The sequence below is a fragment of the Pseudomonas sp. PME37.24/025 genome, assembly GCF_055556615.1.
This window is the reverse complement of the sequence record NZ_JBVHNK010000008.1, coordinates 111,294-331,114: the sequence shown is the minus strand read 5'-3', so window position 1 is coordinate 331,114 and position 219,821 is coordinate 111,294. Positions and strand designations below refer to the sequence as shown.

Here is a 219,821-nt window from a genome sequence, read left to right as displayed (position 1 = left end):
GCGGTAGTTCAGTCGGTTAGAATACCGGCCTGTCACGCCGGGGGTCGCGGGTTCGAGTCCCGTCCGCTGCGCCATATCTGCCTCAAGGCCCGCTGAACGCCTTGGAGCTACGAAGCAAGCCGCTGGTAAAGCCAGTGTCTGTTTCGAGTCGATAGCAAAGACCCTGGTCGAAAGACCGGGGTTTTTTGTGTCTGCGATTTGGCTTTTCCTCTCTCATTTCCTTCCCGCCCAACCTTTCTGCGCCCCAATTGCATAAAGCACTTGGTTCCCGGCTCCGACATTAATTAGAATCACTCTCATTTACGATAACTCCTTGGCACAGGGCTTCTTGAGATGAGTGATGTGGCGATGCCGAAGGAGCAAACCTTCCACGACCTGTACCGCGATCACCGTGGCTGGCTGGAAGGCTGGTTGAGAAGGCGCATGGGCAATGGCTGTGATGCTGCGGACCTCAGTCAGGATACGTTCCTGCGTTTACTCGCCAGCTCTCAACGAATTGCCGATCTGCAAGAGCCCCGTGCCTATCTGCTGACCGTGGGCAAACGCCTGCTGAGTAATTTCTATAAGCGTCGAAGCCTCGAGCAGGCTTATCTGACGGCACTGGCGGCGTTACCGGAAGACTGTATGCCGTCGCCCGAGCAGCGCTGGTTGTTGCTCGAAACCCTGCAAGCCCTGGATGAGCTGCTCGATGGATTGCCAGCGGCAGTGCGTAAGGCGTTTCTCTGGAGTCAGCTGGAAGGCTTGAACTATCAGCAAATCGCCGAGCGCCTGCGGGTATCGGAGCGCACGATCAAACGCTACATGGCGCAAGCCTATGAGCATTGCCTGTTGGTGGAACTGTGAACAGTCCGGTGCCCGATGCCCGTCAGGCAGTGCGAGCTGCCGCGCAGTGGCTCGCCTTGCTGGAATCTGGAAGTGCCAGTGAGCGGGATCATGCGAATCTGCAGCGTTGGCGCGACAGTTGCGTCAGTCACGAGCAGGCTTGGCAGAAGGCTCAAGCCTTGCGTCAGCGGTTTGCCAGTCTGCCTTCAGCGTTGGCGCTCAAAAGTCTGGATCGTCCCGAGCCGGGTCGGCGTGTGGTGCTCAAGCGTGCATTGGGTGCGGTGGCGTTGGTGCCGGCCGCTTGGTTGATCAGTCGACAATTGCCCCTGGATGTCTGGCGAGCCGATCTACATACGGCCATCGGGGAGCGCAAACAGCTGCAGCTCGCTGATGGCAGTTCCTTGCAGCTCAACACGGCCAGTGCCGTCGATGTGGATTTGCAGAGCCGTCGCTTGAAGCTGATTGAGGGGGAGCTGTCGCTGAGGGTGCCGAGCACGTCGCCGTTGACGATCCAAACGGATTTTGGACAGATCATCGTCAACCAAAGCGAAATCTGTGTTCGTCAGCAAGCGAGCGGTTGCCGCGTGTCGGTGTACAACGGCGCCGTGCAATTGCAACCCCTGCAGGGGCCGGCGTTGGCTTTGCGCAGTGGTCAACAGGTCAGTCTTCAAGCAGCTGGTGTCGGGCCGATCAGCCCATTCGATGTGCTTGCGCCGGGTTGGCGAGAGGGCGTGCTGATGGCGAAAAACCAGCCGCTGGGAGAATTCCTGCGCGAACTCAGCACTTATCGACCGGGTGTGCTGCGTTGGGAGCCGGAGCTTGAAGCGTTGCGTGTCACCGGCAGTTTCCGCCTGGACGACACCGATCGCGTCCTCGCGCTGCTCGCGGCCAGCCTGCCGCTGGAGGTGCATTCACGTACCCGTTATTGGGTGACGTTGCTGCCGCGCAAAAATAGTGTGTGAAGCCTGTCCCCTTTTTTCGACTCGCTTGTCATTCAAGGCATGTGAACGAATCAAGAGAACTCTATCAATGCCCGCAGTAATACCTTGCTGTCCGCGCCCGGCTTCCTCCCGCCTGCGTCCGTTGTTGCACCTGAGTTTATTGCTGGGCCTGAGTGCCAGTCCGTTATTCATCACTGCCAGTTGGGCCGAAGACAGTGCCCGGCGCAATTATCAGGTGCCTGCCGGCAGCCTGAGCGATGCGCTGACCCGGTTTGCCGGTCTGTCTGGTGTCAATCTCTCGGTCGACCCGGCACTGGTGGGCGGTCGCGCCAGTCCCGGTCTTTCCGGCGAATACGCGGTCGAGGAGGGCTTTGCCCGGCTGTTGCAGGGTTCCGGTCTGCAGCTGCAGCCGGTGGGCGAACAGGCCTACATCCTGACCCCGGCGCCAGAAGGCAGCAGCCTGCAACTGGCACCCACCTCGATTCTCGGTGCCACGGGCGGGGCGGACGGTGAGGTGTATGCCGGCGGCCAGGTCGCGCGCCGTGGTTCGCAAGGCTTGCTGGGCTCAAAAGATTTCATGGAAACGCCGTTCAGCATGACCACCTACACCGGCGAGGCGGTCAAAAACCTGCAGGCTCGGACCTTGGGCGACCTGATCGCCAGTGATCCTTCGGTTCGCGCCACCAACCCGGCGGGTGGGCGTTATGAGCAGTTCACCATTCGCGGGCTCAGCCTGTTCAACAGTGATGTCGCCTACAACGGTCTCTACGGCGTCCTGCCGACCTATACGATCGACATGGAGATGGCCGACCGCGTCGACATCATCAAAGGCCCGAGCCAGCTCATCAACGGCATCTCGCCGCGGGGCAGTGTGGGTGGCGGGATCAACGTGGTGCCCAAGCGCGCGACCGACAGGCCCATCACTTCGTTTACCGGTAGCTACGCTTCCGACACCCAGGTCGGCGGTGGGGTGGATGTTGGCCGGCGCTTTGGTGAAGACAACAAATTCGGTATTCGCTTCAACGGCGTGAAGCAATCCGGCGACACCGAATGGGATCACCAGAGTGTCGACCGCGAGATGGCCGTGCTGGGCCTGGATTTTCGCGGTGAACGCCTGCGACTCTCGACGGACATCGGGCGCACCGAGCGTGATACCGACGCCCCGCAGGAGCGCGTGCAGGTCGGCGCCAATGCCAAGGTGCCGAATGCGAACGATGTGCGCCGCAACTATGCGCAGTCCTGGAGCAAGGCGAGTACCAACGACACGTTCGGGATGGTGAACGGCGAATTCGATATCAGCGATTCCGTCATGTTGTACGGCGGCGTGGGCGCGCGTAAAAGCAATCATGACTTTCTCCGGCATGCCGTGGCGGTCACCAATGACGCCGGCGATTTCAGCGTTCAGCCGCGTGACTTCACCCGTGACGAAAATGTCCGGACGGCCACGGCAGGGGTGCGCAACTGGTTTCATACCGGCCCGGTGAGCCATGAGGTCAATTTGGCCGCCAGCTATTTCTACATGGACTTCGAAAATGGCGGCGCCCGTTATGCCGCGGCCCGCAGCAACCTCTATGACCCCGTGGAAACAGCAACACCTGGCAGACCGACTCGACTCGATTCGAAGGTCTACACCGAGAACCGATTTAGCGGCGTGGCGTTGTCCGACACTCTGGGTTTCTTCGATGACCGGCTGTTGCTGACCCTGGGCGCCCGCTGGCAGCGCGTGAAGGTTGACGACTGGACGGATGATGTCAAAGGCGCCACGGCCTACGATGAAGAAAAGGTTTCGCCGTCGGGCGGCATCCTGTTTAAGGCAACCGATAAGCTGTCGCTGTATGCCAACTACATGGAAGGCCTGAGCCAGGGCAAGATCGCGCCATCGACCTCTGTGAACGAGGACGAGATATTCCCGCCGTTCATCAGCCGGCAAGTCGAGGTCGGCGCCAAGTATGACGCGGGTGCGTTCGCCGTGACCGCCGCGGTGTTCCGGATCAAGCAGCCGGCCTATGAAACCAACGCCACGACCCGGGTTTTCGGCCCGAACGGCAAGCGCGAGAATACGGGCGTGGAGCTGAGTGTGTTCGGTGAACCGCTCGATGGTTTCCGCCTGCTTGGCGGTGTCATGTACATCGACAGTGAGTTGAGCAACACCACCAATGGCACCTATGACGGCAACCGGGCGCCAGCCACGCCGAAATACAACGTCAACCTGGGCGCCGAGTGGGATGTGCCGACCGTGCAGGGCCTGACCCTGACCAGTCGCGGCCTGTATTCCAGCTCGCAGTATCTGGACCAGTCCAACAACAAGGAAATCGACTCCTGGGAGCGTTTCGACGTGGGTGCGCGCTACGCGTTCAAGGTCGACGAAAAGAACATCACTCTGCGTGCCAATGTCGAGAACGTGGCAGACAAGCGCTACTGGAGTTCGGCCGGGGCCTCGGATGACAGCGAGCCTGGCTTGACGCTCTCGACCCCACGGACCTACCTCCTTTCGGCGACGGTCGACTTCTGAATACGGTCTATTTTTGAAAATAGATCAGAAGGTGTAAACCTTATTCAGGACGGGACATGCTGATGTAAAAAGGGGTAACTTTTCAGTTGCCCCTTTTTTCGTCTGTGTCCCGTCAGAAACCCAGTTTGTCTCGCAATCCGTAATACCAGGCGCCCAATGCAGCGAATGGTGTACGCAGCAATTGTCCGCCGGGGAACGGGTAGTGGGGCAGGTCGGCAAAGGCGTCGAAGCGTTCGGCCTGACCGCGCAATGCCTCGGCCAGCACCTTGCCCGCCAGGTGCGTATACGTCACGCCGTGGCCGCTGCAACCCTGGGAATAGTAAATATTGTCGCCCAGCCGTCCGACCTGGGGAAGTCGCGACAGGGTCAGTAGGAAATTGCCGGTCCAGGCGTAATCGATTTTCACGTCCTTGAGCTGCGGGAAGGCCTTGAGCATCTTCGGTCGAATGATCGCCTCGATGTTCGCCGGATCTCGTGCGCCATACACTACGCCGCCGCCGAAAATCAGGCGTTTGTCAGCGCTCAGGCGGTAGTAGTCGAGCAAGTAGTTACAGTCTTCGACGCAGTAGTCCTGGGGCAACAGATGCTTGGCCAATTCATCGCCCAAGGGTTCAGTGGCGATCACTTGAGTCCCGCAGGGCATCGACTTCGCCGCCAGCTCCGGCACCAGATTACCGATGTAAGCGTTGCCGGCGACGATGATGAATTTGGCCCTGACCTTGCCCTGAGGCGTATGCACCACTGGATTGGCGCCGCGCTCGATGCGCACCGCTGGCGACTGCTCGTAAATAGTGCCGCCCAGCGACTCCACGGCGGCTGCCTCGCCCAAGACAAGGTTGAGCGGATGAATATGCCCGCCGCTCATGTCGAGCATGCCGCCGACGTATTGATCGCAAGCCACCGCTTCACGGATGCGTCGCTGATCCAATAGCTCAAGTTGCGTGTGACCGAAGCGCTCCCACAAGCGCTTCTGGGATTCCAGATGGCCCATCTGCTTGGTGGTAATGGCGGCGAACACACCGCCGTCCTTCAGGTCGCACTGGATGTTGTATTTGGCCACCCGCTCACGAATGATTCGTGCCCCCTCGAATGCCATTTGCCCCAGCAGCTGAGCTTGCTTGGGACCGACACTGCGCTCGATCACATCGATATCACGGCTGTAGCTGTTAACGATCTGGCCACCGTTGCGCCCCGATGCGCCAAAACCCACTTTGGCCGCTTCCAGAATCGTTACCCGAAAACCGTTCTCCAGCAGAAACAGGGCAGAGGACAGGCCGGTATAACCGGCGCCGATGACACAGACATCAGTCTCTACATCATCCTGCAAGGCCGGGCGCGGCGGCGCTGCATTAGCCGATGCGGCGTAATAGGACTCTGGGTAGGGAGTGTTCGCCATCCTGCAGCCTCTGTTTAATATATTTTACGAGTGCATCGATCCTACCCGAGTTAAAAAACGACCGCCAGCCAGCGGAAAATCTTCTTTGCCACAGCAAAATTAAATATTTTGCATATTCATAGGGTTAGGTGAAAAAAAGGTGTTGACACCCCTCCGGAATTCCGTAGAATGCCGCCTCACAGCAGGCACGTAGCTCAGTTGGTTAGAGCACCACCTTGACATGGTGGGGGTCGTTGGTTCGAGTCCAATCGCGCCTACCAAACAAAATCCGCTCTGCTGGGCGGTCTAGAAGGGCTCACCGAAAGGTGGGCCCTTTTTTGTTGTCTCTGGCCCAGCTATCAACTGACTGGGCCAGCTCTGCTCTCCGTTCGTTCGATTTTCCCGTCTGGCCCTGTCGTCACCTCCAGTGCACACAGTTTCTGAACTAACACAGCCGTAACCGTCTACATTGCAGGGGGCATCCCCTTTCTGAGAGAACGGATATGTTTAGATCTCGCTCGTTGATTGCCGCTATGACGTGTCTTGCCTTGGCGTCCGGTTCAATGACTGCATTGGCCGACCCGGGAAACGGGAAAGGCCAGGGAAGCGGCAAGGGAAATCCACAAAACATCCAGGACCATGGCAACGCCAGCCATGGAAACAAAGGCAAAGGTTCAGGGGGTGACGATTGGAGTCACGGCCCGAGCATCAACCACGGAAGTGTCCTTGGAATCGTGGGTGGTTATCGCGACTACTGGAGTCCCGGGCCCGCCTTGCCACCCGGCATTCAAAAAAATCTCGCCCGCGGAAAACCGCTACCGCCCGGGATCGCCAAAAAACTCGATGGCCGATTGCTCGGCAGGCTTCCGCACTACGATGGCTACGAGTGGCGGCAGGCTGGCACTGACTTGATATTGGTAGCCATCGCTACCGGGATCATCTATGAAGTTCTCAATGGCGCGTTCGATTGATATGAAAGCCACACATTTCAATCGCACCCTCGCCGCATAACGACCGGCGAAATCACGGGAAGCAATGTGCATTGTTCGATAACTGCGCATTGCCTGCCCGCTGGTCGTCGATCTTTGAACTGTATGGGGCCGAACTGGTCAATTACTCCGTGCAATATCAATCTCACGGAACCCCACCATGTTATTAAAAAACAAGAGTTTTGCAGCTGTCATGTCATGCGTGCTGATGCTTGCAGCCGCCCCATTATTGCCCGCTGATCTGTCCATCATGAGTTCCGCTTACGCGAAGGATGGCGGCGGTGGTGGTAACGGCGGTGGCGGTGGCGGTGGTAACGGCGGTGGCAATGGCGGCGGTAACGGTGGTGGCCATGGTGGTAGTGGCGGCCAGGGTGGTTCCGGCCATTCCGGCGGCGTCAGCAGCAATGGCCGTGGCGCAGGCTTGAGTAGTGATCACGTCGGCAAAGCCGTCCGGGACCGCGGCGTCAGTGGCAATCACTATGGTAGCGAGCGTAACAGTGACCGCGGCCATGGCTCAGTCACTTCAGGCATTGCGCATTCCAGGGACACGCGAGGGGTGGCGAAAGCCTCTGCCATTTCGGCGTCTACGCCCGGCGTTCACAACACAAAAGGGTTGAGCAACGCTCGCACTTCGATTTCAAAAAGACTGGATTAAGTCCAGGACTCTCAAGGCCGGGTATCCATCAGGAGCCCGGTTTTTTTGTGCCCGTTATTTGCCAATTGAGTCTGGCGTGGAAACACTCAGCATATGGGGCGCCCTGGCGGTGGTGATGTGCGGGTAATCAGTGGAGCCGCTGCGTGGGCAAATCCCCCTCGATGGACTACTACTGTAGGGCTGTTTCAACTTCGTCTATAAGGAGTATGTCGATGCTGGCTCACTGGTTTCTCGCGGCGATTCACCTCTTGGCCTTTGCGCTGGGTTTTTGGGCGGTACTGACCCGCGGCACAGCTTTACGTCGTTTTATTGCCGGGGTGGGGGAGGCACGCAGCGTTTTGGTTGCGGATAATCTGTGGGGGATCTCTGCAGTCATTCTCTTGATTACGGGTGGGATGCGAGCCTTTGGCGGATATGAAAAAGGCACTGATTACTATCTTCACCAACCGCTGTTTCATCTCAAAATGACGCTCTTCGTCCTTATCCTGTTGCTTGAAATTGCGCCGATGGTGGCGCTGATCAAATGGCGGATTGCGCTGGGGCGTGGGGCGGCTGTCGATACAGGGCGCGCAACGCTGTTTGCCCGTATCAGTCATATCGAAGCGCTGCTGCTGATGTTGATGGTCGTGGCTGCCGCAGGCATGGCACGTGGGGTTACGTTTGGTTAGCGCGGAAGGAGGAGATCCTTTCTTGCAGCAAATCCGAAACGTCTGACAGTCATGGCATGAGATGGGCGGTAGTATCGGCTCCACGTTGCGACGGTATCGCAAAGAGGCTGGGCAGAGGGCGATGCGGTGCTTGAATCTTTAGCCAGCCGTTATTCGAGGCAGAATGGGCTGGCTACTGACTACCGCAGGATTCAGGGTGTTTGCGGCTTGTCTGGCGCGGTCAGGCCAGCCTGAATGCGTTGATAGATTTCTTCGCGATGCACCGCAACGTCTTTCGGGGCGTTGATGCCAATCCTGACTTGCTGGCCGCTAACGCCCAGAATGGTGATCGTAATATTGTCACCGATGTTTATGCTTTCACCGACTTTGCGGGTGAGTATCAGCATGGTTTTCTCCTTGATTGCTTTGTAGGGCACCTGATTCGGACAGTGCAGAGGTCGGTATAGGTATAGATTAGTGCGAAGTCTCGCAGTTTGGGTGCCTCTTTCTGACGCGCAGATGCTGCATTAATTCCCAAGGCGTAACTATACAGAGGCCGCAACCATCATTCTCGTTGTTTTGCGCCCATTTTGCGGCGCTCGAACAGGATCCATGAGTGTTAAAATCGCCGCTTTCAGCATCCAGAGGGAAGCGTTGTGCGCAAAATGGCCTTGGTAATCGCAGTATTGACGTTGGCCGGGTGCGATGAAGGTAAGGGGGTTGGCGCGCAAAAGCCGCAACCGACAGTCGCTTCCGCACCCGCGGCGACAACCGGTCCACAATGGGACGTCGAGGTACGCGGCGAAACGCCCCAGGCGGTCAGCGACCTGAGCGGCTGGTTGATTGAGCATAGCTTCGTTTCCAGCGTCATCAGGGATAACGGAAAGGTTCGTATCCTGATAGGGCCGTTCAATTCGAAAACCGAGGCAGAAGCCAAACAAGCTGAGGTGACGGCAGCGCTTACCCGGGCAAAGAAAAGGAATATCGAGTCGCTGGTGGTCGAACATCCGACGGCTCAATAAACAAAAACAGCGGTTAGAAACGAACAAAGGCCTGGGGTGTAATGCCCCGGGCCTTTGTGTTTTCAGCGGTCGGTCAGCCGCAGGTTTTCATGTCTACCGGGCCGACAAACTCGTTGCCGCGCCCCATCACGCACGCCACGCTCTGGTTACGCTGACGTTCCCAGGCCTGTACTGGATAGGTCTTGTTCCAGGCGTCATACAGTTGCCGATCCTGTTTTGACAGGCGCAAGCCGTACTGCTTGCTCATGTAGAAGTAAGTCCGGGCGATCATGCCGCGAATGGAAGGGCGGGGCATGACCTTCTTTGCCTTGAAGTCGACCTGGGTCAGGCACGAACCGTATTGACCGGTTTGCACCGGCAACCAGCCGAAGCTGAAATTGCTGCGATCGCCATTCACCTCGCCGATGCTTGGCACCAGATTGTGCAGATCCGCCTCGGCTTTCTGATAGGTCGGGTCATACCGCGTGCAGTTTTTGCGACCGCCTTGTTGCCAGCATTCGCGTTGATGGCCGATCTGCCAGGCCGGGACGATATGCTCCCATTCTATGCGCGAAGCGCGTTTGGCATTTTTACGCGGCACATAACCGCAGGCGGCGAGGTTTACACGGTTGCCGGTGTATTTGCAGCCGCAATAAAACTCGGTGGATTGCGGAGCGTACAACTTCCACGCGACTTTCTTGGCTTCGTTGAAGGTGCGTGGGGCGCCAGCCTGGGCGCTGAAGGTTATGCACAGAAGCAGTAAAGCAAACCAGCGGACACTCATTGACTCAATCTTCCTTCGGCACAACCCAGAAAATCTGCACGCCGCCATCGTCGCGATGGGCGAGGGTGACGTTGTCGTTCTCGTCGATTTCTTCGAGCAAGCGTTCCCACTCATCCACGGGTTCGTCCGGAAGACGGAAGATCAGTGCGGCTTTGGCTTTCTGAGCGGTGGGGGAATTGATGATCTTCTGAACGCGCATACCCAGGCGTTCATAGGCGTCAGGAGAGGCAGAGGTAGTGGCCACGGAATTATCCTTATTAAGCTGTACGTGCATACAGTATTTAACTGTAAGCATTTTCGCAACTGCTTAAAATTCAAGAAAATCCTCTGACAGTGTTTTTCCTCGTTTGGTGTAGGACGGTGGGAAATTTTTTATCGGAAAGGTCGTGAACCACTCACCAAGACTGGCGAGTGGTGACAACGGTGCCCGACCCGGAATGGGTCGGGCGAGGGCGAATCAGTATTCCCAGAACATCCGTTGCAGCTCTTTGCTGTCGTTGGTTTTGGTCAGCGCGACCATGGCCAGGATGCGGGCTTTTTGCGGGTTCAGGTCGTGCGCCACCACCCAATCGTACTTGTCGTCAGGCTGTTCGGCGTTACGCAGTACGAAACCACCGGCGTTGACGTGGGAAGAACGAATGATTTGCACGCCGTCCTTGCGCAGGGCTTGCAGGGCCGGAACTACCCGAGACGAGACCGAGCCATTGCCGGTGCCGGCGTGGATGATGGCTTTGGCGCCCGATTGAGCCAAGGCTTTGTAGGCGGTGTCGCTGACGTTGCCATAGGAATAGGCAATTTCGACGTCCGGCAGGCTCTTGATGGTTTTGATGTCGAATTCCGAGTCCATGGTGTGGCGCTTGGCCGGCAGGCGGAACCAGTAGGATTTACCTTCGACCACCATGCCCAGTGGGCCCCAGGCACTTTTGAACGCCTCGGTCTTGATGTTGATCATTTTGCTGACGTCGCGACCCGACTGGATTTCATCGTTCATGGTCACCAGTACGCCTTTGCCGCGCGCATCTTTGCTGCTGGCCACGGCGACGGCGTTGTACAGGTTCAGCATGCCGTCGGCCGACATGGCGGTGCCAGGGCGCATGGAGCCTACGACGATGATCGGCTTATCGGTTTTTTCCACCAGGTTGAGGAAGTAAGCGGTTTCTTCCAGCGTGTCGGTGCCGTGGGTGATGACAATGCCATCGACGTCATTGCTGTCGGCCAACTCAGCCACCCGACGACCCAGTTGCAGCAGGTTGTCGTTGGTGATGCTTTCCGACGCGATCTGCATAACCTGTTCGCCGCGAACGTTGGCCAATTGGCTCAGTTCCGGAACCCCTGCGATCAACTGTTCGATACCGACTTTCGCCGCTTGATAGGTGGCGCTATTCGCAGCGCTGGCTCCCGCGCCGGCAATGGTGCCTCCGGTGGCCAGGATCACCACGTTTGCCAGTTTCTGTTGAGTTTCGACTTCTTTTGCCTGAAGGGCGGTCGGAAGGAGTAGCAGGAGGGCCAAAGCGCCCGGAATAAAAGTGTTGAAGGCAGATTTCATTATTGTTTTCTCTAGTAGTGAGACGGTGCGGAATGCAGGTCATCTAGAAGCGCCCCAAGCAGATCTGAATGCCGGGGGTGTAGAAGAGGAGCAGGATCTGTACCAGGCTGATATTCAACAATAAGATCTTTTAACTTTATGATTTTTATATGAATTATTGAAATGTCTGGAAAAGTATTCATACCTGGTCGTCCGGGTTTCCGAACATGTGCAGCTTTTACGTTCGGCTCTCCGACCTTCATTGAGAAAGTCGCCTTGCAAAATCGGAAATCAGTGCTAAAGAAATCCCTGCGCAGGTCGATGCTCCTTTAAAGGGATCTTTTCCAGGAGTTCAAATGTCGTTTACTGTCGGTTTTCCAAATGCAGGCGCAATCACTATCGCGGGCAAGTCCCCGGCGACCATCAATGCACTGAGTGAGGCGACGTCTGACGCCTCGGCCCAAGCGCTGGGCGAAGAAAAGGGGAGCGACAACCAGGTCAGAACCGGTGGCGCTACGCAGACTCAGGGCGAAACCAAATCCGAAAAAAGCAGCAATCAAAGCATTGCGGTGCAGGTACTGCTCAAACGCATGCAGGAACTGCAGCAGCAATTGCGCGAACAGCAGCAACAACTGGCGGCCGCTCAGGCAGCGAATTATCCGACTCCGGAAGCCAAAGCCACCGCTGTCATGTCGATTCAGGGGCAAATCGCCGATACCAGTGGTGCGCTCGCGCAAGTGACAGGCAATCTGGTCAAAGAGCTGGCCAAGGGTTCCAGCAGCGGCAATCTGGTCAGCACGACGGCGTGATGTAAAAGGGGCGGCTTTTGCCAGTCGTGACACAAAGCGGGTCGTTGACAAATCTCGACAGGGTTCGCATAGTTCGGTCTACGCAAACGTTTGCGCGGTCGTCCTTGATGGCTTGATCCAGTGAAGGCCAGTCCAGGCACCAGCGCAAGCGTTGCTCAGAATAATCATAAGATCGGAGTGAACCCATGAAGCTGCCATTCGCTGGACGTCTTCTCGCTGTCGCAATGCTGGCTGCCGCATCCGCCGCGCTGCCTGTTTCTTCGGCTTTCGCCGAAACTCCTGAAAAACCTAAAGTCGCATTGGTCATGAAATCCTTGGCCAACGAATTCTTCCTGACCATGGAAGACGGCGCCAAGGCCTACCAAAAAGACCACTCCGGCGACTTCGAATTGATCTCCAACGGCATCAAGGACGAAACGGACACGGCTGGCCAGACGCGTATCGTCGAGCAAATGATTTTGTCCAAAGTCAACGCATTGGTCATCGCTCCGGCAGACTCCAAGGCCATGGTTCCGGTCATCAAGAAAGCGGTCGATGCCGGCATCACCGTGATCAACATTGATAATCAGCTGGACCCGGCCGTAGTCAAAAGCAAAAACATCACCGTCCCATTCGTAGGCCCGGACAACCGCAAAGGTGCGCGTCTGGTGGGTGAGTACTTGGCCAAGCAGCTGAAGGCCGGTGACGAAGTCGGCATCATCGAAGGCGTTTCCACCACCACCAACGCCCAGCAGCGCACGGCGGGCTTCAAGGATGCGATGGAGGCGGCGCAGATCAAAGTCGTGTCCCTGCAGTCCGGCGATTGGGAAATCGACAAGGGCGGCAAGGTTGCCTCGTCGATGCTCAGCGAATACCCGAACATCAAGGCCCTGTTGGCCGGCAACGACAGCATGGCCGTCGGCGCAGTATCTGCTGTGCGCGCGGCGGGCAAGGCCGGCAAGGTGCAAGTGGTCGGTTACGACAACATCAATGCTATCAAGCCAATGCTCAAGGATGGCCGCGTCCTGGCCACCGCCGACCAGTTTGCTGCCCGGCAAGCGGTGTTCGGCATCGAGACTGCGCTGAAAATCATCAAAGGCGAGACAGTCGATAGCGGCGTCAACGGCGTCATCGAAACTCCGGTAGAGCTGGTTACCAAGTAGTCCTTCTGGCAACACAACGGTGCTCGCCTCTTGGGGCGGGCACATGGAGAGTTTTATGTCCGTTTGCGCCCCGAACGCTGTCCTCTCGGTCAGCGGTATCGGCAAAACCTATGCCCAACCCGTCCTCACCGGTATCGACCTGACGCTGATGCGCGGCGAAGTGTTGGCGCTGACCGGCGAGAATGGCGCTGGTAAAAGCACGCTGTCGAAAATCATTGGCGGACTGGTCACGCCGACCACCGGCCAGATGCAATTCCAGGGGCAGGATTACCGTCCCGGTAGCCGGAGCCAGGCCGAAGAGCTCGGCATCCGCATGGTCATGCAAGAACTCAATCTGTTGCCGACGTTGTCGGTGGCGGAAAACCTGTTTCTCGACAACCTGCCCAGCCACGGTGGCTGGATTAACCGCAAGCAACTGCGCAAGGCGGCGATCGAGGCCATGGCCCAGGTCGGATTGGACGCCATCGATCCAGATACGTTGGTTGGCGAGCTGGGGATCGGCCATCAGCAAATGGTCGAGATCGCTCGCAACCTGATCGGCGATTGCCACGTGCTGATCCTCGATGAACCGACAGCAATGCTCACGGCCCGTGAAGTCGAAATGCTGTTCGAGCAGATCACTCGCCTACAGGCTCGTGGCGTGTCGATCATTTACATTTCCCACCGCCTCGAAGAACTGGCACGGGTAGCCCAGCGCATCGCGGTATTGCGCGACGGCAACCTGGTCTGCGTCGAGCCGATGGCCAATTACAACAGCGAGCAACTGGTCACTCTGATGGTTGGCCGTGAGTTGGGCGAGCACATCGACATGGGGCCGCGCAAGATTGGCGCGCCGGCCTTGACGGTCAAAGGACTGACTCGTTCCGATAAGGTTCGCGATGTGTCCTTCCAGGTGCGTGCTGGTGAGATTTTCGGGATTTCCGGTTTGATCGGGGCAGGGCGCACCGAGTTACTGCGCCTGATCTTCGGCGCCGATACAGCCGACAGCGGCACCGTCGCGCTGGGGGCGTCGGCTCAGGTGGTGAGTATTCGTTCGCCGGCCGATGCGGTTGGTCACGGCATCGCCCTGATCACCGAAGATCGCAAGGGCGAAGGCCTGCTGCTGACGCAATCGATCAGCGCCAACATTGCCTTGGGCAATATGCCGGTGATTTCCAGCGGTGGCTTCGTCAATAACGGTGACGAGATGTCTCTGGCCCAGCGTCAGATCAACGCCATGCGCATTCGCAGTTCCAGCCCGACGCAATTGGTCTCGGAACTGTCCGGTGGCAATCAGCAGAAAGTCGTGATCGGCCGCTGGCTCGAGCGCGACTGCACGGTGATGCTGTTCGACGAGCCGACCCGTGGCATCGACGTCGGCGCCAAGTTCGATATCTATACATTGCTCGGAGAATTGACCCGTCAGGGCAAGGCGCTGGTGGTGGTGTCCAGCGACCTGCGCGAACTGATGCTGATCTGCGATCGCATCGGTGTGCTGTCGGCAGGGCGTCTGATCGACACTTTCGAGCGTGACAGCTGGACCCAGGATGATTTGCTTGCCGCCGCTTTCGCCGGCTACCAAAAACGTGATGCGTTGCTCAATGAAGCAGCGCCTAGGGATCTTCCATGAATACTGCATCTTTGGCCGGCAAACGTAGCGGCAATTTTTACGGCCTCGGCACCTATCTGGGCCTGGCCGGTGCCTTGCTGGCGATGGTCGCGCTGTTCTCGGTCCTGAGCAGCCATTTCCTGTCTTACGACACCTTCAGCACTCTGGCCAACCAGATTCCCGATTTGATGGTGCTGGCGGTCGGCATGACCTTCGTATTGATCATCGGCGGTATCGACTTGTCAGTGGGGTCGGTACTGGCGCTCGCGGCCTCGGCGGTCAGCGTGGCGATTCTAGGTTGGGGCTGGAGCGTCTTGCCTGCGGCCTTGCTCGGCATGGCGGTAGCGGCATTGGCCGGGACTATCACCGGCTCGATCACCGTGGCGTGGCGGATTCCCTCGTTCATCGTGTCCCTCGGCGTGCTGGAAATGGCGCGGGGCCTGGCGTATCAGATGACCGGTTCGCGCACCGCCTACATCGGTGATGCCTTCGCCTGGCTGTCCAACCCGATCGCGTTCGGCATCTCGCCGTCATTCATCATTGCCTTGCTGATTATCTTCATCGCCCAGGCCGTGCTGACGCGTACGGTGTTCGGTCGTTACCTGATCGGCATTGGCACCAACGAAGAGGCGGTGCGTCTGGCGGGGATCAATCCGAAGCCCTACAAGATCCTGGTGTTCAGTCTGATGGGGCTGCTGGCCGGCATCGCTGCGTTGTTTCAGATTTCGCGGCTGGAAGCGGCGGACCCGAATGCCGGCTCCGGTCTGGAGCTGCAGGTGATCGCCGCGGTCGTGATCGGCGGCACCAGCCTGATGGGTGGGCGCGGTTCGGTCATCAGCACATTCTTCGGCGTGCTGATCATCTCCGTACTGGCGGCCGGTCTGGCGCAGATCGGCGCGACCGAACCCACCAAGCGCATCATCACCGGTGCGGTGATCGTGGTGGCGGTGGTGCTTGATACTTATCGCAGTCAGCGCGCAAGCCGGCGGACCTGAGTCATGGCAACAATCAAGGATGTAGCGGCACTCGCGGGCATTTCCTACACCACGGTTTCCCATGTGGTGAACAAGACGCGGCCGGTCAGTGAGGAAGTACGGGTCAAGGTCGAGGCGGCGATCAAAAGCCTCGACTACGTGCCCAGTGCCGTGGCCCGGTCGTTGAAAGCGAAAACCACCGCGACCATCGGCCTGCTGGTGCCCAACAGCCTCAACCCATACTTCGCCGAGTTGGCCCGTGGCATCGAGGATTACTGCGAGCGCAATGGCTATTGCGTCATCCTCTGCAACTCCGATGACAACCCTGACAAGCAACGCAGCTACCTTCGCGTGTTGCTGGAAAAACGCATTGACGGCTTGATCGTTGCTTCCGCCGGTGGTGACAGCGGTCTGGCTGAAGGTCTGGCGGGTGTGCGTACGCCAATGGTGATCGTCGACCGTGGGCTCGAAGGTCTTGATGCCGATCTGGTGCGCATCGATCACGAATATGGCGCTTATCTCGCGACCCGGCACCTGTTGGAGCTGGGGCACCGCGACATCGCCACGATTGGTGGGCCGGCGAGTACCAGCGTGGCGCAGATGCGTCTGGCCGGTTATTGCCGAGCCTTGAAAGAGGCGGGTGTCGAAGTGCCGCGCGAGCGCATGCTGGAAAGCGACTTCACCAGTACCGGCGGTTACAACGCTGCCGCGATCCTGTTGGAAAAGAACCCGCCCAGCGCGATTTTCGCCGGTAACGACATGATTGGCATCGGTGTGTTGCGCGCCGCTGCCGAGCGCAATATTCGTGTACCCACCGAGCTGTCGGTGATCGGCTTCGACGATATCCAGATGAGCCGTTACGTCTATCCGGCGCTGACCACCGTGGGCCAGTCGATCCTGCAGCTTGGCGAGATGGCGGCCGAAGTGCTGTTGCGCAGGATTGCCACGCCGGACCTGGCGACCGATCAGCGCATCGTGACGCCTAATATTGTCCTGCGCGAATCGACTGCGCCGCTGACCGGTGTGTTCGCCCAATACCGCTAAACAAAAAGCACCGCTGAAACCAAAAGCACCGCAGAAACAGAATTGACGAGTGATGTATGCCAGCAAAAGTAGTGGTAATAGGCAGCCTGAACATGGACCTGGTAACCCGGGCGCCACGGCTGCCTCGTGGTGGTGAAACGCTGATCGGCCAATCGTTTGCCACGGTTTCCGGCGGCAAGGGCGCGAACCAGGCCGTGGCCGCGGCGCGGCTGGGGGTGCAGGTGTCGATGGTCGGTTGTGTCGGCAGCGATGCCTATGGCGAAGCGCTGCGCGGGGCGTTGTTGGCCGAGCAGATCGATTGCCAGGCGGTCAGTACGGTCGAAGGCTCCAGTGGCGTGGCGTTGATTGTGGTCGATGACAACAGTCAGAACGCCATAGTGATTGTTGCCGGTGCCAACGGTGCGCTGACGCCCGAAGTGATCGACCGTTTTGACGCCGTATTGCAAACGGCGGATGTCATCATCTGTCAGCTGGAAGTGCCGGATGCCACGGTCGGTCATGCTCTGAAGCGCGGTCGTGAGCTCGGTAAAACCGTGATTCTCAATCCGGCGCCGGCCAGTCGCCCGCTGCCGGCGGATTGGTATGCGGCCATCGATTACCTGATCCCCAACGAAAGCGAAGCCTCGGCCCTGAGCGGTTTGCCGGTGGACTCCCTGAGCACCGCCGAAACCGCCGCGGCCCGCTTGATCGCCATGGGTGCCGGCAAAGTGATTATCACCCTGGGTTCTCAAGGGTCACTGTTCGCCGATGGCAAACGCTTCGAGCATTTCCCGGCACCGAAAGTGAAGGCGGTCGACACCACCGCGGCCGGCGACACGTTCGTCGGTGGTTTCGCAGCAGCCTTGGCAGCCGGCAAAAGCGAGGTCGAAGCGATCCGCTTCGGCCAGGTCGCCGCAGCGCTGTCGGTCACCCGGGCTGGCGCGCAACCTTCGATTCCCACCTTGTCCGACGTACAGGCCTTTAAAGCACCATGAAAAAGACTCCTTTGCTCAACGTCGCGCTGTCCCGGCTGATCGCCTCCCTGGGTCATGGCGACACGGTCGTGATCGGCGATGCCGGCCTGCCAGTTCCGCCTGGCGTCGAATTGATTGACCTGGCCTTGACCCACGGGATTCCGGATTTCGTCAGTACCTTGAAGGTAGTGCTCAGCGAAATGCAGGTCGAAAGCCATGTGCTGGCCCATGAGATTCTGGACAAGAAACCTTCGGCATTGAGCACGCTGGATGAACTGAATGCCGAAGGTGCGCTGGGTCGGCGTGAATTGCTCAGTCATGACCAATTCAAAGTACTCAGCCGACAAGCTCGGGCGATTATTCGTACAGGCGAATGTCAGCCGTACTGCAACATCGTCCTGATGGCTGGGGTAACGTTCTAACTTTCCGTTCTTCCCACGCACAAGGAGTGCGCTATGCATCGCTATGCTCAGAAACTGAACCACCTGCTCCGGAGTCTGCTGCTTTTGTCCCTGATCACCGCAACAAGCGCCCAAGCGGCGGAAAAGATCGACTTGATCATCGACACCGATCCGGGTGCCGATGACGTAGTCGCCTTGCTGTTTGCCCTGGCCTCGCCGGATGAACTGAACATTCGTGCGCTGACCACCGTTGCTGGCAACGTGCGTCTGGACAAGACCTCGCGTAATGCGCGTCTGGCCCGCGAGTGGGCAGGGCGCGAGGAGGTGCCTGTTTACGCGGGCGCACCGAAACCGATGATGCGCACGCCGATCTATGCCGAGAACATTCACGGCAAGGAAGGCTTGTCGGGTGTCACGGTCCACGAGCCGAAGAAAGGCCTGGCCGAAGGCAATGCGGTCAATTATCTGATCGATACCCTGAAGGCCGCCAAACCCCACAGCATCACCATCGCGATGCTCGGTCCGCAGACCAACCTGGCCCTGGCGCTGATCCAGGAACCTGAAATCGTTCAGGGCATCAAGGAAGTGGTGATCATGGGCGGTGCGCATTTCAACGGCGGTAACATCACGCCGGTGGCCGAATTCAACCTGTTCGCCGACCCTCAGGCTGCGGAAGTGGTGCTGAAAAGTGGCGTCAAGCTGACCTACCTGCCGCTGGATGTGACCCACAAAATTCTTACCAGTGATGCGCGCCTGAAGCAGATCGCCGCCCTGAACAACAATGCCAGCAAGCTGGTGGGCGATATTCTCAACGAGTATGTCAAGGGCGACATGGAGCACTACGGCATTCCGGGTGGCCCGGTGCATGACGCCACCGTCATCGCTTACCTGCTCAAGCCTGAACTGTTCACCGGGCGTTCGGTCAACGTCGTGGTTGATAGCCGCGAAGGCCCGACCTTCGGCCAGACCATTGTCGACTGGTATGACGGCCTGAAGGCGCCGAAAAATGCCTTCTGGGTTGAAGGCGGCGACGCTCAGGGCTTCTTCGACCTGTTGACCCAGCGTCTGGCTCGTTTGAAATAAGGGGTACACCCGCAGGTGCCAGCCTGCGGGTTTTTACGTTACTCGGTGACTGTTGCGCCCATGTAGTCAACGGGGTATCTCTCGAATATCTGAGTGATGAAGGTCTGGGCGGCTTGTGTTCCCAGTTCCTTGACCAACAAATCGATACCAATGATTGCCAACTCTTCCGGGCTGCCCGGGCTGTAAGAGCTGTGGCCCTGTGGCCACTTGGCTTTGATGTCGGCGTCGATGCTTACGGTGGTCATGATGGCGCTCGTGAAGTCGGGAAAGTCTGAGTGTCGAGTTAACCATTTTGCGGGACGTTTGGCACTCCGACTTAGGCATGAGGGGAGGGCTATGCGACACTTGGTCTTTGACGATTTTTCAAGGACCGCGCTGTGCAGATCGATTTGAACACTCCTGACGGCTTGACCCTCGAAGCGGTGCGTCAGCTGCTGGCTTCTGCCAGCGACGATGAACACACTCAGTTGCGGGTCACCAAGGGCGGCATCGCCTACATTTCGTCGGGCATTGTGGGCGGCACGGACATCGACGGGTTGCTGTTTCGCCTGGAGACCTGGGCCAAGGGTTCCGGTTATGTCGGATTGGTAGCGGCCAGCGACGAGGTTTGGGTCATGCAGATCTTCAATGCGCTCAAGCAGAATTGGCCAACGCCACCTTTTGACTACATCGACGTTTATTGAGCGCCATTCATATTCAGTCACGATTGAGTGATGAACGGCATGCCGATGCTCAGGCACACTCGTCGCAGCCCGGATCGAGGGCGGTGCGATAACCCGCTCTGAAACCAAACGCCAAAATGGCGGTCGCACGATCTCAGCTTAACTATTGAAAAAGGAGGCTTCATGCCTTGGAAGCTCGCGTCATTGGGTACTTTGTTGGCCGCCACTCTGCTGACCGGTTGCAGCAGTACGTCCACCGATTCGGCAAAGGACCCTGTGGCGACCGACACCGGACACAGCCGTTGTGAAGCTAAGGCTGCCGAATTCACCGTTGGCAAAAAGGCTTCACCCGAATTGCTCGAGCAGGCACGTACCCGCGCAGGCGCGCAGAATGCCCGGTTCCTCAAGCCTGATGACATGGTGACCCTGGAGTACCGCTCCGATCGCCTGAACCTGAACACCGATAACAATCTGGTGATCACCCGCGTCAACTGCGGCTGATTGCTTCAGGCTTTTGTTTCGCCCATAAAAAACCCCGTCACATGGACGGGGTTTTTTTAGTGCGGCTGAAAATTACTCAGCGCGGACTTGTGCAGCTTGCATACCCTTTTGGCCTTTCTCAGCCACGAAGGAAACGGTCTGGCCTTCTTTCAGGCTTTTGAAACCGTCGCTTTCGATAGCTTTGAAGTGTACGAACAGGTCGTCACCGCCACCTTGAGGAGTGATGAAGCCGAAGCCTTTTTCATCGTTGAACCATTTAACGGTGCCGGTTTGGCGATTAGACATGGTGTATCTCCAAGAAACATATATTTTCAGTAGTACTGTGCTGCTCAGGCCAACTGGGCACACCGGAGTATCATAGTCGAAATGTTCGCTTTGGGAGCCCCCCGGGTGTGCTGTTTGCCCTACAGTCGCGGTTGCTTTGTTGCTTCGTGTGGCTGAAAGCCCCGGTTTAAAAGGCTTTCAGCCGAAAGTATAGACAATAAAAAAAGCTGAAAAACCTGAATAAATTGTACGAAAAAGCGGTTTTCAGAGGTTTTTTACTGTCGTTGCAGGCGCAAAAAGCGCTCTGTCGGGCTTATTTTTTGGCCTTGTTATCGGCTTTGCACGCGCTAATTTGCGTCAGTGCTTTTTGTTTCAGGGCATCACTGGCGGTGTTGTCCATCAGGGACTGGATGTCTTGGGCAGGGTACGATTTGATGGCATCGGCGCCGCAAGCGCAGTGAGCCTTTGCTGCTGCAGCACCGATCTGCGGAGTGGCCGCTTCTGTGCACTGAGCCATGTATTTCTCGCGCTCGCCCTTTGGCCAATCGGCATGGGCAGCCAGTGGCAGCAACAGGACGACGGGTGCGACGATGGCGAATAAACGATTCAGACGCATGCTGAGATGCTCCTTTTGGGTCAATGTCTTTTTATCTGAGGGGTAAAGCGGGGTTCAAGTTCAGCACTCTGGCATAAAAATGCCTGATTTGCCCCCGCAGAAAACCTTGCCACCGCGGCGACCGTTCATCTGTGCTAGCATGCCTCGCTCGGGCGTTCGCAGGCTCCGGATGACCTTCAGTCCCGGTAGCGGCAGCGGCTCGAATAACCCTGATTTGAATCCCAGTCACTCTGGTTCGGTTTTCCGGTTGGCCGCAAGGCTCCTGCCGCTGTAAGGCAGGCGTTCGTTATTGAATGGCCTGGATCGGATCTTGTACTGGCTCATCCCAACCCACGTGACCTTTGGTAGGGGTCACCACTAGGAGAGGAGGCGCCATGCCAACTATTACTCTTCCCGACGGCAGTCAACGTTCATTCGATCACCCGGTATCCGTAGCCGAGGTCGCCGCATCCATTGGTGCCGGTCTGGCCAAAGCCACCGTGGCCGGCAAGGTCAATGGCAAGCTGGTCGACGCCAGCGACATCATCGACAGCGATTCCACGCTGCAAATCATTACGCCAAAGGATGAAGAGGGGCTGGAGATCATTCGCCACTCTTGCGCCCACCTGGTTGGCCATGCGGTCAAGCAGCTGTACCCGACGGCCAAGATGGTCATCGGCCCGGTCATCGACGAAGGCTTCTATTACGACATCGCCTTCGAGCGTCCTTTCACGCCGGACGACCTGGCCGCCATCGAACAGCGCATGCAGCAGCTGATCGAAAAAGATTACGACGTGATCAAGAAAGTCACTCCGCGCGCCGAAGTGATCGAAGTGTTCAAGGCTCGCGGCGAAGACTACAAGCTGCGTCTGGTCGAGGACATGCCGAACGAGCAGGCCATGGGCCTGTACTATCACGAAGAATACGTCGACATGTGCCGCGGTCCGCACGTGCCGAACACGCGCTTCCTGAAATCCTTCAAGCTGACCAAGTTGTCCGGCGCCTACTGGCGTGGCGATGCCAAGAACGAGCAATTGCAGCGCGTTTACGGCACCGCATGGGCAGACAAGAAGCAGCTGGCGGCTTACATCCAGCGCATCGAAGAAGCCGAGAAGCGCGATCACCGCAAAATCGGCAAGCGTCTGGGCCTGTTCCACACCCAGGAAGAGTCGCCGGGCATGGTGTTCTGGCACCCGAACGGCTGGACTCTGTACCAGGTGCTTGAGCAGTACATGCGCAAGGTTCAGCGCGACAACGGTTACCTGGAGATCAAAACTCCACAAGTCGTTGACCGCAGCCTTTGGGAGAAATCCGGGCACTGGGCCAACTACGCCGACAACATGTTCACCACGCAGTCGGAAAACCGCGACTACGCCATCAAGCCGATGAACTGCCCGTGCCACGTGCAGGTGTTCAATCAGGGCCTGAAAAGCTACCGCGAGCTGCCGATGCGTCTGGCCGAATTCGGTGCCTGCCACCGTAACGAGCCGTCGGGTGCGCTGCACGGCATCATGCGCGTTCGCGCCTTCACTCAGGATGATGCTCACATCTTCTGTACTGAAGAACAGATGCAGGCCGAGTCCGCTGCGTTCATCAAGCTGACCATGGACGTTTATGCCGACTTCGGCTTCAAAGACGTCGAGATGAAGCTGTCCACTCGTCCGGAAAAACGCGTCGGTTCCGACGAGCTGTGGGATCGCGCCGAAGCTGCACTGGCTGCAGCCCTTGATAGCGCTGGCTTGCCGTACGATCTGCAGCCGGGCGAGGGTGCGTTCTACGGTCCGAAGATCGAGTTTTCGCTGAAAGATTGCCTCGGTCGCGTCTGGCAATGTGGTACCCTTCAGCTCGATTTTAACCTGCCTGTCCGTCTGGGAGCCGAATACGTCTCCGAAGACAACAGTCGCAAGCACCCGGTTATGTTGCACCGGGCGATCCTGGGCTCCTTCGAACGTTTCGTCGGAATCCTGATCGAGCACTACGAGGGTGCATTCCCCGCGTGGCTGGCTCCGACACAGGCAGTGATCATGAATATCACTGATAAACAGGCTGATTTTGCCGCAGAGGTTGAAAAAACCCTCAATGAAAGCGGATTTCGTGCCAAGTCTGACTTGAGAAATGAAAAGATCGGCTTTAAAATCCGCGAGCATACTTTGCTCAAGGTTCCCTATCTCTTGGTTATCGGAGATCGGGAAGTCGAGATGCAGACTGTCGCTGTGCGTACTCGTGAAGGTGCTGACCTGGGCTCGATGCCCGTCGCCCAGTTCGCTGAGTTTCTCGCGCAAGCGGTTTCCCGGCGTGGTCGCCCAGATTCGGAGTAATTACTATTAAGCGTGAAATGAGACAAGATAAACGAGCTGCACCGAAAGCCCCGATCAACGAGAATATCTCGGCACGCGAGGTTCGGTTAATTGGGGCTGAAGGTGAACAGCTTGGGATTGTGTCAATTGAAGACGCGCTTCTTAAGGCTGAAGAGGCCAAGCTGGATTTGGTGGAAATTTCCGCCGATGCAGTACCCCCTGTTTGCAAACTGATGGACTACGGCAAATCGATCTTCGAGAAGAAGAAGCAGATTGCCGCGGCCAAGAAAAACCAGAAGCAGATTCAGGTTAAAGAAATCAAGTTTCGTCCAGGGACGGAGGAAGGGGATTACCAGGTAAAACTGCGCAACCTGGTACGTTTCCTGAGTGATGGGGACAGGGCCAAGGTATCCTTGCGATTCCGCGGCCGTGAGATGGCCCACCAGGAGCTGGGGATGGAACTCCTCAAGCGAGTTGAAGGTGACTTGCTCGAGTACGGTTCGGTCGAACAGCATCCTAAGATGGAAGGACGCCAGCTGATCATGGTCATCGCCCCGAAAAAGAAGAAGTAATCAATAGGGCACGGCAGGCCTTCTGATTATGTTTATCAACTGAATGCGGAGTATCCGAACATGCCAAAAATGAAAACTAAAAGTGGTGCTGCTAAGCGGTTTTTGAAAACTGCTAACGGTATCAAGCACAAGCACGCTTTCAAGAGCCACATCCTGACTAAAATGTCGACCAAGCGTAAGCGTCAACTGCGCGGTAGCAGCTTGCTGCATCCGTCTGACGTGGCAAAAGTCGAGCGCATGCTGCGCCTTCGTTAATTTTAGTCAAGAATAGAGGAAGTAACTCATGGCTCGTGTAAAGCGTGGCGTCATTGCCCGTAAACGTCACAAAAAAATTCTGAAACTTGCTAAAGGCTACTACGGCGCTCGCTCGCGCGTATTCCGTGTTGCCAAGCAAGCGGTAATCAAGGCAGGCCAATACGCCTACCGTGACCGTCGTCAGAAAAAACGTCAGTTCCGCGCTCTGTGGATCGCTCGTATCAACGCTGGTGCACGTATCAACGGTCTGTCCTACAGCCGTTTCATCGCCGGCCTGAAAAAAGCGTCCATCGAGATCGACCGTAAGGTTCTGGCTGATCTGGCAGTGAACGAAAAAGCGGCGTTTGCTGCGATTGTCGAGAAAGCTAAAGCCACCTTGGCTTAAGTACCCCCGACAGTCACCCGGCCTCACCTCTGTGGGGCCAGGTGTTAAACGTCATAAATAGGGGAAGAGCCTTCAAGCTCTTCCCCTATTTTGTATCTGGAGTCTGTACATGGAAAACCTGGATGCGCTCGTCTCTCAAGCACTAGAGGCTGTGCAAAGCGCTGAAGATATCAATGCCCTGGAGCAAATCCGGGTTCACTACCTTGGCAAAAAGGGTGAATTGACTCAGGTGATGAAGACCCTGGGGAATTTGCCGGCAGAAGAGCGTCCGCAAGTCGGCGCGCTGATCAACGTTGCCAAGGAGCGTGTCACAGAGGTTCTCAATGCCCGCAAGGCGCTGTTTGAAGAGGCCGACCTGGCCGCCAAACTGTCTGCCGAGTCCATTGACGTGACCCTGCCCGGCCGTGGCCAGACCTCCGGTGGTCTGCATCCGGTTACTCGCACTCTGGAACGTATCGAACAGTTCTTCACCCATATTGGCTACGGCATTGCCGAAGGCCCTGAGGTCGAAGACGACTATCACAACTTCGAGGCGCTCAACATCCCTGGCCATCACCCGGCCCGGTCGATGCATGACACCTTCTATTTCAATGCCAACATGTTGTTGCGCACCCATACCTCACCGGTACAGGTTCGCACCATGGAATCGAAACAACCGCCGATCCGCATCGTCTGCCCAGGCCGTGTGTACCGTAGCGACTCCGATATCACTCACTCGCCGATGTTCCACCAGGTCGAAGGCCTGCTGGTCGACCGCGATATCAACTTCGCTGACCTGAAAGGGACCATCGAAGAGTTCCTGCGCGTGTTCTTCGAAAAAGAACTGGCCGTGCGTTTCCGCCCTTCGTATTTCCCGTTCACCGAGCCATCCGCCGAAGTCGACATGGAATGCGTGATGTGCAGCGGTAAAGGCTGCCGTGTCTGCAAGCAGACTGGCTGGCTGGAAGTCATGGGCTGCGGCATGGTTCACCCGAATGTGCTGCGTATGTCCGGGATCGACCCGGAAGAGTTTTCGGGCTTTGCCTTCGGCATGGGCGTTGAGCGTCTGGCCATGCTGCGTTACGGCGTGAACGACTTGCGTCTGTTCTTCGACAACGACTTGCGGTTCCTCGCGCAATTTCGCTAGTCGTAACGAATTCTTAGGAGAGCAGGATGAAATTCAGTGAACAATGGCTGCGTGGCTGGGTAAGCCCGCAGGTAAGTCGCGACGAGTTGGTTGCTCGTCTGTCGATGGCCGGTCTTGAGGTCGATAGCGTTACGCCGGCCGCCGGTGAATTCAGTGGCGTGGTCGTGGGCGAGGTGCTGAGCACCGAGCAACACCCGGACGCTGACAAGTTGCGTGTTTGCCAGGTCAGCAATGGCTCGGAGACTTTCCAGGTAGTGTGCGGTGCGCCAAACGTGCGCCCCGGCCTGAAGATCCCGTTTGCCATGATCGGCGCCGAACTGCCGGGCGACTTCAAAATCAAGAAAGCCAAGCTGCGTGGCGTTGAATCCAACGGCATGCTGTGCTCCCAGGCTGAGCTGCAAATCGGCGAAGGCAACGATGGCTTGATGGAATTGCCGGCCGATGCGCCAGTCGGTCAGGACATTCGTGAGTACCTGAGCCTTGACGACGCCAGCATCGAGGTCGACCTGACCCCGAACCGCGGTGACTGCCTGTCGCTGGCCGGTCTGGCCCGCGAAGTCGGCGCGCTTTATGCCGCCCAAGTCACTCGCCCAGTTATTGCCAGCGTTCCGGCCGTGCACGATGAAGTGCGTTCGGTTGAAGTACTGGCACCGGCCGCGTGCCCGCGCTATCTGGGTCGTGTGATCCGTAATGTCGACCTGTCCAAGCCTACGCCGCTGTGGATGGTCGAGCGTCTGCGTCGTGCCGACGTGCGCAGCATCGACGCTGCCGTCGACATCACTAACTACGTGATGCTGGAACTGGGTCAACCGCTGCACGCGTTCGATCTCGCCGAAATCAATGGCGGCATCCGCGTACGCATGGCCGAAGAAGGCGAGAAGCTGGTACTGCTCGACGGTCAGGAAGTCAGCCTGCGTAGCGATACGCTGGTGATTGCAGACCACACCCGTGCCTTGGCTATCGCCGGCGTCATGGGTGGCGAGCACAGCGGCGTCAACACCGCGACCACTCGCGATATTTTCCTGGAAAGCGCCTTCTTCGACCAGATCGCTGTCGCTGGCAAGGCTCGTTCCTATGGCCTGCACACCGATGCCTCGCACCGCTATGAGCGTGGCGTGGACTGGCAATTGGCCCGTGAAGCCATGGAGCGTGCCACTGGCCTGCTGCTGGACATCACCGGTGGCGAAGCGGGTCCGATCATCGAGACCGTCAGCGAGCAGCACCTGCCGTCGATCGCGCCGATCACCCTGCGTGCCCAGCGCATCACCCAGATGCTGGGCATGGAAATGGATTCGGCCGAAGTCGAGCGTCTGCTCAGCGCTTTGGGCCTGATCATTTCTGCCGATGGGGCAGGGCAGTGGCGCGTTGAAGTGCCAAGCTTCCGTTTCGATATCAGCCTGGAAGTCGACCTGATCGAAGAGCTGGCCCGTCTGTACGGTTATAACCGTCTGCCGGTTCGCTATCCGCAAGCCCGTCTGGCGCCGCAAGCCAAGGCCGAAGCGCGTAGCGATCTGCCTGAACTGCGTCGCCTGCTGGTGGCTCGTGGTTATCAGGAAGCGATCACGTACAGCTTCATCGATCCGAAACAATTCGAGTTGTTTAATCCAGGTGTCGAGCCGCTGCTGCTGGCCAACCCGATTTCCAACGACATGGCTGCCATGCGTTCGTCCCTGTGGCCTGGTCTGGTCAAGGCGCTTCAGCACAACCTGAACCGTCAGCAGGATCGCGTCCGTCTGTTCGAAAGCGGTCTGCGTTTCGTCGGTCAGCTGGAAGGCCTGAAGCAAGAGCCGATGGTGGCGGGTGTGGTGTGCGGTAGCCGTCTGCCGGAAGGCTGGGCACAAGGTCGCGATGTCGTGGATTTCTTCGACGTCAAAGCCGATGTGGAAGCAGTACTGGGCTTCGCCGGTGCGCTGGATTCGTTCACGTTCGTGCCGGGTAAACACCCAGCATTGCACCCGGGTCAAACCGCACGCATCGAACGTGAAGGCCGTCTGGTAGGTTTCGTTGGCGCGATTCACCCTGAATTGTCGAAAACCCTCGGTCTCGACCGTCCGGTCTTTGTTTTCGAATTGGTTCTGGCCGAAGTGGCGTTGGGCAAAATGCCTAAATTCCAGGAGTTATCGCGCTTTCCTGAAGTGCGTCGTGACCTTGCACTCCTGGCGGATAAAGACGTTGCGGCCACTGCCGTACTGGACGTAATCCGTGAAAATGCAGGTGAATGGCTGACAGACCTCAGGCTATTTGACGTGTATCAGGGTAAAGGTATTGATCCGCATAGAAAAAGCCTTGCAGTTGGCTTGACCTGGCAGCATCCATCGCGCACTCTTAATGACGATGAGGTGAATACCACGACGCAAAACATCCTCACCTCGCTCGAACAAAGGTTGAACGCCACGTTAAGGAAGTGACGTATGGGGGCTTTGACGAAAGCTGAGATGGCGGAACGTCTGTATGAAGAGCTGGGCCTGAACAAGCGGGAGGCCAAGGAATTGGTCGAACTGTTTTTTGAAGAAATCAGGCACGCTCTTGAAGACAACGAACAAGTCAAATTGTCCGGTTTCGGCAATTTCGACCTTCGGGACAAACGCCAGCGGCCTGGCCGCAATCCGAAAACGGGAGAAGAAATCCCGATCACGGCTCGCCGTGTGGTCACCTTTCGTCCAGGGCAGAAGTTGAAGGCCCGAGTTGAGGCTTATGCTGGAACCAAGTCATAACGACGAACTACCCGTCATCCCGGGCAAACGCTACTTCACCATTGGTGAAGTCAGCGAGCTATGTGCGGTAAAACCGCACGTGCTGCGCTACTGGGAGCAGGAGTTTCCTCAACTCAACCCCGTCAAACGCCGCGGAAACCGCCGGTATTATCAGCGCCAGGACGTGCTGATGATCCGGCAGATCCGCGCGCTTCTTTACGATCAGGGGTTTACCATCGGCGGCGCACGCTTGCGTTTGTCCGGCGATGAAGCCAAAGACGACACCACCCAATACAAACAAATGATCCGCCAGATGATCGCCGAGCTGGAAGATGTTCTGGTGGTGCTCAAGAAATAAATTCCTGCTTTTAAATACTTCCAGTTTTCAAAAGCTTGCGATATATTCTTGAGCGTTCCTCGAGATGAGGAACAGATTTAACGCCTAGTCGGGGCGTAGCGCAGTCCGGTAGCGCACTAGCATGGGGTGCTAGGGGTCGAGTGTTCGAATCACTCCGTCCCGACCATATTTTTCAATGATTTAGCCCAATCTTTTCAGGTTGGGCTTTTTCATGTCCAAAAATTTATCCTCACAGCATTACAGCCATCCGATGCAGGACTACAGCAAACTCTTCCCGTCAAATTCGAATAACGTCGACATCACGGAGTACGTTGCGCGGCAGGTAAAACTGCCATCAACCAATATCACTTCTTCGTCGATTTGCTGCTGGAAGGGATGTGCAGGTAAGACATCACGCTTTCGGTCAGTTCGGTCGCCAGCTTGACGGCTTCTTTATTGCGCGCCATCACACCCGCCACCAATCCTTCGATCAATGCGAGCACGGCGATGTTGGAACTGGTCAATACCGGGTGGTCGGCGGGGGCAAATAGCACGTGTTCGGCGATGCTGGTGAGAGGCGATGCGGGTGAGTCGGTGATTGCCAGCACCGAGGCGCCGCGCTCGTTGGCGAAACGTGCGAGTTGCAGAGTGTCGAGGGAATAGCGCGGCAGAGAGATCGCCAGCAGTACGTCCTGATCGGTGATGGCGGCCAGACGGTAAGCGGCGTTTTCGTTGCCACCCTCCATGCTGATGGCGGTAGCGTCCGCACAGAAGGGCATCAGGGTCGAGGCGGCGAGACCGGCGAAGTAGACACTGTTGCCAAAGCCCAGGATGTAAATTTTGCGGGCTTTGGTCAGGCGGGTGACGAACGCTTCAAAGGTGTCTGCATGGTTGTTGGTCGCCGCCGTGGCGAGATTGCTGCTGGCGCTCTGGATTTGCTCATGCAGGCCAAATGCGCCGTCAGGACGATGCGCCAATTCGTTGCGCAGTTTGTCGACCGGCGACACCATCTGCTGCAACGTCGCGACCAGCTCGGTCTTCATGCCGGTATAGCCACCCAGGTTCAGCGCCTTGGCCAAACGATTAACCGCTGCTGGCGAGGTGGATGTCTCATGAGCCATTTCTTCGATAGTCAGCGTCGCGGCCCTTAGCGGGTGACGCAGGATAAAATCCGCCACCTTGCGCAGTGACGGCGGTAAATCGGAAACGATTTCCGCCAGTTTGCGCATTACCGGCGCGGCATAGACCGTGGAGTTGTTCGATGGGCTCGGCATATCCGGATCTACAGTTCCTGAGGGTTGGAGTTGGGGCTGGGGCGGGCGCATAACCTGTGGGAGCGTGGCTTGCCCGCGAAGAGCGATAACGCGCAATGCCTGAAAAATCGCGGTGTTCGCTTCGCAGGCAAGCCACGCTCCCACAGGGTTTTGCGCGGGGGCCTAAGTTGGCTGGAGTGTATGATTATTTCAAGCTACCGGCCAGAAACTGCCGGAGGCGTTCGGACTGCGGTTTGACCAGCACCTCGCGCGGGTTGCCACGCTCTTCGACTTGGCCCTTATGCAGAAACACCAGTTGGTTCGACACCTCGCGGGCAAAGCCCATTTCGTGGGTCACGACCACCATGGTGCGTCCTTCCTGCGCGAGGTCCTGCATGACTTTGAGCACTTCGCCGACCAGCTCGGGGTCGAGTGCCGAGGTCGGTTCATCGAACAGCATCACTTCAGGTTCCATGGCCAGTGCACGGGCAATCGCCACTCGCTGTTGCTCACCACCGGACATATGAGCCGGCCAGGCGTCCATGCGGTGTGCCACGCCGACTTTGTTCAGGTAGTGCTCGGCTTTTTCCCGCGCTTCTTTCTTGTTCATGCCCAGCACATGCACTGGAGCTTCCATGACGTTTTCAAGGGCACTCATGTGCGACCAGAGGTTGAAGTGCTGAAATACCATCGATAGCCGCGAACGCATGCGTTGCAGCTGCTTGGGTTCGGCAGCCTTAAGCCCGCCGAGTTTATTGGTCACCAGCTTGAGCTGTTCGCCATTGAGCACGATGTTGCCTGCGTTGGGCTGCTCCAGCAGGTTGATGCAACGCAGGAAGGTGCTTTTACCCGAACCGCTGGAGCCGATGATGCTGATGACGTCACCGGCCTTCGCCTCCAGGGACACACCCTTGAGCACTTCGTGGGTGCCGTAGCTTTTATAAAGATCCTGAATTTCAAGTGTGTACATGGTTTCAACTCTCTGGAATCAGTCGCTGAGCAAGCGGCCTTGGCGAATAGGGGTACTGCCGGCCACTTTGGCCAACCACAAACCGGACTGGGCAAAGCGCAGACGTTCGCGGGCATAAAGAATCCCGTCGGTGCTGGCGTGCACCACGCTGTGGTGATCGGTCAGTGGATCAATCACTTCGAACAGCGGATCGCCGACCTTGACGTGGGCGCCCAACGGTTGCAGATAACTCACCACCCCCGGGTGCGGTGCATAGGCGTACTGCGCACCGGCGAACGGTGTCGCTTCACAACGGCTCGGTGGCGCCGCAGGCCAGTCACCGCTGATCAGGCCTTGCTCGGCGAGATAGCCGAGAATGGCCTGCGCGCTATCGACGCATTGCTCGCGTTCGGTGTCAGCCATGCCGCGCAGCTCGATAGTGGTGGCCACACACGCCAGCGGAATATTGGCTTCAGGGAAGAGTTCGGTCAGGCGTAACCACGGAATCGCACAGGCTTCATCGAAGGCACTGCCGCCCGCATCCTCAGCCAGCAGAGCGACACCGGCATTCAGGTGAGCGGCCAACGAGCGCAAGCGCGGCCAGTTTTGCGGCATGGCGTAAAGCAGCATGATCGACTCGAAGTCGCAGTGCAGGTCCAGCACCAGATCGGCATCACAGGCATGTTGCATCAACAAACGGCGCAGGCCATCGAGTTCCGACATCGGTGCCGGCATGTCTCTGAGGACATCGCTCATGGCGCGGCGGATGAGCGCAATGTTGGCGTCGGCATTGTCCCCCAATTGACCTTCCAATAGCGGTGCCACCGCTTCGGCCAGTTCCGGGAAGTCGCGATTGAAGTTCTTCCCGCTAGAGAATTCAAAGCGCCCCTGATGGGTAGCCTGGAACATCTGTGCGATACCAATCGGATTGGCCATTGGCACCAGCTCGATCACTCCGGTCAGGCAACCTTGCTCTTCCAGCTCGTGCAGACGACGTTTGAGTTCGACAGCGACGCGCATCCCCGGCAGCTCGTCGGCATGCAGGGAGGCCTGGATGTAGGCCTTGCGCGGCCCGTTGCCAAAACGAAACAGCGACAGCTTCCGTTCAGTGCCCGAGGCACTCCACGGCAAGAGGTATTGAATGTGCTTCATAAAATTCCTTAGTGCTTGCGCGGTGCCAGATACGCCAGCCAGCGGCGCTCGGCCAGCTTGAACAGACGAACCAGGATGAAGGTCAGGGCCAGGTAAATGAGGCCGGCCGTGATGAACGCCTCGAATGGCAGATAGAAGCGCGAACTGACGGTTCGCGCGGCTCCGGTGATATCCACCAGCGTGACGATGGATGCCAGGCTGGTGGTTTGCAGCATCATCAACACTTCGTTGCTGTACTGCGGCAGCGCCCGGCGCAAGGCTGACGGCAGGAGGATGCGGCGGTACAAGGTCAAGCGCGACATGCCCATGGCTTTGGCGGCTTCGATCTCGCCGTAGGCCGTGGCCTTCAAACTGCCCGCGAGGAGTTCCGCGCTATAGGCGCTGGTATTGATCGCGAAGGCCAGGCAGGCACAAAAGGTCGCGCTGGACAGGTAAGGCCAAAGCGCGCTTTGGCGTACCGCTTCGAACTGCGCCAACCCGTAATAGATCAGGAACAATTGCACCAGCATCGGGGTACCGCGAATCACGTAGGTGTAGAGCCAGGCCGGGAAGTTGATCAGCGGTGATCGGGAGACGCGCATCAGCGCTAAAGGAATTGCAAGCACCAGGCCAATGGCCAGGGAAATCAGCAGAACTTTGAGGGTCACCAATGCGCCATTTAAATACAGCGGCAGGTTTTCCCAGATCAGGTTGTAGTCGAGAATCATGGGTGTGCTCCCAGTCACAGTTCGGCGGCTTTGATGCCGACCGAGTAGTGTTTTTCCAGATAGCGCAGCACCAGCAATGACACGCTGGTCAGCATCAAGTAGAGCGCGGCAACCGCGAGGAAAAACGTGAATGGCTGATGGGTGGCGTCCGCTGCATTTTTGGCTTTGAACATCATGTCCTGCAAACCGATCACCGAGATCAGCGCGGTGGATTTGGTCAGCACCAACCAGCTGTTGGTGAACCCGGGAATAGCGAAACGAATCATCTGCGGCACCAGAATCCGCCAGAACACCTGAGCGCCACTCATGCCATAAGCCGCGCCGGCCTCGCCCTGGCCTTTAGGGATCGCCATAAAGGCGCCACGAAAGGTCTCCGAGAGATAGGCACCGAAAATGAAGCCCATGGTGCAGACACCGGCGATAAAAGGATTGATGTCGATGTAGCGGGTGTAACCGAGTGCGAGGGCAATGCGGTTCACCAGGTCCTGGCCGCCGTAGAAGATCAGCAGGATCAACACCAGGTCAGGAATACCGCGAATCAGGGTTGTATAACCTTCGCCCAGCACCGCCAGCCATTTAAACGGCGACAAACGAAAGGCGGCACCGATCAGACCCAGGGCAATGGCCATGGTCATGGCGGTCAGGGCCAGGTTAATGGTCAGCCAGGCGCCATCGAGAATGCTCGATCCGTAGCCGTGGAGCATGATGAAGTTCCTCAAGCGAGCGCCGGGAGGCGCGCGAGACAAGCCAAAAGTGGCGCCCGCAAGAGCCGGCGCCAGCGTTCGGGTAAAGATTTATTCGCCGTAGATATCGAAGGCGAAGTACCTGGCCATTACTTGCTGGTACTTGCCATTGGTGCGGATGGCGTCAATCGCTGCACTCAGGCGTGCAACGTTCGCACTGTCACCTTTACGCACCGCGATCCCGGCGCCTCTACCGAAGTATTTAGGGTCGTTGATGTCCGGCCCTACCAGTGCGAAACCTTTACCTGATGGTGTTTTGATAAAGCTCTCATCGGTGTTGACGATGTCCGCGAGCGTGGCGTCCAGACGACCCGAAGCCAGATCGAGAAAGGCTTCATTTTGTGAGGAGTAGCGCACCACCTCGACGCCGGCTTTCTCAAGCTGCTCGGTGGCGAAACGATCGTAAGTCGAGGAGCGTTGTACGCCGACTTTCTTGCCCTTGAGATCGACCAGCGGATCGTTGATCACGTTGCCGGCCTTCATCGCGAACTTGCCCGGCGTGTGGTAGTACTTTTTGCTGAAGTCGACCGACTTCATCCGGTCTTCAGTGATCGACATCGACGACAGCACCGCATCGATCTTGCGCACTTTGAGCGACGGGATCATGCCGTCGAATTCCTGGATGACCCACTCGCATTTGATCTTCATCTCTTCGCACAGAGCGTTGCCGATGTCGTAATCAAAACCACTGACATTGCCCTCTGGTGTCTTGAAGGAGAAGGGCGGGTAGGCGGCTTCGATACCGATACGCAGGCTGTCTTCGTCGGCGTGTGCCAGCAAGCTTGCGGCGCATAGTGCCAGAGCACCTAGAAGTTCGGTCTTGTTCATATTGTTGACTCCTTGGATGGGGCGTTGGATGACACGGGAATCTGCCGTCCGATCTGGCGAGGTGCAGCGGTCCTGATGATTAACGAGGGTATAAATGACATACAAAATTTCATAAATCAATGATGTGAAAAAAAACATATCAAAAAATGGCGGCAAGCCGGAGAGGCTGGTGGACGAATTTTTTTATGCGCCCGGCATTGGGCTCGATCTGCTTCCAGATGGATGGCTGGCTGTGTAACTTGTTGATACAAATATGAATCTGTATCATTTAGTTTCATGTCAAGGGTGCGAGGGAGTGCATTGCCCATATAAAAATAAGGTCAAGGTAATGCTCAAAATGCTACTCGTGTATGGTCATCTGATTGCCACCTGTATTGCTCTGGGGAGGGTGCTGCAGGCTGATCAAAAGCTATGGAGCTGGCGCAAGGATGTGTTGAGCCAGATGCAGCGTGAATATCTCGAAGAGACTCAAAAAATTGTCACGCTCGCGCTATTGGCTCTTTGGGGAAGTGGCTTGCTGCTGGTGCTCCAGGGTTACCTCGATGAGGGGAGCGCATATCTGCTCAATCAAAAGCTCTGGGCCAAGGTGAGTGTTGTCGCGCTGCTTAGCCTTAATGGTGCTTTGTTGCATCGGATCGGTTTCCCGCTACTGCAGAAGGCTCCCTTTGTCTCGTTACGTACCTCCGGCCGCACTCGTCTTGCTCTCTTGGGGGCTCTTTCTATGAGTGGCTGGTTATTTGCTGCTTTCCTGGGGGTAGCTCGAGCGTGGAATCACGCACTGCCTTACTTGCATGTGATGGGGGTTTTTGTCGTGTTCTCGTTGCTTGCTTGTGTAGTGGCGCTGATAGTCGCCAGTGCAGCAGGCGCTATGGGAGAGAAATGGTCACGTACCGGCAGCAAGTGAAGCGGGTTGTGCCGGACATTGATAGGTGAACAATGTGCCGCCCGCTAAGGCGGCACAGGCGGATCAAGAGGTTGAGTATTCGAGATACAGCCTTTCGAGAGCCTCTTGGTACTTATCTCCCTTTAACGTTTTTTTCAGCACGGCCAAGGCTTCGAGCGCTGAAGCCGCAGCCATCGCCTCGTTTTCTCCCCGGTAGGCGGCTCGCAGTCTTGCTGCTGCAATGATCGATTCTTCAGTCGTTGGCATGTGATTGCCCTCGGCGGATTGAATCTCACTGATAGTCGTAACCTTCAACGATTTCAAGGTAAACGGCGGGTAACGTCACTCTTTCACTCTTTCACTCGTACTAATCTCTTGTCGAGCGTTTTGGCGAGACACATCGCTTCATCGCTCAATGACTTGCAAAAGGCGTCGACGAAGGTAGAGGAGGGGCGATAATCAGGCCGGATCAACATAACGCGATAGGGAATGGACACGTTGATCGGCCGAATGGCCAATCCTCTGCCTGACTCCTCCACTGCGGTCAACGGGTTGATAATCGCCACCCCCAACTGTTGCCTGACCATGGCGCAGACCGATGCAGCGTTGGTTGTTTCTATGACGGTATGCCGATTGACTCCGGCCTGACGGAAGTGTTCATCGAGCGTCTGACGATAGATGTCCAGACCCGAAAAGTTGATGAAATCGACGCCGCGAAAGTCTTCCATTATCAGGAGCGACCTGGATAGCAGAGGATGACCCTCTGGCAGAATGCAGACCATGTCGGAACAAAAGAGCAGTTCCCCTTGAGTACCTCGTGGTACATGCTCGCCCTCGGTCAATCCGAGGTCGTAACGCTGGGCGCTGAGAGACTCTTCCAGTAAGGGTGATTCCTGTGCCGCAATGCTCAAGCCTATGCCGCTATGCTGTTGTTGAAAGTGCTTACAGACCTTGGGCAACAGCGTCTGGGAAAACAACGGTAGGCAGGCGACGCTCAGTTGGCCATGTTCGAAGCGACGGATCGACTGTGCAACGCTGTTGATTCGTTCCAACCCGATGTAGGAGTGTTCAACCTCTTCGAGCAGCATAATGGCCTGAGCCGTCGGTACCAGCCTCCCTCCCTCTCGATCAAACAGCCGAAGGCCAGAGATACTTTCAAGCCGCGCCAGTTCCCGGCTGACCGTCGGTTGGGAAGTAAATAGCAAGCGGGCCGCTCCGGTAACACTCCCCGCCTGCATGATGGCGCGGAAGACTTCGATATGCCGTATGGAAATTCCCACCCGGGGCCTCCGTCAATTGATCAATCCCCATATCAAAACTGAATCGACCCACAAAGAATAGATATTTTATTGAATGCTTGGCGATCGACATGATGGTTTCTCTCTTTCCCTCAGATTGAATACCGCATGCCCAACCATTCCGCTTTCCAGCAATTAGCCGAAACTGCGAAACAGCACGGTACCCCGCTCTGGTGCTATGACGCCCAGACCATCAGGGCACGCGTCGACCAACTGCAAGGCTTCGATGTCATTCGATACGCGCAAAAAGCCTGCTCCAATCTGCATATTCTCCGTTTGATCCGCGAACAAGGTGTGCGGGTCGATGCCGTATCATTGGGGGAAATCGAGCGTGCGTTGCTCGCTGGATACAGTCCTGCCGGCGACCCGGCGGGCATTGTTCTGACCTGTGATCTGTTCGATGAAGCGACATTGCGACGGGTCGTCGAACTGAACATCGAGGTCAATACCGGCTCGATTGACATGCTCCGTCAATTGGGCAAAGAGTCTGCGGGCCATCGCGTCTGGCTGCGGATCAACCCAGGGTTTGGCCACGGTCACAGCCGCAAGACCAATACCGGCGGTGAAAACAGCAAGCATGGAATCTGGCATGACCAGGTTCAGGAAGCGCTCGGCGTGATTCGGCAATTCGGGCTGAAACTGGTGGGATTGCACATGCATATTGGTTCAGGTGTGGATTACGCGCACCTTGAGCAAGTGGGCTGTGCAATGGTCTCGGCCGTGAGGACACTTGACCACGATATCGAAGCATTCTCCATCGGCGGGGGGCTTTCCACGCCTTATCGTGTGGGGGATGAGCCAGTGGATATCCAGCGTTATGTGAACGCCTGGCGCCAGGCCAAACAGGACATCGAGGCTTTTCTCGCGCACCCCGTACGGATGGAGATCGAGCCCGGTCGATTCCTGGTAGCCGAGTCAGGCTATTTGGTGACCGAAGTCCGCGCGGTAAAAAAAGTCGGTAGCCGAAACTTCATCCTGGTGAACGCCGGCTTCAATGACCTGATGCGGCCAGCCCTCTATGGCGCCTATCACCAAATGACCTTGCTGGACTCCCGGGGTGTCCCGGTCGATCGTGCGGAGCACCTCTGTGTAGTGGGAGGTCCCCTGTGCGAAGCCGGCGATATTTTTACGCAGGATGAACAGGGTGTCACACCCCGTTTGCTACCTGAAGCGCAGGTTGGCGACTTGCTGATCATGCACGATACCGGCGCGTACGGCGCTTCTATGTCATCCAACTACAACAGCCGCCCACTGTTGCCGGAAGTATTGATCGAGCAAGGGCAAGCTAAATTGATTCGACGCCCGCAACCCTTGTCTGACTTGCTGGCCTTGGAATTGGGGCTTTAAAGGCCAATCGGTGATCGAAACAATCGGTTGAAGATTGTCGTGGACCCATCAGCCAAACGCCCGGACCGACTTCGCTGATTCAAACGCCAAATGGCTTGAAAACATTGCCGTTTTCGAGAACATGAGTCGCACTCAAGTTCATAGATCACCATTCGATTTAAGGGGAGAGGCATTACGCACGCCCCTCCTGGTTGCCAAGGCAATATTCAGCTTTACGCCGCGCTAACCGCACCGGTTACCGTGGATTTATTCCGAACAGTCCTATACAGCAAACTGGACACCATGAATCCAAGAACGGCCAATACGCTCATCAAACTGAAGACGTAGTTGTAGCCTTGCTGGCCCGGGAAATGGTCGAGGATTGCGCCGTAGATGACGTAAGCGAACATGCCCGGTGCGTAGCCGATCAGGCAGCCGATACCGAAGGCTGAACCGGTGATGTGCGAAGGGATGCCGACTTCACCCATGGGTGCCCAGAACACGCCGCGCATGGAAAATACAATCAGCGCGAACGACAGCGTGGCTGCCATGCCCGCATAGATAAAACCCGGGCTTTTCGGGATCAGCAGGATGACGCCCATCAGCGGCAGCAAGGCCAGGAATGCCCACTTCAAATAGCGGCTGGTGCTCTTGAATTGCTTGTCGGCAATGAAACCACCGGCGGGGCCACCGAGGATCTTGAGGAAGTACTGATTGATGATGCCGTAGGCGCCCACCAATGCCACGGGCAGCCCGTACATTTCCTTTAGGTAGGGAATGAAATAGGTCAGGCCACAGTAGACGATGTAGACCATGAATACGTTGAGGCTGACCAGCCAGATACCCGGCACCTTGATGGCCTCGAGCAGGTTCGACACACCGTTCTTCGACTTGGCAATCGTCTGCGCGCTGCCGCCCTTGAGCAGGAACCAGGTCAGGGTTCCTGCAAGAATGTCGATGACCGAGTAGAAGAGGATTGCCGATTTCAGACCGGTTTCACCGGAGCCCATGGCAACGAAAACGCCCAGTGCAGAAAAGGCAACCAGGGTATCAATGACGCCACGCCCACCTTCCAACAGTCCAAACAACCGACCCTGTTCCTGATCGTCACCCAGGTTGCGGATGGCTTTGAGCAGCGAAGGCCAGAAGATGCAGTCGGCGCATACAGCCAGCAGGCTGAACACGATCAGCAGATTGCTGAAGGGTGGGAAGGTCGCCAGATACAGCCCCAGGCCACCGGTACCGATCAGGCCGATGGGGATCAGTTTTCGCGTGTCGTAGCGGTCGGCGAGCATGCCGCCGACGACAAACAGTGCGGTGGCGATGATGGCGTTGGCGCTCAGCAGCATGCCGATTTCAGTGTGGCTCAAGCCCATGAATTCTTGCATGGGGATATAGAAGGCGTCTTTGAGGTTCGCCAGCTTGTAGATGGTGCCACCACCGAGGATGAGAATCAGGAATCTGAGCCATTTGGCCTTGTCACGAGTTGTCATTATTGTTCTCCAGGCGTGTTCGGGTAAGCAGTGCTGGTTGTCGCGTCAGGTTCAGGGATTAGCGCGGTTGGCCAGGGTCAACTCGGCCAGGGTTCGGAACTCGGTCAGCAGGCCTCGCACATACGCGACCTGGTTGTTCGCCCAACGGTGTTCGTCGGCGAGCATTCGTTCGAGCGAGTAGCCGTCCGGGAGTGGCGTGTCACTCATTTCCCGGTACGCAATGAATGGATCGGCAGCCTCAGAGGTCTGGCGGAACGCCGGGGCGACGTAGTGGTTTTCCTGCTCAAGAATGAACGTGATCACTTGCGGGGTTGAGTCGCCGAGCATCAACAGTTCGAACAGCATGCGGGCGCTTGGCAGGTCGTCCTCGTCGCTGCCCTGCAGCACACCGTAATGGCCGAAGCCGTTTTGCTCGGGAACGATGCGCACACCCTTGAGGTGGGTCTGGCGGATGTGTGGCGCCAGGGTGCGCAGCGCCTGCAGGGGCTGTTCGCAGGCATTGATCATGTTGCCGAAGTCGAACAAGGCATGCAGCCGTGGATGGTTTAGCCGGTTCAGCAGTTGCGCGATTTCGGCGCTTTTGAGTTCTTCGTGCTGCTCGAAATCGAAGAACAGGTCGTGCTCATCTGCCTGCTGCGCGAGGTAATGCAGGTCGGTCTCGATCACGTCCATGACCCGGGACAGCGTCCCCTCGTAGCGTGAGTAAACGCGGATGTTGCGGACCCCAAGCGTCTTGGCAATGGCGATCACTTGATCGACATCTTTTTTCAGCGTGCTGCTGATTTCCAGATGCACATCCAGCTCTAGCGCATTGGCCTTGTCGGCAAACGCTTGCAACTGCGCAGGTGTCATTTGGCTCAGGCTGTTTTCCTCGCCGTCGAGCAAATGCAGGCTCAGACCCTGCAGCTCGTGGCGATAGGCGAAATCCAGCAGGTCGGCAGGCGTGACACGGCCATGGGTGAGGTTGGTCAGCAAGGGATAGGCATGAGCAAACAAGCGCATCTGCCCAAGGCGGTCGAGCAGTTGGCGGGCCAGTGCTTCAGTCAGTAGGGGAGGTGTTCCGGCCTCGGCAGCCTTGTGGCTGAGCAAGGCATTGAATCGCTCTTGGATCTTATTGTTCATTCGAGTCGTTCCTGGTTCAGACGCCGGGTCTACCGGCGCAGCCTTTATCGCGCCAGTCAGGAACTCTCGATAGATCCATTATCAGTTAAATCATAAGACCACTTGCCTTGCCTCAAGTGGCCTGCAGATACCCCATTTTGCTCAAGGCCCGGGCCAGCGCTTCGACGCGTTCTTGCGCCTGGCCCTCAGGCGTACCGGCGAAACCGATGAGCAGGGCAGGTGGCAGGACATGCTCAAGGCAGTAGTCGCTCAGGGCATAGGTGTGGATGTTGTGCCGGGCCAGTTCCCTGGCGATCACGTCGTCATCAAGCGTGGGCGGCAGCCAGGCGATCAGGTGCATGCCGGCGTCCACCGGGGTGATGTTGAAGAAGCCGCCCAGCTGTTGCTGAAGTTGCTCGAGCAGTGCTTGCTGGCGAGCCTGATACAGCGCACGCATGCGTCGAATATGGCCGAGGAAGTGGCCTTCGCGCATGAAGTCCGCCGTTGTCGCCTGGAGAAGCGTGGGCGGGCTGCGATCCATCACCGCGCGCAGGGTACAGAAGGGTTCGACCAGGGCTTGCGGCAATATCACATAGCCCAGTCTTAGCGAGGGGAAGAGCACTTTGCTGAAGGTGCCGACGTAGATCACTCGAGCCATCCGGTCCATGGCGTAGAGCGCGGGAAGGAGACGGCCGCTGTAGCGCAACTCACTGTCGCAATCGTCCTCGATGATCCAGCTCTGATACTGCGCAGCCCAGTCGATGAGTGCCTGGCGCCGCGCATAACTCATAGTCACGCCCAAGGGATGCTGGCGAGAAGGCGTGGTAAACACCAGGCGGGCGTCAGGGCACTCGGCCAGGCCTTGTTGAATATCTATTCCTTGTTCATCGATCCGCAACGGCACCACTTGGGCACCCTGAGCCTGCAACGCAATGCGCGCCGCGATGTGTCCTGGATCCTCCATCCACACGCTGTCCTGCGGATTGAGCAACAGCATGCCCAACAGGTTGAAGGCTTGCTGGGCCCCTGAAACGATCACCACCTGCTCGGCACTGCAATCGATGCCACGGGCATCAAAGACGTACTCGGCAATCGCCGCGCGCAAGGCCTGTAACCCTTGCAGTTCGCCATAACCAAGCATGGCCTTGGTCGGCTTGAGCAAATGGCGGTTCATCAAGCGCCGCCACACCGCGAGCGGGAACGCGTCGTAGGTACTGTGGCTGGGCAGGAATGAGGTGGGGGTCGCAGGGTCCCAATCAGTGTAGGAAACCCCGCGAAAGTGACTGCTGCGCAGCGACAGCATGGACTGGCTCAGGTCGGACAGTCGCGGTGGCTGGCGCTGCTCTTCGTCGGCAATCCCTCGGCTCTCCCACTCATCGCCGACATAGGTGCCCGCCCCGGTGCGCGAGGCCAGGAAACCTTCGGCAATCAGCTGATCGAATGCATTGAGGATGGTGATCCGCGACAGCGCCAATTCTTTGCTCAGGGTCCGCGTCGACGGCAGGCGCACGCCCCCTTGCATTTTTCCGCTGAGAATCTGTTTGCGAATCTGCAAATAGAGTTGGCGGTACAGGGGGATGGAACTGGCACGGTCCAGCTCAATAGCCGACAGCAGCAAACCTGCAGGGGATTTCATCACATGCTCGTCTGGAGGGGAGGTGGTTTGACCTGGAACACCATCATACCGAGGTGCGCAGGGTATCGAGAGGCACTGGATAAGTCATCCACCGCAGGCGTTGAGGCAACGCACACTGTCATGAAATGAAAAGCCATTGTCGTCTGATGAGAAGCGACTCACCAGGCGGCGTCCTACAGTCCAATCAGCGCAATTCGACGCAGTACGCCCAACTTGAGACTGGAGAATAAGAAAAAATGGCCAAAGCCGTACGCTTCTACGAAACCGGTGGTCCCGAAGTCCTTCGTTATGAAGAGGTCGAAGTCGGCGATCCCGGTCCCGGCCAGGTTCGTCTTCGTCATGTGGCGGTGGGCCTGAACTATGCCGACACCTACTTTCGCAATGGCACTTACCCGATTCCGATGCCCAACGGCATGGGGGTTGAAGCGTCCGGTGTGGTCCAGGCCATCGGCGCAGGGGTGACCAACGTACAAGTCGGTGATCGCGTCACCTACACCGGTTTTCTCAATACATTGGGTGCCTATAGCACCGAACGTCTGATCCCGGCCGCGCCGCTGATCAAACTGCCGGAAACCATCAGCTTCGAGACCGCTGCGGCCATGACCATGCGCGGCTTGACCTCGTCGTATCTGATGCGGCGCATTTACGACTTCAAGGCCGGCGACAGCATTCTGCTGCATGCCGCCGCCGGTGGCGTGGGCCTGATCGTTTCGCAGTGGGCCAAGCTGCTCGGCCTGAACGTCATTGGCACCGTGTCCACCGAGGCGAAGGGTGAAACTGCCCTGGCCCATGGCTGCGAGCATGTCATCAATTACAGCCATGAAGACGTCGCCCAGCGCGTTCGCGAATTGACCGATGGCGTGGGTGTCAACGTGGTGTTCGACAGTGTGGGCAAGAACACCTTCATGGGCTCGCTGGATTCGCTCAAGCGTCGTGGCCTGATGGTCTGTGTCGGCACGGCGTCTGGCCCGATCCCGGCCTTCGATCCGGTGATGCTGGCTATGAAAGGCTCGTTGTTCCTGACCCGTCCGGCCCTGGCCGATTACATCGCCGACCCGGCGGAAAAAGCCGCCCTGGCCGGCGAGCTGTTCGACCACGTCGGCAGCGGTCGGATCAAGATCGAGATCAACCAGCACTATGCTTTGCAGGATGCCGTCCAGGCCCATCGCGACCTGGAATCACGCAAGACCACGGGCTCATCGATTTTCGTCATTTAAGGGAGTTGTCTGCCATGAAAGTCGAACAATTGACCTGCAGCATTGGCGCGGAACTGGTGGGCGTCAACCTCGCCGACGCGGTGCATGACGACGATCTTTTTGCCGAGATTCGTGCTCAGCTGCTCAAGCATCGGGTGGTGTTCCTGCGTGATCAGGACATCACGCGCGCCGAGCATGTAGCCTTCGCCCGGCGCTTTGGCGAGCTGGAGGATCATCCGGTGGCCGGCAGTGATCCGGATCATCCAGGGCTGGTGCGCATCTACAAGCGGCCGGACCAGCCGGCCGACCGCTATGAAAACTCCTGGCACAGCGACGCGACCTGGCGTGAGGCGCCGCCGATGGGTTGCGTGCTGCGCTGCGTAGAGTGCCCGCCGGTGGGCGGCGACACCATGTGGGCCAACATGGTCGAGGCCTACGCGCGCTTGCCGGAGGACGTGAAGGTGAAGATTGCCGACCTGCGCGCCCGCCACAGCATCGAAGCCAGCTTCGGTGCGGCCATGCCGATCGAAAAACGTCTGGCACTCAGGGAGAGATTCCCGGATGCCGAGCATCCGGTGGTGCGCACGCATCCGGAAACCGGGGAAAAGGTGTTGTTCGTCAACGCCTTCACTACACACTTGAGCAACTACCACACCCCCGAGCGGGTGCGCTTCGGCCAGGACGCCAACCCGGGCGCGAGCGAGTTGCTGCGCTACCTGATCAGCCAGGCGTATATCCCCGAGTATCAAGTGCGCTGGCGCTGGAAGCCCAACAGCATCGCCATCTGGGACAACCGCAGTACTCAGCATTACGCCGTCATGGATTACCCGCCGTGCCATCGCAAGATGGACCGTGCCGGGATCATCGGCGACAAGACTTACTGATCGACCCCTTCTGCATTCGCACTCGTAAAGACGTCTGCCCGGCACGATCCCGGGTGGGCGCGACAATCATAAAAACAGGAGTAACTCATGCAATTCTTCGACGATTCCCTGCACCCGGAAAACATGGAAAAGGTGGTTATCACGGTGGCCCCGTATGGCCCCGAGTGGATGCCGGAAGACTTCCCCGAAGACATCCCGCTGACCATGGACGAGCAGGTGCAGAAGGCGGTTGATTGTTATGAGGCGGGGGCAACGGTATTGCACCTGCACGTGCGTGAATTGGACGGCAAGGGTTCCAAGCGTCTGTCCAAATTCAACGAGTTGATCGCCGGTGTGCGTGAAGCCGTGCCGGACATGATCATCCAGGTCGGTGGTTCGATTTCCTTCGCCCCCGAAAGCGATGGCGAAGCCGCCAAGTGGCTGTCTGACGATACTCGCCACATGCTGGCCGAGCTGACGCCAAAACCGGATCAGGTCACGGTGGCCATCAACACTACCCAGATGAACATCATGGAACTGCTGTATCCGGAATACCTGGAAGGCACGTCCCTGGCCAATCCTGCCTATCAGGCGGCTTACAGCGAAATGACCGTACCGGCAGGCCCGGCCTGGGTCGCCGAGCACCTGAAGCGTCTGATGGACAACGGCATCCAGCCGCACTTCCAGCTGACTGGCATGCATGCCATGGAAACCCTTGAACGCCTGGTGCGCAAAGGCGTGTACAAGGGCCCGTTGAACCTGACCTGGATCGGTATCGGCGGCGGTTTCGATGGCCCCAATCCGTTCAACTTCTTCAACTTCATCCACCGCGCGCCAGACGGTTGCACCCTGACCTCCGAGTCGCTGCTCAAGAACGTCATGCCGTTCAACACCATGTCGATGGCCATGGGCATGCACCCGCGTGTGGGCAATGAAGACACTATCATTGATCACAAGGGCGATCGTTTCGGCTCAGTTGCGCAGATCAAGCAAACCGTACGCATCGCCCATGAACTGGGTCGCGAAATCGCCACGGGCAAAGAAGCCCGTGAGATCTACCGCATCGGCGTGCAGTACCAAAGCATCGAAGAAACCTTGCTGGCCAATGGCATGGCCCCCAACCGCAAGGCCGGGCAGAAAGGTGTGCCGCAACGCGGCTGATCGACAGGCGACGCGGGAGGTCAATGGCCTCCCGCTCGCTGCACTGCAACACGCTTGATAACAACAATAAAACGAAGCTTTGAGGAGGCTGCATGGCCTTTCACCCAATCGCCGCAGACGATGATGACTGCAGTGGCGTCGGCGTTGCGCGCAAGTATGCCTGGATCGTCTTTGCACTGACGTTCGGCTTATTGATTTCCGATTACATGTCGCGCCAGGTACTGAACGCGGTGTTCCCGATGCTCAAGGGCGAATGGGCCTTGAGCGACGGTCAGCTCGGCCTGCTCAGTGGCATTGTCGCCCTGATGGTGGGATTGCTGACATTTCCCTTGTCATTGCTGGCGGATCGCTTCGGCCGGGTCAAGAGCCTGGCGCTGATGGCTTTGCTGTGGAGTCTGGCGACGCTGGGCTGCGCATTGGCGCAGGACTATCAGCAGATGTTCATTGCACGGTTCATGGTCGGCGTCGGCGAAGCGGCGTACGGCAGCGTCGGTATCGCGGTGGTGATTTCGGTATTTCCCAAACACATGCGTGCAACCCTGACCAGTGCGTTCATGGCGGGCGGCATGTTTGGTTCGGTATTAGGCATGGCGTTGGGCGGAGCAATCGCCGCCAAGCTTGGCTGGCGCTGGTCGTTCGCCGGCATGGCGCTGTTCGGCTTGTTACTGGCAGTGCTTTACCCGGTCATCGTCAAGGAAGCACGCATTGCGCCGCAACGTGCCGCTCAGGCGGCGAACAAGGCGGCTGCCGCGGTCAAGCGTCCGTTGCGTACGCTGTTTTCCAGCCGCTCGGTGATCGCTGCCTACATCGGCAGTGGCTTGCAACTGTTCGTCGGCGGCACCGTGATTGTGTGGATGCCCAGTTACCTCAATCGTTATTACGACATGGCCACCGACAAGGCGGGCGGCGTCGCGGCAATCATCGTGCTGTGCAGCGGTGCGGGAATGATCCTGTGCGGCATGCTCAGCGATCGACTATGTCGCCATTCGCCGGAGCGCAAAGTCGCTTTGGCCATCGCCTATTGCCTGGGCAGTTGTCTGCTGTTGTCGGCGGCATTCGCGCTGCCGGCAGGGCCTGTGCAATTGGTGCTGATCTGCCTGGGCATGTTGATTGCCGCCGGCACGACCGGCCCTTGCGGAGCCATGGTTGCCAACCTGACCCATTACTCGGTGCATGGCACGGCCTTCGCCACGCTGACCCTGGCCAACAACATGCTGGGGCTGGCGCCTGGGCCATTCATCACCGGCAGGGTGTCCGACCTCATCGGCTTGCATGCAGCTTTTCAAATGGTGCCACTGGTCAGCATCGCGGCAGCGGCCGTGTTCTTTTATGCCAAGTGTCATTACCACAAGGACATCGCCCGGCTTCGAGGCGAGCACGTCCACGATTCGATTGGCAAAGCGGCGTTAGAGGTGAAGTTGTGAGTGGTCGTTTACGTATTGATGTGTTTTTCGATTTCATCTGCCCGTGGTGCCTGATCGGCAAGCGTCAACTGGAGCGCGCGCAAGACTTGCTGCGTGTTCAGCAACCCGGCGTGGAAATCACCACGGTGTGGCACGGTGTGCAATTGCTGCCGCAGCTGCCGGCACAGGGTGAACCCTTCGCCGATTTTTACCTCAAGCGTCTGGGCAGTCCTGAAGCCGTGACGATGCGTCAGGCCCAGGTGCAGCAGGCTGCGATGGCGGTGGGCGTGCCCATCGATTTGAGCCGCATCGCCACCATGCCCAATACCGCCGACGCCCATCGTTTGCTGGAGCGTGCGAGCGTGCTGGGCAATACCGCCCAACGCGATGTTTTGCTTGAGCGTCTGTTCGCTGCTTACTTCCAGTTTGGTGAAGATCTTGGCTGCCGAGAGACCTTGCTTGCCATCGCCCAATCGTGTGGCTTCGACGCTGATGCCATGGCCTCCTTCCTGCGAGGCGACGGCGATCCTTACGTCGGCAACGAGGCAGGAGCAGGCAGCGGCGTGCCGAGTTTTCAGTTCGACCGTCGCCTGACGGTGGTGGGTGCACAGCCCGCCGAAGCGCTGCTTGACGCCATGTGCGAAGCCTTGCTCGAAAGTGCTCGCAAGCGGCAACCGGTATGAGTCTTCGTGTCCCTGTACCTGCCGGAAAACTCCCGCAGGCGGGTGGTCGTGCACTGTTCGAATTCGATGGCAAAAGCCTGGCGTTATTCAACGTCGAAGGTGACCTGTTCGCCATCGACGACAGCTGCCCGCACCAGGGCGCCTCGCTGTGTGGCGGGCGCCTTGAGGGGCGGGTGATTCAGTGCTGCGCCCATGGCCTGCGCTTCGATCTGCGCAGCGGTTACTTGCTCAATTCAACCCAGCTAAAAGTCGCCAACTACCCGGTCGAGATCATCGACGGCCAGGCATTTATCGTTATCGTTCCCGAGGAGTCCGTGCCATGAGCACTATTGCTCTCACCCGTATCCATAGCCGAACGCGTGAGCTGGCGCCGGGTTTTGTCGTCAGTCTGATCGTCGCAGCGGCTGCGTCTTTTTTGTCCGAGCATTACGGTGCACCGGTGATGCTGTTCGCCTTGCTGTTAGGCATGGCGCTGAACTTCCTGGCCGGTGACGGCGCCTGCAAGGCGGGCATCGAGTTCACGGCACGCACTGTGTTGCGCATTGGCGTGGCGTTACTGGGCATGCGCATCACGCTCGAACAGATTGCCGCGCTGGGCTGGAAGCCTGTGGCGCTGGTGGTGATTCTGGTGGTGGTGACGATCGGCGTCTCGGTGATCGCGGCCAAGGCCCTGGGATTCCAGCGTTTGTTCGGCATGCTTACCGGTGGGGCCACTGCGATTTGTGGTGCGTCGGCTGCATTGGCGCTGGCGGCGGCATTGCCGAACCATCCGCAGAAAGAGCGCGCGACGTTATTCACGGTGATCGGAGTGTCGGCGCTATCGACCCTGGCGATGATTGTGTACCCGATGATTGCCAACTGGCTGTCGTTGTCGCCGCAAATGGCGGGCGTGTTCTTGGGGGCGACCATCCACGATGTCGCCCAAGTCGTCGGCGCCGGTTACAGCATGTCGACCGAGACCGGCGATACGGCCACGGTGATCAAGCTGATGCGGGTTGCCATGCTGCTGCCGGTGATCGTCTGCGCAGCGATGATTACCCGCATGCAGGGCGCCGACCCGGCCGGCAAGCGACCGCCGCTGCTGCCATGGTTCGCCGTCGGGTTTCTGATTCTGGCCTGTATCAACAGCACTGGCTGGATAGCCCCGGTGGTGCAGGGGTCGGTCAATGAATTGTCGCGCTGGTGCCTGGTGGTTTCCATCAGCGCCCTGGGCATGAAGACCCAGCTCAAGGAGCTGGCCGCTGTCGGCATCAAGCCCATCTTGCTGATGGTGGGGGAGACGGTGTTCCTCGTCGTGCTGGTGCTGCTGTTGCTGCGCTGGGGAATGTAGACACACAAAACTGTGGCGAGGGAGCTTGCTCCCGCTGGGGTGCGAAGCAGCCCCAAAATGGTCGCCGCGTACTTTCTGAATAAATGCAGTGGCCTTGGAAGAGGGGCGCTTCGCACCCCAGCAGGAGCAAGCTCCCTCGCCACAGGACTCCTCGGCCGGTGTCACAAACGCCGGTTTTTTGCGGCGACTGTACCAGCAGTCGCCGTTTTTTTATTAGCTCGAAGCTGCATCGTCACCAACTGCCATAGGGAATGCCGAAACGTTCGACGTAGCGTTTGGAAGAGTCTTTGATCTTGCCGTAGAAACCGTTGTACTTGCCTTGATCGGGACCTAACGGCTCGATGCCGACTTGCCCGCGATCGACTTTGTGAGCGCGGAAACAGTCGTCCCAGACCCAGACCTGGATGATGCCGCCCGGTGCCAGTCCCAGATTCAGGGCTGCACTCGGGTTGGCGGTAAACTCAGGGGTCTTGTGGCAACGCCGGGCGGTCGAGTTGCGCATGATGTTGCGGGTGGACTCGGAAATATCGATCCAGCCCGCGTAGGTCTTGCGCTCGACAATCGATTGCCAGCGCACAAAGATGCGTTTCGGCAGGTCGGCGCCCACCACCGGCATGCCTGAGCCCCCGATTCCGTCCCAGCCACGAGCGATTTCTTTGGTGTATTCGCCGTCCGGAGTTTTGGCGGCCGCGCCTGAGGCAACCCCGGTTATGTGTCGGTCATGGACATCTATTACCGTAGTAGTTTCCACCCAAACAGTCATGTAGGCAGGCTCGGTGAAGCCGATTCCCCACCAAGGGAGTTTGTAGTCATTTTTGGCCGACAGAGGATCAACGGCGTGGCAGGCGCTCATCGACAACATGGCTAAGAGTGCAAACAGGATTTTCATGGTTACAGCGTCCATTCCGGTACATGAGGGTGGTGTACCCGTACGGCATCCGTCGTCGGGACATTGACGTAGGCCATTTCGAATCGGGTGATGCGAGGTCCAGAAAGGAAAGTCGGGGTCCAGTGCGCTGACAGGTGGATGTAGTGCAGCTTCAGCAACTGCTCCTCGGCGGCGGTAATGCGGTAATCACCTGCGACAAACCGCTCGCACATGGGCTGAAGTTCGGCAGGTGGTGCCAATGCAGCACGTTGCTGAATATCGTCAAACTCAACCCCATGCTTTTTGGCAGCTTCATACATCACCCGCAGATACACCTGCGACAGCCCGGCGCCGATCTTACGCCGTAGCTGCAACCCGACAAATACCCGCTTTTGTTTCGGCGTGTTCTGCTCTCTTGGTTCAGGCCGCAGCGTCACCGAATCAGGGATGACCAGTTCCAGCATCTCCAGTGGCCAGCCCTTGGCATGCCAATTCGCCCGTTCCCGTTGGGCATCGCGGTAGATCGAGGTGGTTTTTACGTCGGTGAACTCGCCAACTTCCAGGGCCTGCATGGGGCTGAGTAACATGCATTCTTCGATATCATCGCGGTAACCACCGCCGATATCCGAGTGAACCCCTGGCAGGCTGATTTCCGGGTGGTCCGGGCCGACGCGATTGAGAGCGAAATTGGCCCGGTATTCGTCCCGTGCCACCAGCTGCAAAACATTGGGGAAGAAGCGCGGCATCAAATACAACTTGACCCCGGGGGTTGCCGGGCTGCGCACATAACCCAGGTTACTTAGGCCACCCACGGAAGCAACGGTGTCGAACAGGCCGATAAACCCGGTGCTGACCCCTTCACCAAATACCTTGCTGAAGCCCCGGGCGAACAGCTTATTTGGCAGGGCCAGGGTTTCGCCGAGTGGACTGCTGGTTCTGGTCAGGCACAAGCAGGCGAAATGTCGGGCGGCGGCGGCACCACGACTGAAGCCAAATACGTCGAAAACCAAATTGCTGATCTGGATATCTGGATAGAGCTCATGAAAGTTACGCAACCTTTGTTTGATTCGACTGAATGCCTGAAACACTCGAGCCTCGATACCGGTTTCACCACGACCTAATGCCATGCCCAGTAGACTATCTTGCTCACCCGCTGTCGTGCCGATGCCATCGATATAAACTTTGTCGAACGCGCGTTTTTCAGTTTTGATCAAGTCAGCGTTTTTCTCCTCCGCATACAACTCATGCAACCGCTTAACATTCGTCACCTCCCCCCCATAACTACTGTCAGGATCCTGCATATACGGCTTGCAACTCCCATCCATATCCTGCGCCGACACCGGATGATGAGCCCCGCACTTACGCCCCATCTTCACATTGAACGGGTTATTGCCAGTGCCATCGAAAAACACCCCGATACGCAGGGTGATCTTCACGTGGGTGGCTTCTTCGCGCGCTTCCTTGGCTTCCCAGGCAGCGTTACCTTGGTCTTCCAGTGCCCGTTGCCGAGCCATCATTTCGTCGTATTTGCGTTGTTCTTCCACCGGGTCTGGTCGAAGCCCGGGTTTTCGGGCCCGTTCTGCCAGCGCGCGGTCGCGGCAGACGGCGCAGTGGTAACCCCCAAAGTCCTTTTCCATGGATGCATCCCTTTAGCGCAAAGCCCGTCCCTGGGCGCCAGATCAGTAATCGGTTTCTGTGGACAACGATGCGCGCCGGTGGACAGGTGACGCTGCCAGTCGCGACTTAATCGCTTGTAGGATCGGGACGGGATGCTTGAAGCCTGCGGCTGTCAGAAAAGCCTTCAGGCAATGAATGCGGAGGGAGAAGGGGGCGACAGGGAGACGCATCCGCTAATCCGCTGAGGACTTTTTGCTCGCGCCAGCGATAGATTATTCGCCGGTCGGCTAGCTCAGGACTCTTTGGGGTTAGAGAGAGATTTAGAGGTGGTTTGCTTTTGCGCGCTGCGCCATGCGGCGGGGGGCATGCCGAACTGGGTGATGAACCAGCGTGTGAAGGAACTCGCCATCGAATAGCCGAGCATGTCAGCGATTCGGCCCAACGAGTAATTCGGGTTGTCCAGGTAGCGCAACACCAGGTCGCGGCGCACGTCGTTGATCAGGTCGTTGAAGGCGCAGCCGTCGTCTTTCAGGCGACGCTGCAGGGTTCGAACGTTCATGCCCTGGGTCTGAGCGATCTGCTCGATGGTGGCGCGTCCCATCGGCAGCAGCAGGTAGATGGCTTTGCGCACCTCGAACAGCATCGAGGGACCTTCGTGGCTGAGCAACGAGTCGAGGTAACTCTGCGCGTAGCGCGCCATGGCCGGGTCGGCATGGGGGTTGGTCACATCGAGGCTGGCGTCGGAACAGACAATGCCATTGAACTCACTGCCGAATTCCAGCGTGCAGCCGAACAGGCGACGATGCAGTTGCAGGTTGTCGGGGGGCTGGTGCGTGAAGTTGACGCTGTAGGGGTGCCAGTGGGTGCCGAGCAGGGCGGCGCACAGGCGGAACATCACCCCGATGGCCAGTTCGGTGGCTTGTCGGCTGGGCATCGGCGACTCGGTGACCACCTCCTCACGAATGATCACCATCTTGCCGGCCTCTTCAATGAAGATGGCCAGCGAATCGTTCATCAGATGCCGGTAATGCACCACGACCTGCAAGGCATCACGCAGCGTTCGCTGGTGGCTGAGCAGCAGGCTGACCACACCGAAGTCCGAGAGTTGACGCGACTCGGCCATGCTCAGGCCGAAGCTCTGGCAGCCACTGGCGGCGGCCGAATCTTCCAGCAGGCGCACGGCGGCATCAATGGGAATACGGTGTTCGGGCGCTTGCAGCAGCGCTTTGCTCAGGCCGACGCCGGCCAGCACATCACGCGGATTGAACCCCAGGTACTGGGTGACCTCCAGGTAGTTGGTCAAGACGGCGGCGCGAACAAGCTTGGGCATGCGAAGGTCTTTCCTGGGCCGGTTGCGATTCAGATGAGCGTGGCGACTATATCCAGCACATCAGCAATTGAACAGTTGTGACGTTGTCGAGGGCGCTCGCCCGATTCTGTCCAGAACCACCTCCGTTGTCGTCGAGCAATCGACGCTCACCCCTTGATTACAGTGACCCACAGAGAAGCTGCGGGGATTTTCGACCAATGGTCGGGGCACGCCAACACGTGGAAATCTGTCATGAAAAGAAAAGTGCCTGACGTCCAATGAAAAGCACCTTGGGTGGGCGCTCTTTAATGTCAGTCCTACAAAAAGCCCCTGGCGTATAGAGCCAGTCGAGTCATCGAGAAAGCGAAGGTGTTGAAGTGGACAAACTGCAAACTGCCGCAACCGTTCTGATCGTACCGGGCCTGCGCGAGCACGTTGCCGAGCATTGGCAAACGCTGCTTGAGGCAAGGCTGTGCAAGGTGCGCAGTGTGCCGCCGCTGGAAACCGACAAGCTCGACTGCGCCAAGCGGGTCGAAGCGATCCAGCACGCGCTGGAGCAGATCGATGGGCCGGTGATTCTGGTTGCTCACAGCGCCGGTGTGCTGATGGTCACGCACTGGGCTGCGCAGCACAGTCGGCCGATCAAGGGCGCGCTGCTGGCCACGCCTCCGGATCTCGATGCTCATTGGCCGCAAGGCTACCCATCCGCTGAAACCCTGCGTACCCAGGGTTGGAATCCTCTACCAAAAGGGCCACTGCCGTTCCGCAGTCTGGTGGCCGCCAGTACCAACGACCACCTCGCCAGCCTGGATGCCGTCACTCGTCTGGCTGAAGGCTGGGGCAGCGAACTGCTCAACGTGGGCGAGGTGGGTCATCTCAATCCAGTTGCAGGTTTTGGCCACTGGCCGCAAGCCGAAGCATTGATCCTGGAACTGGATCGCTAATTCAGACGCCGGTTGGCCGCAGCCATCCGGCATTTGCCCTCACTCCTGAAAAACGCAAATCCCTGGAACAAGGGTTGCGCGAGGGCGGCTGCGCTTAAAACAAATACAAAAAGGCGGAGACAACGCAATGCACAACAATAAGAGTCACGGGTTCGCACCCTCGCGTTACACCTTGTTGGCCTCGGCCATTCTGGCCGCCGTGCCGGTCGCGCAGGCGGTCGAACTCGACACAGGTAACCCGGACTGGACCGTGCGTTTTGATAACACCATGAAGTACAACTACGGCGTCCGCACCGAAAGCGCCGACAAGCGCATGTTGGCGACACCGAACAACAACGATGGCGACTACAACTTCCGCAAGGCCGGAACCAACATCACCAACCGCGTTGACCTGTTGACCGAGATGGATGTGGTTTACCAGAACCACATGGGCTTTCGCGTCAGTGCCGCCAGTTGGTACGACAAGGCGTACGAGAACACTGGTTCCAATTCCAATCCGTTCGTCAACGGCAATGACGCACGGTCGGGCCTGGTCGCCAACGATCCGCGCCTGGCCGGGGTCACCGGCGACAATGTCGGCAATGGCAGCCCGCACCTGAGCAACTACGCACAGCGTTACTACACCGGTCCCTCCGGCGAAATCCTCGATGCCTTCGTGTTCTACAGCACCGAAGTGGGTGAGGAGTCGCTGTTGAGTGTCAAGGCCGGTCAACACAACGTGTTCTGGGGTGAAACCATCCTCAACCCGGTGCATGCGGTCAGCTACGGCCAGTCCGGCCTGGACCTGGCCAAACTGGCTGCCTCGCCGGGTACCGAAGCCAAGGAACTGTTCGTTCCGCGTAACCAGTTGTCGATGTCGTTCACCGTCAATCCCGAATTGACCGTGGGCGCCCAGTATTTCCTCGATTGGGATGCCGCCCGCCTGCCTGAAGCCGGTACTTACTATGGCGGTTCCGATCTGGTCGGTTTCGGTGCGCAGTCGTTCCTGCTGGGCAACACCAATGGCGTGGTGCCGGGCAGTCCGCTGGGGTGTGGTCTGGCACCGTGCAATGGCTTGACCAACGTGCGTCGCGGTCATGACCTGACGCCGGACAAGCGCGGCGACTGGGGTGTGATGGCCAAATGGTCGCCGGCCTGGCTGGATGGCACCCTCGGTGTCTACTACCGCGAAACCTCGGAAATCCTGCCGCAAGCCTGGTTGAACGCCACCGGGCTGACCTCGGCCAATCCCAACGGTACCCCGCCTGCCGGCATGGTGCCGGCGGTGGTCAACACCCTCAATTCGTTGAGCACCAGCACCTATCAACTGGCCTATGCCGACAACATTCAGATCTTCGGCCTGAGCCTGTCCAAGGATGTCGGCGGTATCAGTGTCGGTTCGGACCTGAACATTCGTCACAACATGCCGCTGGCCAGTATTCCCGCCGTTGTCAGCTCGACAGGGCCGCGGGGTTTGGGCGCAGGTCTTGGGCTGTTGCCGGCCCGCACGGCGGCCACCGGTGTGATCTATGACACCCCGCAAAAGGGCGACAGCATGAGTGCCACCGGTGACACGTTGCACTGGACGCTCAATGGCCTGATGACCTTCCCGAAAACACCGGTGTTCGATTCGGCCAGCCTGCTCGCCGAGTTGTACTACAGCAACCTGCTCAAACTCGATAGCAAGAACGAGGCGCTCTACAAGGGCAAGGACACCTATCGCGGCATCGACCAGCCGACCCGGGACAACTGGGGCATCGCGGTCAACTTCACACCGACCTGGTACCAGGTGTTTCCCGGCGTCGACCTCAACGCGCCGATGTCCATCAACGTCGGCCTCGACGGCGTGTCACCGGTGTCTGGCGGCGGTGCCAAAGACACCGGTAACTACGCCATCGGCCTCGGCGCCGTTGTGTACAACAAATACTTCGTTGATCTGAAGTACGTGGATTCCTTCGGCAAGACCGACAAGTGCGACGCCAGCGGTCTGAGCACCGGCGCGGCCAATGCCGGCAGCGGCGACGGCTCCACACCCAATGCCTTTAGCGGCAATGAAAACTACGCGTGCTACGGCGGTGGCTACTCGGCCTTCTCCGGTGGGGGTGCCACGACCGAGGACCGTGGCGCCGTTTACCTGACGATGAAAACCACTTTTTGATTCACCACTGATTTGCTCAATGCAAGCAGGAGAATAACAAGATGAAATTTGTAAAAACCGTGTTGGCCGCTTCGCTGGCCATGGTCCTTGCCGCCCAGGCACAGGCCGCTGTTTCACCCCAGGACGTTGCGAAACTCGGCAGCAGCCTGACCTTGGTGGGCGCCGAAAAGGCCGGGAACGCTGATGGTTCCATCCCCGCCTACAACGGTGGCCTGACCACGCCGCCGGCCAGTTTCAAAGCCGGCGACAGCATGCGTCCGGACCCGTTCGCCAACGAAAAACCGCTGCTGGTAATCGACGGCAAGAACGTCGATCAGTACAAGAATATGCTCAGCGCCACCACGGTCGAACTGGCCAAGCGCTTCCCGACTTTCCGTGTCGATGTATTCCCGACTCACCGCACCGTCTCGCTGCCCCAAGCCATCCTGGATAACGGCGTGAAGAACGCCAGCGGCGCCAAGTCGCTCGAAGGTGGACTGGCCATCGACAACGTGCTGCCGGGCGCACCGTTCCCGATCCCGCAGTCGGGCAACGAAGCGATGTGGAACTTCCTGTTGCGTTATCAGGGCGTGAGTATCAACACCAAGTACGACTCGTGGAACGTCGATTCCGCTGGCGTTGCGAGCCTGGCGATCACCGGGCAGGCGTTCATTTCCTATCCGATCTACGAAAACCTGACGCAGCCGATCAGCAGCGCCGATGTGTACTACCAGATGAAGCTCTCTTACACCGGCCCAGCGCGCCGGGCCGGTGAAGCGATCATGCTCAAGGACGCCGCCAACCCGTTGCAGCAACCACGTCGCGCCTGGCAGTACTTGCCGGGCCAGCGTCGGGTGAAACTGGCGCCGAACCTGGCCTACGACACGCCGAACCCTGGCACCGCCGGCGCGGGCACCTACGATGACGTGTTCGTGTTCAACGGGGCGCTGGATCGCTATGACTGGAAGCTTACGGGCAAGCAGGAAATGATCGTGCCCTACAACACCTACAAGCTGACCTACGTCCAGGATCCGAAGTCGCTGACCACCGCCAATCACCTCGCGCCGGACTTCGTGCGCTGGGAAAAACACCGCGTGTGGGTCGTCGAAGGCACCCTCAAGTCCGGTGCTCGCCACATCTACGCCAAGCGCCGCTTCTACCTCGACGAAGACAGCTGGACCGCTCTGGCTTCGGATCAATACGACGCCCGTGGCCAGCTCTATCGCGGTTCCTTCGCCTTCCTCAGCCAGAGCTATGACAAGCAGGTGCCGGACTCCACGCCGTTCATGATCTACGACCTGGTCGGCGGCACCTACAACATCAACGGTGTGGTCGGCCCTTACGGCGGCATCAAGTACATCGACCCGCTCTCCAAGGCGCAGTGGTCGTCGGAGTCCCTGGCCGGCGCCGGTATTCGCTGAGCCAACCGCAAAAACGCCCGCTCGACTCACTGCTCACGAGGCGGTGGGAGCGAGCGGGCGCCAGGTTTCAACGTCAGGCACACGGACGTGTGTCCCGGCGCGGTTTTCCGAAGAGGACGCGGTATGTGTTCGTATAAAAATTGTTTGCAGCTGGCGTTTGGCGTTGCGCTCGGCGTGTTGCAGGGCATCACCCACGCAGCCGACTACGTCGATGTGCTGGACCTGCCTGTCAGGGGCAGCCCCTTGGCCGTCAATAGTCCGTTGTCCGGTATGGCCCGCGCCGGTGAGCGCGTGATCGCCGTCGGCCAGCGTGGCCATATTCTATTTTCCGATGATTCCGGTCAGCACTGGCAGCAGGCCGCTGTGCCGGCCAGTGCCGACCTTACTGCGGTGAGTTTTCCGACCACCACCCAGGGCTGGGCGGTGGGTAACGATGGCGTGGTGTTGCACAGCAACGATGCGGGTGCGACCTGGCGCAAGCAACTGGACGGCCGCGAGATCGGGGCCTTGCTGGTCAAGCATTACGGCACGTTGGCCCGTGCAGAACCGGGCAACGAACAATGGTCATTGCTGGTCGCCGAAGGTGAGCGCCTGATGGCGCAGGGCGCCGACAAACCGTTGCTCGATGTCTGGTTCGCCAATGACCGCCTCGGCTATGTAGTCGGGGTGTTCAATTTGATCCTGCGCACCGAGGATGGCGGCCAGAGCTGGACACCGTTCCAGGACCGCACCGACAACCCGCAGGGCTTTCACCTCAACGCCATCGCCTCCACCGGCGATGCGCTGTACATCGCCGGCGAGCAGGGCTTGTTGCTCAAATGGGATGACGCAAAACAGCGCTTCGCCGCCATGCAGACACCTTATCAGGGCAGTTTTTTCGGTGTGCTCGGCAAACCTGGGGAAGCGCTCGTCTACGGCTTGCGCGGCAATGTGCTGCGCAGCACCGATGGCGGTTTCAGCTGGACCCCGCTGGACAGTGGCCTGCGCGTCAGCATCACTGCCGGCCTCGTCGACGGCCGTGGCAACTACCGCTTGTTCACCCAGGGCGGGCAGATGCTGGTCAGCCAGGGCACAGGCGCGCAATTGCAGCTGGTTCAGCAACGGGCACCGACACCGGTGACCGACGCCATTCAGTCCGCCGACGGTGCGCTGGTGGTGGTTGGCAGCCGTGGTGCACGGACGCTGTCCGTTGAATAAGCCCTCGAACCCTTAGAGCGAGAACCCAGACATGGGCCATACCAAACAAGAAACCATGCCGGTGATCCGCGATCTGCGGGACTTCGACCACCATTCCGGCAATCGGCTGGAGCGGTTGGTGTTCAACTATCGCCCGCTGTTCATGCTGCTGATGGCGCTGGCCACCGTGGTGCTGGGCTACATGGCCGCAACTCGCCTGGAGTTGCGTCCAAGCTTTGAAAAGATGATTCCGCAGAGCCAGCCGTACATCCAGAATTTCCTCGAAAACCGTCAGTCGCTGCGCGGTCTGGGTAACTCGGTACGAGTGGTGGTGGAGAACACTCAGGGCGATATCTTCGACCCCGCTTATCTTGACGTGCTCAAACAGGTCAACGATCAGCTGTTCGTCACCGAAGGCGTCGACCGCGCATGGATGAAATCGTTGTGGAGCCCGGCGGTACGCTGGACTGAAGTCACCGAGGAAGGTTTCCAGGGTGGCCCGGTGATGCCCGATACCTACCAGGGCAAGCCAGAAGAAATAGAACAGCTACGCCAGAACATTTCCCGTGCCGGTATCGTCGGCAGTCTGGTGGCCAGCGACTACAAATCGAGCATGCTGATCGTGCCGCTGCTGGACAAGGCCACGGCCAGCGGTCAGCGCATCGACTACCACGCCTTTTCGCAGATGCTCGAAGAGCAGTTGCGCGACAAGATCGAGTTCGCAGGTAGCAGCGCTGCACGCAAGGCCGGGGAGGAGGGCAAGGGCCAGTACAAAGTCCGGGTGATCGGTTTCGCCAAACTGATGGGCGACCTGATCGACGGCCTGATCCAGGTGATGATGTTCTTCGGCCTGGCCGTCGCCACTTCGCTGATCATCATTTACACCTACACCCGTTGCATGCGCAGCACCTTGCTGGTGGTCGGCTGCTCGCTGATCGCGGTGGTCTGGCAACTCGGCATCGTCGCCTGGCTGGGCTATGCCATCGATCCTTACTCGGTACTCGTGCCTTTCCTGATCTTCGCCATCGGTGTGTCCCACGCGGCGCAGAAAATGAACGGCATCATGCAAGACATCGCCCGTGGCACCCACAGACTGATCGCCGCACGCTACACCTTCCGCCGTCTGTTCATTGCCGGCGTCACCGCGCTGCTGGCCGACGCTGTCGGGTTCGCGGTGCTGATGCTGATCGACATTCCGGTGATCCGCGACTTGGCGATCACCGCCAGTATTGGTGTGGCGGTGCTGATTTTTACCTCGCTGTTGCTGATGCCGGTGGCGCTGTCTTATATCGGCGTCGGCACCAAGGCGGCCGAGCGTGCGCTGAAAATCGACACGCGCGCAGAAGGGCACAAAGGCTTCGGCAAACTGTGGGACTTGCTCGACCGCTTCACCACGGCCAAATGGGCCACGGGGGCGGTATTGGTCGCGGTATTGATGGGCATTGGCGGCTTCATGGTCAGCCTGCAGCTGAAGATCGGCGACCTGGAAAGTGGCGCACCGGAGTTGCGTGCCGACTCTCGCTATAACCGTGACAACGCCTACATCACCAGCCACTACGCGCTGTCCAGCGACCTGTTCGCGGTGATGATCAAGACCGCGCCGGAAGGCTGCTTGAACTACAAGACGCTGGTCCTCGCCGACCGTCTGGCCTGGGAGCTGCAGCAGTATCCGGGCGTGCAGGCGACGGCTTCGTTGGTCAACGCGGTGCGCCAAATCACCGCCGGTACTTATGAAGGCAACCCCAAGCTCAACAGCATCCAGCGCAATCAGGACGTGCTGAACTACGCCGCGCAGCAAGCCTCGGTCAACTCCCCGGAGTTGTTCAACACCGATTGTTCGCTGATGCCGGTGATCACCTTCCTCAAGGATCACAAGGCCGAGACGCTGGATGCCGTGGTGGGCATCGCCGAAAAATTCGCCCGGGAGAACAACAGCGAAGATCGCCAGTTTCTGCTGGCGGCCGGGTCGGCCGGGATTGAGGCGGCGACCAACATTGTGGTGCGCGAGGCCAATCGCACCATGCTGCTTTACGTCTATGCGGCGGTGACGCTGTTCTGCCTGATCACCTTCCGCAGTTGGCGCGCGACGCTGGTGGCACTGTTGCCACTGGTGCTGACCTCGATCCTTTGCGAGGCGTTGATGGTGGTCATGGGCATTGGCGTGAAGGTCGCGACCCTGCCGGTGATCGCCCTCGGCGTGGGCATCGGCGTCGACTACGCCCTGTACTTGCTCAGCGTGCAATTGCACTTCCAGCGCCAGGGTTTGCCTTTGTCCCAAGCCTACCGCAACGCCGTGTCGTTCACCGGCCGGGTGGTCGGGTTGGTGGGCATCACCCTCGCGGCGGGCGTGGTGTGCTGGGTCTGGTCGCCGATCAAGTTCCAGGCCGACATGGGCATCCTGCTGACCTTCATGTTCCTGTGGAACATGCTCGGCGCGCTGATTCTGATCCCGGCCCTGTCGTACTTCCTGCTGCGCGAACGGACCCCTGAGTCCGGTGCCGTTGCGGTAGCCGAAAACACTGAATCCACTGAACGTCCTGGCATGTCGCATGCCCTGACCACTTCCGAGTAAGCCAACAATGTCTGATTACAAAGCTCCTTTGCGCGACATGCGCTTCGTACTCAACGAGGTTTTTCAGGTGTCCCGGCTATGGGCCCAATTGCCTGGCCTGGCCGAGGTGATTGATGAAGAAACCGCCGCCGCAATTCTTGAAGAGGCCGGCAAGATCAGCGCCGAAGTGGTCGCGCCGCTGAACCGCAGCAGCGACGAGCAGGGCTGCACCTGGAACAACGGCGCGGTCACGGCTCCGGACGGTTTTGTTGCGACCTACCAGGCATTCGCCGAAGGCGGTTGGGTGGGGGTTGGTGGCGACCCGCAGTTCGGTGGCATGGGCATGCCCAAGGCCATTTCGGCTCAGGTCGAGGAGATGGTCAACTCGGCCAGTCTGTCGTTCGGCTTGTACCCGATGCTCACCGCCGGTGCGTGCCTGTCGATCAATGCCCACGCCAGTCAGGAACTGAAGGAACGCTATTTGCCGAACATGTATGCCGGCACCTGGACCGGTTCAATGTGCCTGACCGAGGCGCATGCCGGTACTGACTTGGGCCTGATTCGCACTCGCGCCGAACCCCAGGCCGACGGCAGTTTCAAGATCAGCGGCAGCAAGATTTTCATCACCGGCGGCGAGCACGACCTGACCGAAAACATCATTCATTTGGTGCTGGCCCGATTGCCGGATGCACCGGCCGGTCCCAAGGGAATTTCGCTGTTTCTGGTGCCCAAGGTGCTGGTCAATGACGATGGCTCGCTGGGCGAGCGCAACTCGCTGTCCTGCGGTTCCATCGAGCACAAGATGGGCATCAAGGCATCCGCCACCTGTGTGATGAATTTTGACGGGGCGACTGGCTGGATTGTCGACGCGCCGAACAAAGGCCTCGCGGCAATGTTCACGATGATGAATTACGAACGCCTTGGCGTGGGCATCCAGGGCCTGGCGTTGGGTGAGCGCTCGTACCAGAACGCGGTTGAATACGCCCGTGACCGTCTGCAAAGCCGTTCACCGACCGGCGCGCAGAGCAAGGACAAGGCCGCCGATCCGATCATCGTGCATCCGGATGTACGACGCATGCTGTTGACCATGAAAGCCTTGAACGAGGGCGGGCGTGCGTTCTCCAGCTACGTGGCGCTGCAACTGGATACCGCCAAGTACAGCGATGACGCGGCAACCCGCACCCGCGCCCAGGAACTGGTGTCGCTGCTGACCCCGGTGGCCAAGGCGTTCCTCACCGACATGGGGCTGGAAACCACGGTGCACGGCCAGCAGATCTTCGGCGGCCACGGCTACATTCGCGAATGGGGCCAGGAGCAATTGATTCGCGATGTGCGCATCACCCAGATCTATGAAGGCACCAATGGCATCCAGTCGCTGGACCTGGCTGGGCGCAAAATCGTTGGCAGCGGCGGGGCACTCTACCGGCTGTTCGCTTCGGAAATCCGCAAGTTTACCGCCAATGCCTGCGCTGACCTCGGCGAGTTCACCAAACCGTTGAACGCCGCCGTGGACACCCTCGACGAACTGACCGCATGGCTGCTGGACCGAGCCCAGAGCAACCCGAATGAAATCGGCGCGGCTTCGGTCGAGTACCTGCACGTGTTCGGCTACACCGCGTACGCCTACATGTGGGCGCGAATGGCCAAGGCCGCCATGAGCACGCATTCCAAGGATGATTTTTACGCCAGCAAACTGGTCACCGCACGTTTCTACTTCGCCCGGTTGCTGCCACGCATCCACTCGTTGAGCGCGTCGGCCAAGGCCGGCAGCGAGTGCCTCTATGCGTTGCAAGCTGATCAGTTCTGAAAGGACAAGGAACCACAACCATGATGGCGACAAAAATAATTCCGCCCGCCGATGGCGCCTATGCCTATCCCTTGCTGATCAAGCAATTATTGCTGTCTGGCGTGCGCTACGAACCGGGCCGGGAAATCGTCTACGCCGATAAACTGCGCTACAGCTACCAGACCCTCAACCAGCGGATCCGCAGGCTGGCCAACGCCTTGACCGCTGCCGGCGTCAAGGCCGGTGATACCGTGGCCTTGCTCGACTGGGACAGCCATCGCTACCTGGAATGCTTCTTTGCGGTACCGATGATCGGTGCGGTGCTGCATACCGTGAACATTCGTCTTTCGCCGGATCAGGTGCTCTTCACCATGAACCATGCCGAGGACGACCTGGTGCTGGTGCATGATGATTTCCTGCCGCTGGTTGAACAGATTCAGGGCCGGCTTGAAACCGTCAAAGGTTACCTGCAGCTCACGGACGATACAGCAATCGATACGTGGTTACCGGTGCTGGGGGAGTATGAAAACCTGTTGTCCAGGGCCGCAGACCAGTACGACTTTCCCGATTTCGATGAAAACTCGGTGGCGACCCTTTTCTACACCACGGGCACCACAGGCGACCCTAAAGGCGTGTATTTCACCCACCGCCAATTGGTCCTGCACACCTTGAATGCCGTGGGCACTTTGGGCGTCTATCAAGGCCTGCCGTTGCTGCGTTCCGATGATGTGTACATGCCCATCACCCCGATGTTTCACGTGCATGCCTGGGGTGTGCCTTATGTCGCCACCCTGATGGGGCTCAAACAGGTGTACCCCGGCCGCTACGAACCCAACAGCCTGGTCAGGCTGTATCGTGAGGAAAAGGTCACTTTTTCCCATTGCGTGCCGACCGTTTTGCAAATGATCCTGAACTGCGAAGAAGCGGCACAGACCCGTTTCGATGGCTGGAAAATGCTCTTGGGTGGCAGCGCACTGACGCTGGGAATTGCCAGCGAAGCGAGTGCCAAAGGTATTCAGGTGCACAGCGGTTACGGCATGTCGGAAACCTGCCCATTGCTGTGCCTGACGTACCTGCGTGATGAAGACCTCGAACAATCCACGCAAGCCCAACTGGCCATCCGCATCAAGACTGGCACGCCGGTGCCGATGGTCGACCTGAAAATCATCGATGCCAATGGCAATGACGTTGCCCATGACGGCGAGTCTCTGGGCGAGATCGTGGTGCGCGCACCCTGGCTGACCCAAGGCTATTTGAAGGAGCCCGAAAAGGGTGCCGAGCTTTGGCACAATGGCTGGATGCACACCGGCGATCTGGCCTCCATTGACGCCTTGGGAGGGGTGGAAATCAAAGATCGAATCAAGGATGTCATCAAGACGGGCGGGGAGTGGATCAGCTCCCTGGAACTGGAAAGCCTGATCAGCGAACACGCGGCGGTGATGTCGGTCGCGGTCGTGGGCATTGCCGATGAGCAATGGGGTGAACGGCCGATGGCGCTGGTGGTGTGCGAGCCTGGGCAGTATCTCGACAGCAAGATTTTGGAGGTGCACCTGCAAGGGTTTGTCGAGCGTGGCCGCATCAACAAATGGGCGATCCCCAAGCAGTTCAAGTTCGTCGCCGAGATCCCCAAAACCAGTGTCGGGAAGATTGATAAGAAGCTGATCCGGCAAGCGAATTGAGCTGAAAGATGCTCACCTCGCCAACCCTGTGCCAATTTCGTCATCCCTCGCGCCCAAACCCATCAAGCCACACCTCTGCGGATAGACCACGCTGAGCGGTCTGTCCAAGGAGATGAGCATGATCCGACTGACCCTGATTCAAGCCCGCGAGTTGGCCGAATCGATCCTGTTGCACAACGGTTTCAACCTTGCCCACACGCAAGCGGTGGCGGCGACGGTGATCGCCGGAGAGCGCGATGGCTGTGCCTCCCACGGTTTGTACCGGATTCTGGGCTGCGTGAATTCCCTGCGGGCCGGCAAGGTGTCGGCCGATGCCGAGCCGCAGGTGGTCGACCAGGCGCCGTCGATCGTGCGGGTGGACGCAGGGGGTGGTTTCTCGCAATTGGCGTTTCAGGCGGGGCTTGGGTTGCTGGCGGAGAAAACCCGAACCAACGGGATTGCGGCGTTGGCGATCAATCGCTGTGTGCATTTCTCGGCGCTGTGGGTGGAGATCGAGCAGTTGACCGCCGTTGGTTTGGTGGCGTTGGCGTGTAATCCGAGCCATGCCTGGGTGGCACCGGCCGGGGGACGTGTGCCGGTGTTTGGCACCAATCCCATTGCCTTTGGCTGGCCGCGGGCGGGGCAGGATCCATTTGTGTTCGACTTCGCCACCAGTGCGATTGCCCGTGGGGATATCGAGTTGCATCGGCGTGCCGGCAAGGCGATTCCCGAGGGGTGGGGCGTGGACGCTGAAGGCCGGCCGAGCACCGATGCCAACGTCGTGCTCGACAGCGGCGCGATGCTGACGTTCGGTGGGCACAAAGGTTCGGCGCTGGCGGCGATGGTGGAGTTGATCGCCGGGCCTTTGATCGGTGATTTGACCAGTGCCGAGTCGCTGGCCTACGACGCGGGCAGCAAGTCATCGCCGTACCATGGCGAGTTGATCATCGCGCTGGATCCGCGGCGTTTTCTGGGGGACGCCACTGAGGAACATTTGGCCCGGGCCGAGGTGTTGTTTCAGGGCATTGAAGGGCAGGGCGCACGCCTGCCGTCGCAACGGCGTTATGCGGCGCGGGCACGCAGTGTGGTGGAGGGAATACAGATTCCCGAGGCGCTGTACAACGATCTGACGGCCTTGCTCGTCTGATTGAATCAGAGTGCTCAACCCTGTGGGAGCGGGCTTGCCCGCGATAGCGGTGTGTCAGTCACGTTCAATTTGAAGGTGCCGACGTCATCGCGGGCAAGCCCGCTCCCACAGTTTTCGAGTGTTTGTTAAACCGGGTCGCGATGGCTGTTGCCATCAACCAGTCGCGCAATGCCCAGCGGATTGGCGTTTTTCAGGGCGTCGGGCAGCAAGGCGTCTGGGCAGTTCTGGTAGCACACCGGGCGCAGGAAACGCTCGATGGCCAGGCTCCCGACCGAAGTGCCGCGCGCATCGGAGGTCGCCGGATAAGGTCCGCCATGCACCATGGCATCGCAGACTTCAACACCGGTGGGGTAGCCGTTGAACAGTACCCGGCCGACTTTTTGTTCCAGCAGTACCAGCAGATCGGCGTATTCCTTCAGGTCCTGTGCTTCGCCAATCAACGTGGCGGTGAGTTGACCGTGCAAGCTGTTCAGCGCTTGTCGCAACTCGGCCTTATCGGCCACTTCGACGACGAGGGTGGTCGGGCCGAACACTTCTTCCTGCAACAGCGGATCACCCTTGAGCAGCAGACTGACGTCGGCCTTGAACAGTTGTGGCCGCGCTTGATTGCCGTGCTGATCCTGGCCCGCCAGATGGGTTATTCCCGGATGATCGAGCAAGGCCTGCACGCCTTTTTGGTAGCTGCCGAGGGTGCCGGCATTGAGCATGGTTTGCGCCGGTTGTTCGGCCATCAAGCTACTGAGCCGCGCGATGAAAGCGTTGAAGTGGGGGGAGCGCATGCCGATCACCAACGCCGGATTGGTACAGAACTGACCGCAACCCTGGACCACCGACGCCACCAGTTCACCGGCGATTTTCTCGCCACGGGCGATCAGGGCTTCAGGCAATACCAGCACCGGGTTGATGCTGCTCATCTCGGCGAACACCGGGATCGGTTGTGGCCGTGCGGCGGCCATGTCACAGAGGGCGCGACCGCCTTTTAGCGAGCCGGTAAAACCGACGGCCTGGATCGCCGGATGCTTGACCAGCGCTTCACCGACGCCCGCACCGTAGATCATGTTGAACACACCTTTGGGCATGTCGGTTTGCTCGGCGGCACGGATGATTGCATCGGCCACGCGTTCGGCGGTCGCCATGTGTCCGCTGTGCGCCTTGAACACCACCGGGCAACCGGCGGCCAGGGCGGCAGCGGTGTCACCACCGGCGGTGGAAAAGGCCAGCGGGAAATTACTGGCGCCGAACACGGCCACCGGACCGACGCCGATCCGGTATTGGCGCAGGTCGACCCGTGGCAGTGGCTGACGTTCGGGCAAGGCGCGATCGATGCGCGCACCGTAGAAATCGCCCCGACGCAGAACCTGAGCGAACAGGCGCATTTGGCCGCTGGTACGGTTGCGTTCACCTTGAATGCGCCCGGTCGGCAGGGCGGTTTCGCGGGTGACCAGAGCGACGAATTCATCATCCAGGGCATCCAGTTGCGCGGCGATGGCCTCAAGAAATTCTGCACGGCGAGTTGCCGGCAAGTTGCGAAAGGCCGGGTAAGCGGCAGCAGCGGCCTGGGCGGCGGCGTCTACTTCTTCCACGGTGGCTTGCATGAACGAGTAGGGCAGTGCTTCGCCGGTACTTGCGTCGTGGCTGTGCAGGGTGATGCTGCCAGCGGCGCTACGGGCGCCGCCGATGTAGTTGTGGCCGATGATCTCGGGCATGGGAAAACTCCTGTCGGGAAAGGTGAGGCAGGACCGTTGAAGGTCAATCAAGGTGCTGAGTCGTGCGCTGTTTTGTGGCGAGCGAGCTTGCTCGCGTTGGGCTGCGTAGCGGCCCCAAAATAGCGGCAACAATTGCCTATTTTGCGAGTGCTGCGCACTCGAGCGGGAGCAAGCTCCCTCGCCACAAAGTGGGGTGTGACAGGTACAAGGCTCAAACCAACGAATCACCCCGACGCGCCATGGCCGGCGCGGCGCTATCCAGCGCAGCAATGCGTGCAGCCGATTCCGCATCCACCTGGTGCAATGACTTGCCACGGGTTTCCCGGGTCAGGCCGACGGCCACGATGGAAATCAACGCGGCGCCCACCAGGTACCAGGCGATGGGTGTCGAGCTGTGATATTTGTTGAGCAAGGTGATGGCGATCAGCGGGGCCAGGGAACCGGCGAAAATCGGCGCCACCTGGTAGCACAGGGAAAGTGCGGTGTAGCGCACGTGGGTCGGGAACATTTCGGCCATCAGCGCCGAGTAGGGCGCATAGGTCATCGACTCGATGCCCAGACCCAGGATGATGGCCGCCATGATCAGCCAGTTGTTGCCGGTGTCCATCATCGGGAAACCGATAAAGCCCCAGAACGCAGTGAGCACCGCGCCGGTCAGGTAGATCGGTTTGCGTCCCACTATGTCCGACAGATACCCCATCAACGGAATCAGGAAGAAGTGCACCAAGTGCGCGCCGAACATCAGCAGCAGAATTTCCGAGGTGTCCTTGTGCACCACCAGTTTCAGGTAAGTGATCGAAAAGGTAACCACGGTGTAATAGAGAATGTTCTCGGCAAAGCGTGCGCCGATCCCGACCAGCACGGCGCGCCAGTGATGACGCAGCACTTCGACCACACCCAACTGTTGCTGCTTGGTCTGTGCCTGACGGGCCTGGGCTTGTTTGAAGATCGGCGCGTCATCGACGCTGGTGCGAATCCAGTAGCCGATCAGCACCACCACCGCCGAGAACCAGAACGCCACGCGCCAACCCCAGGCGAGGAATTGTTCTTCCGATAGGTTCGACGACAACAGCAGCAGGGCGACGGTGGCCACCAGGTTGCCGGCCGGCACCCCGGCTTGCGGCCAACTGGCCCAGAAGCCTCGGCGATTATCCGGGCAGTGTTCGGACACCAGAAGAATCGCGCCGCCCCATTCACCGCCAAAGGCAAAGCCCTGGATCAGCCGCAGCAGCACCAATAGCACCGGCGCGGCATAGCCGATCTGGTCGAAGCCGGGCAGGCAGCCCATCAGAAAAGTCGTGATACCGACCACCACCAGGCTCAGTTGCAGCAGGCGTTTGCGGCCGAATTTGTCACCGTAGTGACCGAACACCAGACCACCCAACGGTCGAGCGAGAAAGCCGACCGCGTACAAGGCGAAGGCGGCGATGATGCCGTCAATCGGGCTGTCGGTCTGGCGGAAGAACAACTGGCCGAAGACCAGTGCCGAGGCAGTGCCGTAGAGAAAGAATTCGTACCACTCGGCAACGGTGCCGGCCATGGCGGCGGCCACTACGCGTTTGAGTCCCGAGGGGGTGGTTGCGTTTTGCGTGTGTAGAGGATTGGACATGCTGGCGTTTCCTGTAGAGGCGCAAAAACAGGCAGCCGGGCCGGGTCCGCAAAGACCCGCCCGGCAATCACTCAGAGACCGACGTCTGGCAACTCCGGACGGTTAGCCAGGGCCTTGGCCATGATCTGCTCGACGAACACCCGATCGGCTTCCGGCAGGGCCAGGCGTGGCGGACGGGTCAGCGCGCTGCCGCGACCGGCGATGGCTTCGCAGAGCTTGATGCATTGCACCAGGTCGGCGCGGGCATCGAGGTGCAGGATCGGCATCAGCCATTCGTAGATCGGCATGGCTTCGGCGAAGCGACCGGCCTTGGCCAGGCGGAAGATGGTTTCGCCTTCTTTCGGGAACACGTTCGACATGCCCGAGACCCAGCCTTCGGCACCCACCGCGATGCTTTCCAGCACCACGTCGTCGAGACCGGCGAACAGCACGAAACGGTCGCCGACTTCATTGCGCACGTCGATGAAACGACGGGTATCGCCGGACGAATCCTTGAAGCACACCACGTTGTCGCAGTCGGCCAGGGAAATCAGGATGTCCGGGGTGACGTCGTTTTTGTAGATCGGCGGGTTGTTGTAGACCATCAACGGTACGTCGGCATTTTTCGCCACGTAGCGGTAGTGCTCGGCGGTCTCGAACGGCTTGGAACCGTAGACCAGCGCCGGCATCAACATCACGCCGTCGACGCCGACCCGGCGCACGGCATTGGCGACCTTGGCCGCTTGCACGCTGGTGAACTCGGCCACACCGCAGATCACTGGCACGCGGCCGCGGGAGGCGTCGACCGCGACTTCGGTCACGGCGATTTTTTCTTCGGCGGTCAATGAGGTGTTTTCCCCCACCGAACCGCACACCACCAGGCCCGATACGCCGTCACGGATCACGTTGGAAATCACCTGATGGGTTTTTTCCAGGTTGATGGAAAAGTCATCGTTGAATTGAGTGGTCACCGCGGGGAAGACGCCACTCCAGTTAATACGCTTGCTCATTGTTGCCTCCGGTTCGTTAATTGTATTTCGTATACGATATTTTAAATACCAATGACTCGGCTAGTGTTTTTTTCAATTAGTCAGGTTTTTTTTGTGGGGTGAAATCCCTGTGGTGAGAGAGCTTTTGTGGCGAGGGAGCTTGCTCCCGCTGGGTTGCGCAGCAGCCCCAATGCTGTAATCGCGGTATGTCTGAAACAACCGATGCTCTGGTTTTACGACTGCTGCGCAGCCGAACGGGAGCAAGCTCCCTCGCCACAAAAGCTGGCCTAGCCACAAAAGCTCTTCGCTTCGACGTCAGGCACCCGGCCAGGTGTCAGACAAGCGATAGCCCTGTGGCCACGGATCGCTCGGATCGAGCAGCAATTGGTGGGTGCCGGTGATCCATGCGCGGCCAGAAATGCACGGGTAGATCGCCGGGCGTCCGGCCACTTCGGTCAGGGAATCGATGCGGCAGTGGAATTCGGAGCCGATGATCGAACGGCCAATAAAGCGCTCGCCCACCTGCATCAAACCCTTGGCCTGCAGCACCGCCATGCGTGCCGAGCAGCCAGTGCCGGTGGGCGAGCGGTCGATTTTGCCGGGTTGAATCACCACTGCGTTGGCGCCAGTGGCGATGCCGTTTTCAACGACGATGGGCGCGGCAATCTGGCAGAAGGAAATATGTGACCACTCGGGGTTCAGCGGATGGACGAAGCCCAATTGTTCATTGGCTGCGCGAGTGATTTTCAACCCTACCGCCACCAGGTCGGCAGCCTCATCAGGACGAATGGAAAAGCCCAGGCGTTCAGCGTCAGCGATCACAAAGCTGTCGCCGCCATACGCAGTGTCGACCTGCAACGAGCCGAGGCCTTCGACTTCGATCCAGGCGTCGAGGCGGTCAGCGAAGGAGGGTACGTTCTTGATTTCTACCCGCTCGACCTTGCCATCACGGCAATCGGCCACGGCCTCGATCAGGCCGCCGGGCGCTTCGAGCACCAGTCGGGTTTGCGGTTCGGTCATCGGCAGAATGCCGCTGTCCAGCAGCACCGTGGCGACGCACAGCGAATTGGAACCGGACATCGGTGGTGTGTCCGCCGGTTCCATGATGATCCAGGCCATTTGCGCCCGAGGATCCTTGGCCGGCACCAGCAGATTGACGTGACGGAACACGCCGCCGCGAGGCTCGTTGAGCACGAAGTTGCGCAGTGTCTGATCTTTGGCGATCCAGCGCGATTGCTCCCACACAGTGGCGCCCGGTGGTGGGGCGACACCGCCGACGATCACATCGCCGACTTCGCCTTCGGCGTGGCAGCTGACTACATGAATCACTTTCGATGAGCGCATGGTTTGCTCCTTCTATTGCCTGTCGAGGCCTCATCGCGGGCAAGCCCGCTCCCACAGGGTTTGATGGTGTACACAAAATTGGTGGCCAACACAGATACCTGTGGGAGCGGGCTTGCCCGCGATGGGGCCATCCGTTACTTCACCGATTTCAGAAAAGCCGCCGTTTCCGCATGCACCGGATTACCAATCACCTGATCCGGCGAGCCGATCTCGTGCACCAGGCCATTGCGAAAGAACGCCACGCGGTCGGAGACATCGCGGGCAAAGCGGATTTCGTGGGTCACCAGCACCATGGTCATACCGTCTTCGGCGAGCATGCGCATGGTGTCCAGCACCTCGCCGACCAATTGCGGATCGAGGGCCGACGTGGCTTCGTCGAACAGCATGTAGTCCGGCGACATCGCCAAGGCGCGAGCGATGGCCATGCGTTGCTGCTGACCGCCGGACAACTTGCCGGGGAAGGTCTTGAGCTTGTCGCCCAGGCCCACATGGGTCAGTTGCTGCACTGCCAAAGCCTCGGCTTCAGCCTTGCTTTTTCCCAAGACCTTACGCGGTGCCAGCATCACGTTTTCCAGCACTGTCAGGTGCGGAAAGGCATTCCATTGCTGGAACACAATGCCGATTTTCTGCCGCAGGCGATTGAGGTCGGTGGCGCTGTCATGGACCTCGACGCCGTCGACGCGAATGCTGCCTTTCTGGATCGGTTCCAGGCCGTTGATGCACATCAGCAGGGTCGATTTTCCGGAGCCCGAGCCGCCGATGATCGACACCACCTCGCCCTTGTTCACTGTCAGGCTGACACCCTTGACCACGGCGAGGTCGCCGAAGGATTTATGTACGTTGTCGATCTCAATCATTTTCTTGCCACCTTCTTTCCAGACGAGCGCCCAGGCGTGCGACCACCAGGCTCATGACGTAGTAAATAAGGCCCGCGATGCACAGCACCAGCAACGGTTCCTGGATGCGGGTGACGATGGTTTGCGAGGCGCGCAGCAGTTCGACGATGCCGATCCACATCACCAGCGCGGTGTCTTTCATCACGCCGAGCACCAGGTTCAGCCAGCCGGGGAAAGCCACTCGTGTGGCCATCGGCAGGACGATCCAGCGCAGGTCCTGCAAGAAACTCAGCCCCAGTGAACGACTGGCCCGGCGCACGGTGAACGGCACCGACAACACGCCAGCGCGCACGATCTCGGTGAAGTACGCGGCGGCGTAAACCCCCAGCACGATGCAGCCGACGCTGAAGGCGCTGATGTTCAAACCGACGATGCTTTTGAGTGAGTTGAACAGCACGAACTGGATCAGCAACGGCACGCTGCGAAACACGTCCAGCACCCAGGCCAGGGGCAAACTGGCCCGCGGCAACAAGGCCCGCAGAAGGCCGAAGAGCAATCCGGCGAGGGAGCCGAGCATGATCGACCAGAACGTCAGTTGCAGCGTGACCCAGGCGCCATTGAGCAGGAACAACAGGTCATTGGAGGAAAACCCGGTATTAAACATGCACAGCTCCTCAGTAACGGAACAACCGCCAGGCCATCAGCCGGGCTGCCGCGACGATCGCCTTGGCAATCAGGTAATACAGCACCGCTGCGATGGCGAAGAACTCGAAGGTGCGGAACGTTTTGACGTTGTAGTCCTGGGTCACGCCGGTCAGGTCATTGTTCAGCCCGACGATCACCCCCAGCGACGTCATCAGCACCGCCCAGACCATTTGGTTAGTCAGCGGGTAGAAGACGATCCGCAGCAGCTGCGGGACGATGATCATGCGGTAGGCCTGAAAGGCGCTCATGCCCAGCGAACGTGCGGCGCGCACTTGTGTGTCCGGGACGGCCTTGAGGCCACCGCGAAAGTTCTCCGCCAGATACCCGGCATTGTTGAAGGTGATCCCGGCCAGCAGGGCGAGCCATGAACTGACGTGCATGCCCAGCGAGCCGAGGCCGAAGTAGAGGACGTAGATCTGGAACAGCGACGGGGTATTGCGCGCGATCGATACCCAGCTGTTGCCGATGCCGCGCAGCAGCGGGTTTTTGCTTTCGCGCATCACGGTCAGGGCCAGGGCGATCAGCACACCGAAGATCATCGACAGCGCAGCGGTCTCGAAGGTGACGACGGCACCGGCCAGCATGTCCGGCAGGGCGCGCAGCGCTGAGCGCCATTGGAAGCTGTAATCAAACATGCGCAGGGCTCTCCATCAGGGCGGCAGGTTGTAACCACGCCGGCAGGCGCCCGCTGGCGGTGGCATTGCAGGCGGCATCGACGCATTCTTTGATGCTGGCGAAATGCACTTTGCGGCCCACCAGGCCGGGTGCGTAATGGGCGTATTTGCCGGAGTTGGTCATCAAGGTTTTTGCGGCCGGTGGGATCACCGGTTCGCCGAGCATGCACCAGCAGGTATCGGTGACCAGGGTGGCGCCGAAAGCTTCGATCACGGCGATATGTCCGGCTTCGCGAGCCTGCTCCAGCACGGCGCGGCCGCAGGTAATGGCGAGGACCACGTCAGGGTGTTTGTGCCGACCGAGGCAAAGCCGCGCGAGGTGGGAAAACTCGCTGAGGGAGAAATGCGGATTGCCCAGCGAGACCACATCCACCTGGCTGTCGTGGGCACTGTTGAGTTCGCGCCAGCTGACTAGCAGATCCTTCAAGAGGATGTGTTCCACCGGCACCCGGTTATCCGTGTCCAGCACTTGAGACGGGTCGATGGCCTCCGGGGTTATCCCGGCGATATGGAACAAGGGCGCGGCGGACGTGGTGGCAAATGCCGCGCCGAAAGCTTTGAGGTCGTCCAGGCTCGGGTTGCGGTTTTCCAACCCGCGCACCAGTGGAATCCGGCTGCCCGCCAGCGCGCCGATGTGGTAACCGAGCAGCGGGTAGAAGGCGTCGTCCAGTTCACCCAGAACGGGCAACTCGATCTGCAGTCGAGCCTTGCGTTGCGCGTCCAGATGGCAGCCGATCAACGGGGCGCGGCCAGTCAGCGCGATGCAGATGTCCAGGTAGTCCGGGTACTTCAGGGTGCGTGCGCCGAGCACGCTGTTGGCGTAAACCACTGCGTTGGATTCGGCCCAGACGATCTGCTCGCCAGCCTTCGGCGCGCTGTCGAGCAGGTAGGGCGCGCAGGTGAAACTCAGCTGTGCACCCATCGCCATATAGGCATCGCCCAAGGCACTGGCCGGTTCACCGAGAGTCGGGTCGATGCCCAGCTCGCGCCAGCGGCGCTGGTCCACGGAAATCGAATTGAGGGTGGTGGGCACTCGCACTGTTGCTCCCCATTGCACCAATTGTTGGGCAAAACGCAGGCTCGCCGGCCCCGTATAAATGCAGCCGTCGATGTGCGCCTGGGTGACATCCACCAGACGGCGGGCACCTTGCAGTTCGGCCATGCGCAGGACGATCTGCATCGCCATCTGCGCGGCCTTGCCATGCTGACCGTCGAGCAGCGCCCGGTCGTGTTCGGTGAGTTCGATCGCGGTGGCGATATCGGTGCTCGGCAAAGGGCTGTCGAGTGCCTGCCAGGCATCGTCCGGCAGGTGCTCGAACAGGCTCAGCGTTGAGTCCTCGACCCGAGCGAAAGCCTTGCCGCGCAGAGCGGCGAAGGCCTCCCGGCCGATGCACAGCACCGGCAGGGAACGCTCGAAAATGGTCTGTGCCACGAGCACGCCCAGGGTCAGGATCTCATCGGGCTCGGCCAGCACCAGTGCAGCCGGTGCGTGACCGTTACTGATCAGTTCCATCAACACGCTACTGCCGGTGCACGAGCCGCGACCGCTGGGGATGGCCAACACGCGGCCGGCCAGGTATTCGCCGCTGAGCGGGTGGTGACGGTCAATGATCTCTCCGCTGTACGGATCGACCCCGCCCCAGAAACTCAACCCGATATCGGCGAACAGCAGGGCGCCCTCGGCGGCGCCCGCGACCAGGCTGCGACCGGTCAGAGAAGTGGGCCTAGGCATGCCGGACACCTTAGTAGTAGACCTGTGGCACGGTCAGGTTGGTCGGCGATATTTCAGTGCCGACCCATTTGACGAACAGCTCCTTGTAACGACCGGTGCGCACCTGCTGGTTGACGAACAGGTTGAGGTAATTGAGCAGGCCATACTCGTTGCGCTTGGCGCCGAGGGAGACGTAGTCGATCACGTACGGCGCGTTACCGGCGACTTTCAGGTTTTTGTATTTGCCGGATTTGAGGGTGGCGGCGGCCACAGTGTTGGTGACCACGGTGGCGTCGATATGGCCTTGGGCGACTGCCAGCAGAGTGTCGTTCTGTGACTGATAGGCGCGGAAGGTGCCGGTGCCCCAGCTCTTCACGTCTTTCTCCAGGGCGATGGCCTCATAGGTGCCGCTGGTGTTGCCCACGGGCTTGCCCTTGATGTCATCGAAGCTGTTGATGCCGGTGTCGTCGCGGGTCAGCACCACCATCTGGAAGGCAAAATAAGGCACGGTGAGGCCGACGGTCTTGGCCCGTTCGAGGGTGTCGGAGGTGGAGGCGACGATCACGTCGGCCCGCCCGGAGACCAGCGCCGGAATGCGGTCCGGGAACGGCGTCTCGACCACTTCGGCCTCGACCCCAAGGATTTTCGCCAGGTCATGGCAATAGTCCACGTCGAAACCGGCCGGGTTGTTGCCCGCATCGCGAAAACCCATGGGCGGGAAGTCCAGGGTCACAGCGCAGCGCAGCTTGCCCGAACCAATGATGTCGTCGAGCTTGTCGGCCTGGGCGGTGGCGATAAAGGAGGTACTGAGAACAGCGCTGAGGGCTACGGCAAATGCGGGGTTTTTCATAGAGGCCTCGTTGGTGTGAAGTGCTGTTGGATATCGTATTGGGGATTTCGTATACGATATTAACAATAGCAATCAACGTGCCTATTTCCAGGGAGAAGCGCGAATTAATCGTCAGCCCTTGAAGTAGAGGTGTTGTGGTGGCGCAACTGGAGGGGACTGACGCTGTGAAGGCTTTGGCCCGCAATGGCGGGTGTTACAGATGGGAGCAATGATTGTGCGGGGCGCCCCTTTAAGGAACACCGGCGCCCTGCGATCTTCTGATCGACCCACCCTTTACCCGGATACACCCCATGTGGCGAGGGAGCTTGCTCCCGCTGGGCCGCGAAGCGGCCCCAATCCCGGCAATCACGGTTTTTCAGACATACCGCATGCTCAGGCTTTGCGACTGCTGCGCAGCCGAGCGGGAGCAAGCTCCCTCGCCACAAAAGGCCTGTGGCCTCAGATCAATGGTCAGGACGGCGGATCGAGGTTATCCAGCACCCGATTCACCGCCAGCTCCCCGAGCATGACCACCGATTGAATCCCCAACATCATGTTGCGATGTGGCATGTCCATCAATCCGGCGAACTCACTGAGCATCATGCTCGCGGACGCCAGGGATTCGCAGGCGTTAACCAGCAGGGTTTCGTTATCGACCTCGGTGCCGACGTGGTAAATGGTGCTGGGTTTGCGCTTGGTGTCTTTGGGGATGGGCGGCTTGAGGTAGTGATCGAGGGCGCGGTCGGCGGCTTCGTTGAGTTTTTTGGAATCGAGGGATTCGTAGGGGGATGTCGGATCGGTTTCAGGTGGGTTGGGTGTGGCTTTGAACATAGTAATGCTCCTTGATTAGTGGAGCCGCCACGGTTCGCTGCGAAACGAAGATAGGTGGCAGCTGTACGCAGGTTCGCAGACCGGGAATCAAGGAACCCGGCAGACCCGAAGATCTCCCGCGCACAGCCGCCATAACGCAATTCAGCGAACGAAAAACGTCATCTGAAAAGGAACGGTGGCGCTGTGCGCCTTGATTGACCCGGGCTGCGAAACCCGATCGCTGTTTTTCAGCGACCCGGAAACGATAGAGCCCGGCCTCAAGGCGTACAAGCCGGCGGATTCTGGCGTAGTCGTAGGCAACGGCGCAAGGATGTGTAGCCTGGGTGAGTGTCTGGAAGTGTCATTTAAACAGTGCTTGTTTAGCGGTCTGACACGAGCCTTGTGGTGGAGGGGCCTGCCTCTTCGCGAGCAAGCCCGCTCCCACATTTGATCTCAGGCGTACACAAACAGTGTGTACACCGAAGATCCCCTGTGGGAGCGGGCTTGCTCGCGAAGACTGACTCACAGACGCCGAACGTCCTCAGTCCTTCCACGCCCCGGCATAGAGCCGTCCAGGCGATTTGCAGTCCGCAATGCCGTGTGGTTAGCTGCCGGCACTCCCCAGCCCTTTGACTACCGAAGCCATGATGAACTTTACCCAGCCTCGTTTGAGATTGCTGTCGATACTGGCCGTGACCCTGTTAGTGGTGGGCTGTACGTCCTACTACCTGTTTCGCCAGAGCAGTGCGTCGGCAAGTGACAACTTCACCGCTGAGGACATGAACGAAGGCGGCGTAGAGGACATCGGCACGCTGGCACTGCCTGACGTGGAAAAGCGTCTGAATTACTTGATCCATGACACGGGTGAAACCCTCAGCGCTTTGGAGCTGGTCATTGAATCGGAATTTAGCCTGACCGTTGACGGAGCCAAGCCTGCCAGCGAGCAGGAGCTGCAATACGAGGAGCTGTTTGTCCCTTTCACCAGTGCGCAGGTGAAAACTGCTCTGGCGTCGATCCAGGACCTGCGTTTTGCGCAGAAGCTGTTTGCCGATGGTTCCGAATTGAGGTTTGACACCAGCAGCCTTGATCCTCTCTGGAAGCGCGCCGCCACGCCGGATGAGTCGGTGGCCGAACAATACCGTCCGGAGCGCTTGCGTTTTCGAGATGGCAGCGAGAAAAACTTCGCCGATATCAGGGTGCAGTCCAAGATCGAGCCGGACGATAGTGTGCCGTCCCCTGAACCCATCGCACTATCGGTCAACAAACCCTTGGCGAGTCTCGGCCTGACGATCGCTTACCGCAGCTACCCGGCGTTCAAAAAAGTGGTCTTGGACAAGGACCACCCTAAGGTGACCCTGGACGACGGCCAATATTTTCAGCTCACAGCCCTCGGTGACTCCAGCGCCTCACTGCGGCTGAGTACGCCCAAAAAGTCGACCTTCGTGGTGCAGGGTTTGACCGATGCGGGCAAGGCGCTATACAGCAACGGTAACAACACCCGTTCCTTCCCCTCGGAGGGCGATATTGCAGCGTTGCGTGACTTTCACAAAGCCCTGCTGCAGACCAAGGATGATCTCGAGCAGTTCAAGACCAGTCAGGCTGCACAACAACAGCTGGAGCATTTGACCAAGGATCTTGCCACCCGGGGAGGGCTGCTGAAAAACACCGAGGCCGACTACCGCTTCGAGGCTACCCCGCAACGTATCGTCATTCATGTGCTTGATCCGATGGAAGACAGCACCGCCGTTATCACCGAGGTACACAACGTCCTTGCGGAGCAAGCGCGTTACATCGCCCTTGACCGGAAATCCGATCGCTACGGCTTCATCGATCAGGCCGGACAGTGGTTGATCAAACCACGTTGGGCACAGGTGCAAGATAGCGTGGTGGCGGATATCTACACGTTGTTTACGCTGAAAAAGTCCAGCGACCCTCAATCGGACATGCAGGAAATGCGCGACCAACTCGCCTATTTCCCCGCTGGCAGCAATAAACTCGTAGACCTGCCGTTCGAATATATAACGGAGACAATGGACGATGGCCTGCTGCTGGTGGAGCGTGAAACCAACGGCCCCTATGGGCTCTACGACTCCAGGAATCACCGTTTCACGCTGCCGATGAAGTTCGTCAACCCCACCGTGAGCGGCAACCTGTTCATCGCCCGTCTCGGCAACAAAACGTACGCCACGGAGGGCCACTACGGCGCCTATACCCTGGACGGCAAGGAGGTTCTACCGCCGCAGTTTTCCGAGATCGAGCAAAACGGTGGTTACCTCTATACCCACTCAGCCGATCGGAGTCGTCAGGACGTTTTCGACCTGGAAGGTAAACGGATCAACCTCCAGGGTTACAACGTGATAGGTCGGTTTTTTGGCGAGCAGCCGCTGCTGGTGCAGGACGCTAAAAGCAGGAAATTTGCTTTTATCAACCGCCAAGGGACGCTGCTGCCCATCAAGTTACCGTATGACGAGGTGGAGCCGTTTTCCAACGGTATGGCGGTGGTCGGGCGTGATCGCAGCTATGGTGCCATCGACCTGGCCGGCAGGTTGCAGATTCCGCTGGAATACAATCGGATCAACTCATTTCAAACCCGCTACGCAGCCGCCGTCCCGGTCGGCAGTAGTAGTGGGCTGGTGTTGATCAGTCAAAACAACCAACAGGTCAAGAAACTCGGTTCCTACACCAGCCTGAAAGTCTCTGATAACGGCAACGAAGCCCGTTACTACGTGGAGGATCCGAGCAACCCTGACGAGTCTCTGGTCTATGACGCCGATGGCAATCTCGTGCAGAAAGAAGAATAAGGGTACGCCTCTGAATGGCATGGAATGGACCTTGGTGCTCGAAGCGCAGCCATACCCTTCCTGCGGGAGCATCCACCTAACGCTGATTATCCCGAAACTGACTCGGCGAAAGACTGGTCAACGCCCGAAACTGCCGGCTAAAAGCACTATGGTCGGTGTAACCGCAGCGCAGGGCGATTTCGGTGATCGGCAGGTCGGTGTGCAGTAACAGCCGCGAACCTTCTTCCAGGCGCGCCTTGTGAATCATCTGCCGTGGGGTGAGCTGGAATACCCGTTTGCAGTGACGCTCCAGTTGCGCCACGGAGTAGCCGGCGATGGCGGTCAGTTCGGCGAGGCTGATGGCGCGGGCGAAGTGGCTGCGGATGTGCGCATCCACGGCGGCGAGTTTCTGGAAGGCGGGATGGTTGGACTGGGGTGATTGCAGGTCGCGGGAGATCCCGGCCAGGCCAACGATGTGACCCTGTTCATCCTGCAAGGCGAGTTTGTGGGTCAGGCACCAGATCGGCTGGTTGCCGTAATACAGGTGCAATTCCAGTTGATCGGACAGTTCGCGGCCGCTGGACAGTACCCGCCGATCCTGTTCGGTGTACAGCGGGCCAAAGCGTTCCGGGAAGACCATTTCAGCGGTGCGCCCCAGCAGCTCCTCGCGATGTTTGAAACCGCAACGCCGGGCCAGGGTCTGGTTGACGAAGGCGTAGCGGGCTTCGCGATCCTTGATGAAAAACACCACGTCCGCCAGGGTATCGAGCAGCGGCGCAATCGGCTGCAGACTGTTGAGCAGCGTTGGCAGGTCGCAGGGTTTGAAGGTGCTGAGCGAGGGATACATGGCGCTGGGGTCTGATGGCGACCCCGGGATCATAGAGGCTCGACAGCGTGGCCGAAACCCCCGAGGGGGAATCAGGCCGGCGGGGTGTCGTCCAGGCACATCAAGGTCTCGATCCGCGCCGGGCTGAAGGGTGGGCGGGGCGCTGAAGGTTGCCAGCCGAATAGATGCTGCACCGCACCGCCACACACCCGGCCCTGACAGGCGCCCATGCCGCAGCGACTGGCCAGCTTGGCTTCGCGCCAGTCAGTGTGCCCGGCCAATGCGGCGTAAGGCACGTCTTCGCAGCGGCAGACCAGAGTGTCGGGTTGGGCCAGGGACTTGAGTTGCGGGTCGAGGGCGAATGCCTGATTCAGTGCCTTGGCGAAGCCCTGCCAGCGTGCTCGGCGTGGCCACAACTGGCGGGCCGCTTCAAGGTTACCGACCGCTGCGTGGCCAGCAATTGCACCTTCGACCAACGCCAGTTCACTGCCACCAAACCCGGTGCATTCACCTGCCGCAAAATGATCGGCGCGGCTGCCGGCCTGCCAGGCATCCACCGCCAACGCCCGACCTTCGATGGCATAACCCAGTGCCTGGCCCAATTGAATATTCGGGATCAAGCCGAAACCACAGGCCAGCCGATCACATTCCAGTTCGACGATTTTGCCTTGCTGTTGCAGGCGCACGCCTTCCAGACGGTCAGTGCCAAGGGCGGCCAACACATGAGTCGCGGTGCGGTAATGGCGGTCGAACAAACTGAACGATTGCAACCATTTGGCAGGCCAGCGGGGCAGTTGCGCGGCGAAACCAGCGACGGCAATGCGCGAGGCTTGCTCGGCGATGCGTTGTACCTGCGCGCCATGTTTTTTCGCGGTGGCGGCACTCGCCAGCAATAGCGGGCCGCTGCCGGCGATCACCACGCGCTCACCCTGCACCGGCACACCCGCCTTGATCAGCGCCTGTAAGCCACCGGCCCCGGTCACGCCGGGCAACGTCCAGCCGGGGAAGGGCAGCAGCAACTCGCGGGCGCCGGTGCACAGAATCAGTTTGTCGTAGCTGATCAACCAGCCGTCATCATCACCTTCGACCAGCAGTTGTTTCGGCCCGGGACTGGCGATCACCCGGGTGCCGGCGTGATGGCGGATGTTGCTGCAAGCCTGCAAACGCTCACGCAGGCGACGGGCCTGATCGGGCACGTTGGCTTGAGGGCCGTCACGCCAGATTTGTCCGCCCGGCAGCGGATTGTCGTCGAGCATGACGATGCGTGCGCCGCTGGGCGCAGCGGCAAGGGCGGCGGCCATGCCAGCGGGGCCGGCACCGACGATCAGCAGATCGGCGTATTCGTTCATGGACGTGTCTCCACCTGCATGCCGTCTCGGCACAGGGTTTGGCAAGCGAGGCGTCGTCGGCCGTCGATGGTTACCCGGCATTCCTGGCAAATGCCCATGCCGCACAGCGGTGCGCGGCGCTGGCCACTGACCGACGTGCGTGTGCAGCCGTCGCTGCCCAACGCCAAGGCAGCAGCGACGCTGGTGCCCTCGACAACCTTCAAGGCGCGGCCGTCCAGCAGCAATTCAGGCATAGGCAGGTTCTCCGAGAAAACGCTGGGGCAGATAGGGTTGTGCAGCCAGTGGCGGGGTTTCGTTGAACAGTTGCGCCACCAGCAAGTCGGCCGTGCCGGGGGCCGTGGTGACGCCCAACCCTTCGTGACCGACGGCCAGCCATAAGCCTTGGCGCTGTGGATGTTGGCCCACCAGCGGCAGACCGTCGGGGCTGGCGGCGCGAAAGCCGGTCCAGGCGCGGATGCCGTTGAGTCGGGCCAGCCCTGGCATGTACTCGGCGGCGCGCTTGAGCATTTTCGCGAGCATCCAGCCTTCGACCTGCGGGTCGGTGGTGCCGAATTGCCGCGAGGCACCGATGAACAATTGCCCGGTAGGACGCGGCTGAATATTGCAGGCGGTCGACGGCCCCGTGGCGTTGTGGGCGCTGGTGACGTAACCCAGTTCCACCAGGGTGTGGGTGACGGTGCGGGGGTAGCGGTCGGTAATCAGCAGGTGACCTTTTTTCGGTTCGATGGGCAACTCCGGGCACAGTTCGCTGGCCTGAATGCCGTTGGCCAACACCACCGCTTCGGCACTCAACCAACGACCGTCATCGAGGCATACGCGATTGCCGTCGACCGCGCTGACCCGCTCCCGACATTGACGAATGTTCGGCGTGTCGAGCATCCAACTGGCCGTCGCCGGCGCATAAAGAATGCCGTCGCCATTGATCAACAAACCGCCTTCCAGACCTTCGCGCAGTTCCGGTTCACGCTGGCGCAAAGCACTGGCGCTAATCAATTCGCACGCCACGCCTTGGGCTTGCAGGTTCAGGTATTTGCCATGGGCGACCGCCATTTCCTCGGCGTTGGCCGCCAGCCACAGCGTGCCGTTGTTGCGGTAGGCGCAGCCGTCGGGCAGGTCCGGCGCCAATTCGCGCCAGCGTTGCAGGGAATATTGACTCAGGGCCAGTTCGGCCGGGTTGTCGTCGAGCACCAGCAAGTGGCCCATGCCCGCCGCCGTCGCACCGTGCAGGCCGGCGTCCAGCACCAGCACCTGCAAGCCACGACGGGCCAGCGCCTGGGCACAGGCGGCGCCGATGATGCCGGCGCCGATCACGATCACATCGGCCACAAGGCCCTCGTTCATGGACGAATGCCCCAGGCGAACGGGTCATCCTGTTCGATGATCAAACTGGCTTCGGCGCTGATAAAGGCACGGCCGCGAATGGTCGGCACGACGCGCTCGCCCTGCCATTCGTAAGAGCCTTCGAACTCGCTGCCGATGACACTGGCCTGGCGCCAGATCTGTCCCGGTTGCAGTTTGTCGTCCGCTGCCAGGCACGCCAGTTTGGCGCTGGTGCCGGTGCCGCACGGTGAGCGGTCATAAGCCTTGCCGGGGCAGAGGACAAAGTTGCGGCTGTCGGCGTGATCGTCATCGCTGAATAGCTCGACATGGTCGATCAGCCCGCCGTCTTCGCCGCGAATTCCCTGGGCATCCAGCGCTTGTTGCACGGCGTAGGTATAAGCGGTCAGCGCGTCGAGGTTGTCGCCGGCTACCCGCAGGCCATGTTCGGCGATCAGGAAAAACCAGTTGCCGCCCCAGGCGATATCGCCGACCACCTGACCGACATCTGGCACCTGCAATACCAACGCCTTGCGGTAACGGTAGGCCGGCACATTGCGCACGCTCACTGAATGATCTTCGTGCAGGGTCGCCTGCACCGTACCCACCGGCGTCTCGATGCGATGCACGCCAGGGCTGATCTTGCCCAGATGCGCCAACGACGCCACCAGGCCAATAGTGCCGTGGCCGCACATGCCCAGGTAACCGGTGTTGTTGAAGAAAATCACCCCGGCACAGGCGCTCGGGTCCACAGGCGCGCAGAGCAAGGCACCCACCAGCACGTCGCTGCCACGGGGTTCCAGCACACAAGCGGCGCGCCATTGATCGTGATGTTCGGCGAGCAGCTTGCGGCGTTCAGCCATGCTGCCGGTGCCCAAGTCAGGAAAGCCGGCAGTCACTAGGCGGGTCGGTTCGCCGCCGGTGTGGGAGTCGATCACGGTGATGCGTTTCATGGGAGGGCCACGTCCGTTCGGTTGAGTGAACGAAAGAGTGGCCTGTGCAGCGGGGTGTCGGCTTGATGGATTTATCCTGTGCCGATGACGAAATCAGCACAGCATCCTGAAGGGTCAGTGCGCGTGAGGCAGGTGCTCGAACAGGGTCTTGCAGACCCCGGCAATGTGCTCGTCCAGCAGCTTCACCGCCAGATCCACATCCCCGGCACGACAGGCCGCGAGGATTTCACGGTGCTCGTGATCAGCCCGTTCCTTGCCGGCCGACAGGCTCATCTGCATGCGCAGGTAGCGCTCCAGCTTGTCGTTGACCGAGCGAATCAGGCTGACCAGAAACGGCCGTTGCGCCGGCTCGTAAAGGCAAGCGTGCAGCTCCCAATTGAGCTCGGCCCAGCGTCCCACGTCGTCCTCGCCGATGAACTCCTGACAGATACGCTCGGCACGGGCGAAGGTTTCTTCGGTCATGTTGGGAATGGCCAGGCGCAGTATTTTGTCCTCCAGCAACATCCGCACTTCGAACATCTGCGCCAGCTCGGCATCGGACACCCGCGTGACCATCGCCCCGCGATTGCGCTGGAACATCACCAGCCCTTCGGCCTCCAGCCGCTTGAGGGCCTCGCGCACCGGAATCTTGCTGACGTTGAACTGGCGGGCAATGTCGTCCTGGCGAATCGGCTCATCTTCGGCGAAATGCCCGGCAACGATCGCATCCCGCAAATGACGGGTGATGATTTCCGAGGTCGAAGGTGTATTGCCAAGGTCGGGAGCGTTGAGTTTGGGTAGGTTCACGGCAGCGGTCGTTTGAGTGAGATGGCGATAGGGTATACGAAATTCTTTCGCTGCGAAGTTCCAGGCGATGGCCGCCCCGAAGAATAGGCATCAGCGGGCGCCACCCAGACGCTTCGTGTGGAATTTCACGGGCCTGAATAGGCACTCGACAGCGCGTCGGCCCGGGTCTGTGCGGGATGGCCGAGTGGATATCTGCGTGAAGCCGATTATGCTTCAAGAAACCTTGCAGCGATGCGAGGCTGTCAGCCTGTTTGCATGCTTTGCGCAATCCGTAATCCGATGACATAGCCCTAGGGCCTGGGTGCGGTAAAAAGAGAGTGAGGTACTCCGGCCTACAACAAGAGCAAGACGGAGAAGACTCATGGCCGCAATCGACAACACATCCACGGGCAGCGCGCCCCACCACGGGATCACCAAGGAGGAGCGCAAGGTCATTTTCGCCTCGTCCCTGGGCACTGTGTTCGAGTGGTACGACTTCTACCTTTACGGCTCCCTCGCCGCGATCATCGCCAAGCACTTCTTCGCCGGCGTCAATGAGACAACGTCCTTCATCTTCGCGCTGCTTGCGTTCGCCGCCGGTTTCGCTGTACGTCCCTTCGGCGCCATTGTGTTCGGCCGACTGGGCGACATGATCGGGCGCAAGCACACGTTCCTCATCACCATTGTCATCATGGGTATCTCCACCGCCGTAGTGGGCTTTCTGCCCGGCTATGCGACCATCGGCGTGGCGGCACCGGTCATCCTGATCACCCTGCGCCTGTTGCAAGGCCTGGCCCTGGGCGGTGAGTACGGCGGCGCGGCGACCTACGTGGCCGAACATGCGCCCAAAGGCAAGCGCGGCTACTTCACCTCGTGGATCCAGACCACCGCAACCCTCGGCCTGTTCCTTTCGCTGCTGGTAATCCTTGCCTGCCGCACCATCCTCGGCACCGAAGCCTTCGAGGCCTGGGGCTGGCGGATTCCGTTCCTGCTGTCGATCCTGCTGCTGATCGTCTCGGTGTACATCCGCTTGCAACTCAGCGAGTCACCGGTGTTCTTGAAGATGAAGGAAGAAGGCAAGTCCTCCAAGGCGCCGCTGACCGAATCCTTCGCCCGCTGGGAAAACCTCAAGATAGTGATCATGGCCCTGCTCGGCGGCACTGCCGGCCAGGCCGTGGTCTGGTATACCGGACAGTTCTATGCGCTGTTTTTCTTGCTGCAGACGCTGAAGATCGACCCGCAGACTGCCAACCTTCTGATTGCCGGCTCGCTGCTGATCGGTACGCCGTTCTTCGTCATATTCGGCAGCCTGTCCGATCGCATCGGCCGTAAGGGAATCATCATGGCCGGCTGCATTCTCGCGGCGCTGACCTACTTCCCGATCTTCCATGCCTTGACCCAATACGGTAACCCCGACGTGTTCCTCGCGCAGGAGAAGAACCCGGTCACGGTGATCGCCGATCAGAGTAAGTGCTCGTTCCAGTTCGACCCGGTGGGCAAGGCCAAATTCACCAGTTCCTGCGACCTTGCCAAGACCGTGCTGGCGAAGAAGGCCATACCCTACAAGAACGAGAAGGCTGAGCCAGGTGCAATCGCGCAGGTCCGCATCGGCGATAAGGTGATCCCGAGCTTCGAGGGCACCGGCATGCCGGCCGCTGACTTCAAGCCCCGCAACGACGCCTTCGTCGCTACCCTCGGCACCGGGCTCAAGGACGCCGGTTACCCCGAGAAGGCCGATCCGGCGAAGACCAACTATCCGATGGTGTTGCTGCTCCTGACCATCCTGGTGATCTACGTCACCATGGTCTACGGCCCGATCGCCGCCTGGCTGGTGGAGCTCTTCCCGGCGCGCATTCGCTACACCTCGATGTCGCTGCCGTACCACATTGGCAATGGCTGGTTCGGCGGCTTTCTGCCGACGGTGGCATTCGCGATGGTCGCGGCCACGGGGGATATCTACTACGGGCTGTGGTACCCCATCGTCATCGCCGTGATGACGGCCATTCTTGGTACGTTCTTCCTGCCGGAAACCAAGGATCGGGAAATTCATCACACATAAGGTTGGCACTCGCCCTCTCCCGCAAGGGGGAGGGCAACGTGTGGTATCAGGAATCTTTGAGAGCTAGCGCTTACGTCGATGGCCCGTGATCATCGACAGAGGCAGGTTTTCACGCAAGCGCAGGCTTTCCACCAACGCTGCGACGATATGCACGCAAACCAGCGCGAGCAGTGCATTGGCCATAAACTCGTGGACATCGCGTAGCCAGTCTTCGCCCCAGAAATAGTCCACTTTCTTCCATCAAAAAACCTGTCCGGCAACGCGAGAAATTATCAATAACTTTCGCGCGCCGAAGGTTAGTCGTGCTTTGAAACGTTGTCACTGTGTTGCTATTCACTGAAGTAAACCTTGAGTCACAGAAAGCTGTGGCGAGGGAGCTTGCTCCTGCTTGAGTGCGTAGCACCCATAAAAAATCGACGATTGTTGTCAGGTCTTTGGGGCCGCTACGCAGCCCAACGTCGGAACGCCGCCCGGAGCAAGCTCGCTCTGGCACATTTGCCGTTGACCCATACATGCGGGAAAACGTATATTCGCAAAAACGCATATACCTATCCGCACCTTTGATGCGCGAACACAAAACGCTGAGAAACCCAAATGGCTGACCAACTGACGCCGACCACTGTTTTCAAATGCCTGGCTGACGACAACCGCGTCCGCATGATGCTGCTCATCGCCCGTGAGGGAGAACTGTGCGTCTGCGAGTTGACCTGTGCGTTGAATGAGAGCCAGCCCAAAGTCTCCAGGCACCTGGCGCAGTTGCGCACATGCGGATTGCTCTCGGACCGTCGGCAGGGCCAATGGGTTTATTACCGACTGCACCCGGATCTGCCGGGCTGGGTGCATCAGGTGCTGACCGTGGTGCTCGAATCCAACGGGCACTGGTTGAACCCGGATGCCAAACGCCTTGAAGAAATGGGTGACCGTCCCGAACGGGCAGCGGCCTGCTGCCCGGTTCGATGAACAACAAAGACAGAGCACAACAAAATGACTATCAAAGTAGGCATCAATGGTTTTGGCCGCATCGGTCGCCTCGCTCTGCGCGCAGCCTGGAGCTGGCCAGAATTCGAGTTCGTGCAGATCAACGATCCGGCAGGCGACGCGGCAACGCATGCGCACCTGCTGAACTTCGACTCGGTGCATGGTCGTTGGAATTACCAGGCCGACTCCGAAGGCGACAGCATCGTCATCGACGGCAAACGCATCAACGTCACTGCCAATAAGGCGATTGCCGATACCGATTGGTCGGGCTGCGATCTGGTGATTGAAGCCAGCGGCAAGATGAAGACCGTTGCGGTGCTTCAGGCTTACCTCGACCAGGGCGTTAAACGTGTGGTGGTCAGCGCGCCGGTGAAGGAGAAGGGCGCGCTGAACATCGTCATGGGCGTCAACCATCAGCTGTTCAACCCGGCGGAACATCGCATCATCACCGCCGCGTCATGCACCACCAACTGTCTCGCGCCGGTGGTTAAAGTGATCCACGAGAAGCTGGGCATTCGCCACGGCTCGATCACCACCATCCACGACCTGACTAACACTCAAAGCATCCTCGACCAACCCCACAAGGATCTGCGCCGTGCCCGTGCGTCGGGCATGAGTTTGATCCCGACCAGCACCGGCTCGGCCACCGCCATTGCCGAAATCTTCCCGGAATTGCGCGGGCGCCTGAATGGCCACGCCGTGCGCGTACCGTTGGCCAACGCTTCGCTGACCGATTGTGTCTTTGAAGTCGAACGCGTCACCACGGTTGAAGAAGTGAATCAGTTCCTCAAGGACGCGTCCGAGAACGAACTGAAAGACATCCTCGGTTTCGAGGAGCGTCCGCTGGTGTCCATCGACTACCGCACCGATCCGCGCTCATCGATCATCGATGCGCTGTCGACGATGGTCATCAACGGCACCCAGGTCAAACTCTATGCCTGGTACGACAATGAATGGGGTTACGCGAACCGCACCGTCGAACTGGCCAGAATGGTCGGCCTGGCCGTTTAAGGAGCGGTGATGAAAGCGTTGTCAGCCCTCGCTCCGCCAGTGCGGCAGTACCTGCTCGTGACGGGCAATTACTGGGCCTTCACCCTCACCGACGGTGCTTTGCGCATGTTGGTGGTGCTGCACTTTCACGCGTTGGGCTACAGCCCGCTGCAAATCGCGGCGTTGTTTCTGTTCTACGAACTGTTTGGCGTGATCACCAACCTGGTGGGCGGTTATCTTGGTGCTCGACTGGGCTTGAACCGGACCATGAACATCGGGTTGGGGATGCAGGTTGTGGCGCTGTTGATGCTGACCGTGCCAGTGGCCTGGCTGACGATTCCTTGGGTGATGGGTGCGCAGGCGTTGTCGGGGATCGCCAAAGACCTGAACAAAATGAGCGCCAAAAGCTCGATCAAGCTGTTAGTGCCCGATGGGCAGCAGGGCACGCTGTATCAATGGATTGCCATCCTCACCGGCTCGAAGAATGCACTCAAAGGCGTCGGTTTCTTTCTCGGCGGCGCATTACTCGCCCTGATAGGTTTCAAGGGAGCACTGCTGGCCATGGCGGGTGTTCTGGCGCTGATCTGGGTCAGCAGCTTGATTCTGTTAAAAAAGGATCTGGGCAAGGCCAAAGCCAAGCCCAGGTTTCGCGACATCTTGTCCAAAAGCCGGGCCATCAACATTCTGTCAGCGGCCCGAATGTTTCTGTTTGGTGCTCGCGATGTCTGGTTTGTCGTGGCGTTGCCGGTGTACTTGAGCAGCGTCTTTGGCTGGGACTTCTGGAAGGTTGGCGGGTTTCTGGCGGCCTGGGTGATCGGCTACGGCATCGTGCAATCGTTCGCGCCGCGCATTACGGGTAAGAAACGAGGGCATGTCCCCGATGGCCGTGCGGCCTTTCTATGGGCGCTTGCTCTGGCAGGCCTGCCGGCGGCAATCGCCGTGGGGCTGAACACCGGGTTATCGCAACAGGGGGTGCTGTTAGGCGGATTGATGGTCTTTGGTGCGCTGTTCGCGGTGAACTCCTCGCTGCACAGCTACCTGATCGTTTCCTATGCCAAAGAAGACGGCGTGTCGCTGGACGTGGGTTTCTACTACATGTCCAACGCCATGGGACGGCTGATCGGCACCGTGCTCTCCGGCTGGGTTTATCAGGCTTTCGGGCTGGAGGCGTGTCTATGGATATCCAGCCTGTTTGTTATTTTCGCGGCATTGATCTCCGTGGCGTTACCGAGGCATGCCGAAGTGCGTTAAATGCCCTGAAAGCGGCTGTTTCACGCGCTTTACTTAAACTATGAAAGTTTGATTTCCAGTATGTTATTCATGCGTGTGCCATTTTTCAGGCGTCAAATGATTGAAGTTTGTTATATGTATCGAAAAGCAATTGGTCTTAGCACAATTTATTCGTACGCATTTGTTACAGGTTCAGCCATAAATAAACGCACCCGGCCGCTGCGAGGAAAACTACAAGAACCTGACAACTAAAAGTCTCGCCACAATAAAAATCTAATCCTCCTTATAAGTCGGTGATCATCATGATTAAATTCATGACCTACTTTTTAATAGGAGCTGGTATTGCAGGATGCAACGGTATGGTAAAACCCGACTTGTCGGGGCCTGCCAATGATTCATATTTTTCAGTCTTCTCGGGCTTTCCTTTGCCTTATCTGTACATGGCCTCGGCCGTGCAATGGAACGAAGACTATGCCGTCACCACCCGCCACACCCCCCTCATCCGCCACGTGGAATACAGCTGCAGCACTGGCTGCGACCTTGTTTTCATCCAGCACAAGGCCGACGGCCGCTATCCGTCATGGCGCGCACCGCGTGTGGGTGAACACATCACTGCCGTGGGGGCGAGTCCCTACATGACGACCGTCACCGGGCAAGGCAAAGTGTACCCGGCGCCTTTCATCAATAGCGAGGAAGGCAGCGGCGAACGCTATGCCATCCATGATGCCCCGATGATAAAGGGGATGTCGGGTGGTCCCGTCATCGGCAATGACGGTAGCATTGTCGGTATCAATGTCGGCTTTTTCTCCACCACACTCCACGATGTTAGTTTTCACCCCGGGTTAAAGGGGGCTGAGAGGGTCAGTATCTTTATCCCTTACTCGATCATTCAGCGTGAATGGGAACTGATGCAGGTGAAGCTTAACGATCCGCACGGCGCGAAGTACGCGAAGAAGTAACTTCGCATCGTCAATCAATTAGCCGCCAGGGTGTGGATCATCGTATTGGGCGCGATGAGCTACATCTTGGTTGGTTAGTTGAATCCAGGCGTATATTGATTGTGTCGATCCTGATCATTGAGGCGATAGCAGATCGCTGACGGTGTGACAGACGAGAGGCTGGGGGGGCTAGCAGATATCCCAGAACGTTTGGAGGTGTGACATGAGCCAATATCAACGACTCTTTCTAATAGCCGGTCCCACCATGCGTCACACGCCGGCGCTGCAGCGGGCCGTCGCCATTGCCGAAGCGACTGGCGCAGCGCTGCATATCACGGTGTTTATCGAAGACTTCAACATCTTGGGTTTGATCCACGCCAGTGCACGGTTTCGTGAAGCTTGTCAGCAAGAGAACGAGAAATGGCTCAAGGATGAGGCCGATATAATTCGCGGGCGCGGAATCAACTTGAGTACCGAGGTGCTTTTCACGCGCGACGCTCTGCAAGAGATCCTTCAGCACGTGGCAACAACGCAGGCGGATCTGGTTATCAAGGACGTGCAGCATGAGTCGGCGCTCAAACGCGTTTTCATCACGCCTCTGGATTGGCATCTACTGCGCGAGTGTCCGGTGCCTGTCCATCTGGTCAGCGAAGTCAGTTGCCCACTTCCGCGCGTGATCGTGGCGGCAGTCGATCCGTCGCACCCAGAGACTCAGATCATTGGAATCAACGATTTGATCATCCAGGCTGCAAACGAACTGGCAACGCAATGCAATGCAGAAATGCACCTGCTGTATGCCTACGATCTATCGCAGACGCATATATCCGATGCGGGCGCGGGTGCAGTGACGATGCCTGGCTTTAACAGCGACGTGCGCAAGTCTTTGCACAGGTCATTCATTGCATTGGCCGATCACTACGGCGTGCCCACCGAACGGCAACACTTCGTTGCAGGGCCGCCAGGTAAAGCGCTGGCCGACTTTGCTGCGCATCACCGGGCCGACGTGATAGTCATGGGAAATGCGCATCGCAAGGGGCTAGACAAGTGGGTGGGCAGTACCACGGAGCATGTGTTGTATCGGGTGCCCTGCAACATTCTCGCCGTCACCGGGCAAACGGATCAATGAATGGATGCACTGCTAAGTGACCTGGTAAGGGGGCCTCGGCGGCCGGCTCGGGATTTTTTGAGGGCGCGTGCCGAGATATCCCGGTAGGTGTCACTATCGGTCGCCGCGAGCAGCTTTCCACCGTCCTTCAGTGTGGCCATAAAGGTCACCTCGGTGCTTTTTCCGGCGAGTAGAAAACCGGCAATGGCCCCAACGGGACCGAGCAACATGGCACCCGCGAGCCCCAAGCCTATGGCGGACTTTATATTCTTGTTGGAATCAGTGTTCTGAATGGTTAGATCTTTAAATTCAGAGACCGGGAAGCTGGTTCCAACCCGGGGTTTGAGGGACGTTTTGAGGGTGATGGTTCCAAGGTGATATTCCCCGTCGCCCTGCGGGAAGTCACCGGCGAGTACTACGATCTTTGCCATATGGAGTTTTCTCTTGGGCGATCATTTTTGGGTAGGACATTGCGCGCGCCCCAAATCAAAACGTCAACGATCCGACGATGAGTGGCATCGCTAGATTTGAGGCTCACAAGTATCAGTCCTGTAAAACAATTTTATTCTCAGGCGTAGGCCATTTTCAGGAGACCGGACCCGGCGCTCCGACATGGACGTTTTATAACGTTTGGCTAAAGCAGGCAGAGAGTGCGCTTTAATTCTCCGCTGGTCCGACAGGTTTAATCGTGATCAGGATCAAATGCTCGGCATCATCAACAGACCTTTCAGCCGAGAGGGTTTAACGGGGGATTAATGGACTTCTGGACCACTACGCAAGTATCGATTCTAGGGCTGGTTGAAGGGCTCACAGAGTTCTTGCCCATCTCCAGTACGGGACACCAGATTATTGCCGCGGACTTGCTCGACTTCGGCGGTGAGCGAGCCATGGCGTTCAATATCATCATTCAGTTGGGCGCTATTCTGGCGGTCGTCTGGGAGTTTCGTCACAAGATTCTGGAGATCACCAGCGGCTTGCCGACCCAGCGTAATGCGCAACGTTTCACACTGAATTTATTGATCGGATTCTTGCCGGCGGTTGTTCTGGGTGTGATGTTCGCCGACAAAATCCATGAGTATCTGTTCAACCCGATCACCGTGGCCGTGGCGCTGGTGATAGGTGGAATCATCATGTTGTGGGCGGAGCAACGTGAGCATGTGGTGGTTATCGATCACGTGGACGAAATGCGCTGGACCGATGCCTTGAAAGTCGGTTGCGCACAGTGCCTGGCGATGATCCCCGGCACTTCGCGCTCGGGTTCGACGATTATCGGCGGGTTGCTGTTTGGCCTGTCGCGCAAGACGGCTACCGAGTTTTCATTCTTCCTGGCGATGCCGACGATGGTGGGGGCCGCAGTGTACTCGGGCTATAAATACCGCGACCTGTTCCAGTCCGCAGATTTGCCGGTGTTTGCCTTGGGGTTTGTTGCCGCATTTCTCTTTGCGATGATTGCCGTGCGCGGTTTGCTCAAGTTCATCGCCAACCATAGTTATGCGGTGTTCGCCTGGTATCGGATCGCGTTCGGTTTACTGATCCTGGCGACGTGGTTTTTGGGTTGGGTCGACTGGAATCATCTCTCGGAAGGGGCGTAGGTCTGTGGCGAGCGAGCTTGCTCGCGTTGGGCTGCGTAGCGGCCCCAAAAATCTGACAACCGATTTTTGTGAGTGCTACGCACTCAAGCGGGAGCAAGCTCCCTCGCCACAGGTTTCTTTGACTCAAGACTCCGGGTGGATCTAAATCTTGTTCACCCCAGCCAGTGGCAGGCTGATGTGTTGTTCACGCTGCAGGAAATTCATCATCAGCAGCACCCGTTCCTCGCCGTCCATGGCCAGGAACACCGCCTCGAGATCGGAGAACGGGCCTTCAGTGATGCGCACCGTGTCTCCGTGCCGCAAAAGCGTTTGCACGATCGCCTGGCTGTCTCGTTCCTGGAGCTCGTCGATCAGCGCATCGCGGATAGGCAGTGGCTGGCCGCCGAACCCGACGACGCGCGAAACGCCGCGGGTCGAGCGTAGCGGGCCCCAACTGTCCTGAAGGCTTAGTTGAATAAACAGATAACCCGGAAACAGAGACTCACTGATCACTCGACGCTGCCCGCGCAAAACGCGCTCACGCCGGTAGGTCGAGCGAAAACAGGCATAGCCCTGGCGCTGTAAATGTTCTTCGGCGCGCTCATCCTGTTTGGGTTTGCACTGAAGCAGATACCAGGCTTTGTCGGCGTGTTCTGCAATCGCGTTCATTCAAATTCCCTCCCTGCATCGATTTGCCCCAGTAGTTCGGCGGTTTTGTGCTGCATGAGCGAGCTGTCGCCGCGACTTTCCACGGTCAGGCAAATCACGCAACCATCGTCCAGAAGACGCAAGCTGAGACGCCAGTCGGCAAAGACCAGGCTCAGCCCATCGCTCTCGTCGATGTCGAGGGCGTCGGCGGCGTAACGCTGCCTGATGCTCGCCAGCAACGTCGGACCATCCTTGACGTGACGGTGGATTTCCCCGGAGGAGGGGAACGCACCGATGCGCTCCACCAGCAGCACCGGCGGTTTCTGCATACGGGAAAAGATCAGTTCCGACGCATAGGCGCGCACGATGCGGTACGCGAGATTGTTCTTAAGGTCAGCGCCATACGGGCGGCGACTGTCACCTGCCTTGAAACCGCTCAATGTCTTCATAGAGGCTTCGTCCATAGGGAAATAAAGACCGAAAAATCGATTCGATAACGCACGCGCTTGTCTGGGGTCAACGCTGTCACAAGGTGTTCTGATGCAGATGCTCGAAACAGAAGTTGGTGGCTTCGATGTAACCTTCGGCGCCACCGCAATCGAAACGTCGGCCCTTGAACTGATAAGCCAGCACGCAGCCGTTCTGGGCCTGCTTCATCAATGCGTCGGTGATCTGGATTTCACCGCCCTTGCCAGGCTCGGTGTCAGCGATCAGGTCAAAGATATCGGGGGTCAGAATGTAGCGACCGATAATGGCCAGGTTAGACGGGGCGTCTTCCGGGCTAGGCTTTTCGACCATGCTGTTGACCCGGTAAATACCCTCGCGAATCAGCTCGCCGGCAATCACGCCGTACTTCTGAGTTTGCTCACGGGGCACTTCCTGAATCGCCACAATCGAACAACGGAACTGCTCATAGAGCTTGAGCATTTGCGCCAGTACGCCATCGCCCTCCAGGTTCAGGCACAGGTCGTCGGCCAGCACCACGGCGAATGGCTCATCACCGATCAACGAACGACCGCTGAGAATGGCGTGCCCCAGGCCCTTCATCTCCACCTGACGGGTGTAGGAAAAAGTGCAGTTATCGATCAGCTCACGAGTGCCTTCCAGGAATCGCTCCTTATCGGTGCCACGAATCTGGTGTTCCAGCTCGAAGCTGACATCGAAATGATCCTCCAGCGCTCGCTTGCCCCGGCCGGTGACGATGGCCATATGTTGCAGGCCGGCGTCGCGCGCTTCCTCAACGGCGTACTGGATCAGCGGCTTGTTGACGATCGGCAGCATCTCCTTCGGCATGGCCTTGGTGGCGGGCAAAAAGCGGGTCCCATAGCCGGCAGCGGGGAACAGGCATTTACGAATCATGGAAACGTCCTTGAAAGTAGACAGATGGAGTGGCAAATGGCAGTAGGAAAGGTTCGACTAGGCTGTCGGAACCGGCACGCTGGAGAGTGCGGGCTCTAAATGGCTCGATCACTCGTGAAAAATCTTGGCAACGCTGCAGGGGCAGCGAAAGGCCTGTACGCCATGTTTCGCGCGAGGCGAGGGCAGAGAGAACGATCGGGCGGTCGATTGGCTGGCGAGCAGGCCTGGTGGTTCCATGGCATGCTCCTGACGCAACCCGCTGTAAACAAAGTTATTGCCCAAGGCATCTCTATACCCAACTTCTAACCGAATGTCTGACGCCCTGGCAATGCACTAACGGAACAGCTATATATTAGCTACTCTCTATTTCGGTGTAATTTAGATTGAACGGTCGCGGGAAAACGGTAATTGTTATAAATCGTCTGGATAAATTTTTGAACTGTTATTTTCAGAGCTTAAAGAGTGAAATGTTATTTTTTGTCTGAAGAAAAAGTTGGGGGCTGTTCAAACGTCATGGTAATAAATACGCACTGATTGTTTTTAAAGTTGCAGCTGCATTTGCCGGGTTGATCAATACCCGGCCTCATTCGTAGTTTAAAGCTCTTATGTTCGGCAAGTGCTATGTCACCGCCAATGTTGACAAGACGGGGAATGTTATCTTGCTTAAAAGGGTTTTGATTGTCTGCGTCGGCAATATTTGCCGCAGTCCCACCGCGGAGCATCTGCTGCGCGGGGCACTCGTTCATTCCGATATCGAGGTCAGTTCGGCTGGCCTTGCTGCCTTGGCGGGCAAGCCCATCGAGCCGACGGCACACGCTGTACTCACGGAGCATGGTCATCAGCCCGATGGGCATGAGGCCGTTCAACTCACCTCTCAAGCCGTCAGCGAGGCGGACTTGATTCTGGTGATGGAGCGACGGCATGTCAGCGGAGTACTCAACATTGCCCCCGAAGCGCGAGGCAAAGTGTTGCTACTGGGCAAATGGCAAGACGATCGCGAAATCAGCGACCCCTACCGTCAAGGCAAACCTGCTTTTGTGCACGCTTATGCGTTGATCGAAGAAGCCGTACTCGCATGGGCACAGCGCCTGGCGCGCTGATGGCCACTCCTTTTTGAATCGTAATACAGGCAAAGAATCCGACTTATGCAGCAAGCACCGGTAGTCAATGTGCGGGACGACGACAATGACGAGATTGATCTTCTCGGCTTGTTTGGGACACTTATCGACCATAAATGGCTGATTGCCGCAGTTACCGGTGCCTTCATGGTGGCCGGGGCCGCATACGCAGTGCTGGCGACCCCGGTATTCCAGGCGAATGCGCTGTTGCAGGTTGAAGCGAAGAAGAATGATTTGCTGGGCTTCTCGGATATCGGCAGCATGCTGGGCAAGGAGTCTCCTTCGGCCACCGAGATCGAGTTGATCCAGTCCCGCTCCGTGATTGGCAAAACCGTCGACAACTTGAAACTTGATATTGTCATACAACCCATGTATTTCCCGGTGGTCGGTGAGTTCCTGGCGCGTCGATTCCAGAATAATAATCCCGGTGAAATAGCCGACCCCTTGTTGGGGTTGAACAGTTTCGCGTGGGGAGGGGAGTCGCTGAAGATATTCAAACTGGATCTTCCCGACTCGCAACTGGGCAAGAAGCTAACCCTGACCGCGGGTGAAAATGGTCATTACACCCTGGTAGACGAAGACGACAACTTATTGGCAGCCAGCCAGGCGGGACAACTTTTCGAACAAAATGGCGTTGCGTTTCAGATAGAAGAAATGCACGCCAATCCTGGAACCCGCTTCAGAATCATCCGCAATTCTCGCCTGACCAGCATCCTCGACTATCAAGAGGCGTTGGATGTAGTCGAGCGCGGAAAAGAGTCGGGCATGATCGGTCTCGCGCTGGAAAGTACAGATCCGGACCAAGCCATTAAAATACTCAATGAAATTGCCGCTATTTATGTGCGGCAAAACGTAGAGCGCACTTCGGCTGAGGCAGCGCAGAGCCTGGCGTTTCTCAAAGAGCAACTTCCGGTGGTCAAGAAGGACCTGGAAAAAGCCGGAAATGCCTTGAATGAATACCAGACGCGCAGCAAGTCCGTGGACATCACGCTAGAAACCAAAGCCATTCTCGATCAGATTGTCGGGCTTGATACCAGCATCTCCGAGTTGAAGTTGCAGCAAGCCGAAATGGACCGCAAATTCACCCGCCAACATCCCGCCTATCGCGCATTGTTGAGCCAGATCGGTGAGTTGAGTAGCAAGCAGAAAAGTTTGGCGTCCAAGGTGGAGAGCCTTCCTTCAACCCAGCAAGAACTGCTGAGCCTTACCCGGGACGTAGAGGTCGGTACAGCCATTTATACCCAGCTACTGAACAAGTCTCAGGAACTGGATGTGATGCGCGCGGGCACCGTCGGTAACGTGCGTCTGATCGACACTGCGGACGTCAATTACCTCAAGCCGGTCAAACCGAAAAAAGCTTTGATTGTACTGATCGCGACCATTCTTGGCGGCTTCCTGGCGGTGGCCCTGGTGCTGGTACGCAAGGCGCTGAACCGGGGATTGGAAAGCCCGGAAGCCATTGAGCAACTTGGGTTGCCGGTCTACGCGTCGATTCCTTACAGCGCTCTGCAGAAAACCGAAGACGACAAAGTCTCCCGCGGACGAGGGCGTTCCGGGGCAGGTTCTACTTTGCTGGCTGTCAGTCATCCCACCGATCTGGCAATTGAGGCGTTGCGCAGTTTGCGGACCAGTCTGCACTTCGCCATGCATGAGGCTGACAACAATCGCCTGATGATTTCCGGGCCGAGTCCTCAGGTAGGTAAAACGTTCGTGTCGGTCAACCTCGCGGTGGTGATAGCACAAACCGGGTTGCGGGTATTGTTGATCGACGTCGACATGCGCAAAGGCTATCTGCACAAAGTGTTAGGTGTTGGTTCAGATAATGGGCTCTCCGATATTCTGGCCCGGCGCTGCGATGTGGCCACTGCCATCCATAAGACCGAAATCGACAACTTCGATTTTGTCAGTCGAGGCCAGATCCCGCCAAATCCTTCCGAGTTACTGATGCACGCCAATTTCAGCGCGCTATTGGAGCAGGCGAGTAAGCAATACGATCTGGTGATTCTCGATACGCCGCCTCTACTAGCGGTAACAGACGCGGCGATTGTCGGGCGCTTGTCCGGGACCAACTTGATTGTGACGCGCTATGGCCTGAACCCGGCGAAAGAAATCGAATTGACGGTCCGCCGGTTTTCCCAGAATGGCGTTGCCATTAAAGGTGCGATTTTTAACGGCGTGGAGAAAAAGGCCTCCAATAAATATGGTTACAGTGATTATGGTTATTACCACTATGACTACGCCTCCGACAAAAGTTGATGGCTATTAAACAGGTCGCGTCATAAGTTCGGATTTTTGACGGTGTTGCTGTTGCTCTTGAGTTTTTATCGTTTATTGCTGCGCCGGGTCATTAGCCAATAGGCATGATCAAACCGATATTTCATGGAAACGCCACGTCCTGAGGAAGATGACGAAAAATCCTGGGGCGGTAGCGTGATTGCGAATGACAGGTCAATGAATAAAACCACAGCGTTCAAAGCTATTTCGCTCCTCTGGATCGGTTCCCTGGCGGGAGCCGGGTTCGCCTTTCTCACTCAGGTATTCCTGGCGAGAAAGTTGGGCAGCAACGATTTCGGTGCTTTTTCGTCGGCACTCACCACCATTACGCTCCTCGCCCCTCTGGCGGGATTCGGGATATCGCAGTACTGGCTCAAGGCTTTTGGCCAAGAGGGCTGGGCGGCGAAACGCTGGTTGAAACCTTCGTTCCAGTTCATCGCCTTAAGTGCCTTGTTTCTTATCTGCTCTATTGTGGCGTGGGCGCTTTATTCCAGTCATGACCGGTTAACGCAGAACCTGCTGTTGATCCTTTCCCTGTACATATTGGGACAGTTGTCGGTAGAACTGGTGAGCAGCAAACTTCAGCTTGAAGAAAAATATTTGCACTTGGCGCTTTGGCAGTTTTTGCCGCATTTCCTTCGTTGCTCAATGGTCTTCGTCACGGCGGTCATGAGTGCCACGCCGATAGCTGCGGAATACTACGCCGCCTTTTTTTCGCTCATTGCAGTGGTGTTTTTTTTGTTGGCCGTTCCCCAGTTGTTGCATATGACAAATGGGAAGTTGACCCTGAAGGGCCACGAACTGACCACAGAATTCACGGCCCTATCGGTGAGGCCGAGCATGTTAAGTGTTGCCGGCGCCAGTTGGCCATTTGGCGTGGCGGCGTTCTCGCACCTGATTTACTTTCAAAGCAACATTATCTTGCTTAAACATCTCTCAAGTAATAGCGCCGCCGGTATCTACAGCGTTGCGTTCACCATCATGACTGCCGTGTATTTGTTGCCGAGCGTTATTTATCAGCGGTTCCTGCTGCCCAAGATGCACCGCTGGGCGAACCATGATCGAGACATGTTCTATCAGATATACCGAAAGGGTAACTGGTTGATGCTGCTGCTGGGAACGTTGGCCATGCTGGCGATTCTGGTTTGTGCGGACTGGGCAGTACCGCTGCTGTTTGGTGAGGCTTATCGAGACGCTGCGTCGATCTTGAAAATTCTTTCGCTGTCGGCACCGATCATTTTTCTGGCGTTCAGTGCTGGTGCCACATTGGTGACTCAGGAACACATGAAAGTGAAAGTTAAATACATGGCGATGGTGGCGGTAATCAATGTATTGCTTAATCTGATCTTAATTCCTCGCTTTGACTTGCGAGGTGCCGCAGTAGCGACCGTTGTCAGTAATTTATTACTCTTGTCGTTATATTTTTATGGCGCTCAACGGTTAGTTTTCAAGAACAAAGTTTCAATAGCAGGTGCCGCTCCCCATGCCTAAATTATTTATGATCACCGACAGTCGGGAGATGAATTCTCATGATTGATGCCGCAAAAATCTATGCCCGGACAGTACTAGCTGGGTTTGGCTTTTTATATGACTTGGGTCGGTATATCCGATATGCCGGATGGCGATCTTCACTCAATTCGGTAGAAGCTCGAAATTATTATATGGTCAAGGTGTACCACACCCTTGAAAAGAGCCTGAGTTTTACCAACCGCAAGCCGGGTTCTGGTTGGGCGGGCGCCAATGCACTTATCAAGGCGTTGGAGAAGTCATTCACGCTCAATGGTACGGGTTATCACGATTTGGTGGCTATCACGGTATTAAAGAAGTTTGCTGAAGCGGAAATAGCCCATCAACCAGAAAAAACTGCCGAGCTTATAAAGCGCCTTATTAAAGTCGAGAGTCTGAGCAATCGATCAATTCCGTTCTATGAAAACAGTGGGGCCATTAACTACGACAAGACAGCGTTCGATAAAGGACGACTGGCCGTTCCAGAAAATTTCTTTATGTCCAGGTACTCGCTTCGGGAATTCTCCGACGAAAAAATAAGTGCCGAAGCGTTAAGCAGAGCCTTGGAGATGGCCATGAAGTCACCTTCGGCCTGTAATAGACAATCGTGGCATGTTTATCATCTGGAGGACGAGTTGGCGCAACAAGCCCTTGCTTTTCAAGATGGCAATCGAGGGTTCGGTCACAAAATAAAAGATTTGCTGATTATAACCACCGACCTACGGGCTTTCGTTTCCCCGCGAGAACGCTACCAACACTGGATCGACGGCGGAATGTTTTCCATGTCGTTGATTCTGGCGTTGCATTCAATAGGTATTGCCTCGTGCTGCTTGAACTGGAGTCAGTCGGGGAGGGCGGACATCAAGTTCCGTAAGGTGATCAAGATAAGTCCGCAGCACACGGTGATGATGATGTTGGCGATAGGTTATCCGAACGAGCAGAACACGGTCTGTGCTTCTCCGCGTCGCCCCGTCAGTGAAGTGTTTACCAAGCTGTCCGGTCAGTAAGTCTTACCCTTGGTCACAAAGGACTCAGTATCTTGAAAATTGCATTGATCACCATACATCACGCCAACAGCTATGGCGGAACGCTACAAGCACTCGCCAGCCAGAATGTGTTATCGAAATATGGCGACGTCCACATCATTGATTACAAGAGTAAGGAACTGGAAAATACGTTAAAGCTGATTCGGGTCGACAGTAACCCGCGCAGTATTTTCAGAGCCGGCAAGGATTTTTTCCGAATCATTCCTCGTAGAAGGTTGATCGCGAAGTTTAGAGAGTTTATGCGGGTTCACTACAAACTGACTCCCGCTTGCCAGGATTTACAAGCGCTTCAAACTTTGTCCGGTGACTTTGATTGCGTGGTGTGTGGCAGCGACCAGATATGGAACCCGATGATTACGGGGGAGCTGGATTTAAACTATATGCTGGCGTTTTCCCGAGCGAAAAAGAAAGTTTCGTTCTCTTCAAGTGCGGGCTCTTACCGCTATTCTGACGAAGAAGAACTCATGGTCAGAAAGGCATTGTCGACCTTTGACAGCATTTCCGTCCGGGAAGAAGACACGGCACGAAACCTGCGCAGTATGTTGGGCAACCAAAAGGTCGATCACACTCTGGATCCTACCTTGATGCTTAACAAGCAAGAGTGGATGCAGAGCCTGCGGCTTTCCAGTCTAGCGCCAGGCAACGCTGATAAATACATTCTTGTTTATACCCTGAAGAAAGATTCCTTGGTCCGGGAGACCATCAACAAAATAAGGACCGTTTTGGGGTTGCGAGTTGTGGCGATCGATCAAGACCCATTCCTGGGCTACAAAAGTGATCGCCACATAATGGATGCCAGTCCAGTTGATTATGTTTCGCTATTCGCCAATGCGTCCTTCGTGATCACCAATTCATTCCATGGCACCGCCTTTGCCTTGAACTTTGGTATTCCATTTGTTACCGCATTGCCGGAAAGTGGTTTGAACAGAATTAAGGGACTTCTGGATAAAGTCGGTTTGACCGATCGTTTGGTGACCCGTTTGAGTGATGTCAACGCGATCGTCGCAAAGCGTATCGATTTTACCCACAGTCATCAGCAGTTGGAGGTGTTGAGGCAGTCCACCTGGAATTATCTTGATGGTGCCCTTGCAAGTAAAATAGTAAAAAAACCAATTGAATTTTCATGATGAGTCAGCGTGCCGCTAGCTTGCGATCCTCAAGTATCAATCCGCGTTATGTGCTGGCAGTCATCATTGGCTTCACGGTGGTGTTCAATAATATTGAATGGTCGCTGGGCGGAAATAACCTGACACTGGAAAGGTTACTAGCCGCCCCTATTTTCTTTATCGCCGTACTGCTGTTGGTTAGCTCGAATATTGCCCTGCGTCTACCAAAAACAGGGGTGATTCTGACTGTCTGGATTGTGCTGGCATTTTACGCATCAGCTTCCGGACCGGTGGAGGCTTGGTCCCTGAAGATGTATGCGGGGTTACTCTTGGCGGCTTCGTTTTATTATGTAGTGATCTGGTTAAAGGCTAATCCCTTTACGATTTTCAAGTCCAGATCCTATCTGTTGTTGGCATGGTTTTCAGGCCCGGTTTTGTCTTTGATCTACGTGCTTTCACTGTTGAAGTTTCCGCTTCCTGATTTGGCCGTTCACTGGCTGCAGGAAGGGAGTGGAGGGACGCGTATCCGTGGCGGGATTTATGAAGCCAATCTGTTCGGGGTATTTGTCTCACTTATCACCTTAACGGTGCTGGCGTTGAATTATTACCGAAAATTATGGTGGTGGGTGCTTGTGATCGGCTTGCACACATCCTTACTTTTTTCGTTCTCGAGGGCACCGTGGGTTTCCTACATTATCTCCGTCTGGCTATATCACGGCCTGAGTTACCCAAGGAAATATACAAACAGGGACTTGGTGAAATACTTGTTGGGGGCAACCCTGTTGGTGGCGGTGATATCGCTTTTGTCCTATTTCATTGCTTCTTCCTTTGGCGATTATGAGCTGATCGGCAGGACCCACTCAGTCAAGACACGTTTCATCATGTGGGCATTGGCGGCGAACTCCATCCTGGAAAACCCCCTGTTCGGAAATGGCATCTACAGCTTCAGTGAAATCTATTCTTTTGCGCCGGAGTTGGTCGGCTCAGAGAATCATCGCAGTGCGTGGATATCCAATTTGCCTTTGGCAATCCTCAATGACACGGGCGCCGTCGGTTTCATTGTCTTCTTCGCATTCATTATTTTGGTGATCAAGCGCAGTTTGACCGCTGTCCGGAAACTGGCGATTGACCAAGGTGTCGATCGTTATCAAGTCAGAGTTGGGGCCGCTCTGGTGGCTTTTTTTCTGGCCATGACCTTCTCGAGTCAGACTATTCCCGCACATTCGATCGCCATTTTTTGGGTGTGCCTGGCGCTTACCGAGCGGTTCACCACACTCAGTCGCTCCCTCATTAAAAGAACTTAAGCATGAACTCAAAGAAGTTGGTTTTCATTCATCTGTTCAACGACAGAAGTGGTAGCCCAAAAGTCTTGTCTCAAGTAGTGAAGGCGGCGGCTAATAACAATATAGCCACCGAGGTGATCACCAGTGCTCACGGCGACGGCTTCTTGGGCGGCGTGGCCGATGTGCAGAGCAGGCTTTTTTATAAGCGGTCAGAGAATAAGTTACTGACCCTTGGCTACTACCTGATCTCTCAAGGCTTGTTGTTTGTTCAGTGCCTGAAATACAGGCGGCAGAATGTGGTGTTTTATGTCAATACCATGATGCCCTTTGGGGCTGCGTTGGCGGGCAAGCTGTTAGGAATACCGGTTTATTATCATGTGCATGAAACATCGATAAAACCCAATATTCTGAAACGGTTTCTCAGGTTGGTCATTGAGAAAACCAGTACCAAAGTGGTCTTCGTCTCAAATTATCTGATGCAGGAGGAAGGTTTTACCAAACTCCCCCAAGTGATTATTCATAATGCGCTGGATTCCGAGGTTGAAAAACAGTATCGAGTGAAGGAGCAGCCCGGCTTCACTTCTTTAATGATCTGTTCCTTGAAGGCCTACAAGGGTGTTATGGAGTTCCTGGCCCTGGCGCAGCGCAGCAAGGATGACAAACACCTGAGTTTCACTCTGGTGCTTAATGCCAGTCTGAGTGAAATTGATAGTTTTTTTTCCAATATCGACATTCCGGGCAATGTGGCAATTTATCCTCGTCAAACGGACCTGTCGGATTTTTATTCGCGATCTGATTTGCTCCTGAATCTTTCCCGACCTGATGGCTGGATAGAAACATTCGGTCTGACCATTCTCGAAGGGATGTCCCATGGCTTGCCGGTGATCGTTCCTCCCGTAGGTGGCCCTACCGAATTGGTGCGCAGTGATATCGAAGGTTATTTGATTTCTTCGTACGACATAGAAGAACTTTACAGCGCAGTGAGCAGGATTTCGCTAGATCCGAAGAAATACAAGACGCTGTCTGATAATGCGTTATCCCGTACTCGAGACTTCAGCCTGGAAGTGTTCGAAAGCAAGTTCTCAACATTATTCAAAGAGATGCAACATGACACCTAAGAAACTTTATATCCTTGGCATAAGAGGTGTCCCGGCTGAACACGGTGGTTTTGAAACCTTCGCGGAAAAGCTATCGCTTTATTTAACGGCGCACGGCTGGCAAGTGTATGTCTACTGCCAGGAAGAGGGCCTCGGAGAAATCACTTATAGCACCTGGAACGATGTCAACAGGATTCATATCCCGGTGACCCAGGCAGGTGCGCTGGGGACAGTTGTTTTTGACTGGAAAGCCACGCGTCATGCGGCATCGCAACAGGGGTTGTTTCTGACGCTGGGTTACAACACCGCCGTGTTCAGTTTGCTGCAAAGGCTCAAAGGCCAGACCAACATCATTAACATGGATGGTATTGAGTGGCGGCGTGATAAATGGGGAACCATTGCCAAGACCTGGTTCTGGCTCAATGAACGGGCCGGCTGCTGGATGGGCAATCACTTGGTCGCCGATCACCCCAAGATCAAAGAGCACCTCGCGACACGGGTCTCCGCCGCCAGGATCACGATGATTCCTTATGGCGGGGATGAGGTCACCGGTGCTGATCCGACATTGCTGGCTACTTATGGCCTTGAACCGGGTCAGTTCTCGGTAATCATTGCCCGCCCCGAACCCGAAAACTCGTTTCTGGAAATGGTTCGCGCATTCAGTTCCACACTGCGCAATCACACGCTGGTCGTTCTGGGTAACTTTCAACCGAATAGTAATCCGTACCATAAACAGGTCATGGACGCGGCCAGCGCCGAGGTTATCTTTCCCGGAGCAATCTATGAGACTTCCGTCGTGCAGGCGCTGCGCTTTTACTGCCGGTTTTATCTGCACGGGCATCGTGTCGGTGGAACCAATCCATCGTTGGTCGAGGCGCTCGGCGCGGGTTGCGCGGTCATTGCCCACGACAACCTATTCAATCGCTGGGTAACGGAAAGTGGCGCCGCGTATTTCAAGGATGAAGCTTCTTGCAGCGTCTTGTTTACTCAACTGCTGACGGACGATTCAACGCAACAGCAGATGGAAACGGCTAGTCGTACCCGCTTTCATCAGCGGTTTACATGGAATCAGATCTTGCTTCAGTACGAAGAGTTATTGGCTAAGTGGTATCCCCATCAGTCGGTCGGGAGATGATGATGACGATGCGTATTCTGCTGACCGGCGGCGCCGGCTTTATTGGTTCTGCCGTCGTCAGGCACCTGATCGAAAATACTCGATACGAAGTGGCGAACCTCGATAAGTTAACGTATGCCGGTAATCTGGAATCGTTGGCCAGCGTCGCCGAGTCACCGCGCTATCACTTTTTTAACGTCGATATCTGTGACGCCCAAGCGCTGGATCAGGTATTCGCGACGTTTCAACCAGATGCAGTTATGCACCTGGCTGCTGAGTCCCATGTCGATCGTTCTATCGACGGCCCTGCAGACTTTATCCAGACCAATATTGTCGGGACCTATACCTTACTCGAGGCTGCCCGGCGTTATTGGAGCGGATTGCCGGAAGAAGTGAAGGGGGCGTTTCGCTTTCACCATATTTCTACCGATGAGGTTTATGGCGACCTGGAAGGGACTGATAGCCTGTTCAGTGAAACCACGCCTTATGCGCCAAGCTCTCCCTATTCGGCGTCCAAGGCCAGTTCGGATCACTTGGTTCGAGCCTGGCAACGCACTTATGGTCTACCAGTGCTAGTGACCAATTGCTCGAATAATTACGGTCCTTATCACTTCCCCGAGAAGCTGATCCCCCATGTGATTCTGAATGCCATCCATGGGCGGTCTCTGCCGGTTTATGGTGACGGCTTACAGATTCGCGATTGGTTATTTGTAGAAGATCATGCCCGCGCCTTATGCGAGGTCGTACGCCGGGGCAAGGTTGGCGAGACCTACAACATTGGCGGCCATAACGAGAAAACCAATCTTGAGGTCGTGCAAACCCTGTGCGATCTGCTCGAAGAATTGGCACCCAACAAGCCTGCTGGCGTCGAGCGTTATCGCGATCTCATTACGTTCGTCAAGGATCGGCCGGGGCATGATCTTCGTTACGCCATCGATGCGGGCAAGATCGAGCGTGAACTCGGTTGGCGACCACAGGAAACCTTTGAGAGCGGTATACGCAAAACGGTTCAGTGGTATCTGGACCAGCAAGGGTGGTGGCAACGAGTCCTTAACGGTGAGTACCGCCCGGAGCGTCTTGGCCATATCGGTTGAACCATTCAAGCCCTGCCTCTATTCAACTCTGAAGGGAATCCTCATATGAAAGGCATCATTTTGGCGGGAGGCTCCGGCACCCGCTTGCATCCCATTACCCGTGGTGTATCCAAACAGCTGCTGCCGGTCTACGACAAGCCGATGATTTATTATCCGCTGTCGGTATTAATGCTGGCGGGTATTCGCGAGATATTGATTATTTCCACGCCGCAGGACTTACCCAACTTCCAGAACCTGTTGGGTGATGGCTCTTCTTTCGGCATTGAACTCAGTTATGCCGAACAACCTTCTCCCGATGGTCTGGCCCAGGCCTTCCTGATCGGCGAGGATTTTATCGGCGACAGTAATGTGGCGCTGATTCTGGGCGACAACATTTTCTACGGTTATGGCTTTAGCGCCTTGCTGCGTGAAGCGTCGCAACGACAGACTGGTGCCACCGTCTTCGGTTATCGAGTCAGTGATCCGGAGCGTTTTGGCGTTGTCGAGTTCGACGATAACGGCAAGGCGATCTCGATCGAGGAGAAGCCAAAACATCCGAAGTCCGACCATGCCGTCACCGGCTTGTATTTCTACGATAAAGACGTGGTGCGCATTGCAAAGCAAGTCAAACCTTCGATCCGCGGCGAGCTCGAAATCACGGACGTGAACAACGCCTACCTGGAGCGCGGAGATCTGCACGTCAGCGTGCTGGGGCGGGGTTTTGCCTGGCTGGACACCGGGACCCATGATTCGTTGATGGAGGCCGGGCATTTCGTCCAGACCATCGAAGCACGTCAGGGCTTGAAAGTGGCTTGTCTGGAGGAGGTGGCGTACCACCAGGGTTGGTTGTCGGCCGCGGAACTGGATAAACAAGCCACCGCGTTACACAAAACCGGTTACGGCCAGTACCTGGCACGGGTGCTGGCCACGGAGCCTGCGAAATGAATGTCATCAATACCCGGTTGCCCGGTGTACTGATCATCGAGCCTAAAATCTTCGGCGATGCCCGCGGGTTCTTTCTCGAGAGTTATCACCAGGAGCGTTATCGCGACGCCGGCATCGAATTGCCTTTCGTCCAGGACAATCACTCGCGCTCGCAGTATGGCGTGTTGCGTGGTTTGCACTTCCAAAAGACCCGGCCCCAAGGCAAGTTGGTGCGGGTCACTCAAGGTGCGGTGTACGACGTGGTGGTGGACATCAATCCAGAATCCCCCACGTGTGGTGAACATGTGGGCGTCAAGTTGACGGCTGACAACCATCTTCAGCTATGGGTGCCGCCGGGTTATGCCCACGGTTTCTGTGTGCTCAGTGACACCGCCGATTTTCAATACAAATGCACCGATTTTTATTACCCCGAGGACGAGGGTGGTCTGCTCTGGAATGACCCGGAGCTGGATATTGCCTGGCCATTGGAGTCGCCTCAACTCTCGGAAAAAGACTTGCGAAACCCGCGCTTGCGCGCTGTGTTGAGCGGTGAATGATCGATTAATAATGGTCTATAGTTAATATTAACTATTTATGACCTGATGTTATTTTTCCTTGAATCTCCAATCACAATAGAACCTTGCGGGATAAGGGGTCGGGAAAATCCTGACTAATAATAACAATCGGCACGAGGGGCGAGTTATTCGTAGTCGGGAGTTCGTGCCGAAAATGTCTTATTTCGCAGTAAACGTCTTGGAAAATCTCCTTTTTTGTCGGTGCGTCCTGCCCCGTGAAAACGTTTTTTCGGATGAGGTGACAAGGCTCTGCATATGGCATGCATTGCCTATAAATGACATTCTCCAAAGGAGGCAATGTGCATGAACTGTCTCGTTCAATTTACGGGTGTCAGTTCTATCACCTGCTGTCCCATTCCCGGTCCCTAGTATCAAATCTAATGCAAAGTTGATGTCGAGAAGGAGTCTGATATGAAGAAGCTACTTACGGCTGGCTTGCTGGCTGTCATGAGTACCGCGGCGTTGGCAGCGGATGAACCAGTGAGCAAGGCGGCGAGCGAAAGCGAGCCACTGTCGTTGAACACTCCGCTGGTCGGGGGGGTGACGGTCGCCGAAACCATGGTGGTCGGCGCGGCCATTCTCGGCGCTGCGGCGGCTGCTTCAAACTCCGGTGGCAGTTCCAATGGCGGAACGACTGGTTCCACTGGTACAACCGGTACTACCGGTACAACCGGTACCAACTAATACCCCGCGAAGTATGTTGTTCAAGATCACTCAGAACTTTCTGGGTGATCTTGTTTTAGATTTGCCCTCGACTAGCGTAGTGCCATTATGATCCGTAGATTATCTGTTGTTATGCTGGCAAGTATCAGCTTGCACGGCTGTATGTTTTCGCCTGGTCAACACATGGACACCAGTCAAATGGTCAGTGACGGCTCTCCGGAGAATAGCCGGGTGGAGCTTATTCCCATCACGCCTAAATTGATTGCCATGGATGCTGCCACGCAAGTTCGCGAATCGGTCCCCCCGGCGTTGTTGTCCTATGTTCCGGGCGGTTATCGCGTGGGCGCCAATGACCTGTTGTTTATTACGGTCTGGGATCATCCCGAGTTGACGGCGCCTTCTGGCCCGCAGCAGCAAATCGATGCCAACGGTCGCCTGGTTCGTCCGGACGGCACGCTGTTTTATCCCTACATCGGCAATATTCCGGCCGCCGGGAAAACCATCGAAGAGTTGCGAGCCTTTATCGCCGAGCGCTTGTCGCAATTTGTCGAAAGCCCCCAGGTCGATGTCAGCGTATTGCGCTTCGCCAGCCAGACCGTGGTGATTTCCGGTGCGGTGCTCAAAGCTGGCCAGCAGCCGATCACGACCACCCCGCTGAGCGTAGTGGAGGCCGTTGGTGCGGCCGGTGTGGATCCTTTGAACGCAGATCTGTCAGGCCTGACGCTGACCCGGGACGGGCGCGAATACAAGCTGGATCTGGACACCCTCAATCGCCAGGACTCACAGCTGCAGGGCGTCTACCTCAAGGGTGGCGACCGGTTGTACTTGCCTTATAACGACCAGAAGCGAATCTATGTCATGGGTGAGGTCAACCAGCCTCGCGCGCTGAGCTTCAAGAGCAAATCGATCAACCTGACCGATGCTCTGGGCACTGTAGGAGGCTTGAACCAGACCACCTCCAATGGCAACGCGGTGTACGTGATTCGCGGCGCGGACAATCTCGAAACCGAACCGGCCAAGGTGTTTCAGCTCGATGCCGAATCGCCTTCGGCTCTGGTGCTGGCCACCCGTTTCGACTTGCAGCCGCAAGACATCGTCTATGTCGGTCCGGCCGGCGTGACGCGCTGGAACCGTTTGATCAGTCAGCTTCTGCCTACGGCCGCAGTCCTCGGGACCGGCGCCAGCTCTGTTAATAACCTCAGCGAAGCTAACAGCAGATAAGGCTCTATCCCGCCGTGAAAATTTTGCCTACCTGCGCCTGTCTGACGATGGCGCTCTTGTTGTGCGGGTGTAACCCGTTGATGAGGGCTTCCTGGGACACGCTTGAAGCGTCCGTCACGGGGCCTGCCTCCATCAATTTGACCCGCGCTCAGGTCGACGCCGTGCCTTATCCGCAGATCCTGGTCACCACCACCTCCAGCGAGGGGGTGATGGCCATGGCTCGTCGGCGGGGCGACCTGCAGTTCTGGGTCGCTTCTGGCAAGCAAGTACTCATGATGCGCGACGGTCTGGTGGTACGCACCGTCGGGCTGGGAGTTTCTCTGGACGGCACTCGCTTCAATGATGAGTCACCGTTCAAACGCGGTCTTCAGCACTTGCCCGAGGGTTACACCAGCACGCGCTGGGTCGACATCTACGACGGCAACCGAATTGGTATCGCGGTCAACAGCCGTTTCAGCCCTCACGGCATCGAGACCATCAGCATTCTGGACAAGGATTACGCCTTGCTGCGCATCGACGAGCAGGTGGATGCACCCACCCTGAATTTCCGCGCCACCAACCGCTACTGGGTCGACCCCCGGGACGGTTTTATCCTGCGCAGCGAGCAGCACCTGACGCCGCAGCTGCTCCTGAAAATTGTGCAGTTACGCCCTGATCGGGGAGCTGCCCGGTGAAGTGCAAAAATCTTTTAATGCTTGGCCTGCTGTTGATCGGCCCCGGTGTCGGCCAAGCGGCCGTCACGGTCAGCGGTGACGTGCGCAGCCCCGGCCACTTCGATGTCAAACCCGGTGCACGCTTGATGGACGTCATTCGCGACGCCCAACCCAATGCCGAAAGTTACTGGCTGGGCGCGGCATGGCTGCACCGCTCGTTGATGGATCAACAGGCGCGATTGAAGGCCGGGGTCCTGTTCGATCTGAAACTGTTGCAACGCGGTGCCTTGCTGGATGGCAGGGGCACACGAGCAGACTTGAGTGCGCGCCTGTATGAGCAGATCGAGCGACTGCCGGTCACTGGGCGTCAGGTCGCCGTGCTCGACCCGATCGCCGTGGAAGTGGGCTTCGCCCGCAACGCTTTGCTGGATGATGGTGACCACCTTATTTATCCCGCGCGGCCGTCCACTGTTGAAGTTCTCGGCGCAGTCGCGCAGCCCTGTCATGTGCCTTACCGCGCCCTGCAGGAAGTCCGTGTTTATGCTCGGGACTGCACCATTCTCGACGACGCCGAGCGCGATTATCTGTGGCTGATCCAGCCCGACGGCCAGGTACGGCGCGTGGGCGTGGCGGCATGGAATCGCGAGGAGGGCGTCGTGGCTGCTCCTGGCAGCAAGATCCTGGTACCGATCAGGAACGACGATCTTGAGGTCCCGACCCCCGAGCTAAATCAACAACTGGCCGAGTTTCTCGCCACTCAACCCTTGGCTGAGGTGGCTCCTTGAAGTGCCTGTTGAAGTTACGTTTTGCTGCTGTCTTGCTCCTGCCCTGTGGATGGGCTCATGGTGAACCGCGCTACACCCAGAGTGATTTTGGTGGCGTCGGTCTGTTGCAGACCCCCACCGCGCGCATGGCCCCCGCGGGGGAGCTGAGCGCCACGGCCAGTCGTACCGACCCTTACTCGCGCTACAGTTTTTCCTTGCAGCCGTTCGATTGGCTGGAGGGCTCGTTTCGCTACACCGCGATCACCAACCGCAAGTACGGCACCGAGGAGTTGAGCGGTGACCAGAGCTTCAAGGACAAGGCCATCGACTTCAAAGCGCGGCTTTGGGAAGAAAGTCACTGGGCACCGCAGGTCGCCGTCGGTGCTCGCGATATCGGTGGTACCGGGCTGTTTTCCAGCGAGTATTTCGTCGCCAACAAGCGTTATGGCGAGCTGGATTTCAGTCTCGGCATTGCTTGGGGCTATCTGGGTAATCGGGGGGATTTCAGCAATCCGCTGGCGGTATTCGGCAGCAGTTTCAACGACCGGCCAGAGAGCTCGGCGGCGGTCGCCAGGGCAGGGGATGTGAACGCCAACGCTTACTTCAGGGGCCACCCTTCGTTGTTTGGCGGGGTTGCCTACCAAACGCCGTGGGAACCGCTGAGCCTGAAGATCGAGTACGAGGGCAACGATTACAAGAATGAGCCACTGGACAACTCGATCAAGCAAGATCTGCCGATCAACATCGGCGTGGTCTACAAACTCGCGGACAGCATCGATTTGAGCGCTGGTTGGGAGCGTGGCAATACGGCGATGTTCGGCATCACGTTGCACACCAACTTTGTCAGCCGCAAGGCACCGGTCAAGACGTATGATCCGCCCGCCGAGCCCTTGCCGGCACAGGCACCGTCGACCCCGGCTGACCAGGTTAACTGGGCCGATGTCTCCAACCGGTTGCAGCAAAATGCCGGCTACAAGGTGAAACGCATTACCCAGCGCGGTTCGGAGCTGATGGTGTATGGCGAGCAGTCTCGCTATTTTTATCCGTCCAAAGCTGTCGGGCGAGCCAGCCGGATTCTCGATAACAGCGTCAATCAGGACATCGATTGGTTCACCCTGGTGAACCAGCGTTATGACATGTCCATCGAGGAAACCAGCGTGCCGCGCGAAACGTTCCGCGCAGTCGTGAACAACGACCAGCCGCTGAAGGATCTGCACCGTACGACCGAGGTCAATCCGGCGACTGCGCACCGGGAAACCACGCTCTACACCCAGGCGCTGGAACCGTTCAGCTATGGCTTGGGCCTGGGCTACAAACAGAACATCGGCGGTCCCGACGGACTGCTCTATCAGTTCACCGCCGATGTCGACGCGGAGTACCGTTTCACCCGCAATACCTGGTGGAGCGGCTTGCTCAGTGCAAACTTGCTCAACAACTATGACAAGTTCACCTACGACGCGCCGAGCGGGCTACCGCGCGTGCGCACCGATCTGCGTCAATACGTGACCACCTCCGATGTGACGATGCCTACGTTCCAGTTCAACCATGCGGCGCAGCTGGATCGGGATTTGTATGGCATGGTCTACGGCGGCTATCTGGAATCCATGTTCGCCGGCGTCGGCAGCGAAGTGCTGTATCGACCCACGGGGAAACGCTGGTCGGTGGGCGCAGACCTGAACTTCGTGCGTCAGCGGGACTTTGATCAGGGCTTCGGCCTGCGTGACTACAAGACCGTGACCGGCCATATCACCAGCTATACTGAGCTGCCGAACGACATGCTTGCAGCGGTCAGTGTCGGGCGTTATCTGGCGCGGGACTGGGGCACCACCGTCGATTTGTCGAGGGAGTTCAAGAACGGCGTGAAGTTTGGCGGCTGGGTCACTCTGACCAGCGCGTCGAAGGAAGAGTATGGCGAGGGCAGTTTCGACAAAGGGATCTATATTTCCATCCCGTTCGACGAACTGATGAGTACCTCCACCATGCGTCGGGCCAATATCGTCTGGGCGCCACTGACCCGCGATGGCGGTGCGCGCCTGAGTCGTGCCTACTCGCTGCAAACCATGACCGATGGACGTGACAGCGATCTGTTCTACAACAACTTCGAGAAAATTACCGAATGATTACGTGGTTCAAAGGCCTGATCGAGTTGCCATTCTGGCTCCGGGGCCTGGTCTTTGCCACGGTGACCGGGATTCTGCTGTTCGCGGGTTTACGCTCGCAGCCGATCCCGGAGCTGTTCGCCGAAGAGGACAAGCTCCATCACTGGATTGGCTTTCTGGTATTTGCGTTTAGCTGCCGTCTGGCGTTTCCCGGCGTGAAGTTTCGCTGGATAGCCTTGGGGTGTTTGCTCACCAGCGTGCTCATCGAGGCCGCGCAAGGTTTGATGCCGCTGCGCACGGCTTCGCCCTACGACATGCTGGCAAATACTATCGGTGCGCTGATGGGCTTGCTGGTCGCGAGGTACTGGTTGCGCTAGGCATCAGCGGGGAGGATTTGCTACGTCACACCAGCCCGATGCATTGCCAGGCCGCGACGCCGGGTGCGTCTGTTCGAATGAAGGTAATGCTGCTGCCAGGAGCCAATATTTTATAAGGCCCCTGACTCCCGAGTGCGAGGTTACCTCCCGTGGCGAATCTTACCGGATTGGAACTGACCAGCAGGGTCAAGGTTTCGCCGGGCATGTGGTAGCCGTTGATCGTTTCTATCGTCAGCCCCGGGCCAAACTCGACATTAACCAAGACATGAGCCTTGACCTCAAGCCGGCGTCCTGCATTGAACGAAACAGTGGAATGAACACCGCGAGTTTCGACGCCGCCCTTGGAGGGTGAATCTAACCGTACGCCGGCATGGTCGCTGCCGACTACTAGGTTCGACATGCTCCCGGCGACGATGGGGGATCGAATCGATGCTCTGCAGTTCTTGCCGCAATCGAGGCCGGTGACGACATTGGCGAAGCGTGGCGCGATCAACTCCAGTCCGGCTGACGAGTTCTTTTGTTCGATCGCGGTTTTAACCGTTTCGAACCAGGGCGCAATCATCACGATGTTTTCGCAGCGGTCGATTTCGATGCCGATGCTGGCGCGCTGAAAGCTGGGATTGGTGAAGGTGATGTTGTTGGGCCTGATGTCGTAGGAAGGATCGAACCTGCCGATAAAGGAACCCGTGCCCACAGTTCCCAGGCCATAAACGCCATCGAATCGGCACTCGTCGAATTCGATATGTTCGCACTGCCCCATCAACACCAAGCTGCGCGCCGTGGCCACGGGTCGTTCAACGAGCACATGAGCGACATGGCCGAACTGCACGGGAGCCTGATAATCCTTATAGCCCCCAACCAGCCGCAATCCGTCACCGGAAAACCCTTTGATGAATAGGCGGCGCAGCTCGAAATCCCACAAGCCGCCGTCATGGCCTGACACCACTCCCTCCAGGCTGATGCCGTCCTGCAACGGGTTTTGCAGATGGTCGCCGGCCAGCGTAAACCCCTCCAGCAAAACCCCTCTGATTTTGCCCTCAGGCATGCGGATGAATTTTCGTTCGCTGGAGGGCAAGGCTCTGATCACCGTGCCGCTCCAGTTCTTGGTATCCATACGACCGGCGATATGCCCCTTACCGATGGCGCGAGTACCGTCGACCAAGTCGATGTATTGGGCATTGAGCACCCCGTCCGGCAGCTCGATTTCATATCCCGAGGCAAAGGCTCGATTGATCGCGGATGTATGGTCGAGCAGTGCGGCTCCGGAGGTCACATCGTCTCGTTGCGCTTGGCTCATGAAGTCGAGCAGGCTGTGACGTTCCTTGAGCTTGTCGCCCACAGTGCGCAATTCGGTCCCCGTTCCCGATTGCAGAAACCCCACCATGTTCGGACCCGCATCCGGATCGGCGGCATTGGCCAGGCCGGCAGCCCCGCAGGCGGTGGCGGCGAGTAGCTGACGTCGGGTAATAGGGCGCATGGTTCAACCTGGAAAAATGGGATGGAGGTGGTGGTGGGGGCGGGGAGCTCCGGGCAGTCAGAGACCTGACTGCCCGGCTGCAGCTCTGTTCACAATGAGCTGAAGAAAATAGACGGGCTATGAGCGTGAACGTCTCAGCAGTTAATAAATATCCTTCGAAAAGAGCGTGAAGGGCGTCTTGATCAGGATCTTGATATCGAGCCACAACGACCAGTTGTTGATGTAGTTGAGGTCGATCTCCACACGCTTTTGCATCTTGTCGAGGGTCTCGGTTTCGCCACGGCAGCCGCTGATCTGGGCCAGGCCGGTGATGCCCGGTTTGATTCGATGGCGGGCCATGTAAGCCTGAATCTTGCCGGTGTAGTAGTCGTTGTGGGCGATCGCATGAGGCCGCGGTCCGACCAGCGCCATATGGCCTTGCAGCACGTTGAAGAACTGCGGCAGTTCATCGATGGAGGTGCGGCGTATGAAGCGGCCGACTGCAGTGATGCGTGGGTCTTCGCGGCCGGCCTGGCGGACCTGATGGTCGTCGTGCAGGCGCATGGAGCGGAACTTCCAGACCTTGATGATCTTGCCATTCCAGCCGTGCCGTTCCTGTTTGAAGATGATCGGGCCCGGGGAAGACATCTTCACGGCGGCGGCGATCACCAGAAGCAGCGGGCTGAAGCCGATCAGCGCGAGGGCGGCTAGGCTTCTGTCCAGCAAGGTCTTGCTCAGCGCCGCTGTCGGGTAACTGGTCAGCGGGCTTTCATTGAGGTGGATGGCAGGCAGGCCGTCCAGTTCGCTGATGGAGTGATTGAGCAGCGTCATGCTGCCCAGGTCGGGAACCCAGACCACATCGACATTGGCGTCGAGCAGGTCGATGTACAGCGCCTCGACCTGTTTGGCTTCGCTCAAGGGCAGCGCGATGTATAGCCGCCGGACGTCGTGCACCTGGATTAGCTCACGCAGTTCCTGCAATGGGCCCAGAACCCGGTGGGCATTGACCTGGGTAGACAGCTCGTTGGGATTTGAGCTGATCAGGCCCACCAGCGGCGGGTACTCGGTTTTGGTCAGTTTGTCTGCCAGATTCACCGCCAGTTGATCGGTGCCGATAATCAGGGTGTTGTACTGGCTGTGCAATTGCCGCTGGTAGTGCTTGGAAAAACTGTGCAATGGCAGATACAGCAAGGCCTGAATGCAATAACCGGCCGCGGCCCAGACCACGATGATTTCCCGGGAAAACAATTCGCTGGTCTTGCTGAAAAAACCAATACTGGTCAGTCCGGCCAGCAGCAGCAGCCATCCCAGTAGCAGGCGCGCCAAGCCGCTGAGGTAACTATGCTGCTTGTGATAGACCAGCAGCAGGGAGTAGGAAGGGACCGAGCCGAGGAACGTGAGTACTGCAAGCACACGATAATGGGCGTCGATTTCTCCTGTCTGGTACAACGCCAGACCAAATAACAATGTATTGACCGAAGTGATGGCAATTATCCATTGCCCCCAGAAGGTCAGTCCTTTGGTTATGTTATTTCGATTAATACGATTATGTACCATCGCGGTGTCCCTCGGGCCTGCGCCACGTTGTGTATCAGTCGACGGTTAATAAATGGCAGCCACGCACAAAGGCTGAGCGAGCGCGTCAGTCAGGAAATGTTTTTATTATTAGAAGGGAATAACGGGGCTTATGGCTGGCCATCCAGGCTTTGTTTTAAAGTCAGCTGATACGGTTGTCTCAGTGTCAGGTTTTTATACTAGTACCTAAATCTTTTTGTGTGTCTGACGAATTATAACGGTCGTGCTTTCAGAGGCCTTGTTATAAAAGGTCGTGCTCTTTTGTTAGGAGGGTATCGCTCAATCGTCTATATAATTGCAGTATTCGATAGACGTTTGCCGGGTATGCGAGGGATGAAGCGGGGCCGGAGCCATGGGAGGGGTATTTGGCGTAAATCAGGAAATGCAGTGCAAGGCGGCAGATCATGGGTAGTAGGTGTGTCAGGTGGGGCGGAGAGTCGCATTTATTGTTATTGTTTTATGCGATCACTCGCTCAGTAAGCGACTCTTATCCTTTGTGCCAGGCAGTAACCACGGTTTCTAACCGAACGGATCAGCCGTTCTCCATTGGCCGCCGTCTTGAACTTTTTCTGTAATCGGCTCAGGCACATTTCAAGGCCGCTATATTGTTCCGGGTCTTTATCGATGCGCAGGATAAGATCGTTTTTGCTGAGCACACGTCGATCGCTGAGTACCAGTTGGGTGAGCATTAACGATTCGGTACCGGTCAATGGAATAGTAATGTCTTCTTTGACCAGTGTTCGATCGTCAGCGTTAAACCACCAGATGTCAGGATTGCCCTGGGACTCTTTAACCCGACTGACTGCCGAGATGAACTCTTCGTCGGCCACCGGTTTCTTGAGAAAGCCATCAATACCGAAGTGCGAAAAGTGATGAAGCTCCGAAGGTTCAGAGTTCGGCGTGATGAGGATGATTTCCGCATCTTTTTGATTTTTACGAATGAAACTGACATCGCTCAGCGATATATCCGCCTGGTCGAGCAGGATGTGCGTGAATCGATTCTTTCGGATGCGTTCGCTGCTGAGTTTACCTGACTCGATTTCAAACGATAAATACAGGCGTTGCGCGAGAAGCGATTCGATTGCTTGTCGTGCAAGCTGGTCCCGGGTGAAAATCAGAAAGCTGTTATTCGGCGTGTTCACAATAAGGTTCCTTCCTAGTCTGGTGAAGTTTTCAAAACTTAAATAAGCTCAGTGGGCGAGTAGTACCTCCCTTGAAAAAAGTCGAAGGGCATGCTGCGGGCCAGTGTGTGTAGTGCTTTGTGCTCCACTCGGTCCGCCACGAATTTGATCTTGCTGTCATGGATCATGCCGCTCAGGCAGTCATAAGACCTGTCGAAAAAATCCTGACTGTTTTCGACCATGATGTCGAAGTTGGATTTGGTCAGGTCTACTTTTATGTAATCGAACAGCGTCAGGCTGATCAGTTTTTCAGTGCTATCGTCGCTTAAATCATAGCCATCGAAAGCGATCTCGATCCCATTGTCTTTCAATAGGTGAATATGATTGATAATGGTTCTTTTTTCTTTCAGGTTGAACGACAGGAGCGAACTGTTGTTAATGCTGGGGATCAGTTGTTGCTCATGCTTCTTGAGTATCGCTTGAGCATCGTTCATCTCCTTAATGAGCGCTTTATCCAATAAAGCAGACTGATTCATGTTCACGAACAGTTTATTGGGCGTCTGTGCGGACGGGGTGGCCTCAATCTGTGAGAGGGCATTCAATTGGATCCGTGTCAGGACTTCATGATAAATCGCCAGTGGATGATCGGAATGCAGCTGTTGATACCCCTTGTTCAGAGGTGTCTCCTGTTTGGTTGCCTTGGCATAAATTTCGCTGCCGAACAGTTCATCGTTTCTTTTCAGAATCGATTGCCTGAAGAAAACCAATGCGAAGTTTTCGTGCACTATAGGTTGCCTGCCGGGCTCCATCATTTAGTCCTTTAAGAGTGAAAGTTTGCTTGATTGACTGATACGACTCCTCGAAGCAGTCGATAGCCATAACCACGAACACTGTGAATGATGTTAATGCCAAAGTGTTTTTTGATTTTATTTCGAAGCCGGCTTATGGACTTCTCCAAGACGCGTGAGTCGTAGAGTTTTATATTCAAGCCCATGGATTCGGCCATGCAATCATGGTGCAGAATATTGCCTTCTGCGTTAATAAGTGCCTCCAGGGCTTTCATTTCCTGATAGGCCAGATCCAGTTTGCAATCATTGCTGTATAAGTGCAGGCATGTTTGGTCCAGTATCAACTTTATGCTGGGGTGCCATTCCGGAGTGTCGAACAACTCTGAAATCAGCCTGGCCTTTTCATCCTGATCATTAGGTACATTGATGCAGTGATCAGCGCCAGCGAGGTAGCATTCAATTTTAGTATGCGGAGAGCGATAATTAATGGTTACGATAATGGCCAGTTCGGTCGGGGTCGAACGTAACTTCTTGATCAGTGCCAGGCAGTCATCAAGAATGGAAGGGCTTTCAATATCGATTAAAACGGTATCGAGCGTTTGAGTTTCGATATCAAGGCTTACTGGGTTCGGGTAATCTAATGTATAAACATGCGTGAGATTCGGTACAAATAGCTGGCGAAGTTTCTCTGTCGAGCGCCAAGTGCGCCCAATAGCAAGAATACCTCTCTGGCTATTTTCGATTTTGCTCTCAGAACTCATCATACAAATTACTCTTATGTGCTGGCGTTGCAATCTTAATACACAAAATACTGAAATTATCTGACTTTTTATAACATTTCCAGCCGTCAACACGTGTCATTCCATCCTCAAAGGTTTTAGCTGATTCAACGGCACAGGCAACTGCGAAGGCTTAAACCAGTTGTTTTGATGATGACCGATTTAGTTGCTGCAGCCTTATCAGTCCGCTCAGGCTCTTTAGGTTGACTTTTCTATGAACAACACAGATGCATCACTGATCCCCTAATTCGGGCGACAGAACGAGGCACAACTGAAAGGTTTCTGCGTATGAACTGTGCGGATGCCTGCATTTTTGAAAACTGGAGTTGATTTATAAGGATATTCCACGGTGTTCTAGGGCGATGCGAGTGCGCATCCAGGAGGCGAAGCGTGTAACGAGCGCCTCTTTTTAGGGCGAACGAAGCGGGGGCTATAATAATTGAGTCTTTCTGCATTGTATCTGTAAGATTTTATGTCGGAAACTGAATTTGTGATCGTGTAGTTATTCTGTTTGGTTATTGAATAAAAAACACTAAAGTTGATATTGAAGCGCCATTATTTCGATGTACTAACCGGGGTGGACCGGTTACTGATCCTTCTCGCAATTCACCATCCAAGCCACGCCAAACCGATCGACCAGCATTCCGAAACGAGCTGCCCAGAACGTCGCCTCCAGCGGCATTTGGATACTGCCGCCTTCCGCTAACGCAGCAAATACCCGCTCTGCCTCCGCCACACTGTCGACATTCAATGAAACCGAACAACCGCTCATGCTGGCGGTGGGGCGATCAGGTGTGGTGTCCGACCCCATGATTGCCTGGTCTGCGACCAGCAGCCGCGTGTGAATGATGAGGTTGTGGCAGTCCGCTGGAACATGATCGCGAGCCGGGGTTTCGCCGAAGGTCATCATGACTTCTATCTGGCCTGGCAGGCTTTTGGCGTAGAACGTGAAAGCAGCCTTGCAGTCGCCATTGAAGATCAGGTAGGGATTGATTTTCATGTTTTGCTCCCGGTTATTAAAGAGGGCACATCGGCTGGACGTTCAGGTTCGTCCTCGAATCCCGATGGGCATTGACTCCCCATAGCAAAGCGCTAAAACGTAGCGAGTGATGATGTTTTTTTAGATGTTTTTAATATGGGCGTGGCCAGCCTTATCGCGTCATAACCCCGTAGAGTCGCTGGCTCATTCCACGTACTGTAGAACCAGCGCGCTTCTCTGACATCCGCCACCGAGTCCATCGCCCTATGCCCGTCCTGACCCGTTTTGCCTCTTTGCTCGACCAGGCGAGACGTGCCTTGTTGCTGGTCTGGGGAACATCTCGGGGGCTGTTCCTGGGGTTAGTGCTTGCGACGTTTATTGCCGGTGTGCTTCCGGCACTGGCAGCCTGGTTGGGGCAGCGGATTGTCGATGCAGTAGTCACCGCCATTCAGTTGCACGCCCAGCAGGGCAGTGCGCCGTTATGGCCGGTTGTGCGGTATGTGCTGTTTGAAGCGGGCGTGCTCGCATTGTTGTCCGGGACACAGCGTGCACTGTCGGTTCAGCAATCGCTGTTGCGGGTGCAGTTGGGGCAAAAGGTCAACACGATGATTCTGGAGAAGGCCCAGACGTTATCGTTGGTGCAGTTCGAGAATTCCGAGTTCTACGACAAGCTGCTACGGGTGCGGCGCGAGGCATCGACCCGTCCGCTGGCGTTGGTAATGAAGTCGCTGGGGCTGATCCAGAACCTGATCGTGTTGATCAGCTTCGGTGTCTTGCTGGTGCATTTTTCGCCGTGGGCATTGGTGCTGCTGGTGGTCGGGGCGTTGCCAGTGTTCTTTGCCGAAGCGCACTTTTCCGGGGATGCCTTTCGCCTGTTTACGCGCCGGGCGCCGGAGAGTCGGCAGCAGAATTACATCGAGACGTTGCTCTCCCATGAAGGCTACATCAAAGAGGTTAAGTTGTTCGGCTTCGCGCCGCTGCTGTTGCAACGTTATCGGGACACATTTACGCGTCTTTACGCCGAAGATCGACGCCTGACGCTGCGTCGCGATGGCTGGGGTTTTGTGCTGGGGCTGCTGGGCACCGCTGCGTTTTATCTGGCCTATGCCTGGGTCGTGGTCGATACCGTTCACGGCAACATCAGCCTTGGGCAAATGACCATGTATCTGGTGCTGTTCAAGCAGGGGCAGGCTGCGGTGAGCAGTAGCTTGAGCGCGATCAGTGGTCTCTACGAGGATGGCCTTTACCTGTCGAGTCTCTATGAGTATTTGGCCGAGCCGGTTATTGCCGATAGCGGAAGTTTGACCGTGGGCGCCGTGCCCGGCGATGGCTTGCGTTTCGAGAACGTCGGCTTCCGTTATCCGGGGGCGAGCCGCGACGCTTTGCAGGGCATCGATCTGCACCTGCTGCCCGGGCACAGCATTGCGCTGGTGGGGGAAAACGGTTCAGGCAAAACTACGCTGATCAAGTTGCTGACTCGGCTGTATCGCCCCGATCAGGGCCGTATTTTGCTGGATGGCAGCGATTTGCAGTCCTGGGACGAGGAGGCGCTGAGACGGCGCATCGGCGTGATCTTTCAGGACTACATCCGCTACCAGTTCTCCGTGGGCGAGAACATCGGGGTGGGTGATACCCTGGCGTTCGACGATGAAACGCGTTGGCAGCAAGCGGCCGCGGAGGGCATGGCCGCGCCTTTCATCGAACATCTGGATCGCGGCTACGCCACGCAACTAGGGCGATGGTTTGCCGGTGGGCAGGAATTGTCCGGTGGGCAATGGCAAAAAATCGCCTTGTCTCGCGCTTACATGCGCCGGGACGCCGATATTTTGATTCTGGATGAACCAACTTCAGCCCTGGACCCTGCGGCGGAAGCGGCGGTGTTCGAGCATTTCAGTCAACATACTGAAGGCCGCATGACGTTGCTGATTTCTCACCGCTTCTCTAGCGTGCGCAATGCCGACCACATCATTGTGCTCGACCAGGGGGCGATCCTTGAGCGAGGCGATCACGACAGCCTGGTCGCGGCGGGCGGGCGCTATGCGCAGTTGTTCAACGTGCAGGCTCGTGGTTATCGGTAGTTTTTGCAGTCTTCATGCGTCAGTTCCGAGAATAGCGTGATTGCGAAGGACATCTCATATCCCCTGTGGGAGCGAGCCTGCTCGCGATAGCGTCTGGTCAGCCAACATCGTTGTTGAGTACTTAACCGCAATCGCGAGCAGGCTCGCTCCCACAGGGGGAGTTTTAGGCTCACCAGGCCTCACGGCATTTCCGGCAATTCCTGCGGCCGCAAATCAAACACCAATACCTCGGCATCCACGCCGTTGCTCAAGGTCAGCACTTGCTCCTCTCGCACCCGCACACCATCACCTTCCTGCAACTGCACGCCGTTCAGCTCGACACTGCCCCGCGCCACATGCACATAGGCGTAGCGATTGGCAGCCAGTTCCAGCGTGGCGCTTTCCTTGCCGTCGATCAGGCCGGCGTACACCCGCGCATCCTGCCGGACTTTCAGCGAACCGTTGGCCCCGTCAGGGGAGATGATCAGTTGCAAGCGCCCGCGTTTTTTCTGCGTGCTGAAGTGCTCTTGCTGGTAACGCGGTTTGGCGCCGCTAACGTCCGGCACGATCCAGATTTGCAGGAAGTGCACCGGGCGTGTCGATGAGTGATTGTATTCACTGTGTGCGACGCCGCTGCCGGCACTCATCAACTGCACGTCACCGGGGCGGATCACCGAACCGGTGCCCAAGGTGTCCTTGTGTTCCAGGGCACCTTCGAGCACATAGGAAAAAATCTCCATGTCGCGGTGAGGATGCTGACCGAAACCTTTGCCGGCCGCCACGCGGTCGTCGTTGATCACCAGCAGGTCGGAAAAACCCTGCTCCCGCGGGTTGCGATAATTGGCGAAGGAGAAGGTATGGAATGACTTCAGCCAACCGTGATTGGCCGCGCCGCGATCCGAAGCTTTACGAAGGGTCAGCATGATGAAATCTCCTGTCAGGACGTGAATTCGTCCGAGTGAGGAGAAGGTTAATGTTTACCAGTTAGTGCAATAAGTAGATGGAAATTGAAATACTGTCTCATTCAGATTGACAGTTATGTGCGCGAATTCACGTATCCTTGTTGTTACATTTGGCCATAATGCTCAACGCTGACACTACGTTCCGATGACTTGATAACAGTGATGTGCAACCCATGAAAACCGTGGCAATGGTGCTGTTCCCCGACTTTCTTCTGCTTGATATGGCCGGTCCCATAGAGGTGTTTTCCATCGCCAATCGTTATCTGGAGCCAGGCGATCGTTACGAGCTGTCAACCATCGGCACCGAGCATGGTGCATTGCGAGCCTCAAACGGCGTCAACGTTCAGGCCGATTTGCATATCGATCAAGCGAACGAACGCTATGACTTGTTGCTGGTGCCGGGCGGGCCGGGGGCCTACAACGAAAAACATCCACCGTTGCTAGCGTGGCTTCAGGGCGCTGTCAGCCGTGCGAGCCGATACGGTTCGATCTGCACCGGTGCGTTCGTGCTCGGGCATGCCGGGCTGCTGGACGGCTATCGCGTGACCACTCACTGGCATTACACCGAGCGTCTGATCAAGGGCTTCCCCAAGGCCACCGTCGAGACTGATCAGATTTTCGTGCAGGACCGCAATCTCATCACCTCTGGCGGTGTCACCGCAGGCATCGACATGGCGCTGGCAGTAGTTGCCCAGGACCATGGCAAGAAAGTCGCCCAGGACGTTGCCAAAGTATTGCTGGTGGTAATGAAGCGCCAGGGCGGGCAGGCGCAGTTCAGTCCGTTGATGGCGGCAGTGGCACCCCATGAAACGCCGATCACCCGGGTACAGAACCATGTACTCGAACACCTGGATGAAGCGTTCAGCATCGAACGCATGGCCAGTCTGGTGAACATGAGTGCGCGGCACTTCGCCCGGGTTTTCGCCCGGGAAGTGAACATGACGCCGATGGAGTTTCTGCAAAGCGCGCGCATCGACTGCGCCAGGAATCTGCTGGAAACCAGCGACCTGCCGCTCAAGACCGTGGCCTATAAAAGTGGCTTTGGCAGCGTGCGGCATATGCGTTTTCTGTTCAGTGAAAAGCTCGGCCTGACCCCCACTCAATACCGCGAACAGTTCAGTTAGGGGCCGTTGTCCGTCACGCGCACCGTGATGGCCGTGACGCTCCTCCCGCGGCCGTTGTACCGACATCCATGCCTGCCAAGATACCCGTGAACTCTTTGCCATGGAGGTGCGGGAGCCTGGATGGACTCGTGCAATGGATTTTGCGGTACCTTGCCGGGCCAGGTTTTCAGCGCGAGAACGTGCATGAACAGCCTCAGAAATATAAACAGCGATGCGGTGCTGCGGTTCGGGCCCTATGCGTTTCACCTGCATCAGCGATTGATCCTGGAGGGTGATCGGCCGTTGCGCATGGGCGGGCGAGCCCTGGATATCTTGCAGGTGCTGGTCGAACGCGCCGGTTCAGTGGTGAGCAAGGATGCCCTGATTGCCCGTGTCTGGCCGACCTCGGTGGTTGAGGAAATCAACCTGCGCGTGCACATCGCCGCCCTGCGCCGGGCACTTGGCGATGGCCTGAACGGGCAGCGTTACATCGTCAATATTCCCCAGCGCGGCTACAGCTTCATCGCCCCGGTACAACGCGACGGGACAGGCACGCCGGTGCCGGTCGAGTCTGTGCACAAGCCTCAGCACAACCTGCCTGCGCGGCTCACTCCGGTGACCGGTCGCGACTCGATCGTCGGCAGTGTGGTCCGGCAATTGCCGGTTCGACGTCTCATGACCCTGATTGGTCCCGCAGGCATTGGCAAAACTACCGTGGCGCTGCGGGTGGCCGAGTTGCTGTTGCAGCACTATCAGGACGGTGTCTGGATGGTTGATCTGGCAGCCATCGATGACCCGGCGCAACTCGTCGAGCATCTGTCGCGCACACTGGAACTGGACGTCGGGACCGCGCTGGCGCAACGGCATGCCTTGGTGGTGCTCGACAATTGCGATCACCTGCTCGAATGCTGTCGGGCAGTGGTGGACAATCTGCTGGCCTCGGCGCCACGGCTGTCGATCCTGGCCACCAGTCGCGAACCACTGCAAGCGGCGGGGGAAACGCTGCTGTGTTTACCGGCCCTGGCGGTACCGCCGGCCTCAGCGATATACAGCGTGGCCGAGGCCATGGATTATTCGGCGGTGCAGCTGTTGGTCAGCCGCGCCCGAGCCCGTCAGCAAGGGTTTGCCCTGCGCCAGCAGGATCTTAAGGCGGTGCGCGAAATCTGTCGGCGCCTGGATGGCCTGCCCTTGGCCATTGAACTGGCGGCGACGCAAATCGATGCGTTGGCGCTGGTGGGGGTGCAAGCGCAACTCGGCAACTGTTTGCAGTTGTTGACTCAAGGCCGGCGCACCGCTCTGCCACGGCATCAGAGTCTGAAAGCTGCCTTGGACTGGAGCTATGAACAGCTGAGCCCGATGGAGCAAACCGTATTGCAGCGGCTGGCGGTGTTCAAAATGGCGTTTACGCTGGAGTCGGCGATTGGCGTGATCAGTTGCGCGGTGCTGCGGCCCACCTGCCTGGTCGAAATCATAGAGCGGCTGGCGAGCAAATCACTGCTGTCGGTGGAACAGGACTGCGGCGAGACCCGTTACCGTTTTCTCAACACCACGCGCACCTACGCCTTGGAGAAACTCGATCACAGTGGCTACTTGCGAGCCTATGAACTGCGTTATGAGCGCTACATCAGCCGGGCACGCTGGAATTCAGCCGGGCAGGTGTCGCTGCAGCTCGTCGAGTAGCCGGCGGACTTTCATCAAGTCCGGTGTGGCAAAGCCTTCGGTGAAACGCTGGTAAATCGGTGCCAGCAACTCATGGGCTTGCCGGAAGTGACCCTGACGCTGCCACAGCTGGGCCAGTGACGTGGCGCTGCGCAGTTCCCAGGCCAGCGCTCCCTGGGTCTTTGCTATGGCTAACGCCTTGAGCAGCATTGCCTCGGCCGCACTGACCCGGGTCGGGCAATCCTCGGTCAGCAACGCGTCGGCCCGGGCTCGCAGAATTTCCGCGGCGCTCCAGCCCGCCGCGCCGTTTTCGGCCCGTTCCAGCAACGCGTCATCGATGAAACGACTATCCAGTGTGACCATGATTTCCTTGATCAACCCGGTGTCCGCTCGCGGTGACGAGGGCGCATCGCCCCCCTCGATCACCTGCGCGTAATGTCTGGCCCACGTGTGGAACAGCAGCACCGAGTGTTTCTTCGCCTGTTCAAGCAGCAGGTTCAGAAGCTCGCGGGCGACTGGGGTGTCGCCGTTGTAGTGAGCGATCAGGCAACCGGCCAGCGCCAGGGTGTAGCAGATGGACGTGCCATGATTGATCTGCATCGCGATGTCGAGCGCTTGCCGCGCGGTGCGCCAGGCTTTTTCCGGGTGCCCTTGTAACCAGAGAATGCGCGCCAGAATCGTCAGGGCTGCGACGCTCTGATCGTAATGCACGCCAAAGCAATAGCTGAAGCGGTTGAGGTGACCGTTCTGGGCCAGGCATTGAATGACCTGTTCGACATTTTCCCGCGCCAAGGCCTGATCCCCGGCAAAGTGCAGAGCCAGCACCCGCAAGCGTTGGGTGCTCAGGGACAACACCGCATCGCCCTGCAGCCCCAACCGCTCGAATTGTCTACTCTGCTCCACGGCCAGTTGGTAGTGGCCGCCACTAAGATCAACCGCCAAGTGCCCGGAAATCGCTTTGAGCTGACCGGCCACATCGTTGCAGTGTTCGGCCAGGTGTTTGGCACTGACGAATGCTTCGACGGCTTCCGCGCTACTGCCCAACGTGTGGTAGCACGAACTGCCGAGGGCAAGCTTGAGGGTCATGGTCAAACGCGGGCAGGGCTGTTGCGTTGCTTCGAGCAACGCCAGGGCTTTGCGCACGTACACGCCGTGTTCCTTGAGCAACGACAGCTCCTGCCAGAGCGGTGCCGAAGTCGCGGTGAGGCGGATAGCCAAGGCCCGCGGGCCTTGAGCGTTCAAACCCCACTCGAGCGCCGCGCGAATATCTTCCAGGTTGCGAGCGTAACGCTCGGTCCAGCGATCGCTCGAGATCTGCTCCCAGTCGTTCTGGGCTTGCTGCATCAAAGCGAGGCAGCGTTCGGCGTGGCGCTCGCGGGTGTCCGGCAGTTCTTGGGCCTGGGCGAGTTTTTCCAATGCATAGCCGCGCGTGGTGTCGAGCAAACGGTAGAACACTTCTTCGTCGCCGACTTCCACGTTCAGCAATGACTTGGCGACCAATTGGGTGATCGAGGCGAATACCACGCCGGGGTCGATGTGTTCACCGACGATCACGGCGGCCGCCGACTCCAGGGTGAAGGCGCCCCGGAACATACCCAGTCGACGCAGGCAGATTTGCTCACAGGCATTGAGCAGTTCGAAGCTCCAGTCCAGCGTCGCGCGTAGGGTTTGATGGCGGCCCAAATTCGTTTGGCAGCCCTGGGTGAGCAGGCGAAAGCTGCCTTGCAGTTGCGACAGCAGCCCACTCAAACCCAGGCTGCCCACTTGCGCTGCCGCCAGTTCGATGGCCAGCGGTATGCCGTCCAGACGCCGGCAGATTTCAATCGCCAGCGGCAATTCGTCTTCGCTCAATTCGAAGCTGTCGTGGCTGGCCATCGCCCGCTCGACAAACAATTGCAGCGCCGAAAACGTCAGGGCCTGAGCGCGATCGAGGACGGCAATGGGTGGCGGACAGTTCAACGATTCCAGGCGCTGCACGAACTCGCCTTCGGCCCGCAGGCTTTCACGGCTGGTGGCCAGAATATGCACCTGGGGCGCCACGCGCAGGATGCTTTCACTGAGCAACGCAATGGCATCGATCAAGTGTTCGCAGTTGTCGATGACCAGCAGCATCTGCCGTTCGCGCAGGAACCTGGCGAGACCATTCATGGTTTCGGCGTCGTGCGAGGACAAATCCAGCAGCGTTGCCAAGTGTGTAGTGATCATCAAAGGGTCGTTGATCGGTGCCAGGTCCAGCAGACGAATACCGTCTTTGTAGCGGCCGATCAATTGTTCGGCAACGCGCAGTGCCACTGTGGTCTTGCCGATTCCGCCGGGGCCCACGAGGGTGATGAAACGCTGCTGCGCCAGTTGCGTCACCAAGCTGTCGACCAGAGCCTGACGACCGATCATGCGGGTACGACGGATTGGCAGGTTATGCCGGCTCGGTCCATTTTCTTTGCTTTTCGGGCTTTGCTCGACGTGCTCCACAGAGAACGGCGCGACAAAACTGTACCCGCGCTGGGCAACGGTGACGATGTAGCGCTGGCCGGCCTGACCGTCACCGAGGGCTTTGCGCAGCGCCGCCATGTGCACCCGCAGGTTGATGTCTTCCACCACGCTATTGGGCCAGACCCGAGCGATCAGTTGCTGCTTGCTCACCACATGGCCGGCGTGTTCCAGCAGGATCAACAGAATGTCCATGGCGCGCCGACCCAGGCGCAAGGGCTGGTCGGCCTCCATCACCAGGCGTTGTCCGGGGTAAATCCGGTAAGGGCCGAAACGGATGGCCTGTTCGGGAGAAAGGGTCAACGGGTCACTCCTGCTTGAATCCTTCTATCACGCGGTATCCGGGCATATTCCTCAGGTTTTTTCGGCAGCGCAATGCAGCCTCGAGCAACTGTCGGCAGGTGCACAGCGGCTGATGCATTCCCCTTAATGCTCATCGCCTCGTATCTATTGGGCGCGGCGCTGGCGCAGGGGCAACCGAGTCTGTGGGGGCACTGCTGAAAATTAACAACGTTTAACTCGTCCTGCGTCCGGTCTACGCACAAAAATCCAATTCTTCAAATAGAACCGAAGGCACACTCTTTCCTGCAACAAAAAGCGTACCGCAAAAAGGATGAACACTTCTGGAGGAGCCGGAATGAGCAACGTGGTGGTGGTCTATCACAGTGGCTACGGGCACACCCGGGTCATGGCCGAAGCCGTGGGCCAGGGTGTAGAACGGCACCTGGGCAGCACCTGTCGGCTGATTCCGGTCGAGGAAGTGGATGAGCACTGGGAACGCTTGCACCGTGCCGATGCAATTATCTTTGGCGCCCCGACTTACATGGGCAGTGCCTCGGCGGCCTTCAAGGGTTTCATGGAAGCTACCGCGTCGTTTTACCTGGCCCAGCCCTGGCGCGACAAACTCGCTGCCGGGTTTACCAATTCTGGCTGCCTGTGCGGCGACAAGCTCAACACCTTATTGCAAATGGCAGTGTTCGCCGCCCAGCACTCGATGATCTGGGTCGGTCTCGACCTGCTGCCGGCGCGCAGCAGCATTGGCCTGTTCGATGGGCAGTTGAATCGGCTCGGCAGTTCGCTGGGAGCCATGGCCCAATCGAACGTCGAACAGTCCCCCGACCTTGCACCGCCGCCCGAAGACCGCCGCACTGCCGCGCATCTGGGCGAGCGGGTGGCACGCCTGGCCGAACGAATGGTCCGCACCTCTTATTAACCAACGCAAAATCCATGCATGAGGAGACATCACCATGAGTACCTTTAGCACCCGAGACGGCACCGAGATTTACTACAAGGATTGGGGCACCGGTCAGCCGATCGTCTTCAGCCACGGTTGGCCGTTGAATGCCGACAGCTGGGAATCGCAGATGATCTTCCTGGCCTCCAAAGGCTACCGGGTCATCGCCCATGATCGCCGTGGTCACGGTCGTTCGAGCCAGCCATGGTTCGGCAATGAAATGGACACTTACGCTGATGACCTGGCGCAGCTGATCGAGCATCTGGATCTGCAAAACGCCGTGCTGTTCGGCTTCTCCACCGGCGGTGGCGAAGTGGCGCGCTACATCGGTCGTCACGGCACCGGTCGGGTGGCCAAGGCCGGGCTGATTTCCTCGGTGCCGCCGTTGATGCTCAAGACCGAGGCCAACCCCGGCGGCCTGCCGCTGGAAGTGTTCGACGGCATTCGTCAGGCGTCCCTGGTCGACCGTTCGCAGCTGTACAAGGATCTGGCCAGCGGTCCGTTCTTTGGCTTCAATCGCCCGGGTGCCAAGCCGTCCCAAGGCATGATCGACTGGTTCTGGCTGCAGGGCATGATGTCCGGCCACAAGAATGCCTATGACTGCATCAAGGCGTTCTCCGAAACCGACTTCACCGAAGACCTGAAGAAGTTTGATGTGCCGACCCTGGTGGTGCATGGCGACGACGACCAGATCGTGCCGATCGAAGCCGCCGGCATCGCCGCGGCGAAACTGGTCAAGGGCTCCACATTGAAAGTCTACCCGGGAGCACCCCACGGCCTGACCGACACCCATAAGGATCAACTCAACGAAGATCTGCTGGCGTTCATCAAGGGCTGATCAAGATCAAAAGATCGCAGCCTTCGCCAGCGCCTACACGGTTAAGTGAGCCTCTGTAGGACTGGCGCAGGCTGCGGTCTTTTGATTGTGAGAGAGGGAAGAGAACGCACGGCCCGACAGCGCCAGACAAACGGTGAAACGCCTTCGCTGCGGGTGAAGATATGGGAAAAATGCGCCTGATCGCAGAATCCGCATTCCAGACTGATTTGCGTCAAAGTCAGGTCGGTGTTCTGGATCAACTGCTTGGCCCGGGCGATGCGTTGCCGGCGAATCCAGTCTTGCGGCGAGAGGCCGGTGCTGCACTTGAACGCACGGGAAAAATGGCTGCGTGACAGGGCGCAGGCCCGTGCCAGTTCGGTCACTTCCAGAGTTTCACCGAGGTGATCGAGGATCAACTGCCTGGCCAGATTTTCACGCCAGGGGCTGAGCCCGCCAGTGGGTTTTTTTCGCGTTTCAGTGGAGGACGCGCTGATCGCGTTTTGCTGAAAGTGAGCCATGGCCAATGTCCGTGTCGGAGGGCGCGCGCGGGTGCGCTGCACGGTAAGTCAGCACGTTCCCTCTGAAAAAAAGGTCTGCGCAGAGGGCTTCATTCTTGGTCGCGGGAGCTTTGGCTTGCGAGTTAAACGTTGTTAATTCCTCGATCGGCGCGGGCAGTCTCGAGTACAGTCAGCCACACTCGTCAACCCTCGTGCCTGGCCGAAAACACAATGGGATTGTGCTTATGAACCGTAACGATCTGCGCCGCGTCGACATGAACCTGTTGGTGATTTTCGAAGCCCTGATGTTCGAAAAGAACCTGACCCGGGTCGCCGAAAAACTCTTCATGGGCCAACCGGCGGTGAGCGCTGCGCTGGGGCGGCTGCGTGATTTGTTCGACGATCCGTTGTTGCTGCGCAACGGTCGCGGGATGGAGCCGACGGCACGGGCGCTGGCGATTCTCAAGGAGCTGCAACCGGCGATGGACACCATCTCGGGGGCGGTCAGCCGTGCCAAGGAGTTCGACCCGACGACCAGCTGCGATGTGTTTCGCATCGGACTGTCGGACGATGCCGAGTTCGGTCTCTTTCCTCCGTTGTTACGACAACTGCAAGAAGAAGCACCGGGAATCGTGGTCGTTGTGCGCCGCGCCAATTACCTGCTGATGCCGGCATTGTTGGCATCAGGGGAAATTTCGGTGGGCGTCAGCTACACCACCGATCTGCCGGCCAACGCCAAACGCAAGAAGCTGCGCGACATCCCCTGCAAAGTACTGCGCGGCGACAACCGGCCAGAACCGCTGACCCTGGACGATTACTGTGCGCGGCCCCATGCGATGGTGTCGTTTTCCGGTGACCTGAGCGGCAACATCGATGTGGATTTGGCCAAGGTCGGGCGCACGCGACGCGTTGTGCTTGGTGTGCCGCAGTTCAGTGGGTTACGCGCGTTGCTCGCCGGCACTGAGATGATCGCCACTGTCCCCGATTACGCAGCCTGCGCGTTGGTTGAGGGATGTGCCTTGCGCGCCGAAGATCCACCGTTCCCCATCGATGCTGCGCAATTGTCGATGGCCTGGAGCGGGGTGCACGACAACGATCCTGCGGAGCGCTGGTTAAGGTCGCGGATCAGCCAGTTCATGTCGGTGTCGCTGGATATTCCGGTGGTTTAAGTCTGTAAATACAGGTCTTCAAACCCCCTCAAACCCTGTGGGAGCGGGCTTGCCCGCGATGGCGTCAGGTCAGCCGACATCACTGTTGAATGACACACCCTATTTGCGAGCAAGCCCGTTCCCACAGAGGAATGTGTGTTGATTCGATGGCTGTGTTTAATAGTGTTTAGCGTTACTTCCTGAAAGCTACAGATCCTTGCGCCGTTGCCTACGACTGCGCCAGAATCCGCCGGCTTGTGCGCTTTGGGCCTGGTCTTTATCGTTTCCGCATCGCTGCCAATCAGCGATCGGGTTTAGCGACTCGGACTATTCAAAGTGCATCAGTGCTCCAGACTTTATTGCCGACTTTTGACGTCTGCAATTACGTTATGGTGGCTGTATGCGGGAGACCCTCGGGTCTACCGGGTGCCTTTGACCGGTTCGCTAACCTGCATACAGTCACCACCCTTATTTGTTTAGCGACAGGTTCTGGTGGTGCTATTTTCCAAAGGAGATTCACCATGTTCAAAGCCACACCTAACCCGCCAGAAACCGACGACGTTTCCCCCTACGATCCCCTCGATCCCAAAAAACTCAACGAAGCCGCCGAGCGTGCTCTCGATCACTACCTCAAACCGTCCGACCCCGACTGCGCCAATCAGCCCCCGCGCAAACCGAGCACGATTTATACCGTCGCCCCGGGCATCGACATCGAAGAGCTACTGGCCAATGCCTGCGAATCCTTTGCCTCGGCCAAGGTGATCGCCAGTGACTGTGCCGGGTTTCTGGAGGGGCCGCAGCGCAATACGATACTGGGCGTCGCGCAGCTCATCATGCTGGGTGAACTGGCTGTGAGTCGGGCGCTGGATAGTCTGGAATTGAAGGCAGCCCCGGCCGTCTGACCGGATTCAATACGAAACGGCCTTCGGGCCGTTTTTTGTGCCTGAGCAGTAGTGAGCAGGCGAAAAATCCTGTGGGAGCGGGCTTGCCCGCGATGGCGTCGGGTCAGTCGACATCACCGTTGAATGATCAGCCGCCATCGCGGGCAAGCCCGCTCCCACAGGGATTTGTGTCGTTCGGGCGTTCAACGCACTCGCAAAGAGAGCACGTACATTCAATTTTTCCCCACCCCTTGGCGGCACTATTCAAGCCATTGATTGAACAAGGGTGAGCCATGAACGCTTCGCAACGGGATGAACAGGCGCGGGATATCGGGCTGCTGTTTTTGCGGGTCAGTGGCGGTCTGTTTCTGCTGTGGGTTCACGGCTTGCCCAAGCTGCTGGACTTCAGTGCGCAGCTGCAACTGATCGAAGACCCTTTCCACCTCGGTGCCCACCTCACCCTGAGCCTGGCGATCTTCGCCGAAGTGCTGTGCCCGTTGCTGATTATCGCCGGTGTGCTGGCGCGGCTGGCGTGCTTGCCTATTCTGTTTGTGCTGCTGGTGGCGCTGCTGGTCGTGCATCCGCAATGGAGTGTGGCCGAAGGGCAGTTCGGCTGGCTGCTGTTGATCCTTTTCACCTCTGTGTTTATCGCCGGGCCGGGACGGCTGGCGCTCAATGTCCGTTTGCCCGGAGTGCTCCGTTATGCCTGAAGCCCAAACTCAAAAAGTGCCGGGGTCCGATGAGATCGTGACGCTGATCGTCAAGCACCGGGTCAAGGCCGGTTTCGAAGCGGCCTATGAAGCCTGGCTGCGCAACATCGTCAGCGTAGCGGGGCGCACGGAAGGACATCTGGGCGTGGACGTGATCCGCGGCAAGAACGCTGGCCTGGACATGTTCACCTGCGTGCTGCGCTTTTGCTCCACCGAGGCCATGCAGCGCTGGCTCGACTCGCCGCAACGTCAGGCGCTTATCGATGAGGCCGCGCCGATGCTGGCCGACGGCGACCAGACCGAGGTCAACCCGGTCAACGAATTCTGGTTTGCGCCGTTGGCCGATGCCGCGTCGCCGCCACCGCGCTGGAAGCAAGCGGTGGTGACGCTGTTGGTGATTCTGCCGCACACCTTGCTGGTGCCACTGATCTGGGGGCCGCTGCTCAAGCTCAATGCTTTCCTCTCTAACTACGTGGTCGCCACGTTCCTGATCACCCTGACCATCGTGCTGTCGGTGGTGTACGTGTGCATGCCGGTCGCGACTCGCTTGTTTGCGCCGTGGCTGACGGCCAGTCAGCCACGGGAGCACCTCGAATCCAACGCAAATCCGCCGCGCTGAGCTGGCGCTTTTTTGCTTCATTTCACTGATGACGAAGGAACTGCGATGAACGCCGATCTGATTCTGTTCAATGGCCAATTTCATACCGTAGACCGCGAAAAACCCCTCGCCAGCGCCGTGGCGATCCGCGACGGTCGCTTCGTCGCGGTCGGCACCGACGCTGAAGCCATGGCCCTGCGCGGCTCGGGCACTCAGGTGATCGACCTCAAGGGCCGCTGCGTCATCCCCGGCCTCAACGACTCGCACCTGCACCTGATCCGTGGCGGTTTGAACTACAACCTCGAACTGCGCTGGGAAGGCGTGCCGTCCCTGGCTGATGCGTTGCGCATGCTCAAGGATCAGGCCGACCGCACACCGACGCCGCAATGGGTACGGGTGGTCGGTGGCTGGAATGAATTCCAGTTTGCCGAGAAGCGCATGCCGACCCTGGAAGAGCTCAACCAGGCGGCGCCAGACACCCCGGTATTCGTGCTGCATTTGTACGACCGCGCCTTGCTCAACCGCGCAGCATTGCGGGTTGCCGGTTACACCCGCGACACGCCGAACCCGCCGGGTGGCGAAATTGTGCGTGATGCCAACGGCAACCCGACCGGCATGTTGGTCGCAAGGCCCAACGCGATGATTCTCTACTCGACCCTGGCCAAGGGGCCGAAGCTGCCGCTGGAATATCAGGTCAACTCGACCCGCCAGTTCATGCGCGAACTCAACCGCCTCGGCCTGACCAGTGCGATCGATGCCGGCGGTGGTTTCCAGAATTACCCGGACGATTATCAGGTGATCGAGCAGTTGGCCAAGGACCAGCAACTGACCATCCGCATCGCCTACAACCTGTTCACGCAGAAGCCGAAGGAAGAGCTGACCGATTTCCAGAACTGGACCGGCAGCGTCAAGTTGCATCAGGGCGACGACTTCCTGCGGCACAACGGCGCCGGCGAGATGCTGGTGTTCTCGGCGGCGGATTTCGAAGACTTCCTCGAGCCGCGTCCGGACTTGCCGCAGACCATGGAGCAGGAGCTGGAACCGGTGGTCCGTCACTTGGTTGAGCAGCGCTGGCCGTTCCGTTTGCACGCCACTTACAACGAATCCATCAGCCGCATGCTCGACGTGTTCGAGAAGGTCAACCGCGACATCCCCTTCAATGGTTTGCCGTGGTTTTTCGACCACGCCGAAACCATCACCCCGCAGAACATCGAGCGGGTGAGGGCGCTGGGCGGTGGCATCGCGATTCAGGACCGCATGGCGTTCCAGGGCGAATATTTCGTCGAACGTTATGGCAGCAAGGCGGCTGAAAGCACGCCACCGATCAAGCGCATGCTGGCCGAGGGTGTACCGGTCGGCGCCGGCACCGATGCCACGCGAGTGTCCAGCTACAATCCATGGACCTCGCTGTACTGGATGGTCAGCGGCCGCACTGTCGGTGGCCTGGCGCTGTACGAGGAAGGCTTGCCACGGCAGACCGCGCTGGAACTGTTCACCCACGGCAGTGCCTGGTTTTCCTCCGAACAAGGCAAGAAAGGCCAGATCAAGGTCGGTCAACTGGCTGACGTGGCGGCATTGAGCGCGGACTTTTTCAGTGTCGAGGAAGAAGCCATCAAGTGGATCGAATCGGTGCTGACCGTAGTCGGCGGCAAGGTGGTGTACGCCGCTGGCGACTTCGAAAAACTCGGGCCGGCCAGCGTGCCGGTGCTGCCGGACTGGTCGCCGGTGGTCAAGGTGCCGGGTCACTGGCGTCCGACTTCGCCGATGCAGGCGCAGGTTCACCAGTGCAGGGGGCCGTGCGCGGTACATTCCCACAGCCATGAACGGGCGCGTTTGTCGAACGCACCGGTCAGCGATTTCCAGGGGTTCTGGGGCGCGTTTGGCTGCTCGTGTTTTGCCTTCTAGTCATTTAAAAAAGCGCCGACCTGGCGTGTCGGCGCCCTATGCAACATCAATCCTGCGAGGAGTTTCACATGAGCAACGTTCCTTACAAACGTTTGAACAAAGATGATGCAGTGGTATTGCTGGTCGACCATCAGACCGGCCTGATTTCGCTGGTGCAGGATTTCTCGCCCAACGAATTCAAGAACAACGTGCTGGCCCTGGGCGACATCGCCAAGTTCTTCAACCTGCCGACCATCCTCACCACCAGTTTCGACAGTGGCCCGAACGGTCCGATCGTGCCGGAGCTCAAAGAACAGTTCCCGGATGCGCCGTTCATTGCTCGTCCAGGCCAGATCAATGCCTGGGACAACGAGGATTTCGTCAAGGCGATCAAGGCTACCGGCCGCAAGCAACTGATCATCGCCGGTGTGGTGACCGACGTCTGCGTGGCGTTCCCGACCTTGTCGGCGCTGGCCGAAGGTTTTGAAGTGTTCGTGGTGACTGACGCTTCCGGCACCTTCAACACCACCGTGCAACAAGCGGCGTGGGCGCGGATGTCGGCGGCGGGTGCACACTTGCTGAACTGGTTCTCCGTGGCCTGCGAGCTGCAAGGCGACTGGCGCAACGACATGGAAGGCCTGGCCAACCTGTTGTCCCAGCGTCTGCCGAACTACCGCAACCTGATCAACAGCTACACCAAGTTCACTGCCAAGTAAGGCGCTGAAGAAAAATGCCCGCCGATGTGCGGGCATTTTTTTGTGCTGATCGAATGTCCGCTGCATCAGCGCTTCTGCAACCATCCCCAAAAGCCACCTTTCCTGATCGGCGCCGGTTTGGCCATCAACGCCAGCCGACTGTTTTGCTGCCGCACCGCCTGCAACTTGTTCAACGCCCGACCCACTTCGTTGCGCTGTTCCATGCACTGTCGGGTCAGGTTCTTGTCGAGACGGTAGATGATCGAAGACGTCAGCGCGGTAAAAGTCGCCTGCGACGGCGTATCGGCCAGGATGCTCTGTTCGCCCATGACTTTGCTCGGCCCCATGCGACCGGCCTCGGTGAAACCATTGCCGTCCGGCACGCTGGCGCTGACGACGCCGGTGGCGATCACGAACAGGCTGTCCGGCACTTCATCCAGATCCAGCACCACCTGGCCTGCGGCGTATTGTTGCGCGACCATCGATTCGGCGAGGCGGTCACGTTCCTCATGGCTCCGCGAGCGGAAAATCTTCACTTCATCGAGCAGTGCGCGGGCGCGGGTCGAGGGTTCGATCACGCCGTCGGGGTGTGCTCCAAGGCAACAGGTGAGCAGAGAAAAGGCTCATGGGTCGCACTCCAACGGGCACAAAAAAACTCGCCACACCGTGGGGTGTGGCGAGAGGTTGGACTTAGTTCAGATGCGTCTTGAGCTCGGCTGCGGCCTGACGTACCGCCGCTTTGACTTCCGGAATCTGACTCAGCGGATTGAGCAGGCCAAAGTCATGAATCATCCCGTTGTAGCGCACCGAGGTCACCGGCACACCGGCCGCATCGAGGTGGCGGGCGTAGCCTTCGCCTTCGTCACGCAGCACGTCGAATTCGGCGGTCTGCACCAGTGCGGCAGGCAGGCCCTTGAGTTGTTCGGCGCTGGCGTTGAGCGGCGAGGCATGAAGCTGCGCACGCTCGGCCGGATTGGTGGTGTAGTTGTCCCAGAACCACTGCATCATTCCTTTGGTGAGGAAGTGCCCCTCGGCGAATTGCTGGTACGAGCCGTCGTCGAACTGTGCGTTGGTCACCGGCCACATCAACAGCTGGAAGCGCAGGGCAGGGGTTTTCTGTTCCTTGGCCATCAGTGCCACGACCGCCGCCATGTTGCCGCCGACGCTGTTGCCGGCCACCGCCAGTCGCTTGCCATCGACACCGATCTCTTTGCCATGCGCGGCCACCCATTTCGTCGCGGTGTAGGCCTGGTTGATGGCGGTCGGGTATTGCGCTTCCGGCGATGGCGTGTAGTCGACGTATACCGCGACTGCGCCGGAGCCCACTACCAGGTCACGGATCAGGCGCTGGTGAGTCGGGAAGTCGCCCAATACCCAGCCGCCACCGTGGAAGAACATGAACACGGGCAACTCGCCCTTGACCTTGGCCGGACGCACCACTTTCAGGTTGATGGTCTGGCCGTCGGCCTTGATCGCCTTGTCGCTGATTTCGACACCCGACAGATCAACCCTCACCGAAGCCTGGGCGCCGGTCAGCACCGCGCGGGCGTCTTTCGGGCTCAGTTGTTCCAGCGGTTTGCCACCGCCGGCGGCGAGGGCATCGAGGAAGGCCTGGGTGTTGTGTTCGACACCGGGGCTGCCGGCGGCGAATGCGTTGCCGATGGACAGAGCGAGGACGGAAGTGGCGAGGGTTTTCTTGATGTTCATGTGCAAATCCTTTTTAAATCATTTGAGTTTTTGTATGCCTTGGGATCGGGCTGCTGTGGCGCTGGGGTTCAGGACTCAGCAACACCGTGAGCACAGATTAATGAGGTGCCGGAGAGTGAAAAAGCGGCTATAAAGCGATTAGCTGTCAACCAGAGAGTGACAATGAACCCGTTCGAGGATATGCGTATTTTTTGCCAGGTCATGGACTCTGGCAGCTTCACTGCGGCAGCCGATCAATTAGGGTTGTCCAAGCAGTTCGTCAGCCGCCGCCTGATGCAACTGGAAGAGCGCCTCGGCGTGCGCCTGCTCAACCGTTCGACCCGGCGGTTGGACGTCACGCCGCTGGGGCAGAGTTATTACGAATCAGCCCTGCGCCTGCTCAGCGAAGTCGAGCAAGTGGAGCAGGGCATCGCCGGCCAGACCACTGAACCTCGTGGCACCATTCGCTTGAGCGCGCCGCTGTCATTTGCGGTCGCACATTTGGGCAGTCTGCTGCCGGTATTTTTACAGCGTTATCGTGAGGTCACCGTGGAGGTCGACCTGAGCGATCGGCCAGTGGACTTGCTCGGCGAGGGCTACGATCTGGCATTGCGCATCGGCGTGCTGGAAGACTCGACACTGATCGCCCGACGCATCGGCGCCATCGAGCGGGTGTACTGCGCCAGCCCGGCGTATCTGGCCGAGCGGGGCACGCCGATTAAACCCGAGGATTTGCACACTCACGATTGCCTGCCTTACGGCCACGGTCGCCAGGTGCAGTGGCGTTTCGACGGGCAGGGCAAGCCGTTGACGGTCAACGTTACCGGCCGGATGCGGGTCAACAATGGTGAGTTGCTCAAGGACGCGGCCATCGCCGGTATGGGAATCACCTACCTGCCGACCTTCATCGTCGGTTCGGCCCTGGAGGACGGCCAACTCGTGCCGGTGCTGGATGATTTGCGCCCCGGGCCGCTGACCTTGTCGGCCGTCTACCCGCAACACCGTCAGGGTTCGCGACCGGTGCAGGCGCTGATCGAGTTCTTGCGTGAGCGGTTGAATCAACGCGAAGAGGGTTCGCGACACAGGTGATTACAAGATCGCAACAAAGCTCGAATGGCGATTTTCCTGACGCTGATCCAGACTCTTGCCGGCCAATCAAAGGCCCGAATTCTGGAGCGTGCAATGGAAATGCCGACAAAAGAAAAAGCCATCGCCAGTAATCGCGATGCCTGGAATGACTCCGCCCAACACCACAAAGATACCCCTGAGTGGCAGGCCTGTTTGAGTGCCGTGAGCCATGGCGATTTTTCCTGCCTGGATGACACCCTCACCGAGCTGCTTCAACAGGTCGGCGTCGATGGCAAGGAGGTGGTGCAACTGGGCTGCAACAACGGACGCGAAAGCCTTTCGCTGTTTGCCCTGGGGGCCCGCCGTATCGTGGGTATTGACCAGTCGGAGGCCTTTCTCGATCAGGCCCGGGAGCTGGCATCCCGTTCCCCCCATGAGCCTGAATTCATCGAGGCTGATATCCATCACTTGCCGACTGATCTTCACCAGCGCTTCGACGTGGCACTGATTACCATCGGTGTATTGAACTGGATGCCGGACATCGCCGAGTTCTTGCGCCATGCCGCGCAAACCCTCAAGCCCGGCGGCAGCCTGGTGGTATACGAAACCCACCCGTTCCTGGAAATGTTCGACCCCGAGTCAGCCGATCCCTATCGCCCGGACAGCTCGTATTTTCGCAGCGAACCTTTCGTCCAGAATCAGCCGATCGTCTACGAAGGCAAAGTCGAACAGCAGGCCTCAGCGTCCTACTGGTTCGTCCACACCCTGGGCGCCATCTTCACCGGTGCCGTTGAGGCGGGGTTGCAGATCAGCCACTTCAAGGAATACCCGCATTCCAACCGCGAAGAACTCTACGATCGGTATCAGCAGCAAAAGGCGCAGTTGCCGTTGTGTTACACGTTGGTGGCGGTGAAGGCGAACAACGTAGTGCCGAGGACATTCTCAGAGAGTTGAGTGATTTGCCGCATGTCCCGGTTGTGCGCAGAGATCGATGCCAAGGGCATGAATGACCTTTAGAACCGTATCAAAACGTGGTTTCGCGCCTGGCGCGAAGGCTTTGTACAGGCTTTCGCGGCCCATTCCGGAATCTTTGGCAATTTGTGTCATGCCACGGGCCTTTACCACGTAGCCAATAGCACGAAGAAACTCTTCGTTGTCGCCGTCTGCCAGTACCTGAGAGAGGTACTCGCTGATGGCTTCGTCACTGTCGAGCAGTGCTGCCATGTCGAAAGTAGTCAAAGTCTGGCCCATGTTTAAACCTCCCTTGCCAATTTTTTCGCCCGCCGGATATCGGTGTTCTGCGAGGACTTGTCACCACCGGCCAGCAAAACGATGACTACGCCATTTCTCATGGTGAAGTAGACCCGATAGCCTGCACCGACGTCCACGCGCATTTCGGAGACACCATCACCCACCGGCTTGATATCGCCTAGATTACCCGCAGAGGCACGGTCAATGCGACGAGCGATCGCAACCTTGGCCCGCAAGTCGCGAATCGAGGCATGCCATGTCACGAAGATTGTGGTTTGTTGAATAAGATAATTCATTGCTCGAATGTATCCATATGAATACGGACGAGCAGTCAATTCATTCTCTGGTCTAGTGTGTGTTTTTCCCTAAATTGTGTAGGCAAAATGACGCCATCGCAGGAAAACCCACGATGGCGGCAAATCAAGCAACGAACTCCCACCAACCAAAATCACGCCTGCGCCGCAGTCGCCGTCGACTGCGCAGGTTTGCGCAGTTCAGTCAGCCGCGAGCCACTGTAGTGGGTTTCGCGGAAGAAGCGAAAGCGGCCTAACAGGTCGTAGATGTGGGTGATGCGCCCTTGCTCCTGGTAGTCCATGCGCAGGTGCATTTTCATGGCCTGGATGTTGCGGATATCGCAGACGTCCATGACCTTGTTGCAGCCTTGGTCCCGCATTGCACCCCAGATATTGTACTGGGCATCCACCGACAGGCTGGAGCCGAAGTAGAGAGGGATCATTTCACCGCCGAACTGGAAAAACTCACCGGGTTTGACCCGGAACCAGCAGCCGTAATAGTGCTGGTCAAAGTAGTCACTGAGGCTGCCCCAAATGAATCCGATCGCATCACCTGCCTCGTCCACATACATGTGCCCGGTGTGACCTTCGGAGGCGATTTGGGCCATGGCCTTGACGCGGCTACCGTAATACTTGGTGAAAGCGATGGCGTTCTCCTGGGTAATCGTCACCCGCTTTAAACCCGTATAGGGCCGCAGTTTGTGCGGCGCCACCGGGGTGACAAGATCGCGTCCCAGCCACAACAGCTCTCGGTGGAAGTACACATAGCGCTTCCAGAGCGTCTGGAATGTGTGGAGCAGGCCTTTTTGTTTGATTCGTTCGCAAAGCTTGGCGATGGCGCTCATGAGGTCCTCCGAGGCTGAAGCCAGGGTTGGTTTGAATAACGTTTTTTCAATGGCGATAAATCAAGGTTGCAACGTTTGTAGATCAGTCGAGTACTGGGGTTCCTCTTCGCACGTTCTTGGCACAACGGCATAGGACACTCTCGGAATGCCCGGAAGACGCATCTCCAATATGTGAGCCAAAGACTCTCCGGGGTTTAAATAGATGTCGCCAAAATCGGCGCCGATATGGGTTGGGTGGACGACAATTTCCAGCAGGCCGTTGATCGGCATCGCCACGTTGCGCAGGTCCACCGGGGTGCAGACGTACTCGGCGGTCGCTCCGGCCAAACGGTTCAATCGATAATTGAGCAAGGTCTTGAACACGCGCTTGGGCACACTCAAGTTATTCCCCAGATGGCGCGCCAGTCGCACGGGCACCCCTTGGTAGGCGGCAAAGCGCGCGACGATTTCGCCGATAGGCCAGATGTTATGCACGTGTTGATGGGAATCGATGTGACTGGGGCGCAGGCCGTTATCCAGGCAGCGTTGCCATTGGGCTTCGAGTTCCTCCAGCACGGCATTGCGATCGTGGCGGTTCAGCCAGAGGCTGTGGCGAGGCAGGCTGAGGTCGAACAGGCCCTGGCTGTCACAGAACGTCGAACGCGCGAGAATTGACGGGCTTAACGGTCGGCCGTAGGTGAGGTTGAAGTGCAAGCCGATTCGCCCCTTGAGCAACGGCTCTTGGGCCAGGACGCAGGCTTGGTCAAACGCCGGCATATTGGCCATGGCGGTGGCGGAGCTGATGACACCGGCCTTGAACGCGCCCAGGATCACCGCGTTTTCGCTCAGGCTGAGGCCGAAATCGTCAGCGTTGACTATGACTTGGCGAGGCATGTTTACCTTCTATTGTTTTTTCAATGGGCGCAGGGCCTTTGTCGGCGGGCGCAGGGGCGGGTGCGGTTATAGGCTTGGAAGCAGGGACAACCAGCGCGGCTGCACGCCAGGCCTGCCACTTTTTCAACCAGGGCTTTAGCCGGTGCCAGAGTCGCATGGCCAGCCCCAGAGCGAGGCCGCTCGGACGCCAGGAGTAGAAGCTCCAGCGCCAGTGCTCCAGTTGCCCGGTCATGCGCTCCTGGAGTTGATGGCTGGAGTTCATCAGGCTGACCCGCGAAGCGTCGATCCAGTGCCAATTGTCGTCCAGGCCCCAGCGAATCCACTCTTCGAGCAGCACACGACCGCTGCCCAGATCGGCGTATTGCGGCAGGAACGCCAGGTTGTAGTCGTACAGCCGGCCCTGTTCCAGCAAGCCGAGGCGGTAGCTGATGCAGCGCCCGTCCACTTCCAGCATCACCACCCGCAGCAGTCCCTGTTCGGCGAGGGCGGTGAAGGACAGGTTGATCCATTGTCGGCTACGGTTGCTGGTGAAAATCCCGACGCCTTCGACACCTTTCCAGCTCTGCACTTCGACTTCGCTGAGGGCCTGCAATAAAGGCCCGATGGTGGCCGCGTCAGGGGTTACGCGTTGGACTTGAGCACCATAAGCCAACATGCGTTTACGCGCCCGGCGCAGTTTGTAGCGCGGGTCGCCGGAGACTTCCTGGTGGTCGGCCTCGCTGATCAAATGCACCGGCACCCGGCAACTGAGGCGACGCTCGCCGGTCGAGCTGTGGGCCATCCATGTGGTCAGCGCGCTTTCTTCGCCGATGGGCTCGGACAATTCATTGAGTTGCAGCATCGCATGGGGCACGCGACGGCGGATGATCACCAGTGCCTTGCGCATGCTGTCGGCATCGAGGCAGGTGAGCAGGGCCAGGCGATCGGTGAGGGGATAACCGAGGTGACGCAGGACCCGAAATGGCAGCCTTCCGAAGCGCTCCACAGACGCCACCAGCGGCAGGCACAAGGCCAATTCATCACCTTGCCAGCCCAGCAGAACGTGCAAGCATTCCCCGGCGGTCAGTGCCTGTTCCGACGCGCACAGCCAGGCCAGGGTGTTGAACGGCGTGTGATCGGGCACGCGCAGGCGCAACCCCTCATAGGCAGCTGCCGGAAAGTCCGGGGCGCACAACGACGTGCGCCATTCGAATCGTGCCACCATAGGTTCAGCCCACCGCCTCAGGAACAGGTAAACGAGACGGTTTGCCTGGCTGGCAAAGTCTCCCCAAGGCATTCATGTCATTACCTCCTGACAGGGACCGGTCGCGAATGGTGTGCTGCAGCGCGCAGTCGAGCGCGGCGCGGTCGTGGTGATGCAAGTTGACGGCGTTCATGAGGCGCTCCAGCTCAAGGCGAACAAGGTTTCGCCCGGCAGGTCGAAGCTGACGCGACCGTCGTGACAGTTGAATTGAGCGCTACGACTGCGGCTGTCGGCACCGAAATACACCAGCGCTCCGTTGGCCAGCGGGCACATCGCCCCGGCCAGATCGACACGCTGCAAGCGCACCCCTTTGTTGACTCCCAGCAAACTTCGCTGGCGTTCGGTGGCCATGGCCAGCACATCGACTTCGAAAGCATCGTTGTCCAGGCGCATGACGTTTTTCAGCCAGTGCTGCTGGATGAATTGCTGGGCCAGGCCCACTGGCTTGAGCTCGAAACGATCGTCGCCCAGCACCCGGACCATGCCTTTGGGGTAAGTCGGCTCGTCAGCGGCCTGGAACCAGTTGAGCATGTCCAGCAACCCGTCCTGGGCCGAGTTGATGACCACCGAAGACCACCACAGGGAAGCAAAATGGGTTTCCTGATCGTAGGGGCTCAGGCTTGAGCCGCTGGACAGGTTGGTCTGATCCAGCAGCAGGGCCTTGCGTGGCCGGCCCTTGGCATCGAGCCCCACCAGCTCGGCGGCACGGCGCACGCTGTCGCGGTAGACCCGAGTCGCCAGCAGGTCGCGAATCATCCATTCGTGCCAGGCGAGGGCGTCGATCTGCTCGCCGGATTCGGCCAGCAGACGCCGCGCCCAATCGATACCGCGCTTGTCGGCGGCATTGTCGGCGAACGGGCCGTTAACGAAGCGCGAAGTGGCGGGCATGGCGATGCGCACACCGGCCTTGGCGTTGGCCGGATCGCTGCGCACTTGCCGGGCCATGCTGTTGAAGATCGCCTGGTAGTCGGCGTAGCTCGGGTAATTGAGGTTCGGCTCGTCGGCGAACGCGATGTAGTGCGTACCGTTGCCGCCGAGGGCGCGAGTGGCGGCAAGCCAGGCGTCGAGGCCAGCGTTGCTTTGGGCATCGGCCCGCAGATCGGCCTGACGCTGGCTGCCGGCCAACAGCGTGAGGTCCTGCGTGATGCCGAAGCGGTTCCGATAGAGCTGGCGGAACGCATCTTCGTGGTGCGGATTTTGCGCGGTGACGTCAACAAAACTGTAATAGGTACCCGCCTGGGGTTTGAGGGCGTCGAGCGCTGCGAAACTGGATTGAGGGGGCAACACGTAGGGCAAGTAAATGCCCAGGTTCGGGGTGGGGCCGAGCATCTCTTTGTGCAGAGTCAAGCGGGTCTGGCCGTCGTCCTCGCGCAGCGGTTTGAGTTGCTGCGGGTTCTGGGCGAACAGGTTCGCCGTGCCATCGAGCCAGAACGCGACCTTGCCGCTGCCTTGCAAGCGCAGACGCCAGACCTGTTCATCCTGAGTGACGGGCAATGCCAGCTGATCGAACTGCCAATAGGCGCGATAGGGTTTCAGCGCCAGGGACAGCTGTTTGTTGTCGCTCACACGTTGGGCCTGCAGGGCGTTGATCCCACCGTGAAACTTGCCGGCCAGTACAGCGTGTTCCCCCGGCGCGACCTTGAAATACAGCTCATCGCCGCCGCGGGTTTCGGCGCTGAAATGCACCTTGGCCGGGGCGAACAACGCCACGGTGTGTTCGTCGTGTTCGATCGTGTAGCGACGGAAACTGTAGCCCGGGATTTCCAGTCGATAACTGGCGGCACTCGGCGCCAGCGGCCAGCTCTGCTTGCCTCGGGTTTCACTGGCGGCGATCAGGCGTTCGCCCTTGAGGTTGCCGTTGCCATCGAGCAGGTACAGGTGTTCTTCGTTGGCATCGGCTTGCCAGGCAGGGACCCAGCGAATAGTCAGCGTGTCGGGACGATCCGTTTGCAGGTACAGGCTGCCGTCGCGAATATCAGCCCAGCGCATGGGCGCCGCCTGGGCGCTCAAACCGAGGCCCAGGCTCAACAGCAGCATCAGGCGTTTCATGCCGATTTCCGTTGCAGCATCTGAAGCATCGGGGCCACATCGCTGGGCAGGATGATCAGGGTTTGCCAGACCGGTACGCCGCTCAACCGGCAATACATCACCAGCAGCGCGAGGGTTACCGCCAAGTAGGCGATGGACGATGCCGTCGCGGCGCCGACGATGCCGTAAATCGGGATCAGTAACAGGTTCAAGGCCAGGTTCAGTAACGCGCCGAGGCCCATTAACAGCGAAATTGTGCCGGGGCGATTTTTGCCCAGCAAGTCCAGGCGCAGGATGCTCGCATAGCAAAGGCCGAGCAGCCCCGGCAGCAGCGCCAGCAACGCCGGGTAGGCTGGCTGATAGGCAATGCCGAACAGCGTGACGATCAGCCATTCACCGATCACCGCCATGGTCAGGCAGGCGCCGAGCATCACCGTGGCGGTCAGGCGCAGCGCCAACGGCGTCAGGCGATCCATGCCTTCGTCCTGTTGCAGCAGGCGTTTCATCAGCGGCGTGGTCACCGCTTCCGGGACGATCAGCAGCAACTCGGCGGCGGCGCTGGCCATGGCGTAATGACCGAGCGCCGTGCTGCCGAGCAGGGCGCCGATGAACAGGAAATCGGAGCGCAGAATCACTTGTTGGAACAGCAGGTCCGGATGGCTGCGAGCGCTGTAGCGCAGCAGTTCATTCTGGCTGGCGCGGTCCCATTGCAACGCCAGGGGCTGAGCGCGCTTGAGCCAGAACCACCCGGCCAGCACCACCAGGCTGAGGCCGGCCAGCCAACTGATCAACGCCGCTTCCAGCGCCGCGTCTTTCCACATCCAGAACAAGGCCAGAAACAGCAGCAGTGGCGCCAGTGACTCCACCAGCCGCAAGGCATTGAACGCGACCACTCCGCCCGATGCATTGTGCAAGGTCAGCAGACCGCTCTTGAGCACGGTCAGCGGCACCGCCAGCAGCAACAGCCAGGCGAGCAATCCCAGTTGCGTGGTGATGTCGAGTTCGCCGCCGAATTCGCGCACCAGCGCCACCACCAGCAACGTCAGCAAACCCGCCAGCAGGCAACCGAACACCAGCACCTGGCTTAGCAACAATCCCATGGGCCGTTGCTTGGCCGCCTGATACCCCACCGCCGAATTCAGCCCTCCGCTGGTGGCGGCGCTGATCAAATCGGGCAGGGTACTGAGCAATGCAAACAGACCGCGCTCGCTGGGCCCCAGAATCCGCGCCAGCAATACGTTGCGCAGCAGCCGCAGGCCGATCATCGCCAGTTTGGTGCCCATGCTCAGGGCCAGGTGTTTGAGGTAATGACTGCGACTCATGGCCTGGCTCCGCGGTAGATGCGCCAGGACAGCAACTCCGGGTTGCGCGCCGTGCGATGGCTGATGCCGATTCGCGGCAAAGCCAATGGATCGCTGATACCACGATAAATCCCGGCGACGGTGCCCAGGGCAAACGGGAAGTCGTGGTCGGCCACGTGTTCGCGCACCCGCGCATCATGGTTGCCATTGGGGTAGCAGTAGACTGGCAGTGGCCGGTTGCAACCGTTGCGCAGGGCATTGCGGCTGCGGCTCAGTTCCTCATCCAGACGTTGATCATCAAGGCCGGTGAGGATCGCGTGGCTGGCGCCATGGGGGCCGAAGCGGATCAACCCGCTGGCTTCCAGCGCGCGTACTTGATGCCAGTCCAGAGCCTGGGGCAACGACTCCTCCGGGCATTGATCGGTGAGCCGGTTCAGTTCGCCCGCAGGCAAGGTTTTCAGACTTTGCAGATAATGCAAAAGCGCCAGGCTACGGCGCTGCACATCCAGATCATCGAGCAGCACCGGTAGCGGTCGCCCAAGCTGTTGCAGACATTCAATCAAATGTGCCCGGGCTTTTTCACCGTGGCTGTGCCACAGGGTTTCCCCCAGGCTTTCCCACCAGAAGCGTTGTCGGCTGCCAATGAAATCGGTGGAGAGAAAAATGCTCGCCGGCACCTGATGCCGTTTCAGTAGCGGGAAGGCATTCAGCGCGTTGTCGCGCCAGCCATCGTCGAAGGTCAACGCGACTTTTGGCCGTTCTGATCTGACCGAGCCGGGTTGCAAGATCTCCATCAGCGGCACGCAGTCGAAGTGTTTTTTCAACCAGAGCAGCAGATGTGCGAAGGCCTTCGGCCCGACGCACAATTCATTGCGATGGGGCAGGTCGGCGGCGCGGTCATTGGCCAGCACCCGGTGCAGCATCAGGATCACCCCGGCGCCGTGCAATTGGTGACGGCCTACGGGCGAGTTGAGATAAAGCCAGCCACTGGTGCGTTTTAATAATTGTTTGATTGCCATGGCGCGGTCCTTTCAACGATTTTGCTCGGGGTTCCATTGCGCGTACCGCTGGCCGCGCAGGAACTGCCACAGACCGATACTCATCCCGGCAAGGGTCACCAGAACAAACGCGGCGAGGCGAAAGGGTTTGGGCAAACGGTGTTGCACATCCAGCAGGCCGATGATGGCCATCGCGTAACCGAGCAGTTGCGCGATCAGGCTCAGGCGATAGAAGCCATGTACATTCCACAGCGAGAAATTGCTCAGCAGCAACGGCACCAACAGGATCGGTGCCAGACGTCGAATCAGCTTGTGGCTGATCAGTGCAATCGCATACAGGCCATACCTCCAAGGGTTCAGCATCTCCCGGCGCTGGGCCAGGCTTTGCAGGCCGCCAACGGTAACGCGCTGGCGACGACGCCATTGCTTGGCGATTTCGTCGACGCCTTGATCGCTCACTTGTGCTTCGGGCACATAGACGATGCGTTTGAACGCCACCGGCGCGCAGGTGCTGATAAAGAAGTCGTCATTGACCTCCGCCGGCACGTGCTGGAACAACTCGCGGCGCAGGGCGAGCAGGGCGCCGTCGGCGGAGACCATGCAGCCGGTGCGATTTTCCATCTTGCGCAACCAGCCTTCGTAGTGCCGATAAAGGCTGTCGCCCAGGCTCAGGCCCTTGCCCGGCACCGGAATCAGCATATGCCCGGCACAGGCCCCGACCTCCGGATCGGCCAGGGGCGCGAGCAACTGGCCGAGGGTGTCGGTCGACCATTGGTTGTCGGCATCGGTGAACACCAGAATCTCGCCCGTGCTCAGGGCGACGCCGGCATTCAAGGTGGCCGCCTTGCCCTGACGTGGCAGGTCGAGCACGCTGATGCGCGGGTCGATGACCTTGTGGGCGCAGGCCACTGTGTCGTCCGTGGAGCCATCGCTGGCCAGAATGATTTGTAGCGAACGCGCCTGATAATCCTGGGTGAGCAGGATGTGCAACTTCTCTTCGATATGCCGAGCCTCGTTGTGCGCGGCGATGATGATGCTGATATTCATGGGTTGTGCGGGTGCATGACGCCGCACGCGGAACAACGGCGCGATCAGCGTCAGCAGCAACGGGTAGCCGAGCCAGGCATACACCGGCAATAACAGGCACAACCAGAAAATGAATTCAGCCACGGGCCGGCCTCCTGGCATTCCAATGACACAGGCTCAAAATGAGCGCGGCACCGGCCAGGTGCAGGCGCACCCAGTGCAGCCCCCACAATTGCAGTATCAGGCGAAGGTCACGGTGTTTAAGGCTGTGGCGCAGGCTCAGCACCAGCGCTGGCAGGCTGGTGATGAGCACGATGAATAACGCCACTTGAGGGAAACCATTGAGCAGGGTGGATAAAGCAATGAAATCCAGCCCCCAGACGCCCATCGAAAAAGCCGGGAACCGCAACAAGCGCAGGCTCATCCCTTGGGTGCGCAGCAGTTGCAGGTGACTGCCCTGGCGCCACAACTCCTTGCCTATCCACTCACGCCAACTGCCTTCATAGCCCCAATGCAAGGCGACGCTTTGGTTGACCGTGAGCAATCGTGCGCCGGCTTCGCTCAGGCGCATAGTGAACGCCTTGTCTTCACCGGTGCGCAGGGTTTCGTCGAAGCCGCCGACCTTGTCGAACCAGGTACGGCGCATCAGCAGATTGGCGCCGGGCAACCATTGCACCGGGTGCAAGGTGTGAGTGGTCGGGCGGGCCATGCGGCGTTGCCAGGCCGTGGCAAACCACGGCGCCTGGATAGGGGTGTGCAAGTCCAGGGCAAGGACATCGCCCTGACCGCCGGACTCCAGTTCGAACAAGAGCGTCAGCCAGTCCCCGGGCATTTCGATATCAGCATCGATGAAGCCCAGCCATTCGCCTGTCGCCATCGCCGCTCCGCGATTGCGCAGGGCACCGATCAGCAGGCCGGGCAACACCAGCACCTGCGCACCGAACTGGCGAGCGATGTGCGGGCCCTGATCGTCGGAGCCGTTATCGACCACGATCAACTCGCATTCCAGCCCGGTGGCCTCAGCGGCTTTTTTCGCGGCGAGCAACGTCCGACCGATGTGTCGGGCTTCGTTGTACATCGGGATGACGAGGCTGATGCGGCTCATGCCCTGGCCTCCGTCGGCGGGTGTTCTTCAGCCTTGAGACGCAACACGAAACTCAGCGCGAGCATGATCCACAGATATTTGTGATTCGGTGCGCTGAGGAACATCAAAAACAGTGTCAGCGACAGATAGCTGATGCCCAGGTGCGTGATCAGGTCGGCCTGTTCCCAATTGCGTCGCAGCAACCAGGCGTGTCGGGCGCGGACCAGGTTGTACATCCCAAGGCCCAGCATGCCGACGAACAACAGCCCGGCGGGAATCCCCAGCTCACTGAAGATTTCCATGTACGTGTTGTGAGCGCGGCGGTACAAGTCGCCGGGCTTGCGGTTGGCGGAAAACACCTTGGCGTAACCGGAGCTGGCGTAGTGCAGCGGGAAGGTGCCGGGGCCGGAACCGAGTAACGGGTGCTCACGAATGATCTGGCTGCCGACCACCAGATATGACGCGCGGCGGCCGAGGGATTCGTCCTGGCTTTTGGCGCCAGATTTCAACACGCTCAAGGACTGGATGCGCTTGACGTAACCGGCCGGCATCGAATAAATGGCCAGCGGGATCACGATCGCAAGGCTTAGCATGGCAAAACCCAGATGGCGTGGACGGATGCGTGGCAATTGTGCGCGGTAGTGCCAGGCGCCGATCATCAAGCTCAGGAACAACACCACCAGCCCGGAACGGGAATCGGTTTTGGTCATGCCGCCCAGCAGTAAAATGCAGCAGCCGCCCCAGAACAATCGGTGCAGCAGGTTCGGGCCGCGGATCATCAGCAGCAGGCCCAACGGCACGGCGAAGGCAATCAGCAGGGCAAACGAGTTAGCGTCTTCCAGCAGCCCGGCGGCGCGGCCCTGGTCCTGATACTTGGTGGAGAACATGGCCAGCACGCAGGTCGCGGTGACGCTGAGGGTCACCAGCCGGGCGAACATCTCGAGGTTCAATTCACGGCCGATCAGCAAGGTGATCACAAACAGAACCAGGCCGACGCTCAGATCCCGCAGATGACTCTGGGACATGTCCAGGTTGTCGGTATTGATCATGCTCAACAGGTACAACACCATGAACCAGATCAGGTAGCGCCAGATATTGCTGCGCAGGCGCTCGGACGGAATCTGGTGGATAGCCAGTTGCAGCATCACGATCAGTGCCAGCGAAGCACCGATGAATTTGGTGCCCGACAGTGCATTGCCCTTGAAGAAACCTTCAAACGGCACCAGCGCCGCGATGCCCAATAAACCCCAGGCAGGTTTTCGGTACAGCACCGCGACAGCCACCAGGCCGAGCACCGCGCCTGGCGCCAGATACGGATAAGGGCTGGCCAGCAAACCGAGGCAGACCAGGGCGAGCAGACTGACGATCGAGAGCGGAAAGATCACGCGCGTGCCTCCCGTGCAGTACGGATATAAAGCTGCGACCAGCGTTCGGCCAAGGCCTTCAGGTCGTAACGGTCCAATTGCGTACGTCTAGCGTTGTCGATCAGTTCGCGAGCCAGGGCCGGCTCATTCAGCAGCGTGTCGATCTGCCGGGCGAGGGCGACGCTGTCGGTGGGTGTCGCCAGCAGGCCGTTGTGCCGGTCCTCCAGCACATCGGGAATCCCGCCGACGCTGAACGCCACCACCGGCACCCCGGCCTGCATCGCCTCCAGCAAAATCATCGGTGTGCCCTCGGTACGCGAGCTGATCACCAGCGCATCGAGTTGCTGCCACCACCGGTTCATGTCGGTCTGATAACCCGGCAAGGTGATGCGTTTGTGCAAGTCGGCAGCGGCAATCCGCGCCAGCAGGGTTTGCTGTTCCGGGCCGTCGCCGAGCATCACGGCGTCCAGTTGCGGGTGTTGCTGACAGAGCGGAATCAGGGCATCGAGAAACAGGTCCGGGCCTTTTTCATTGCTCAGCCGACCGACGTAACCCGCCAGCCAGCGCGAGTGCGTGGCGTTGTGGGGTAGCAGGCCGTTGGCCTTTGGCAAACCATTGGGAATCACCTGCAGTTTCTCCGTCCGGACACTGGCCTTGCGATGCAGCACGGCGATGCTTTCGGCCACGCAAACCACGCGATGCACCGACGCCGTGCGGCACAATTGCAAACTCAGCCAGCCGTAAAGGCGTTGCTTGCGACTGCGCGGGGTGAAACCGTGTTGGGTAATCACCAGCGGCAAGTCCAACAACGTCGCACTCACCCAACCAAATAACAGACCCTTGAAATTATGCGTATTGATCAGCGGCTGTTCAGCTCGCCGCTGACGTAAATGACGCAGCAAAGCACTCAAACCCGTGAAGCTGCGACAGTCGATCCCGGCCCCGCGAAATCGCGCGATCAGCGCTGGCGGCGCATCGAGAAACAGCACTTGGTGCTGCCCCGGCGTCGCCAGGCAATGGTCCAGCAGCATCCGCTCAGCCCCATAGAAGCCGCCGCTGCTGATCAAATGCATGATCGGCAGAGCGCTGGCGCTGAGCGGCCCGTTCAATGGCGCACCCAATACACGAAGCTATCCACAGTCCAGTTTTTGTGCGGGTTGTTCGGCATAACGTCTTGCTCGTTGATCACCAACAGCACCGGCAAGCCCAGTTCATGGGTGATTTGCGCTGGGTGTTTGAAGCGATGATCGAAGAACTCACGCATGTAGACGAAGGCAATCGCCAGCAGCAGACCGGTCAGCATCCCGAACGGAATGATCAGCAGCGGTTTTGGAAACGCCGCATCGGTCGGTTCGTACGGCGGGCTGAGTACCCGGGCGTTGGACATATCGTTGTCCAGCAAACCGGCGGAGCTGCTTTCAGCAAAGCGTTGGGCGTAGGTGGAGAACGCCGCGTGCAAGGCATTGATCTCCGTGTCCATTTGCTGCAACTTGCTTTGAGCCACTTGCAATTGATGGATGCGGTCCTTGAAGTCAGCGATGCGTGCGGTTTTCTGCTTGATCACCGAGGTGACAATCGCCAGGTCGTTGGTACGCTCCTGAATCCGGTTGCTGACGATTTTCAGGAACTGCTGACGGGTGCGGGAAATCTGCTCGCGGGTCAACAGCATCGGTTCACTGCCCGGCTGGAACACCGCCAGGTCGTTCATGTAGCGGCTGACCTGAGTGGTCAGTTGCTCACCGAGCTGCCTGATCTCGCGGTCTTCGAACGCAATGTTGTCCACCGTGGTGGTGAAGGTGAAGGGGAAGGTGTAATCGCTGAGCCGGGACGTATTGGTGGCTGACGTCAGGGCGATTTTCAGGTAGTCGAGCCAGCGCTGGCTTTGCAGCAGGCGATCCTGATACAGGTTCAGGGCCTGTTCCTCGGTGTTGATCGCATTGAGACGGAAGGTGATTTCTTCCTTCGGATCGGATGAAGCCACGCCTTCGAGCAACGCCAGTCGCGTGCCTTCCAGGCCATCGAGACGCACCTGATATTGCTTCTTCTTGGTTTCGTAGAAGCTCTGCGGCAGGTCGATCGATTGCAGTTCCTGACGGCTGGCCAGGTAGTTTTGCAATAGTGCCGCGACAAACCGAGTGCCTTGGGCGGGATCGCCAAAGCTGTAGACAATGGAGATCACGTTGGAACCCGGCAGGGTTTCGATTTTCAGGTTTTCGGTGGCCTGTTGGGTGAAGACATCCAGGTCGGTGTCTCGTACGGGATCGGTCTCTAGCCCGAACGCATCGCGCACTGGATTGACCACGTACTCACGCAAGGGGTTGGTCACGAAACGCTGGATCGGTTCGGTCACCAGTCTGCTGAAGATCCCGGGGTTGGGTGCGTACTCGCCTTTGTCCCGCAGGTCGCTGATGGTCTGACGGATCAGCGCCGGCGAACGCAGGATATTGCTCTCGGTTTCCATGTCTGCCAGTGACGGCGGAATGAACGAGGCATCACCTTGAGTCAGGGATGTGGTGGCGTCTCCCTGGGAGAGTTTTTTGGACTGCACGATCACCTGCGCGGTGATGTCGAAGCTCTGCTTGAGCATCAGCGGCAAGATCAGGGCGATTACTGCAAAGACCAGGAAGACTCGCTTCACCAACTTCTTGTTGGCGAAGAAGATCCTGAAGAACTCATGCAGGTAGTTTTCCTTTGGGTTCATAGTCGGTCACCTGAGAGTTAGTTGTTACTGCCTTTGTTGTCGACGCGGTAGCCAAAGGTGAAACCGACCCCCTGGAACAACACCACGTCCGCCAGTTGCCGCGCGAGCTCACCGGCGCTGGCCAGTTTGGTCTTGGGCACGTAGAGCATGTCGTCCGGTTGCAGGTAAGCAATCTGCGACGCGTCACCGGACAAGGCTTTTTCCACGTCGTAGTGCACGGCCTGCACCTGGTTGCCGGTGCGGCGCATGATCACCACCGAATCGAGCCGGGCCTTGACGTTAGTGCCACGGGCCAGGGTCAGCGCTTCAAGCACCGAGACGGGCCGGCGAATCGGGTAGGAGCCCGGTTGCGCGACTTCACCCAGCACATAGATTTCGTTGCCTGACGTGGATTTGAGCATGACGTCGACAGTCATCCGCCCCGGCAATTGCGCGTAGCGTTGATTGAGGAAAGTTTCCAGTTGGTTGACGGTCATGCCTTGCAGCGGTACGGAGCCGATTTCCGGGAAGCTCGCATAGCCATCGTTGCCCACGGTGATCTCCCTGCTCATGCCGGTAGCGGGGTGGTTCAGGGCGCTTTTGAGGTTTTGCTCGTTGCTCAGCGGGCTGGTGACCAGCACCGTCACCTGATTGCGATTGGGCTGAAACAGGGATTTTCGCTCATAGGCACGCTGGATCTCCTGCCGCGCTTCGACAGCCGTCAGCCCGGCGATTTTCACCGCGGTATTGGCCCCCGGCAGTTCGATGGTGCCGTCGGGCAGCACCAGTTGAGTGCCGTTGAGCTGGCTGGCCGCGGTGAAGTTCAGGGCGACCTGGTCACCGGACTGAATGCGGTAAGCACCCGAGCCACTGGTGCTGATGTGGAAGATCACGTCCAGCACGTCCTTGGGTCGCAGGGTCTGTTCGACCCTGGGCATGTCGGTGGCCTGGGCATTGGCCGGCTCGGCCGTGAGGATCTGCACCGGCATTTGTTGGGTTTCACTGGTGCTGGAGCAACCTGCAAGCGGCAGCAACAGCAGGAGAAGCATTTTGGCGTTCATAGCGTCATCCTTTTCTGCGGTTGCTTACAGGTTTTTGTAGAGCCATTTGGGCATGTAGTACTTGCGCCGGTTGAAGACGCTGCCCACCAGTTTTGCGCCTGCCTGGGTCAGGCGCTGGGCCGCGGCCTGGGCCACTTCCCAACGTGTGTCTTCGGCGCGCACTACCATAATCACGCCGTCCACCAGGGTGCTGATGACCAGGGTGTCGGCGGCTGAATACACCGCGTCGCCGTCGATCACCACGAAGCGATACCGATCGCCCAGTTGGTTGAGCAACGGGGCCAATTGTTCGGTCGTCAGGTGCTCGGCGCCGCGGATATGCCGCCCGTTCGGCAGAATGTGGAAGGGCAGGCTGGAGACGTTCACCAGGCAGTCCTGCAGCAGCGGCGGCGAGGCGTTGAACAGCAGGTCGCGAAAGCCGCGCTCTTTGGTCAGTCCCAGTTGTTGCGTGAGGTTGCTCTCCGACTGGCTGGCGTCCACCAGCAGCACTTGGCCGCTACTCATTGACGCCAGTTGGCCGGCCAGCGCCAGGGCGCTGGTGGTGGTGCCGGTGCCTGCATTGGCAGCGGTCAGAAAGAGGATCCGCAGATCCAGGTCGAGCACGGTCGAGGTCAGGTTGGACTCGCTCGGGCTGGCGATGGTCAGGCTTTTATTCGATGAACCGTCCATTTAACTCGCTCCGTGGCCGCTGAATACTTTGAAGGGGGTTTTCAACAGGATCTTCAGATCAAGCAAAAGGCTCTGCTCGGCGATGTAGTTGAGGTCCAACTCAACGCGCTGGTCGAAGTCGATATTGCTGCGCCCGGATATCTGCCAAAGGCCGGTCATGCCGGGGTAGATGCTCAGGCGTGCAAGGTGGCTGTCTTTGTAGCGATAGGCGTTGAACGAGGTCGGTCGTGGACCGACTAAACGCATGTCGCCGCTGACTACATTGATCAGGTTGGGCAACTCATCGAGACTGCTGCGCCGCAGAAAACTGCCGATGGGGGTAATCCGTGGGTCGTCGTCGATCTTGAAATCGATGGCATCGGCGCCGTGCTTGTTCAGGTGCCGCAGGGACTCCTTGAGCTCCTCGGCGTTGGCCACCATGGTGCGGAACTTGTACATGCCGAACAGGCGGCCGCGGTAACCGGTGCGTTTTTGCACGAACATCACCGGCCCCGGGCTGCTGAACTTGATCACCAGCGCCAGGCCCAGCAGCACAGGGGACAGCAGCAGCAGAATCACCAGCGCGCCAAGGCATGCAACCACCCGGTTGGTTCGCGACAGAGTCCAGGGCCGACCACCGTCGCGGCCGGTCAGCCAGCCGCGACCCTGCATGTGGATCGCCGTGTCCAGGCGCATTCGGTGTTCGGGGTCCAGGCGTTTGTCACGCTGCATGTGATTGAGCAACACGCCTTTTTCATGTCCAGTCATAGAGGCCTCCGCTGAAGCCCTTCCGCGAGTGGCGAGTGGGCGTTGCGCAGTGGGTAGTAGTCACGGAACCAGGCGATGAATCGTCCGAGTCCTTCATCCAGCTCGATCCGTGGCTGGAAACCGGTGGCCTGGGCCAGATCACTGGCATCGGCGCAGGTGTTGAGCACGTCGCCCGGTTGCAGGGGCAGCAACTCGACGAGGGCTTTTTGTCCGAGGTGTTTTTCCAGCAGCGCCAGGTAGTCCTTGAGCTCCACCGGCTGTTGTCCGCCAATGTTGTAAATGCGCCATGGCGCCATGCTGCTGGCCGGGTCTGGTTGTTCGCGGTTCCACTGCGGTGCTGCTTGGGGCGCGCATTCGATCAGACGGGCGATGCTCTCGATGATGTCGTCGATGTAGGTGAAATCACGCTGGTGCTGGCCGTAGTTGAACAGCTTCACCGGCTGGCCTTCGGCAATCGCCCGGGCGAACTGGATCGGCGACATGTCTGGCCGGCCCCAAGGCCCGTATACCGTGAAAAAACGCAAACCGGTGCAGGGAATGCCGAACAGATGGCTGTAGCTGTGGGCCATCAACTCATTGGCTTTTTTGGTCGCGGCATACAGCGACAACGGGTGGTCGACGCAGTCCTTGACCGAGTAAGGCGTGTGTTGGTTGGCGCCATACACCGAACTGGACGAGGCATAGATCAAGTGCTTGACCGGGTGATGGCGGCAGCTTTCGAGGATGTTCAAAAACCCGCTCAGATTGCTGTCGACGTAGGCCCGGGGGTTTTCCAGGGAGTAACGCACCCCGGCCTGGGCCGCGAGGTGAATCACCACCTCCGGTTGTTCACGAACAAACAATTCGTCGAGGGCCGTGGCGTCGGCCACATCGACTTTCGCCAGCGGAAAATCACCGACGAGCCCACGTACCCAATCCACGCGGTCGTGTTTGAGTTGCGGGTCGTAGAAGTCGTTGAAATTGTCCAGGCCACATACCTGATGCCCGTCGCGCAACAGCCGCAACACACAGTGGGCTCCAATGAAACCGGCCGCTCCGGTGACGAGTATCTTCATGACCGTGGCGCCTCGGGAGCGATGTGCCGAAGCCCGATGCCGCTGTAATGCAAGCCGGCCGCCGCTACGTGCTCCGGGTTGTAAAGGTTGCGCCCGTCGACGATCACTCGCGCGCGCAGTTTGCTCGCCAGCAGGTCGAAGTCGACCACACGGAAATTCTTCCACTCGGTGCAGATCACCAGCGCGTCGGCGTCTTCCAGAGTGTCGTCGCGGGTGGCGCACAGGTGCAGGTCATCGCGGTAGCCGTAAATGCGTCGGCACTCGGACATGGCTTCCGGATCGTAAGCCTGCACGCTCGCACCTTCGGCCCACAGCGCTTCCATCAGATAACGGCTGGGGGCTTCGCGCATGTCATCGGTATTGGGCTTGAAGGCCAGGCCCCAAATCGCGATGGATTTGCCGATCAGACCATCGGGAAATAGCCCCTGCAGTTTGCTGAACAGAATGTGCCGCTGGCTGTCGTTCACGTCGGTGACGCTGCGCAGCAGACGCAATGGCATGCCGTTGTGTTCGGCGGTGTGCAGCAGGGCACGCAGGTCTTTGGGAAAGCACGAGCCGCCGAAGCCGCAGCCGGGGTAGATGAAGTGGTAACCGATGCGTGGGTCCGAGCCGATGCCTTTGCGCACCGCCTCGATGTCGGCCCCCAGCAACTCAGTGAGATTGGCCAGTTCGTTCATGAAACTGATGCGGGTGGCGAGCATTGCGTTGGCCGCGTACTTGGTCAGCTCGGCGCTGCGGTTGTCCATGAACATGAGTTTTTCGCGGTTGCGGCAGAACGGCGCATAGAGTTCGCTCAACTGGTTGCGCGCTTCATCGTCATTGGTGCCGACGATGATCCGGTCCGGGCGCATGCAATCGGCCAGGGCGCTGCCTTCCTTGAGAAACTCCGGGTTGGACACCACCCGCACGTTCAACGCCTCTTTGCCACGGCGTTGCAATTCCTCGTTAGCGGTGCTTGCCACCTGGTCCGCGGTGCCCACCGGCACGGTGGACTTGATGATCAGGGTGCGATCGGACTCCATGAAACTGGCGATTTGCCGAGCGACATTCAGCACATGGCTGAGGTCGGCGGAACCGTCTTCATCGGCGGGTGTACCCACCGCGATGAAAATCAGTTCGGCGTGTTCGACCGCGTCACTGGCCTGAGTGGAGAAGAGCAGGCGACCGGCCTTGATGTTGTCTTCCAGTGTGCTGGACAGTCCCGGTTCGCTGATCGGGGGCACGGCTTGCTGCAGTTGCTTGATCTTGTTGGGGTCAATATCGACGCACAAGACGCGATGTCCGACATCGGCCAATGCTGCGGCTTGAATGAGGCCTACGTAGCCCGTACCAAATACGCTCACGTCCACATTGGCGTGCCTCGTAAGACGGTGGATGTAACTGAAATGAGACTGTCAAAAGGGGTATAGCCCAGCCATGGGAAAGCGAGTCAGCAAAATGACGGGTAACGCGACCGGGAAAACCCCGATTTCACGGGCTATTTGCCATCAAGTGCTTGCCGCTGCTGGATTTGCCGCGGTTTTGAGGGGTTTCTGAGGGTTTGAAGAAAACGATAAACGGTCGTAAGGCTTGAAACACAAGGGTTACAGACGTTTGAGTGTGTCAGATTTGAGGCAACGTTTTTTTGACGCTTTGGGAAAAAAACCGGCATTTCTTGCGCTTCGAGGGCCCGGTGCTAGTGTCAGAAAATGGCCGACAATGCATTGGCCACGGAGGTGCTGTAATCACCATGATCCGTTACCTCAAGGAACTGCTGCTGGTTCTGTATCTGCTCAAGAATTACGACTACTACCTTGATCGTCTTAATGCGCTGGGCATCGGTTTCCCGATGGTGCTGTATGGCGCAATGTTCGTCGTGCTGACAGTGGCGTTGTTCATGACCGCGTACATCCGTCAGGCGCTGATCCGTCATCTGTTCGCGTTGGCGATGTTTGGCTCGGCGGTGTTCTTTGACGTCTATACGCAAGTGACTGCCGGTTACATGACCTACAGCAGTTTTGTGTCGCTGGTGTATTCCGGTGGTTTCATTCAAGAAGCGGCTTACCAGTACCGCGATGCAATCGTCAACGGGCTGGTCAGTGGTTTGTTGCTGCTGTTCGGTATCGGGCTCAAGCCGCGTCGACGGGCGCCATTACCGGGTGCACTGCTGGTGGCGGCGCCAGTGCTCGGGGTGCTACTGCTTAGCGCCGTGCTGTTTGTGCGGGCCGGCGAGGGTGCCCGTGGCTTGCCGATCATGTACACGCCGTTGGCCTATTTGAATCTGTTCACCTATGAAGCGCTGCACAACACCGTCGGCCCGCGTGAACCGGTGAGCCTGACGCGTATCGATCAGCCGGTGGGGCACGACATTGTGCTGATCATCGACGAGAGCATTTCCGGCAACTACCTGGACATCAACACGCCGTTCGGTGTGCGCAGTAACCTCAAGGAACCGCGCCCGGGTGTGGACATTTTCAATTACGGCTACGCGGCATCCATCGCCAATTGCAGTGCCGACACCAATGTCACCCTGCGCTACGGTGGCACCCGCGCCGATTACATGCGGATCAACAGCACGCTGCCGTCGATCTGGCAGTATGCAAAGAACGCCGGGCTGCGCACCGTTTACATCGACTCCCAACGCACCGCTGGCAACTTGCAGAACCTGATGAACGCTGCCGAGAAAAAGGACATCGACGAGTTCGTGCAATTCGACCAGACCAGCGTGCGTGACCGCGACATGGCAGCGGCGGCCAAGCTGATCGATCTGCTCAACGACGGTAAGCCGGAGTTGGTGGTGATCAACAAGGTCGGTGCGCATTTTCCCGTGCACGACAAGTACCCTGACGCGTTTATGGCTTACCGCCCGACATTGCCCCGTGGGCAGTTTGTCGAAGTGGCGGACACGGGCAAACGCGATGGTTTCAACGGTCAGCCGGATGACTGGTTGCTGTACCGCAACGCCTATAAAAATACCGTGTTGTGGAATGTCGGCGAGTTCTTCGCTCGGGTTTTTGCTCAGGCGGATTTGAGCCATGCGCTACTGATTTACACCTCGGACCATGGGCAGGACCTGCACGAGCGCGGTAACCCTGGGCTCAATACTCACTGCGGTGGTGATCCGGTGGAGGAGGAGGGGGTGGTGCCCCTGGTGGTGATTTCTGGCAGCGATTTGAAGACCCTGGACTGGCAGGCGCAGTTGCCGGCCAATAAGGATCGCTCCAGTCACTACAACATTTTCCCGACGTTGCTGCAGTTGATGGGCTATGACTTGGCGGGGATCGAGGCGGTGTACGGCAAACCGTTGAGTGTGCCGACGGCGGACGATTTCACCTTTAACTATCGTTTCAATGCGCGGTTGGGGGCCAAGCCTGAGTGGAAGCATATTGACCTGAACAGCATTGTGACGCCGGGGCGAGTGGTGCCGAGTGTGGCGGTGGGGCAGTGAGATTTTGATGGGCTGATCTGACCTCGTCGCGGGCAAGCCCGCTCCCACAGGGGGCGATGGCGTACGCAAAGTTTGGGTTCGCCTCGATCACTGTGGGAGCGGGCTTGCCCGCGAAGACGTCAGACCATTCAACCCAAGATTATCGGGTGTACTCTCTACCCTTGCCCCCACTCATCAAAAGAGTTTCCCCTTCATGCTTCACGTCCAGGGCGTCTTCAAAAGCTACGCCACCCCCCAAGGCCCATTGCCCGTGCTGCAAGGCGTCGACCTCACGTTGAAGCCCGGCAGCAGCCTGGCGCTGATGGGCGAGTCGGGCAGCGGCAAAAGCACCTTGCTGCACCTGATCGCCGGGCTGGACAAGGTCGATCGCGGCAGCATCCGAAGTGGCGAGCATCGGCTGGAGCAGATGAACGAAAGCCAATTGGCAAACTGGCGGCGGACCGAAATCGGTCTGGTGTTCCAGCAGTTCAACCTGATCGGCAGTTTGCGCGTCGAAGACAATCTGGCGTTTCAAGCGCGTCTGGCCGGGCGCCACGATCCACGTTGGCAGGCGCATCTGGTGCAACGTCTTGGGTTGGGAGATTTACTGCGGCGCTATCCGGAACAACTGTCTGGTGGGCAACAGCAGCGGGTCGCCTTAGGTCGAGCCCTGGCATCGCAACCGAAACTGCTGCTGGCCGACGAACCCACCGGCAGCCTCGATGAAGCCACCAGCGATGAGGTGTTGAAGTTGTTGCTGGAACTGCTCGACGACAGCCCGACGACGTTGTTGATGGTTACTCACAGCCCACGAGTCGCCGCGCGGTTGGCAGACAAAGTGGTGCTGCACGGTGGCCGTCTGGCTGGCGCGGACGAACGCTGAGGTGCGGGTTTTTCGCGAGACGCTGCGGGCGCTGCTCAGCCATTGGCGACAGCATCCGGTGCAATTTTTCAGTGTGCTGACCGGGCTCTGGCTCGCCACCAGCCTGCTGACAGGCGTGCAAGCGCTGAACAGCCAGGCGAGAGAAAGCTACGCCCGGGCCAGTCAGCTGATCGGCGGTGAACCGCAAGCCAGTCTCAGTGCGACCGGCGGTGGGGCGTTTTCCCAGCAAGTGTTTGTCGATCTGCGTCGTGCAGGCTGGCCGGTATCGCCCGTGTTGCAAGGCCGGGTGACACTCAAGGGCCATGAAGACCAGCGCTTGCAGTTAATGGGGATTGAGCCGGTGTCGCTGCCGGCCGGTTCCGCGGTGGCCGGGCGGGCGTTGCCGATCGAGCAGGTTGTCGAGTTTTTCACCCCGCCGGGCAGCACCTGGATTTCACCGCAGACCTTGCAGGCGTTGGGCTTGCACGAAGGTGAAACCCCGATGGCCCAGAGCGGAGTCGCCTTGCCGCCGCTGCGTGCCCAGACCGACATGGCGCCCGGCATGTTGCTGGTGGACATCGGCTTCGCTCAACAGATTCTGCAAATGCCCGATCAATTGTCACGCCTGCTGCTGCCCAAGGATTTCACCGCGACCCTGCCTGATGAGCTCAAGGGCCAACTTCAGTTCAAAAGCAGCGGCGAAGAAAACAATCTCGCGCGCCTGACCGAAAGCTTCCACCTGAACCTCGATGCCTTGGGCTTTTTGTCGTTCGTGGTCGGCCTGTTCATCGTTCACGCGGCGATCGGCCTGGCGCTGGAGCAACGCCGAAGCTTGCTCAGAACCCTGCGCGCCTGCGGGGTCAGCGCACGCCTGTTGATTGCCTGCCTTGCCGTCGAACTGGGTGGCCTGGCGTTGATCGGTGGTATCGCCGGCGTCGTCAGCGGCTACCTGCTGGCCGGTGTGCTGTTGCCGGACGTCGCCGCCAGCCTGCGCGGTTTGTACGGTGCCGAAGTGCCGGGGCAGTTGAACCTCAGTCCGCTGTGGTGGTTCAGCGGTATCGTCCTGAGCCTGTTCGGCGCCTTGCTGGCTGGCGCCAACAGTTTGCTGCGGGCGGCGCGTTTGCCGTTGCTGGCGCTGGCCAATCCGCAAGCCTGGCATCAGGCTCACGCGCGCTGGTTGCGGCGCCAGGGTTGGGTCGCCTCGATGGCTGCGGTGATCGCGCTGTGGGCGTTGATCTTCGGCGACAGCCTGAGCAGCGGCTTCGTGTTGATGGCCGCCTTGTTGATCGGCGCCGCACTGGCCTTGCCGGTGGTGTTGAACAGCGTGCTCAACTGGGTGCTTGGGCGCAGTCGTTCGGTGCTCGGCCAATGGTTTCTCGCCGACTGCCGTCAGCAGCTGCCGGCCCTGAGCCTGGCCTTGATGGCGCTGTTGTTGGCGCTGGCGGCAAACATCGGCGCCGGCAGCATGACCGCCGGTTTCCGTCAGACGTTCAGCAACTGGCTCGAACAACGCCTGACCGCCGAGCTGTACCTTAATCCACAAAATCCCGCCCAGGCTCGAGAACTGCACACCTGGCTCAAACAACAACCTCAAGTCACGGCGGTGCTGCCGAACTGGCAAGTGTCGATCCAGTTGCAAGGCTGGCCGGCGGACGTCTTTGGCGTGATCGATCACCCGACGTATCGTCAGCATTGGCCACTGTTGGAAGCCTTGGGCGACAATCCTTGGGAGCGACTGGCCAAGGACGACGCGCTGATGCTCAGCGAGCAACTGGCCCGGCGCTTGAAGTTACGGCTCGGTGATCACCTGACGATCCCGACACCGAATGGCCCATGGTCGCCACGGATCGTCGGAATCTACGCCGACTACGGCAATCCCAAGGGCCATCTGCTGGTCAACATCAATCATCTGCTGCGCGGCTGGCCGCAGTTGACGCCCAGCCGTTTCAACCTGCGCATCGACCCGGCGTCGATTCCCGGGTTCCTGACCACGCTGCAAGCCCGTTTCTCCCTGGACGACAGCCGCATCGTCGATCAGGCCCGGCTCAAGGGCTGGTCCACGCAAGTGTTCGAACGCACCTTCGCCGCCACCGCCGCGCTCAATAGCCTGACGCTTTGCGTCGCGGGCGTGGCGCTGTTCATCAGCCTGCTGACCCAAAGCCAGAGCCGCCTCGGGCAACTCGCGCCACTGTGGGCGCTGGGCGTGACGCGGCGGCAGTTGATGCTGCTGAACCTGGGGCAAACCTGGTTGCTGGCGGTGTTGACGCTGGTGCTGGCATTGCCCTTGGGCATCGCATTGGCGTGGTGCCTGGACATGGTGATCAACGTTCAGGCCTTCGGTTGGCGCTTGCCGTTGCGGGTGTTTCCGTTGCAACTGTTGCAATTGATGGGCCTGGCGTTGATTGCGACATTGCTCGCGTCAGCGTGGCCGTTGTACTCGTTGTATCGCACGCAACCGGCGGATCTGCTGAGGACGTTTGCTCATGAAGATTAAGGTCGGCGTGTTGCTATTGGCCGCGCTGCTGAACGGATGCGACAACACGCCTGCGCCGGAAAAAGGCTTCGCCGGTCTGGGCCATCAGGCCGCCGCATTTACCCCGGTGGTGCCCGGACGAGTCTTCAGTTTTCCGGCAGACCACGGCCCCCACGATGGCTTTCGCATCGAATGGTGGTACGTCACCGCCAACCTCAAGGACGATCAGGGCCAGCAGTTCGGCGCGCAATGGACACTGTTTCGCAGCGCCTTGAAAGCGACTCCCGAGCAATCTGGCTGGAGCAATCAAACCATCTGGCTGGGCCATGCGGCCGTGACTTCTGCCACGGCCCATCATGCCGCCGAACGCTACGCCCGGGGCGGCGTCGGCCAGGCCGGAGTGAGCCTGGCGCCGTTCAACGCATGGATCGACGATTGGCGTTTCAGCAGTCAGGCCACCGATGAAGATCCTCTGGCGGACCTGCAACTCAGCGCCCGCGACAAGGCTTTCAGCTACCAGCTTCGACTGACCTCCACACGTCCGCTAGTGCTTCAGGGCGACAAAGGCTTCAGCCAGAAATCCGAACAAGGCCAGGCGTCGTACTACTACAGCCAGCCGTTTTTTCAAGCCAATGGCACGCTGGAAATCGACGGTAAAACCTACACCGTCAGCGGCCCGGCCTGGCTCGATCGCGAGTGGAGCAGCCAACCCCTGACCGCCAACCAGACCGGTTGGGACTGGTTCTCCCTGCACCTGGACAGCGGCGAACAGGTCATGCTCTACCGTATGCGACAAAAGGACGGCGCGCCGTACCTCACCGGCACCTGGATCGATGCGCAAGGGCAGACGCAGTTATTGCATGCCGACGACATCAGCCTCACACCCCAAGACACCGCCAACGTGGCCGGGCGTTCAATGCCCGTGCATTGGTCGATCAAAATCCCCGCCAAACACCTCGATATCACTATCGCCGCCCTTAACCCCAAAGCCTGGATGGACTTGCGCATTCCCTATTGGGAAGGGCCGGTGCGGCTCAGCGGCAGTCATGGCGGGCAGGGGTATCTGGAGATGACCGGGTATTGACCGGAACTCTCGGCGCCACGCCGTTTTCCTACGTAATGAAGCCCATTCACGGGAGCCCGCCATGAGCGACGACCTCAAACCGCCCACTCTTGCCACTTGGCAGCGGCGGTTCGACGACAAGGCCTACTGGCAGCAATCTCCCGACGCGCATTACAGCGAATTATTGCGCATCGCCGACGATCTGCTGGGGCAGGGCGCCATCGACCTCGATCAATGGCAGATCCTCAAAACCAAGGCCGATCAATCCCACAAAGACTCACCCGCCGTGAACGTCGCCCATGAAGTCGACGATCCCGAAGCTTGAGGAAAACCCCATGAATCCCAAACCGACCACCCCCTCGGAACCCCCCGACGAACCCCGGCCACCAGGCGAAGTCGAGCGCGACAACGACGCCCTGCGTCCCACCGACCCGACCCGGCGCAAGGAAAGCGGCAAAGGTACAGACAGCGGCGAATCCACCGCGCAAGAAACTGCGGACACGCCCTGAGCGGCGTCTATGCAAGCGAAAATGAAAGATCTGAACGTAGAACAGAGCGTTGTGGTGACCTATACAGATGTGCTGAAAGTCACCAGCCAGCATCCAAGCTGATCATTACTTGTACGTATTGATTGTTCTTTTGCCAATGGGGGTAGAAGAACAATCAGTTTTGATGGTCGAACTGGTGAGTTTTAGAAGTTTGTATCCGATTTTTTAGCAAAAACTTACGAAATATTACGTGCATAAATTTCATGTTTATACCGAGGACATATCGGCCAAATTCTATTAAAATCCTTCCCGTTCGCCCGGTGTCAGGGCTCTTTACCGGTGCATGGATTGCCAGGCCATTACACTGGGCGAACACCTCCTCTGGAACGCAATGTTTAAAAGTTTCGGACATAAAAAATGGGCGACCTTGAAGTCGCCCATTTTTATTGGCTGGGTTAAAGCGGCGTCCGAGCACCTCACCGGGTGAATTGAGGTTGCCCTGGATCGAGGCCTGAGACGCAAGGTGGTGTAGGTCGGACGCTTACGGTGATGCATTGAAACGATCAATATTGATACTCTCCGATACAGACGCCTCTTCAGAATCAACCAGCAGAGGATAGAGAACCGCTGGACATGGCTGGACGAGAGGGCAGGAACCCTTTAATGATCGAAGGAGTAGTCAATCGTTATGGAGACATCTAAGCAAGACAACAGCTGTTTTAAACGGGTATCTATTGCCGTACTGGCCGCTTTGCTGTCGGTCGGCGTCGCTAAAAGTTTCGCAGAGGATAAGGACGTCAAAGGAATGCAGAGTATTCAGTTTCGAAAGGTCATCGACCTCAGTCATGTCATTAGCACATCCATTCCACTGTGGCCTAACGACCCGCCGGTGACATTCGACGTGGTGGCCTCACAGGAAAAAGACGGTTATTACCTGCGGCGTTTCAGCATTGGCGAGCACAGTGCAACCCATATGAACGCGCCTAACAGTTTTCACCCCAATGCCATCGGGATTGATGCCTATAAGCCGGAGTCCCTGGTGCGACCGGCCGTGGTGATTGATGTACGAACCCAGTCCCGGGACAACCCGGACTATGTGATTGGCATCCAGGACATCGAGAAATGGGAACAGGCTCATGGGCGCATCGACCAGGGTTCTGTTGTGCTGTTTTATACGGGGTGGCAAGCCCTGTGGGACGATCCCAAACGTTTTATCAATGAAGATGCAAGCGGCCCGCACTTTCCCGGTGTGGGGGCTGCAACGACAAAGTTTTTGCTTGAAGAACGCGCGATAGCCGGTGTCGGTATCGATACACACGGAGCTGATCCAGGTCAGGATACGGTTTACGCCACCAACAGCCAGATACTGGCGAAAGAGGGTATCGTCCTGGAGTGCCTGACTAACCTCGATCAGCTACCTGCCAAAGGCACGACATTGGTCATTGGCGTGCTTCGACTGAAAGAAGGGTCAGGTTCTCCTGTTTCCGTGATGGCGTTTGTGCCCTGAGTCCATGTCAACTTGAAATAGTATCAACTACCGGCGTGCTGGCCTTGAATTGCTGCCGGTAGTTGGCTGCACGCTGAAGCACTCGGGTCAACGCCTGAAAGTTCGCCGGTTTGGTTAAAATGTCATTGGCACCGGCGGCCCTGAAACGTTCTATCTCGCTCGAAAAAGCGCTCGCGGTGAAAGCAACGATGTAGCAAGTATCACCCAGTGCCAGTTTGCGGATTTTACGGATGGCCTCTAGCCCATCCATAACAGGCATGTTGATATCCATGAAAATGATATCGGGAGTCGACGTCATATATTCATTGACTGCCTGTAGGCCATTTGACGCAAGGTCGGGTGTATAACCCAGCGTCTGCAACATCGCCATGGCCACTTTCTGACTCACGGGATGGTTCTCCACCAGCAGGATATTGAGTGGATAATTTCCGGCAAACGATGAGTCGAAACCAACAGGTGCATGATCGTCCCCGATGGGTATTTCCGAGACTGAGAAAAGCTCCATGGGAAGCGAGAAGGAGAACGTCGATCCGACGCCAGACTGGCTGGTAAAGGATAAAGTCCCCTGCTGCGCCTCGACCAGATTCTTGCAGATGGAAAGACCGAGCCCGCTCCCGGTAAAGCGTTGACTGGCCGGCTCTTTAAACTGAGCAAAGGGCTTGAACAGGCTGTCTTGCCGTTCCATGGGGATACCTATGCCGGTATCGCGTATGGAGAACTCGAGTCGGGCGCGGGGGCCGTAACCGCTAGTCGCGACCACGAGCGATACTTTTCCGGTTTCGGTGAACTTGACCGCATTGCCCAGCAAGTTGATCAATATCTGGCGAAGGCAATCGGGATCGGTTTTGACCAATAGCGGTACGTCCGGTGAAACCTGGACCTCAAGTACTACTGGCTTGTCCTGAATGTTTTGCCGGATCATTTCAACACTGGATGAAACCAGTGTTCTCACGTCGAATACACGAGGCTTCAACTCAAGTTTGCCCGCTTCGATTTTTGCAAGGTCGAGAATGTTGTCGATAAGAGATAGCAGGGTTCGTCCGCTCGTATGAATCGTTTTTAGCAGACTGCTTTGCTCGGGGTTCAGCGCGGACCCAGCCAGCAACTCGGTCGCGCCGATGACACCGTACATCGGCGTGCGGATTTCATGGCTCATGGTGGCCAAAAATCTGGTTTTTGAACGATCAGCGTCCTCGGCGGCATTTTTAGCCTGATTCAATACCTGTTCGTTTATTTGCAGTTGCTGCAGATGAGCACGCATGCGCAACAAGTCGATCATGAACAAAAGACTGAAGGCCAGAAATACCAGAATGGCCAGGATGATATGGTGCAGAGAGTCCTGATTAAGTTGCTGGTAGTAATCCGCCAACGTCATCTCCGCACCCGCGACATAAATCGTACCGTCCTGCGATTTCATCGGGACGAAGACGGCGCGAAAGTCTCCCCAATGATCCGAGTAGTCGATCCAGGTGGGTTCGGTGCGCTCGAAACTGTCGAGCAACGCCTGACTGGCATCCGGATAGGGATCAAAAAAGCGTACGAAATTCTGTTCTTGAATTTCTTTTTTCGATGCGCTGGAGCTGACCAGATAAGCCTCGCCCGAGCGTTTGACCACGCTGTAGACAAAGGCGGTGCCCATGGACTCGTTGAACCGTGAGAGCCGCTGAATGGTATTCCAGTCTTCCGCTTCAGATTTGGACTGCTTGTCGATCAGATTGTCATGGTAGCGGTCGCCAAGTATGGCCGAAGCCCCCAACGCGGCATGCAGCAGCTTGTTATTAATATTGTCAGTGAGGATTCCTTGGGTCTCGACGTAGAGGTAGTAGATATAGCCACTGACACCCACGATGTAGACCAAAAGTAACGCCCATGTTTTCCGTCTGAGTTTGAACATAAATCACAGCCTCCATACTGTATGCCCAAGCATAGGTTGAAGACTGGCTGAAAACCATTGTTGTTTTCGCTGTTTTTAGATGAGGCGGCGAGGGAGTTACTTGACCGAATAGCCAGTTTTTTGGGTTTTCTGTGTTCACAATGTTGAGTCTATTTCTTGGATTGATCAGAAGCTCAAAGACAGTTTTTAACAAACTTTTGCGAAGTGCTGCGTGCATAAGTCTGGGAGGCGGTGTTGCGCTCGCAACCGCCGTCCGACCACATCCAGCAAATCGCAGCCATCGCGCAACGGGATGGCCAACACCCGCGCAAACTCTTGCAAAATCGAAAAAGGAATCGAAAAAGGAATCGAAAAATGAATCGAAAAAGGAATCGAAAAAGGTGACAGATTTATTTTCATGCGCATAGAAAATAAATCTGTCTTCTTTTTTCAATGTTGGCGGCGTGCTAGTCCGTGAATTTTAAGTGAAGTTGTCAGCGCTCCAATAAAATTTAAAAAAGCTCTGAATTTTAATGGGCGAAAATCTAAATATGAGATTAATGGGCCTTTTTTGGTTGCGCAAAAAAATATAAGTTGGAGGTGGAATTGTCTATTTTTTTAACCATGTTTTCTTGGATGTATTGGTTTAACTTTGATTTAACTGTAGCGAGGCTTGTGTATTTTGCATATTTTTCTGGGAATTCGCATGCATAGTTATACAAGCGCCATGCGTCGAATCCATCGGTTCTTCCATTTGGCCCGAAATCGAAATCCACACGAATCGAAAAAGGTGACAGATTTATTTTCATGATCGCTTGGAGGCAGGTGATCAGAAAATAAATCTGTCACCTTTTTTCTGTCACCTTTTTTTCTTTTTTAGATGCTACTACCATAGATCTATTCTGGCGCACTCGAATTCAATGATGTTCCCAATCTCTAATCCTCCTGGTAAGAAATCATCGATCACCATATGTATGTCGCCAACGGCAACCACTTGGTTAGTAATGTCGATAACTTTGGCAACGACTTTTCGCTCAAGTTTTGTGTCGCTTAAGTTCCATATTCCTACCGCCGACTGATCGCTGATCATTGCATTTTTTACAGGAAAAACGTGGAGTGGTTGAGTTAAATGCTAGCCCACTATTACATTGCAAGGTTGAGAGAAGGCGATGCATGTGAAGTCACCATCACTAATTTCAACTTCCGCTTCTTCAGCTGACTTCGATATCCATTTAATGCTTTTTATTATCATGCTATATCACTTCGATTGTGGTGGCTGATATGGATACTTCCATCCGAAGCAAAGGGGGCAGATTTATTTTCATGAGTGCGTAGAAAATAAATCTGTCCTCTTTTGTTGCACTCTTTTGTCTTTATTTTTATTAAATGGACCTATTTTGTTTTTCAAAAGAAGCTTTGTAAGCCGATAAGGCAATTTTCCAGTTCTCAAATAGTCGCTCTTCGGATCCTTCGACTCCTTCGGGTGGAGGCATATATCTAACTAAAGGGGTAATTTCTTCTGGGTAATCGAAGTCTGCGTACAGCTCTTCCACTATTTCAAGCGGGTCTTCATAATTTTCTTGATGCTCAAGTAAAAAAGAGAGCAATAAAAAAATCCAAGGTTTGGTGGTGTCTGTTTCTGGTGAGAGGTCCTTGTCTGCTAGTGATTGGAGTAAATTGCTTGCCAAATAATTTTCTTGAGGTAGCAATGAGGCGAGTTCGATGGCTTCTTGTTGGGACTTTTTTGTTAAGGCTTCGCAAGCGAATTCTGATACTCCTTTTTCATCTATAAATCCGTGCTCGAATCCATAGAAAAGCTCTTTCCAGTTTAGCCATGGAGTATTTTTAAATATGTAATGACCATCGAGCAACAGGCTTTTCATTTTGTATCTACTTAGGCAGTCTTGATGGGATTTGGTTTGGTTTGCCAGTTATTTTTCCATCTGGGATGAACCTTTGATGAGTTAGCTCTAGTTTTGAGTTTACAATCCATTCGAAAATGCCACGTTTATTGTTCATTGTCCCCTCCATTTGTGTGAGCGTGTTATTTGTTCCATCTCCGCCCTTGAGCGGAAATACTCTTCCCTTTGCAGGTATCTGATCAACGACATAGCTAGGTGCTCTATGCATTGGATCCTCTTTCAGAGCGCTTCCTACTGGTTGAGCTGCATTTATCTCTTGTGCAGCATAGCCAGCACGTTGCCGCTCAAAGAGAGCCACATTGTGGGCCGAGTTATCCCGAGGCTCTGGGGTGCCAGGTGCACCTTCACTCACTGTCGTTTTAGCGTGAAAAAGGTGACAGATTTATTTTCATGATCGCTTGGAGGCAGGTGATCAGAAAATAAATCTGTCACCTTTTTTCTTGTCGGGTCGGTTTTTTGTGATTAGTTTTCTGCCGCTTCAGCTTTAGCGAGCAATCTGTTGAGTTCTGGCTCAATTTCATCAACAGGTGTTGTCTCTATAAGTTCTCTGATGAAAGGTACGTATTCTTTTTCTATAGGTACTTCTGCCCAGTCGAGTTCGTATGTTGTGATGACTTTTACATCTTTGTAGCTGGAGTCGGAAAGCAATAGTTTTAGGAGTTTAATCGCTTGTTCTGTTTTGTCTTCTCCCAATGAAACAGCGCAACGCTGTTGCCAATACTCAGGCTTTTGTAGTATTTCTTGCTCTAGTCGTTCCCATTGCTGATTTTTGAAGTCTATAAGGACTGATTTTGCAACAAGCTCTGTACTGTACTCAGTCCATTTTGATTCTTCTGAGTCACCGATCCATGAGTGAAGCTTTTCATAAGTCTCGTCTTTTTCGTAATTTTTCAGGGGGTGGCTCCTGTTGAATAAGATGACGTCACTACACCGTTTTCTTTAATTACATGCCATTCAACACCATCCACGATTTTGGTGTGCTTGGTGATTAATGCTCCTTGTTTATTGCGGTAAAAAGGGGGCGAATTTATTTTCGTGAATACGTATTTTTTGGATGTTTTCTTCTTATTTATTCCATTTGTCCAAAGGCATTGCGCTCATATTTTTTGCGAATTTTTCTTTTGCTTCTCCGAGAGTCATATGGTTCGGGCCACTGTATGTTTCAGTGTCTGTCACGCCATTATCTTCCCAGGTGCATAGACCGCAAATGTCATAATTTGCTATTGAAGACAGCGTGCGGAACCCACAGCATGGACAAGCTTCTAGTAATTCGATATCTCCATATACCTCATATTTGCCAAGTCCCATTTTTTGCATTGCGTTAGATAGATATGTGTTGGTCACGCCTTTATATTCAGAAGATAAGGCGATGTGTATTAATTCATCATATAAACAATTTTCAATATCGCTCGGCGGATCTTCATTCAAAATTAATTGATCTCGCATTTCTTTTGATAAAAAAGAAAATTCAAAATCGCTCTCGTCGATTCCCCACCAGTTTAATATGTATGATTCGCGTGCTTCGTTGTTGAGTGCGCTTAAGGTTTTTTTGCTTAATCTATTTATTGCATCGCTTCTGTGTAGTCTTTCCATGTTAAAGTCCTTTGGCTAGATCGATGGCTGACTTAAATGCATCCGCACTTCTTCCGTCGTCCTTGTAAAATGTTCTGATTTCTCGAGATTTAAGGTGGCCGACAAAAACTCGCCCGGAAGCAGGGTCGTGCTTGATAATGAAGTTTCCAACATTTGTTTCATTAAAGTCGCCTGATTCTTTTGCAAATCCTTTTGCTTGTTTTAGATATTCGGTCTGACTGATGTCTCCGAACTCTTTTTGATCGATAACATGTTTTTGATAGTGAGGTTGTAGTTTTCCTTGAGAAAAACCTTTCCAGTTAACTGACGCTGCTGTCGGTGTTGTAACCTCTCCCTCATCGACTTTTGATTTCTCTTCCGGGCGCTCTTGAGTTTTCTGTGACTTACCTCCATCAGACCCTGGGCACCCATTCAACCCCAACGGATCCACCCACCCCGTAGGGTTAGGCACGTACTGGTAGTTGTTCAACCCACCCGCAAGCTTGATCGGATCCGGTGTCAAAAACCGTCCAGTCCCCGGATTGTAGTAGCGATGCCGGTTGTAGTGTAAGCCCGTTTCCGCATCGAAATACTGACCCTGGAAGCGCAGCGGGTTGTCTATTTCGGCGATGTCGAGTGCGGCGAGATTACCGTAGGCGCGGTATTTGGCCGACCACATGATCTCGCCGCTGTAGTCGGTGAGTTCCTGCGGGGTGCCGAGGTGGTCGAGTTGGTAGTAGAACGGCGCGGCCTTCAGCGGGCCTTCGCCGTCGAGCATGGCCAGCGGGCGGAAGCTGCCGGGTTCGTAGATGTAACTGCGATAGCGGTTATCCGCGCTTTCAGCGATGAGGCGTTCGCCTTGCCACAGGAATTCGGTGGTGTGGCCGTCGACGGTCTTTTCGATGCGTCGACCGAAGGCGTCGTACTTGTAGGATGCGACGCTGCCGCCCGGCAGGCTGACGCCGATCAAACGGTGCTGGCAGTCGTAACGGTACTCAGTGACGAGTTTCTGGCCAGTACCACGACGTTCGCGGATCAGATTGCCAAAAGCGTCGTAGTCGTAATGGCGGTCGCCCTGCATCAGTAGGCGGTTGCCTTTGACATTAGCCAGGTTCGCGCTTGGTTGGTCGCCTTGGCCCAGCAAGTTACCTGCCGGGTCGTGTGCGAAGCTTTCCGGTGTGCTGCCACGAACGTTGATCAGGCGATCGAGCGGGTCGTAGTGGTAGCTGCGTTTGCCCTTGCGGCTGTCATCGATGCCCGCGAGATTGCCGTTGGCGTCATAGGCGTAGCGGCGCTGGAATAGGTTGCGTTCCTGTTGGCTGACGCTGTGCGCTTGCAACCGACCCTGTTCGTCGTACTGGTATTGGCTGAGCAGCAGGCCTTGTTGGCGTTGCTGTTCGCGGCCTGCGCTGAACTGGTGGCTGGTCAGGCGCGAGCCGTTGAGGTCGATGCTGCTCAACTGGCCACCGGGCTGGTGGCGGTAGTCGAGCTTGCTGCCGTCCGGCAGTCGGCAGTGCTTCAGTTGGCCGACGCTGTCGTACTCGTAACGCAGGGTGCCCCAACCCTGGTGTTCGGTGATCAGGCGATCTTGCAGATCGTATTCGTAGGCGAGGGGCCAGTTGCCGTCATTAACATTAACGAGGCGACCGAGGGCGTCGTAGCTGTAGTGAATTTCTTCGCCGTCGGCCAGGGTTTTCACCAGCAGACGGCCAGCAGCGTCGCGCTGGTACTCGGTCACCAGTTCGCTGCCGTCGTCGCCGAACTCGGTTTTCTTCAGCAACCGACCGTTGAGGTCGTATTCGTAGGCGGTGCGGCGACCGTCGAATCCGGTTTCCTGCTGGATCAGGCCGTTCGGGTAGTAGTCGAGGTGGTAGTGCTCGCCGCGTTCGTTTTCAATCTCGGTGAGCAGCAGGCGCGAGTTGTCGTAGCGGTAGCGCAGCTGGCTGCCGTCGGGGTTGATGCGGCGGCTCACCAGGTGCAGGTTGTCGGCGTATTCGTAGCGGGTGATGCGCCCGAGTTCATCCCGTTCGGCGGTGACGCGACCATACGGATTATAGGTGAAGGCGCGGGTGGCGCCGCCGGGAAGGGTGATTTGTGTCAGGCGATCAACGGCGTCCCATTGGTAATGGGTGATGGCCCCGGTTTCATCCTGACGTGTGATCTGCCGACCTGGCGCGTCGTAACGGTACTTGCGTTGGCCGCCGTCAGGCAGGCGTTCTTCCAGCAGTTGGCCAAGATTGTTCCAGCCCAGTTGGTGACGGCTGCCGTCGGGATGACGGATTTCCAGCAGGCGGCCTTGATGGTCGTAGCTGTAGTGGGTTTCGGCGCCCTGAGGGTCTGTTTGCTGGGTGATATCGCCTTGACGGTTGCGCTCGTACTTCCAGCGCGTTTTACCTCGCTGGACATCAATGAGTTGACCATTGAAGTAGTTGTAACGGGTCGGTTCGTCTTCTGGCGGGATCACGGCCATCAAGCGCCCGGCATCGCTGTACTGATACTCGGTGATGGCGCCCATCGGGTCTTTTACTGCGACCAGACGACCCTGATCGTCATAGGCTTTCTGCGTTTCCCCACCATCGGGAGCGGTCTCGCTGATCAAGCGCGCATTCTCGTCATGCACGTAGACATGCTCGCTGCCGTCGGAGTTGTATGCAGTCACTGAACCTTTGTCATCCCACTCGTAACGCGCTTCCAGCTGCGAGTAGTTAGCCCAGTGGCGGATGCAACGGGAAAGCTTGCCTTCACGCTCCCATTCCCAGAAAAAACTGGCGCCACCGGCCAGTTGCCGCTCCAGAATGACGTGCTGATCGTTGTAGCGGTAATACTCGGTTTCACCTGCTGCATTGGTCGAGGATACGAGCTGATTACGCGCGTTGTAGCGGTAGGAGACCAAGGTCTGAATGGTTAGCCATGGATCCTGGCGTTCACCGCGCTCGTTGTATTCGGAGCGTTGTTGCTGATGATCCACCGCGGCGATATGACGGTCTTCGTAACGCAGCAGCAAGGCGCGGCCTGCGCCGTTGTCGATGCGCTGAATGCGGTCGACAAAGTCATAACTGATATGCACCCGATTGTCGTAGGCATCGCTGATGGTGATCAATCGCCCGGCACGGAAGTGATAGAAGCGTGCTTTTGGCCCCGCCTGGGTAAGGATCAGTTCACCGGGAGCATCGCCCAAGTAAATTGCCGCCTGCGCCAGACTGTTGGTGATGGCCGGGCGTTGTTCGGTTGGCATCGGGAAGCGGATCTGGCGGTTTTCGTTGTCCGTCCACAGCACACCTTCATCGTCCAGTTGCAAACGATGAGACAGGGAATGGCTCCAGCCATGGCCAAGACGGCTGTCGATTTCGACCGCACTGCTTCGGTAAAGGCGCGTCCATTCCAGAGGCAACAAACCACCCAGCTCGCCGTCGGAGAGGGTCAGCAACTCCTCGCCGGTCACCATCGATATCGGGTCGTCTTTCAGGCAGGTTTTGTTGGCACACTCGGTTGGTTGGTCAGCCGGGTTTCTCGATTGATTTGGCGCGTTGTCGACCGCCTCTTTTTGCTCTACGCGTGTGGCGCTTTCAGTTTTGCCGCGCGCTTGGATCTGCGCATCCGTTTCCACTTTTCCACCGGCGACAGGTGGCTTTTTCTTCGGCGCCGTTGCTGTTTCGGCGGGTTTGGGCGGGGCGATCTCAATGTTGGCTTTACGCGCCGGGTTGAATGCCGAACTGCCATTAAGCAGTAAAGGCCGAGCAGCCTCGGTATGCGGTGTGGCGCTTGTTTTGCTGACTTTCATCAGCATGCCGGTAAAGTCTTCAATCAGTTTCACAACTTTGCCGCTGTTTTGCGTGGCTTTAACTACCTTCGTGCCAATGCGCACGGCCAGGCCGAGACCACCGGTCAGGACGACACCGACCAGGATGTTCAGCAGGAACTCTGTGGTCAGCTGAGCCAGCACTTCCGTGCATGTCTGCGGTGGCAGCATCTTCACCCAGGCCATGATGGCGGCAACGTAGATCCACATTAGTGGTTCATCGCTGGCGATCAACAGGGCGGTGTGAATGGCCTCAGCGGAGGCGTCATAAATTTTCTTGATTTGCTCTTCGGTGAAGAAGTTTTTCAGCTTCTCGTAGTTCTCACGAGGATGCGCAACCAGGTTGTAGAGGCTTTTGATATCGCCCCACAAACCCATGATCGCTTTCAGAAAGCCTTCCCATGCGGCCTCCAGTTCCTGCAGGACACGGCCACCCATCGATGCATCGGCATGTGCCTGCCAAAGCGGTAGGAAACGGGTGCTCCATTCAGTCTGCAACCAGCCGCTCAAATCGCCGATCACGCCCTGATAGGAGTTGAACAGGCTGTCGATCTGCGCGCGAGTAGGGTTCGGGAAAAACGTGATTTTGTATTGCTGATTGGGTGTGAGGCCGGCGACTTCCAGAATCCCGGTCGAGTCGATTGTCTTGTTGATTTCCGGTCCGGCTTCGTTCTTGCCAATGAACCGGCCATCGACCACAGGTGTCAGCCTTACCGGTGTATTACCGATGGGAACAAATCGCGCAGACTCGAAGCTATGCACAAGCGTGAGCTTGCCGTTTGCCGGGCAGTTGGCATAAAGGGTGTTTTCCTTTTTGCTGTCCTTGTCCTGAGTGTCGACCTCATCACCGACCTTGAATTGCTGTTCCGCGTCCAGCACACCGCCGTACCAGGCCTCGGCATGCTCACGGTAATCCTTCAGGCACTTCTTGAAGTCACTGATGATGGCCTGAGCATCAGGTTGTTTTGCCGTGAGGTTGCCTACGATCTCACCCATCAAAATGCTCATACAGCCACCTCATTTTCCAGATGGGCCTTCAACAGCCCGGTGAAATTTTCTTCCGTGAGTGGCGTGCGTTTTACGAAGCGCGCCACTTTTGTTCGCAGGTTGGATTCGGGAAACGAGAAGTACAGGTCGGCATGATCTTCCTTCAGCCACTGCATCATGTTGCCGATTACGGTCGATGGGTTTTGCTTGGTCAGGCCATCCAGTAACGCCTTCGGCACCTCCCACCAAGGCCAGTCCTTCGCCGGTGGCACCACACGCGGCCCCACCTCCAGACTCTTTCCATTGATCAGGTACCGATCAAACACCGGCAGCACTTCACCGGCGGCATCGCCGAGTCCTTCAAGAATCGGGTAGATATGCCGCCCATCCCAGAACCGGAAAAACACTTCAGTCCCATCCGGCATCTTCACTTGAGTCAGGCTGCGAAGGTGTTCAAAAACCTCGTTCGGCTCGGAGCGGGATACGGCCAGCCACCCCCAATCGAGGGCGTCGATTTCGGCAATCCATGGCAGGAAGTTTGAGTTGGATTTCAACTCGGTGAGGTAGGGCATCACTGGCTGCCAAGCCGCATAGGGTGTACCGCCCCAGATCGGCATCGCCTGGGTTGTTGGTTCGTTTTGGTAAAGCGTCTTGAGCGCTTCGGCATTGCTGGCCGCGCTAACGATCAAGTACAAACGCTCGCCCGTCTGCAACGGCCGTTCAGCCAACCACGCTTGAGGAGTCAGCAGATCAGATCGCACAAGCACCTGCCTTGCATTTTTCGCACTCTTCACCGAATGGCGCGTTGCATTTGAGGGTGTTGATCTGCGCCGGGCTCAGAACCGTCCCCGCCTTGTCTGCATCTGCCTGTTTAAGCGCGCCGGGCATCAGCGGCGCCGCCCCGGTTCCGCTGCCCGGGCTGCCCCCGGAGTTCATGTTGATCACCGATCCGCTCAGCGTTACGCCGCTGGCGTCGATCTTGATGAAGCTGCCGCCGCCCTTGAGAGTGAGTTCGCTGCCGGCTTCGAGCACGACTTTCATGCCACTGCTCAGATGGATTTCCTGGCCGGCTTCGATGAACTGGCTGGCGCCGATCTTGATGTGCTGGTTGCCGCCCACGGTCAGGTGGTCGTTGGCGCAGGTTTCGACTTTGCGGTCTTTGTGGACGGTGTGGTGTTCTTCGGCCTTGAATTCGCTGTAGCTATTTTGTTCGACGGTGTCGTGGCGTTCGTTGCCGACGCGGATTTTCTGGTCGTGTTCGACGTTTTCGTCCCAGTCGCGCTGGGCGCGTAGGAAGATCTGTTCCTGGCCCTTTTTGTCTTCGATGCGCAGTTCGTTGTAACCGCCGCCGGGAGAGCTCAGGGTTTTGAAGGTGCTGCGGGTCTTGTTTGCCGGCAGGGCGTACGGGACGATGTTTTCCTTGTGGTACAGGCAGCCGCTGATCAGCGGTTGGTCGGGGTCGCCTTCCAAAAATGAAACCAGCACTTCCATGCCGATCCGCGGGATGGCGATGCCGCCGTAGTGGGCGCCGGCCCAAGCGGAGGAGACGCGCAGCCAGCAGCTGGTCTTGTCGTCGGTCTGGCCTTCACGGTCCCAGTGGAACTGCACTTTGACGCGGCCGTATTGGTCGCAGTGGATCTCTTCACCCTTGGGGCCGGTGACCACGGCGCTCTGGCTGCCGAGGATGCGTGGTTTGGGGTGGTTCAGCGGCGGGCGGTTGGGCACGTCCCAGGGGGTGGCCTGGAAGCGGTTTCGGTAGCCCTGATGGAAGTCGTCCTTGAGCTGGGTCGTGTCGCTGGTGACCGATTCTTCCAGCACTTGCGGCTGTTTGCCTTCGTGAAGGATTTCGGTCAGCAGCCACAGGTCGTTCCATTTGGCTTTGGGGTGTTGGGTCAGGGCCAGGAAGTGGCCGCTGACCAGCAACGGTTGATCGCTTTTGCCTTCGGCGAGCTGGAAGTCGCTGCGGTGACGCTCGAGGGCGCGCTTGGCCAGGTGCTTGCCGCGTTCGCGGTCGATGAAGCGGCCGGGGTAGTCGTAGTCTTCGAGGTCGGGCAGGGCGTCGCCACGGTTTTCGCTTTCCAGGGTCAGGCGCGGTTTTTCGAAGTCGTAGTCGCGGCGGGTGGTGCGGCTGGTGCGGGTTTCCAGGCGCAGGTCGAAGCGCTTGATCACCGGGTCGTTGGCGACCATGCCGGAGTCTTGCTGATAGGCCACGGGCGCGAGTTTCGGGAACACCGTCTGGTCATCGCCGAATATCAGCTTGTGGGCCGTGGCGCTGTGCTGGAAGTGGTAGTGGATACCTTCTTCCTCGCACAGGCGCTGGATGAACTGCAGATCGGATTCATCGCATTGAACGCAGTAAATGCGCTCGGGATAAATCGCCCCGACCTTGAATGCGTAGGCATTGCTTTGGATGCCGTGCTCTTCGAGGACCATGCCGACGATTTTCGGCACGGTGAGGTTCTGGAAGATGCGTTGGTTGGTGCGGTGCGCCAGGTAGGACAGCTGCGGACGCAGGGTCGCGGCGTAGCGGGTCAGGCGTTTGCCTGAATAGCCTTGGGTGGCGCGATAGATTTGGCCATGGATACCGCTGCCGTCAGGCGAGAGCTGCAAAAAGGCCGGTTTGTGCAGCAGGGTCTCGAGGTCCAGGGACGGCTGTTCACTGACCAGCTCCACCTCAAACACAAAAGGCTGGCTGATGGCTTCCCGACCTTGCAGGGAAAGAACCTGGAAGTCGTTGGAAAGACCTTCGATAGTCAGGGCAAAGTGAGTCTGATTGGCCGGCGCGAACATCCCTTGTTCCTCATGCAGTGCAGCGGCGTTCGCGGTACCGGGGGAAGCTTGCGGACGCTAAAATTCTTGGAGGGCGCAAACAACATCGACCAGCAGAGCTGGCCGATGCTTGAAACGGTCGGCCAGACTTAACCAGCGACCGGGGAACGCCAGTCATCGGAACCCGAAGTACCGGATACTTCGTGGGTCCAGGTGATTTTGCGGTAGGTGAATTGCACTTCTTCCAAGTGAGTGAAGTGCGAGTTCGATGGATCCTGGCAGTTGTGCATTTTGTTGTTGATGGCGACGATGATCGCGTCTTCCAGTTTGGTGGTGTAGTAGTGCTCTTGGGTGCCTTGAGCCGAGGTGCGGTACCACTGGATAACGATTTCGCTCATGCGCTCGCCGGAGGTCAATGCCGCTTGCAGCAGTGGCGAAGACTTGTCGTAGACCTTGGTGATCACGACTGGCTTGTGTACACGCTGACCGGTCGGTTGGCCGGACTGTGGGTCACGCGGGATGATCACGTCGTGGCTGAAAGCCTGAACCATGACCTGGTCTTCGTGACCTTCCTGGTAGGTGTTGCCAACGGAGTCGGCGGTGAACGCGCCGGCAGTGATCAGGCCTTGTTTCTCGCCAGTAACGGACATGTACGCGGGTGTGGCCATGGATGTGCTCCTTGCTAAAAGTTAGGGTGCCCGGGAGGCGGTATCGCCCGGTGGGTGCCTGACTGTTATCAAGGTCCGTGCCAGAAATGATTAAAGCTATATAAATCAAGTGATTGAGGTGATTAATCCAGCGCCGAAAGGGTTTTCGGCAAGGATCAGCTGAAAAGGTGCGCAAGAAGTTGCGCAGCACTGCGCAACTTCTTGCGCACTGGGCTGGAGGGCTTGATAAACCTGGCGTCCAGCGTTGCTGGGGGGCTTCTCATCGAAATAGCTGCGCAACTTCTTGCGCATCAAGGCCATGAGCCTTCACCCCGAAAACGGGCGCAACGAACAGCGCTGTCTGGAGGTCAAACCCAGCGCCGAGATCACTGAACAATCCTGACATCGACCGGAGAACGATATGAAAATCCTGATGGTTTTAACGTCCCACGATCAATTGGGTAACACCGGTAAGAAAACCGGCTTCTGGCTCGAAGAATTCGCCGCACCGTATTACATCTTCAAGGATGCTGGCGCGCAGCTGACTCTGGTCTCACCCAAGGGCGGCCAGCCACCGCTGGACCCTAAAAGCGATGAGCCAGACGCGCAAACCGCGGCCACCGATCGCTTTCGCAAGGATTCCGCTGCCCAGTCCGCATTGGTGTCTACCGGAGTGCTGAGCACCGTGAGGGCCGAAGACTATGACGCTGTTTTCTATCCAGGCGGGCATGGCCCGCTGTGGGATCTGGCTGAAGACACCTTTTCAATTGCGCTGATCGAAGCGTTTTACAAGACGGGTAAACCGGTGGCTGCGGTCTGTCACGCGCCGGGGGTGTTGCGTCACGTCAAGGATGCGGACGGCCAGCCATTGGTCAAAGGCAAGCGCGTGACAGGCTTCACCAACTCCGAAGAAGCTGCTGTGCAGTTGACGGATGTTGTGCCGTTTTTGGTGGAGGACATGCTCAAGGCCAACGGTGGCCTTTACTCCAAGGCCGATGACTGGGCGAGTTACGTGATTGCGGATGGTTTGTTGCTGACTGGTCAGAACCCGGCCTCGTCGGAAGCGACCGCCAAGGCTTTGTTGGCGAAGCTGGAGTAAACCCAGATAGCCCTCGGTCGAATTTTATGTGGCGAGCGAGCTTGCTCGCGCTGGGCTGCGCAGCGGCCCCAAAACTCTGCCTACAAGCGCAGATTTTGTGAGTGCTACGCACTCAAGCGGGAGCAAGCTCCCTCGCCACAAAGTGCATTTGACTGGTCAAATCAGACTCGGCAATCCCAATGTCTTGCAGCACTCATCAATCGACCGCCGCTGCGTCTCGGCATACAGCCCCAGCTCATCAATCGTCGACCTTCCCAAGGCCTTTTCGAACGCTTGCTGGTTCGAATGCACGCCATAGTGGGTTTGCGCCGCATCCCCCAGGTTCGACTGAAAAATCCCCGCCGCACTGACCGGCAGAAAGTCTTCGTACACCAGTGGTTCAACCCGCACATAGCCGCCTTTGAGCAAATCTTCCAGCGACGCGACTTTCAGTTCATCCGCCGCCAGGCCTTTTTCCGTTACGAAGTAGCGAAAGTACGCCAATTCCTGTTGGCGCATGGCCTCGACAGTGTCAGGGAATTCGCCGAAGTGCTGCGTCATTAGCGCGTTGTAGCGTGCGGCGTTGGCTTCGCTGGGGAAGTCCTTGAGTTCATCCCGGGCAGCGTTGAGCAAGCGGTCGTAAAGCGCCCGGCCCTTGGGGGTGAGCGCCGCGCCGCGTTGCTCGATTTCACCGAAGCGGGCGCTATGGCTGCCACGGGTCTGGGCTTGATCGGTGAAGGTGATGGGCTCGTCCAGCGCCTTGAAACTGGTTTGACGCAGCAGAATCGGGCATTGGCGGCGGGGCGGGCCTTCGATCACCGCTTTGGGGGTGATGCCATGGGCGGGCATTTGCGCCTGCACAATGTCGATGTCCAGGGTGCGTGGCGTCAGGTGGTTGATGTGCGGGCCTTTGAACGCCACCACGTCGGCGATCAGTCGATGCTGGGCGCTGAGTTGCTGGTATTGCGCGGCGGTGACGGTGGCGCTGTGGTGCCAGCGGAAGGTTTCCAGGGCTTGTGCGACGAAGTCCTGGGTCTCGTATTCAGTCAGGCCGCCCTGGGTTTCAGCGCGTTCGATGAGGGCCAATGCCGCCGGGGTGAAGATCGAGCGCGTGTCCAGCACCGACTGGGCAAAGGCCCGCAGTTCGGTGTCTTCGATCAGTTCCAGGCGCAGCAGCGAGGTGAACACCCGGAACGGGCTGACCTGCAACGCCGCCTCATGCACGGCACGGAACGCGGTGGAATGCACCGGCACGCCGGCCGGGGTCAGGTCGTAATAGCCCACCGGCTGCATGCCCATCACCGCAAACAGGCGGGCGAGGGTCGCCAGTTCAGCGGCGGTGCCGACGCGGATCGCACCGTGGCGTTCCAGGTCCAGCCGCTGGATTTCGCCGGTGCTGTGCAGCTGTCGGGCGATTTGCGGATCGCTGTCCAGCACGTGGCGGTTGGTCTGTTCCACCAGTTCCATCAGCGCGCCGTACAGCGGCACTTCTTCGCGGTACATGTCGGACATCGCTTTGGAGAAGCGTTGGCGGATCAGGTCAGGGCTGACGAAGTTCGGATGGCTCATGAAAAGTTTCCTGGCGCAGTGACGTATCGGATGCCGGAAAAGATCGCAGCCTTCGGCGGCGCCGACAAACGAAGTTTCTGACGAACTTCATTCTGCCAAGGACTGTTCTTGCAACGCAGGCTGTTCTTGCAACGTAGGCAATTCGGTTATTGCAGCACTTGGTCCACCAATTCGATCCAGTGCCTGACCGGCGTTCGTCCGGCGCTGTTGAGATGGCTCTGGCAGCCGATGTTGGCGGTGGCGATGACCTCGGGGTGGCCGCTTTCCAGGGCGTTGAGTTTGTTGTCGCGCAGTTGCCGGGCCAGTTCCGGTTGGGTGATCGAATAGGTGCCGGCCGAGCCGCAACACAAATGACTGTCGGGCACCGCTGTGAGATTGAAGCCCAATCGCATCAACACGGCTTCTACCGCGCCACCGAGTTTCTGCGCATGCTGCAAGGTGCAGGGGCAGTGGAAGGCGATCCGCTGGTCGGTGGCGGCGCAAACCCGTTCCAAAGGTTCATCGGCCAGCACTTGCACCAGGTCCAGGGCCAGTTCGCTGACCCGCCGGGCTTTGGCCGCATAGACCGGATCGCGCTCCAGCAGATGCCCGTAATCCTTGATGAATGCGCCGCAGCCGCTGGCGGTTTGCACGATGGCTTCGGCGCCGTTTTCCAGGTGCGGCCACCAGGCGTCGATGTTGCGTCGGGCGCGGTCCAGGCCCATGGCTTGGGCGTCGAGGTGATAGTCCAGCGCGCCGCAGCAACCGGCGTTTGGTGCGGGAATCACGCTGATCCCCAGCCGATCCAGCACCCGCGCGGTCGCGGCATTGGTGTTCGGCGACAGACCAGGTTGCACGCAGCCTTCGAGCATCAGCACCCGGCGAGCATGCCGAGGGGCAGGGCGCTCGCCTGCGGCGGGGAGGTCGTGGGGCAACTTCGCCTCTACGCTCCGTGGCAGCAACGGCCGGAATGTGGCGCCGATTTGCAGCAAAGTCCTGAACAGGTTCGGATTCGGCGCCAGAGCCCGCAGCCCCTGGCGCAACAGCCGCTGACTGGCCGGGCGCGGCACCGCTTGATCGATCACGGCGCGGCCAATGTCCAGCAAGTTGTGATAATCCACCCCGGACGGGCAGGTGGTTTCGCAGTTGCGGCACGTTAGGCAGCGATCCAGGTGCAACTGGGCTTTGGCCGTAGCGGGGGCGCCTTCGAGCACTTGCTTGATCAGGTAAATGCGCCCGCGCGGCCCGTCCAGTTCGTCGCCCAGCAGTTGGTAGGTCGGGCACGTCGCGTTGCAAAACCCGCAATGCACACAGGTGCGCAGAATCTTGTCCGCTTCTTCGGCGCGGGGCAGTAGTTTGGACTGTTCGCTCAAGTTGGTTTGCATGCTAAAGGTCCGCGTACATCCGGCCGGGATTGAACAGCCCTTGCGGGTCCAGTTGCGCCTTGAGTTGCCGGTGATAGCGTAGCAGCGCCGGGGCCAGCGGCTGGAATGGCGTTTCGCTGACGCCATGGCTGAAACAGGTGGCGTGGCCGCCTAGTTCATGAACCAGTGATTGAATGTTGTCGGCGGCGGATTTCAACCAGCGTTGCGCGCCGCCCCAGTCGATCAGTTGCTCACCGGGCAAGTCCAGAGGCCCGAGGTTGTTGGGTAATGACAAGCGCCACAGCGCCAAGCCCTCATTAAAAAAGTCTAGTCGTTGTTCGTTCAGGTCGGCCCAATAACCGGAGTCCAATGGCTCGCCGCCGAGCCGTTGATGGGCGGCGGTGACCGAACCTTCGCCGCCTTCGAGCCGCAGATACAGACGCTGGCCATCGTGGCAGGCAGCGCTGATGGGTAGCGGTTGCTGGCCCCATTGCGCCAGATTGGCCAAGGCGTGGGCGCAGTCGATGTCCAGGCTGATGCTCAAGCATTGTCGGGGTTTTGGCAGCACTTTGAGCGAGACTTCGGTCAACACCCCGAGGCAGCCATAACTGCCGACCATCAGGCGCGAGAGGTCGTAGCCGGCGACGTTTTTCATCACTTCGCCGCCGAAGCGCAGGTGGGTGCCGAGGCCGCTGATCACCCGGGTGCCGAGGACAAAATCGCGCACTGAACCGGACCACGGGCGCCGCGGCCCGGACAGCCCCGCCGCGATCATCCCGCCAACAGTGGCGCCTTCGCCGAACGATGGCGGCTCGCAGGGCAACATTTGTCCCGCTGCGTCCAGTGCGGCAAACAGTTCGCTCAGCGGCGTGCCGGCGCGAACGCTGATCACTAGCTCCGTCGGGTCGTAGCTGACGATGCCGCGATGAGCGCGGGTATCGAGTATTTCTCCGGCCACTTCACGGCCGAGAAACGCCTTGGTGTTACCGCCCTGAATGCGCAGTGGCGTGGCATTCTCCCGCGCCTGTTTGACCTGCTCCAGCAGGGCTTCACTGGCATCGAAGTCCGGCATCAGAAACGCTCCAGATCGGGGAACGGCAGTTGCCCGGCGTGGATGTGCATCGCGCCGAATTCCGCGCAGCGGTGCAAGGTCGGGATGTTCTTGCCGGGGTTGAGCAGACCCTTTGGGTCGAACGCGGCTTTGACGGCGTGAAACAGCGTTAATTCGTCACTGTTGAACTGCGCGCACATCTGATTGATTTTCTCCCGGCCGACGCCGTGCTCGCCGGTGATGCTGCCGCCGACTTTCACGCACAGTTCGAGGATCTTGCCGCCAAGGGCTTCGGCCCGTTCCAGTTCACCGGGCTGGTTGGCGTCGAACAGAATCAGTGGGTGCATGTTGCCGTCACCGGCATGGAAAACGTTGGCCACGCGCAAGCCATATTCTTGCGCCAGGCTGGCGATGCCCTTGAGCACACCGGGCAATTCGCGGCGGGGGATGGTGCCGTCCATGCAGTAGTAGTCCGGCGAGAGGCGGCCGATCGCCGGAAAGGCGTTTTTGCGCCCGGCCCAGAACCGCACGCGTTCGGCTTCGTCCCGAGCCTGACGCACCTCGCTGGCACCGGCCGTTTGCAGCACCTCGCGGACTCGTTCGCAATCGTCGTGGACATCGGCTTCGACACCGTCCAGTTCGCACAGCAGAATCGCTTCGGCGTCCACCGGGTAACCGGCATGGATGAAATCCTCGGCGGCGCGGATTGCCAGGTTGTCCATCATCTCAAGGCCTCCCGGGATGATCCCTGCGGCGATGATCTCGGCCACCGCGCGACCGGCCTTTTCCACTGAATCGAAACTCGCCAGCAGGACTTTGGCGACCTGGGGTTTGGGCAGCAGTTTGACCGTGACTTCGGTGATGATCCCCAGCAAGCCTTCGGAACCAGTGAACAACGCCAGCAAATCGAAGCCCGGCGCGTCCAGCGAATCGGCGCCGAGGGTCAGGTGTTCGCCTTCAAGGGTCAATACTTCGAGTTTCAGCAGGTTGTGTACGGTCAGGCCGTATTTGAGGCAATGCACGCCACCGGCGTTTTCCGCGACATTGCCACCGATGGAGCAGGCGATTTGTGAGGACGGGTCCGGCGCGTAATACAGGCCGAAGGGCGCCGCTGCCTGGGAAATCGCCAGGTTACGTACCCCCGGTTGAACCCGTGCGGTACGGGCGGCAGGGTCGATGTGCAGGATGTTGTTGAACCGCACCATCACCAGCAGCACGCCTTTGTCCAACGGCAGCGCACCGCCGGACAACCCGGTGCCGGCCCCGCGCGCCACCACCGGCACATTCCGGGCATGACAGAGTCTGAGCAGCGCCTGCACCTGTTCCAGCTGCCGGGGCAGGGCGACCAGCATCGGCGTGGTGCGATAGGCCGACAGACCGTCGCATTCGTAGGGTTTGAGTTCTTCTTCGCGCCAAAGGATGTCCAGGTCCGGCACCTCCTGCTGCAAGGCTTTTAGTAATACAGCCTTGTCGACATTGGGCAGAACACCGTCGATGCGTTCTTCGTAAAGAATGTTCATCGTTCACCACCAAGCACAGATCCCTGTGATGAAGAGTTCTGTGGCGAGGGGGCTTGCCCCCGTTCGGCTGCGCAGCAGTCGTAAACCGTCGAATGCGGTGCGCCTGAAGAATCGCGATTGCGGGTTTTGGGGCAGCTACGCTGCCCAACGGGGGCAAGCCCCCTCGCCACAGGACCTCTAACCACAGGAACTCTTGCCACAGGCCCCTTCACCACAGGGGATCTCATCAGTTCTTCCTTCCCAAAAACTCCCGATATAACCGCGCCGTATTGGCCGGTTGCTCAACCATCGGCATATGGCCGACACCGTCCCAGATTTCTACCCGAAGATCGACGATGCCCTTGCTCCAGACCGGTACGCTGCTGACGTCGATCAAACGGTCCTTGCGCCCCCACAGGAGCAGCGCCGGGCATTTGATGTCGGGCAGTTTCGGCTCCATCGGCGGGCTGGCGTGAAAGTCGCTGAAAATTTCTTCCAGCTCGTCGCGCTGCTGTTCATAGCGTTGGGCGACGGCGTCCAGCACGATCCCCGGCACCCATGGCGGTGAGGCCATCGTCATGGCGTAGAAATATTGGAACTCTTCCCGGGAATGAATCAAAAACGGGTTGTGGCCGCGGGCCAGATGTCGCTCCATGTCGCTGAGCTCCGGAGCGGTGACGCCGGCCGGGTCGAGCAGCGCCAGCGAGATAATGCGCTCCGGGTAGTTGGCCGCCAGCCACGCCGCGATGTAGCCGCCCATGGAGTTGCCGATCACGTGCACCTTTTCGACCCCACAGATATCGAGCAACTGGATCAACCGTTTGGCCTGGACCGGAATGTCATAGCCACCGCCGGCCTTGAAGCCGGTTTCGCCATGCCCGGCGAGGTCAGGAATAATCACCCGATAGTCGTCGACAAAATGCCGGGCAAAGCGCAGCCAGATGTTCTTGTCGGCGCTGTAGCCGTGCAGCATCAACACGCTGCTGGAGGCTTCGTAAGGCCCGCCTTGCCAGGTCGAGACGGTCATTTCGGTGATCGGCACGACGATCTTGTGTAACCGGTACAGCCGGGCCTCCAGCGCCATGTTCAAGTCATAGAGCCAATAACCGATGGCCGGGTAGCTCAACCAGCTCCAGGCCACGAAGACGGCGATAGTGACAACCAACAAAAGCATCAGGCTATTCCTTTGCAGTGATCAGGGCAGGTTGTTTATCGATCCCTCCCTTCATGTATAGACCAAACATTGGGCGTTCAGCTCATAGCAATGCCACGCTATTCAGACCGCCAACCGGTGATGGCTATTTGCCGTTCCCCTGATAGACTTCAAACACACTTTCACCCCGTGTGTTGTCAGGCTCCGTTCAGTGGTACAGAGGCCGCTATGGAAAAAAAGGGAGGAAAGGGACTTTCACTGGCCAGGAGGCTTTATGGGTCACGAATCCTGGGGCTGGCCCTTGGGTTATTGTGCGTCGGCGCAGGGATGTATCCACTCGACCCGGCGCCATGGGTCTGGGTGGTGATGCTGATCAACGGGCTGCTTTGGCCGCATGTGGCTTATCAATGGGCGCGTCGGGCTAAAGTTCCTTTCCGTGCCGAACATCGCAACATCTTGGTGGACGCGTTTCTCGGCGGTTTCTGGGTGGCCGCCATGCAGTTCAATCCGCTGCCCAGCGCGGCAACGCTGTCGATGATGGCGATGCACAACGTGGCCATTGGCGGTTTGCGTTTTCTGTTGATGGGCGCCGTCGCGCAGATACTCGGGATCGGCATCGGGCTGCTGGTGTTCATGCCGGCTTTTGTCCCGCAAACCAGCCCGTTTCAGCTGTACGCCTGCTTGCCTTTGCTGTCGATTTATCCGCTGTCCCTGGGTTGGATCTGCTTCCGTCAGGCCCGCACCCTCGGCCGACACAAGCGCGAACTATTGGCCCTGAGCCGCACCGACAGCCTGACCGGCCTGCTGAATCACGGTGCCTGGAAAGATCAGCTGGAAATCGAGTTTCAGCGTTGCCAACGCCAGCAGCAGGGCGGGGCGATTGCGCTGATCGACATCGATCATTTCAAAATCATCAACGACACCTACGGCCATGTCGCCGGGGACATTGTCCTGCGTCGCTTGAGCAAAATGCTCAAGCAGAACCTGCGCGCAGCGGATGTCGCCGGGCGCTATGGTGGCGATGAGTTCTGCGTGCTGCTGCCGGACCTGCCGCTGGACCGCGCCGCCGTGGCGATGGATGCGCTGCGTGATCGTTTCGCCACGTTGGGTTACGAGCAGAACCCGGCGCTGAAAGTCAGTTTGAGCATCGGCCTGGCGGCCTTCAACCCGGCCCACGACGACGCGACCCTGTGGCTCAATGACGCCGACCAGGCGCTCTACGAAGCCAAGACCACCGGCCGCAACCGCGTCATTTGCCACAGCGACGGCAAGCCGCATAAAACGTTGTTCGATTCGGTGTAACCCAATCACCACAAATCCCCTGTGGGAGCGGGCTTGCCCGCGATGACGGCGGCACATTCAACATCTCTGTGATTGTCAGTCCGCTATCGCGGGCAAGCCCGCTCCCACAGGGGATGTGCGGTCATTAAGGTTTGTGTATGTCGCATCCGGTGTAGAGCCTTGCGTCGTAGTCAGGTAGGGTATTTTCGACCCCCGACACGAAACAAGGATCGATTCATGACGTTCAAACGCTCTCGCTCCCTTTTGGCCACCAGCCTCGGACTGACCCTCGTCCTCGGTGCCTTCACCCCCACAGCCTTCGCCGAACCCCATAAACAAGTCCTCGCCGATGCCGAACAGTACAAGGGTGAAGCCCTGAAACTGCTGGAACGCTTGGTGAATATTGACTCCGGCTCCGGTTATGAACTGGGCCTGACCCAGGTAAGTGACATCGCCATCGAGGAGTTGAAGAAACTCGGTGCCACCATCGAACTCGTGCCCAACTCCCCGGACAAAAGCAACCATGTGCTGGCCACGCTCAAAGGCACCGGCAAGGCGAAAATCCTGCTGATGGCACACATGGACACCGTGTTCAAGGAAGGCTCGGCCGCCGCGCGTCCGTTCCAGATCAAGGACGGCCGCGCTTATGGGCCGGGTGTGATGGACGACAAGGGCGGCATCGTCGCGGGCATCTATGCGCTGAAAGTCCTGAAAAACCTCGACTTCAAAGACTATGCGCAAATCACCTTTTTGCTCGACGCCAGCGAAGAAACCGGCTCGGACGTCGCCACCGACCTGATCAAGAAAACGGCCAAGGCCCACGACGTGACCCTCAACCTCGAACCAGGCCGCCCGGCGGATGGTTTGGTTGTATGGCGCAAAGGCAGCGCCACCGCCATGGTCGAGGTCAAAGGCAAGGCATCTCACGCCGGCGTCGCACCGGAACTGGGGCGTAACGCGGCCATGGAAGCCGCGCACCAGATTCTGCAACTCGGCAAACTGGGTGATGCAGAAAAGAAAACCACCATCAACTTCACCGTGCTTAACGCTGGCGACCGCACCAACGTGATTCCGGATCAGGCCACCGCCAAGGCTGACGTGCGGGCAGCGGTGCCGGAAGAGTTCGACCGGATCGAAAAGGACCTGGCACGGGTTTCCAAGGACAAACTGATTCCCGAGACTGAAGTCACCACCACCCTTAAACGCGGCTTGCCGCCGATGCCGCAAACGGCGGAGTCGGATCGCTTGATGGCCATGGCCCAGGGGATTTACGGCGAAATTGGCCGCAAGTTGACGGAAGAAGGCAGCGGCGGGGCGGCGGATGCCAGCCTCTCGGCCGGGGTGGGTACACCGACGCTGGACGGGTTCGGGATTGTCGGCGGCAATATTCATACGCCCGAGGAATACGCTGAGGTTGAGAGTGTGGCGCCGAGGATTTATCTGCTGTCGCGGATGATTATGGAATTGACCAAGAAGTAATCGGCTGGATCACCCTCCCATGCAGGTGCAGGTAAGCTAAGAAATTTGAGCGACGAAAATCCTGTGGGAGCGTGGCTTGCCCGCGAAGAATGCGCCGCGGTTTTTCAGGTGTTACGCGTCATCGTTCTTCGCGGGCAAGCCACGCTCCCACAGGTTCTGCGCCTTAACTTACCGGCATCAGGGGAAGATGCCGCACCATCATTCCTGCCGAACCCTCACTCCTTGACGCTCATGTATTCCTTGGCCCAAAGAATGTAATCCTCAGGCTGCGTATAGGTATGAGTCAGTTCAGTGGCGCTCAGATCCGACGCCTGAGTGAAGATCTGCCGCTGTTCCCGCAGGCTGTCGTAAGTGGCCTTGATCGCCGCGAAATAGGCGCCATGGCCGTCGATGGTGACGCGCACGCCCAGTTCGGCCAGGCGATTGTCGTCGCGCAGCAGCGGGTTGCCGTAGGTGACCAGCATCAGCGGCACACTCAAGTGCTCGGCGATTTGTTCTAGGTGGTCGAAGTCCCGCACGCCCACCATGCAAATCCCGTCGGCCCCGGCCTGCTGGTAATGCTGGGTGCGGCTGATGATTTCCTGGATCGACAGGATCCCCGCGTTGGTGCGGGCGATGATCGCCATTTCCGAGTCGACCCGCGCTTCCAGTGCCGCGCGAATCTTGCCAACGCCTTCGGCGACCGTGATCAGGTCGGTGGATTTGCGGCCGAATTGCGCCGGTAACAGGGTGTCTTCAATGGTCAGGGCGGCCACGCCGGCGCGTTCGAGCTCGACGATGGTGCGCATGACGTTGAGCGCATTGCCATAGCCGTGGTCGGCGTCGGCGATCACTGGCAATTGGGCCACGCGGCCGATGCGGGTCGCCTGCTCGGCGAACTCGCTCAGGGTGATCAAGGCAAAGTCGGGGGCGCCCAACACCTGCAACGACGCGACCGAACCACCGAGGATCCCCACTTCAAAACCCAGGTCAGCGGCAATGCGTGCCGACATGGGATCGAAGACCGACGCGGTGTGATAGCAGGCGTGGGAAGCGAACAGTTGGCGGAAATTACGGCGCAAATCTTGATGTGACAGCCTGGACATATGAGTTCCACCAATACAAAGGAATGGAAGGGCTTGAGCAAAAGTGTCAACGCCGAAGGAACAAAAGGCTATCACGTGGGCGGGTGAAGAATAATGACGAATTTGCCGGCCAAGGGATACGAGATCAAAAGCCTGCGGCAGCTCCTACAGGATGTTCAATGATCGATGCGGTTGCGATCTTTTCTGATCACGCCGCCACCGCCTGATGCTGTTGGTTGCGCAGCGGCACGGCGCGGACCGAGTTACCGGGTTGCAACTGCAGGCGTTTGGCGGTGAGCCGGTCGACGATCAGGCTGTTGTTGACCAGCCGCGCCTGGGCAGTGGTGATGCGGCAGTTTTCCAGGCGGCGGTTATGGATCAGCCATACCGGCGCCTGGTCGTCGGGCGTGCCGATGGTCAGCTCCAAGCGTTGGCTGTCACGCACCGTGCGGATTCTCGATACCGGGGCTTCGATCACCGGGCCTGCGTCGAAAATGTCGATGTAACCCTTATGGGCAAACCCCTCGGTGGTGAGGATCTTCAGCGCAGGCTCCGTGTTCGGGTGCGGCTTGCCGATCACCGCTTGCGCCTGTTCGGTGAGCAGGCAGGTGTAGAGCGGTTGGCGTGGCATCAGTTCGGCGATAAAGGCTTTGCTGCCCAGCCCCGATAAATGATCGGCATGGCTGAAATCCATCTTGAAAAAATGCCGGCCCAGGCTGTCCCAGAACGGTGAGCAGCCTTGTTCGTCGGCGCTACCGCGCAGTTCGGCAATGAGTTTGTCGCCGAACAGGTGGGGGAATTCGGCAACGAACAGCAGGCGCCCCAGCGACAGCAATCGACCATTACTGCCATGACGTTGATCGTGTCGCAGAAACAGCGAACAGATTTCCGATTGGCCGGTCATTTCGTTGTTCAGGAACAACGTGGGGATCTGACGCTGAATGCCCAGGTCCGGTGACGAGCTGACGGTGAGTCCGACCCGGTAGTTGTACCAGGGCTCCCGCAGGCCTACAGCCCCCACCAGGGCACTGACGCCGACGACTTGTTGATCGTCGTCTTCGAGCACGAACAGGTAATCGGCGTCCGCACGCTCGACCTGTTCGGCAAAGGTGCGCTGAGACCAGCGCACTCGGTGGGCCAGGCGTTCCTCGCTGGCCGGCAGAGTGGTGACCCCGGGGGCGGCCCGTTGCACAAGATCCAGCAAGGCGGGCAGGTCGGTGACTTGAACCGGGCGGACAATCATGATGCAGCTCCTTCTTCGCGCCTGTTCGGGCGTTGTCGTTGGGCACGGGGCCGGTGGCGGCTCACAGGGCGATCAACCGGATCGCACTGGCGTCGGTCACGTTCAGGGCCGCGCACATTTCGGCGCTCAACGTCACAGGTTGCCCGGCTCGATAGTCGAGCTCGGCGACAATGGCGCGATAACCCTTCAACGAATCGTTGCTCACCAGGTAGCTGCCGCGGGCATCGATGGCTGAGCCAGGGTGCACCGTGCCGCTCTGGCTTTGGGCGATGGAGCGAATGTTCGAGGTGCGTGCGTACAACGTCGGGCCACCATCGAACAGGTCGATGTAGCTGTTGGTCTCGAAGCCTTCGCGTTGAAGAATGTCGAAGGCCTCCTGACCGTCGGGATGAATCCGGCCGATACATGCCTGTGCCGCCGGGGGCAGCATCGGCACGTAGATCGGGTACTGCGGCATCAGTTCGGCGAGAAATGTCCGGCTTTGCAGACCGCAAAGCCGCTCGGCCTCGACGTACGGCAGGTCGAAGAAATGCTTGCCCAGCGCATCCCAGAATGGTGACTGGCCCTGTTCGTCGCTGTAGCCAACGATTTCGGTGATCACCGCTTCGGCAAAGCGCGCCGTGTGTGCGGCGATGAACAGCAGCCGCGCCCGGGACAGCAGTTCGGAAAACCGCGTGCGTTCCAGCGCCGCGTCGATATGGAAACCGCGCAGCAAAGTATGACCACTGAGGTCATGGCACAACGACAACGCCGGCACCCCATGCTCGATGTTCAGCTCCCGTGAGGCGCTGGTGAAATGGCGGTTGCGCAAACTGTAGAACGGCTCGTTGAACCCTGCGGTGGCGAGGATTTCCGAGCAGCCGACCAGACGGCGGGTCGTGAGATTTTCCAGCACGAAGAAATAATTCTCCGGGCCAGGCCCCTGGACGTCTTTCTCGAACGAAGCGCAGGAGTCGAGAATCTTCTCGCGCAGGCGTTCGGTGTCGTCCGGCAAGGACGTGACCCCCACCAGACTGTCGCGCGCCAGTTGCTGCAACTGGGGCAGGTCGGTTAACTCCACTGGGCGTAAGACCAGCATGGATGCACTCCTGTATCAAAGGGTTCGGCGATTTGCACCGAACCTGACTATCACTGTCGGTTTCCACGCGTTAAATCGGCTGTCGCCTGAATTCATGTCAGACGCTGCTCTTTTTCTTGTCAGCCATTGCTTGGGTCGGGTAGGACCGTGCTGGCACCCAGTTTGTTGAGGAAGAATAGATAGACCAGCCCCAGGGCAATCCAGATCAGGCCGAGTTTCTGTGCATCGACGCCCATGTTGTACATGATGGCCGCGACGATGATGAAGCCGATCACCGGGCAGAGCAGGTGACGAATCACCTGACCGGACTTCTGCCGACGCCAGTAATAGTTGATCACGGTCAGGTGCAGCAACATAAAGCCGCTCAGGGCGCCGAAGTTCACCAGGGAGGTGAGGGTATCCACCGAATTGATGAACAGGTAGCAGATCACCAGCGACAGCGCCGCCACCAGATAGATACTCACATACGGCGTGTTGTGTTTCGGGTGCACCTTGGCCAGCACTTTCGGCAGTTTGCCATCCCGCGCCATCCCGAACAGCAGACGTGAAACCGCCGCTTGCGAGGTGATCGCGACCGCGACGCCCCACGCCAGGGCGGTGGCCACGGCGGTCAGGGTTGCCAGCCAGCTGCCGGCGGCGATTTCGGCGATTTCATAGAACGCAGTGTCGGCGGACTTGAAGCCCAGGCCGGCGGCCAGATCCGTGGCAATCCAGGTCTGCACGACGAAGATCACGCCCATTACCAGCAATGTGATCAGTGCAGCCTTGCCGACACTACGACCCGGGTCGCCCTTGATTTCTTCGGCGAGGGTGGAAATCGCATCGAAACCGAGGAACGACAGCACAGCAATCGACACCGCTTGCATCAGCAGGGCGAAGTTGAACGTCTCGGGGTTATACAGCGGCGCCAGAGTCAGCTCGCCGTTACCGCCGCCGTTGTGCAGGGCATTCCAGGCATAGAACAGGAAGATCCCCAGCACCACCAGTTGCGCCAGTAGAAAGACGACATTCATCCGCGCGGTGAAGGTGATACCCCGCAGGTTGACGAAGGTGGCGCTGACCAGAAAGGCCAGGATGAAGCCGACTTTCGGGATGTCCGGGTACAAATGATTCAGCGCCATCGCTGCATAGACGTAGAGCAGTGGCGGAATCAGCAAATAATCGAGCAGCATCAGCCAGCCGGCGATAAACCCGACATGCGGGTTGAGGCCGCGTTGTGCGTAGGAATACACCGAGCCCGCAATCGGAAAGGCCCGGGCCATGCTGCCGTAACTGAGGGCGGTGAACAGCATCGCCACCATGCCGATGATGTAGGCCAGCGGCACCATCCCCGGGGCTTCGGCGTTGACGTAACCATAAACGCCGAACGGGGCGATGGGGATCATGAAGATCATCCCGTACACCACGAGGTCCGTCAGCGACAGGCTGCGTTTCAACTCTTGCTTGTAGCCGAATTCTTCTATTTCCATGAAGCCCTTCTCCTTGATTTGAAAGCAGCTGCACGCTGCGAGTTTGAAGCTATTGCTCTACAGCAGTGGCGCCAGATAATCGGTCCAGCGACCGATATCCTCGGGCGTACGCAACAGATCGTTGCGCACTTCGATCAACACCGACTCAAGCCCTCGTGCATCGCCGTGAACCGGCACGGTCATGTCACACAGCGGATCAACTTTGTACGGCTGATTACCGGCAACTTTCAAGGGATGCCGGCTCAGCCCGTCGATCACTTTCTGGGCGTACTCCCCGGCTTGTCCGTACAACACGCCGACTTCCAGCGCTCGTGGCTGGCCGTAATATATCGGCGTGAAACTGTGAATCCCCACCACTCGAACCGGACGACCTTGCGCCACACGGGCGTCGATCAAGGTTTGCAGGCGTGCATGAAACGGCTTGAACAGGCAGTGCCGGCGATAGTCGCGGGTGGCCTCGTCCAGATCCCGATTGCCCGGCACCTGATAAATCTCGCTCTGCAACGCAATGCTGTCCGGCGCATGGCGCGGGCGGTTGAGGTCGATCAACAGCCGTGAATAGTTGGCTGCCAACAGGGTGGCGCCCAGTGCTTCGGACAAGCCCTCGGCCAGCGCCAGGGCGCCGATGTCCCAGGCAATGTGTTCACGGGCGGCCTCATGGCTCAAGCCCAGGTCATTCAACCCGGCCGGGATAAAACGACTGGCGTGTTCACACACCAGAATCAGCGGGTGCTCGGAGGCTTCCCGGCTCAGGGCGTACGCAGGCTCGGTATAGAGCCCCCGTTCGGCAGACTCAGTACAGGCGCGCATAGTGCTCACAAAGATCGGCGGGCGAGAGCTGTTCCGTCAGCCTCAGTTCCTCGGTTTTAAGGGCGAACCAAGTGTCCAGCAAGGCGCTCGGCAGGGCTTCGATCAACGCCTCGCTGTTGCGCAGGCATTCCAGGGCCTGGGACAGAGACGCGGGCAGGGCGACGATGCCGCGGGCCTGGCGTTGCTCTTCGTTCAGGGCATCGGGCACTTCATCGGTGATCGCGTTGAGGGTCAGGCGCTGTTCGATGCCCAGGCGCCCGGCGATCAGCAACGCGGCCATGGCCAAGTGCGGCGAGGCGGTGGCGTCCATGGCGCGAAATTCCAGGTTGTATTGCGCCGCCACGGCTTTGTCGCCCAGGCTCACGGTCGGGCAGATTCGCAGCGCCGCTTCGCGGTTGCGTTGGCCGAGGCAGGCGTAGGAAGCGCTCCAGTGATGGGGTTGCAAGCGCTGATAGGAAACTGGCGTCGGCGCGGTAAAGGCACAGAGCGCCGGCAAATAGTGCAGAACGCCGGCGGCCCAATGCTGGCCGAGGGTCGACAGGCCATTGGTGGTGCCGGCGTCGTACAGCACCGGGTGGCCGGCCAGATCCTGCAGGCTCATGTGTAAATGCACGCCATTGCACACCGCCTGCTCGGAGGTCTTGGGGGCGAAGCTCAGGTCCAGGCTCATTTGCCGGGCGATCTCACGGGTGATCTCGCGCACGTTCACCGCGCGGTCGGCAGCGGCGACGCCGAGGGCCGGGCGGCAGGTGATTTCGTATTGGTGCTTGCCGTATTCCGGCAGGAACATCTCCGGCTCGACACCGCCGGCACGCAATGCACTGAGCAGCCAGCCGCCGAACTCGGCGCCTTGGCGCTGAGCCTCAAGGGAAAACGCCAAATGCTCAGCCGCGCCACTGCCGAGGTTGAATTCATGTTCGAACGCGGCGTTGATCTGTAATCCCAACTCGTCGCGATAACGCTCCACCTCGTTGCGCAACAGCGTGCGCGGGCAGGCGCCCCACGGGCGGCCGTCGGTTTCGCGAATGTCGCCGTGAATGAAGTCCAGCGCCGGGGCATTGGCGTCCGGGCCGTTGTTGACGGTCACGCGGCTACTCAAGTCGGGGATCAGCCGCAAATCTCCATAAGCGCCCCATGGATTGCTGGAGGCGATGATGTCTTGCGGGGTCAGGGCGCTGTTGGCCGGCACCCAGCCGCAGCCCGCCACTTGATAGGCATCGAGTTCGTCGGTGGGAAAGGAACGGCCGCGCGTCACGCCGATCAGGTCGGTGGTGACGATCGTGGTCATCGGCAGTGGCGACAGGCGAGCGCTCATGGCTGCATCTCCCGTAACCGTCCGAGCACGGTTTGGGTGTCGGTGATCCAGCAGTAGCCCTTGATGGCGTTCAGACAGGCGTGATGCCGTTGTTCGGTGTAGGTGGCGCAGGCATCTTCGACCAGCGTCACCAGATAGCCGCGGTCGGCGGCATCACGCACGGCCATGTCGACACATTGGTCGGTGACGATGCCGGCGATGATCAGGTGCCGGGTTTCAAGGTTGCGCAGCACGTAGTCGATGTTGGTGGAGTTGAAGACCCCGGAAGAGGTCTTGGGCAGCACGATTTCGTTTTCGATCGGCGTCAGGTCATCGATGATTTGCGCGTGCGGGCTGCCCTTGGGCAGGTGCATGTCCGAGAGTTTGTGGTCCAGCGAGCGGTCGCGACCATCGGCGGTGAGGCTTTCGATGAGCGTATGCAACACGTTTTGCCGTGCTTCGCGAAAGGCACTGAGCAACCGGCGTTGATTGGGCACCACCTGCATGTGGGCACGGGTCAGAAAATATTCGGCATCCTGTCCGTTGAGGTGCGGGTCGAACTGCGGCTCAAGCCAGGCACGCTGCATGTCCACCAGCAACAATGCGGTGTGGTCGGTGGTGAACGGCAAGTCGCGGGGCGAGTGGTGGGGGAGCGTGAACATCCTTTTAATCCTCCAGCAGGTGAGTGTCGAAGTCGGTCCGCAGGGCGTCGATGCCTTCCAGGCGATCGGCCAGATCGGGGCTGCGCAGGGACAGGCAGGCAACCAGTGCTTCAACCTGGGCCAGCGCCGGAACCATCGAGTCGAAGGCCGACGCCGATTCCACCGGTGCACTGATGATCAGGTCGGCCATTTCCCGCAGCGGTGACGCGTAGACGTCGGTGAACAGCACGACCCGCGCATGTCGACTCTTCGCGGCATTGGCGACTCGTAGGGCCTGGGACTGGTAGCGGCGATAGTCGAACATCAGTACTACGTCCTGACGCTGCACGTCGAACAGTCGGTCCGGCAGTTGCGCGTTGTCTTCCAGGGCAAAACAGCCGGGCCGCAACAGGCGCAGATGGTTGAGCAAATAGTTGGAGAGGAAACTGCTGAAGCGGCCGCCGAAGCAATGGATTTGATGGCGAGTATCGAGCAGCCATTCGACCAGAATGCGTACATCTTCGGGCTGGGTCAGTGCCTGGGTGTCGACCAGTGCGCGATGGCTGTCCGCCAGATAATGGCTCCAGGGGTCATCTTTCTTGAGATGAGCGCGGGGTTGCTACGGGGAGAGCGCAGGCGGTCGTCCATGTCGCGGAGCAAGGCCTCCTGAAACTTGGCATAACCGCTGAAACCAAGCTTCTTCACCAGCCGCACGATGGTCGGATCGCTGACACCGGCATGTTCGGCCAGACGAGACATGGGGCCCAGTCCATTACGCGGATACTGGTCCAGCAAGGCTCGTATGACTTTGCGTTCCGATGGGGTGAAGTCCAGGCCGGGATCGGTGATCAGGTCTCTGAGAGAGGGCATCCGGGCTCCTGCTGGATGGGTGTGTCGGTTTCATTTCATAAATTGCCAAAACAGTATTTATGTAACGTGTGCTACATGTCTAGTGAATTATTGTGTGGATTTTAAACGCTCAAAAATGGGGCGAAAACCCCGTGCGCCGCGGGCTACGCGGATGTCGACTGCCTTTGTAGGACATCGCCCGTAGAGGTGTCAGAGATCGCTACTTATCGGGGATGAAATGGGGTCGCCAACCTGATCGGCTGCATGAAACGAAGCGCCCTGGATCGCGCTTCTTGCGGCACAATGGGCCGATTATTCGTGGCATCGTGCCGTTCTCCATCCCATCGACAGAGTGATCTTCCGTGCAGGCGACCCGCTTGACCCTGATGTGCCACGCTCGAACCGTCGCACAAAAATTGGCGTGTTTTCCTACGAATGAGCCGTTGGAAATGGATTGGCAATCGGCGAAGGGTTCGCGTTGCCGCCAGTTCAAGGGCACCCCCCGTTTGCTCTGTGGCCCGGAACTACGGACCCGGCAAACCGCTGAGCTGTTTGGCGACGATGTGGAGATTGTTGCGGCCTTGGGGGATTGCGATTTCGGACGCTGGAAAGGCACGTCGATCGACGACCTGCAGATGTCTGAACCCGAGAAGCTCCAGGCCTGGCTCAATGACCCGACCTCGGCACCCCACGGTGGAGAATCGGTGACGCAACTCGGTGAGCGGGTGGCTGCGTGGTTGAATAGCCTTGAGGCAACGCCGGGGCATGTCGTTGCCATCACCCATCCTTTTGTCATCCGCGCCGCATTGATGCAGGTGGTGCAGGGCGCGGCATTCAACCAGATCGACGTCGAACCGTTGTCGGCCATCGAGTTGCGGTTCAACGGTCGCTGGCGGCTACGCTTGATGGGCACGGACCCTGAGGGAGCATGTTGATGAAAAAACTTCTGGTCATCGGTGTCGGCGCCGGCAACCCCGACTACATCACGATGCAGGCGGTGAAGGCGCTGAACCGCGTCGATGTGTTTTTCCTCATGGACAAGGGTCAGAGCAAAGACAAACTGATCGACCTGCGCCGCGAGATCTGTGAGCGCTATATCACCGATCGCGATTACCGCTTTGTTGAAGCCCACAGCCCGGAGCGGGAGCGCGGTGATGTGGACTACAAGGCCAGCGTCGAAGACCTGAACCGCGCCAAGCAGCAGACCTTCGAGCGGTTGATCAGTGAGGAAATGACCGACGACCAGTGCGGCGGTTTTCTGGTGTGGGGCGATCCTGCGTTGTACGACAGCACCATTCGGATTCTGCAGGCGATTCTGGCGTCAGGTCGGTGTGTGTTCGAGTTCGAGGTGATCCCCGGGATCACCAGCGTGCAGGCATTGGCGGCGCAACATAAGGTGCCGCTGAATCGCATCGGTCGCTCGATTGAAATCACCACCGGCCGGCGGTTGGCGGCGGGGCAGGTGAGTGACGCGGACAGCCTGGTGGTGATGCTGGATGCGCAAGATGCCTACCATCACGTGGCCGATCAGGAGACAGAGATTTACTGGGGGGCCTACTTGGGGACGCCGAATGAAATCCTGATCAGTGGCAAGCTCAAGGATGTCGCGGATGAGATTGAACGGGTGCGCAAGGCGGCGCGGCTGGCGCATGGGTGGATTATGGATACCTATCTGTTGCGCAAGTCTTGAGATAATGGATGGCTGGGGGACGCCATCGCGAGCAGGCTCGCTCCCACAGTGGATCTCTATTGAGCACAAAACCTGAGTTCGACGCAGACTTTGTGGGAGCGGGCTTGCCCGCGATGAGGCCCTCAAACACACTCAAAAAATCGCCTTTACCTCACGCCCAAACCGCTCCCGATACACCGACGGCGGCACGCCTACCACACTGCGAAACGCCACCCGGAAACTCTCCACTGAACGATAACCGCAGCGCTGGGCAATCTGCTCGGTGTTCTGGCGGGTGCTCTCCAGCAACTCGCGGGCCCGGGCCAGGCGCTCATGTTGCAACCATGCCTTGGGCGGCAGGCCGCTGGCTTCGGTGAACCGCCGCAGGAACGTGCGCTCACTCATGGCCGCTTCGCTGGCAAGGTCGCGAACCTCCAGCGGTTCGTGCAGACGTTCCCGTGCCCATTGCATGACCCGCGACAGATCGCTGCGCGGTGTCGGGCTGACCGGTGACGGAATGAATTGCGCCTGGCCGCCGGTGCGTTGCGGCGACATCACCAACCGCCGCGCCACCGAGTTGGCCACCTGAGTGCCAAAATCCCGCGCGACCAGGTGCAAACAGGCATCGATGCCCGCGGCGCTGCCGGCCGAAGTGATCAATTGGCCCGAATCGACATAAAGCACGTCCGGGTCCACCTGAATGTCCGGAAAACGTTCGGCCAGTTCAGCGGTATAGCGCCAATGCGTCGTGGCGCCGTGACCGTCGAGCAAACCGGTGGCCGCCAGTACGAATACCCCGGAACAGATCGATAGCAATCGCGCCCCCCGGGCATGGGCCTGGCGCAGGGCGGCGAGCAAGGGTTCAGGCACCGCCGCGCTGCGGTCGCGCCACCCAGGGATGATGATGGTCCGGGCCTCTTCAAGCAGTTCCATCCCGCCGTCGGCCAGCACCTGAATGCCGCCCATGGCACGCATCGGCCCTTGGTCGACGGCGACGATACGATGCTCATACCAAGGGAAATCGAACTCCGGCCGCGCCAGGCCGAAGATCTCCACGGCGATGCCGAATTCGAAAGTGCAGAGGCCGTCGTAGGCCAGAATCGCGACCAATCCAGGGGTGGGCTGCATTTGGCGGAAAATTCCCGGTGAGTGTCTTGTGCGCCACTGTAGCGGCAAGCGCGGGGCCGATAAAGTCTTCCCACACCCACCGAGACTTTGGAGTACAGCCCATGCCCAGCCTGGTTCGCGAAATTCCCGCCGCCCCGTCTGCCATCGCCCTGATGCATTTCAGCAACCGTCTGACTTTCGAAACCGATTGTTCCGACGTCTACGGCAGCCAACAGGCCGGCGAGGTGGATTTTGTCCTGGTCGACGTGCGCGGACCGTTGGCGTTCGAACGTGGACATGTGCCGGGCGCGATCAACATCCCGGGCCGACTGATCACGGCTGATGGCTTGGCGGCTTATTCGAAATCCACGTTGTTCGTAGTCTATTGCGCAGGACCCCACTGTAACGGCGCCAACAAGGCCGCGGTGAAATTGGCGGCGCTGGGTTACCCGGTCAAGGAGATGATTGGCGGGGTGACGGGGTGGCTGGATGAGGGGTTTGAATTGAGTGTTGCGGTTCACGCACCGCAACGGCGGTCATTGGTTGCGAATGCTGACATTCAGGCACAGGTGATCAACTGTGGCGAGGGGGCTTGCCCCCGTTTGAGTGCGTAGCACTCACAAAGTCTTTGATACATCAGAGATTTTGGGGCCGCTTCGCAGCCCAACGGGGGCAAGCCCCCTCGCCACAGAAGTCCATCAATTCTCAGATTCAGCGATTAGCTGATGAAGCGCTCCACCACTCATCCAGCGTCGCCTGCAACCAGTCGTCGACGGCTTGATAGGCGGCGCTGTCCTGTGGCCCCCGTGGCAACGGTGACTCCTCGGCAAAGTGCTCATTGAGGGTCGCCACCGATTCGGCATTCCACTCCGGATGGAACTGCAACCCCATCCGCGTCGCCCCGACGCGATACATCTGCTGCTCACACACGTCACTGCTGGCCAGCAATTGCGCCTCCGCCGGTAGATCGATCGCGTCTTCGTGCCATTCCAGCACCTTCAGCCTCTGGCCATCCGCAAAGGTCACGGTCGTCCAGCCCGTTTCGGGGCAAGCCATCCGCCGCACATTCCCACCCAGACTCAGCGCCAGCAGTTGCGCGCCCAGACAAATCGCAAACACCGACGCATCCTGATCCAGACTACCCGCCAGCCACTGACGCTCCGCTTCCAGCCACGTCGGCCCGGCATTGGATTCATAAGGCCCGCCCAACAGGATCACCGGTGCCGCGCTCACTGGCGGCAACTGGCCGAGGTCGGCGCGAAACACGTTCAGCGTAATGCCACGGGCTCGGGCCCATTCGGCAATGGCGCCAGGACCTTCGGCAGGATGATGCTGGATCAGGTTCAACGCGGGCATCAGGCTTCTCTTCCGGGAATGGGTTGGCAGGGTCAATGTGCCGTAAAAAAAGCTTCATCGCCAGCGCGACTGTTCAATCGGGTCACACCCGAAATCTTGCTTCACCAGCCGAAAGTTGCCAATTGAAAACTGCCAATGAAGCCTCTGCACACAGGAGTTATAAATAAAGAAGCGAGTGATGTTCGGTGCCCAGGCACATCGACATACCGCCTCACAGTGTTAGGCTTTGCCCCGAATCCTGCGCGCTGTGAAGGAAGGTTTATGTTGAAGTTACTCGCTCTGCTCACGCTCCTGGCGTCCACCGCCGTCCACGCTCAAGCCCCGCTGCACACCGATCTGCCGCTCAAGTACCTGGAGCAGGCCCACGCTGAATCCCGCAACCAACCCCTGGTGATTTTCTTGCACGGTTACGGCAGTAACGAGCAGGACCTGTTCGACATCAAGGATGAATTGCCGCCGCAGTACAACTACCTGTCGGTGCGGGCGCCGATGACGATGGAAGAGGGCAGTTACCAGTGGTTTCGCCAGAAGGGCGAGGGCGCCTATAACGGTGAGACGGACGACTTGAAGGCCAGCGGCCAGGTGCTGCGGGATTTTGTCGCACAAGCGGCGAAGAAATATCACACCGAAGCGGACAAGGTATTCCTGGTGGGTTTCAGCCAAGGCGCGATGATGTCCTACGAGGTCGCGTTGCGTCATCCCGACGCAGTGGGTGGAATTGCGGCACTGAGCGGGCGAATTCTGCCGGTGCTCGAATCCGAACTCAAACCGGATGAAAAACGCCAGCAGCTGGCGATTTTCATCGGTCATGGCACCGCCGACAAACTCCTGCCCTACAACGACGGTACTGATGCCGACAGCCTGTTGCAGCGCCTGTCACTCAAGCCCGAATTTCACGCCTATCCGGGTGTCGGTCACAGCATCAGCGCCACCGAGATGCAGGATTTGAGCGCCTGGTTGCAGCGCCTCAATCCCTGAACCGGTCGGGTTTATTTGCCGCTGACGATTTGTTTCACCAGTGTTTCGTGGCCGGTTTTGTCGTTGGGGCGGGAAATGATCTGAACGATGGCCATGCGCGTGCCGGAAGCGGCCATCAGCGTGCTGTCCAGCGTCATGCCACCGCCCTGGGTGGCGGTGCTGTCGATCTGCCGAAGACCCAGGCCCGTGCCTTTCTGGGTCAGGCTTTTTTCGCTGGTTTTGTTGAAATCCGGCAAGGCGTTGCGTTGCTCTGTGGCGAACGCGGACACAGTGGCGTCAAGGAACTCACCGTCGTTGTCCTTGACGTTGGCGCCGCCGGGGATGGTGTTTTCAGCGGCGATCACCACGGTTTTGGTGATCTGGTTGGTATACATCGTGCCAGTCGCCCCGGCAGTGCCGGTGGCCGCATCGCCGGCCGGCAGCGGGTTGGCGATGAAACCCTTGGGCAGGGTGAATTTGAACTTGCCGCCGAGCATCGAGACTTTCTGGGGCGGCGCTTTGTCACTGGCAGTGGCCTTGGCCGCCTGCGCATTCAAGGCACCCAGGCTGGTAGCCGCCATCAGCAGCAGAACAACGGCTTTTTTACTCAACAATGACATTCAAACTCTCCGTGGGAAGATCCGCGCTTTGATGGCGATCATCCCACGGATCGCGATCTGTAGCAGCTGCCGCAACCTGCGTTTGTTGTAGCAGCTGTCGAGCTCGCGAGGCTGCGTTCGGCTACAGCGTCTACACCGGAATGCGCGGAACGTCTAAGCTGCGCGCCTCCACCTGTTGACGGATGCTTGCGTGAAATTCAGTTTGCCCAAAGTCGGCACTGCGCCGTTTTGCCCTCCGGAAGTAGCCGGCACTGTTGCCGTTGACCCGAGTGCGTCCTTCTTTAAACGCGTCCTGCGTTTTGCCGGCCCCGGTTTGCTGGTGTCCATCGGCTACATGGACCCGGGCAATTGGGCCACGGCCATCGAGGCCGGTTCGCGGTTTGGCTACAGCCTGTTGTTCGTGGTGTTGCTGGCGAGCCTGGCGGGAATGGTGGTGCAGTGTTTGTGTTCGCGTCTGGGCATTGCCACCGGGCGTGACCTGGCGCAACTGTCCCGCGAACGCTACAGCACGCGAACCGCACGGACCCAATGGTTGCTGGCGGAAATTTCGATCATCGCCACCGACCTCGCCGAAGTGCTTGGCTGCGCGCTGGCGTTCCATTTGCTGTTGGGCTGTTCGCTGACATTTGGCATCGCGCTCACAGCGTTCGACACGCTGCTGGTATTGGCACTGCAGAACCGCGGCTTTCGCCGGCTGGAGGCGATCATGCTGGTGCTGGTGGGCACTATCGGTGCGTGTTTCTTCGTCGAGCTGTTGCTGATCAAACCTTACTGGCCGGACGTCGCCCGTGGTTTCACACCGTCACTTTCGGCTATTGGTGATGCCGCGCCGTTGTACCTGGCCATCGGTATTCTCGGGGCCACGGTGATGCCGCATAACCTCTATCTGCACACCTCAATCGTGCAGACCCGGATGATCGGCAAGGATCTGGCCAGCAAGCAGGACGCGGTGAAACTGGCGCGCATCGACACCATCGGCTCTCTGGCCTTGGCGCTGCTGGTCAACGCGGCGATCCTGATTCTCGCCGCGGCGGCCTTCCACAAGACCGGACACACCGACGTGGTGGACATTCAGGATGCCTATCACTTGCTCGACCCGTTGGTGGGCGGAGCATTGGCCAGTGTGCTGTTCGGCGTGGCGTTGCTGGCGTCAGGACAGAGCTCGACCTTCACCGGCACCATTGCGGGCCAGGTGATCATGGAAGGCTACCTGAACCTGCGACTGCCTTGCTGGCAACGGCGGTTGATCACTCGCGGGCTGGCGCTGATCCCGGCGTTCATCGGTGTATGGCTGATGGGCGACGGGGCGATCGGCAAACTGTTGGTGTTGAGCCAGGTGGTGCTCAGCCTGCAACTGCCGTTCGCGTTGTATCCGTTGATTCGCATGACCAACGATCAAAAGCTCATGGGGCCGTTGGTGAATCGACTGCCAACACGGGTGTTGGCGTGGGGGCTGTTTGCGGTGATCAGTGGGGCGAACAGCTGGTTGATCCTGCAGTTTGTGGCCTGACTCGGGAGGGGTGTTGCCGATCTGGAACCTGGTGAAATTTGCCTGAGGGCAGGACAAAAAAACCAATTTGTGGCGAGGGAGCTTGCTCCCGCTTGAGTGCGTAGCACTCACAAAATCTGCGAAAAATACCGAGATTTTGGGGCCGCTGCGCAGCCCAACGGGAGCAAGCTCCCTCGCCACAGGGTGTTGGATTACGCCCGTTCGATGGCCAGTGCTACGCCTTGGCCTCCACCGATGCATAACGTCGCCAGGCCTTTTTTGGCGTCACGCTTGATCATTTCATGCAGCAAGGTCACCAGCACCCGGCAACCCGAGGCACCGATCGGGTGGCCCAGGGCAATGGCGCCGCCGTTGACGTTGACCTTGTTCAGATCCCATTCCAGATCCTTGGCCACCGCCAAAGATTGCGCGGCGAAGGCTTCGTTGGCTTCGATCAGGTCCAGTTGATCGATGGACCAACCAGCCTTGTCCAGGCAACGACGAGTGGCCGACACCGGGCCGATGCCCATGATCGCCGGGTCGACGCCCGCGTTGGCATAAGCGGCAATCTTCGCCAGCACTGGCAGCCCCAGCGCCTTGGCTTTCTCCGCACTCATCAGGATCACCGCAGCGGCGCCGTCGTTCAGCGAAGAGGCGTTGCCAGCAGTCACCGAACCGTCTTTCTTGAAGGCCGCTTTCAGTTTGCCCAGGGAGTCGGCGGTGGTGCCGGCGCGAGGCTGTTCATCGGTGGCGAAGGACAGCGGATCGCCCTTGCGCTGCGGGATCAGGATCGGCGTGATCTCATCGGCAAACCGCCCGGCTTCGATGGCGGCCACGGCTTTCTGCTGAGAAGCGGCAGCAAAGGCGTCCTGTTGCTCACGGGTCAGGCTGTATTTCTCAGCCAGATTCTCAGCGGTGATGCCCATGTGGTAATCGTTGAACGCATCCCACAAACCGTCGCTGATCATCGTGTCGACGATCTGTGCGTGGCCCATGCGCAAACCGGTGCGGGCGCCCGGCATGACGTAATTGGACAGGCTCATGTTTTCCTGGCCGCCAGCAATGATCACTTCGGCATCGCCGCAGCGAATTGCCTGAGCCGCCAGATGCAGCGCTTTCAGGCCCGAGCCGCAGACCTTGTTCAGGGTCATGGCCGGCACGGCGAAGGGCAGGCCAGCCTTGATCGCGGCCTGACGCGCCGGGTTCTGGCCGGCACCTGCGGTCAGTACCTGGCCCATGATCACTTCATCGACTTGCGCCGGGTCCAGCCCGGTCTGCGCCAGCAACTGGCGGATCACCGCAGCACCGAGGTCAACTGCGGACACATTGGCCAACGAGCCCTGGAAGCTGCCGATGGCAGTGCGAGTGGCGGCAACAATCACGACTTCTTGCATGGAAAAATTCCTCACTGGGCAGCGAACTGCATTTCCGGGACGTGGTCAGGCACGATCAGTTTACCAGCGGTCTTGGCGACGATTTCCTCGACGCTGACGCCCGGCGCGCGCTCTTTGAGAATGAACGCACCGTCCTGGATTTCCATGTAGGCCAGGTCGGTCAGCACACGTTTGATGCAACCTGCGCCGGTCAGCGGCAGGCTGCAACGCGACAGCAGTTTCGACTCGCCGTCCTTGGAGGCGTGGGTCATGGTGACGATGATGTTGTCCGCACCGGCCACCAGGTCCATCGCGCCGCCCATGCCCTTGACCAGTTTGCCGGGGATCATCCAGGAGGCGATGTTGCCTTCGACGTCCACTTCGAATGCGCCCAGCACGGTCAGGTCGATGTGGCCGCCGCGAATCATCGCGAAGGACTCGGCGGACGAGAAAATCGACGCGCCAATACGCGCGGTCACGGTTTGCTTGCCGGCGTTGATCATGTCGGCGTCGACTTCGGCGTCGGTCGGAAAGGCGCCCATGCCGAGCAGGCCGTTTTCCGATTGCAGCATGACTTCCATGCCTTCAGGGATGTAGTTGGCGACCAGGGTCGGGATGCCGATGCCGAGGTTCACGTAGTAGCCGTCCTGCATTTCGCGGGCGACGCGCTGAGCCATTTGTTCGCGGGAAAGTGCCATTGTTGTTATTCCTTCATTCGGTCCGGGGGCAGGGGATCACTTACGCACGGTGCGCTGTTCGATGCGCTTTTCGAACGTGCCGCAAATGACCCGGTCGACGTAGATGCCAGGGGTATGGATCTGCGACGGGTCCAGTTCGCCGGGTTCGACGATTTCTTCGACTTCGACCACGGTGATCTTGCCGGCAGTGGCGGCCAGCGGGTTGAAGTTCTGGGCGGTGTGGCGATAGACCACGTTACCGAAATGGTCGGCTTTCCAGCCTTTGACGATGGCGAAGTCACCGGTGATGGACTCTTCCATCAGGTACTGGCGGCCCTTGAATTCGCGGACTTCCTTGCCGTCGGCCACCGGAGTGCCGACGCCAGTGGCCGTGAAGAACGCCGGGATGCCGGCACCGCCTGCGCGCATTTTCTCGGCGAGGGTGCCTTGAGGGGTCAGGTCGACTTCGATTTCGCCGCTCAGCAGTTGCTTCTCGAACAGCGCGTTTTCGCCGACGTAGGACGCCACCACCTTGCGGATCTGCCGGTCTATCAGCAGCACACCGAGGCCGAAACCGTCGACGCCGCAGTTGTTGGAGACCACGGTGAGATCACGCGTGCCGCGGTGCTGGATCTCGGCGATGAGGTTTTCCGGAATCCCGCACAAGCCGAAGCCGCCGGAGATCACGGTCATGCCGTCTTCAAGACCTGCCATCGCTTCCTCGTAGGAATACACGCGCTTGTCGAACCCTGCCATATGCACCTCTTTTATTCTTTGTGGGCGGCTGGCTAGCCGGATGGGGAGGGAGTGTCTCGCCGGAGGATTTATTTGTTAAGTTGATTTTTAAGGTTGATTGATAGATAAAACTCACCAATGTATTACGTTGGAGACACCGGCCATGACCGTCAAACAGATCCGCGCATTCCTGGCCGTGGCCCAGAGTTTGAGTTTTGCCGTGGCGTGCGAGCGGCTGCACCTGTCCCAGTCGGCGTTGAGCCTGACCATCAAGGCGCTGGAGGAGGGGTTGGGCGGGCGCTTGTTCACGCGCAATACCCGCAACGTCGCACTGACCGCCGAAGGCGAATCGCTGCTGCCACTGGCTCGTCGATTGATTGCGGACTGGGACAATGCCGAGGATGAACTGCGACAACGCTTCACCCTTCAGCGCGGCCGTGTGACCCTGGCGGCAATGCCGTCGTTTGCCGGTAACCTGCTGCCGCCGATTCTCAAGACCTTTCGCGCGCGTTATCCCAAGGTCAACGTCACGGTGAACGACGTGATCAACGAGCAGGTGCTGGAAATGGTTCGCGACCGTCAGGTGGAATTGGGCGTGGCGTTCGAACCGACCCAGAGTTCGTCGCTGGAATTTACCCCGTTGTACATCGACCGGTTTGTGGCGGTGGTGCCCCTCGATTCACCGCTGGTGGAGCTGGACGACATTGATTGGCAGACCTTGCTCAAGGAACCGTTCATTACGTTGCAGCGACCATCGACGGTGCGGGTGATGCTCGAAGAGCACTTGCAGGCGCGGGGCATGAAGTTGCCGGTGGAATTTGAAAGCCATCAATTGGCAACAGTCGGGCGGATGGTGGCCAGCGGATTGGGTGTGAGCGCGGTGCCGGCATTGTGCGCCGGGCAGATGCGCGAGCTGGGCGCGCGTTGCATTACCCTGCGCGATCCGGTGGTGGAGCGGGCGATCGGGGTGCTGACGACGGGGCAAGAACTGTCGGCGGCGGCGCAGGCGTTGTTCGATATTCTCAAGGCCGAAAACCTCGGCGAGCGCCTGTCCACGCAGTAAATGTGGGAGCGGGCTTGCCCGCGATGGCGGTGTGTCAGGCGACATCCATGTTGACTGTACCTGCCCCTTCGCGGGCAAGCCCGCTCCCACAGGAATGGGTTTCGCCAGTGGCTGGCGGGATCACTCCTTATTTACGCGCCTCCAGTATCAGGTTGAACGGCGTTTCCGTGGCCCGCCGGAACTGGGTGAATCCAGCCTCGGTGAAGACCTTGCGCAACCGTGCCTCACCCGCCTGGGCACCGAGCCCGAGGCCGACTTCCTGGGACAATGAGTTGGGTGTGCAAATAAAAGTCGAGGCGGCGTAGAACAGTCGTCCGACCGGAGTGGTGTTGGCATCGAGCGTATCGTTGGCGAAGGGCTCCACCAGCAGCACCGAACCATCGGGTTTGAGCGATTCATAGGCATGTTTTGCGGCGCCGACCGGGTCACCCATATCGTGCAGGCAGTCGAAGTAGCAGACCAAGTCATAGTCGTCGCCCGGATAGCTCTTGGCGGTGCCCTGGAAGAACCGCGCCCGGCCTTCCACACCACCTTCTTCGGCGCGCTGGGTGGCGACGGTGACCGAAGGCGCGTGGTAATCGAAACCGACGAACCGTGAATTCGGAAACGCCTGGGCCATGATCACGGTCGAGGCGCCGTGGCCGCAGCCGATGTCCGCCACTTTCGCGCCGGCCTCCAGTTTGGCGACCACTCCATCAAGGGCCGGCAGCCATTCGCTGACCAAATGCGCCTTGTACCCTGGGCGGAAAAACCGTTCCGTGCCGCTGAACATGCACGGATGGTGATCGCCCCAAGGCAGGGCGCCGTTGCCGCGCATGGCGTTGACCAGTTTGTCCTTGTCATGGAAAAACGATGCAACCACTCCGATACCGCCCGCCACATAGACCGGTGAATCTTCGATCGCCAGCGCCAGGGCTTGCTCTTCGGGCAGGCGGAACTGGCCGTCGCGGTGTTCCATGTAACCGGAGGCGGCGTGGGCGCTGAGCCATTCACGCAGCAGACGGGTGTTGCAGCCGGTTTTCTCGGCGAGTGCTTCGGGGGTGACTGGCTGGCTGTCGGCCATGGCCCGGTACAAGCCAAGTTCTTCGCCGAGAATGACGTTGGCGAGCATCGCCGCGCCACCCATGTCGTTTACCAGTTTGCCCATGAAATCATTGAGCCTGGCCTCGTCCATCACGTGTGCTCCTTCAGCAGGATCACGGTCCGGAGGCATTGTTTGTCGAGGCGTGCACCTCTGGACGGTGGTCGTGGAAATGAACAGGACGATAACCGCGTCCTGGATCCCCCGGATGGGGGTAATCATTGAGTTTAGTTCGTGTATCCCACTGTATCTGACTGCCTGTCCGATACAGTGGCCTGAGAAGAGCGGTGTTTGTGACACAGACCCGACACACCACGGCGCTTGACTGGGCCTGCCGGCCGGCACTGAGTTTTCAGACGCTGGAGACCGGATCCCAGGATGAGATTGACACCATGCAGACTCCCCTCACATCAGCGAAGGCGACCGTCGGGCTAGGCTTGCGCCGCGGTTTAATGAAGGACCTTCAAGCCGCCCCGGTGGGCGCTTTCGACTTTCTGGAAGTCGCGCCGGAAAACTGGATCGGCATCGGCGGCGCTCACGGCGCGGCGTTTCGCGCCCTGGCCGAGCGCTATCCGTTGTCCTGTCACGGCTTGTCCTTGTCTTTGGGCGGGCCGGCACCGCTGGACGTGGGGTTCTTGCAAGAAGTGCGGGTTTTCCTCGATCACTACAAAGTGCCGCTGTACAGCGAACACCTGAGCTACTGCAGCGATGAGGGTCATCTTTACGATCTGCTGCCATTGCCGTTTACCGAAGAAGCGGTGCATCACGTTGCTGCCCGAATTCGCCAGTCCCAGGACATTCTCGGTCGGCGCCTGGCCGTGGAAAACGTGTCCTACTACGCCGCGCCGCAGCAGGACATGGATGAACTGACGTTCACTAACGCGGTGTTGCGTGAAGCCGATTGCGACCTGTTGCTGGACATCAACAATGTCTACGTCAACTCGATCAATCACGGCTTCGATCCGCAGACGTTTCTGGCGGGCATCGACACGGGGAGGGTGGTCGCCATGCATGTGGCGGGGCATTTCGATGAGTCTGACACGCTGAAAATCGACACCCATGGCGCCTCGGTCAAACCGGTGGTCTGGTCGTTGCTGGCCGAGGCGTATGCGCGCTTCGGTGTGCGACCGACGCTGCTGGAGCGGGATTTCAACTTTCCGGTGTTCTCTGAATTGGTGAGTGAATTGCAGACCATTCGCCGCCTGCAAGGTGATGGGGTGAGCCGTGGATAAACCGACGCTGTATCAGCAGCAAGAGACATTGACCCGCTACCTGCGTGATCCCGATCACTGTGCGCCACCCGCCGAGATGGACGTGGTACGGGCACAGGTTTATCGCGACCTGGTGTTCTCAAATTTGTCGTCGTTGCTCAGCGGGACTTTTCCGGTGCTGGTGAAGATTCTCGGCGATGATCATTGGCGTGCATTGGTGCGGACATTTCTGCGGGACTACCGCGCTCGCACGCCAAAATTCGGCGAGATCGCCCAGGAGTTTGTCGAGTTTCTGGCTTCTGAGCCGCTGGCGTTGAGCGATGGAGCATGGCCGCCATTCATGGTCGAGCTGGCGCATTACGAATGGGTCGAAATGGCGCTGCAACAATCCGACGCCGAGCCGTTGCCGGCCAGAGATGCCGCATTACTGCTGGATCGACCGTTGCAGGTTTCGCCGCTGGCCTGGCCATTGGCGTATGGCTGGCCAGTGCAGTTGGTGGGGCCTGATTGCCGTCCGGACACGCCGCCAGTTCAGCCGACATTGCTGTTGGTTCGTCGATCCGAGGACTGGAATGTGCGCTTCTCCGAACTGAGCCCGTTGGCGTGGCGGTTGTTGCAGCGGATCGGGGAATTTCCTCAGCTCAATGGCCGAGCGCAGCTGGAAGGGCTGGCGGTGGAGGCGGGAATGGTTGGGTCTATGGAGTTTATCGACAGCGGATTGGCGTTGTTGCGGCAGATGCGCGGGGAAGGGGTGATCGCCATCGCCGCCTGACCGCACACAATCCCCCAAACACCCAATATCCCTGTGGGAGCGAGGCTTGCCCGCGAAGGCGATGGGTCAGCCAACATCAATATTGGATGTGCTGGCCTCATCGCGGGCAAGCCCACTCCCACAGGGGACGTGGGTGTTTGTCAGGTCTTCGGCAACTTGAGCTCCGCACACAACCCACCGCCCTCGCGATTGCTCAAGGTCAGCGCCCCGCCAATCGCCAGCGCCAATTGTTGCGCAATTGCCAACCCCAAACCGGTCCCCCCCGTACTGCGATTACGCGAATTTTCCACGCGGTAGAACGGCTGCATCACCTGCGCCAATTCCTCTTCGGCAATCCCCGGCCCACGGTCCATCACTTTCACCGACAAGCTGCCATCAGCCTTCGTTTCCACCCACAGCTCTGCCGCGCCGGCGAATTTCAGCGCGTTGTCTATCAGGTTCACCAGCACCCGTCGCAAAGCATGCGGCCGGGTGTTAATCACGGCTGCGCTTTTGCCGTCGAGCTGCACGTCTTTACCCATGTCCTGATAGTCGAACACCAGGCTATCGAGGAATGAATCCAGATCAGTACGACGACTTTCCTCGGTGGCACCATGAATGCTGCGGGCATAGGCCACGCCTTCGCGTACCAGGTGTTCCATCTCGCCGAGGTCGTTCCACAGTTTGTCTTTCTCGCTGGAGTCATCCATGAATTCGGCACGCAGTTTCATGCGGGTGATCGGGGTTTGCAGGTCGTGGGAAATTGCCGCCAACAGTTGCATGCGCTCCTTGAGATAAGCCGCAATACGCGCCTGCATCGCATTGAAGGCCCGGGCGGCATAGGCGACTTCGATCGGGCCTTTTTCGTCCAGGTGTATGGCGTGGGTGTTGGGGTCGAGGGTTTCCACCGCTTGGGCGAGGCGGGTGAGTGGGCGTATGGCGATTCTCACGGCCAGCCAGGTGCAGGCAATCATCAGCGCCAATTGCCCCAGCAATACCGCCGGCAACCACGGCGACAACGGCACCATCGAAGGCCGCACGTCGAGGGTGACAGGGCTGCCGTCCTTCAATTTCAGGTGGGCCTGAAAGTGTTTTTTCGGGCCGGGGATGTCGGTAAAGGTCAGCGGGTAATCATGGCCGATGGCGTCCTGAATCGAGGTCACTGCAATCGGCACATCGCTGGCTGCCATCGGCGTGCCCGGCAAGCCTTCATTCAGCAGATAGCCATAGTTGGTGCGCTCCAGACGCTGCAGCCAGTTCACACGCTCATCGGCGGGCAAACGGTCGAGGATGGCGAGGGAGGTCGAGACATCGGTTTCCAGATTGCCCAACATCGTATTTTTCGCACTTTCGTAACGCTCGTAGTACTGAGCGCCAAAGGACAGCGCCTGGGCCAGGATCAGGCCAATCAGGAAAATCAGCGACAGCCGCGAGGCCAGTGTGCGAGGCCAGTGCAGCGCAAGGTTCATGACGGCGCACCGAGCACTTCTACTGGCAGGGAAAACACATAACCTTCACTGCGCACGGTCTTGATGTAGGCCGGTTCCCGGGCATCGTCGAGCAGGCGCTGACGCAAGCGGCTCACCAGCAAATCGATGGAGCGGTCGAACAGATCGGCATCGCGGCCTTGAGTCAGGTTGAGCAATTGGTCGCGATTGAGCACCCGCTGAGGATGATCGAGGAACACCCGCAGCAAGCGATATTCCGCGCCGCTGAGGGCGACCATGGTGCCGTCCTCATCCAGCAGATGCCGGGCCGAGGTGTCCAGGCGCCAGCGACCAAACGCCAGCAGGCGACCGCTTTCGGTGATCACCAGGTTCGGCGGCAGCATCCGCGTGCGTCGCAGCACAGCGTTGATACGGGCGAGCAATTCACGGGCGGCGAACGGTTTGACCAGATAGTCGTCGGCGCCCATTTCCAGGCCGATGATGCGGTCGGTTTCATCGTTGCGAGCGGTGAGCATCAACACCGGCGTGGCTTTGTGTTTGCCGGCGCGCAACTCGCGGCAGAGCACCAGGCCATCGTCGCCCGGCATCATGATGTCGAGCACGATCAGGTCCACCGGCGTGGACTCCAGAAACGAGCGCATCTGCCGTCCATCCGCCACCACGGTGGTGCGCAGGCCGTTCTTCTTCAGGTAGTTGCCTACCAGTTCCCGGATCTCGCGGTCATCGTCCACGATGAGAATGTGATCGACGTGTTCCATGGTGACCAAGCCTCTTGAATGGGAGTTGTCGCACAGTCTATCGAGCCTTGGCCCGCTCGCCTGCCGTCGATTGTATTGCAGTGTATCTGGCCTGCCGAAAGATACACGGGGAGGTAAAAATGGCCGATATCAGAGGTTTTGTATCGCTGTGTATCGCAAGCAGGCACAGATACACAGCGATTTACCCGCGTCTGTTCTGGACACAGACGGGATACCTCGCGGGTTTCAAATAGGTTCCATCGAGGCAAACCCAACCGCCTCGGCTCAATCAACGATTGACCTATTGAAGCCCTGAGGAAACCACCATGAACACCAAAGCCGTCTACGCCGCCTGCCTGTTTGCCGCCCTGAACATCTGCACCTTGTCGGCCCGCGCCGAAGCCGATGTAACCCCTCAAACCTACACCTACGGCACGCACCTGGACATCCAGAAAGTGCTGTCGATGAAACAGGACGCCAGCCCTGCCTGCGGGATTGTGAATGCCCGGATGACCTACCTGGATTCCCAAGGCAAAACCCAGGTTCTGGATTACAGCAAATTCGCTGACGGCTGCAACGAAGGCAACTGAGTCCTTCGACTACCCATTGCCCATCCCCTTTGAAACAGGAAGAACATCATGAACAACGTCACCCGCTTTTTGACCGCCATCGTTTTCTCCGTGGCTGGCGCTGCCGCCCATGCCAACGCCGCGGTTGAACAAAATACCTGTGGCAGCAGCACCTGCTTCCAACTGACTCCGCTGCTGGCTGAGGATGGTTCCAGTCGCACGCCGCAAGGGCAACTGGTTGCAGAGAATGGCTACAGCCGCACGCCACAGGGCCAGCAGCTGGAAAACCAGATGGCTTGAGGTCACGCACTGTTTCCGTGAACACAACAATTCCAGTGTGGGACTCGTATCTAAAGGTGATCCCCATGTTTCTCATCGCATTCCTGGGCGGCATTTTGACCGTCCTCAGCCCCTGCATCCTCCCGGTCGTGCCGTTTCTGTTTGCGGGGGTTAAACGCACACGTGCCTCGATCCTGCTCACCCTCGGCGGCATGGCCCTGACTTTCGCCCTGATCTCCAGCCTGGCCGTGGTCAGCAGCGATTGGGTGGTACAAGCCAATAACACCGGTCGCCATGTGGCGCTGATCGTGATGGTGCTGTTCGCCCTGTCGCTGATCTCCGCACGGGTCGGCGGCTGGCTGGCGCGCCCGTTCGTGCTGCTGGGCAATCGCATCGATCCCAACACTCGCAAAATGTCTGGCCCGTTAGGCTCGGTAATGATCGGCGTCGCCACCGGTCTGCTCTGGGCGCCGTGTGCCGGGCCGATCCTCGGCGTGATCCTCACCGGCGCCATGCTGCAAGGCGCCAACGCTCAGACCAGTCTGTTGCTGGTAGCGTACGGCCTGGGCAGCGCGTTGTCTTTGGGCACCTTGATCTTCGCCGGTCGTGGCCTGGTCAATCGCTTGAAACCGTCGATTCCGCTGACTGGCTGGCTGCGTCGCGGCACGGGGGCTGCGGTGTTGGTCGCCGCAGCGGTGATCTCAACTGGTGCCGACAACACGTTGCTCGCTGGCACCTCATCCGAAGGCGTCACCACAGTTGAACAGCGGGTGCTGGAAACCGTACCGAAAGTGCTCGATTACTTCATCAGCAAGGTCAAGGCCGACTCGACCATGGGCGCGGCCAAAGGCGCGATGCCGTCACTTTCCGGCGCAGTCGAATGGCTCAACTCGCCAGCGCTGAGCAACGATTCCCTGCGCGGCAAAGTGGTACTGGTGGACTTCTGGACATACGACTGCATCAACTGCCAGCACACCTTGCCCTACGTGAAGGACTGGGCGAAGAAATACCAGAAGGACGGCCTGCTCGTAATCGGCGTGCACACCCCGGAATACGGTTACGAACGCATCATCGACAACGTCCGCGATCAGGTGAAAAAACTCGGTATCACCTACCCGGTGGCGATCGACAACAACTACGCGATCTGGCGCGCTTTCGACAACCAGTACTGGCCCGCTCACTACCTGATCGACGCCAAGGGTCAGGTGCGTTACACCCACTTTGGCGAGGGCCGGTACGAGACTC

The 219,821-nt window shown here is 58.4% G+C and carries 203 protein-coding genes, 2 tRNA genes and 4 pseudogenes (1 of these 209 only partly in view); 103 read left to right on the top strand and 106 right to left on the bottom strand.

The window, feature by feature from the left end; all coding sequences use genetic code 11:
- Positions 1-333 precede the first annotated feature (333 nt).
- From ACZ3HH_RS17025 to ACZ3HH_RS17015, 3 genes are all read left to right on the top strand, one after another.
- A complete protein-coding gene (locus tag ACZ3HH_RS17025; RefSeq protein WP_465806073.1) occupies positions 334-843 on the top strand; it encodes a sigma-70 family RNA polymerase sigma factor in 510 nt (169 codons plus the stop codon).
- Positions 840-1,784: a FecR domain-containing protein gene (locus tag ACZ3HH_RS17020; RefSeq protein ID WP_465806071.1), complete on the top strand. Its 945-nt coding sequence runs from the start codon at positions 840-842 to the stop codon at positions 1,782-1,784. The genes ACZ3HH_RS17025 and ACZ3HH_RS17020 overlap by 4 nt, the downstream gene beginning before the upstream one ends.
- A 67-nt stretch (positions 1,785-1,851) precedes the next feature.
- The gene (locus ACZ3HH_RS17015; protein ID WP_465806069.1) at positions 1,852-4,275 is read left to right on the top strand and encodes a TonB-dependent siderophore receptor; all 2,424 of its coding nucleotides are present in this window, start codon (positions 1,852-1,854) and stop codon (positions 4,273-4,275) included.
- Between the two features lie 112 nt (positions 4,276-4,387).
- Here the strand turns inward: ACZ3HH_RS17015 and ACZ3HH_RS17010 are convergent, their stop codons facing one another.
- Positions 4,388-5,671 (bottom strand): NAD(P)/FAD-dependent oxidoreductase, encoded by a 1,284-nt coding sequence (locus tag ACZ3HH_RS17010; protein ID WP_465806067.1) that lies wholly within the window; start codon positions 5,669-5,671, stop codon positions 4,388-4,390.
- A 183-nt stretch (positions 5,672-5,854) separates the two neighbouring features.
- Here ACZ3HH_RS17010 and ACZ3HH_RS17005 point away from each other — a divergent pair.
- The 4 genes from ACZ3HH_RS17005 (at position 5,855) to ACZ3HH_RS16990 (ending at position 7,962) form a co-directional block, all read left to right on the top strand.
- Positions 5,855-5,931, top strand: a tRNA-Val gene (locus tag ACZ3HH_RS17005).
- A gap of 222 nt (positions 5,932-6,153) precedes the next feature.
- Positions 6,154-6,621 carry an anti-virulence regulator CigR family protein gene (locus ACZ3HH_RS17000; protein WP_008007237.1) on the top strand — a complete coding sequence of 156 codons (468 nt, stop codon included), beginning with the start codon at positions 6,154-6,156 and terminating at the stop codon, positions 6,619-6,621.
- Between the two features lie 178 nt (positions 6,622-6,799).
- Positions 6,800-7,294, top strand: a complete 495-nt coding sequence (locus tag ACZ3HH_RS16995) for a hypothetical protein (RefSeq protein ID WP_465806065.1) — start codon at positions 6,800-6,802, stop codon at positions 7,292-7,294.
- 212 nt (positions 7,295-7,506) lie between these two features.
- On the top strand, positions 7,507-7,962 hold the full coding sequence (locus ACZ3HH_RS16990; protein WP_465806064.1) for a DUF2214 family protein: 456 nt from the start codon (positions 7,507-7,509) through the stop codon (positions 7,960-7,962).
- 191 nt (positions 7,963-8,153) lie between these two features.
- On the opposite strand, the gene csrA is transcribed toward ACZ3HH_RS16990, so the two are convergent.
- A complete protein-coding gene (gene csrA, locus ACZ3HH_RS16985; protein ID WP_007905913.1) occupies positions 8,154-8,348 on the bottom strand; it encodes a carbon storage regulator CsrA in 195 nt (64 codons plus the stop codon).
- Positions 8,349-8,597: 249 nt separating this feature from the next.
- Between csrA and ACZ3HH_RS16980 the strand changes: the two genes are divergently transcribed.
- Complete coding sequence (locus ACZ3HH_RS16980) at positions 8,598-8,963, top strand: SPOR domain-containing protein (protein WP_465806063.1); 366 nt, start codon at positions 8,598-8,600, stop codon at positions 8,961-8,963.
- Between the two features lie 73 nt (positions 8,964-9,036).
- On the opposite strand, the gene ACZ3HH_RS16975 is transcribed toward ACZ3HH_RS16980, so the two are convergent.
- From ACZ3HH_RS16975 to ACZ3HH_RS16965, 3 genes are all read right to left on the bottom strand, one after another.
- Positions 9,037-9,726 carry an endonuclease gene (locus tag ACZ3HH_RS16975; RefSeq protein ID WP_465806061.1) on the bottom strand — a complete coding sequence of 230 codons (690 nt, stop codon included), beginning with the start codon at positions 9,724-9,726 and terminating at the stop codon, positions 9,037-9,039.
- Between the two features lie 4 nt (positions 9,727-9,730).
- Positions 9,731-10,021 carry a DUF1654 domain-containing protein gene (locus ACZ3HH_RS16970; RefSeq protein ID WP_367372107.1) on the bottom strand — a complete coding sequence of 97 codons (291 nt, stop codon included), beginning with the start codon at positions 10,019-10,021 and terminating at the stop codon, positions 9,731-9,733.
- 162 nt (positions 10,022-10,183) lie between these two features.
- Positions 10,184-11,272: an asparaginase gene (locus tag ACZ3HH_RS16965; RefSeq protein ID WP_201059996.1), complete on the bottom strand. Its 1,089-nt coding sequence runs from the start codon at positions 11,270-11,272 to the stop codon at positions 10,184-10,186.
- 335 nt (positions 11,273-11,607) lie between these two features.
- Between ACZ3HH_RS16965 and ACZ3HH_RS16960 the strand changes: the two genes are divergently transcribed.
- The 8 genes from ACZ3HH_RS16960 (at position 11,608) to ACZ3HH_RS16925 (ending at position 19,245) form a co-directional block, all read left to right on the top strand.
- Entirely contained in the window at positions 11,608-12,060 is a 453-nt protein-coding gene (locus ACZ3HH_RS16960) for a hypothetical protein (RefSeq protein ID WP_465806058.1), read from the top strand.
- A gap of 185 nt (positions 12,061-12,245) precedes the next feature.
- A complete protein-coding gene (locus tag ACZ3HH_RS16955) occupies positions 12,246-13,202 on the top strand; it encodes a sugar ABC transporter substrate-binding protein (protein WP_123356334.1) in 957 nt (318 codons plus the stop codon).
- Between the two features lie 55 nt (positions 13,203-13,257).
- Complete coding sequence (locus ACZ3HH_RS16950; protein ID WP_465806056.1) at positions 13,258-14,811, top strand: sugar ABC transporter ATP-binding protein; 1,554 nt, start codon at positions 13,258-13,260, stop codon at positions 14,809-14,811.
- Positions 14,808-15,785 carry an ABC transporter permease gene (locus ACZ3HH_RS16945; protein ID WP_007905898.1) on the top strand — a complete coding sequence of 326 codons (978 nt, stop codon included), beginning with the start codon at positions 14,808-14,810 and terminating at the stop codon, positions 15,783-15,785. The genes ACZ3HH_RS16950 and ACZ3HH_RS16945 overlap by 4 nt, the downstream gene beginning before the upstream one ends.
- 3 nt (positions 15,786-15,788) lie before the next feature.
- The gene (locus ACZ3HH_RS16940) at positions 15,789-16,808 is read left to right on the top strand and encodes a LacI family DNA-binding transcriptional regulator (RefSeq protein ID WP_465806053.1); all 1,020 of its coding nucleotides are present in this window, start codon (positions 15,789-15,791) and stop codon (positions 16,806-16,808) included.
- A 56-nt stretch (positions 16,809-16,864) separates the two neighbouring features.
- The gene (gene rbsK, locus ACZ3HH_RS16935) at positions 16,865-17,782 is read left to right on the top strand and encodes a ribokinase (RefSeq protein WP_465806051.1); all 918 of its coding nucleotides are present in this window, start codon (positions 16,865-16,867) and stop codon (positions 17,780-17,782) included.
- Entirely contained in the window at positions 17,779-18,183 is a 405-nt protein-coding gene (gene rbsD / locus ACZ3HH_RS16930; protein WP_465806049.1) for a D-ribose pyranase, read from the top strand. The genes rbsK and rbsD overlap by 4 nt, the downstream gene beginning before the upstream one ends.
- A gap of 33 nt (positions 18,184-18,216) precedes the next feature.
- Positions 18,217-19,245 (top strand): nucleoside hydrolase, encoded by a 1,029-nt coding sequence (locus ACZ3HH_RS16925; protein ID WP_465806047.1) that lies wholly within the window; start codon positions 18,217-18,219, stop codon positions 19,243-19,245.
- Between the two features lie 38 nt (positions 19,246-19,283).
- Here the strand turns inward: ACZ3HH_RS16925 and ACZ3HH_RS16920 are convergent, their stop codons facing one another.
- Positions 19,284-19,490 (bottom strand): hypothetical protein, encoded by a 207-nt coding sequence (locus tag ACZ3HH_RS16920; protein ID WP_367372099.1) that lies wholly within the window; start codon positions 19,488-19,490, stop codon positions 19,284-19,286.
- 132 nt (positions 19,491-19,622) lie between these two features.
- Here ACZ3HH_RS16920 and ACZ3HH_RS16915 point away from each other — a divergent pair, with 132 nt between their 5' ends.
- Complete coding sequence (locus tag ACZ3HH_RS16915; protein WP_465806045.1) at positions 19,623-19,928, top strand: hypothetical protein; 306 nt, start codon at positions 19,623-19,625, stop codon at positions 19,926-19,928.
- A 162-nt stretch (positions 19,929-20,090) separates the two neighbouring features.
- Positions 20,091-20,408, top strand: a complete 318-nt coding sequence (locus tag ACZ3HH_RS16910; protein WP_465806043.1) for an I78 family peptidase inhibitor — start codon at positions 20,091-20,093, stop codon at positions 20,406-20,408.
- Between the two features lie 72 nt (positions 20,409-20,480).
- Here the strand turns inward: ACZ3HH_RS16910 and ACZ3HH_RS16905 are convergent, their stop codons facing one another.
- Positions 20,481-20,693: a cold-shock protein gene (locus ACZ3HH_RS16905; protein WP_007905882.1), complete on the bottom strand. Its 213-nt coding sequence runs from the start codon at positions 20,691-20,693 to the stop codon at positions 20,481-20,483.
- A gap of 292 nt (positions 20,694-20,985) precedes the next feature.
- Entirely contained in the window at positions 20,986-21,288 is a 303-nt protein-coding gene (locus ACZ3HH_RS16900; RefSeq protein WP_465806041.1) for a hypothetical protein, read from the bottom strand.
- Between the two features lie 374 nt (positions 21,289-21,662).
- Between ACZ3HH_RS16900 and thrS the strand changes: the two genes are divergently transcribed.
- The 9 genes from thrS (at position 21,663) to ACZ3HH_RS16855 (ending at position 29,119) form a co-directional block, all read left to right on the top strand.
- The gene (thrS, locus tag ACZ3HH_RS16895) at positions 21,663-23,585 is read left to right on the top strand and encodes a threonine--tRNA ligase (RefSeq protein ID WP_010455934.1); all 1,923 of its coding nucleotides are present in this window, start codon (positions 21,663-21,665) and stop codon (positions 23,583-23,585) included.
- A complete protein-coding gene (gene infC, locus ACZ3HH_RS16890) occupies positions 23,585-24,136 on the top strand; it encodes a translation initiation factor IF-3 (RefSeq protein ID WP_169857083.1) in 552 nt (183 codons plus the stop codon). The genes thrS and infC overlap by 1 nt, the downstream gene beginning before the upstream one ends.
- A 60-nt stretch (positions 24,137-24,196) precedes the next feature.
- Positions 24,197-24,391, top strand: coding sequence for a 50S ribosomal protein L35 (gene rpmI, locus ACZ3HH_RS16885; RefSeq protein WP_002553160.1), 195 nt, complete (start codon positions 24,197-24,199; stop codon positions 24,389-24,391).
- Positions 24,392-24,419: 28 nt separating this feature from the next.
- A complete protein-coding gene (rplT, locus tag ACZ3HH_RS16880) occupies positions 24,420-24,776 on the top strand; it encodes a 50S ribosomal protein L20 (protein ID WP_007905879.1) in 357 nt (118 codons plus the stop codon).
- A 109-nt stretch (positions 24,777-24,885) separates the two neighbouring features.
- Complete coding sequence (gene pheS / locus ACZ3HH_RS16875; protein WP_007905876.1) at positions 24,886-25,902, top strand: phenylalanine--tRNA ligase subunit alpha; 1,017 nt, start codon at positions 24,886-24,888, stop codon at positions 25,900-25,902.
- A gap of 26 nt (positions 25,903-25,928) precedes the next feature.
- On the top strand, positions 25,929-28,310 hold the full coding sequence (gene pheT, locus ACZ3HH_RS16870; RefSeq protein WP_465806033.1) for a phenylalanine--tRNA ligase subunit beta: 2,382 nt from the start codon (positions 25,929-25,931) through the stop codon (positions 28,308-28,310).
- 3 nt (positions 28,311-28,313) lie between these two features.
- On the top strand, positions 28,314-28,616 hold the full coding sequence (ihfA, locus tag ACZ3HH_RS16865) for an integration host factor subunit alpha (RefSeq protein ID WP_002553164.1): 303 nt from the start codon (positions 28,314-28,316) through the stop codon (positions 28,614-28,616).
- The gene (locus ACZ3HH_RS16860) at positions 28,597-28,953 is read left to right on the top strand and encodes a MerR family transcriptional regulator (RefSeq protein ID WP_003179985.1); all 357 of its coding nucleotides are present in this window, start codon (positions 28,597-28,599) and stop codon (positions 28,951-28,953) included. The genes ihfA and ACZ3HH_RS16860 overlap by 20 nt, the downstream gene beginning before the upstream one ends.
- An 89-nt stretch (positions 28,954-29,042) precedes the next feature.
- Positions 29,043-29,119, top strand: a tRNA-Pro gene (locus ACZ3HH_RS16855).
- 178 nt (positions 29,120-29,297) lie between these two features.
- On the opposite strand, the gene ACZ3HH_RS16850 is transcribed toward ACZ3HH_RS16855, so the two are convergent.
- From ACZ3HH_RS16850 to ACZ3HH_RS16825, 6 genes are all read right to left on the bottom strand, one after another.
- On the bottom strand, positions 29,298-30,206 hold the full coding sequence (locus tag ACZ3HH_RS16850; protein ID WP_465805993.1) for a MurR/RpiR family transcriptional regulator: 909 nt from the start codon (positions 30,204-30,206) through the stop codon (positions 29,298-29,300).
- A gap of 184 nt (positions 30,207-30,390) precedes the next feature.
- The gene (locus tag ACZ3HH_RS16845) at positions 30,391-31,155 is read right to left on the bottom strand and encodes an ABC transporter ATP-binding protein (RefSeq protein WP_465805991.1); all 765 of its coding nucleotides are present in this window, start codon (positions 31,153-31,155) and stop codon (positions 30,391-30,393) included.
- An 18-nt stretch (positions 31,156-31,173) separates the two neighbouring features.
- Entirely contained in the window at positions 31,174-32,286 is a 1,113-nt protein-coding gene (locus ACZ3HH_RS16840) for a succinylglutamate desuccinylase/aspartoacylase family protein (protein ID WP_465805989.1), read from the bottom strand.
- Positions 32,287-32,294: 8 nt separating this feature from the next.
- On the bottom strand, positions 32,295-32,993 hold the full coding sequence (locus ACZ3HH_RS16835) for an ABC transporter permease (protein ID WP_465805987.1): 699 nt from the start codon (positions 32,991-32,993) through the stop codon (positions 32,295-32,297).
- A 14-nt stretch (positions 32,994-33,007) separates the two neighbouring features.
- Complete coding sequence (locus tag ACZ3HH_RS16830) at positions 33,008-33,697, bottom strand: ABC transporter permease (protein ID WP_465805984.1); 690 nt, start codon at positions 33,695-33,697, stop codon at positions 33,008-33,010.
- Positions 33,698-33,787: 90 nt separating this feature from the next.
- The gene (locus ACZ3HH_RS16825; protein WP_465805982.1) at positions 33,788-34,564 is read right to left on the bottom strand and encodes an ABC transporter substrate-binding protein; all 777 of its coding nucleotides are present in this window, start codon (positions 34,562-34,564) and stop codon (positions 33,788-33,790) included.
- A gap of 328 nt (positions 34,565-34,892) precedes the next feature.
- Here ACZ3HH_RS16825 and ACZ3HH_RS16820 point away from each other — a divergent pair, with 328 nt between their 5' ends.
- Entirely contained in the window at positions 34,893-35,468 is a 576-nt protein-coding gene (locus ACZ3HH_RS16820) for a hypothetical protein (RefSeq protein ID WP_465805980.1), read from the top strand.
- A 63-nt stretch (positions 35,469-35,531) separates the two neighbouring features.
- Here ACZ3HH_RS16820 and ACZ3HH_RS16815 read toward each other — a convergent pair whose 3' ends face one another.
- Together ACZ3HH_RS16815 and ACZ3HH_RS16810 are read right to left on the bottom strand one after the other, a co-directional pair.
- Positions 35,532-35,714 (bottom strand): hypothetical protein, encoded by a 183-nt coding sequence (locus ACZ3HH_RS16815; RefSeq protein ID WP_465805978.1) that lies wholly within the window; start codon positions 35,712-35,714, stop codon positions 35,532-35,534.
- Positions 35,715-35,797: 83 nt separating this feature from the next.
- Positions 35,798-36,727 carry a LysR family transcriptional regulator gene (locus tag ACZ3HH_RS16810; RefSeq protein WP_465805976.1) on the bottom strand — a complete coding sequence of 310 codons (930 nt, stop codon included), beginning with the start codon at positions 36,725-36,727 and terminating at the stop codon, positions 35,798-35,800.
- A gap of 126 nt (positions 36,728-36,853) precedes the next feature.
- Between ACZ3HH_RS16810 and lysA the strand changes: the two genes are divergently transcribed.
- A complete protein-coding gene (lysA, locus tag ACZ3HH_RS16805) occupies positions 36,854-38,092 on the top strand; it encodes a diaminopimelate decarboxylase (protein ID WP_465805974.1) in 1,239 nt (412 codons plus the stop codon).
- A 212-nt stretch (positions 38,093-38,304) separates the two neighbouring features.
- On the opposite strand, the gene ACZ3HH_RS16800 is transcribed toward lysA, so the two are convergent.
- The 3 genes from ACZ3HH_RS16800 to pdxR form a co-directional block, all read right to left on the bottom strand.
- A complete protein-coding gene (locus ACZ3HH_RS16800) occupies positions 38,305-39,564 on the bottom strand; it encodes an MFS transporter (protein WP_465805972.1) in 1,260 nt (419 codons plus the stop codon).
- Positions 39,565-39,615: 51 nt separating this feature from the next.
- Positions 39,616-40,686: a sugar phosphate isomerase/epimerase family protein gene (locus ACZ3HH_RS16795; RefSeq protein WP_465805970.1), complete on the bottom strand. Its 1,071-nt coding sequence runs from the start codon at positions 40,684-40,686 to the stop codon at positions 39,616-39,618.
- Positions 40,687-40,798: 112 nt separating this feature from the next.
- The gene (gene pdxR, locus ACZ3HH_RS16790; RefSeq protein ID WP_465805968.1) at positions 40,799-42,301 is read right to left on the bottom strand and encodes a MocR-like pyridoxine biosynthesis transcription factor PdxR; all 1,503 of its coding nucleotides are present in this window, start codon (positions 42,299-42,301) and stop codon (positions 40,799-40,801) included.
- 236 nt (positions 42,302-42,537) lie between these two features.
- Between pdxR and ACZ3HH_RS16785 the strand changes: the two genes are divergently transcribed.
- From ACZ3HH_RS16785 to ACZ3HH_RS16755, 7 genes are all read left to right on the top strand, one after another.
- The gene (locus ACZ3HH_RS16785; RefSeq protein ID WP_465805966.1) at positions 42,538-43,518 is read left to right on the top strand and encodes a quinone oxidoreductase family protein; all 981 of its coding nucleotides are present in this window, start codon (positions 42,538-42,540) and stop codon (positions 43,516-43,518) included.
- A 14-nt stretch (positions 43,519-43,532) separates the two neighbouring features.
- Positions 43,533-44,381 carry a TauD/TfdA dioxygenase family protein gene (locus ACZ3HH_RS16780; protein ID WP_465805964.1) on the top strand — a complete coding sequence of 283 codons (849 nt, stop codon included), beginning with the start codon at positions 43,533-43,535 and terminating at the stop codon, positions 44,379-44,381.
- A gap of 87 nt (positions 44,382-44,468) precedes the next feature.
- The gene (locus ACZ3HH_RS16775; protein WP_038980143.1) at positions 44,469-45,521 is read left to right on the top strand and encodes a beta-keto acid cleavage family enzyme; all 1,053 of its coding nucleotides are present in this window, start codon (positions 44,469-44,471) and stop codon (positions 45,519-45,521) included.
- A 92-nt stretch (positions 45,522-45,613) separates the two neighbouring features.
- The gene (locus ACZ3HH_RS16770) at positions 45,614-46,945 is read left to right on the top strand and encodes an MFS transporter (protein ID WP_465805961.1); all 1,332 of its coding nucleotides are present in this window, start codon (positions 45,614-45,616) and stop codon (positions 46,943-46,945) included.
- A complete protein-coding gene (locus tag ACZ3HH_RS16765) occupies positions 46,942-47,607 on the top strand; it encodes a DsbA family oxidoreductase (RefSeq protein WP_465805959.1) in 666 nt (221 codons plus the stop codon). Before ACZ3HH_RS16770 ends, ACZ3HH_RS16765 begins: the two co-directional genes overlap by 4 nt.
- Entirely contained in the window at positions 47,604-47,930 is a 327-nt protein-coding gene (locus tag ACZ3HH_RS16760; RefSeq protein WP_217857747.1) for a Rieske (2Fe-2S) protein, read from the top strand. The genes ACZ3HH_RS16765 and ACZ3HH_RS16760 overlap by 4 nt, the downstream gene beginning before the upstream one ends.
- Positions 47,927-48,937, top strand: a complete 1,011-nt coding sequence (locus ACZ3HH_RS16755) for a YeiH family protein (protein ID WP_123356483.1) — start codon at positions 47,927-47,929, stop codon at positions 48,935-48,937. The genes ACZ3HH_RS16760 and ACZ3HH_RS16755 overlap by 4 nt, the downstream gene beginning before the upstream one ends.
- A gap of 232 nt (positions 48,938-49,169) precedes the next feature.
- Here the strand turns inward: ACZ3HH_RS16755 and ACZ3HH_RS16750 are convergent, their stop codons facing one another.
- The 3 genes from ACZ3HH_RS16750 to ACZ3HH_RS16740 all read right to left on the bottom strand — a co-directional run bounded on the left by ACZ3HH_RS16750 (position 49,170) and on the right by ACZ3HH_RS16740 (position 52,752).
- Positions 49,170-49,826, bottom strand: coding sequence for a DUF2931 family protein (locus tag ACZ3HH_RS16750; protein WP_465805956.1), 657 nt, complete (start codon positions 49,824-49,826; stop codon positions 49,170-49,172).
- Between the two features lie 2 nt (positions 49,827-49,828).
- Entirely contained in the window at positions 49,829-51,442 is a 1,614-nt protein-coding gene (locus ACZ3HH_RS16745) for a phospholipase effector Tle1 domain-containing protein (protein ID WP_465805954.1), read from the bottom strand.
- A 272-nt stretch (positions 51,443-51,714) separates the two neighbouring features.
- A complete protein-coding gene (locus ACZ3HH_RS16740; RefSeq protein ID WP_465805952.1) occupies positions 51,715-52,752 on the bottom strand; it encodes an AraC family transcriptional regulator in 1,038 nt (345 codons plus the stop codon).
- Between the two features lie 356 nt (positions 52,753-53,108).
- On the opposite strand from ACZ3HH_RS16740, the gene ACZ3HH_RS16735 reads away from it, so the two are divergent.
- The 8 genes from ACZ3HH_RS16735 to ACZ3HH_RS16700 all read left to right on the top strand — a co-directional run bounded on the left by ACZ3HH_RS16735 (position 53,109) and on the right by ACZ3HH_RS16700 (position 65,530).
- A complete protein-coding gene (locus ACZ3HH_RS16735; protein ID WP_465805950.1) occupies positions 53,109-53,675 on the top strand; it encodes an RBBP9/YdeN family alpha/beta hydrolase in 567 nt (188 codons plus the stop codon).
- Between the two features lie 127 nt (positions 53,676-53,802).
- Positions 53,803-55,812, top strand: coding sequence for a DUF1302 domain-containing protein (locus ACZ3HH_RS16730; RefSeq protein ID WP_465805948.1), 2,010 nt, complete (start codon positions 53,803-53,805; stop codon positions 55,810-55,812).
- A gap of 41 nt (positions 55,813-55,853) precedes the next feature.
- Positions 55,854-57,212: a DUF1329 domain-containing protein gene (locus ACZ3HH_RS16725; protein WP_465805946.1), complete on the top strand. Its 1,359-nt coding sequence runs from the start codon at positions 55,854-55,856 to the stop codon at positions 57,210-57,212.
- Between the two features lie 123 nt (positions 57,213-57,335).
- Positions 57,336-58,409: a WD40/YVTN/BNR-like repeat-containing protein gene (locus ACZ3HH_RS16720; protein ID WP_465805944.1), complete on the top strand. Its 1,074-nt coding sequence runs from the start codon at positions 57,336-57,338 to the stop codon at positions 58,407-58,409.
- Between the two features lie 31 nt (positions 58,410-58,440).
- A complete protein-coding gene (locus ACZ3HH_RS16715; protein ID WP_465805942.1) occupies positions 58,441-60,960 on the top strand; it encodes an efflux RND transporter permease subunit in 2,520 nt (839 codons plus the stop codon).
- A gap of 7 nt (positions 60,961-60,967) precedes the next feature.
- Entirely contained in the window at positions 60,968-62,746 is a 1,779-nt protein-coding gene (locus tag ACZ3HH_RS16710) for an acyl-CoA dehydrogenase C-terminal domain-containing protein (protein WP_465805940.1), read from the top strand.
- Positions 62,747-62,766: 20 nt separating this feature from the next.
- Positions 62,767-64,404 (top strand): fatty acid--CoA ligase, encoded by a 1,638-nt coding sequence (locus ACZ3HH_RS16705; protein ID WP_465805938.1) that lies wholly within the window; start codon positions 62,767-62,769, stop codon positions 64,402-64,404.
- Positions 64,405-64,522: 118 nt separating this feature from the next.
- Positions 64,523-65,530, top strand: a complete 1,008-nt coding sequence (locus tag ACZ3HH_RS16700; protein ID WP_465805935.1) for an Ldh family oxidoreductase — start codon at positions 64,523-64,525, stop codon at positions 65,528-65,530.
- A 125-nt stretch (positions 65,531-65,655) separates the two neighbouring features.
- On the opposite strand, the gene ACZ3HH_RS16695 is transcribed toward ACZ3HH_RS16700, so the two are convergent.
- From ACZ3HH_RS16695 to ACZ3HH_RS16650, 10 genes are all read right to left on the bottom strand, one after another.
- Positions 65,656-67,236 carry an aldehyde dehydrogenase (NADP(+)) gene (locus ACZ3HH_RS16695; RefSeq protein ID WP_465805933.1) on the bottom strand — a complete coding sequence of 527 codons (1,581 nt, stop codon included), beginning with the start codon at positions 67,234-67,236 and terminating at the stop codon, positions 65,656-65,658.
- 211 nt (positions 67,237-67,447) lie between these two features.
- The gene (abaF, locus tag ACZ3HH_RS16690) at positions 67,448-68,845 is read right to left on the bottom strand and encodes a fosfomycin efflux MFS transporter AbaF (protein ID WP_465805931.1); all 1,398 of its coding nucleotides are present in this window, start codon (positions 68,843-68,845) and stop codon (positions 67,448-67,450) included.
- Positions 68,846-68,916: 71 nt separating this feature from the next.
- Positions 68,917-69,834, bottom strand: coding sequence for a dihydrodipicolinate synthase family protein (locus ACZ3HH_RS16685; RefSeq protein WP_007903713.1), 918 nt, complete (start codon positions 69,832-69,834; stop codon positions 68,917-68,919).
- 294 nt (positions 69,835-70,128) lie between these two features.
- Positions 70,129-71,157 (bottom strand): trans-3-hydroxy-L-proline dehydratase, encoded by a 1,029-nt coding sequence (locus ACZ3HH_RS16680; protein WP_048395047.1) that lies wholly within the window; start codon positions 71,155-71,157, stop codon positions 70,129-70,131.
- Positions 71,158-71,291: 134 nt separating this feature from the next.
- A complete protein-coding gene (locus tag ACZ3HH_RS16675; protein WP_305421995.1) occupies positions 71,292-72,014 on the bottom strand; it encodes an amino acid ABC transporter ATP-binding protein in 723 nt (240 codons plus the stop codon).
- The gene (locus ACZ3HH_RS16670; RefSeq protein ID WP_237881744.1) at positions 72,007-72,657 is read right to left on the bottom strand and encodes an amino acid ABC transporter permease; all 651 of its coding nucleotides are present in this window, start codon (positions 72,655-72,657) and stop codon (positions 72,007-72,009) included. The genes ACZ3HH_RS16675 and ACZ3HH_RS16670 overlap by 8 nt, the downstream gene beginning before the upstream one ends.
- 10 nt (positions 72,658-72,667) lie before the next feature.
- Positions 72,668-73,333 (bottom strand): amino acid ABC transporter permease, encoded by a 666-nt coding sequence (locus ACZ3HH_RS16665; protein WP_465805927.1) that lies wholly within the window; start codon positions 73,331-73,333, stop codon positions 72,668-72,670.
- Positions 73,326-75,104: a cis-3-hydroxy-L-proline dehydratase gene (lhpI, locus tag ACZ3HH_RS16660; RefSeq protein ID WP_465805925.1), complete on the bottom strand. Its 1,779-nt coding sequence runs from the start codon at positions 75,102-75,104 to the stop codon at positions 73,326-73,328. Before lhpI ends, ACZ3HH_RS16665 begins: the two co-directional genes overlap by 8 nt.
- 10 nt (positions 75,105-75,114) lie before the next feature.
- Positions 75,115-75,933 (bottom strand): ABC transporter substrate-binding protein, encoded by an 819-nt coding sequence (locus ACZ3HH_RS16655; RefSeq protein ID WP_465805923.1) that lies wholly within the window; start codon positions 75,931-75,933, stop codon positions 75,115-75,117.
- Positions 75,934-76,383: 450 nt separating this feature from the next.
- Entirely contained in the window at positions 76,384-76,743 is a 360-nt protein-coding gene (locus ACZ3HH_RS16650) for a DUF6124 family protein (protein ID WP_465805921.1), read from the bottom strand.
- Positions 76,744-77,369: 626 nt separating this feature from the next.
- Between ACZ3HH_RS16650 and ACZ3HH_RS16645 the strand changes: the two genes are divergently transcribed.
- Complete coding sequence (locus tag ACZ3HH_RS16645; RefSeq protein ID WP_465806096.1) at positions 77,370-79,523, top strand: WG repeat-containing protein; 2,154 nt, start codon at positions 77,370-77,372, stop codon at positions 79,521-79,523.
- Between the two features lie 76 nt (positions 79,524-79,599).
- Here ACZ3HH_RS16645 and ACZ3HH_RS16640 read toward each other — a convergent pair whose 3' ends face one another.
- From ACZ3HH_RS16640 to ACZ3HH_RS16615, 6 genes are all read right to left on the bottom strand, one after another.
- Positions 79,600-80,349 carry an AraC family transcriptional regulator gene (locus tag ACZ3HH_RS16640; protein ID WP_465805919.1) on the bottom strand — a complete coding sequence of 250 codons (750 nt, stop codon included), beginning with the start codon at positions 80,347-80,349 and terminating at the stop codon, positions 79,600-79,602.
- A gap of 71 nt (positions 80,350-80,420) precedes the next feature.
- Complete coding sequence (locus ACZ3HH_RS16635) at positions 80,421-81,677, bottom strand: FAD-dependent oxidoreductase (protein WP_465805917.1); 1,257 nt, start codon at positions 81,675-81,677, stop codon at positions 80,421-80,423.
- Positions 81,674-81,910 carry a (2Fe-2S)-binding protein gene (locus ACZ3HH_RS16630; protein ID WP_465805915.1) on the bottom strand — a complete coding sequence of 79 codons (237 nt, stop codon included), beginning with the start codon at positions 81,908-81,910 and terminating at the stop codon, positions 81,674-81,676. Before ACZ3HH_RS16630 ends, ACZ3HH_RS16635 begins: the two co-directional genes overlap by 4 nt.
- Complete coding sequence (locus ACZ3HH_RS16625) at positions 81,903-83,018, bottom strand: NAD(P)/FAD-dependent oxidoreductase (RefSeq protein ID WP_465805913.1); 1,116 nt, start codon at positions 83,016-83,018, stop codon at positions 81,903-81,905. The genes ACZ3HH_RS16630 and ACZ3HH_RS16625 overlap by 8 nt, the downstream gene beginning before the upstream one ends.
- Positions 83,015-83,947 (bottom strand): 4-hydroxyproline epimerase, encoded by a 933-nt coding sequence (locus ACZ3HH_RS16620; RefSeq protein ID WP_465805911.1) that lies wholly within the window; start codon positions 83,945-83,947, stop codon positions 83,015-83,017. Before ACZ3HH_RS16620 ends, ACZ3HH_RS16625 begins: the two co-directional genes overlap by 4 nt.
- A 114-nt stretch (positions 83,948-84,061) precedes the next feature.
- Entirely contained in the window at positions 84,062-84,733 is a 672-nt protein-coding gene (locus ACZ3HH_RS16615; RefSeq protein ID WP_038980174.1) for a GntR family transcriptional regulator, read from the bottom strand.
- A 361-nt stretch (positions 84,734-85,094) separates the two neighbouring features.
- On the opposite strand from ACZ3HH_RS16615, the gene ACZ3HH_RS16610 reads away from it, so the two are divergent.
- A complete protein-coding gene (locus ACZ3HH_RS16610) occupies positions 85,095-86,771 on the top strand; it encodes an MFS transporter (protein WP_465805908.1) in 1,677 nt (558 codons plus the stop codon).
- Between the two features lie 63 nt (positions 86,772-86,834).
- Here the strand turns inward: ACZ3HH_RS16610 and ACZ3HH_RS16605 are convergent.
- Positions 86,835-87,024: pseudogene (locus ACZ3HH_RS16605) on the bottom strand (cytochrome b/b6 domain-containing protein); the annotation flags it as partial.
- A 341-nt stretch (positions 87,025-87,365) separates the two neighbouring features.
- Between ACZ3HH_RS16605 and ACZ3HH_RS16600 the strand changes: the two are divergent.
- From ACZ3HH_RS16600 to ACZ3HH_RS16580, 5 genes are all read left to right on the top strand, one after another.
- Positions 87,366-87,731, top strand: coding sequence for a metalloregulator ArsR/SmtB family transcription factor (locus tag ACZ3HH_RS16600; protein ID WP_465805906.1), 366 nt, complete (start codon positions 87,366-87,368; stop codon positions 87,729-87,731).
- Between the two features lie 24 nt (positions 87,732-87,755).
- A complete protein-coding gene (locus tag ACZ3HH_RS16595; protein WP_465805904.1) occupies positions 87,756-88,760 on the top strand; it encodes an ArsJ-associated glyceraldehyde-3-phosphate dehydrogenase in 1,005 nt (334 codons plus the stop codon).
- Positions 88,761-88,769: 9 nt separating this feature from the next.
- Positions 88,770-89,990: an organoarsenical effux MFS transporter ArsJ gene (arsJ, locus tag ACZ3HH_RS16590; RefSeq protein ID WP_465805902.1), complete on the top strand. Its 1,221-nt coding sequence runs from the start codon at positions 88,770-88,772 to the stop codon at positions 89,988-89,990.
- 338 nt (positions 89,991-90,328) lie between these two features.
- Positions 90,329-90,928 carry a serine protease gene (locus ACZ3HH_RS16585; RefSeq protein WP_460148291.1) on the top strand — a complete coding sequence of 200 codons (600 nt, stop codon included), beginning with the start codon at positions 90,329-90,331 and terminating at the stop codon, positions 90,926-90,928.
- 202 nt (positions 90,929-91,130) lie between these two features.
- The gene (locus tag ACZ3HH_RS16580) at positions 91,131-92,033 is read left to right on the top strand and encodes a universal stress protein (RefSeq protein ID WP_465805900.1); all 903 of its coding nucleotides are present in this window, start codon (positions 91,131-91,133) and stop codon (positions 92,031-92,033) included.
- Here the strand turns inward: ACZ3HH_RS16580 and ACZ3HH_RS16575 are convergent.
- On the bottom strand, positions 92,027-92,443 hold the full coding sequence (locus ACZ3HH_RS16575) for a hypothetical protein (RefSeq protein ID WP_465805898.1): 417 nt from the start codon (positions 92,441-92,443) through the stop codon (positions 92,027-92,029). The two genes, ACZ3HH_RS16580 and ACZ3HH_RS16575, sit on opposite strands and share 7 nt — an antisense overlap.
- Before the next feature lie 324 nt (positions 92,444-92,767).
- On the opposite strand from ACZ3HH_RS16575, the gene ACZ3HH_RS16570 reads away from it, so the two are divergent.
- Complete coding sequence (locus ACZ3HH_RS16570) at positions 92,768-93,604, top strand: undecaprenyl-diphosphate phosphatase (RefSeq protein WP_367372064.1); 837 nt, start codon at positions 92,768-92,770, stop codon at positions 93,602-93,604.
- Between the two features lie 141 nt (positions 93,605-93,745).
- On the opposite strand, the gene rfaH is transcribed toward ACZ3HH_RS16570, so the two are convergent.
- The 3 genes from rfaH to galU all read right to left on the bottom strand — a co-directional run bounded on the left by rfaH (position 93,746) and on the right by galU (position 95,590).
- Complete coding sequence (gene rfaH, locus ACZ3HH_RS16565; protein WP_465805895.1) at positions 93,746-94,252, bottom strand: transcription/translation regulatory transformer protein RfaH; 507 nt, start codon at positions 94,250-94,252, stop codon at positions 93,746-93,748.
- Positions 94,249-94,680, bottom strand: a complete 432-nt coding sequence (locus ACZ3HH_RS16560) for a phosphomannomutase (protein ID WP_465805893.1) — start codon at positions 94,678-94,680, stop codon at positions 94,249-94,251. The genes rfaH and ACZ3HH_RS16560 overlap by 4 nt, the downstream gene beginning before the upstream one ends.
- Before the next feature lie 76 nt (positions 94,681-94,756).
- The gene (gene galU, locus ACZ3HH_RS16555) at positions 94,757-95,590 is read right to left on the bottom strand and encodes a UTP--glucose-1-phosphate uridylyltransferase GalU (protein ID WP_465805891.1); all 834 of its coding nucleotides are present in this window, start codon (positions 95,588-95,590) and stop codon (positions 94,757-94,759) included.
- A gap of 605 nt (positions 95,591-96,195) precedes the next feature.
- Here galU and ACZ3HH_RS16550 point away from each other — a divergent pair.
- The 17 genes from ACZ3HH_RS16550 (at position 96,196) to ACZ3HH_RS16470 (ending at position 114,483) form a co-directional block, all read left to right on the top strand.
- Positions 96,196-96,690 (top strand): low molecular weight protein-tyrosine-phosphatase, encoded by a 495-nt coding sequence (locus tag ACZ3HH_RS16550; protein ID WP_465805889.1) that lies wholly within the window; start codon positions 96,196-96,198, stop codon positions 96,688-96,690.
- Positions 96,691-96,735: 45 nt separating this feature from the next.
- Positions 96,736-98,964 (top strand): polysaccharide biosynthesis tyrosine autokinase, encoded by a 2,229-nt coding sequence (locus ACZ3HH_RS16545; protein ID WP_465805887.1) that lies wholly within the window; start codon positions 96,736-96,738, stop codon positions 98,962-98,964.
- 123 nt (positions 98,965-99,087) lie between these two features.
- A complete protein-coding gene (locus ACZ3HH_RS16540) occupies positions 99,088-100,473 on the top strand; it encodes a flippase (protein ID WP_465805885.1) in 1,386 nt (461 codons plus the stop codon).
- A 38-nt stretch (positions 100,474-100,511) separates the two neighbouring features.
- Positions 100,512-101,495 carry a nitroreductase family protein gene (locus tag ACZ3HH_RS16535; RefSeq protein WP_465805883.1) on the top strand — a complete coding sequence of 328 codons (984 nt, stop codon included), beginning with the start codon at positions 100,512-100,514 and terminating at the stop codon, positions 101,493-101,495.
- A 32-nt stretch (positions 101,496-101,527) separates the two neighbouring features.
- Complete coding sequence (locus ACZ3HH_RS16530; protein ID WP_465805881.1) at positions 101,528-102,661, top strand: polysaccharide pyruvyl transferase family protein; 1,134 nt, start codon at positions 101,528-101,530, stop codon at positions 102,659-102,661.
- Positions 102,658-103,944: an O-antigen ligase family protein gene (locus ACZ3HH_RS16525; RefSeq protein ID WP_465805879.1), complete on the top strand. Its 1,287-nt coding sequence runs from the start codon at positions 102,658-102,660 to the stop codon at positions 103,942-103,944. Before ACZ3HH_RS16530 ends, ACZ3HH_RS16525 begins: the two co-directional genes overlap by 4 nt.
- Positions 103,945-103,946: 2 nt before the next feature.
- Positions 103,947-105,041 (top strand): glycosyltransferase family 4 protein, encoded by a 1,095-nt coding sequence (locus ACZ3HH_RS16520; protein ID WP_465805877.1) that lies wholly within the window; start codon positions 103,947-103,949, stop codon positions 105,039-105,041.
- Positions 105,031-106,155 carry a DUF1972 domain-containing protein gene (locus tag ACZ3HH_RS16515; RefSeq protein ID WP_465805875.1) on the top strand — a complete coding sequence of 375 codons (1,125 nt, stop codon included), beginning with the start codon at positions 105,031-105,033 and terminating at the stop codon, positions 106,153-106,155. Before ACZ3HH_RS16520 ends, ACZ3HH_RS16515 begins: the two co-directional genes overlap by 11 nt.
- A 2-nt stretch (positions 106,156-106,157) precedes the next feature.
- Entirely contained in the window at positions 106,158-107,228 is a 1,071-nt protein-coding gene (gene rfbB, locus ACZ3HH_RS16510; RefSeq protein ID WP_465805873.1) for a dTDP-glucose 4,6-dehydratase, read from the top strand.
- 45 nt (positions 107,229-107,273) lie between these two features.
- Positions 107,274-108,152, top strand: a complete 879-nt coding sequence (gene rfbA, locus ACZ3HH_RS16505) for a glucose-1-phosphate thymidylyltransferase RfbA (RefSeq protein WP_465805871.1) — start codon at positions 107,274-107,276, stop codon at positions 108,150-108,152.
- Positions 108,149-108,688, top strand: a complete 540-nt coding sequence (rfbC, locus tag ACZ3HH_RS16500; protein ID WP_465805869.1) for a dTDP-4-dehydrorhamnose 3,5-epimerase — start codon at positions 108,149-108,151, stop codon at positions 108,686-108,688. The genes rfbA and rfbC overlap by 4 nt, the downstream gene beginning before the upstream one ends.
- A gap of 429 nt (positions 108,689-109,117) precedes the next feature.
- Positions 109,118-109,390, top strand: a complete 273-nt coding sequence (locus ACZ3HH_RS16495) for a hypothetical protein (RefSeq protein WP_465805867.1) — start codon at positions 109,118-109,120, stop codon at positions 109,388-109,390.
- 87 nt (positions 109,391-109,477) lie between these two features.
- Positions 109,478-110,590 carry a polysaccharide biosynthesis/export family protein gene (locus tag ACZ3HH_RS16490; protein WP_465805865.1) on the top strand — a complete coding sequence of 371 codons (1,113 nt, stop codon included), beginning with the start codon at positions 109,478-109,480 and terminating at the stop codon, positions 110,588-110,590.
- A 14-nt stretch (positions 110,591-110,604) separates the two neighbouring features.
- The gene (locus ACZ3HH_RS16485; protein WP_465805863.1) at positions 110,605-111,264 is read left to right on the top strand and encodes a YjbF family lipoprotein; all 660 of its coding nucleotides are present in this window, start codon (positions 110,605-110,607) and stop codon (positions 111,262-111,264) included.
- Positions 111,261-112,028: a capsule biosynthesis GfcC family protein gene (locus tag ACZ3HH_RS16480; RefSeq protein WP_465805861.1), complete on the top strand. Its 768-nt coding sequence runs from the start codon at positions 111,261-111,263 to the stop codon at positions 112,026-112,028. The genes ACZ3HH_RS16485 and ACZ3HH_RS16480 overlap by 4 nt, the downstream gene beginning before the upstream one ends.
- Positions 112,029-112,036: 8 nt before the next feature.
- Entirely contained in the window at positions 112,037-114,127 is a 2,091-nt protein-coding gene (locus ACZ3HH_RS16475) for a YjbH domain-containing protein (RefSeq protein ID WP_465805860.1), read from the top strand.
- Positions 114,124-114,483, top strand: a complete 360-nt coding sequence (locus ACZ3HH_RS16470; RefSeq protein ID WP_465805859.1) for a VanZ family protein — start codon at positions 114,124-114,126, stop codon at positions 114,481-114,483. Before ACZ3HH_RS16475 ends, ACZ3HH_RS16470 begins: the two co-directional genes overlap by 4 nt.
- 25 nt (positions 114,484-114,508) lie before the next feature.
- Here the strand turns inward: ACZ3HH_RS16470 and ACZ3HH_RS16465 are convergent, their stop codons facing one another.
- The 6 genes from ACZ3HH_RS16465 to ACZ3HH_RS16440 all read right to left on the bottom strand — a co-directional run bounded on the left by ACZ3HH_RS16465 (position 114,509) and on the right by ACZ3HH_RS16440 (position 121,202).
- Positions 114,509-115,960, bottom strand: a complete 1,452-nt coding sequence (locus tag ACZ3HH_RS16465; RefSeq protein ID WP_465805858.1) for a hypothetical protein — start codon at positions 115,958-115,960, stop codon at positions 114,509-114,511.
- Between the two features lie 141 nt (positions 115,961-116,101).
- Entirely contained in the window at positions 116,102-117,496 is a 1,395-nt protein-coding gene (locus tag ACZ3HH_RS16460; protein ID WP_465805857.1) for an undecaprenyl-phosphate glucose phosphotransferase, read from the bottom strand.
- Positions 117,497-117,987: 491 nt separating this feature from the next.
- The gene (locus ACZ3HH_RS16455; RefSeq protein WP_367372040.1) at positions 117,988-118,656 is read right to left on the bottom strand and encodes a winged helix-turn-helix domain-containing protein; all 669 of its coding nucleotides are present in this window, start codon (positions 118,654-118,656) and stop codon (positions 117,988-117,990) included.
- Positions 118,657-118,694: 38 nt separating this feature from the next.
- On the bottom strand, positions 118,695-119,444 hold the full coding sequence (locus ACZ3HH_RS16450) for an EAL domain-containing protein (RefSeq protein ID WP_465806093.1): 750 nt from the start codon (positions 119,442-119,444) through the stop codon (positions 118,695-118,697).
- Between the two features lie 11 nt (positions 119,445-119,455).
- The gene (locus ACZ3HH_RS16445) at positions 119,456-120,187 is read right to left on the bottom strand and encodes a winged helix-turn-helix domain-containing protein (RefSeq protein WP_465805856.1); all 732 of its coding nucleotides are present in this window, start codon (positions 120,185-120,187) and stop codon (positions 119,456-119,458) included.
- Positions 120,188-120,788: 601 nt separating this feature from the next.
- Entirely contained in the window at positions 120,789-121,202 is a 414-nt protein-coding gene (locus ACZ3HH_RS16440) for a VOC family protein (protein WP_465805855.1), read from the bottom strand.
- Between the two features lie 245 nt (positions 121,203-121,447).
- Here ACZ3HH_RS16440 and ACZ3HH_RS16435 point away from each other — a divergent pair, with 245 nt between their 5' ends.
- The gene (locus ACZ3HH_RS16435) at positions 121,448-123,259 is read left to right on the top strand and encodes an ABC transporter ATP-binding protein (RefSeq protein WP_465805854.1); all 1,812 of its coding nucleotides are present in this window, start codon (positions 121,448-121,450) and stop codon (positions 123,257-123,259) included.
- A gap of 179 nt (positions 123,260-123,438) precedes the next feature.
- On the opposite strand, the gene ACZ3HH_RS16430 is transcribed toward ACZ3HH_RS16435, so the two are convergent.
- Positions 123,439-124,161 carry a pirin family protein gene (locus ACZ3HH_RS16430; protein WP_465805853.1) on the bottom strand — a complete coding sequence of 241 codons (723 nt, stop codon included), beginning with the start codon at positions 124,159-124,161 and terminating at the stop codon, positions 123,439-123,441.
- A gap of 212 nt (positions 124,162-124,373) precedes the next feature.
- Here ACZ3HH_RS16430 and ACZ3HH_RS16425 point away from each other — a divergent pair, with 212 nt between their 5' ends.
- Positions 124,374-125,324 (top strand): GlxA family transcriptional regulator, encoded by a 951-nt coding sequence (locus ACZ3HH_RS16425; protein WP_465805852.1) that lies wholly within the window; start codon positions 124,374-124,376, stop codon positions 125,322-125,324.
- 183 nt (positions 125,325-125,507) lie between these two features.
- Positions 125,508-126,983 (top strand): ATP-binding protein, encoded by a 1,476-nt coding sequence (locus ACZ3HH_RS16420; protein ID WP_465805851.1) that lies wholly within the window; start codon positions 125,508-125,510, stop codon positions 126,981-126,983.
- On the opposite strand, the gene ACZ3HH_RS16415 is transcribed toward ACZ3HH_RS16420, so the two are convergent.
- Positions 126,948-129,752 carry an ATP-binding protein gene (locus tag ACZ3HH_RS16415; RefSeq protein WP_465805850.1) on the bottom strand — a complete coding sequence of 935 codons (2,805 nt, stop codon included), beginning with the start codon at positions 129,750-129,752 and terminating at the stop codon, positions 126,948-126,950. The genes ACZ3HH_RS16420 and ACZ3HH_RS16415 overlap by 36 nt on opposite strands.
- Before the next feature lie 334 nt (positions 129,753-130,086).
- Between ACZ3HH_RS16415 and ACZ3HH_RS16410 the strand changes: the two genes are divergently transcribed.
- Both ACZ3HH_RS16410 and ACZ3HH_RS16405 read left to right on the top strand, forming a co-directional pair.
- Complete coding sequence (locus tag ACZ3HH_RS16410; protein ID WP_465805849.1) at positions 130,087-130,662, top strand: flavodoxin family protein; 576 nt, start codon at positions 130,087-130,089, stop codon at positions 130,660-130,662.
- Between the two features lie 34 nt (positions 130,663-130,696).
- Positions 130,697-131,521, top strand: a complete 825-nt coding sequence (locus ACZ3HH_RS16405) for an alpha/beta fold hydrolase (protein WP_465805848.1) — start codon at positions 130,697-130,699, stop codon at positions 131,519-131,521.
- Positions 131,522-131,562: 41 nt separating this feature from the next.
- On the opposite strand, the gene ACZ3HH_RS16400 is transcribed toward ACZ3HH_RS16405, so the two are convergent.
- Positions 131,563-132,018 (bottom strand): helix-turn-helix domain-containing protein, encoded by a 456-nt coding sequence (locus ACZ3HH_RS16400; RefSeq protein ID WP_465805847.1) that lies wholly within the window; start codon positions 132,016-132,018, stop codon positions 131,563-131,565.
- Positions 132,019-132,242: 224 nt separating this feature from the next.
- Here ACZ3HH_RS16400 and ACZ3HH_RS16395 point away from each other — a divergent pair, with 224 nt between their 5' ends.
- The 6 genes from ACZ3HH_RS16395 (at position 132,243) to ycaC (ending at position 137,934) form a co-directional block, all read left to right on the top strand.
- On the top strand, positions 132,243-133,166 hold the full coding sequence (locus ACZ3HH_RS16395) for a LysR family transcriptional regulator (RefSeq protein WP_465805846.1): 924 nt from the start codon (positions 132,243-132,245) through the stop codon (positions 133,164-133,166).
- Positions 133,167-133,666: 500 nt separating this feature from the next.
- Positions 133,667-134,047: a DUF6124 family protein gene (locus tag ACZ3HH_RS16390; RefSeq protein ID WP_465805845.1), complete on the top strand. Its 381-nt coding sequence runs from the start codon at positions 133,667-133,669 to the stop codon at positions 134,045-134,047.
- Between the two features lie 272 nt (positions 134,048-134,319).
- On the top strand, positions 134,320-134,736 hold the full coding sequence (locus tag ACZ3HH_RS16385) for a DoxX family protein (RefSeq protein WP_465805844.1): 417 nt from the start codon (positions 134,320-134,322) through the stop codon (positions 134,734-134,736).
- A complete protein-coding gene (locus ACZ3HH_RS16380) occupies positions 134,729-135,355 on the top strand; it encodes an antibiotic biosynthesis monooxygenase (protein ID WP_465805843.1) in 627 nt (208 codons plus the stop codon). The genes ACZ3HH_RS16385 and ACZ3HH_RS16380 overlap by 8 nt, the downstream gene beginning before the upstream one ends.
- Before the next feature lie 45 nt (positions 135,356-135,400).
- Positions 135,401-137,239 (top strand): amidohydrolase, encoded by a 1,839-nt coding sequence (locus ACZ3HH_RS16375; protein WP_465805842.1) that lies wholly within the window; start codon positions 135,401-135,403, stop codon positions 137,237-137,239.
- A 68-nt stretch (positions 137,240-137,307) separates the two neighbouring features.
- Complete coding sequence (gene ycaC / locus ACZ3HH_RS16370) at positions 137,308-137,934, top strand: isochorismate family cysteine hydrolase YcaC (protein WP_223488182.1); 627 nt, start codon at positions 137,308-137,310, stop codon at positions 137,932-137,934.
- 65 nt (positions 137,935-137,999) lie between these two features.
- Here ycaC and ACZ3HH_RS16365 read toward each other — a convergent pair.
- Both ACZ3HH_RS16365 and ACZ3HH_RS16360 read right to left on the bottom strand, forming a co-directional pair.
- Positions 138,000-138,512, bottom strand: a pseudogene (locus ACZ3HH_RS16365) (cyclic nucleotide-binding domain-containing protein); the annotation flags it as partial.
- 91 nt (positions 138,513-138,603) lie between these two features.
- Positions 138,604-139,620 (bottom strand): alpha/beta hydrolase, encoded by a 1,017-nt coding sequence (locus tag ACZ3HH_RS16360; RefSeq protein WP_465805841.1) that lies wholly within the window; start codon positions 139,618-139,620, stop codon positions 138,604-138,606.
- 162 nt (positions 139,621-139,782) lie between these two features.
- On the opposite strand from ACZ3HH_RS16360, the gene ACZ3HH_RS16355 reads away from it, so the two are divergent.
- Positions 139,783-140,688 carry a LysR family transcriptional regulator gene (locus ACZ3HH_RS16355; RefSeq protein WP_465805840.1) on the top strand — a complete coding sequence of 302 codons (906 nt, stop codon included), beginning with the start codon at positions 139,783-139,785 and terminating at the stop codon, positions 140,686-140,688.
- A 93-nt stretch (positions 140,689-140,781) separates the two neighbouring features.
- A complete protein-coding gene (locus ACZ3HH_RS16350) occupies positions 140,782-141,621 on the top strand; it encodes a class I SAM-dependent methyltransferase (RefSeq protein WP_465805839.1) in 840 nt (279 codons plus the stop codon).
- Here ACZ3HH_RS16350 and ACZ3HH_RS16345 read toward each other — a convergent pair.
- The 19 genes from ACZ3HH_RS16345 to ACZ3HH_RS16255 form a co-directional block, all read right to left on the bottom strand.
- Positions 141,610-141,918 (bottom strand): addiction module antidote protein, encoded by a 309-nt coding sequence (locus ACZ3HH_RS16345; protein ID WP_063340329.1) that lies wholly within the window; start codon positions 141,916-141,918, stop codon positions 141,610-141,612. The genes ACZ3HH_RS16350 and ACZ3HH_RS16345 overlap by 12 nt on opposite strands.
- 2 nt (positions 141,919-141,920) lie before the next feature.
- A complete protein-coding gene (locus ACZ3HH_RS16340) occupies positions 141,921-142,214 on the bottom strand; it encodes a type II toxin-antitoxin system RelE/ParE family toxin (RefSeq protein WP_465805838.1) in 294 nt (97 codons plus the stop codon).
- A gap of 152 nt (positions 142,215-142,366) precedes the next feature.
- Entirely contained in the window at positions 142,367-143,056 is a 690-nt protein-coding gene (locus tag ACZ3HH_RS16335) for an N-acetyltransferase (RefSeq protein WP_465805837.1), read from the bottom strand.
- Between the two features lie 60 nt (positions 143,057-143,116).
- Positions 143,117-143,929: a ChbG/HpnK family deacetylase gene (locus tag ACZ3HH_RS16330; RefSeq protein ID WP_465805836.1), complete on the bottom strand. Its 813-nt coding sequence runs from the start codon at positions 143,927-143,929 to the stop codon at positions 143,117-143,119.
- A complete protein-coding gene (locus ACZ3HH_RS16325; RefSeq protein ID WP_465805835.1) occupies positions 143,901-145,133 on the bottom strand; it encodes a GNAT family N-acetyltransferase in 1,233 nt (410 codons plus the stop codon). Before ACZ3HH_RS16325 ends, ACZ3HH_RS16330 begins: the two co-directional genes overlap by 29 nt.
- 4 nt (positions 145,134-145,137) lie before the next feature.
- On the bottom strand, positions 145,138-145,305 hold the full coding sequence (locus ACZ3HH_RS16320; protein WP_465805834.1) for a hypothetical protein: 168 nt from the start codon (positions 145,303-145,305) through the stop codon (positions 145,138-145,140).
- Positions 145,302-147,221 carry a hypothetical protein gene (locus ACZ3HH_RS16315; protein WP_465805833.1) on the bottom strand — a complete coding sequence of 640 codons (1,920 nt, stop codon included), beginning with the start codon at positions 147,219-147,221 and terminating at the stop codon, positions 145,302-145,304. Before ACZ3HH_RS16315 ends, ACZ3HH_RS16320 begins: the two co-directional genes overlap by 4 nt.
- Positions 147,218-148,522, bottom strand: coding sequence for a lipopolysaccharide biosynthesis protein (locus ACZ3HH_RS16310; RefSeq protein ID WP_465805832.1), 1,305 nt, complete (start codon positions 148,520-148,522; stop codon positions 147,218-147,220). Before ACZ3HH_RS16310 ends, ACZ3HH_RS16315 begins: the two co-directional genes overlap by 4 nt.
- Positions 148,519-149,520 carry a polysaccharide deacetylase family protein gene (locus tag ACZ3HH_RS16305; protein ID WP_465805831.1) on the bottom strand — a complete coding sequence of 334 codons (1,002 nt, stop codon included), beginning with the start codon at positions 149,518-149,520 and terminating at the stop codon, positions 148,519-148,521. The genes ACZ3HH_RS16310 and ACZ3HH_RS16305 overlap by 4 nt, the downstream gene beginning before the upstream one ends.
- A 12-nt stretch (positions 149,521-149,532) precedes the next feature.
- Positions 149,533-150,669 (bottom strand): glycosyltransferase, encoded by a 1,137-nt coding sequence (locus tag ACZ3HH_RS16300; RefSeq protein ID WP_465805830.1) that lies wholly within the window; start codon positions 150,667-150,669, stop codon positions 149,533-149,535.
- On the bottom strand, positions 150,662-151,630 hold the full coding sequence (locus ACZ3HH_RS16295; protein ID WP_465805829.1) for a glycosyltransferase family 2 protein: 969 nt from the start codon (positions 151,628-151,630) through the stop codon (positions 150,662-150,664). Before ACZ3HH_RS16295 ends, ACZ3HH_RS16300 begins: the two co-directional genes overlap by 8 nt.
- The gene (locus ACZ3HH_RS16290) at positions 151,627-152,994 is read right to left on the bottom strand and encodes an O-antigen ligase family protein (protein ID WP_465805828.1); all 1,368 of its coding nucleotides are present in this window, start codon (positions 152,992-152,994) and stop codon (positions 151,627-151,629) included. The genes ACZ3HH_RS16295 and ACZ3HH_RS16290 overlap by 4 nt, the downstream gene beginning before the upstream one ends.
- Entirely contained in the window at positions 152,991-154,046 is a 1,056-nt protein-coding gene (locus ACZ3HH_RS16285; RefSeq protein ID WP_465806091.1) for a glycosyltransferase family 4 protein, read from the bottom strand. The genes ACZ3HH_RS16290 and ACZ3HH_RS16285 overlap by 4 nt, the downstream gene beginning before the upstream one ends.
- A 32-nt stretch (positions 154,047-154,078) precedes the next feature.
- Positions 154,079-155,674, bottom strand: a complete 1,596-nt coding sequence (locus ACZ3HH_RS16280) for a GumC family protein (RefSeq protein ID WP_465805827.1) — start codon at positions 155,672-155,674, stop codon at positions 154,079-154,081.
- Positions 155,675-155,691: 17 nt separating this feature from the next.
- Positions 155,692-156,714 (bottom strand): polysaccharide biosynthesis/export family protein, encoded by a 1,023-nt coding sequence (locus ACZ3HH_RS16275; protein WP_465805826.1) that lies wholly within the window; start codon positions 156,712-156,714, stop codon positions 155,692-155,694.
- 24 nt (positions 156,715-156,738) lie between these two features.
- Entirely contained in the window at positions 156,739-157,383 is a 645-nt protein-coding gene (locus tag ACZ3HH_RS16270) for a CpsD/CapB family tyrosine-protein kinase (protein ID WP_465805825.1), read from the bottom strand.
- The gene (locus ACZ3HH_RS16265) at positions 157,384-158,130 is read right to left on the bottom strand and encodes a sugar transferase (protein WP_465805824.1); all 747 of its coding nucleotides are present in this window, start codon (positions 158,128-158,130) and stop codon (positions 157,384-157,386) included. It lies immediately after the preceding gene.
- Positions 158,127-159,185 (bottom strand): NAD-dependent epimerase, encoded by a 1,059-nt coding sequence (locus tag ACZ3HH_RS16260; RefSeq protein WP_465805823.1) that lies wholly within the window; start codon positions 159,183-159,185, stop codon positions 158,127-158,129. Before ACZ3HH_RS16260 ends, ACZ3HH_RS16265 begins: the two co-directional genes overlap by 4 nt.
- Positions 159,182-160,534, bottom strand: coding sequence for a UDP-glucose dehydrogenase family protein (locus ACZ3HH_RS16255; protein ID WP_465805822.1), 1,353 nt, complete (start codon positions 160,532-160,534; stop codon positions 159,182-159,184). Before ACZ3HH_RS16255 ends, ACZ3HH_RS16260 begins: the two co-directional genes overlap by 4 nt.
- A 380-nt stretch (positions 160,535-160,914) precedes the next feature.
- Between ACZ3HH_RS16255 and ACZ3HH_RS16250 the strand changes: the two genes are divergently transcribed.
- The 7 genes from ACZ3HH_RS16250 to ACZ3HH_RS16220 all read left to right on the top strand — a co-directional run bounded on the left by ACZ3HH_RS16250 (position 160,915) and on the right by ACZ3HH_RS16220 (position 168,984).
- Complete coding sequence (locus tag ACZ3HH_RS16250) at positions 160,915-162,612, top strand: sulfatase-like hydrolase/transferase (RefSeq protein ID WP_465805821.1); 1,698 nt, start codon at positions 160,915-160,917, stop codon at positions 162,610-162,612.
- Between the two features lie 193 nt (positions 162,613-162,805).
- On the top strand, positions 162,806-163,474 hold the full coding sequence (locus ACZ3HH_RS16245; protein WP_048394989.1) for an ABC transporter ATP-binding protein: 669 nt from the start codon (positions 162,806-162,808) through the stop codon (positions 163,472-163,474).
- Between the two features lies 1 nt (position 163,475).
- Complete coding sequence (locus tag ACZ3HH_RS16240; RefSeq protein WP_465806089.1) at positions 163,476-165,947, top strand: ABC transporter permease; 2,472 nt, start codon at positions 163,476-163,478, stop codon at positions 165,945-165,947.
- Positions 165,937-167,010, top strand: coding sequence for a lipocalin-like domain-containing protein (locus ACZ3HH_RS16235; protein ID WP_465805820.1), 1,074 nt, complete (start codon positions 165,937-165,939; stop codon positions 167,008-167,010). The genes ACZ3HH_RS16240 and ACZ3HH_RS16235 overlap by 11 nt, the downstream gene beginning before the upstream one ends.
- Positions 167,011-167,071: 61 nt before the next feature.
- A complete protein-coding gene (locus tag ACZ3HH_RS16230; protein WP_465805819.1) occupies positions 167,072-167,314 on the top strand; it encodes a hypothetical protein in 243 nt (80 codons plus the stop codon).
- Positions 167,315-167,324: 10 nt separating this feature from the next.
- A complete protein-coding gene (locus ACZ3HH_RS16225; RefSeq protein WP_465805818.1) occupies positions 167,325-167,498 on the top strand; it encodes a hypothetical protein in 174 nt (57 codons plus the stop codon).
- A 667-nt stretch (positions 167,499-168,165) separates the two neighbouring features.
- On the top strand, positions 168,166-168,984 hold the full coding sequence (locus ACZ3HH_RS16220; RefSeq protein ID WP_465805817.1) for a cyclase family protein: 819 nt from the start codon (positions 168,166-168,168) through the stop codon (positions 168,982-168,984).
- 7 nt (positions 168,985-168,991) lie between these two features.
- Here the strand turns inward: ACZ3HH_RS16220 and ACZ3HH_RS16215 are convergent, their stop codons facing one another.
- The 11 genes from ACZ3HH_RS16215 to ACZ3HH_RS16165 form a co-directional block, all read right to left on the bottom strand.
- On the bottom strand, positions 168,992-170,878 hold the full coding sequence (locus ACZ3HH_RS16215) for an ATP-binding protein (RefSeq protein WP_465805816.1): 1,887 nt from the start codon (positions 170,876-170,878) through the stop codon (positions 168,992-168,994).
- Between the two features lie 186 nt (positions 170,879-171,064).
- Entirely contained in the window at positions 171,065-171,283 is a 219-nt protein-coding gene (locus tag ACZ3HH_RS16210; protein ID WP_465806098.1) for a hypothetical protein, read from the bottom strand.
- 131 nt (positions 171,284-171,414) lie between these two features.
- Complete coding sequence (locus tag ACZ3HH_RS16205) at positions 171,415-171,666, bottom strand: DUF6896 domain-containing protein (RefSeq protein ID WP_465805815.1); 252 nt, start codon at positions 171,664-171,666, stop codon at positions 171,415-171,417.
- A 573-nt stretch (positions 171,667-172,239) separates the two neighbouring features.
- A complete protein-coding gene (locus ACZ3HH_RS16200) occupies positions 172,240-172,740 on the bottom strand; it encodes a DUF2247 family protein (protein WP_465805814.1) in 501 nt (166 codons plus the stop codon).
- Between the two features lie 501 nt (positions 172,741-173,241).
- Positions 173,242-173,472, bottom strand: coding sequence for a hypothetical protein (locus ACZ3HH_RS16195; protein ID WP_465805813.1), 231 nt, complete (start codon positions 173,470-173,472; stop codon positions 173,242-173,244).
- Between the two features lie 372 nt (positions 173,473-173,844).
- Entirely contained in the window at positions 173,845-174,372 is a 528-nt protein-coding gene (locus tag ACZ3HH_RS16190) for a CPCC family cysteine-rich protein (protein ID WP_465805812.1), read from the bottom strand.
- A gap of 1 nt (position 174,373) precedes the next feature.
- The gene (locus ACZ3HH_RS16185) at positions 174,374-179,158 is read right to left on the bottom strand and encodes an RHS repeat-associated core domain-containing protein (RefSeq protein WP_465805811.1); all 4,785 of its coding nucleotides are present in this window, start codon (positions 179,156-179,158) and stop codon (positions 174,374-174,376) included.
- A complete protein-coding gene (locus ACZ3HH_RS16180) occupies positions 179,155-179,898 on the bottom strand; it encodes a DUF4123 domain-containing protein (RefSeq protein ID WP_465806087.1) in 744 nt (247 codons plus the stop codon). Before ACZ3HH_RS16180 ends, ACZ3HH_RS16185 begins: the two co-directional genes overlap by 4 nt.
- Complete coding sequence (locus ACZ3HH_RS16175) at positions 179,888-181,927, bottom strand: type VI secretion system Vgr family protein (RefSeq protein WP_465805810.1); 2,040 nt, start codon at positions 181,925-181,927, stop codon at positions 179,888-179,890. The genes ACZ3HH_RS16180 and ACZ3HH_RS16175 overlap by 11 nt, the downstream gene beginning before the upstream one ends.
- Before the next feature lie 128 nt (positions 181,928-182,055).
- A complete protein-coding gene (locus ACZ3HH_RS16170; protein WP_460146507.1) occupies positions 182,056-182,574 on the bottom strand; it encodes an Hcp family type VI secretion system effector in 519 nt (172 codons plus the stop codon).
- Between the two features lie 105 nt (positions 182,575-182,679).
- The gene (locus ACZ3HH_RS16165; protein WP_465805809.1) at positions 182,680-182,874 is read right to left on the bottom strand and encodes a hypothetical protein; all 195 of its coding nucleotides are present in this window, start codon (positions 182,872-182,874) and stop codon (positions 182,680-182,682) included.
- Positions 182,875-182,974: 100 nt separating this feature from the next.
- Between ACZ3HH_RS16165 and ACZ3HH_RS16160 the strand changes: the two genes are divergently transcribed.
- Entirely contained in the window at positions 182,975-183,652 is a 678-nt protein-coding gene (locus ACZ3HH_RS16160; protein ID WP_465805808.1) for a type 1 glutamine amidotransferase domain-containing protein, read from the top strand.
- A gap of 156 nt (positions 183,653-183,808) precedes the next feature.
- Here the strand turns inward: ACZ3HH_RS16160 and hglS are convergent, their stop codons facing one another.
- The 5 genes from hglS to ACZ3HH_RS16135 form a co-directional block, all read right to left on the bottom strand.
- Complete coding sequence (gene hglS, locus ACZ3HH_RS16155; RefSeq protein WP_465805807.1) at positions 183,809-185,200, bottom strand: 2-oxoadipate dioxygenase/decarboxylase HglS; 1,392 nt, start codon at positions 185,198-185,200, stop codon at positions 183,809-183,811.
- Between the two features lie 146 nt (positions 185,201-185,346).
- Positions 185,347-186,564, bottom strand: coding sequence for a glycolate oxidase subunit GlcF (glcF, locus tag ACZ3HH_RS16150; protein ID WP_465805806.1), 1,218 nt, complete (start codon positions 186,562-186,564; stop codon positions 185,347-185,349).
- A gap of 1 nt (position 186,565) precedes the next feature.
- A complete protein-coding gene (gene glcE, locus ACZ3HH_RS16145) occupies positions 186,566-187,615 on the bottom strand; it encodes a glycolate oxidase subunit GlcE (protein WP_465805805.1) in 1,050 nt (349 codons plus the stop codon).
- Entirely contained in the window at positions 187,615-189,114 is a 1,500-nt protein-coding gene (gene glcD / locus ACZ3HH_RS16140) for a glycolate oxidase subunit GlcD (protein ID WP_465805804.1), read from the bottom strand. The genes glcE and glcD overlap by 1 nt, the downstream gene beginning before the upstream one ends.
- 226 nt (positions 189,115-189,340) lie before the next feature.
- Positions 189,341-190,267 (bottom strand): alpha/beta fold hydrolase, encoded by a 927-nt coding sequence (locus ACZ3HH_RS16135; RefSeq protein WP_465805803.1) that lies wholly within the window; start codon positions 190,265-190,267, stop codon positions 189,341-189,343.
- A gap of 207 nt (positions 190,268-190,474) precedes the next feature.
- Between ACZ3HH_RS16135 and ACZ3HH_RS16130 the strand changes: the two genes are divergently transcribed.
- Both ACZ3HH_RS16130 and ACZ3HH_RS16125 read left to right on the top strand, forming a co-directional pair.
- A complete protein-coding gene (locus ACZ3HH_RS16130) occupies positions 190,475-191,548 on the top strand; it encodes a diguanylate cyclase (RefSeq protein WP_465805802.1) in 1,074 nt (357 codons plus the stop codon).
- A gap of 216 nt (positions 191,549-191,764) precedes the next feature.
- Positions 191,765-193,006 (top strand): M20/M25/M40 family metallo-hydrolase, encoded by a 1,242-nt coding sequence (locus tag ACZ3HH_RS16125; protein WP_465805801.1) that lies wholly within the window; start codon positions 191,765-191,767, stop codon positions 193,004-193,006.
- 215 nt (positions 193,007-193,221) lie between these two features.
- Here ACZ3HH_RS16125 and ACZ3HH_RS16120 read toward each other — a convergent pair whose 3' ends face one another.
- The 8 genes and pseudogenes from ACZ3HH_RS16120 to ACZ3HH_RS16085 form a co-directional block, all read right to left on the bottom strand.
- On the bottom strand, positions 193,222-194,091 hold the full coding sequence (locus ACZ3HH_RS16120; protein ID WP_465805800.1) for an isocitrate lyase/PEP mutase family protein: 870 nt from the start codon (positions 194,089-194,091) through the stop codon (positions 193,222-193,224).
- Between the two features lie 187 nt (positions 194,092-194,278).
- A complete protein-coding gene (gene astA, locus ACZ3HH_RS16115) occupies positions 194,279-195,313 on the bottom strand; it encodes an arginine N-succinyltransferase (RefSeq protein ID WP_465805799.1) in 1,035 nt (344 codons plus the stop codon).
- A gap of 61 nt (positions 195,314-195,374) precedes the next feature.
- Positions 195,375-196,391 (bottom strand): arginine N-succinyltransferase, encoded by a 1,017-nt coding sequence (locus ACZ3HH_RS16110; RefSeq protein ID WP_465805798.1) that lies wholly within the window; start codon positions 196,389-196,391, stop codon positions 195,375-195,377.
- A 119-nt stretch (positions 196,392-196,510) separates the two neighbouring features.
- Positions 196,511-197,860, bottom strand: a complete 1,350-nt coding sequence (locus ACZ3HH_RS16105; RefSeq protein ID WP_465805797.1) for an APC family permease — start codon at positions 197,858-197,860, stop codon at positions 196,511-196,513.
- Between the two features lie 57 nt (positions 197,861-197,917).
- Positions 197,918-198,670, bottom strand: a complete 753-nt coding sequence (locus tag ACZ3HH_RS16100) for an N-formylglutamate amidohydrolase (RefSeq protein ID WP_465805796.1) — start codon at positions 198,668-198,670, stop codon at positions 197,918-197,920.
- The gene (locus tag ACZ3HH_RS16095; protein WP_465805795.1) at positions 198,654-199,985 is read right to left on the bottom strand and encodes a type I glutamate--ammonia ligase; all 1,332 of its coding nucleotides are present in this window, start codon (positions 199,983-199,985) and stop codon (positions 198,654-198,656) included. Before ACZ3HH_RS16095 ends, ACZ3HH_RS16100 begins: the two co-directional genes overlap by 17 nt.
- Positions 199,982-200,626: a cysteine hydrolase family protein gene (locus ACZ3HH_RS16090; protein ID WP_465805794.1), complete on the bottom strand. Its 645-nt coding sequence runs from the start codon at positions 200,624-200,626 to the stop codon at positions 199,982-199,984. Before ACZ3HH_RS16090 ends, ACZ3HH_RS16095 begins: the two co-directional genes overlap by 4 nt.
- A gap of 4 nt (positions 200,627-200,630) precedes the next feature.
- Positions 200,631-201,475: pseudogene (locus tag ACZ3HH_RS16085) on the bottom strand (MurR/RpiR family transcriptional regulator).
- Positions 201,476-201,816: 341 nt separating this feature from the next.
- Here ACZ3HH_RS16085 and ACZ3HH_RS16080 point away from each other — a divergent pair.
- Both ACZ3HH_RS16080 and cobF read left to right on the top strand, forming a co-directional pair.
- Positions 201,817-202,389 (top strand): histidine phosphatase family protein, encoded by a 573-nt coding sequence (locus ACZ3HH_RS16080; protein ID WP_465805793.1) that lies wholly within the window; start codon positions 201,817-201,819, stop codon positions 202,387-202,389.
- Complete coding sequence (gene cobF, locus ACZ3HH_RS16075) at positions 202,389-203,144, top strand: precorrin-6A synthase (deacetylating) (RefSeq protein ID WP_465805792.1); 756 nt, start codon at positions 202,389-202,391, stop codon at positions 203,142-203,144. The genes ACZ3HH_RS16080 and cobF overlap by 1 nt, the downstream gene beginning before the upstream one ends.
- Positions 203,145-203,276: 132 nt before the next feature.
- Here cobF and ftrA read toward each other — a convergent pair whose 3' ends face one another.
- Positions 203,277-204,251, bottom strand: coding sequence for a transcriptional regulator FtrA (gene ftrA, locus ACZ3HH_RS16070; RefSeq protein ID WP_465805791.1), 975 nt, complete (start codon positions 204,249-204,251; stop codon positions 203,277-203,279).
- A gap of 101 nt (positions 204,252-204,352) precedes the next feature.
- On the opposite strand from ftrA, the pseudogene ACZ3HH_RS16065 reads away from it, so the two are divergent.
- Positions 204,353-204,786 (top strand): annotated as a pseudogene (locus ACZ3HH_RS16065) (rhodanese-like domain-containing protein).
- Between the two features lie 155 nt (positions 204,787-204,941).
- Here the strand turns inward: ACZ3HH_RS16065 and ACZ3HH_RS16060 are convergent.
- A complete protein-coding gene (locus tag ACZ3HH_RS16060) occupies positions 204,942-205,586 on the bottom strand; it encodes a type 1 glutamine amidotransferase (protein ID WP_465805790.1) in 645 nt (214 codons plus the stop codon).
- Positions 205,587-205,847: 261 nt separating this feature from the next.
- Between ACZ3HH_RS16060 and ACZ3HH_RS16055 the strand changes: the two genes are divergently transcribed.
- Complete coding sequence (locus tag ACZ3HH_RS16055; RefSeq protein ID WP_465805789.1) at positions 205,848-206,564, top strand: alpha/beta hydrolase; 717 nt, start codon at positions 205,848-205,850, stop codon at positions 206,562-206,564.
- Positions 206,565-206,575: 11 nt separating this feature from the next.
- Here ACZ3HH_RS16055 and ACZ3HH_RS16050 read toward each other — a convergent pair whose 3' ends face one another.
- On the bottom strand, positions 206,576-207,163 hold the full coding sequence (locus ACZ3HH_RS16050) for a DcrB/PsbP domain-containing protein (RefSeq protein WP_465805788.1): 588 nt from the start codon (positions 207,161-207,163) through the stop codon (positions 206,576-206,578).
- Between the two features lie 190 nt (positions 207,164-207,353).
- Between ACZ3HH_RS16050 and ACZ3HH_RS16045 the strand changes: the two genes are divergently transcribed.
- Complete coding sequence (locus ACZ3HH_RS16045; RefSeq protein WP_465805787.1) at positions 207,354-208,673, top strand: Nramp family divalent metal transporter; 1,320 nt, start codon at positions 207,354-207,356, stop codon at positions 208,671-208,673.
- Between the two features lie 191 nt (positions 208,674-208,864).
- Here ACZ3HH_RS16045 and ACZ3HH_RS16040 read toward each other — a convergent pair whose 3' ends face one another.
- The 3 genes from ACZ3HH_RS16040 to ACZ3HH_RS16030 are packed head-to-tail and all read right to left on the bottom strand — an operon-like array spanning position 208,865 to position 211,458.
- Complete coding sequence (locus tag ACZ3HH_RS16040; RefSeq protein WP_465805786.1) at positions 208,865-210,046, bottom strand: acetyl-CoA C-acetyltransferase; 1,182 nt, start codon at positions 210,044-210,046, stop codon at positions 208,865-208,867.
- A gap of 11 nt (positions 210,047-210,057) precedes the next feature.
- On the bottom strand, positions 210,058-210,723 hold the full coding sequence (locus tag ACZ3HH_RS16035; RefSeq protein WP_367371957.1) for a CoA transferase subunit B: 666 nt from the start codon (positions 210,721-210,723) through the stop codon (positions 210,058-210,060).
- A 36-nt stretch (positions 210,724-210,759) separates the two neighbouring features.
- Positions 210,760-211,458 (bottom strand): CoA transferase subunit A, encoded by a 699-nt coding sequence (locus ACZ3HH_RS16030; protein ID WP_465805785.1) that lies wholly within the window; start codon positions 211,456-211,458, stop codon positions 210,760-210,762.
- 142 nt (positions 211,459-211,600) lie between these two features.
- Between ACZ3HH_RS16030 and ACZ3HH_RS16025 the strand changes: the two genes are divergently transcribed.
- A complete protein-coding gene (locus tag ACZ3HH_RS16025) occupies positions 211,601-212,500 on the top strand; it encodes a LysR substrate-binding domain-containing protein (protein ID WP_465805784.1) in 900 nt (299 codons plus the stop codon).
- Between the two features lie 127 nt (positions 212,501-212,627).
- Here ACZ3HH_RS16025 and ACZ3HH_RS16020 read toward each other — a convergent pair whose 3' ends face one another.
- Positions 212,628-213,674, bottom strand: a complete 1,047-nt coding sequence (locus ACZ3HH_RS16020; RefSeq protein WP_465805783.1) for a class I SAM-dependent methyltransferase — start codon at positions 213,672-213,674, stop codon at positions 212,628-212,630.
- Between the two features lie 299 nt (positions 213,675-213,973).
- Between ACZ3HH_RS16020 and ACZ3HH_RS16015 the strand changes: the two genes are divergently transcribed.
- Positions 213,974-214,813, top strand: a complete 840-nt coding sequence (locus ACZ3HH_RS16015) for an HvfB family MNIO-type RiPP peptide maturase (protein ID WP_465805782.1) — start codon at positions 213,974-213,976, stop codon at positions 214,811-214,813.
- Positions 214,806-215,564 carry an HvfC family RiPP maturation protein gene (locus ACZ3HH_RS16010; RefSeq protein WP_465805781.1) on the top strand — a complete coding sequence of 253 codons (759 nt, stop codon included), beginning with the start codon at positions 214,806-214,808 and terminating at the stop codon, positions 215,562-215,564. The genes ACZ3HH_RS16015 and ACZ3HH_RS16010 overlap by 8 nt, the downstream gene beginning before the upstream one ends.
- A gap of 140 nt (positions 215,565-215,704) precedes the next feature.
- On the opposite strand, the gene ACZ3HH_RS16005 is transcribed toward ACZ3HH_RS16010, so the two are convergent.
- Together ACZ3HH_RS16005 and ACZ3HH_RS16000 are read right to left on the bottom strand one after the other, a co-directional pair.
- A complete protein-coding gene (locus ACZ3HH_RS16005) occupies positions 215,705-217,012 on the bottom strand; it encodes an ATP-binding protein (protein WP_465805780.1) in 1,308 nt (435 codons plus the stop codon).
- Positions 217,009-217,749, bottom strand: coding sequence for a response regulator (locus ACZ3HH_RS16000; protein WP_007896007.1), 741 nt, complete (start codon positions 217,747-217,749; stop codon positions 217,009-217,011). Before ACZ3HH_RS16000 ends, ACZ3HH_RS16005 begins: the two co-directional genes overlap by 4 nt.
- A 305-nt stretch (positions 217,750-218,054) precedes the next feature.
- Between ACZ3HH_RS16000 and ACZ3HH_RS15995 the strand changes: the two genes are divergently transcribed.
- From ACZ3HH_RS15995 to ACZ3HH_RS15985, 3 genes are all read left to right on the top strand, one after another.
- Positions 218,055-218,318 (top strand): DUF2790 domain-containing protein, encoded by a 264-nt coding sequence (locus ACZ3HH_RS15995; protein WP_237883194.1) that lies wholly within the window; start codon positions 218,055-218,057, stop codon positions 218,316-218,318.
- 48 nt (positions 218,319-218,366) lie between these two features.
- Positions 218,367-218,597, top strand: coding sequence for a hypothetical protein (locus ACZ3HH_RS15990; protein WP_465805779.1), 231 nt, complete (start codon positions 218,367-218,369; stop codon positions 218,595-218,597).
- A 65-nt stretch (positions 218,598-218,662) separates the two neighbouring features.
- Positions 218,663-219,821: the 5' portion of a cytochrome c biogenesis protein DipZ gene (locus tag ACZ3HH_RS15985; RefSeq protein WP_465805778.1), read on the top strand. The gene runs 53 nt beyond the window's last position; the window shows 1,159 of its 1,212 coding nt (coding positions 1-1,159); its start codon is at positions 218,663-218,665; its stop codon lies beyond the right edge, outside the window.

Bases quoted from the DNA above. Each gene is read 5' to 3' on its own strand.
- ACZ3HH_RS16325 (WP_465805835.1), bottom strand. From the start codon at position 145,133: ATGGTGGCACGATTCGAATGGCGCACGTCGTTGTGCGCCCCGGACTTT.
- ACZ3HH_RS16355 (WP_465805840.1), top strand. From the start codon at position 139,783: ATGAACCCGTTCGAGGATATGCGTATTTTTTGCCAGGTCATGGACTCT.
- ACZ3HH_RS16515 (WP_465805875.1), top strand. From the start codon at position 105,031: ATGACACCTAAGAAACTTTATATCCTTGGCATAAGAGGTGTCCCGGCT.
- ACZ3HH_RS15995 (WP_237883194.1), top strand. From the start codon at position 218,055: ATGAACACCAAAGCCGTCTACGCCGCCTGCCTGTTTGCCGCCCTGAAC.
- ACZ3HH_RS16850 (WP_465805993.1), bottom strand. From the start codon at position 30,206: ATGCCGAGCCCATCGAACAACTCCACGGTCTATGCCGCGCCGGTAATG.
- ACZ3HH_RS16635 (WP_465805917.1), bottom strand. From the start codon at position 81,677: ATGAACGAATACGCCGATCTGCTGATCGTCGGTGCCGGCCCCGCTGGC.
- ACZ3HH_RS16815 (WP_465805978.1), bottom strand. From the start codon at position 35,714: ATGCCAACGACTGAAGAATCGATCATTGCAGCAGCAAGACTGCGAGCC.
- ACZ3HH_RS16545 (WP_465805887.1), top strand. From the start codon at position 96,736: ATGCAGCAAGCACCGGTAGTCAATGTGCGGGACGACGACAATGACGAG.
- ACZ3HH_RS16740 (WP_465805952.1), bottom strand. From the start codon at position 52,752: ATGCCCAAGCTTGTTCGCGCCGCCGTCTTGACCAACTACCTGGAGGTC.
- ACZ3HH_RS16375 (WP_465805842.1), top strand. From the start codon at position 135,401: ATGAACGCCGATCTGATTCTGTTCAATGGCCAATTTCATACCGTAGAC.
- ACZ3HH_RS16215 (WP_465805816.1), bottom strand. From the start codon at position 170,878: ATGTTCAAACTCAGACGGAAAACATGGGCGTTACTTTTGGTCTACATC.
- ACZ3HH_RS16925 (WP_465806047.1), top strand. From the start codon at position 18,217: ATGCATCGCTATGCTCAGAAACTGAACCACCTGCTCCGGAGTCTGCTG.
- ACZ3HH_RS16940 (WP_465806053.1), top strand. From the start codon at position 15,789: ATGGCAACAATCAAGGATGTAGCGGCACTCGCGGGCATTTCCTACACC.
- ACZ3HH_RS16795 (WP_465805970.1), bottom strand. From the start codon at position 40,686: ATGAACAATAAGATCCAAGAGCGATTCAATGCCTTGCTCAGCCACAAG.
- ACZ3HH_RS16860 (WP_003179985.1), top strand. From the start codon at position 28,597: ATGCTGGAACCAAGTCATAACGACGAACTACCCGTCATCCCGGGCAAA.
- ACZ3HH_RS16095 (WP_465805795.1), bottom strand. From the start codon at position 199,985: ATGAGCGCTCGCCTGTCGCCACTGCCGATGACCACGATCGTCACCACC.
- ACZ3HH_RS16050 (WP_465805788.1), bottom strand. From the start codon at position 207,163: ATGTCATTGTTGAGTAAAAAAGCCGTTGTTCTGCTGCTGATGGCGGCT.
- ACZ3HH_RS16410 (WP_465805849.1), top strand. From the start codon at position 130,087: ATGAGCAACGTGGTGGTGGTCTATCACAGTGGCTACGGGCACACCCGG.
- ACZ3HH_RS16165 (WP_465805809.1), bottom strand. From the start codon at position 182,874: ATGGCCTTGATGCGCAAGAAGTTGCGCAGCTATTTCGATGAGAAGCCC.
- ACZ3HH_RS16270 (WP_465805825.1), bottom strand. From the start codon at position 157,383: ATGGACGGTTCATCGAATAAAAGCCTGACCATCGCCAGCCCGAGCGAG.
- ACZ3HH_RS16495 (WP_465805867.1), top strand. From the start codon at position 109,118: ATGAAGAAGCTACTTACGGCTGGCTTGCTGGCTGTCATGAGTACCGCG.
- rfbB (WP_465805873.1), top strand. From the start codon at position 106,158: ATGACGATGCGTATTCTGCTGACCGGCGGCGCCGGCTTTATTGGTTCT.
- ACZ3HH_RS16420 (WP_465805851.1), top strand. From the start codon at position 125,508: ATGAACAGCCTCAGAAATATAAACAGCGATGCGGTGCTGCGGTTCGGG.
- ACZ3HH_RS16960 (WP_465806058.1), top strand. From the start codon at position 11,608: ATGTCGTTTACTGTCGGTTTTCCAAATGCAGGCGCAATCACTATCGCG.
- ACZ3HH_RS16700 (WP_465805935.1), top strand. From the start codon at position 64,523: ATGATCCGACTGACCCTGATTCAAGCCCGCGAGTTGGCCGAATCGATC.
- ACZ3HH_RS16460 (WP_465805857.1), bottom strand. From the start codon at position 117,496: ATGGTACATAATCGTATTAATCGAAATAACATAACCAAAGGACTGACC.
- ACZ3HH_RS16975 (WP_465806061.1), bottom strand. From the start codon at position 9,726: ATGAGTGTCCGCTGGTTTGCTTTACTGCTTCTGTGCATAACCTTCAGC.
- ACZ3HH_RS16640 (WP_465805919.1), bottom strand. From the start codon at position 80,349: ATGTATCCCTCGCTCAGCACCTTCAAACCCTGCGACCTGCCAACGCTG.
- ACZ3HH_RS16060 (WP_465805790.1), bottom strand. From the start codon at position 205,586: ATGCCCGCGTTGAACCTGATCCAGCATCATCCTGCCGAAGGTCCTGGC.
- ACZ3HH_RS16490 (WP_465805865.1), top strand. From the start codon at position 109,478: ATGATCCGTAGATTATCTGTTGTTATGCTGGCAAGTATCAGCTTGCAC.
- ACZ3HH_RS16665 (WP_465805927.1), bottom strand. From the start codon at position 73,333: ATGTTTGATTACAGCTTCCAATGGCGCTCAGCGCTGCGCGCCCTGCCG.
- ACZ3HH_RS16400 (WP_465805847.1), bottom strand. From the start codon at position 132,018: ATGGCTCACTTTCAGCAAAACGCGATCAGCGCGTCCTCCACTGAAACG.
- ACZ3HH_RS16820 (WP_465805980.1), top strand. From the start codon at position 34,893: ATGCTCAAAATGCTACTCGTGTATGGTCATCTGATTGCCACCTGTATT.
- ACZ3HH_RS16055 (WP_465805789.1), top strand. From the start codon at position 205,848: ATGTTGAAGTTACTCGCTCTGCTCACGCTCCTGGCGTCCACCGCCGTC.
- ACZ3HH_RS16910 (WP_465806043.1), top strand. From the start codon at position 20,091: ATGCCTTGGAAGCTCGCGTCATTGGGTACTTTGTTGGCCGCCACTCTG.
- ACZ3HH_RS16360 (WP_465805841.1), bottom strand. From the start codon at position 139,620: ATGAACATCAAGAAAACCCTCGCCACTTCCGTCCTCGCTCTGTCCATC.
- ACZ3HH_RS16380 (WP_465805843.1), top strand. From the start codon at position 134,729: ATGCCTGAAGCCCAAACTCAAAAAGTGCCGGGGTCCGATGAGATCGTG.
- ACZ3HH_RS16120 (WP_465805800.1), bottom strand. From the start codon at position 194,091: ATGTCCAGGCTGTCACATCAAGATTTGCGCCGTAATTTCCGCCAACTG.
- ACZ3HH_RS16970 (WP_367372107.1), bottom strand. From the start codon at position 10,021: ATGCTTACAGTTAAATACTGTATGCACGTACAGCTTAATAAGGATAAT.
- ACZ3HH_RS16830 (WP_465805984.1), bottom strand. From the start codon at position 33,697: ATGCTCCACGGCTACGGATCGAGCATTCTCGATGGCGCCTGGCTGACC.
- ACZ3HH_RS16710 (WP_465805940.1), top strand. From the start codon at position 60,968: ATGTCTGATTACAAAGCTCCTTTGCGCGACATGCGCTTCGTACTCAAC.
- ACZ3HH_RS16680 (WP_048395047.1), bottom strand. From the start codon at position 71,157: ATGCGCTCATCGAAAGTGATTCATGTAGTCAGCTGCCACGCCGAAGGC.
- ACZ3HH_RS16185 (WP_465805811.1), bottom strand. From the start codon at position 179,158: ATGAGCATTTTGATGGGTGAGATCGTAGGCAACCTCACGGCAAAACAA.
- ACZ3HH_RS16390 (WP_465805845.1), top strand. From the start codon at position 133,667: ATGTTCAAAGCCACACCTAACCCGCCAGAAACCGACGACGTTTCCCCC.
- ACZ3HH_RS16330 (WP_465805836.1), bottom strand. From the start codon at position 143,929: ATGCCTCGCCAAGTCATAGTCAACGCTGACGATTTCGGCCTCAGCCTG.
- ACZ3HH_RS16560 (WP_465805893.1), bottom strand. From the start codon at position 94,680: ATGAAGACATTGAGCGGTTTCAAGGCAGGTGACAGTCGCCGCCCGTAT.
- ACZ3HH_RS17010 (WP_465806067.1), bottom strand. From the start codon at position 5,671: ATGGCGAACACTCCCTACCCAGAGTCCTATTACGCCGCATCGGCTAAT.
- ACZ3HH_RS16295 (WP_465805829.1), bottom strand. From the start codon at position 151,630: ATGAGCCGCATCAGCCTCGTCATCCCGATGTACAACGAAGCCCGACAC.
- ACZ3HH_RS16245 (WP_048394989.1), top strand. From the start codon at position 162,806: ATGCTTCACGTCCAGGGCGTCTTCAAAAGCTACGCCACCCCCCAAGGC.
- galU (WP_465805891.1), bottom strand. From the start codon at position 95,590: ATGATTCGTAAATGCCTGTTCCCCGCTGCCGGCTATGGGACCCGCTTT.
- rbsD (WP_465806049.1), top strand. From the start codon at position 17,779: ATGAAAAAGACTCCTTTGCTCAACGTCGCGCTGTCCCGGCTGATCGCC.
- glcE (WP_465805805.1), bottom strand. From the start codon at position 187,615: ATGCCGGACTTCGATGCCAGTGAAGCCCTGCTGGAGCAGGTCAAACAG.
- thrS (WP_010455934.1), top strand. From the start codon at position 21,663: ATGCCAACTATTACTCTTCCCGACGGCAGTCAACGTTCATTCGATCAC.
- ACZ3HH_RS16950 (WP_465806056.1), top strand. From the start codon at position 13,258: ATGTCCGTTTGCGCCCCGAACGCTGTCCTCTCGGTCAGCGGTATCGGC.
- rbsK (WP_465806051.1), top strand. From the start codon at position 16,865: ATGCCAGCAAAAGTAGTGGTAATAGGCAGCCTGAACATGGACCTGGTA.
- ACZ3HH_RS16110 (WP_465805798.1), bottom strand. From the start codon at position 196,391: ATGCTGGTCTTACGCCCAGTGGAGTTAACCGACCTGCCCCAGTTGCAG.
- ACZ3HH_RS16350 (WP_465805839.1), top strand. From the start codon at position 140,782: ATGGAAATGCCGACAAAAGAAAAAGCCATCGCCAGTAATCGCGATGCC.
- ACZ3HH_RS16250 (WP_465805821.1), top strand. From the start codon at position 160,915: ATGATCCGTTACCTCAAGGAACTGCTGCTGGTTCTGTATCTGCTCAAG.
- ACZ3HH_RS16345 (WP_063340329.1), bottom strand. From the start codon at position 141,918: ATGGGCCAGACTTTGACTACTTTCGACATGGCAGCACTGCTCGACAGT.
- ACZ3HH_RS16945 (WP_007905898.1), top strand. From the start codon at position 14,808: ATGAATACTGCATCTTTGGCCGGCAAACGTAGCGGCAATTTTTACGGC.
- ACZ3HH_RS16705 (WP_465805938.1), top strand. From the start codon at position 62,767: ATGATGGCGACAAAAATAATTCCGCCCGCCGATGGCGCCTATGCCTAT.
- ftrA (WP_465805791.1), bottom strand. From the start codon at position 204,251: ATGCAGCCCACCCCTGGATTGGTCGCGATTCTGGCCTACGACGGCCTC.
- ACZ3HH_RS16995 (WP_465806065.1), top strand. From the start codon at position 6,800: ATGTTATTAAAAAACAAGAGTTTTGCAGCTGTCATGTCATGCGTGCTG.
- ACZ3HH_RS16645 (WP_465806096.1), top strand. From the start codon at position 77,370: ATGAACTTTACCCAGCCTCGTTTGAGATTGCTGTCGATACTGGCCGTG.
- ACZ3HH_RS16755 (WP_123356483.1), top strand. From the start codon at position 47,927: ATGAGCACTATTGCTCTCACCCGTATCCATAGCCGAACGCGTGAGCTG.
- ACZ3HH_RS16675 (WP_305421995.1), bottom strand. From the start codon at position 72,014: ATGATTGAGATCGACAACGTACATAAATCCTTCGGCGACCTCGCCGTG.
- ACZ3HH_RS16310 (WP_465805832.1), bottom strand. From the start codon at position 148,522: ATGAGTCGCAGTCATTACCTCAAACACCTGGCCCTGAGCATGGGCACC.
- ACZ3HH_RS16030 (WP_465805785.1), bottom strand. From the start codon at position 211,458: ATGGCAGGGTTCGACAAGCGCGTGTATTCCTACGAGGAAGCGATGGCA.
- ACZ3HH_RS17000 (WP_008007237.1), top strand. From the start codon at position 6,154: ATGTTTAGATCTCGCTCGTTGATTGCCGCTATGACGTGTCTTGCCTTG.
- ACZ3HH_RS16990 (WP_465806064.1), top strand. From the start codon at position 7,507: ATGCTGGCTCACTGGTTTCTCGCGGCGATTCACCTCTTGGCCTTTGCG.
- arsJ (WP_465805902.1), top strand. From the start codon at position 88,770: ATGAAAGCGTTGTCAGCCCTCGCTCCGCCAGTGCGGCAGTACCTGCTC.
- ACZ3HH_RS16005 (WP_465805780.1), bottom strand. From the start codon at position 217,012: ATGAACCTTGCGCTGCACTGGCCTCGCACACTGGCCTCGCGGCTGTCG.
- ACZ3HH_RS16315 (WP_465805833.1), bottom strand. From the start codon at position 147,221: ATGAAACGCCTGATGCTGCTGTTGAGCCTGGGCCTCGGTTTGAGCGCC.
- ACZ3HH_RS16965 (WP_201059996.1), bottom strand. From the start codon at position 11,272: ATGAAATCTGCCTTCAACACTTTTATTCCGGGCGCTTTGGCCCTCCTG.
- ACZ3HH_RS16430 (WP_465805853.1), bottom strand. From the start codon at position 124,161: ATGCTGACCCTTCGTAAAGCTTCGGATCGCGGCGCGGCCAATCACGGT.
- ACZ3HH_RS16130 (WP_465805802.1), top strand. From the start codon at position 190,475: ATGGAAAAAAAGGGAGGAAAGGGACTTTCACTGGCCAGGAGGCTTTAT.
- ACZ3HH_RS16585 (WP_460148291.1), top strand. From the start codon at position 90,329: ATGGTAAAACCCGACTTGTCGGGGCCTGCCAATGATTCATATTTTTCA.
- ACZ3HH_RS16900 (WP_465806041.1), bottom strand. From the start codon at position 21,288: ATGCGTCTGAATCGTTTATTCGCCATCGTCGCACCCGTCGTCCTGTTG.
- hglS (WP_465805807.1), bottom strand. From the start codon at position 185,200: ATGAGCCATCCGAACTTCGTCAGCCCTGACCTGATCCGCCAACGCTTC.
- ACZ3HH_RS16100 (WP_465805796.1), bottom strand. From the start codon at position 198,670: ATGCGCGCCTGTACTGAGTCTGCCGAACGGGGGCTCTATACCGAGCCT.
- ACZ3HH_RS16230 (WP_465805819.1), top strand. From the start codon at position 167,072: ATGAGCGACGACCTCAAACCGCCCACTCTTGCCACTTGGCAGCGGCGG.
- ACZ3HH_RS16465 (WP_465805858.1), bottom strand. From the start codon at position 115,960: ATGCGCCCTATTACCCGACGTCAGCTACTCGCCGCCACCGCCTGCGGG.
- ACZ3HH_RS16750 (WP_465805956.1), bottom strand. From the start codon at position 49,826: ATGAAAATCCTGTTTGCACTCTTAGCCATGTTGTCGATGAGCGCCTGC.
- ACZ3HH_RS16160 (WP_465805808.1), top strand. From the start codon at position 182,975: ATGAAAATCCTGATGGTTTTAACGTCCCACGATCAATTGGGTAACACC.
- ACZ3HH_RS16540 (WP_465805885.1), top strand. From the start codon at position 99,088: ATGGAAACGCCACGTCCTGAGGAAGATGACGAAAAATCCTGGGGCGGT.
- ACZ3HH_RS16520 (WP_465805877.1), top strand. From the start codon at position 103,947: ATGAACTCAAAGAAGTTGGTTTTCATTCATCTGTTCAACGACAGAAGT.
- ACZ3HH_RS16715 (WP_465805942.1), top strand. From the start codon at position 58,441: ATGGGCCATACCAAACAAGAAACCATGCCGGTGATCCGCGATCTGCGG.
- ACZ3HH_RS16695 (WP_465805933.1), bottom strand. From the start codon at position 67,236: ATGCCCGAGATCATCGGCCACAACTACATCGGCGGCGCCCGTAGCGCC.
- ACZ3HH_RS16105 (WP_465805797.1), bottom strand. From the start codon at position 197,860: ATGGAAATAGAAGAATTCGGCTACAAGCAAGAGTTGAAACGCAGCCTG.
- ACZ3HH_RS16575 (WP_465805898.1), bottom strand. From the start codon at position 92,443: ATGGCAAAGATCGTAGTACTCGCCGGTGACTTCCCGCAGGGCGACGGG.
- lysA (WP_465805974.1), top strand. From the start codon at position 36,854: ATGCCCAACCATTCCGCTTTCCAGCAATTAGCCGAAACTGCGAAACAG.
- ACZ3HH_RS16170 (WP_460146507.1), bottom strand. From the start codon at position 182,574: ATGGCCACACCCGCGTACATGTCCGTTACTGGCGAGAAACAAGGCCTG.
- ACZ3HH_RS16535 (WP_465805883.1), top strand. From the start codon at position 100,512: ATGATTGATGCCGCAAAAATCTATGCCCGGACAGTACTAGCTGGGTTT.
- ACZ3HH_RS16955 (WP_123356334.1), top strand. From the start codon at position 12,246: ATGAAGCTGCCATTCGCTGGACGTCTTCTCGCTGTCGCAATGCTGGCT.
- ACZ3HH_RS16220 (WP_465805817.1), top strand. From the start codon at position 168,166: ATGGAGACATCTAAGCAAGACAACAGCTGTTTTAAACGGGTATCTATT.
- ACZ3HH_RS16285 (WP_465806091.1), bottom strand. From the start codon at position 154,046: ATGCATTTGATCAGCAGCGGCGGCTTCTATGGGGCTGAGCGGATGCTG.
- ACZ3HH_RS16920 (WP_367372099.1), bottom strand. From the start codon at position 19,490: ATGACCACCGTAAGCATCGACGCCGACATCAAAGCCAAGTGGCCACAG.
- ACZ3HH_RS16720 (WP_465805944.1), top strand. From the start codon at position 57,336: ATGTGTTCGTATAAAAATTGTTTGCAGCTGGCGTTTGGCGTTGCGCTC.
- ACZ3HH_RS16570 (WP_367372064.1), top strand. From the start codon at position 92,768: ATGGACTTCTGGACCACTACGCAAGTATCGATTCTAGGGCTGGTTGAA.
- ACZ3HH_RS16340 (WP_465805838.1), bottom strand. From the start codon at position 142,214: ATGAATTATCTTATTCAACAAACCACAATCTTCGTGACATGGCATGCC.
- ACZ3HH_RS16435 (WP_465805854.1), top strand. From the start codon at position 121,448: ATGCCCGTCCTGACCCGTTTTGCCTCTTTGCTCGACCAGGCGAGACGT.
- ACZ3HH_RS16000 (WP_007896007.1), bottom strand. From the start codon at position 217,749: ATGGAACACGTCGATCACATTCTCATCGTGGACGATGACCGCGAGATC.
- ACZ3HH_RS16175 (WP_465805810.1), bottom strand. From the start codon at position 181,927: ATGTTCGCGCCGGCCAATCAGACTCACTTTGCCCTGACTATCGAAGGT.
- ACZ3HH_RS17015 (WP_465806069.1), top strand. From the start codon at position 1,852: ATGCCCGCAGTAATACCTTGCTGTCCGCGCCCGGCTTCCTCCCGCCTG.
- ACZ3HH_RS16800 (WP_465805972.1), bottom strand. From the start codon at position 39,564: ATGACAACTCGTGACAAGGCCAAATGGCTCAGATTCCTGATTCTCATC.
- ACZ3HH_RS16090 (WP_465805794.1), bottom strand. From the start codon at position 200,626: ATGTTCACGCTCCCCCACCACTCGCCCCGCGACTTGCCGTTCACCACC.
- ACZ3HH_RS16630 (WP_465805915.1), bottom strand. From the start codon at position 81,910: ATGCCTGAATTGCTGCTGGACGGCCGCGCCTTGAAGGTTGTCGAGGGC.
- lhpI (WP_465805925.1), bottom strand. From the start codon at position 75,104: ATGCCTAGGCCCACTTCTCTGACCGGTCGCAGCCTGGTCGCGGGCGCC.
- ACZ3HH_RS16775 (WP_038980143.1), top strand. From the start codon at position 44,469: ATGCAATTCTTCGACGATTCCCTGCACCCGGAAAACATGGAAAAGGTG.
- ACZ3HH_RS16395 (WP_465805846.1), top strand. From the start codon at position 132,243: ATGAACCGTAACGATCTGCGCCGCGTCGACATGAACCTGTTGGTGATT.
- cobF (WP_465805792.1), top strand. From the start codon at position 202,389: ATGAAAAAACTTCTGGTCATCGGTGTCGGCGCCGGCAACCCCGACTAC.
- ACZ3HH_RS16745 (WP_465805954.1), bottom strand. From the start codon at position 51,442: ATGGAAAAGGACTTTGGGGGTTACCACTGCGCCGTCTGCCGCGACCGC.
- ACZ3HH_RS16440 (WP_465805855.1), bottom strand. From the start codon at position 121,202: ATGAAAATCAATCCCTACCTGATCTTCAATGGCGACTGCAAGGCTGCT.
- ACZ3HH_RS16135 (WP_465805803.1), bottom strand. From the start codon at position 190,267: ATGCTTTTGTTGGTTGTCACTATCGCCGTCTTCGTGGCCTGGAGCTGG.
- ACZ3HH_RS17025 (WP_465806073.1), top strand. From the start codon at position 334: ATGAGTGATGTGGCGATGCCGAAGGAGCAAACCTTCCACGACCTGTAC.
- rfbC (WP_465805869.1), top strand. From the start codon at position 108,149: ATGAATGTCATCAATACCCGGTTGCCCGGTGTACTGATCATCGAGCCT.
- ACZ3HH_RS16770 (WP_465805961.1), top strand. From the start codon at position 45,614: ATGGCCTTTCACCCAATCGCCGCAGACGATGATGACTGCAGTGGCGTC.
- glcF (WP_465805806.1), bottom strand. From the start codon at position 186,564: ATGCAAACCAACTTGAGCGAACAGTCCAAACTACTGCCCCGCGCCGAA.
- pheS (WP_007905876.1), top strand. From the start codon at position 24,886: ATGGAAAACCTGGATGCGCTCGTCTCTCAAGCACTAGAGGCTGTGCAA.
- ACZ3HH_RS16625 (WP_465805913.1), bottom strand. From the start codon at position 83,018: ATGAACGAGGGCCTTGTGGCCGATGTGATCGTGATCGGCGCCGGCATC.
- ACZ3HH_RS16550 (WP_465805889.1), top strand. From the start codon at position 96,196: ATGTTCGGCAAGTGCTATGTCACCGCCAATGTTGACAAGACGGGGAAT.
- rplT (WP_007905879.1), top strand. From the start codon at position 24,420: ATGGCTCGTGTAAAGCGTGGCGTCATTGCCCGTAAACGTCACAAAAAA.
- ACZ3HH_RS16525 (WP_465805879.1), top strand. From the start codon at position 102,658: ATGATGAGTCAGCGTGCCGCTAGCTTGCGATCCTCAAGTATCAATCCG.
- ACZ3HH_RS16385 (WP_465805844.1), top strand. From the start codon at position 134,320: ATGAACGCTTCGCAACGGGATGAACAGGCGCGGGATATCGGGCTGCTG.
- ACZ3HH_RS16305 (WP_465805831.1), bottom strand. From the start codon at position 149,520: ATGGCAATCAAACAATTATTAAAACGCACCAGTGGCTGGCTTTATCTC.
- ACZ3HH_RS16035 (WP_367371957.1), bottom strand. From the start codon at position 210,723: ATGGCACTTTCCCGCGAACAAATGGCTCAGCGCGTCGCCCGCGAAATG.
- ACZ3HH_RS16595 (WP_465805904.1), top strand. From the start codon at position 87,756: ATGACTATCAAAGTAGGCATCAATGGTTTTGGCCGCATCGGTCGCCTC.
- glcD (WP_465805804.1), bottom strand. From the start codon at position 189,114: ATGAACATTCTTTACGAAGAACGCATCGACGGTGTTCTGCCCAATGTC.
- ACZ3HH_RS16265 (WP_465805824.1), bottom strand. From the start codon at position 158,130: ATGACTGGACATGAAAAAGGCGTGTTGCTCAATCACATGCAGCGTGAC.
- ACZ3HH_RS16730 (WP_465805948.1), top strand. From the start codon at position 53,803: ATGCACAACAATAAGAGTCACGGGTTCGCACCCTCGCGTTACACCTTG.
- ACZ3HH_RS16780 (WP_465805964.1), top strand. From the start codon at position 43,533: ATGAAAGTCGAACAATTGACCTGCAGCATTGGCGCGGAACTGGTGGGC.
- rfbA (WP_465805871.1), top strand. From the start codon at position 107,274: ATGAAAGGCATCATTTTGGCGGGAGGCTCCGGCACCCGCTTGCATCCC.
- ihfA (WP_002553164.1), top strand. From the start codon at position 28,314: ATGGGGGCTTTGACGAAAGCTGAGATGGCGGAACGTCTGTATGAAGAG.
- ACZ3HH_RS16445 (WP_465805856.1), bottom strand. From the start codon at position 120,187: ATGATGAGTTCTGAGAGCAAAATCGAAAATAGCCAGAGAGGTATTCTT.
- ACZ3HH_RS16610 (WP_465805908.1), top strand. From the start codon at position 85,095: ATGGCCGCAATCGACAACACATCCACGGGCAGCGCGCCCCACCACGGG.
- rpmI (WP_002553160.1), top strand. From the start codon at position 24,197: ATGCCAAAAATGAAAACTAAAAGTGGTGCTGCTAAGCGGTTTTTGAAA.
- ACZ3HH_RS16835 (WP_465805987.1), bottom strand. From the start codon at position 32,993: ATGATTCTCGACTACAACCTGATCTGGGAAAACCTGCCGCTGTATTTA.
- ACZ3HH_RS16785 (WP_465805966.1), top strand. From the start codon at position 42,538: ATGGCCAAAGCCGTACGCTTCTACGAAACCGGTGGTCCCGAAGTCCTT.
- ACZ3HH_RS16405 (WP_465805848.1), top strand. From the start codon at position 130,697: ATGAGTACCTTTAGCACCCGAGACGGCACCGAGATTTACTACAAGGAT.
- ACZ3HH_RS16260 (WP_465805823.1), bottom strand. From the start codon at position 159,185: ATGAAGATACTCGTCACCGGAGCGGCCGGTTTCATTGGAGCCCACTGT.
- csrA (WP_007905913.1), bottom strand. From the start codon at position 8,348: ATGCTGATACTCACCCGCAAAGTCGGTGAAAGCATAAACATCGGTGAC.
- ACZ3HH_RS16725 (WP_465805946.1), top strand. From the start codon at position 55,854: ATGAAATTTGTAAAAACCGTGTTGGCCGCTTCGCTGGCCATGGTCCTT.
- pheT (WP_465806033.1), top strand. From the start codon at position 25,929: ATGAAATTCAGTGAACAATGGCTGCGTGGCTGGGTAAGCCCGCAGGTA.
- ACZ3HH_RS16020 (WP_465805783.1), bottom strand. From the start codon at position 213,674: ATGGACGAGGCCAGGCTCAATGATTTCATGGGCAAACTGGTAAACGAC.
- astA (WP_465805799.1), bottom strand. From the start codon at position 195,313: ATGATTGTCCGCCCGGTTCAAGTCACCGACCTGCCCGCCTTGCTGGAT.
- abaF (WP_465805931.1), bottom strand. From the start codon at position 68,845: ATGTCCAATCCTCTACACACGCAAAACGCAACCACCCCCTCGGGACTC.
- ACZ3HH_RS16450 (WP_465806093.1), bottom strand. From the start codon at position 119,444: ATGGAGCCCGGCAGGCAACCTATAGTGCACGAAAACTTCGCATTGGTT.
- ACZ3HH_RS16125 (WP_465805801.1), top strand. From the start codon at position 191,765: ATGACGTTCAAACGCTCTCGCTCCCTTTTGGCCACCAGCCTCGGACTG.
- ACZ3HH_RS16235 (WP_465805820.1), top strand. From the start codon at position 165,937: ATGAAGATTAAGGTCGGCGTGTTGCTATTGGCCGCGCTGCTGAACGGA.
- ACZ3HH_RS16335 (WP_465805837.1), bottom strand. From the start codon at position 143,056: ATGAGCGCCATCGCCAAGCTTTGCGAACGAATCAAACAAAAAGGCCTG.
- ACZ3HH_RS16210 (WP_465806098.1), bottom strand. From the start codon at position 171,283: ATGCGCATGAAAATAAATCTGTCACCTTTTTCGATTCCTTTTTCGATT.
- ACZ3HH_RS16425 (WP_465805852.1), top strand. From the start codon at position 124,374: ATGAAAACCGTGGCAATGGTGCTGTTCCCCGACTTTCTTCTGCTTGAT.
- ACZ3HH_RS16275 (WP_465805826.1), bottom strand. From the start codon at position 156,714: ATGAACGCCAAAATGCTTCTCCTGCTGTTGCTGCCGCTTGCAGGTTGC.
- ACZ3HH_RS16670 (WP_237881744.1), bottom strand. From the start codon at position 72,657: ATGTTTAATACCGGGTTTTCCTCCAATGACCTGTTGTTCCTGCTCAAT.
- ACZ3HH_RS16015 (WP_465805782.1), top strand. From the start codon at position 213,974: ATGCAGACTCCCCTCACATCAGCGAAGGCGACCGTCGGGCTAGGCTTG.
- ACZ3HH_RS16320 (WP_465805834.1), bottom strand. From the start codon at position 145,305: ATGAACGCCGTCAACTTGCATCACCACGACCGCGCCGCGCTCGACTGC.
- ACZ3HH_RS16190 (WP_465805812.1), bottom strand. From the start codon at position 174,372: ATGGAAAGACTACACAGAAGCGATGCAATAAATAGATTAAGCAAAAAA.
- ACZ3HH_RS16025 (WP_465805784.1), top strand. From the start codon at position 211,601: ATGACCGTCAAACAGATCCGCGCATTCCTGGCCGTGGCCCAGAGTTTG.
- rfaH (WP_465805895.1), bottom strand. From the start codon at position 94,252: ATGAACGCGATTGCAGAACACGCCGACAAAGCCTGGTATCTGCTTCAG.
- ACZ3HH_RS16905 (WP_007905882.1), bottom strand. From the start codon at position 20,693: ATGTCTAATCGCCAAACCGGCACCGTTAAATGGTTCAACGATGAAAAA.
- ACZ3HH_RS16040 (WP_465805786.1), bottom strand. From the start codon at position 210,046: ATGCAAGAAGTCGTGATTGTTGCCGCCACTCGCACTGCCATCGGCAGC.
- pdxR (WP_465805968.1), bottom strand. From the start codon at position 42,301: ATGAAATCCCCTGCAGGTTTGCTGCTGTCGGCTATTGAGCTGGACCGT.
- ACZ3HH_RS16470 (WP_465805859.1), top strand. From the start codon at position 114,124: ATGATTACGTGGTTCAAAGGCCTGATCGAGTTGCCATTCTGGCTCCGG.
- ACZ3HH_RS16225 (WP_465805818.1), top strand. From the start codon at position 167,325: ATGAATCCCAAACCGACCACCCCCTCGGAACCCCCCGACGAACCCCGG.
- ACZ3HH_RS16650 (WP_465805921.1), bottom strand. From the start codon at position 76,743: ATGTTCAAAGCCACACCCAACCCACCTGAAACCGATCCGACATCCCCC.
- ACZ3HH_RS16655 (WP_465805923.1), bottom strand. From the start codon at position 75,933: ATGAAAAACCCCGCATTTGCCGTAGCCCTCAGCGCTGTTCTCAGTACC.
- ycaC (WP_223488182.1), top strand. From the start codon at position 137,308: ATGAGCAACGTTCCTTACAAACGTTTGAACAAAGATGATGCAGTGGTA.
- ACZ3HH_RS15990 (WP_465805779.1), top strand. From the start codon at position 218,367: ATGAACAACGTCACCCGCTTTTTGACCGCCATCGTTTTCTCCGTGGCT.
- ACZ3HH_RS16205 (WP_465805815.1), bottom strand. From the start codon at position 171,666: ATGAAAATAAATCTGTCACCTTTTTCGATTCGTGTGGATTTCGATTTC.
- ACZ3HH_RS16840 (WP_465805989.1), bottom strand. From the start codon at position 32,286: ATGAAGCACATTCAATACCTCTTGCCGTGGAGTGCCTCGGGCACTGAA.
- ACZ3HH_RS16580 (WP_465805900.1), top strand. From the start codon at position 91,131: ATGAGCCAATATCAACGACTCTTTCTAATAGCCGGTCCCACCATGCGT.
- ACZ3HH_RS16200 (WP_465805814.1), bottom strand. From the start codon at position 172,740: ATGAAAAGCCTGTTGCTCGATGGTCATTACATATTTAAAAATACTCCA.
- ACZ3HH_RS16280 (WP_465805827.1), bottom strand. From the start codon at position 155,674: ATGAACCCAAAGGAAAACTACCTGCATGAGTTCTTCAGGATCTTCTTC.
- ACZ3HH_RS16825 (WP_465805982.1), bottom strand. From the start codon at position 34,564: ATGAACAAGACCGAACTTCTAGGTGCTCTGGCACTATGCGCCGCAAGC.
- ACZ3HH_RS16600 (WP_465805906.1), top strand. From the start codon at position 87,366: ATGGCTGACCAACTGACGCCGACCACTGTTTTCAAATGCCTGGCTGAC.
- ACZ3HH_RS16620 (WP_465805911.1), bottom strand. From the start codon at position 83,947: ATGAAACGCATCACCGTGATCGACTCCCACACCGGCGGCGAACCGACC.
- ACZ3HH_RS16760 (WP_217857747.1), top strand. From the start codon at position 47,604: ATGAGTCTTCGTGTCCCTGTACCTGCCGGAAAACTCCCGCAGGCGGGT.
- ACZ3HH_RS16685 (WP_007903713.1), bottom strand. From the start codon at position 69,834: ATGAGCAAGCGTATTAACTGGAGTGGCGTCTTCCCCGCGGTGACCACT.
- ACZ3HH_RS16845 (WP_465805991.1), bottom strand. From the start codon at position 31,155: ATGTACACACTTGAAATTCAGGATCTTTATAAAAGCTACGGCACCCAC.